Raw genomic sequence first — 220,340 nt, 5'->3', positions numbered from 1 at the left:
CCGTGCATCTTCAGATCGGGCTGGAAGAACCGACATGAGTTGGCCGGCATGAGTGGCGAGAATTTTCCCGAGAACGCCGAAATATTCGCCGCCGGACTGATGGTGCAGGCGGTGTGGCCGATCCTGCTCGTGGTGGCGGCTGTGATGGCAGCGCCGGTCATCGGCCTGGTGGCCGGGCCGCAGACGACAGCGCTGTCCGCGGCGGCCTGGCTGGTCACGGCGGCGAGCGCCGTGGCCACGCTGGCTCTTTCGGCCTTGCTTTTGTTCGATGCGCTGCTGTTCCGGCTGGTGGCAAGCCACGCCAGCGAGGCCGCCGGGGGTGCCGCGGTCGACGATGTGCTGGCGCGCATGCGCCTGAAATCCACCACTGCCGGCGGCCGCTCGCTCGACCATCGCATGGCAGGCACGCGCCGCCTGCTGACAAGGCAGCGCATGGCGCTCGCCATGTTTGCTGCGGCATCCCTTTTCGCAGCATTTGTTTGAGCCATGACAAAACTTCACCTGCGCGCCAACACCTTCACCTTGCTGCAGACGGTGACGTCGGTCGGCCTGTCGGCGGCGGCCTGGGTGGTAACCGGCGTCAGACCAATCTGGAACGGCAGCCAGCCGTCGGAGCGGCAGCGCATCTACTTCGCCAACCATGCCAGCCATGGTGATTTCATCCTGCTGTCGGCTTGTCTGAGCGAGAAGGTGCGCGCCCGCACCCATGCGATCGCGGCGGCCGAATATTGGGGCAAGTCGCGGCTGCGCCGCTTCATCGCGCAGGACATGCTGTCGTCCGTGCTCATCCACCGGCAGTGGACCGACGAAACGCAACACCCGATCTCGATCATGCTGTCGGTGCTCGACGACGGCCACTCGCTGATCCTGTTTCCCGAAGGCACTCGCAACACGACGGAGGCGGATCTGCTGCCGTTCCGCTCCGGCCTCTACAATCTGTCGATGGCGCGGCCGGATGTCGAACTCATCCCGTGCTGGATCGAGAACATGTCGCGCGTGCTGCCCAAGGGCCAGTTCCTACCGGTGCCGCTTTTGTGCCGCGTCGTCTTTGGTCCGCCGGTGGCGATCGCGCCCGGCGAAGAACGCCGCACCTTCCTCGAGCGCGCGCGCCAGACGCTGCTGTCGCTCAACCCGCGTCCCGATCGGGACCACTAGCATGACCAGGCAAAGAGACTTCGTATGACACTGCCGCCAATGCATGAAACCGTCATCCTGCTGGCCGGCCTGATCTGCGTGCTCACCATGGCGAGCATCGTTGCCGGTATCCTCTCATGGCGGGCGCCGAAGCCGCTGCCCTCGACGCTCGTCAACTTGAACCAGCGCATCAACGCCTGGTGGGTGATGGTGCTGGCGATCACCGTCGCCTTCTTCTTCGGCCGCACCGGCATGACCATCCTGTTTGCGCTGATCTCGTTTGCCGCGCTGCGCGAGTTCGTGACGCTGACGCACAGCCGGCGCAGCGACCACTGGGTGCTGCTCGGCATGTTCGGCATCATCATTCCCTTCCAGTACTGGCTGGTGTGGACCGCCTGGTACGGGCTGTTCACCATCTTCATCCCCGTCTACTGCTTCCTCTTGATGCCGGCGATCACCGCGCTCAACGGCGACACCGAGCGCTTCCTCGAGCGCGTGTCCGCGCAGCAATGGGCGGTCATGATCTCGGTCTACTGCGTCAGCCATGTGCCGGCGCTGCTGACGCTCAACGTGCCCGGTTTCGAGGGCCGCAACCTCCTGCTCATCGCCTTCCTGATCATCACCGTGCAAGGCAGCGACGTGCTGCAATACATTTTCGGCAAGCTGTTCGGCCGGCATTTTTTGTCGCCGTCCGTTTCGCCATCAAAGACTTGGGAAGGGCTGATCGGCGGGCTGGTGTCATCGAGCCTGCTCGGCGCGCTGCTGTCGTTCCTGACGCCGTTCTCGCCGCTCGCGGCGGCAGGCGTCGCCTTCATCGCCTGCCTGATGGGGTTCCTCGGCGGGCTGGTGGCGTCGGCGATCAAGCGCGACCAGGGCGTCAAGGACTGGGGTCACCTGATCGAGGGTCACGGCGGCATGATGGACCGCGCCGACAGCCTGGTCTTCGCCGCACCGGTGTTCTTCCACATCGTCCGCTATTTCTGGACGTGAGCTAAGCCGTTCAATCGCGGATGGCGCGGCCTGCCTGCTGCAGCAATTCGAAGGCGGCGAAGCGCTTGTCGTGCCAGGGCACGAGGTCGCCACCGGCCGGGCGATAGATGTCGCCGATGCGCGACATGCCGGTCATCGCCGCGATCACATCGGGAAATTTTTGCGCCGCCACCGCAGCCAATATGGCTGAGCCGAGCAGCACCGGTTCGGGCGAGGTCGAACCGGCGACGGTCAGGCCTGTGGTGTCGGCCAAAAGCTGACGTACCAGCTCGCTTTGCGCCGCACCGCCGCTGACGACGATAGTGTCGATGGCAATGCCTTTTTTGGCCATCGCCGCCAGGATCTGGCGAACGCCGTAGCCGATGCCCAGCAGGCCGGCGACATAGAGCGCGACCAGACTGTCGAGGGACGTGTCCATGCCAAGCCCGGCGATCAGGGCCTTGGACTCGGGATCGGCGAAGGGCGAGCGGTTGCCGAGGAATTCCGGCACGACATGCAGTCCATCGGCTAGGTGCGCTACTGCGGACAGGTCGGCGGACTGTTTCGCCGCCTGCTGACCAAGCCAAGCGGTCAGGCCGAGACCTTCCGCCTTGGCTTTTGCGGATGCCTCAGCCGTGGCCGGATGGAAAGCGACGAGGTGGTCGATTGCAGCACCCGCCGCCGATTGCCCGCCTTCATTGAGCCAAAGCCCCGGCACCATCGAGGAAAAATACGGACCCCAGACGCCGGGCACGAAGGCCGGCTCGCTGGTGCTGGCCATGGTGCAGGCCGACGTGCCGAACACATAGGCCATGCGCGACTGCAAGGTGCCGACCGAGCCCTGCCCGCCAACCGTGCCGACTCCCCCGGCATGGGCATCGATCAGGCCGGCCGCAACCGGCGTTCCCGGCAACAGGCCGAGATCGGCCGCGGCGGCCTCAGTCAGGCCTTGGGCAAGCGCGGTGCCGCCCTCGACGATCTGGGTGCCGATGCGGGCAAAGCCTTCATCGGCGAGCGCGCCGAGGCCGATGGCGCGGAAATAGGCTTCGTCCCAGCGCCGCTCGTGGCCGAGATAGGTCCATTTGCAGGTCAGCGTGCAGATCGAACGCCCCAGGCTGCCGGTCGAGCGCCAGGTCAGATAGTCGGTGAGGTCGAAGAAATGCTCGGCGGCATCGAAGGTGGCGGGCAGGTTTTCGCACAGCCACAACAGCTTCGGCGTTTCCATCTCCGGCGATATGGTGCCGCCGACATAATCGAGCACGGCGTGCTTGCCGGCATTGACGCGCTGCGCCTGGTCGAGCGCACGATGGTCCATCCAGACGATGATGTTGCGCTGGGCATCGCCGGAATGGCCGACCGGCAACGGCGCGCCATCCTGGCCGACCACGACCAGCGAACAGGTGGCGTCGAAGCCGATGCCGGCAATGTCGCGCCCAGCGAGCCCCGACTTGGTCACCGCCTCGCGCACGCTGGCGCAAACCGCACGCCAGATGTCCTCGCTCGACTGTTCGGCGATTTCGCCGGGCTCGATGAATAGAGCGATGTCGCGCTTCGCCGAGGCAAGCATGGTGCCCTTGCTGTCGAACACCCCCGCCCTGGCACTGCCAGTGCCGACGTCGATGCCGAGGAAGTGGGACATGGGGAACCTCAGAAGTTAGGCAGTAGGCAGTAGGCAGTAGGCAGTAGGCAGTAGGCAGTAGGCAGTAGGCGAGATGGTCAGCAGTGAACCGTCAGTTGCAAGAGCCTCTCCCCATTCCCTACTGCCTAATGCCTACTGCCTCACAAATCATTGCTCTGCGGCAGGATCACCAGGTCCCGGATGGTGACGTTCCGTGGCCTAGTCAGCATGAACAGCACGGCTTCGGCGACCTCGACCGGTTGAATCAGGCCGCCCTTGGCCAGTTCATCCTCAAGCTTGTCCTTCGGCCAGTCGCTGATCAGCGCTGTCACCACCGGCCCCGGCTGCACCGCGCCGACGCGCAGGCCGTGCGGGGCGACCTGGCGGCGCACCGTATGGACGAAGGCCTGCACGGCGTGTTTCGACGCTGTGTAGATCGGCTCCCAGACCACGGGCACCAGTCCGGCGATCGAAGACGTGACGATGATGTCGCCGGTCTTGCGTTCGACCATATGCGGCAGCACGGCGTGGATGGAACGAAAGACCGCATTGATGTTGAGGTTCAGCATGCGGTCCCACACATCGGGGTCGCCTTCGAGCACCGGGCCGCCGACATAGGCGCCGGCATTGGCGTGGAAGATATCGAGCGGGCCGGCCTTGTCCAGGATTTGCGGCATCATCGTCGCGACGCTGGCCGGCTTCATCAGATCGATCACCAGCGGGATCGCGTCGGGACCGAGTTCGGTGCAGACGCTTTTCAGCGCGTCTTCGGCGCGGTCGACGAGCACAACGCGAACGCCGGCGGCAATCAGCGCTCTCGCGCATTCCAGGCCTATGCCCGACGCGGCGCCGGTGATCGCCGCGACCTTTCCACTCAAATCCTGAGCCATTCTATCCTCGTATCGATTGCGGTTGCGTTCAGGCGCGGCCGTGGGAAACCCGCGAGCGGCGTGCCAGGGAGTCGACGATGACCGCAATTGCCAGAACGGCGCCGGTGATCATGTAGCGAAGCGACGATGACAGATCGAGCAAGGTCAGCCCGCTGGCGATCGACTGGATGACGATGATGCCGAGCAGCGCGGAATAGGCGCTGCCACGGCCGCCAAACAGGCTGGTGCCGCCTATGACCGCCGCCGCAATGGCGTTGAGGTTGACGTCGCCGGTGCCGGCCTGCTGGCTGGCCGAGGCCAGTCGCGCCGCCGACAGCACGCCGCCGAGGGCGGCAAACATCGAGCACATGACGAAGGCGCTGAGGTAGATCGAGCGCACCTTGATGCCGGCGCGGCGCGCCGCTTCGCGGTTGCCGCCGACGGCGGTCATCGAGCGGCCCCATTGGGTGCGGGTCAGCGCATAGTTCATCGCCACCACCAGGCCGACGAACAGGCCGAACATCCACGGTATGCCGCGCGCCTGGTTGAGATAGCCGACGATCAGTTCGAGCAGGATGGTCAGGGCGGCGACGCGCACGATGAGGCCGCCGACAGACGGCGCCGACAAATTGACGGCCCGGCGGCGGCTGACGGTGCGCAGGCCGGTGACCAGCATGACGATGCCGGGCAATGCTGCCAGCGCATAGGACAGCCAGTCCGGCATGACCAGCAACTGACCGAAATTCACCAGGTTCGAGCCATAGGGCAGATTGATCGAGCCGGTGGAGCCCAGAATGTAAAGCTGCAGGCCGAGCACGGCGAGCAGGCCGGCGAGTGTCGAGACGAAGCTTGGCATGCCGAGCCGGTTGAACAGCAAGGCATAGAGCGCGCCGATGAAACCGCCGACGGCAACCGCGGCGAGAATGGCGAGCGCCACCGGCCAGCCCTGGTTGACCCACAGCGTGCCCACCATGGCCGAGGCAAAGCCGCTGATCGAGCCGACCGACAGGTCGACCTCGCCGACCATCAGCACGCAGACTATGCCGAGCGCGATGACGCCGACGGTCGAGCAGTCGAACAGGAGATTGACCAGATTGCTTGACGAAACGAACACCGGGTTGAGCGCGGTGAACACGCTCCAGATGATGACCAGGCCGACGATGACCGGCAACGAGCCGAGGTCGCCGGAGCGGACGCGGTCGAAGAAGGCGCTGATGGCGCCACCAACGCCGGCCTGGTGCTTGACGCGCACGTCGCTGCGGTCGAGCGCCGTCGACGAGGAGGTGTCCTGCTTGGGCTCCGCGCTCATGGCCGCTGCTCCTGGTTGTGCGCTTGTTCGGCGGCCTTGCGCCGTTCGGCGCGGCGCGACACTGCATTGTTGGCGGCGCCGGTGATGGCGCTGACCAGTTCCTGGTTCGAGGCGTCGGGTTCGAAGACGCCGTTGTTGCGGCCGAGCCTGAGCACCACGATGCGGTCGGCGACGGCGCGCACGTCCTCCATATTGTGACTGATCATCAGCACGCCGAGCCCACGCTCGCGCACCCGGTCGATGAGGTTCAGCACTTCCGCCGTCTGGGCGACGCCAAGAGCGGCGGTCGGCTCGTCGAGCAGGATGACCTTGGGGTCGAGCAGCAGCGAGCGGGCGATCGCCACGGTCTGGCGCTGGCCGCCGGACAGCGAGGCGACCGCCTCGCGGACGCTTGGAATACGCGCCGACAATTCGTTGAGCAGCGTCCAGGCGCGAATTTCCATCGCCACCTCGTCCAGCCGCAGCGGGTTGATCTCCTTGCCTAGAAAGATGTTGGCGACGACGTCGAGGTTTTCGCACAGTGCGAGATCCTGGAAGACGGTGGCGATGCCGAGCGTCAGCGCGGCGCTCGGGTCGGGCATCGTCACTTGCCTGCCGCGGAAATTGATGGTGCCCGAGCTCGGCTGGTGGACGCCGGCCAGAATCTTGACCAGCGTCGACTTGCCGGCGCCATTGTCGCCGACCAGCGCCACCACCTCGCCGGCATGGACATCGAGATCGATATCGGTGAGCGCCGAAACGGCGCCGAAATTCTTCGAGATGCCGCGCAGGCTGAGCACCAGCTCGCCTGCCGAAACCGGTCCGTCAGAGATGTCAGACATGGTGGCAAACCTTTCCGGATGGGCGGTCAAGAGTGACTGCGAACTTCCGGCCGCCGCAAGGGCGGCCGGAAAGCAGGATCAGGATTCTAGGTCATCCTTTTATGCATGTCTTATCCCAAAACCGCTGCGCGATTTTGGGCGACCTGCATTGTCACTTTGTGATGCCGAGCTTCTTGCAGCCTTCGGCATAGCGGTCGACGCAGAGCTCTTCGGCGGTGTTGATCTTCTTGTCGATGATCTCGGCCTTGAGGTTTTCCTGCGTCACCACCGCCGGCGTGAACAGCTGCGATGGGGTGTCGTAAAGGGTCATTTCGGCCTTCGGCGTCTCGCCCGACAGAAGCTGGACGGCGACGTTGGCGGCAGCCGCCGCAACGATCTCGCTCGGCTTGGAGATGGTGTTGTACTGATCGCCGGCGATGATCAGCTGCAGTGCGGCGATCGTCGCGTCGTTGCCGGTCACCGGCGGCACCGGATCGACACCGGCGGCCTTGAAGGCGGCGATGGCGCCACCACCGGTGCCGTCATTGGCCGCAACGACTCCGACGATCTGCGTGGAGAAGCGGGTGATCTGGCCGCTTGCCCATTGCTGCGCCTTCGGCGGCGCCCATTCCGGCGTGTCGTATTCGGCAAGGATCTTGTAGCCGCTGTTGTCGAGGCTGGAATGGATGCCCTTCTTGATCAGCCCGGCGGCCGCGTCGGTCGGCGATCCGTTGATCTGCAGCAGGCCGCCGCTGGCGGGGTCGACCTTCAGCGCCTTGAGGTGTTCGACGAGCGAGTCGGCAATGGCCTTGCCGATGCCTTCATTGTTGAACGAGACGTAGAAGTCGGCAGGTGCAGTCGGGATCGGGCGATCATAGGCGATGACCTTGACGCCCTGGCTCTGCGCCAGCTTGACCAGCGAGGCGGCGGCAGTCGAGTCGACAGGGTCGAGCACGATCGCCTTGGCGCCTTGCGAGATCACCGAGTTGAACTGCTGCTGCTGGCGCGAGGCGTCGGCATCGGCGTTCTGGTAGATCACCTTGCAGCCGGGGCAGAGTTTTTTCATCTCGGCGACGAAGCCGGGATAGTCGTGCTGCTCGTAGCGCGTCGAGGCCTGGTCGGGCATCAAGAAGGCGACCGTGGCGTCGGTAACCGGGGCGGCAAAGGCAGCGGTGCCGCCAAGAAGAGAAAGAGTGAGCGCGATGGCTCCCGTCGATTTCCAGGCAAATCTGGTCATTTCGATAGCTCCGTTTCAAGGAATGGTTTCATGAAGCCCTGGACACCACATGGCGCCGGGCCTTGACTGCAGTCGGGCTGTTGCGAGGAACAACGGAGCACTTGATCCGTGCTGCGCATCCTCTTGATATCTCTGGATTTCGGGACAAGCGATCTCCAGCACGGGACGCCTCCAACGCACCCCGCGTTCTTACCTCAGTAAATGTCTAGGCTCCTCCCGGTCCTCCCTGTTAGGCGGCAATCTCCGCGCTGACGTTTTCCGCCAGCAGGGCCCTGAAGCGCGAAGGCGACATGCCTTTCTGGGTCAGGAACTGGCGGTTGAAATTCGAGATGTTGTTGTAGCCGGCGGCATAGCAGATCTCGGTGATCGGCATGTCGGCCTCGCTCATCAGCAGCTGGCAGGCAAGGTTGATGCGCAGCCGGTTGACATACTGCACCAGCGCCATGCCGGTGTGACGGCGGAAGCTGCGCGAAAACGCGCTCGGGCTGCGCCCGGCGATCGCCGCCAGATCGCTTTCGCTGAACGGCTCGGTCAGGTTGGCGTTGATATAGGCAAGCGCCTTGTTGACGCCGGCCGACATGAAGCCTGAGGGATCTGGCAGATAGCTGGCGCTGGTCAGCGTCCGCACATCGGCGGCGCGGCTCAGAATATCGATCAGCTCCATGAACAGCGCGATGCGGCGAACGCCTTGCGCTTCGACCAGTTCGGCCAGCACAGGTGCGGCGAGCTTGGCGGTAGCGGTGGAGAACAGCGCGCCGCGGCGGCTGAGCTCGAGAATGTTTTCACAACCGGCAAGTTCCGGCAACGCGGCGGTGGCGTCGGCAATGAACTCTTGCGAGAACTGCACGACGCGGCCGCGCAGCGGCACGCTGGCGCCTGCCGGCACGTCGCTGACCCAGTTGTGCGGCAGGTTCGGGCCGGTGAGCACGAGATTGCCGGGCTCGAACTCGCCGATGAAGTCACCGACGAAATAATGGCCCGTGGTGGCGACGACGTGATGGATTTCGTATTCGGGGTGGAAGTGCCAGCGCACCGTGTGGAAGGGGTAGCCGTGGGCCCAGGCCTTGAACGACTCGCCGCGTCTGATCTGGACGACTTCCAAGTCCGGATTCATGTCAGTTCCTCCCGGCGCCGGTCCGGTCATGCGACCAGTTGCAGTGCCATCTCCCGCAGGCCGCGTTTGCCGCTCTCTGCAGTGATCGAAGCTTAGGCGGCAATTCATGCAGCCGCCACCACGGTGTGTCCACCTCACTGATACTTTTTTGACGTTTTTGTGGTCAAGGCGATACGTTTGCGAGTACGCGGGAGAGATCAGGCCCCGCTTGCGAGACGGTAACGACGCAAACGTGTCGCCGGCGACGAGAGCTGGTCGTTCGATTTCGGCTCCGTCACAGTGATAGTATGCAAAGGGAGCGGATCGGCATGACAAGGACGTTCACCTACTCCGGCAGCCCTGCGCATATTGTCTTCGGCAATGGCGCGTCGTCCGAGGTGGGCACCTGGATCGAAAAGCTCGGCTGCAAGCGCGCGCTGGTGCTGTCGACGCCGCATCGGGCTGCCGACGGCGAGGCGCTTGCCAAGTCCCTCGGCGCGCTGGCGGCCGGCATCTTTTCGGGCGCCGCCATGCACACGCCGGTCGAGGTAACCCAAACGGCAATGGCCAAGGCAACCGAGGTCAAGGCTGACTGCGTTGTCGCGCTTGGCGGCGGCTCTACCACCGGTCTCGGCAAGGCGATCGCCTGGCGCACCGACCTGCCGCAGATCGTCATCCCGACCACCTATGCCGGCTCGGAGGTGACGCCGATCCTCGGTCAGACCGAGAACGGCGAAAAAACCACAATGCGTGACGCAAGGATCCTGCCGGAAGTGGTGATCTACGATCCAGAGCTGACCGTCGGCCTGCCGATAGCGATGAGCGTCGCGTCAGGACTCAACGCCATGGCGCACGCGGCCGAAGCGCTTTACGCGCAGGATCGCAATCCGATTTCCACCCTGATGGCGAAAGAAGGATTGCGCGCCATGACGGCGGCGCTGCCGGTGTTGACCAAGGAGCCTGGAAATATCGATGCACGCGGCGATGCGCTTTACGGCGCCTGGCTGTGCGGTACGGTGCTCGGCGCCGTCGGCATGGCGCTGCATCACAAGATCTGTCACACGCTCGGCGGCTCTTTCGACATGCCGCATGCCGAGACGCATGCGGTGATGTTGCCGCACACGATCGGTTTCAACGCCGTCGCGGTGCCCGACTTGTTGAAGCCGGTCGCCGACTTGTTTGACGGCAGCGCCGGTAGCGGTCTCCACGATTTCGCCAAGGCGGTCGGCGCGCCCCTTACATTGAAAGAACTCGGCCTCAAGCAGGCCGATCTCGACCGCGCCGCCGAGATTGCGACCAGGAACCCATACTGGAATCCGCGGCCTTTCGACCGCGCCGCAATCCGCGCCCTGTTGCAGGACGCGTGGGAGGGAAGGCGTCCGCAAAACTGACGTCAACAAGCAAGGAACTTACCCGCCGCGAATTCATCAGGATACCGCCATGAGTGGCTCCGCCTGATCGGCGCAGGCCGCTCACGGTTTTGTGCGCGTGAAAAACTGCGCGGCTCGAAAAGCCCATTGACATCAGCCGTATTTTCGACGCAAACGTTATATTGTTACTGTTATACAGTTACACAGCCCGCCTCTCCGGCGACATACATTTCAGACTGCAAGGAGACCACGGATGCGTCGCATTCCCTTTCTCGCCGCGCTGCTCGTCGCGGTGCCGCTTTTGACCGGCACGGCTGCCCGCGCCGAAGACAAGCTGACCATCGTGGCGGCCGAGAATTTCTATGGCGACCTTGCCCGCCAGATCGGCGGCAGCAACGTCACCGTCACCAGCATCCTGGCCAATCCCGACGACGATCCGCATCTGTTCGAGACCAGCCCGTCGACGGCGCGCACCATCGCCGATGCCAAGATCGTCATCTATAACGGCGCCGATTACGATCCGTGGATGGACAAGCTGCTGTCGGCCTCGACAGCCAAGGATCGCACGACCATCGTCGCCGCCGACCTGATCGGCAAGAAGTCGGGCGACAACCCGCATCTGTGGTACGACCCGGCGACGCTGCCGGCCATCGCCAAGGCGCTGAGCGCCGACCTTGCCAAGCGCGATCCGGCCAATGCCGTGTATTATGAGGCGAACCTGAAGGCATTCCAGACCTCGCTCGAGGCCATTGACAAGGAAATCACCGACGTCAAGAACACCTATGCCGGCACCGAAGTGACGGCTACCGAGCCGGTCTTCGGCTACATGGCGGAAGCGCTCGGTCTCAAGATGCTGAACTACGATTTCCAGGTGGCCTTGATGAACGATGCGGAGCCGAGCGCCACGCAGGTGGCGGCGTTCGAAAACAGCCTGAAGGACGGCTCGGCCAAGATCCTGTTCTACAATTCGCAGGTGACCGACGAGGCAACGACAAGGCTGCTCGACATCGCCAAGCAGAACAAGGTCACGGTCATCGGCGTCACCGAGACGGAACCGGCGGGTCAGACGATCCAGACTTGGTTCGGCGGCCAGATCGACGCGGTCCAGAAGGCGCTCGCCGCCCGCACACAATGAATGTGACTGCGAATGAATGTGACTAAATGAACGCAATCGAATTCGACAAGGTCACGCTGACCTATGGGGGACGCCGGGTTTTATCCGACGTCTCCTTTTCTCTACCGCAAGGCGCCTTTGTCGGCCTGCTCGGCGCCAATGGCGCCGGCAAGACGACGATGCTGCGCGCCATTCTCGGCCTGATCAAACCGGCCGGCGGCGCCATTTCGGTGCTTGGCAAATCGCCGACGCGCGGCAACGCCGACATCGGCTATATGCCGCAGGCGCGGCGCGCGCTTGGCGATGTCGGCGTCAGCGGCCTCGACTTCGTGCTGAGTGCCGCCGGCGGGCATCGCTGGGGCTGGCCCGTCGCATCGGCTGCCGAGAAGGAGGCGGCGTGGAAGGCACTTGAAGAGGTGGGCGCCGGCAGCCTCGCGCGCCGTCCCTTGGGCGAGCTTTCCGGTGGCGAGCGCCAGCGCATCCTGATCGCGCAATCGTTGATCGGCAATCCGCAACTGCTTTTGCTCGACGAGCCGCTGATCAGCCTCGATGCGGGCCATCAGCGCGCGATCATCGACCTGGTGCACGACATCGGCGAGCGGCTCGGCATTGCCGTGCTGTTCTGCTCGCACGAGATCAACCCGCTGCTGCGCGCCGTCGACCGCGTGCTCTATCTCGGCAACCGCAAGGCGGCGATCGGTTCCGTCGACGAGGTCATCAGCGGTCCGGTGCTGTCGAAACTCTATGGCACGCATATCAATGTGGTGCGGGTTGCCGGCCGCATCTTCGTCATGGCCGACGATGTCGAACTGGAGAGCGGGGCGCATGTCCACGATCTTTGACTATGAATTCATGCGCAACGCCTTCTATGCCTGCACCATCGTCGGCATCGTTTCGGGCGCGGTCGGCTATTTCCTCGTGCTCCGGGGCCAGACCTTCGCCGGCCATGCGCTCTCCCATGTCGGCTTTCCCGGGGCCACCGGCGCCGGCCTGATCGGGCTGTCGCCGTTTCTCGGCCTCACCGTGTTCACCGTCGCCGCCGGCATCGGCATCGGCCTGCTCGGCGAACGCGCGCATCGCGACGTCGCCATCGGCATCGTTTTGACGCTGTCGCTCGGCCTGGGCTTGCTGTTTCTGCATTTCTACACCGCCTTCGCCTCGCAGGCGACCAACGTGCTGTTCGGCAATGTGCTGGGCATCAGCCTGCGCACCGTTATCGTGCTTGCGGTGCTGGCGGTGGCGATCCTTGTCGCGCTTTTGCTGATCGCGCGCCCGCTGCTGTTCGCCAGCCTGCAGCCGGAACTCGCCGAAGCGCGCGGCGTGCCGCTCACTCTTGTCTCGACCCTGTTCATGGTGCTGGTCGCCGTCGCCACGTCCGAGGCGGTGCAGATCGTCGGCGTGCTGCTCGTCTTCGCGCTGATGGTGGCGCCTGCAGCCACCGCGCTCAGGCTTACCAGCGGCGTCGGAGCCGGCGTGCTGACGTCCATCGCGCTTGCCGTGATCATCGCCTGGATCAGCCTGACGCTAGCCTTCCTGACCGACTGGCCGACGAGCTTCTGGATCACGGCGCTGGGCGCGGCGGCCTATGTCGTCAGCGGCATGGTCCGGCGCCCGTCGGTCCGAGAGACTCAGAGCGCCGACGCCGGCCCCTGAGGCTTGCCCTCCGGCGGGTCGATCGGGTCGGCTGGGGTGCAAAACTGACGTTAGGGAAATACACCCAAAAAAAGTCAGGTCTACAATCCGGCTCCTGAAACGTTTCAGCCGCGAAAGACAAATTCATTCAATCGCCTAGATCGCGACCTCTGTCGCGCCAAAGGTCCGCTCCTGAGCGGCCGGAAAATCCGGAAAACCGCCATTTCAAGCGCATTTTGCAGCGGCGAATGGCGTCCGCGCGGCCGGTTGGAAGCTGGCCGGGAGGTGCAAAGGCGACCCCCCGCGGCCATCGCGGGCGGCGTTGACAGACCGCGGTGCTGCATGCGTATAGCAAGCCATGGGTCACGCCATGGCCGTGGCGGTTGAGACGGGGCTGGGGGGTTTCGTAACAACAGCATTGACGGCCCGGCGCCGGACGGGCGGCATGCACTCTCGAAGTGCGCCGCTCGCTCTTGGCTGACGCGCGGGCGACCCGGCAGCAGTCCTGGCCTGCGTTCTCTCGACCAGGCTCCGCAGAACGCCATCGTCTCAGCTTTTCGATCCGCATCGGTTCGAAGCGAACGAGGTGACGCCCTCTTAACCGATATTCGCTTCGCTACGTCCCCCTCCCCTGCTGGGCGAGGGGGACGCTGGCGATGAACCGCGCCGGCCGAGGTGTATCGGCACCGATCAGGCAAGCCTGACGACGTCGATCAAGCAAGCTTGACGACGAAGTGCTTGGTTACCGGCTCGATGATCTGCCAGGTGCCCTTGAAATCGGCTTCGACCACGAACGCATCGCCCGGACCGACCTCGACCGGCGTGCCGCCATCGGGCGTGATGATGATGCGGCCGGCGATCATGTGCACGAACTCATAGTCGGTGTAGGTGGCGTGATAAGTGCCGGGCGAGGCCCGCCAGGTGCCCGACAGCACCTTGCCGTCGGCGGTGGTGTGCTGCACGGCGGTCTGCATGGTCGGCCGGCCCGCCACAACGATCCAGCCCGGTAAGTCGCCGCCCTCGGCATGCTCGACAGCGCCGAATTTGAAAATGGTGGTGTTGGTCATGGGAGGCTCCGTTTGAATTGCATGGCTGCCGGTTGGATAGCCGATGCGTGTGACGGGAGCAACGCAAGGGCCGACCCCGGATGTCGGAGATTTGGCGAAGGAGGCGGGGAGCTAATCTCCCCCATCGAGGGGGAGATGTCGCCGAAGGCGACAGAGGGGTCGCCGCGCGTGGAGCGCCTGCCTTCACTTGCAGGATTGGGCCAGTCCGGTCGAACCGACCCCCTCTGGCCTGCCGGCCATCTCCCCCTCAAAGGGGGAGATCAGCGGCGTCGCCTCCTCCAATGTTGCACTGCGTTAGATTTGTTGCATTGCGATATCGACCCATAGGGCGGAGTCTTGGTCCGACTGTCAACGGTTGCAGCGCCGTGTCCCGTTGGGCGCAAAGCTGCCGCACGTATGATCCCGGCGCGATCGTTACTCGCCGAGGCGGGGTCATGCACCAGCACGAGGTGGCAAATCGTGTCAGCATCGTTCCGGCCCGATATCGAAGGACTGCGTGCCTTGGCGGTGGCAGGCGTGATCGCCTTTCATTTCGGCTTCACCGGCCTGCCCGGCGGCTTCACCGGCGTCGACATCTTCTTCGTCATCTCGGGCTATCTGATCACAAAACACCTGCTTGCCGAAATCACCGAGACCGGGCAGCTCAACCTGTGGCGCTTCTATGCCAGGCGCGCTCGGCGGCTGTTGCCGGCGTCGCTGTTCGTCATCCTCGCCACACTGGTGGCCGGCGCCTTCATCCTGTCGCCGGAGGAACAATCGCTCTATTCCAAAGGCGCCATGTTCGCCTCGGCCTACATGATCAATCTGTGGCTGATCCGCTGGTCGTTCGATTATTTCGCCGCCGATGCGGCCAGCAACCCGTTTGTCCATTTCTGGTCGCTGTCGGTGGAGGAGCAGTTCTATGTCGCCTGGCCGGCGCTGCTTGTGCTCGCGGCATGGCTGCGCCCCGGCAAGCGCGGCGCGATCCTGGTGATCGGCATTGCCGGCCTCGTCTCGTTCGCCGTCTGCGCGTGGCTCACCACGGTCTCGCAGCCCTGGGCCTTCTATTTCTCGCCGCTACGCGCCTGGGAGTTCGCCGCCGGCGGGCTGGCCAGCATGGTGCCGCAACAAGTCTGGCAAAACCGCCCGCGGCTCGCCACGCCGCTGGCGTGGCTCGGCCTGGCGCTGATTGCCAGCGCCTATCTTTCCTTCAGCGACGAAACGCCCTTCCCGGGTTTCCTCGCCCTGGTGCCGGTGGCCGGCACCGTGCTGTTGCTGCTGGCAGGAGCGGCGCACGCGCAGCAGGAGAGCGCCAAGAAAAGCCCCATCAAGGCACTGGCGCTGGCGCCGCTGCAATGGGTCGGCAAACTCTCCTACTCGCTCTATCTCTGGCACTGGCCGGTGATCGTGTATGCCACGATGCTGACGCCGGAACTTTCGCCGCTGCAGCGGCTCGGCTGCTTTGCGCTGACGCTGGCGCTGTCGGGGTTCACCTATCATGTCATCGAAAACCCGATCCGCCGCAATGGCTGGCTGATGGCCAGTGCGGCGCGGGCGCTGGTGCCGGCCGTCCTCCTGACCGGTACCGGCGTCGTCGCCGCTTATGCCAATGCCAGGCTCGCCGTCCACGATCTCGATCCTGCGCAGCGCAGCATTGCCGCCAGCGCCGCGCAGCCTTCCACGGCGCGCGCGGCCGGCTGTATTCTCTCCTTCGAGACAGTGCCGCCGAAGGCCTGCGTGTTCGGCAACAAGGACGCCGGGCGCTCGATTGCGCTTTTCGGCGATTCGCATGCCGACCACTGGTCGACGCCGCTGATCGAGGCGGCGGCCAAGAACAACTATCGCCTCGTCACCTATCTCAAATCGTCCTGCCGTGCCTCGCGGGTGACGACCTGGAACTGGCGGCTGAAGCGCGACTACACCGAATGCGACCAGTGGCGGGAGCAATCGGTCAAGGACATTATCGCGTTGCACCCGCACATGGTGGTGATCTCGGAATTTTCGATCGGCAATGTGATGAAGGAATCGCCCGAGGAACTGAAGCACGCCGATTGGAACGAGGAGTGGAAGACCGGCCTGCGCTGGACGCTGGCGGCATTCAGCGGGGCCGGGATCAAGGTCGCGGTAATCCGGGACGTTCCCTACAATGGAAGCTATGCCGACAAATGCGTGGCGCGGGCGCTGTGGCGCGGGCAGGTGCCTGAAGTCTGCGACACGCCGAGGGACGCGGCGGCGAACGACGACATCGCCGCGGCCGAGCGCGACGTCGTGCGCAGCGTGCCCGGCGCCACCTATGTCGACCTGACCAGCCAGTTCTGCGACGCCCAAACCTGCCACGTGTTCATCAACGGCCAACTCGCCTTCCGCGACCGGCACCACCTGGCGACGCCATTTGCTGAATCACTGGAGCCGCTCTTGGAGAAGGCGGTGTTTTAGGGGCGGCGAGGTAGGGGGACCTGACGGCTGACGCTCAGTTGATGCGAGCTATGCCACAAACACATCCTCTCGATGGTGAGCGAGGTAAGCCTGCTGCGGCGGGGTGAAGGTGCTAGTGCGCCAGACGGCGGGGGCTTCGGCAAAGCCGAAACTCTGCATCACCAATTGCTCGAATCCGAGCCGCCGCAAATCAGTCTTGTCGACGCGCTGGGATATGAGGACCTGCCCGCTATCTTCAAAACTGATGAAGCCACGGTCAAAGAGGTGGTCGGCATCAGGCGTGAGGAGCAGCCCGTTCATGCCGTCCAAGCGCTCCTGCGCGGAAGCGCATAGGCGCCAAGGTTTGATGTGGCTTGCAATCAGCAACGAGGGATTGGTGACCCCTGTGAGTCGGCACGAGCGCTCCATGGCTTCGACATTGGAACGAAATTTACCTTGGCCGCGACGAGCTTGAATGACGCTCGTCTTTACAGTGTCCTCGAGTTGGAGGTCGTCTCGGATACGGCGCTCAACGACGTCCTCTAAAATTTCATTGACGACTTCGAAAGTGAGACTGTTTGCGCCACCACGCCTCAAAGCTTCGCGGTCGAAAGCTGTACCCGCGACAATTGTGTGAAACACCTCTTGCGATACGCTCGCGAGATAGGCGTTTTGACGGCCTGATCCGGAGTTTGGGTCGATGGGCGAGTATCGGGCAGGCAGAAGCGGACCCAATTCGCCAATTATGTCCGACGGGCGCACCGTCGGCAGGAGCGGCGCCCAATACACCGGGAGAAGCCAACCTTCCTCGTTCCAATTGGCTCCAGTGTTCTTGAACTCCGGTGGTTTCGGTGCTGTGAATGCAAACTCCGCTACCCGACCAATATAGCGCACGGCTTGACCGAAAAAAGACAACACGAGGTCACCAGGTGTCGCCCGACGCATATTTTTGTAGAACTCGCTGCGTGCCCCATTCTTCTGAGTTTTGGGCGACCAGAGATATTGCCCGTCGATCTCTTGGCGGGCGGTCTGACTGTGATTTACCCACCAGAATTGCGACATCGTTTTTGATTTTAATAGTTGCCGTCGGGGGTAAGCTCTATTCGAGACCTGTCTCGCCTACAAGCAGGGAGCCGACCTTATTGCCAGGTGCGACAGGCGGCGTAACTGCATCTTTCGGCGAGACGCCAAGAAGAGCGTAGGGCGACGATAGTCGCCGCCCCCACCCCGCTTGCAAATCGCCCCCCAAATGCCATCTAGATCACAGGCGCACCGCCGGTGCGCCTTAGCCACGGAGCATTCACTTGACGCAGCGAAGCGGCAGTGCGGACTTGCCGCTGCATGGCGGGCGGGTTCCGAAATGGCTGGGTGACCGCATGACGCGGCTGGGCGCGGTGCTGTGCGAGGCGATCATCCATCATTATGGCCGCGACGAGCTGTTGCGGCGGCTGGCGCATCCGTTCTGGTTCCAGTCTTTCGGCGCCGTCATGGGCATGGACTGGCACTCCTCGGGCATCACCACTTCGGTCGTCGGCGCGCTGAAGCGCGGGCTCAATCCGATGTCGCGCGAGCTCGGCATCCATGTCTGCGGCGGGCGCGGCGCGCATTCACGCAAGACGCCGCAGGAGCTGGCGGCGATCGGCGAGCGCGTCGGCATCGATGGCGCGGCCCTTGCGACCGCCAGCCGCCTGGTCGCCAAGGTCGACAGTGCCGCCGTGCAGGACGGTTTCGACCTCTATCTGCACGGCTTCATCGTCACCGACGACAGCCGCTGGGTGGTGGTGCAGCAAGGCATGAACGGCGACAGCAGGCAGGCGCGCCGCTACCACTGGCTGTCGGAAGGGCTGACCAGTTTCGTCGACCAGCCGCATGCGGCGATCGAGGGCGAGCGGCAGGGCGAGATCGTCAACCTGACCGATCATCGCGCCGAGCCATCGCGGACCGGACAGCTCGACCTGTTGAAGACCATGAGCCCGGAGCGGATCCTTGACGAGCTAGCGGTGCTGGAGCCGCCGTCGAAAGCAGCGCCTGCGAAATCATCCGCGCAGCCGATGCTGCCCAATCTGGTGATGCCGGCGCATCACGACGTGCGCGAGAGCGACATCGTCATGCACCGGCTGCACGGCAACATCTCGGCGGCCATCGAAAGCGGGCCGGCCAATTTTCCCGAACTGCTGCTGGTGCCCGGCGTCGGCGCGCGCACAGTGCGGGCGCTGGCCATGGTGGCGGAAGTGGTGCATGGCGCGCCTTGCCGGTTCTCCGACCCGGCGCGCTTTTCGCTTGCCCATGGCGGCAAGGACCGCCATCCCTTCCCGGTGCCGCTGAAAGTCTATGACGAGACGATCGCGGTGCTGAAATCGGCCGTCGGCAAGGCCAAGCTCGGCCGCGAGGAAGAGCTTGGCGCGCTGAAGCGCCTGGATGGCGAGGCGCGCCGGCTGGAGCGCTACGTCACCGGGCCGAGCCTTAAGGAGATCGTCGCCGGCGAGTTCGACCAGTCGCATCTGCTGGGAGGGCGCAGTGTGTTCGGGTGGGAGAAGGCGGCGGAAAGCGACGACGGTTCAGACAGGGGCCGCCAGTAGCGGCCTGTCCATCATGCAGAGATAGTGCGCGGCCCATAGAAACACGTGCTCGGCTGTTTTGATAATGCTTGCAAAGACCCATTTCTCAAGTGATGCTCTGCCAGGCGAGGCTCGGCATGAAGACATTCGCATGGACGTTGGTTTTCGTGCTGCTGGCGATTGGCGGCGCGATCGCCCAAACGACGCCTGAGCCTGTCATACTGGCATATACACCGCCGATGCACTTCGTCGTTGTACGCAACAGCACGCCAGGATGCGAGCCGACATGCCCGGAATGGATTTCGGCGGAAGGTCACATCGTGGCCGGCACGCCAGCTTTGCTGAAGGCTTTGCTGAAAAAACTCGGCCCCCGCAAATTGCCTTTGGCGTTGAATTCCCCCGGGCGGCGAGACCGATGCGGCGATGGCGCTTGGCCATATGATCCGCGCCAGCGGGCTCGACACGATGGTTGGCAAGACGGAGTTCTCCGAATGCGCGCCAGACACGAAAGCCTGCGGGCCGGGCGACCTCCGCTTCGGCGTCGCCAACCCCGTCGGCGCAGTCTGTTCGTCAGCTTGTACGATGGTTCTTGCGGGCGGCGTACGGCGCCTGGCAGACAGCCGCGCCTTTGTCGGCATTCACCGGATCATGCTGCCGACCGCCAAGAAAATCCACGGCAAGAAGACCATCGTCCTCGTTCCGATACCCAAATGGTATGAACGCAAGGTCGACAGCTATTTCACCGAGATGAAAGCAGGTTCGTGGATCGTATCGGCCATGCAAAAAATACCCGACGACAGCATACGATACCTCGTGACATACGAACTTTTGGACCTGAATCTGATAACCGAAACCGGTCACGGCGACACGCGCACCTCCATCGATATCTGCAAGACCACGCCGCCGGCGGGCAACTGCCGAACGGTCAGGCAATAGGAATAGCGGGCCACGTAGGTCGTCGAAGCGCCTGTTTCTCAACAGCAACCCTTCACTTTACGCGGCACCCTTCAACAGGTCTTCCGGCCGCCCCTCGACGAGCGCAGCAATATAGCTTTCCAGGCTGGTCGTGCCGCGCTCCGGGTTTTCCGGCTCCGCCGGCTTGTCCAGCGTGGCCCCGGTCATGCGGGTGTAGGACTCGGCCGCCGCTTTGGAGAAGCCGAGTTTTTCGTAGGTTTCTGTCCAGCGCTCGCGCGGCACCGTGACCACGCGCACGTTTTTGCGCAACGCCGCACTGAAGGCTGCGGCGACATCGGCGGCTGAGTAGCGCCGAGGGCCCTCGATATAGTGCGTGCCGGTCTTGTCCGTCGGCTCCAGCAGACGTCTCGCCGCGGCCTCGCCGAGATCCTGCGGCGCCACCATCGGCAGCTCGAAATCCGCCGGGAAGAAGGAGGTGATGACGCCGTCGCGCCGCGCCGTCTCCAGGGCCTGATCCCAGTTGCTCATGTAATAGGCGGCGCGGTTGACGCTTGCCGGAATGGCCTGGGCCTTCAGCTTCTGCTCGAGGCCGTAAAGGACGGTGAGATCGCCGACACCCTCGCCGGCCTGCGCGCCGTAGGTCGATTCCGCCACCAGCTTTTCGAGGCCGGAGCCCTCCAGCGCCGCCGCAATGGCGCCAACCGTCTTGCGCTCCTCGGCGTCGGTGTCGGTCGATGGATCGGCCGGCGGGTTGAGCAGAAACGCCCGCTTGCCGCGCCGCAAGACTTCACGCAGCGCCTCGACATCGAGCACATCGGCAACCGCGGCCTCCGCGCCCTGTTCAACCAACCATGCGGCCTTCGACTCGTCGCGCGTCACCACCGTGACATCCTCGCCCTGCCGCAACAGCGCCATTGCCGCCGCCGAGCCGACATGGCCGGTACCTCCAAGAATGACATGCATGGTCTCGTCCTTCCCTTGCCGATTCATGCCGGATTAATAGCTGGGGCGGCGAAGGGTTCAAAAATCGGGGGACGATGCTGACAGGAGGTGACGCTGAACTTCCTCGCAATGCACGGCGCAGGGGTCGTTCGCATCTTGCAAAATTATGGAACGAGGTCGTGCCCAGCGAGTTATATTAGCGCAACCTTGAATAGGAGGCAGCTATGAGAAAGCTCCTGCTTGCTTCGGCTATCGCTATCACTGCGGCGGCGGCGATGATCGCCCCGGCGAATGCCGGCGGGCGCGTCGTGATCGGCATCGGCAACGGCTACTATGACGATGACTACAATGACAGCTATGGCGACTATTACGATCGCTACGCTCCTCGCCCCTACTACCAGTATGATGCCTACGATAACGGCTTCAGGTACCACAGGTATCACAGGCACCATCGCCATTGCCGTATAGAGTTGGTCAAGCATTGGCGCCATCATCACAGGATCGTCGAGGAAATTCGCGTTTGCGAACGGTGATCCGATAGGGTGAAACCGGTCGGCCGGCATCTGCCGGCCGGCCGCTTCCTGCGCGGCTGCCGGCCTTATCGCGGCTTCCGCATCAGCATCATCCCGTAACCCACGGCCAAAAGGTCGAGCCCGACCTTCAACAGCTTCACCACCACATCTCGTCCCTCGCCGGTGCGTTCGGCGAGCGCCTTCACCGACTGGCCTTCGAGGCAGATTTTGCGAACCACCTCCGCCACTTCCCAGTGGGCCATGGCGGCGATGGCATGGGTGTGGGCGCGGCCGGCGTTGAGCACGCGGTCGGGGATGCCGCCATTGATGCGGCCGCCGTCAATGCGCTCTTCCCACGGCATCGGCCGCAGCCCGTCACGCGAGGCGCGCTCGAAATCGTCGCGAAACCGCTGGCCGGCCTCACGCTGCTGGCGGGTCAGCGAGGTGATGCCGACCAGCGGATCGACATTGCGCACCCGCACGATGCCGCCGGTCGCGGTGTAGCCGTCATTGGAGACCTCGTAGACGCGCCGCGCCTCTTCGGTGCCGACGCTCAACCGCTTGCGGCCGAAGCGATCGTCCTTCAGCGCGAAATCATGGCCGATCTCGCGGCGGATGCGCACCTGCTCGGCTTCGCCCGCAGGCACTTTCGGCGGTTTGGCTTTCTGCGCGGTTTTTTTGCTCATCGGGGGATCCTTGTGGGATTGGGTTGTTGAGCCGGGAGGTTGGCGTTCCTTCGCGCCCCCCTCTGCCCTGCCGGGCATCTCCCCCACGAGGGGGGAGATCGGATGTCGCGTCGGCTTTCGCCAATCACCACCGCCGTTGGAAGGCAGTGCGAGCGAGCTGCCAATTTCCCCCCGCGTGGGGGAGATGTCCGCCAGGACAGAGGGGGGCGCTGTCCCGCCGGCTTTCGATCATTGGTGGGGTCGTCCGGAGGCGAGGAACGGAGCCCAGCCGCTCACACCACCTCCGCCACAGGTCGGTGGAAACGCGTCTGATGATATTCGCAGTAGCTTTTCAGCGCCCTTGTGCGCAGGCCGCAGCACAGCATCTCGAGCCCCGGCCGACTGCCGGGAGCATCGTTGTCGGGGTCTTCCTCCAGCGTCAGGTCGAGCGGCGCGCGGCAGCGGTCGAACAGGCAGTCGATGAAGCGCATGGCGGCGACATGCGGCTGACGCCCGAGCGAGGCAGGGCGCGGCGCCGGCACATTGAAGCGGTAGATTTCGCCGTCCACCACCAGCCGTCCTTCGCCCGGGATCGAGGGCGCCGGACGGGCTGGCAACAGAGGCCTGGCCGATGGCTGACGGCTCGGTTTGGCGGCCGGTTTGACCGGCGCGGCCTGCTTCGAAACTCCTACTTCCCTTACGAGCTTGCTTGGCTGCGCCGGCGGATTCCTCTTGGCGGTATTCTCGTTTGCCGCAGTCTTCCCCGTCGCATTCTTCCTCGGTCGGCCGCCGGACCTGCCGCCTCTGGGGTTGGCGAAGCCGATGGTCTTCAACGCGCTGTTGCGGTGGACGATGCCGATGATGGCATTGCGCGAGACCGGACTGCCGCGCAGCGCCGTGAAGCGGACGGCGATCCCTGTGGCCGACAGGCCATCCCTCAGCCAGACGGCGATCTCCTGCAATTCGGTGTCGGTATAGGCAGTCATGTCGGTATCCATTGATTGCGCGCGCAAAGGCCGAGCGCCGGCCCCGAGGGCCCACGGGAAAAAATCAGAGCGGATGGTCGGTGCGGTCAGCCGATACTGGCGGCCGGCAGCGAGCCGGCGAGATGCCGCAAGGCGGCTTCGGCGGCCGCTTTGGTGAGGGCGGAAACCGCCCTGCCCGTCAGCCGGTCGAACAGGATGACGGTGCCATCTTCCGTGCGGATGCAGGAAATACCCTGCCCGCCGGAGACAGCCCTTGGCGCACCGGCGGCGCCATGGGCTGAAGAGGTGGCCGGAGCCGGGAGAGGAGCGGCTCCGGCCGTTCCGGTCGATCGGGGGGACGACGGTTCGACCGGATCCGGGGCAAGAGCCCCGGTTTGCGTCCGGACCGGGGAGGAGGACAGCCCGGACGATGGGAGAAAGCTGACGATGTCTGCGGAAACGCTTGCGGTTTGTTCGATCATGCGCTAAGCGTACGATATGTACGAAACGTACGCAAGCGAAATCGTACATATTGGACGATAAATTTCAGGCAATTTGTACGATGCAGGAACCGAGGCACAGATTGCAGCAGGCGCGGGCGGAGGCGGGTTATGCCTCGCCGAGCGACGCGGCGCGGGCATTGCGCGACATCAACAAGAACACGCTGATCAGTCACGAGAATGGTAACCGGCCGCTGTCGCGCAAGGCGGCGGAGAAATACGGCCGCCTGTTCGGCGTCGATCCCGGCTGGCTCTTGTTCAACGGTGACGGCGGCAGCCTTGCGGGGGGCCATTTCGGCTTTGACGAGTCGGGCCGGCAGATCCCGATGCCGTCGCTGGCCACCGTCGATGTGCCCATCGTCTCATGGATCAGCGCCGGCGAACTCGGCAGCCAGGACATGGTGGTCAATCTCAGCGACTATCCGACCATCCCCACCACCGATCTGGAGCAGGGCCAATGGATTGCTCTGCGCGTCGACGGCCCGTCGATGAACAAGATCTCGCCACCGGATTCGATCATCTTCGTCAACCTCAGGGACAAGCGGCTGGTGACCAATGGCTGCTACGTCATTTCGGACGAATCCGGCCAGGCCACCTACAAGCGTTACCGCCCCAACGAGAACCCGCCCTTCCAGCCGGCCTCCTACATGGACATCCCGCCGCCGGCGCTGGAAGGCGCCATCACCATCATCGGCCGGGTGAAGCGCTCGATGATCGATATGTGAGGGAGAAGGCGGTGAGGCGCAATCTCCCCCCTCGAAGGGGAGATGGCCGGCAGGCCAGAGGGGGTCGCCGCGCGTAAGGCGCTGACGTCCTCTGTCCGCGATAGGAAGTCGCGTCAGGACGTACCGACCCCCTCTGTCGCCTTCGGCGACATCTCCCCCTCGAGGGGGAGATTACGCGCCCAAAAACTCGTTCGTAAAATACCCCCCGAAATCCGGCTTCTCCTTCAGAACCTTGCCATCGCCATCGAGCAATATGCCGGCCCTGAAGAGGTAGGTTCCGATCGCCTCGATCTTGGCCCTGGCGATGGTGCCGATGACGCCGTCCTGGCTGCGCAAGAAGTGCCCGTCGACGAGCATCTTCAGCGAAGCGTGGATCAGCGCCGGGTCGGTCAGCGCATCCTTGTTGGAAGCCATCAGCAGATCGCCGGCTTCCTGCGGGTGATCGCAGGCAAATTGGTAGCCGCGCCGCGTTGCCTCGACGAAGGCCGATGCGGCCTTCGGGTTTGCCTGGAGATAGGCATTGCTGGAGGCGATCAAGGTAGTGTGCTCGTCGGGCACGCCGTAGTCGGCGTAGCGGAAGCCGCGCTGCCTGACGCCTTTCAGCTCGGCAGCGACGCCTTCCCAGGTCGAGACCTCCAGCGTGAAGTCGACCGAGCCGTTGGCCAGCGCCTCATAGGCCGAGGTGCCTAATGTCACCGTCTCGAAAACGCCCTTGCCGCCATCGTGGCGGATGATGGTCGAGATCAGCGTGTTTTCCCAGGCGCTGCCGAAGCCGCCATAGGTCAGACCGTCGAGATTCCTGGGACTCTTGATCTCGCCGCGATCCGCGTTGAAGACCAACCGGCCGGTCTCCTGCTGGACCACGGCGTAGACCGCCTTGAGATCGGCGCCGGCAGCCCGCTGGGTGAACAGGCCGACGCCGGCAATGCCGAAATCGGCGATGCGGTTGGCGACCAGCGTGCCGGCGCCAGTATCGCCATAGGGCAGGATCTCAACATCGAGCCCGGCCTCGTGGTAGAACCCTTTGTCGCGGGCAACGAACAGGCCGACATGGTTGGTGTTGACCGTCCAGTCGAGCGCGACGGTGATTTTTTGCGTAGCCGCATGAGCGCGAGAGGCAAGCGGCAGTCCGGCAGCCAGCGTCAGCAGCAAAGCCTGCCGGCGTGTGAATTCGGTCATGAAAAACTCCTTTGAGCGGTCTGCGGAAACAAGCCCCGGTCAGTCCCGGGATTGAGCAGCGTGTCGAGGATGTCGGCTTCGAGCGCGGCGGCCTGGCGCGCGGCATCGCTGCCGGTGGTGCGCGGGCGCGGCAGCGGCACGGCAATCTCGCCGATGATACGGGCCGGCCGCGCCGACATCAGATAGATTCGATCGGAGAGGTAGACGGCTTCGCGCACGTCATGGGTGATCAGCAGCGCGGTCCAGCGGTGGCGCTGCCACATGCCTTCCAGCCAGCGCTGCATACCCGCGCGGGTCAGTGCATCCAGCGCGCCAAAGGGCTCGTCGAGCAGCAGCATGTCGCGCTGCTGCACCACGGTGCGTAAAAGCGCCGCGCGCTGGCGCATGCCGCCGGAAAGTTCCGCCGGCCAGGCGCGCTCAAAGCCGGAAAGGCCGAACTCGGCAAACAGCGGCGCGACGTGCTCGCGTGCAGCCTTGCGGCCAAGACCCTGAACTTCCAGCCCCAGCGTCACGTTGTCGATGACGCGCCGCCACGGCATCAGCGCGTCGCGCTGCGGCATGAAGGCGAAGGGGCCGCCCTGCAATGGCGCGCCGTCGAAGCGCATGTCGCCCTCGCCTTTCAGCGCGCCGGTCAGCAGCTGGAACAGCGTCGACTTGCCGGCGCCGGAAGGGCCGAGGATGGAAACGAACTCGCCGGCCGCGACATGAAGCGAAATTCCGGCGAGCACCTCAAGCGCGCCGAAGTTCTTCCTGATGTCCCGGAGTTCGAGCCGCGTCATTGACGGTTCTCTTCTGCAGCTTCAACCTTGCCGTCGCGGCTTTCGCTCCCTGCATTCTCCCAAGGCATGGCGAAGCGCTGGACGAGCACCGCAATGGCGAACAAGACAAGCGTGAGCGCGGCGCTGACGGCGACCGCGGCGAGCACCAGATCGGGCCGAAAGTTGTTCTTGGCATTCAGCATGTAGATGCCCAGCCCCTTCGCCGCCCCCGCATATTCGGCGAAGATCGCGCCGACCACAGCGTAGGTGATGGAGATGCGCAGCCCGGCGAAGAAATAGGGCAGCGCCGAAGGCAGGCGCGCCAGCCAGAAGATACGCCAGCGCCCTGCCCCCATGGCGGCGAGCATCTGCGAAATCTCCTTGCTGGTCGCAGCAAAACCTTCGACCAGCGCGACCATCGTCGGGAAGAAGGTGACGAGCGCCACAAGCAGGATTTTTGGCATCAGCCCGAAGCCGAACCACAGCACGATGAGCGGCGCGATCGCGACCAGCGGCAAGGTCTGGCTGACGATCAGCAGCGGGAACAGCGCGCGGCGCAGCGGGGTCAAAAAATCGACCAGCGCCGAAAGCATGAAGGCAGCGACCAACGAGCAGGCGAAGCCGGCTGATGTGGCGCGGATGGTGGGCAGCGTGTTCTCGGCCAGGGCGGCGCGATGCTCCCAGGCCTGCTGCAGCACGCGCGACGGCGCCGGCAGCATGATGGGGGCAGCGCCGCCATAGCGGGCGTAGAGTTCCCAGGCCGCGAGGAGCAGGGCGAAGGCGCAGGCGGCGGGGATGGTCTTGGCGATGGCTGCGGCTAATCTCCCCCCTCGAGGGGGAGATGTCGCCGAAGGCGACAGAGGGGGTCGTCTCGCATAGAGCGCCCACGCCTTGCCTATGCGAAAAGGACGTCGGCGCTCCACGCGGTGGGACCCCCTCTGGCCTGCCGGCCATCTCCCGCTCAAGGGGGGAGATTCGTGGGCATCGCGGTCTTCGCCAATCGCCAATGGCTCCCCTCCTCTTTGTGCTGAGGGGTCAGAGGCATCTCCTCCACGCAATGGGTCAGATAAACCAGCCACGGCAATATCCTCGAGGAACGACGCTTGAGCCGCGGCTCAGACGGCGCTCGGGCTGTTCGCCGAGATCGTGATGTCGAGGGTGACGTGGCCGGCGCCGGGGCCGAAGCGGCAGAAGGCCTCGTTGAGCGTGGCAAACACCGCACCGGCATCGCCACGCAATTTGGTGCAGAAGTTCTTTGAGCGCTCAAAGACGCCGGACTGTTTCAGGAAATCGATGCAGCCGTAGATCTCGTCCATATGGTCGCCCGTGCCCATAACGTAGAGCGAGAACTGCGCCGCCACCGGCTGGCCGGTCGACGGCGTGGCCTGGACAGCGCGGATCGCGGCGATCTTGCGCTCGTCCAGCGGAATGGCGGGGCCGCCGGTCTCGTCGGAGCGGCAGATCGGATCGTCGGGCTCGCCCGGACAGCCGCGCGAGACCGCCGCCGAAAGCACGCAGTGCTTGCCGCTTTTGGCCGCCGCGACGAACAGGTCGCGCATGGCGGGAAACAGCACCTCGGGCGGCCCGACCATAAGGGTCGAGATGTCATCGGTTTCGATCCGCAGCCGGTCGCGCCAGGGATCGAGCGCGCCGAGCGCGCCGAGGATGACGCCGACGAAATCGTCGGTCATGGGATAAAGGGAAATCTGTGCGCCTGAAAACATCGCCCGCCTCGCTCCGCTGGTATTATCCAGATCAGCTTTAGGGTCCGAAGGCTTGCCGCCCTCATCTCAGCCCCGACGATACGGAGCACCCCTGTGGATGGGCGGGTTAAAGCACCGTTCGCGGCATTGGGGAAGCCGTTTGTTGAGGCACTGCGGGAAAGTGTTTTGGGCCAGACGTGCCGGGCGCCCGGGCGTTAACAGACGACTCGTCAGTTCGTTGCGTTATAAGGTTTCCACGAACTTCTTACAACTGCGTTGAAATTCAAGCTGATAAACGTAATTATAAGAAAACGGCAGTGACTCCGCGCAGCCCTTACGGTTTCTGGATTTCCTTATCCGCGACCCCATCCGGACTGTGCTCCTGCATCGCTCGGGCTTGCCTGTGCTGGTCCCCTCGCCCCAGCGCTACGCCATCCACAAGCTGATCGTCGCCTCGCGACGCGGGCCGAGCGCTGGCGCCAAGCGGGAGAAGGATCTCCATCAAGCGCGCCTGCTGACCCAAGCGCTCGAAGCCACGCGTCGCCAGGACGACCTTGCCTTCGCCTTCATGGAAGCGTGGGACAAGGGCGAAAACTGGCGCGAGACGATCCGGCGCGGTCTGAACCTGTTCGACGCCGACACGAGGGAAACAGTCAACACCATCCTGGGAAAATCCCTCCGCGAAATTGGTGCGAGTCCTGAAGGATTCACGATACGTGATTAGCTGAAGCGACCGCTGCTATATTCATTGTCATCGTCCCAACTGTACGAAATTGGCTTGACGCTCATTCGTACATAAAGTACGATATCTCTTTTCGCAGAGAGGAATGTCCTTGAGCACAGCGAACCATGTTGCCTTCGCCGATCTCTCTCGTCCTTTGCCGTCATCTCCGTCGTTGCCGCCGCCTTTATTGCCGCCCCCTTTGTTGCCCTTGTCATTCGATCAGTGCCAACGCCTCGCCGGGGCCTGGCGAATGGCCAGCCAGGACATCGCCGACGACATCCGCTTCATCCGCCAATATCTGAAAGTCGTTGCCGAGAAGGACGAGAGGCTGTCGACCGGCACCCTTGTTCACAGCCGCGCCTATGTAGAGGCCTGCGCCGGCTGGCTGCCACAGACCGTGACGCGCTATCTGCGCCACCTGCGCCAGATCACCGAATGCGAACTGGCCATGACAGCTGCCGGCATTTGCTTTGCGCTGTCGAGTTATGCCTGGGAGGCATGAGGGCGCCTGTCGCCAAACACAAGGAATTGCGCTGCCCGTCGCAGGCGCAATTCGTCAGGTTGAGAGGCTCGGGCGGGCCTGAACGGCGGGCGCCAAGGATGGCCCGGCCAGCGAATTCCGGCCTTGCTTTATTTCGACTGGCCTTATTTCGACTTGGCCTTATTTCGATTTGGCTTTGCCGGACTTTGCGGCGGCAGGCTTCGCCGCCTTTGGCTTGGCGGCTGCCTTGGCGGGCTTGGCGTCAGCTTTCTTCGCCGCCTTTTTTGGCTTGGCGACCGCGCCATCGACTTCAGCCGTGGCCTGCTCCCAGTGTTCCTGATGCGCGCCTTCAGGCCGGCCGGCCTTTTCCCAGATCTCGTGCGCGCGCTGGCGAATGCGGTCCTGTTTGTCGTCCGTCACTTAAGCCTCCGTGGTTGGGTCCGGTCGGTTGGTCCAGATTCCACGAAAACATTAGCCGAAAATTCGGCCGGCGTCTTGAGTGACGAGACATCTCAGCGCGGGTCGGAAATCACCGCAACGCCGAGCAGCGCCGCTTTCTTGACGATCAGCCCCGCGAGGTCGGCATCCGAACGATCGGTGCCGGTGCGCTCCCGCAGGAGCGCGATCGCTTCCTTCATCGATAACAGCGCCGTGTTGCGCTCGGCCAGCAACTTGTCGCAACACGCCGCAACATTGGCGGAGTTCGGGGTCTCGACATGCGGCAACATGGCAATTCTCCTTTCATCATGTTCGTCATTCGGCCCTGCCGCCCTTTTGGAAGAACGACAGGGCCGTATCACCGATGAATGGTTAGGTTATCGAGCGTTACTCGACCACCTCGACAATCCTGCGCGTGCCGGGGTCGACCAACACGGTATGGTTGTCGACGACGGCATATCTGTACTGAACGTCGGGAACCTCCTGCAGCTCGACAGTGTCAGGCAAGGCAGTGCCGACATTCAATTCGACGCCGAGCAGATTGACCGAGGCAAGCGGATGTTTCTTTACGTACTGGTGCACGACCGTGCGCTGTTCCGGGGTGATGATCACCTGCTGCTGTGCCGGCTGCGTGACGATGACCTCGTCGGCGGCGGCAATGCCGATACCAGCGATCATGGCGAGCCCGGCGACGGCGGGAATAAGGATGGTTTTCATCTTCGTCTCCTGTCGTTGTTGGCGAGCTCCGCCGTGTTCCCGCATGAGGCGAAAACAGCGCAGATCGAGGTGGCGGGCTCCTGGAGGCAAACGCAGCCGGTACGGTCTTGTTCCGCAAGCGGAGACTAAATTGATCGGCTTCCCGGTCATGCCAGCAGAACCCGCACCCGCAAGATTCGCATTGAAGCACAATCCCTCAGGAGACCTTCGACATGGATGATGCACGGCTCCAATTCCGGTGGCGATTGCGGCCGGCGCCGGCATTGATCCGGTGACCGCGTCGCCCGGCCAAGACCGGAACCGACCGCCTTCGTGCCACGCCGTGAAGTTTCAAGCAAAGGTCATTGCTCCGGCGGCTGCGCAGGCACCTCGCCAGGCTTGATCACCGGCGTCTTGCCCTGATCCGGCGGCGGCTGCGTCATACCCTGGTCACTACTGGGCGGCGGCTGCAGCACGCCGCCGCAGGGACCGAGCGTGCTGGTCGATTCGCCGCCGCCATTGGCGAGCGGCGGCTTCTGACCATCGTCCTGAGGCTGCGCCTGGCAAGGCGCGGCAGGGCCGTGCTGGTCGCCATTGTCCTGCGCAGCCGCCGGGTCGGCCAGCGCCAAGAGCAGCACGCATGGGATGAGGGGGAAAGTCTTCATGGTCCAGCTCCTCTGGATTCATCTCCTTGGCAAAGCAGACTAGTCCTTGGCAAAGCAGACTGGCGGCAATTGGTTCCACGGAGATGGAGTGGTTGCCGGAACCTGACAGCCGGAAGTGAGTTCCACCTTCTCGACGCAAAGCCGCCCGGAGGAGGCAATCATGGAAGAACGAAACAGAAAACCCAATGACGAGGTCGAGGCGCCACCGAGCAAAAACGATGCCCGCGACAGGATCGCCAATGACGAGGTGGAAGCGCCGACGCCGCGCCGGCAGGATTGGGATGCGCTACGTGGCGCAACGGTCCTGCCCGACGGAGCAGATGAGGAAAGCCTGCCGGACACCACCGGTGTCGAGAAGGAAGGCGAATTGCCCGAGGAGGATGACGACAACCCCTACCAGGACAGTGACGATGCCTTGCCCGACGACGCCGAGGAAGCCGCCATTGGTCACGATCTGGCGAGGCGCGGCGGCCCGTTCGACGAGGTGTAAGGCAGCGACCGCGGACTTCCGAGAGGTTTCCCGGGACGTCCACGCCGTCACCAGTTGGACCAAGGATGAGCTGAAGGCGATGCCGGAGCATCGCGATATTTCGAAGGATCCGGCTGGCCGGATCCTTCGTTTAAGGCGCCTTGGCGGTTTGGCTTAGCCCTTGTGGTCAAGGGCTGGACGGCGACAATCTCGGCACCTTCGACAGCCGAGAAGCAGCCGAGAAGCACGAACGCGAAGCCCAATATTTCAAGCGCCGTCGAGGCCGCTCGCCTGAAATCTTCAAAGTGCGCAAGAAATCCCCGCCGCGGGCGGTGCAGACACGCTCCGGCATCGCGGCGCTGCGAACCGGGCCATCGACCGCCGGCACTTGAGTGCCGACGGGCTCTGACCTTCAATTCGACCCGGGATCGCCGAGCGCCTCGGTGACGAAGGACGCCGCGATCAGGTCGTCGGCGTCGAGGCGTAGGGAGCCTTCGACACCTCCCATGATGGCTGCGACCTTCTGGAAGGTCTGCATCTCGTGTTCAGTAACGCTGGCGTCTCGCATCCTGGCTTTCAGATCGGCGATGCGTCGGCCCAGTGAGGCCGACGTTCCGATTTCTCTGTTCGACATGGTGGCCTGCTCCTCCCCCAACCCATGCTGTGGACGTACTCAAGGCTGTCTATATATAAGGCAGCGCGAATACAGTCGCCGCAACGCGCGATATCTGGGAAGGTTCCGGCGCCAAATAGTCACGAAATAATACGTGGTGGGACTCGGGTATGTTAAGCGCCGACGCGGCGATAGACACCGCAGCCAGCGGCTGCGGCCATCGGCCTGGCCAACCCGTGTCGCGGGTCGCGAACGCGGGTCGGACTTTGATCGCCGCGCGCGAACAGTCAGCGAGAGGCCGGAACCACGCCGGACACCGAGCGCGCCGTTTCGGGCGAAAACACCACGAAAGCAAAAACCAGAACGGCAGCGGCGATAATGAGCGAGCCGCCGGCGACGATCGGTTCAAGCGCCGGGTTTCCCAGCAGCATCACATACAGCGCCGGCAGCATGATCACCAAGCCGAGAGTGTAGAGCCCGTAGTGGATCATGGCGACGCGACGCGCCGCCTTTTGCGGATTGAGCGCGTAGTAGCCGCCGAAGATGGCGCTCGTCACCCAACCGAGCAGATTGATATGCGCGTGCGCCGGAAAAGCGGCGTGGTCGCCCGAGATCGCCATCTGCAGGCCGGCCGCAATCCCCAACATCAGGAACAAGATGGCCGTTTTGAAAAAGAGTTCTGAAACCCTCGGCATGTCATTTCTCCCCCTATGCGGTCTGCGACCGCTTGCGACCTGGAGAATACACCCACGCGCAGAACTTTTCCACGCCCCGGTTATGGGGCCATGCCTGCACAGCTTTTTGCACGCTGTTCGACTTTTCTGGCTGCCGCAACCCGGCGCCGCCGCGCTACGGCGTCAGCAAGATGTCGGCGCCCGCTCGCTCGTCGAACACCACCGCGCAGCCGCGCCCCAGCGCCACTGCCGACAGCGCGTTGGCCACCGTCTCGTCCGGCGATACGAAATCACCGGTCAGCACTCGCAACTCCTCCACCGCCCTGGCCATTGACACGCAGTGCCCGGCAACGCGATCGCTCGTGCAGGCGTCAACGACGCTGACGAGGTCGATCATCTCGAACTGGCCCATACCGGCCTCCACAAAAACAGCGTCCCGTCGCGGATAGGAACGCTGAGGCGAGAGACAATGTTCCGCAGGTCCGATGCCCAGGCGGAGCACTCGACGGCCCGACCTGGAACGGACCGGCCGGCGGCAACCGCTTCGCTTGACAATAGGCCCTGTTTGTTCTCTATTTGTTCGGAAAAACGCCTCTCACAACAGACGCGGCTAATGCTGCAACGCCGCAAAGGGAACGGTCGGGATGGAACCCACCATCCTGCATGCGGATCTCGACGCCTTCTACGCCTCGGTCGAGCAGCTGCTCGACCCGGCGCTCAGGGGCAAGCCGATCGCCGTCGGCGGCGGCGTCGTGCTTGCCGCCTCCTACGAAGCCAGGGTTTTCGGCGTGCGCGGCGGCATGCCCGGACGACGCGCGCGCGAGCTTTGCCCCGGACTGATTTTCGTCGGCGGCCATTTCGCCGACTATCAGCGGCTGGGCGACGCCGCCATCAAGGTGCTCGACGATTTCACGCCGCTGGTCGAGCGGATTTCCATCGATGAAGCCTTTGCCGATGTCGCCGGCTGCACGCATCTGTTCGGGCCGCCGGCCGAGATCGCCGCCACGGTGCGTCGGCGCGTCCGGGCAGAGCTCGGCCTGCCGATCTCGATCGGCGTGGCGCGCACCAAGCATCTGGCCAAGATCGCCTCGCAGGTGGCCAAGCCCGACGGCCTGGTGGTGGTCGATCCGGACACCGAACTTGCCTTCCTGCATGATCTGCCGGTCGGGCTGATGTGGGGCGTCGGCCCGGCGACCAGAGCGCGGCTGGCCGAGATCGGCATCGAGACCATCGGCCAGTTGGCAAAGACGCATAGCGGGGCGCTGCGAAGGTTACTCGGGCCCGCCGCCGGCGAAAAGCTGGCGTCGCTGGCATGGAACCGCGACCCGCGAAAGCTCGAAACCCACAGGCGGTCGCATTCCGCCGGCGCGCAGTCGGCGCTTGGCGGACGGCCGGCCGAGGCGCGTATCTTCGGACCCGTGCTGCTGCATCTGGCAGACCGGGTCGCAAGCCGGCTCAGGGCGAAATCACGGCCCGGGCGCACGGTGACGGTGCGCGTGCGTTTCGCCGATCTGCACGCTGTCACACGCTCGCTGACGCTCGATCAGCCGATTTCGGCAACCGCGATGCTGGCCGAAATCGCCGGGGAGCTGGTGCGCGGCGTGCTGGCCGCCAACCCTCGGGAGAAGACCATCTCGCTGCTGGCGATCTCGGTGTCGCAGCTGGAAGAAAGTGCCGAGCTGCAGCTGGAGCTGCCGCTCGGGCTTGCCGATGAAAAGCAGCGGCCCGGCAGCAGGCAAGGCCTGGCGCGCTTTGGCGCCGACCGCGCCATCGACAAGATCCGCCAGCGCTTTGGCAGAGAGGCTGTCGGCTATGGCGCCGTGGCGCTGGAAGCCCGGCGCTCGGTTCCCGACGCCTTCCGCGAACTGGCGGAGAAGGAACTGTGAGTGCGGCGCGACGGCAAGGCCAATGTTTAGGCTGGACCCCTCCGCGCTGCATTGCCGCTCTGTTTGAGCAGGCCGACCAACCAGGCCAGACCCGCCGCAGTTTCGGACATTTTTCGCACCGCAACCCGGCCACGCCATGCACGCCCAAGAACAACGCTTTGTCGATGAAGGTGGACTTGCAGTTAGCGCATCGGCGCCAAGAAAAACCGGGATGGGACAGCGAGGCCGCGAAGGTTGACAGTGCCGATCCGTCTGGCATTATCGCGTAAGCTTGGAGGATTCACTATGAAGAAAACCTATTCGAAGCCTGTTCTGGTCAAAAAAGGCAAGCTTTCGCAGGTTACGGCGCTCGCCAATGGAGCGGGTTCCGGCCCGATCGAGTGAGGTCGTTGAGTCCGACTGTCGCCTGATCTGGCGGCCCGCCTGACACTGGAGATGCGGCATGAAGAAGACCTATTCGAAGCCGGTGCTGGTCAAGAAGGGCAAGCTCTCGCAGGTTACAGCCGACAATGGTAACGGCTCCGGGCCGGTCACCATCTAACAGCCGATCATCCGGACGCCTCGTGCCGTCTGGCCGGGAACAGGGCTTTGGGTGCCCGACGTGGAGAGTGGAAATGAAGAAAACCTATCTGAAACCGGTGCTGGTCAAAAAAGGCAAGCTCTCGCAGGTCACCGCGAACGGTGCTTCCAATCCGCGATAAACCCTTTCACCCCGATTGATCGCGACACGCTTCAGCGCACAACCACCAGATCGTCGAGCACGAGCTGCCAATAGTGGCTCGTTGAAAAACGCACGCGCGTCACCGCCGCCAGCATCGGCGCATAGTGGACGGGCGCCAGTGCCGACAGGACGATCGTGTCGCTGGCGATCAGCCGGTCGCCAAGCCAGCTCTCGACCAGTGCGGTTTCGCCTTCGGACTTCAACCATGCCGCTGTCAGCATCACGGAATGGAACCCGAACGGTTTGTCGCTCGACAATTCGGCCGGGTGTCCGCTGCTCGTATAGCAGACATGGTCTCCCGAGATATTGCCGTTGACGTAGCCTTCGCTGCCTTCGGTATGATCGCGCGCCAGTGCGTTCAGGTTGAACCAGGTCAACCCGGCATAACCGGACGGCACCTTGCGCAGGCCGCGCGTCGTGACATCGTCGAAACCGATGGCCTGCAAGGACGCGGCGCTGTCGACAGCCGCGTTCTCGGGCGACAGCAGGCCGAGTTCGGTCGGGTAGGCCGACAAGGCCAGTCGTCGTTCCATGCCACCGCCGGTGATTTCGATCGCGTCGGCGTCATCGGGCAGATCGAGGCGGAAGCCATCGCTGAGCGGATGCACCGCCACCTCTTGCCCTTTCGCCACCACCGAGATGCTCGCCGAGACACCGTCCGCTACGCGGCCGCTGAGCCGGCGTATCGCAAACAGGCCGACCGGCTGCAGCATTGATTCCGAGACCAGCCCGGTGGGCGAGCCCGGCAGCGGCCGGAGGTGCTGCGACTGGACCTCGTTGGCGCTGCTCGAGCGCCAGCCGGGCGGCACAGACACGCTGAAGCGGTAGCTGCCCGGCACATGGATGGGCGCGGCGCGACGTTTCGTCGACGCCAGGAAATTGGCAAAGCCGCCGCGATTGCTCCGCGCCGCGGCGACGAAGCGGCCGTCGCCATCATGCAGTCTGACCATGATGCCGGCCATCGGGCGGTCGCCGAGCCCGTAGCGGCCGTCGCGATCGGCATCGAAATAGACAAAGGACGAATGATTGAGCTTGCCGTGGTTGCCCGACCAGTCGCGGCGCACGGCGTAGTCGTTGGCCGGATCTTCACGAAGCCGGGCTCTGCGACGAGACCGCGCCAGCCGCCAGGCGAGAGCCGCAACGACAGCGGCGAACCCGACAAGGAGTATTGCCTTGATCACGGACGGCTCAAGCAATGCTGTCGGCCCTGCTCATCTGGATCTCCTGCGCATACATCGATCCATATATCGATGCTGCGGGCGCTTGAGCAACCGGACACGGGATCGGCGGACCACGGCATCGGCGTCACATACCCATTTCAGGCAACTATTCCGGCGACGGCACCGGCGGCTTGGTGGTCAGCGCGGCGCCGAAGGCGGCGACGACGACTGCGGCAATGCCCGCGCATTGCAACGGGCTCAGGATCTCGTGCAGGAACAGGAAGCCGGCCAGCGCGCCCAGCGCCGGCTCCAGACAGGTCAGCGTGCCGTAGAGCCTGGCCGGCATCCGGGTCAGCGCCACCATCTCCAGCCAGAACGGCAAGGCGCTGGAGAACAGCCCGACCAGCAGCGCGCTGACCAGGATCGCGGGTGCGATCAGGCCGGTACCCGCCTCGGCGAGGCCGAACGGCAGGGCGAGAGCAGCGGCAATGACCAGCCCGTAAGCCGTGGTCTGGCTGCCAAGCTCGGCGCCCGCCTTTTGCGCAAAGACGATGTAGAGCGCCCAGCAGCCGCCGGCGGCCAGCGCCAGCATCACGCCGATCGGGTCGAGTGCACTGCCGGAGTGGATGAAGGGCGACAACAGCAATATGCCGGCAACGGCCAGCACCACCCAGACGAAGTCGGTGGCGCGCCGCGACGACAGCGTCGCCACGAGCAGCGGGCCGGAGAATTCGAGCGCCACCGCGACGCCGAGCGGAATTCTGGCGAGCGCTGCATAAAACAAAAGGTTCAGCGCCGCGAGGTTGACGCCGTAGGCGATGAGCCATGGCAGCACGGCGCGCGACGGCCGCACCCGCCACGGCCTCAGCACCGCCGCCAGCATCAGCGCCCCCACGACCAGCCGCAGCGCCGTGGTGCCGTTGGCGCCAATCAGTGGAAACAGGCCCTTGGCGAAGGTGGCGCCGATCTGGATCGACACCATGGCGCCAAGCAACGCGCCGATCGGCAAGCCCTTCGCTTCAGCTGCGGCAATCGGCGTCGACGTCAATTCCAGTCCCTCCGCGCGCGACCAGCCGGCCGTAGCGCAGGCCGGAGATAGGGATAAAGGGCCCGGCTGTCGTGTGGCACGAGCGGGCTGTTGATAGGGCAAGGGTGGGAGGCGAACGCCGACGCATTTCCTCTCCCCCGTCGATCGGGGGAGAGGAAAAGAAGCTAGCTCGCCAGCCCATACACCAGGCTCACACGTCCATCCGAAAGCGCCTCGGCCTTGCGCAGTTCCAGTCCGTGCCGGGCGTGCACCGTGCCGAACAGCGCCTTGCCGTCGCCGGCGAGCAGCGGATAGACGATGAGCCGCATTTCATCCACTAGCCCCGCCTCGATCAGGCTGGCGGTGATGCGGGCGCCGCCCATGAGATAGATGTTCTTGCCGGGCTCGCGCTTCAGCGCCGCGACGTCGTCGAGGCTGCGCAGGAAGCGCGTCGAGGCCCAGGCGGCCGAAGTCATGGTGTTCGACAGCACATAGTGCGGGGTTTTCGCGGCAAAGCGCGCCCATTCGAGTTCGGCCGGGTCGACCAGTCTGCCGGTCATCGGCAATGGCTGGTCCGGCTCGTTCTGTTGGATCGCGCTCCAGTAGCGCTCATAACCGGCATACATGACGCCGCCGAGCAGGCAGGCGTCGATCTCAGGCATCAGGCCGTATTCCTCCGACCAGTTGTCGACCCAGTCGGCGAAGCCTTCGGGGCCTTCCATCTTGCCGTCGATGGAGATCTTCATTCCGGTGATCAATTTACGCATGACTTCCTCCTTCGGCTTGCGGGATGCAAGCACGTTGCCTGGTTTCACTTCCGATGACGCGCCGCGGTGTCTGGCGAAGGCGCGTGTTTCGCCGGCCCTTGCGCCGGCATCCGGCGCAAGGGATCGATGGTGCCCGGTTAGACCAGGCGATGCGTCAGGTCAGGTCAGGCCGGCAGGCGCCGGTCGTAGTCCGCCACGAGACGGCTAAAGCTGTCCCAGAACGGTTCGGGTTTCTCGGCCGCCACGCGGGCAACCATGAGGTCGAGATGCACGTGCCAGCCTGCGGCATGCATCATCAGGCTCGAGCGGTCCGGCAGGCGGCGGTGGACCAGGGTGAGCAGAACGTCGTCGCCGCGCTGCGCCAATTCGAAGGTGACATTGCCGCTGCCGTTCCAGGTGATGGTGAGCTTGCGCGGCGGATCGCACTCGACGATCTGGTTGTGCATCCGCTGCTCGCCGCCACTGAAGCTGGCCGGCCTGTCGCCGGGCGGGTCGGTCAGTTCGTCATTGCGCCAGACCAGATCGAAGGAAGAGCCTTCCTCCATCTGCATGTCGCCGGCCGCCAGCCATTGGCGGCGCAGATCGCTCTGCGTCAGATATTCCCAGACGCGCTCCCTGGTGCCGGGCAAAAGCCGTTCGATCCTCAATGTGGCCGGCTGGATCAGCTGGGCGTAGCCGTCGAAGCTGTTCATCTGGTTCATCGGTCGTCTCCCTTGGAAGGTGTTGGCCTGGGTGATTCCGGCTTCGATGGTTCTGGATTTGCCGGTGCCGGCGTTGACGGCGTTGTCGACGTTTTGCGCCCCGCCTCCTCGCGCAAAAGCTGTTCGAGGACATCGAGGCGGCTGTTCCAGAAACGCGCGTATTGGCCGAGCCACTGATAGGCGGTGGCCAGCGGGCGGGCCTCGAGGCGGCAGACATGGGTGCGCCCGCGCACTTCGCGCCGGATCAGCCCGGCATGCTCCAGCGCCTTGATGTGCTTGGAGGCGGCGGCCAGCGACATGGCAAAGGGTTGAGCCAGCTCGCTCACCGTACGCTCGCCGCCGGCGAGGTGGTTAAGCATGTTCCGGCGCGTGGCGTCGCCGAGGGCGTGAAAAACCTGGTCCATCTGGGGCGCCTCTAATTCAACCATGTAGTTGAATATGGAGGCGAGATTTTAGATAGTCAACTAGTTGGTTGAGTGTTTTTTGGGGAGAGGCGCAAACGCCCTACCTCCCCCTTGTGGGAGGTCGGACCGCAGGTCCGGGTGGGGGTGCTTGGCGCAGGCGAGCGCGAGGAGCGCAATCTCCCCCCTCGTGGGGGAGATGTCCGGCAGGACAGAGGGGGGCGCGAAGGATCGCTACATCTCGGCGAATCCAGATCTTCGGCAAAGCCGTTGCTACATGTAATCGACAGGCCGGCGGGACAGCGCCCCCCTCTGGCCTGCCGGCCATCTCCCCCACAAGGGGGGAGATCAGCAGCTTCAATCTCACCCCGCCATCGCCAGCGGCACCGCGCTCTTGTTGGGGATCTGGATGTCGATCTCCAGCGTCGACATGGTCTCGCCGCGGTCCATCGAAACTTGCAGATAATCCTGGTCGATCTGCACGTGCTTGGCGATCACCGCCATGATCTCCTCGCGCAGGATGGAGACGAGATCGGGCTGGCTGCGGTTGCGGCGCTCGTAGGCGAGCAGCACTTGCAGCCGTTCGCGCGCCACCGGCGCGCTGGTGCGCCGCTTGAAGATGTCGAGCAGGTTCATGCCGCCCTCCTTCCCAAAAGACGATCGAGGAAGCCCTTGCGCTCGAAGGGCACAATGACCGGCAGCTGCTCTCCTTCGAGCCGCCTTGCGGCGTCGAGATAGGCCTTGGCTGCGGCATTCAGCGGCTCCGACAGCGTCACCGGCGAACCGAGATTGGAGGCGCGTAGCACATCCTGGCTCTCGGGAATGATGCCGAGCAGCGGCACCGACAGGATTTCCAGCACGTCGTCGATCGACAGCATTTCGCCGCGCGCGGCGCGTCCCGCATCGTAGCGCGTGACCAGCACATGCTTGGCGATCTGCTCGCCCTCCTCGGCCCGCAAGGTGCGGGAATCGAGCAGGCCGATGATGCGGTCGGAATCGCGCACCGACGACACTTCCGGATTGGTGACGATGACCGCCTCGTCGGCAAAGCGCATGGCGAGCTGCGCGCCGCGCTCGATGCCGGCCGGGCTGTCGCAGAAGACATAGTCGAACACCGAGCGCAGCTTGCCGATGACCTCGGCCACGCCCTCCTCCGTCAACGCATCCTTGTCGCGCGTCTGCGAGGCCGGCAGCAGGAACAGCGTCTCGACCCGCTTGTCGCGGATCAGCGCCTGCGACAGCTTTGCCGAGCCCTGGATGACGTTGACGAGGTCGAACACCACGCGCCGTTCGGCGCCCATGATCAAATCGAGGTTGCGCAGGCCGACATCGAAATCCACCAGCGCCACCTTCTTGCCGGTCTTGGCGACCGCCGCCCCCAGAGCCGCGGTAGAGGTCGTCTTGCCGACGCCCCCCTTGCCCGAGGTGACCACCACTACCTTGCCCATCAATAAAGCCTCCGTTGTTGTTCGTTATGTCGTTGTCGGGCGAGACGCATTAGCTGAAAGGGGCGATGCGCAGCATGCCGTTGTCGAGAAATGCCTGCACAGGCTTGCCCCGGACTGACGGGTCCATCTCCTCGGCCGTGCAATACCAGCCATCCACCGACAGAAGCTCGGCCTCGTTCCTGCGGCAGAAGACACGCGCCGCCGTGTTGCCTTGAGCGCCTGCCGAAGCGCGGCCGCGCAGCGTGCCATAGACGTGGATCGAGCCGGTGGCGACGATCTCGGAGCCGGAGGCGACGGAGCCCAGCACGATGACATCACCATGCGGATGGAAGATCAGCTGGCCCGAACGGATCGGCGAGCGGATCATCAACGTGCCGGCGTCGGGTGCGGCGATTTTGGCGTCTTTCGGCTGTGCCTTGGCATCGCTCGCCGGTTTCAAGTCGCCCGCCTTCAAATCGCCGGCCTCTGCCTTGATGTCACCGGCCGCCTTCGTATCGCCTGCCGGCGTAGCGTCGTCCGCCCTGCCCGCCTTGCGGCTCGGCTGCAGCAGACCGTCGGTGGTCGCCTCCTTGGCGCCGACCAGCACCGGCGGCAGATGCGCGCCAAGCTCAGCGCCGCCGCCGAGCTCGATGGCATAGATGCGGATGTCGCGCTGGCCGAGCAGATCGACCAGCGCTTCGATGGCCACGACATCGGGCTTGAGCACGTTCAGGTCGAGCACCACCGGGCGCCCGGCAAAATAGCCCGGCGAGTTGCCGACCCAGCGATCGAGGCTCTCCAGCCAAACATCCAAAGGCGCCTCCGGCGTCAGCGTGAAAGCGACGAAGGAGCGGGCGCGAAAGCGAATGGATTTGGCCTCTAGGGGGGCGGCAAAGGTCACGGCGGGCGATTCCTTACTGAGAGGTAAACGCTAGGCCGAGCATGGTTAATGAAAGGTTAATGAGGGTTGGATGGGCGATCAGAATGGCTGGACTGACAGAGGGCTGACGGGCATGCAAGCGCGAACATATTCGGCAGGTTCGCTATAGACTGGGACAGCCGTGAAGAGGCACAAACGGACAGACACGTTTCAAAGCACTGACGGCACTGAGATGGCGCACCGGAAATCTGAGGTAAAATAAAAGAATTATGACTCGCAGACCACTAATACAAAAAGGTGTGGCGGAGCTTGAAAAGCTTTTCGATCACCAACGCGATGATCCGGATTTTCTGAAGGTTCTAATTGCTGAACTTTCGGAGAGAACAGTACCTCGTGCGCAGGAACTAAAGCGCCGAGCGATCCAGGCGGTTGGGACCAATTCAAGGACGGCGCCCCAACAACGCAACCACAGCCAAAATCAGGATGCTACAGCCACCGTCGCCGTGTCCACCCCCGGTGCGGCAACGCCTTTGCCACAAACTGATGTCAAAGAGTACCCGCTGCCGGAAAAAGCTGCGATTCCGCTGGTATCGCGCCCCGCACTGGAGCGGCCGCCTATCACGAACAAAGCAGCTGATGTGTTGTCGACATGGACCGCAATGGAGGTATTGTCGCCTCCATCCTTCCGCAAACCTGAGGACCTAACGAGCGGCGATCGTTCCCGAATTGCACCGTTAGATAAGCCTTACCTTCCATGGGAGAATAAAGGAGAACGCAGTCGACCAAAGCAGAAACTCTACTATCAGATCATTCTGGGCAGCGTTGATATGGAAGCCGCCATTTCCGCGCTGCTGCAGGTCTATACCGATAGCCGAATTGAGAGGCCGGCGGCGCGGGGCGAGGCTGTACTTGCAACCATCATGGTGGATCGCGAGGGTCGCCCCGTTGAAGATGACTGCGTAGCTATCTCCAGTTTCGGCTGGGGTATGCCTGTGGCACTAGCCGGGCGACTGAGTGACCTCGGCACGTGGTCCCAAGTCGAGCGGCATTTGGTCGAGGAACTCAGTCAGAAAGTTGTAGCCAAGGACAAAGAGGGTCGGCCGAAGCCTCTAACGCGAAAATCGATCGAGGCGGCGCACCGCTGGCTGGTGGTAAAGATCGGGATCGATTCACACTTTACGAAAGCTCCTGCCTTTGCCGTACGCTCGTATCAATATTTTAAATTACAGGACCCGCCGGAAGCGATCTTACTAAACTCGTTCTTTCTCGAAGACCTTGCCCGAGCACAAGCGCTGGTCGCGGACGGAAAGGCCACCGGCAATTTCAAACGGTACATCGGAACCACAAAGCCGAAAGCACGGCGAAATTTGATGAGCGACAACCGCGCTATTGCAGACGCGTTGGAGCCCGCGAAGTTTCCCTTAGGCTCTTGGCCCGGCAACGGACGACACCCTTTGGCAATGCTCCAGCAATGCGCCGTCAATCTTACCCTGCACGATTTGAAAACAGAGGGAATTGTTGCCGTCAACGGTCCACCAGGTACAGGCAAAACCACCCTGCTACGGGATGTTGTAGCGGCCATCGTTACGAATCGCGCCGAGCTTCTTTGCTCGTTCAGCGATCCAAAAGATGCGCTGTCGGCTTCTGGCCAAAAACTCAAAAGGGGCAATTCGTTTATTCACCTCTACAAGCTGGACGACAAGCTTCGCGGACATGAAATCATTGTCGCCTCCTCTAACAACAAAGCGGTGGAAAATGTCAGCGCCGAGCTGCCGGGAATGGGCGCCATCGCTGAGGAGGCAACCGGCCTGCGGTACTTCAAAACGGTTTCAGATGCGCTGTTGGGGCGCGATAGTTGGGGCGTTATTGCAGCTGTGCTCGGCAACGCCCGAAACAGAAGTGATTTCCGGCAAACCTTCTGGTGGGATGAGGATGTTGGGTTTCAGCGCTATTTGCAGCAGGCAAGCGGCAATCCGCAGCTAATCGAGGAAAAGACTGAGACCGGAACACGCCGAAGACCGCCTCGTATCGTCGCGCAGGAAAACGCGCCGGAAGATCATGACGAAGCATTGCGGCGCTGGGGTACGGCACGTCTGCGCTTCACTAAGGCACTCGCACAGGCGAAGACAGCTCTCACGGATTTGCAGGAGATCCACGACCTTCTGATTGCTTTTGCAAAGGGTCAGGTCGCAATCGCCACGGTTGACTCTGAGATCACGTCCCTTCAGCCACTTCTGGAGCGCTCTGCCCACCTTGCTCAGGCTGCAGCTCTCCTACACCAAAAACAGCGACCGAATGTAGAGACGCTTGAGCGAGATGCCACAGTTGCCATGCGCTCACGGCCCGGCTTTTTGGGCCGCCTTTTCCGAACTGCAGCTTACCGCAGATGGCAAGCAGAGCACGGTGCCTTATTGACAAGCCTGATTGAAGCGAGAAGCAAACTAGCTTTGCTGAAGAACGCGGCCGATGCCAAGAGCGCTGAGCATTCTCGGCTGGCGGGAGATGTTGAAAGGCTGCGAAAGTCACATGCGAGCCTAATAGCTGCGCTTGAGCAAAACAGACAACGCCACGCATCTCTTGTGCGCCAGTATCCCGGAACATCTATATCGGAGGATTTTTTTGAGCGGCGGCACGCGGATAAGCAAAAGACCGCGCCCTGGTTGGACGAAAAAGTGCCCGGCTTCGCAATGATGTTTTTGAGGCGGCGATGGCACTACATCGCGCATTTGTCGACGCGGCGGCACAGCCAATTCGGCATAACCTTAATGCATTGATGGACGGATTCGGCACTCGCTCACTTGGCAGTGAGGAGAAGGACGCGCTCATTCCACACCTGTGGTCGACCCTTTTTCTTCTCGTGCCAGTGGTTTCCACGACGTTCGCGTCAGTCTCCCGCATGTTCCCCAAGATCGGGCCAGAAGAATTCGGCTGGCTTCTGGTCGACGAGGCCGGTCAGGCATTGCCGCAGGCCGCTGTCGGAGCCTTGATAAGAACCAAGCGTGCAGTCGTTGTAGGCGACCCGATTCAGATCGAGCCTGTTGTGGTTTTACCAGACCAACTGACCGAAGCGATGTGTCATCAATTCGGGGTCGATCCCTTGATCTACTGCCCGCCCGGGGCGCCTTCACAGACGCTGGCAGACAGCGCCACAGAATATTACGGCACCTTCGAAACCAAATTTGGCACACGTGAAGTTGGGGTGCCCCTTCTGGTTCATCGTCGATGCGAAGAGCCGATGTTCAGCATATCAAATTCAATTGCCTACGAGAATCTGATGGTCCAGGCGAAAACTGCCAAGACCTCAGCTATCCGGGATGTCCTCGGTCCTTCATGCTGGATCGATGTGGAGGGACGCGGACAGGAAAAATGGTGCCCGCAAGAAGGCGAGATGTTGTTGGGTATGCTCCGGCAGCTTCGCCAACAAGGGGTTGTGCCTGACTTCTACATTGTGACGCCGTTTGTGGTGGTGCAGGACCGTATACGTGAAATGCTGCGTTCAAGCGGATTGCTTGATGAATGGGTCGAGAACCCTTTTGCCTGGGTGTATGAGCGTGTCGGAACCGTCCACACGGTCCAAGGGCGGGAAGCTGAAGCGGTTTTTTTCGTCCTCGGAGCTCCCAATGCCGAGCAACGCGGGGCACGAGGATGGGCCGGCGGGCGGCCTAATCTACTTAATGTAGCCGTCACCCGAGCGAAGGAAGCCGTATATATTATCGGCAACCGAACCCTCTGGAAAAGTGCAGGCGTGTTTCAGTCGCTTGATAAACTTATGCCGTAGGAAGCGGCGATGGCTACGGTGTCGCCGCCTTGCGCGAATGAATGCGGCGTCGGACCGATCATGACTTCGCCCGCCTCTTCCCTCGATCCCCCTCGCCGCCTGCTCAACTGCAGCCCGGTCCGTGCCCAGCCTGTCAATCAGCTCCTGCGCCTCGTCGCCCGATATGCCGGTGCGCACGGCCAGTTCCTCGACCGCCAGGATGTCGGTGCTGGCGATCTCGCGCGGCAGGGCGTCGTCGGCGGTCAGCGGCAGCGCCGCCTCGCGGTCGATTTCGGCCTCGGCCCGGTGCCAGTGGTGCTCGGGGTCACCAGTGCCTTCGCGCTCCCAGATCTGGTAGGCGCGCTGCTGTATCTTGTGATGCCGGTCGTCTTCCATGGTGGTTCTCCCCTGGGCTTTGAGGACGATCCGAACGATCCCAGAAATCGCGCGGTCGCAATCGTTGCGGCGCCCTTCGCGCTGGCTATTCGCATTGCCGTCTCGGCCCGCCGGAATATGGCTGGTAGCTGTTGTCTTCCGGACGGTAGGAGCGATAGCGGCTGAAGCAGGAGGCGACATGGTCCGGTTCGCCGCCGGCAGCCGCGTAGGCGCCCGCGCCCTCGACATAGCTTGCCTCTCGCGGCGCGACGCGGTCGGCGGCGAGATAGGGCGATACGCAGGTGCGCTGCTGTCCGCTATAGGACATGTAGCTGTTGTCCTCGGGATCGTAGGAGCGGTATCGGCTGGCGCACCAGGCGAGATGCGGCGGCGGCAGTTCGGTCCGCGCGATGGCGCCGGTGACGGTGGGATCGGGCTGCTGCCTGGCCGGGTCCTGGGCTGGCTCCCTGGCGGCGATGTCGGCAGGCGCGGACTGCTCGGGCGGCACACGTTCGAAGTCCTGCGCCGTCTTGTCCACCGGCCGCGCTTTCCGGGTCCACAGTTCCGCCACGCTGACGGTGGGCCTTGCCTCCCGCACAGGCTTGGCGGCAAGCAGCCAGGCTGCGAAAACCAGCCCGCTGCCGAACACCGCAAGGGTCAGCACGAAGCCGCCGACCAGTCCCAAAATCGCTTTCACTCGACACTCCTTGTGTCCCTGCCAATAAAATGCGGGACATCACGGCTTGTTCCAGAAAAGCAGGCGCGAGGGACCTAAGTCTGACCGACCGACAACCGGCAGCTCGCCGAGAACCGGGTGCGGCGCGATTTTTTCGACGGTGAAAAATCAAGGGAGCGGTCGAGCAGCCGTTGGGCCACGTCGCAGCCGCTATTCCGCCGCCTCGGCATAGTGCTGAGGGACATAGTTGAGGATCGGGCCGAGCCAGCGCTCGACATCGGCCAGCGGCATGGCTTTGCGGCGGGCATAGTCCTCGACCTGGTCGCGCTCGACTTTGGCGACGCCGAAATAATAGCTTTCGGGATGGGCGAGATAGATGCCGGAGACCGAGGAGCCCGGCCACATCGCATAGCTCTCGGTCAGGCTGACGCCGGCATTGCGCTCGCCGTCGAGCAGCCGGAACAAGGTCGCCTTCTCGGTATGATCGGGCTGCGCGGGGTAGCCGGGCGCCGGGCGGATGCCGCGATAGGGCTCGCCGACCAGTTCGTCGGGCGCCAGCTTCTCATCAGCGGCATAGCCCCAGAATTCCTTGCGCACTTTCTCATGCATGCGCTCGGCAAAGGCTTCGGCGAAACGGTCGGCCAGCGCCTTGACCATGATCGAGGAGTAATCGTCGTTGGCGCGCTCGAAGCGCTCTGATATCGCCACCTCCTCGATCCCCGCGGTGACGATGAAGCCGCCGATATAATCCGGCTTGCCTATGTCCTGGGGCGCGACGAAATCCGACAGCGCGACATTAGCCTTGCCGTCGCGCTTGGGCAGTTGCTGGCGCAGCGTGAAGAAGGTTGCCAGTTCCTGCGAGCGTGCCTCATCCGTGAACAACCTGATGTCGTCGCCGACGGTGTTCGCCGGCCAGAAGCCGATGACGGCGCGCGGCGCGAACCATTTTTCCGCGATGATCTTTTTCAGCATCGCCTGCGCGTCCTCGAAAAGCTGGCGCGCGGCGGCTCCCTGCTTCTCGTCGTCGAGGATCTTGGGGTAACGCCCCTTCAGCTCCCAGGTCTGGAAGAACGGCGTCCAGTCGATGTAGCGCGCGAGCTCCGTCAGGTCCCAGTTGCCGAAAACCTTGACGCCGGTGAAGGACGGCTTCGGCGGCTCATAGGTCGACCAGTCGACCTTGTGCGCATTGGCCCTGGCCTTGGCCAGCGGCAGCCGCTGCTTGTCGGCCTCGGAGCGGGCATGCGCGTCGGCGACCTTTTTGTACTCGGCCCGCACTGTGTCGACGTAGCCGCCCTTGGTCTCGTTCGACAGCAAGGATGACACGACGCCGACGGCGCGGCTGGCGTCATTGACATAGACCGTCTGTCCCTTGGAATAGCGCGGGTGGATCGTCACCGCCGTGTGCACGCGGCTGGTCGTGGCGCCGCCGATCAGCAGCGGAATGTCAAACCCTTCACGCTCCATCTCGGCGGCCATGTGCACCATCTCGTCCAGCGACGGGGTGATCAGGCCGGACAGGCCGATGATGTCGACATTTTGCTCGCGAGCCGTCTGCAGGATCTTCGCCGCCGGCACCATGACGCCGAGATCGATGATCTCGTAATTGTTGCAGGCCAGAACGACGCCGACGATGTTCTTGCCGATGTCGTGGACATCGCCCTTTACAGTCGCCATCAGGATTTTGCCGGCTGTCTGGCGCTCGCCATTGTCGATGCCATTGGCGGCGTTGGCCAGTTTTTCGGCCTCCATGTGCGGCAGCAATCCGGCCACCGCCTGCTTCATCACGCGCGCCGACTTCACCACTTGCGGCAGAAACATCTTTCCCGCGCCGAACAGATCGCCGACGACATTCATGCCGGCCATCAGCGGGCCTTCGATGACATGCAGCGGCCGCTCGGATGCGAGGCGCGCTTCCTCGGTGTCGGCGTCGATGAATTCGGTGATGCCGTTGACCAGCGCATGCGAAATCCGCCGCTCGACCGTCCAGTCGCGCCAGGCGAGATCGCGCTCCCTGGCTTCCTTGCCGGCGGTGCCCTTGAAGCGCTCGGCGATCTCCAGCATGCGTTCGGTGGCGGTGCCGCCGGCCCTGGGCACGCGGTTGAGCACGACATCCTCGCAGGCCTCGCGCAGCCCCGGCTCGATCGTGTCGTAGACGGCGAGCTGACCGGCATTGACGATGCCCATATCCATGCCGCGCTGGATGGCATGGTAGAGGAACACGGCGTGCATCGCCTCGCGGACAGGCTCGTTGCCGCGAAACGAGAAGGACAGGTTCGAGACGCCGCCCGAGATATGGACATGCGGCAGCGTGCCGGTGATCTCGCCGGTGGCCTCGATGAAGTCGACGCCGTAATTGTCGTGCTCCTCGATGCCGGTGGCGACCGCGAAGACATTGGGGTCGAAGACGATGTCTTCGGGCGGGAAACCGGCCTGTTCGGTGAGCAGCTTGTAGGCGCGGGTGCAGATCTCGACCTTGCGCGCCTTGGTATCGGCCTGGCCGGCCTCGTCGAAGGCCATGACGACCACGGCCGCGCCATAGGCGCGCACCAGCTTCGCGTGATGCAGAAAGGCTTCCTCGCCTTCCTTCATCGAGATGGAGTTGACCAGCGGCTTGCCCTGAACGCATTTCAGCCCGGCCTCGATGATCTCCCATTTCGAGGAGTCGACCATCACCGGGACACGGGCGATATCAGGCTCGGCGGCGATGAGGTTGAGATACTCGACCATCGCCTTTTTCGAATCGATCAGGCCTTCATCCATGTTGATGTCGATGATCTGTGCGCCATTGGCGACCTGGTCGCGCGCCACGTCGAGCGCCGGGACATAGTCGCCCGCCGTGATCAGCTTTCGGAACCTGGCCGAGCCGGTGACGTTGGTGCGTTCGCCGACATTGACGAAGGGAATCTCATCGGTCAGCGTGAACGGCTCCAGCCCCGACAGGCGCATCTTGCGCTCGATCTCGGGAATGGCGCGCGGTGGATACTTCTTGACAGCCTCGGCGATGGCGCGGATGTGATCCGGCGTCGAGCCACAGCAGCCGCCGACGACATTGACCAGCCGTTCCCTGGCAAAATCCTCGATCTGCGCGGCCATGAAGTCCGGGCTCTCGTCATAGCGGCCGAATTCATTGGGCAGGCCGGCATTCGGATAGGCGCAGACGAAGGTGTCGGCGACGCCTGAAATTTCGGCCAGATGCGCGCGCATCGCATTGGCGCCGAGTGCGCAGTTGAGGCCGATGGTGAAGGGGCTGGCATGGCGCACCGAATGCCAGAAGGCGGTCGGCGTCTGGCCCGACAGGGTGCGGCCGGAGAGATCGGTGATGGTGCCGGAAATCATCACCGGCAAACGCACGCCCTTTTCGAGAAAAATCTCGTTGCAGGCGAAGATCGCCGCCTTGGCGTTCAGCGTGTCGAAGATGGTCTCGATGAGAATGATGTCGGCGCCACCGTCGACCAGGCCGCGCAACTGCTCGCCATAAGCCAGGCGCAATTCGTCGAAGGTCACCGCGCGGTAGCCGGGATTGTTGACGTCGGGCGACATCGAGGCGGTGCGGTTGGTCGGCCCGAGCGCGCCGGCGACGAAGCGCCGCTTGCCGTCCTCCTGCTGTGCCCTCGCCGCTGCCCGACGCACCAGCCGCGCGCCGTCGCGGTTCAGCGCGTAGACGGCATCCTCCATGCCGTAATCCGCCTGGGCGATCGAGGTCGAGGAGAAGGTGTTGGTCTCGAGGATATCGGCGCCAGCGATGGCGTATTGATAATGGATCTCCTCGATCGCCTTCGGCTGCGTCAGGATCAAGAGGTCGTTGTTGCCCTGCTGGTGGCAGGTGCAGCCGGCAAAAGCCTCGCCACGGAAATGCTCCTCGTCGAAACCGAGACCCTGGATCTGCGTGCCCATGGCGCCGTCGAGAATGAGAATGCGCTCGCGTGCCGCCGCGGTGAGCGCCGCAAGCACTTCCGCACCGTCGGGCTTGGCCGCGACGGGGCCGAACAATGCGTCCTGCGATGCAGAATTCTGCGACATTTTTTATCCTTGAGGCGACAACCATCACATAAGGATATCTTTATGTCAACATACGGAATGCAGGCGAACGCGTAGTGGCGAGAGTTTGGTGCGATGGTCATCCCGATCGACAATGTGACGGCGGCGGTCATTGTCGCCGCTGGGCCGTGCCTACACCACCACGTCCCGATATACCCTCACCTCGCCATCCTGGCCGCGGATGCGCCAGTCCTGCTCTTCCCGCCCCTCGACATGGCATGGCCCGAGCGGCACCTTGCCGCCGCCTTCCGGCAGGTCCAGCACATAGACCGGATTGCAGATGCCCGACAGGCGGGCGCGCAGCGCGCCGGCCAGCGCCTGTCCCTGCGCAATCGTGGTGCGCCTGTGCGCCATGCCGCGCGCGAGGTCGCCATGGTGCAGGTAATAGGGTTTGACGCCGAGCCGGTACATCAGTTCGCGGCAGAGTTCCTCCAGCACCTCGACCGTGTCGTTGACGCCCTTGAGCAGGACGCTCTGGTTGAGCAGCACGAAGCCTGCCTCGCGCATGGCGCGGCAGGCCAATTCGGTGGCCGGCGTGATCTCCCGCGCATGGTTGAAATGGGTGACGATTGTGACCATCAGCCGGCCCTGCAACGCGCCAACCAGCCCCGGCGTGATGCGCGCGGGCAGTACGACAGGCACGCGCGTGTGGATACGCAGCAGCCTGACATGCGCGATCGCCTCGATGCGGGCGCGGATTTCAGCCAGCGCCTTGTCGGGCAGCGAAAGCGGATCGCCGCCCGTCAGGATCACTTCGCGGATTTCGGTATGGCCTTCGATATAGGCAAAAGCCTCTTCGAGCGCTTCTCGCGTATAGCCGCGGCCGATCGAGGTCAGGGATTCCTTGCGGAAGCAGAAACGGCAATAGACCGCGCATTGGTAGGTCGCAAACAACAGCACGCGGTCGGCGTGGCGGTGCGTCAGTCGCGGCACCGGACTGAAGGCATGGTCGGCGATCGGATCGTCGAGCTCGCCTTCCGTTTCCGTCAGCTCATCCGGCGATGGAATGACCTGGGCGCGGATCGGATCGGCGGGATCGTTCCAGTCGATCAGGTCGAGATAGGTTTTGGGGGCACGCACCTTGTGGCGTACGGCCGCCTCCTGCGCCGCCGCGTGCTCGGCGGGTGACAGCGGCAGCGAGGCGAGATCGCGGACGTGGCGCACACCGGCGCGGATGTCGTCCTGCCACGCGGTGTCGGCGTCGCGTCCTTCGTCGGCTGTGGCCGCGTCATCGAAAGTTGAGTTTGGGATCATTGGGGCCTCGGGGCAATTCTGGCGGTGCTATCGGCCGGATGGATGGTTCGGTCAACAGCAGTGGCTCGGCGCGGATTGTCGCTGCGCTGCGGTCCTTCGCATCCCCCGACTATCGCCGTAATCGACCAGCGCAGCAATTTCAGGCAATCTGACCGATAAGGCGCTCCAAGGGGAGATGGGCGCCGCTTAGGGAGGACCGCGATGAGCAAAATGCCGCGCTATGAGGATGCCGCTCAGCGCTTTCGCATCGAAGATGAGATCGCCCGGTTGTATGGCAACCCTGGAACCGGCATCAATGCCTATGTCGAATGCTGCGGCCGCTACACCGGAGAAGACCGGCTGGCGCTGCGCGCGATCTCGGCCGGCGGCGAGCTTCGCGAATTCAGCTTCGACGATCTCGCCGACATGTCCGGGCGCGCCGCCAATGTGCTCAAGGCCGCCGGCGTCGGTGCCGGCGATGTCGTCGCCGGCATGCTGCCGCGCGTCCCCGAACTGGTGGCGCTGATCCTCGGGACGTGGCGCATCGGCGCGGTCTACCAGCCGCTGTTCACCGCCTTCGGTCCGAAAGCCATCGAGCACCGCCTCGGCTATAGCGGCGCCAGGATCGTGGTGACCAACCCGGCCAATCGCGGCAAGCTCGACGAGGTCGAGACATCAGCGCAAATCGCCACCATTCTTGGTCCGGACGAGGCGCTACCGGAACGCGACATGGATTTTCGCGCCGCGCTTGCCGCCGCCTCGCCCGACTGCGGACCAGTGATGCGCAAGGGCGACGACCTGTTCATGATGATGTCGACCTCCGGCACGACAGGCCTGCCCAAGGGCGTGCCGGTGCCGCTCCGCGCCCTGCTGGCCTTCGGCGCCTATATGCGCGATGCGGTCGGGCTGCGCGGCGACGATATCTTCTGGAATATCGCCGACCCCGGCTGGGCCTACGGCCTCTATTACGCCATCACCGGGCCCTTGCAGCTCGGCATCGCCACCACCTTCTATGAAGGCGCCTTCAACGCCAAAAGCACCTATGACATCATCGAGCGGCTCGGCGTCACCAGCCTTGCCGGGTCGCCCACCGCCTATCGGCTGCTGATGGCGGAACGGCCCGAGGCGGCCGCCGGTGTAAAAGGCAGGCTGCGTGTGGTGAGCAGCGCCGGCGAACCACTCAACCCGGAAGTGATCCGCTGGTTCGACGCCCATCTCGCCGCCCCCATCCACGATCATTACGGCCAGACCGAGAACGGCATGATGGTCAACAACCATCATGGGCTCTCGCACGTCGTGCGCGTGGGCTCGGCCGGCTTCGCAATGCCCGGATATCGCATGGTGGTATTGGACAAGGCCGGCAACGAGCTCGGCCCCAACCAGCCCGGCATCCTCGCCGTCGACATCGCGAAGTCGCCGCTGCGCTGGTTCGACGGCTATCACCAAGCCGAGACGCCAGCGATCACGGGCGGCTACTACCGCACCGGCGACACGGTGGAGTACGAGCCGGACGGTTCGGTCTCCTTCATCGGCCGCGCCGACGATGTCATCACTTCGGCCGGCTATCGCATCGGCCCGTTCGACGTCGAAAGCGCGCTGATCGAGCATCCGGCGGTCAACGAGGCGGCTGTCGTCGGCGTGCCCGATCCGCAGCGCACCGAGATCGTCAAGGCCTTCGTCGTTCTGGCGCCGGCTTACAAGGGCAATTCGGAGCTCGCCGAAGAGCTGGCCCAGCACGTCAAGAAACGGCTGTCGGCGCACGCCTACCCGCGCGAGGTCGAGTTCATCACGGAACTGCCGAAGACCCCAAGCGGCAAGATCCAGCGCTTCCTGCTGAGGAAGGCGGAGGTGGAGAAGCGCAAGGCGTGATTAGGCGCCAATCTCCCCCCTCGAGGGGGAGATGTCGCCGAAGGCGACAGAGGGGGTCGTTGCGCGTGAAGCGCTAACGTCGTCTCGCGCTGCAAAAGGAGTCAGCGCTTCACGCGCGGCGACCCCCTCTGGCCTGCCGGCCATCTCCCCCTCATGTGGGGAGATCTGCAGCTCCAACGGCGTCTTTTTTCAGCCCAATGTTGTCATGTATCCTTGGAATCGAACGTAGAGCAGGGTTTATATCATGCGGTGGGTCTGGACGTTTCTGTTTGCACTGGTGAGCAGCGTGGCTTTCGCGGCCTCGCCGGAGGACGACTATGTGGCCGCGCGTGACAAGGCGATTGCTGATATCGCAGCGCTGAACAGTGCGAACGCGGCAATCGAGACCATCGACGCTGAGAACGAGAAGGCGCTGGCCGACCTCCAGCAGCGTCTTGCCGGCATCATCGGTCCGCTGGCGGTCAAGGACTTTCCGCCAACCGGCACAATCAATATCGAAAGCCTCAGCGACTCCGATATCGGCTATGGCATGCTCGATGGGCTGCGATACACCAAGGGCGACGACGGCCCCAGCCTAGTGGCAACGACGCGAGGGCTGCTGGAGCGCTGGCTCCAGTCCAGAACCGCCGAGACCGACGAAAGTTTCAAACTGCCCGCCGGCATCGATGAGGCGCTTAAGCTGGATGCCTTCTATACCCAGGCGATCAACAGCGACGCCGCCTTCGAGGGAACGCTCGACTTTCCATTGAAGAAACCCGAAGGCGCCGACATCGCCTTCGCACGGCTCGGCGGCTGGACGCAGGACGTCGGGCCGATCTATGAGCAGGAAGTCATCGTTACGCTCGTCAAAGGCAACAGCGTGAGAATTATCGCAGCGCCGGCAGCCCCTGCCGTTCCGAAGATCGCCGCCTGCGACGCCGTGTGGGCTGCTGCGGACGCCGCCGCGCAGAAATTCCAGGAGGCCTACCAGGCATCGGACCTGAAGGACGAAAAAGCGTTCGAGTCCTCCAACGCCGCCTGGGACAAGGGCGACAGCGACTACCGGGCCTGCATGGCGCAGCGCCTGCCGGCTGACCCGGCTTTCCCGGCGCTGCTCGCCCAGGCGCAGGCGCTGGCCGATCAAATGGCTGGGAAGTAAGCCTCCCGCAAGGGCCCGCGCGGCAAGATCAGCCGGCTTGTTGCAATCTGAGGCGAATATGACTTCGCCGCTGGGTTGCAGAACGCTGCAACCTGGCGTCCTACTTTCGGACACTCATTCAGATTTCGGCTGGACCCTGGCAGCCAAAAGCTTACCGTTTGTTCTCGGATTCGTCTCGAAGCTCAAACTTAAGCTTTAGCTACTATGGTCGACCGAAGGACTACTGTCCTGGAAAGGTCTTCGGATCGAGTTGGCAGGTGCAATGCTCAATTCCGGCCGGTTGAAACGGGCCGTTTTTTCTTCCGCCAACTTGCCGGCGGCGATTGCCTTTGTCGTGCTTCTCGTCTGCGCCCTGGTTGCCGACCAGAGGAACAGAGAGGTCTCCGATCAGCTGGCGCGCGCCGACGTCCTGGCCAAGGTCAACATCATACGCGCCAAGCTCGAAGGCAACATAGGCGGCAATCTCCAGCTGGTTCAGGGTCTCGTTTCGACAATCGTTACCGAGCCTTATATGGGCCAGCAAAGATTTGCGGCACTCGCCCGTAATCTGTTCGAGCAAAAATCGCAGTTGCGCGATATTGCCGGCGCCCCCGACCTCGTCATCGCGCTGATGTATCCGCTGGAAGGCAATGAAAAAGCCATCGGGCTGGACTACCGCAAGAGCGATACGCAACGCATGGCCGCGCTTCGCGCCCGTGACCAGCGCGCGCTGGTGCTCGCCGGGCCGGTCAAACTGGCGCAAGGCGGACGTGGCTTCATCGGCCGTATCCCGGTCTTCGTGCCGACGGCGGGTGGCGGCGACCGTTTCTGGGGTATCGTCTCGGCCGTGATCGATGTCGATCGGCTCTACGCTGCCAGCGGACTGACCGACCCTGATCTGGATATCGATGTGGCGCTTATCGGCAAGGATGCGCTCGGCGGCGGCGGGGAACTGTTCTTCGGCGGCGATAATGTCGTGTCCGGCAATCCGGTGATGGCAGAGGTGCAATTGCCTTCAGGCTCCTGGCAAATTTCAGCCATACCGAAGGGCGGCTGGCCGACCGCTCCGAAAAATGAGTGGCTGTTGCGTCTGCTCATGGCGCTTGCCGGCGCGCTGGTGGTGCTGCCGATCCTCGTGGCAGGACGTCTTTTCGGTGAGCGGCAGAAAAGTGACGCCGAGTTGAGGCGCCTGTCCCGGCGGCTGGAGCTGGCGTTGGAAGCCTCTGCTATAGGCGTGTGGGAGCACGATACCGTCAGCAACGAACTCGTATGGGACGACCGCATCAACGAAATCTATGGCAAACCCGGCGGCGGCAAGACCCGTAGCTATGACGACTGGGCGCTGGCGATCCATCCCCAAGACTTCGAACGGGCTAAAGCAGATTTCGATTCGGCTGTTGCAACACAAGGCCCCTACTCTTCGCAGTATCGGCTCCTGCGGCCGGACGGCACCATTCGCCATGTGCGCACCCGCGCCAGTTTCTTCCGGGACATCGACGGCACGCCAAAAATGATCGGCGCCGAATGGGATGTGACAGGCGACGTGCTGCTCAACGAGAATCTCGTGCGTGAACGTCGCCTTTCAGAATCGAAAAATGCCGAACTGAACCTGGCCAAAGCCCGCATCGAGCATGTCGCGATGCATGATTCGCTGACCGGTCTGCCCAACCGTCGGTATCTGGACGAGATGCTTGCCGAAAACCGCGAAGCCGACGGCCGTGCGGCGTTGCTGCATCTCGACCTTGACCGGTTCAAGCAGATCAACGACACGCTCGGCCATGCAGCGGGCGATGCATTGCTGGTGCATGCTTCGAAAGTCATCAAGGCCAGCGTCGGCAGTGCCGATTTCGTTGCGCGCATCGGCGGCGACGAGTTTGTCGTGCTGAGCCATGGACGCGACGACAAGGAACTCGCCGCGCTGGCCGACCACATTATCGATGCGATGCGCCAGCCGGTCGACTATCTGGGTCACCAGTGCCGGTTCGGCGTCAGCATCGGCATTGCGGCCAATAGCGGCGTCGATGCAAGGCAGTTGCTTGTCAATACCGATCTGGCGCTGTACCGGGCGAAAGGCCGCGGCCGCAACCGCTACGAGTTTTTCAACGAAGAGCTGCAGAGCGAGATCGTGCGGACCAAGCAGACCGCCGACGAGATTCTGGGCGGGCTCGAGCGGAACGAATTCATCGTCTACTATCAGCCGCAGTTCGACGCCAAGACGCTGGAGATCGTCGGCGTCGAGGCGCTGTCGCGTTGGGATCATCCGCAACGCGGCATGCTGACCCCCGACGCCTACATCAAGGTGGCTGAAGAACTTAATGTCGTGGCGCTTATCGACCGCACCGTCCTGGAGCAGGCGCTCGATAATTTTGAGCGTTGGTCGCGCAGCCACCTCAACATCCCGCGCGTCTCGGTCAACGTTTCCGCACGGCGCCTGGAAGACAGGGACCTGATCAAGGGTTTGCGCAAGCTTCCGATCAAGGAAGGGACCGTGTCGTTCGAACTGGTGGAGTCGATTTTCCTCGACGAAAACGACGAGCTGGTCAGCTGGAACATCGAACACATCAAGGGGCTCGGCATCGACGTCGAGATCGACGATTTCGGCACCGGGCATGCCTCGATCGTCTCGCTGTTGAAGTTGCGGCCCCGTCGCCTCAAGATCGACCGCCAGCTGGTCACCCCCATCACCAGCTCAACCGCACAGCGGCAGCTTGTGTCGTCCATCATCGACATCGGCAAGTCGCTCGGGATCGAAGTGATCGCCGAGGGCGTCGAGACGATGGAGCACGCGCGCATCCTGAAAGAGCTTGGCTGCGACATCCTGCAAGGCTTCCTGTTCGGCTACCCGATGGATGCCAAAGCCTTCAAGGCCTTCGCGCAGTCGCGCAAATGGCTGGCGGCGAGCTGACAAATCCTGGCTTTGCTGGACGCAAATGCGGACGCAGGACCTGCGTCAGGTCCGCAGCCCCGGCGCCTCGTGCCCGGTCCTCTCCACATATTCGGTATAGCCGCCGCCATAGGTGTGGATGCCTTCTGGCGTCAGTTCCAGCACGCGGTTGGAGAGTGCGGCCAGGAAATGGCGGTCGTGCGAGACGAACAGCATGGTGCCTTCGTATTGCGACAGCGCCGTGATCAGCATCTCCTTGGTCGCGATGTCGAGGTGGTTGGTCGGCTCGTCGAGCACCAGAAGATTAGGCGGATCGAACAGCATCAGCGCCATCACCAGGCGCGCCTTTTCGCCGCCTGACAGAACCCGGCATTTCTTCTCGATCTCGTCGCCGGAAAAGCCGAAGCAGCCGGCGAGTGCCCTGAGCGGCGCCTGGCCGGCTTGCGGAAACGCGTCCTCCAGCGTCTGGAACACGGTGCGTTCGCCCTCCAACACCTCCATGGCGTGCTGGGCGAAATAGCCCATTTTCACACTCGGCCCCCGAGCAACTGTGCCGGCATCCGGGTCAGACGCGCCGGCCACCAGCTTCAGCAGTGTCGACTTGCCGGCGCCGTTGACGCCCATGATGCACCAGCGCTCGCGGCGGCGGACCTGGAAGTCCAGCCCCTCATAGATCGAGCGGCTGCCATAGCCCTTGTGGACGTTCTTCAGCGTCACGACATCCTCGCCGCAGCGCGGCGCCGGCTGAAAATCGAAATTCACGATCTGACGGCGCTTGGGCGGCTCGACACGATCGATCTTGTCGAGCTTCTTCACCCGGCTCTGCACCTGGGCGGCGTGTGACGCCCGCGCCTTGAAGCGCTCGATGAAAGCGATCTCCTTGGCCAGCATGGCCTGCTGGCGCTCGAACTGCGCCTGCTGCTGCTTGTCGGCGATCGCCCGCTGCTGCTGGTAGAATTCGTAATTGCCGGAATAGGCGGTGAGCGAACCGGCGTCGATCTCGACCACCTTGTTGACGATGCGGTTCATGAACTCGCGGTCGTGCGAGGTCATCAGCAGCGCGCCCTCATAACCTTTCAGGAACTGCTCCAGCCAGATCAGGCTTTCGAGATCGAGATGGTTGGACGGTTCGTCGAGCAGCATGACATCGGGCCGCATCAACAGGATGCGGGCCAGCGCCACGCGCATCTTCCAGCCGCCGGACAGTTTGCCGACATCGCCGTCCATCATTTCCTGGCTGAAGCCCAGGCCGTCCAGCACTTCGCGGGCGCGGCCATCGAGCGCATAGCCGTCGAGTTCCTCGAAACGGTGCTGCGCCTCGCCATATTTCTCGATGATCTCATCCATCCGGTCGGCCTGCTCGGGATCGGCCATGGCCGCCTCGAGTTCGGCCATTTCGGCCGCCACGTCGCTGACCGGCCCGGCGCCGTTCATCACTTCGGCCACAGCACTGTGGCCGGCCATGTCGCCGACATCCTGGCTGAAATAGCCGATGGTGACGCCGCGATCGACCTGCACCTGGCCCTCGTCGGGCTGCTCCTGGCCGGTAATCATGCGAAACAAAGTCGTCTTGCCGGCGCCGTTCGGACCGACAAGGCCGATCTTCTCGCCCTTCTGTAGCGAGGCCGAGGCCTCGATGAAGACAAGCTGGCGGCCGTTCTGTTTGCTGATGCTTTCAAGACGGATCATGCGACTGGAAGAACCTTGGAGGATTTTCCCCGGCCCTTACGCGATCGGCCGCGCCAGAGGAAGCGCCCATTTGACGCCGCGCGCAAAAGCCGCTGCGGTCCGCACCTCCAGAATGCAAAACAGCCCGCCGCGCGATTTTGCGCAACGGGCTGTTTTTGAACCAGCTTCTGTACTCAGTTCGGTGCGGGCACTTCCGCTTCTATTGACGGCACCTGCTGGGCGGCGAGCGAGGCGAGCTTGCCCCGTCTGACGAGTGTCGGCTTCTCATAGGATCGTTTCATAAATGCCCCTCTCTTACACAAGCGGAGACTGTTCCGCCGAACTCGCCATGTCAATAAGCAGCGGTAGTGAGGTGCTTTGGCTGTGTCCGACGAATTGTCACTTCGCGTCGTGGAAAATGATCCCCACTGTATGCCGCCTGCCGGAGCGCAGGCGGCTGACGCCGTGCCTGAGGTTGACGCGGTAATGGCCTTTCGTGCCTTGCACCGGGCGGTTGTGGACAGCAAAGATCACCGCATCGCCCCGGGTCAGCGGCACCACTTCGGCACGGCTTTGCATGCGCGGGCGCTGTTCGGTCAGGACGAATTCGCCGCCGGTGAAATCCTCGCCGGGCTGCGACAACAGGATCGCCACCTGCAGGGGAAAAGCGAGATCGCCATAGAGGTCCTGATGGAGGCAGTTGAAGTCGCCGGGGCCATATTGCAGGAGAAGCGGCGTCGGCCGCGTTTGGCCGCTTTCGTGGCAAAGCTGGAGGAAGGCGGCGTGGTCATCGGGATAGCGCCGTGCCGCGCCCATGCGTTCGTTCCAGTCGTTGGCGACGCCGGCGAGCCTGGGATAGAGCGCGGTGCGCAGGCCACCGACCAGATCCGGCAGCGGATAGCGGAAATAGCGGTACTCGCCCTTGCCGAAGCCATGGCGGGCCATCACCACATGGCTGCGGAAATGGTCCTCATGCGGATAGAGACCGGCGATCTCGGTGCACTCCTCGGGTGAAAGCAGCGCCGGCATGACGGTGCTGCCGTGGCTGTTCAGTTCGCCGACCAGAGCACTCCAGTCCTGCGCTGCGACGCGCGCTTCGGCCGAATGGGCTGCGCGTTTGGTGCTTATCGAATGGATGGTCATGGATGCCTCCTTTGCTTGCGGTCAAAGTGGGGCGAACGAGGCGCCTGGGCCACCCGATTCCTGCGATGAACATTGTCATCTGCTGCCGGCAGCGATTAACTGTGTACATGCATCTTTCGATCGAACCGCTAAATGGCGTCAAAGGGCTTCCTCTCGGATCGTCTAAGGCGACTGTCAGATCCTTCTTTTCAGGAGAGCTCAAGGTCTTTCGGCGGAGCCCAACCAGCGTTCCGGCCGACTATTGGCCGGACCTTGGAGTATTCGCCTATTACAAGGCCGATGGCGCACTCGAAGCGCTAGAATTCACCTCGCCTGCGATCTTGGAACTGGGTGGCGCGTCGCTGTTTCCGATTTCCATGGAGGTTGCGCTGAGGTTCTTGAGACAAACCGACCCCAATGTGAAGGTCGAGATCGATAGCGCGATTTCGAATGCTCTCGGCATCAGCATCTGGACAGCCATAGGAAAAGAAGCGGACTCCCAGGTGGAAACACTTTTGCTGTTTGGAGCCGGCTACTACGGCTGATCCTTCCGGGCGATATCCACTGCAGATCGACTGCGTATCGATCGCATCAGACCGGATCGGCACCCTTGCGGCGATACGCCTCCAACTCAGGGTCCAGATCGACCCTCACCGCGTTTGTGAACAGGCAGGTCGCCACCATGATGCCGGCGAAGGCGACGAGGTTGACCAGCAGTGTGTCGTCGTAGCTAGCCTTGAGTGCCGCCCAGACATCGTCGGGAACGGCGTTGGTATCGGCAGCGACTGCCTTGCCGAATTCGATCAGCAAAGCTTCTTCAGCGCTGGGCTCGATCGCCTCGGGATCAAGACCGCTGTCGATCAGCGCGCGGCGGAAGAAGGTAAGCGGTATCTCGGCGCGGCATCTCTCGGAGATCGCCAGCGACAACAGCCAGACAGCGCGGTCGTCGAGTGCGGGCTTGAGCAGATCGCGCAGGGTGAACCATTCGGCATAGATGCGGTGGGCCGCCGGTGAATGCAGCAGGATGCGCTTCATGTTGGTCATGCGTCCGCGCAGGCCAAGCTCCCTGTCGTGCTCGGCGCGGATGTCTTGCGATGCCGAGGCGTAGTCGATCGGCGGGATCATGGCCATGGGACGGTCCTTGGTGGCAGCGAGGCATTCTGCGAAGCCCTCACCCAAGCGTCGTATGCAATTGCGGCGCGGCGCGCAGCGTGTTGGACACCGTGCAGATCGCTTCGGCGTCCTCGACGATCCGCTGCTTGGTCGCAGCGTCGAGATCGCCTGAGATGTCGAGCCTGATGTTGAGCCTTTCGACGCGCGACGGCTCGTCCTTGGCCTTCTCGCCGCTGACCTCGGCGCGCACCTCGCCAAGCGCGGCGGCAACCCCGAGGCGGGAGGCGGCGATGCGCGCACTCAGCACCATGCAGGCGGCGAGCGAGGCGTAGAGCAGGTCGAGCGGATTGAAGCCCGGCGCGCTGACGCCGGTGACGACATCGACTGCACCGCCGGTCGGAGTGGTGATGGAAGGCAAGCCGCCGGGCTGCAGCGTCGCCGTCGCGCCGGTGACGCGGGTTCTGACCTTCAACTCAGCCATCGCAAAAACCTTTCAGCCGGCAGTCCGGCAAAGGGGTAAGGATCGCCCGTGGCGTGTCCTGTCCCGCTATATGGTATGTCCTGGGCCGATACCGCAACCTCCGCAGAAGCGGCACCCTGTCAGCAATCTTCACCACGCCCGTTCCCTCTCCGCCCTGCCCTGCGGTAGGCTCGCGCGATCCGCAACAGGATCGCGAGAGCCATGATCGTCCAGGCCTGCATCAATGGCGCGCGCGCCGCCGATTTTCACCCCACACTGCCGCTCGACTCCGACGCTATGGCGCGCGACGGGGCGGCTTCGATTGCCGCGGGCGCAGCTGAGCTGCATGTCCATGCCCGCGGAGCGGACCGCCGCGAGAGCCTTGCGCCGGCAGCGATGGACCTGACGATCGCAGGGCTGCGCCGTGCCTGCCCTGGTACGCTGATCGGCGTCTCCACCGGCGCCTGGATCGAGAATGACGATACAAGCACGCTGGTCGCCATCGCCGGCTGGCGCGAATTGCCGGACTATGCCTCGGTCAATCTCAGCGAGGCGGCGGCACCGATCGTCATGGAGAGCCTGCGCCAGCGCGGCATCGGCATCGAGGCGGGTCTGGCGTCGGTCGCCGACGCCGAGCGGCTGGTCGGCCTCGACCATGGCGGGCGCGTGCTGCGCGTGCTGATCGAGATTTCCGAGCAGACGCTAGACGAGGCTTTTGCGGTCGCCGACGGCATCGAACAGGTCCTGGAGCGCGCCGGCATTCGCCGTGCCATCCTGCTGCATGGCGAGAACGCGACGGTGTGGCCGTTCGTGCGCCGTGCCGCGGATCGCGACTGGTCGACGCGCGTCGGGCTGGAGGATGGGAAGCATCTGCCGGATGGCACGGTTGCGGCCGGCAATGCCGCGCTGACGGCGGCAGCGGTGGCGATCTTCCAGGCCGGGCGATAGCGCATACAAGCAGCGCGCCAAGGCATCGCCGAGACGATGGCGATCGCAAGGCCCGGGCCGCGAAAGTCGGTGAAAGCTATTCAAATTTTATGTATTAATTAAACCGGCAGTTAATCGTCGCATCAACGATCTCATCTGTGTTAATATTCTCCGGCATCGGGGACATTTTTTAATGAACGTCATTCCGGATAATGATCACGCTGCGCCGCGTCGGATTCAACAATATACATCGATACAGACCCTGCGGGGACTAGCAGCCCTAATGGTTGTTATCTATCATCTTCCGGCCGCACTAGGCGTGCTCGATTTGCCTATTCCCATTCTAAACAGCGGCGTCGACCTGTTTTTCGTCATCAGCGGTTTTGTCATGGTTCTCTCGACGGAGAACAGACATCGCGACCACCGTGCTTTTTTGATGCAGCGGTTCACGCGCGTCGTTCCGTTCTATTGGGTCATGACCTTCCTCATGGTCGCCGCACTTTGGCTGTTTGCCGGTCGTGGAGTGTCCTTTGAGCAGATTACCAATAGCCTGCTTTTCGTGCCCTATCTCGATACGGCCACAGGCTATGTCCAGCCAGTGCTTGGCGTGGGTTGGACGCTCAATCTGGAAATCCTGTTTTACATTCTGTTCGCGGCGACTATGGGTTTTGGTGCGCTGACGCAAATGGCCACGATTGGCGTTGTCTTTGCAATCGCCGTAGCCGCACGCATTATCTTCAAACCCGCCGCCGACACTGTGCTGTTTTTCTATACCACGCCAATCCTGTTTGAGTTCCTTGCCGGCATGGCTGTCGGCCATCTGGTCGGCAGACTGATGCGTTTGCCCGCTTTCCTGGGTGCCTCGGCTGTCGGGTTCGCTATTGTGTCCACACTGGTGATGGTACTTGGCTTCAACTTGCCGCGAACCCTTGCTCAAGGTATCCCGGCGCTGATCCTTGTCGCGGGTTGCATCAGCCTGGAGAGCTACTTCCGACTTTTTGCTCCTCGCGTGCTGGCAAGGCTGGGAGATGCTTCCTACTCTCTCTATCTGACCCATCCTATCGTGCTGCTCGCGATCGCTCCTGTCGTTGCAACCGCCAATGTGTCACCATGGCTTGCAAGCATAGCTATTGTCACCGCCTGCATCGCCGTGTCCCTGGCGAGTTATAGTTTTATCGAAAGGCCGCTTTTGGCCATGTCGCGAATGAGCCTCTCCGCTTATCAGGTGAAGGCGTGAGTTGCGGCTACGCCGCAGCTCGGTCGGCCTGCCATTCGGGTGCGTTGCTCACTACGACCTACCGTCGCGTTCAAGCGACCACGGCCGCGGCAAGATCGTCTTCGAACTCCGTCACCTAGTGCTGTCGCGCACATCCTCGACTGCCCCAAAATGTGCAGCGGTTTTGGGACGACATGCATCCTGTCTTGCCTGAACGCACACGGGAACTGGCACAGAGGGATGACATAGCTCTTGCTGCTGTTAAAAATTTCCCATAAGGTATTTTTCATATCCGAAAGAAAATCCCATCGTTTCTTTCCCTTTATGAAAGCCTTGCCTTTTGCGTGAGCATCTCGATCAAACCGATCGACGGCTGGTAAAGCTGTTGTCGCAAGATGCCCAGCCCGGCATCAACCGGCTCGCCGAGACGATGGCGATCTCAGTGCCGACGGTGCGCTCAAGGTTGCGCAATCTGCTCGACCGCAACCTCTTGAAGATCGTCGGGCTGCTCAATCTGACCGAACGCCCCGAGCTGATCTCGGCCATTGTCGGCATCAACGCTCAGGGACGTGGCCGCGCCCGGGAACTGGCGCAGCGCATTGCCGAACTGCCTTTCGTCAACTCGGCCTCGGTGGTTACCGGGCGCTTCGACATCATCGTCGACGTGACCGTCGCCGGCGATGTCGCCGACCTCTACCGCATCACCAGCGAGCTGATTCCGGGCGCCGGCATTCCCGGGGAAGTCGTGCGCAGCGAAACCTTCGTCGTCATGGCTTCATGCAACAAATGGGTCAGCCTTCCAGAAGGCTGCTGGTCGGAAGAAACACCGTCACGCAAGGAGCCGGCATGAGAATAGCTGTTCTCGGCGGCCTCGGCCTGCAGGGACGGGCGGCCATCGCCGATCTCGTCGCCAGCGCCGGTGTCGAGGAAGTCGTCTGCGTCGATACGTCGGCTGACGGCCCTGCCCGGCTTGCCGGGCTGACCGACCTTTCCCGCGTGCGTTTCGTCATGCCCGAGGGCGCGATCGGTCCGGCGCTTGCCACCGTGCTGGCGGATGTGGACGCCGCCATCGATCTGCTGCCGCAGCCATTGATGCGCGAGGCGGTGCAGGCCGCGATCGCAACGCGCACGCCGCTGGTCACCACCAACTACGGCAAGGCGATTGCCGACCTGGCGCCGGAGGCTGAACAGGCCGGCGTTTCGATCATGACCGAATGCGGGCTCGACCCCGGCATCGACCTCGTGCTCTACGCGCGCGCCGCAAAGCAGTTCTCTACGATTTCTTCGATCGATTCCTATTGCGGCGGCATCCCCGAACCGAAGGCGATGGCCAAGCCGCTCTGCTACAAGGTGAGCTGGAATTTCGACATGGTTCTGGTCAGCCAGAATCGCGACAGCGTGATGATCGAGCATGGCAAGCGCGTCGAAGTGCCGGCCGGCCGACAGCACGACAATGCCTTCATCCACGAGATCGAGGTCGCGGGCCTCGGCCGGCTGGAAGCTTTCCCCAATGGCGACGCTCTGCACTATGTCGAGATGCTGGCAGCCGCCAAGGGATTGCAACGCTCGGGCCGCTATACGCTGCGCTGGCCGGGATGGTCGGCGTTCTGGGCGCCGCTGAAGGAACTCGGTTTCCTCTCCGAAGACAAGGTGCCCGGCACCGGCGCCAGCCCACGCGAATTTCTCGGCCGTCTGCTCGGCCCGCAACTGCAATATGGCGCCGACGAGAAGGACCTTTGCGTGATGCGCAATGTCTTTTCCGGTCTCGAAGGCGGCCGCGCCAAAACGGTGACGTCGGACCTGATCATCGAACGCGACCTGGCATCAGGCCTGTTCGGCATGAGCCTTGGCGTCGGCTATCCCGCCAGCATCGTGGCGCAGATGCTGGCGCGGCGCGAGATCGCCACACCTGGCCTGCTCAACCCGCTGCTGCATGTGCCGGACGAACCCTTCTTTGACGAGCTGGCGAGGCGTGGCATCAAGGTGACCGAAACGGTGGCCTGGGACTGACGATTTTCGAACGGTGGCTGCCGCCGGCAAACGGTGCCGCCGCTCAAAAAACACCCAAAAGGGTGGAATAACAAAGTGGAACAACAACGATAACAGGAGGAATGCCAAATGAAGATTGCCAGACTTTTTATCGCCGGACTTGCGCTTGCGGGGCTCGCCACGGCGGCCAGTGCCGGAACGCTCGACGAGATCACCAAGCGCGGCGAACTGCGCGTCGCGGTACAGACGCAAGGACCTCCCTTCTCGCTGGTCGGCGCGGCCGGCGAGCGCACCGGCAGTTCGGTCGAACTCGCCGAGCTGATGGCCAAGGAAATGGGCGTCAAGATCACCTTCCTCGACTATGACTGGGACGGGCTGATCCCGGCGCTGCTTTCGGGCAAGGCCGACCTGCTCGTCGCCGACATGACGCCGACGCTGGCGCGCGGCATGAAGGTCGCCTTCACCACACCTTACATGTATACGGGCAGCACCGTCTTCACCAAGGCCGACAGCAAGTTCAAGACAACCGAGGACTGCAAGGCCAAGGGCACCAAGATCGCCGTGCTGTTGGGCGCCACCGGCGAAAAGGAAGCCAAGAACGCCTTCCCGGATGCCGACATCAAGAGCTACAAGGGCGGCGGCCCGCTGCTGCTCGACGCGGTCAACAACGGCCAAGCCGATTGCGGCGTCAACGACGTCTCGGCGGTCAAGGGTCAGTCGACAGCCTATCCCGCCGGCACCTTCACCATCATGCCGGACCTGTTGTCGAAGGAGCCGCTTGCCTTCGCCACCCGCTACGACGAGCCGGACCTGTTGATCTGGATGAACCTGTTCCTCAACCAGGTCAGCATCGACGGCCGCTTGCAGAAGAACCTCGACTACTGGGTCAATTCCGACGCCTGGAAGAAGGATCACTAAGCAGAGGTAAGCAGGGAGTAGTGAGTAGGAAGTAGTGAATGGTGAATGGTGAATGGCCATTCCGGACGCCCTTCACTGCTCACCACTCACTACTCACTACTGCCCATTCACCATTCACAATTCACCGCCATGCTCGAAAATTTCAGCTTCCGCACCATCGTCGAATATCTGCCGCTGTTCGGGCAGGGTCTGATCACGACCGTGTGGCTGTCGGCGCTGTCTTTTGCGGGCGCGCTGGCCGTCGGCATCGTGCTCGCCGCCATGAACCTGCAGCGCGGCCAGCTGTTTCGCGTGCTGGCCAAGGGCTATATCGATGCCGTGCGCGCCACGCCGTTGCTGGCGCAGCTCTACTTCCTCTATTTCGGCCTGCCGCGTCTCGGCTTCGTCCTGCCCGAGCTCGTCGTCGGCATCATCGCTTTGTCGCTGAACAGCGGCGCCTATGTCGCGGAAATCATCCGCGCCGGCATCCTGTCGATCCCGCGCGGCCAGGTCGAGGCCGGGGTTGCCTCGGGAATGACCTATGTCCAGCGCATGCGCCTGGTCATCCTGCCGCAAGCCTTCAAGGTGACGATCCCGCCGCTGCTCGGCCAGGCGATCGTGCTGGTCAAGGATTCCGCGCTTTTGTCGCTGATCTCGGTTTCCGAACTGACGCGCGCCGGCCAGTTGCTGGCGTCCGACCGCTTCATGCCGGCGGAAGGCTTTCTCACCATCGCCGCTTTCTATCTGCTGCTCTATTACTGCCTCAAAGGACTGGCGGGGCTGTCCAGTCGGTGGCTCGGTCTGCAGCCGGCAAGGAGCAGCACATGATCTGGCAACAGCTGCAAAGCCTGGCCGGCAGCTACCCCCTCGCCTTGCGCGGCCTTGGCATGACCGTGATGCTGTCGGCGATCAGCCTGGTGCTGGGCACGCTGCTTGGCTTCGGCCTCGGCATATTGCGCACCGGCGGTAACCGGCTGATCTCGAGCGTGATCGGCGCCTGGGTCGACCTGATCCGCGGCACGCCGTTCCTGGTGCAGATCTTCCTGATCTTCTTCATCCTGCCGGAATTCGGCATCGAGCTCGATGCCTTCACGGCCGGCATCATCGCGCTCACCAACCTCGCCGCGTGCTTCATCTGCGAGATCGTCGCCGCCGGCATCCGCTCGGTGCCGACCGGCCAAGTCGAGGCAGCGCTGGCGTCCGGCCTGTCGCGCTGGCAGCGCATGCGCCAGGTGGTGCTGCCGCAGGCGATGCGCATCGTGCTGCCGCCGCTGGTCGGGCAATATGTACTGTTGATCAAGGATTCCTCCGTCGTCTCGGCGATCGGGCTGACCGACCTCACCCGCGTCGGCTGGCTTGTGGTGCAGCGTGTGCCCAACGGCCTGCTGGTCTTCTTCCTGGTCGGCGTCGGCTATTTCGTCGTCTGCTATCCGCTGATCATGCTCGCCCGCCGGTTGGAGCGACGCATGGGCGCGGCGCATGGCGAGGTGCAGCTGTGACATCGAACCCCAAAGGGCTGACCGCCATGACCAATCCGAGCCCGACCAAACCAAACCTGACCAAAACGGGCATGATCGACTTTCGCGGCGTCAACAAATGGTTCGGCTCGCTCAATGTGCTGAAGGACATCACGCTCAGCGTCGAGCCGCGCGAAGTGGTCGTCGTCTGCGGCCCAAGTGGTTCGGGCAAGTCGACGCTGATCCGCTGCATCAACGGCCTGGAAGGGATCAAGGATGGCGACCTCGTCGTCGACGGCCAGCGCCTCGGCGACCCCGCCACCAACATGACGCAGTTGCGCACCGAGATCGGCTTCGTCTTCCAGTCGTTCAACCTCTACCCGCACAAGACGGCGCTGGAAAACGTCACGCTGGCGCCGATCCATGTGCGCAAGATCCCCCGCGCCGAGGCCCAGCAGGCCGGGCGCGACTTGCTGGCCAAGGTCGGCCTCGCCGACAAGGTCAATGCCTACCCGTCACAGCTGTCCGGCGGCCAGCAGCAGCGTGTGGCCATCGCGCGCTGCCTCGGCATGCGCCCCAAGATCATGCTGTTTGACGAACCGACCTCGGCGCTCGATCCCGAGATGATTTCCGAAGTGCTCGACGTCATGGTCGCGGTGGCCGAGGAAGGCATGACCATGATGGTGGTAACGCACGAAATGGGCTTTGCCCGCAAGGTGGCGCAGCGCGTGGTGTTCATGGACGCCGGCGCCATCGTCGAAAGCGGCACGCCGGAAGCGTTTTTCTCCGACCCGAAGACCGACCGCAGCCGGGCTTTTCTAAGCAAGATTCTAAGGCATTAGAGTTTAGCCAAAGCCGGTCGTCCGAAAGGCCGCGGGGCAGGAACTGTCGACGCACAGCGCCAAACAACGAGCCGCCGGTAGAGTGGATCGGCTACGTTTAGGTCTCCGGCTACGCCTCTGGGACCTTCCACGTGCCGTCCAGAACCTTCGCGCGTGGTCGATAGAGCCGTACCATCCAGTTCCAGCCGGGCCACCATCGGCTGTACGGTCAAGCCACCGGCGCCGCGCCGCGCCGCTCGAGCGCTGTCCTGCGGATGATTTCCGCGATTTCCGGGCTGCTGCTGCACAGCATCTGGAAATCCGCCGCGTGCAGCGAGAGGAGTGAGACAGAAGTTGCGGCAGTGACGGTCGCCATACGCGGTTCGCCGCTGATCAGCGCCATCTCGCCGAAGAAGGCGCCAGGGCCAAGCTCCACCGGGTTCGGCGTCGCGACGCTGACGCGGCCCTCCACGACGAAGAACATCCGATCGCCGGTCTCGCCGCTGCGGCAGATCACGGCGCCCGCCGGCACCGTGCGGGGTCTTAACGCGCGCACGATCTCGACCAGCGTGGCCGGGCCAAGCTTCTGAAACAACGGAACGCCGGCAATCAATTGCCAATTGCGGACAAAATCCTCGCGACGGACTTCTTGATAAAAGCCGGAGGCAAGAATGCCGGCCCAGAGCCCGAAGATGCCGATGCCACACATCATGACAGCCCCGGCAAGGACGCGGCCGGCGAAGCTTTGCGGAATGTCGTCGCCATAGCCGGTAGTGGACAGCGTGACCACCGCCCACCACATTGTCTCGGGGATGCTGCCGAACTTTTCCGGTTGGACGTCGCGCTCGATGACATAGGCCGCAAGTGCGACACCGAACAGAACCAGGCCGAAGACCGTGGTGACGCCGACCAGGTTGCGCGCTTCGTTGGCCAGAACCCTGCCAAGCAGCGGGAAGAACGTCGAGTCGCGCAGCGGCTTCAGCAGCCAGACAGCACAGTAGAGGCTGCGGTCGGGCGTGCCGTCGAGCAGGAATGCGGCGAGTGGAACCAAAACCGCGAGCACATCGATTGCGATTGCCGGCGTCCTGTCCCGAAGGTCTCCCGCCCAGCGCTTGAGCAGGGTCTCGGCCATCTGCAGAAGATAGGCGGCCCAAATGACAGCGAGCACGGCAGCCAGAGCCAGTCTGCTTCGTCCGGACATGTTCGGCATCGTGAGCGCAGCCACCGCCAGAAGCCCAGGCGCAGCCAGCACCGCGTTTAGCGGTGCGTAGATTCTCAGGAAAGGCAGTACCGACATTCTATCCCACCAGCGGCCACTGTGCTCCAGAATAGAGGCCTTCCGGGGAAGCGCAAAGGGTGCTTTGCGATCGCAAGATCAGGTCACGCCAATGGCTATCGGGCGCCGCTATCGGCGCTCCAGGGTCGCACTGCAGGCAACGGATCAGCTCGGCAGCCGCCACATTCGCACGCGGCCCGCACCGCGCAATTCCGTTTCCTCGAGTGGGTCGCAAGCAAATTTCGGTCCAAGCAGTTGGCAAGTTGCATCGGAAATACGGATTTCATCGGGCTCCGCGGACGTTTGAATACGTGAGGCGAGATTAACGGTCTCACCCCACAGGTCATAGGCGAACCGCCTCTTGCCTATGACGCCGGCGACGATCGGTCCTGAGTGAATTCCAATTCTCAGCCTTATCGGTTCTCCTGCGAAGCGTTCCCGCTTGACCGCTTTGCGCAGCTCAATCGCATAGCGCGTGAGGGCCTTTGCATGATCGGATCGCGCCGTGGGCAGGCCGGCGACCACCATCACACAATCGCCAATTGTTTTGATCTTTTCGCAGCCGTATCGTTCCGAGAGCCGGTCCGCCGCCCTGAAGAAGTAATTCAAGATAGCGAGCGTCGTCACGGCTCCGACGCTTCGCGCTCTTTCGGTAAAACCGACGATGTCGGCAAAAAGCACACTCACCTCCGCGTGGTTGTCGGCAATTTTCTTTTGCGCTTTCAACCGCTCCGCGATCGATGCCGGAAGAATGTTGAGGAGCAGGGTTTCGGCGCGCTGGTATTCACGCGCCAATCCCTCCTGGCTCTTCCTCAATGCCTCGTTCGTCGATTGCAATTTCTCATTGAGTTGACGCTCCCTCTCTTGCAGGAGCGTCATTTCATAGGCCTTCTGTTGAAGCCGCTGCCTGTTGTCTCGTTCGGCAGTGGCGTCCAGAAAAAGCAGCCACACGAACGCATTGTCAGCAAAAAAATGGAGGTCGGCGACACGCCCGCCGGGCAGTTCAACCATGTCCATGCGAAACGGAAGCTCCGGGCAAGGCAGCAAACCCTCCATGAATTCAAGCTGCCCCGCAACAGGCTTGCCGATGCGAAGCGATGACAGCCCGTAATGTTCAACATTACCGCCCTTGGCAGCTATGCAAAGCTCAGCGTCGATTTTCAGATAAGCGACAGCGTGCCCGTCGAAGAAGAAATTGAAAAACCAATTTCTGACTTCTTTTGGCAATTCATGCATGGTCTATTTGGTGACCATCAAGGCAAGTTGACGAAAGGCGTCATCGACCTGCTCGCCCGAAAGCGCACTTGTTAGATAGATTTGCCATCCACGTTGCCTCAACTCGTTGATCTCACCATCCGATATCGCCCACCGATCGGCCAGATCGGACTTGTTGAACAGCAATACGAACGGCATGGCGCCGAATTCGGCCTCGACCCGTTCGCGCAGCGTGAGTGCCACGGCAAGAGTAGCAGCGCGGGTTCCATCGACGACTAGCACGAGCCCGGTTGCACCTCGAACATAGCTGACGCGGAATGAGCCGATATCGTCCTCGCCGGCCAAATCCCACAAAATCAGATCCACGGTTTTGTCCGGGAGCGCGACGCTCTTCTTGTCGATTTTCACTCCAACGGTGGTCAAGTAGGTTTCTGAGAAGATGCTCTGCACAAACCTGCGGACCAGACTCGTCTTTCCGACAGCGAAACCGCCCAGCATGCAGATCTTTTTTTGCAACATGTTGGGCTCCGCTAGTCCAGGTTTACGGTAATCGAAACCCGGCGATTGGTGGAGCTACCGGTTAGACTGTTTTCAGGTACAGCCGGCTCAAAAGTGCCCGCGCCCCGAACCAGCAGCAATTCGGGAGCGACGCCCCGCTTGTTGAGAAGCGCACGAACTGTCTCGGCGCGGGCGGCGCTGATCGACGCGTTGGCCGTCTCACGGCCCGTGGTGTCCGAATGCCCGGTCAACATGAACCGCGCCGTTACGCCGGAATTGCGGGCACTCTGGGCGAATTCCTTTATTTGATCCGCCAACCTGTCGAGAACCGGCGTCTGCTCCGGTCCCGGCACAACCTTGCCGGAAGAGAAGAAAATATCGGTCGTCTGGATGGCCTGCCTCAAATGATTAAGTTCTGCAAGGTTCAGTTCACGCAGCTGCGAGACATCCAGAACCACTCCGTCCGCCGAAAGTTGTTCAGCGGCGGCCCGCGCGCGGTTGATCCAGCCGGCAGGAGCCTCACCCACGGCCACGATGCGACCCTGGATGATCGAGAGCTGAACGGTTTTCGGCGGGGACAGCGCCGCCGTCAGCCGCTTCACCACAAACTTCGGATCAAGGCTCTGATAGAATTGCCACTGTGCATGAACGCGGGCAGGATCAACGTCCGTTCCGGAGAGCAGGGCTTGCGGGTCGGCGGCAAGCGGGTCTCTCAAGCCGGAAATGTAGAAATGTCCGCCCTCGCGCTTTGTTGGGCGACGATGATTCCCGATTGGGCCTCAAGTCGCGACACATAATACTGCCAGTGCTCCGCCGCGCGTGCTTCGGGGCTCACGTCACGAACCTTGGAGATGTCGAATTCGGGTCCGCCTGCCGAAAGCTGCCGGGCCGCTGCGCGCGCGCGATCGATCCAGGTGTCGGGAGCCTCACCCTCGGCAACGATGCGATCATCGACGATCGAAAGTCGTACTGTATCCGGCGGATACAGTGACGCCGTCAGCCGCTTCAGCACGAACTCCGGCTCAAGGCTCTGATAGAACTGCCACTGCGCATGAACCCGGGCGGGATCGACCTCTGTTCCCGACAACAGCGACTGCGGATCGGCGCCAAGCGGGTCTCGCAGGCCGGCAATATAGAATTGGCCGTCGCTTATCTTTTGGTCTGCAACGATGATGCCCGGCTGGGTCTCCAGTCGCGACACATAGGCGTGCCAGCGCTCCGCCTCGCGCACTTGGGGACTTACGTCACGAACCCCCGAGATATCGAAGACCGGCCCGCCTGCCGAAAGCTGCTGGGCCGCCGCGCGCGCCCGGCTGATCCAGGTGTCGGGAGCCTCACCCTCGGCGACGATGCGGCCATCGACAATCGAAAGTCGCACTGAATCCGGCGGAGCCAGCGACGCCGTCAGCCGCTTCAGCACGAACTCCGGCTCAAGGCTCTGATAGAATTGCCATTGCGAATGAACCCCGGCCGGATCGACTCCCGTGCCTGACAACAGCGACTGCGGGTCGACGGCAAGCGGGTCCCTCAGGCCGGCAATATAGAACTGGCCATCGCGTACCTGCTGTTCGGCAACGATGATGCCCGGCTGGGCCTCCACTCGCGACACGTAAGCCTGCCAGCGCGACACGTAAGCCTGCCAGCGCTGCGCTGACTGCCAGGAAAGAAAGTACCAACCGCCTGCCAGAGTCAAAAGCAGCAGGGCAACGGCCGCCACCAGCCACGGAAATCCGTCGTTTGATTCCTCCTGCTTCAGCTCGACGCAGGTCTGCAACTGCGCCTCTACGCTGGCCAGCTGCGAACCGTCGCCGTCAAACTGCTCTAAGGCCTGTGAGCTTTCCTCATGGATGCGAAGCAACACATCGCGAACGATTTCATGCAATTCCTCCGGCGGATTTCCCCGGATCACCGAAACCAGGGTCGCAAACGGTCCAACTTCCGACCAGAGACGAAGCTCGCCGAAACGGATTGTGTCCAGGCCGCTCTGCTCTTTCTCGTTAAATGAGTCTTTTACAAAGTCCTGAATCGCACTGAGCATCGAAGAAATGAGCTGAGGATCTTCGCTCGTTGCATTGTGGGCCGTTACATGCGCTATCAAAAGGCCGGAATTCCGATGAATGAGAAACGCATGTTCCACACGGTAGACAAGGGAATGCTTCAGAACAACTGCCGAGAAGCTTGCCCCTGTTCTCCAGGCTTCAAGTCTCCACTTGAGCCCGTGCCAGGTGAATATGTGCCTTAGAGTTTCATTCAGCGACTGAAAGGTCTGGTCGATCTTTTCGCCGATCGACTTGCGAATTGCCGGCAGAAACACCGGGTACAATATGTCCGTCAGCGTGCGCGGGCTCTTCTGGATCGACCGTTGCACAGCCCGTTCGACAGCCGGCGCAAGCGCCTCGCCGAGTTGCGCGTAAGGCGCTCGTCCGGCAGCACTGGGAAGAACGTCGCCCACGGCCGCCGCAAGCTGCTCGGGTTCGTCGAGCAGATGCGTAACGCGTGAAAGCTCCGAGATTTCGCGGCTGACCAGCAACTGCCGCAGCGTTTCCATGCGCGGATCGGCGGTGGGAACCGCCTCGAACTGCGCACGGTAGTCCGGATCAACGTTCCGGGCAATTTCGATCAAAAGACGAGCCAGAGCCTCGCGATCAATCTCTGTATCGTTCGAGGCTGTTCTTTGCGGAAGGTTGAATGGGTCGACGGTGGACGTCAAGGTCCCATCAACTCACTTTCCAGCTACGGTCCGAGTTGCTCTTGCTCCCGACGGGATCCTGATTGAGACACTTTGCAACCTCGACAAACAGGCCAGCCAAAAGATTTCGGTCGGTCTTGACGTTGCTGAGGTCGGCAAACATCTTCTCGATCAGCATCTGAACGCCTTCATTCTTCTGCTTGATTTCCTCACGCAGCAAATGATCGTTTCGATTTATCCGGTCGGAAACGTCGCGCTCGAGCGCGCTCAACTGATCCGACAACGTGCGCACCTGCTTTTCAAGAGCCTGGTTTTGCTCGCGAAGATTCCGGTCGATCTCCTTGTCGGCATCGGCTCGTGAATCTTTTTCGCTCCGCAATTGCCCTGCAAGCGAATCGATCTGCTTCTTTGCATTCGACTCGTACATTTCGAGATTGCGCTTGGCCTCGGACTCGACATCCTTGAAGCGCTGCAACACCCGTTCTTCAAGCTTGGAAAAACGGCGGTCATAGTCCTGCATCTGGTTGCCGAAGAGCAGGTCACGGATCTTGTCGACACCGACGGCGTCGCCGGCGGTTCCGTTTTCGCGGGCCTGAACTCCCATGAAGTTCAGCCCGTTTCCTTCTGTGTTACCTATCAGATTTACGTCCGCCTTCTTTTCTGAAGAAGCGGAATTCGAAGATTCCTTAGCCATCCATATACCCCCATTGAACACATGCCGTCAGGTAAGCATGTCAGCAATCGGGCCGCAAGCCGGATTCGTCTTGACTTATGCCTATTCATGGGGCAGCCGAGCGCGGTGGCTAACGGCCCGGCAATGGCAATCAGGGGGCGATGCCCTCTCAAAGGCGCGGAGCGTGCGGACGGTTCCGGGTATCCAAAAAGCGGCCTTCAGTCGAACGTCGCCAGCGGCTCGGCGTTGATCTCGACCCACTCACAGCGACGGCTTTCGTGGTAAAAAGACTGGAAGGGCGGCGGGAACGACGGGTCGGCGAAGGCGCCGACGGGAATGGCGATTACACCGGGCTGCGTGTCGATGCGATAGTGGACGGCGGCGCCGCACTCCGGGCAGAAATTGTAGATGACGCGGCCGCCCTCGTCGCCGGCGCGCGTGAACTGCTTCGCCCGCCCCTCGATCGATACATCAGCTTGCTCAAACCGGACATTGTAGCTGAAGGCGCTGCCGGTGCGGCGCTTGCAGTCGAGGCAGTGGCAGACCGAGATGCGCACCGGCTCGCCCGAACAGACGGCTGAAAGCTGGCCGCAGAGACATTGCGCGCGGCGCGAGACCATAGTTTCTTCCTCCCCTTCACATCACTGCGTATCGGCGCTGGCCCTCAGTTCCGTCCGCTTCTGTTCCGAAACCATGGCCAGATCCAGCACCTTCTGCAGTTCGGCGGCATGGTGGAATGAAGGCTCGGCCTGCACGCCGCTGCGAACCGCATCGACGAAGCGCTGGTAATTGGTCGGCACCGTGCCGGCGTCGAGCACCTGCCATTTGGCGTTCTCGATATCCTCGCCGACACACGCCTTCAGTTCCGAACCCTCGAGATTGTGCACGACTTCGATGCCGCCCTTGTCGCCATAGATGCGCAGGCGCAATTCGTTGATGTGGCCGGTCGCCCAGCGGCTGGCGTGAACGACGCCAAAGGCGCCGTTGGAGAAATCCAGCGTCATGGCGAAGCTGTCATTGGCGTCGAGGTCGTATTCGCCGATACGGTTGCCTGGCGCCTTGTCGAAGGTGCGCAGCCGGCAAAACACGTGGTCGACGTCGAGTGCGGCGCCATAGCTGGCGAAATCGAGGATGTGGATGCCGACATCGCCGAGCACGCCGTTGGAGCCGTGGTGGCGCGACAGCCGCCACAGCCATTTCGGGTCGGTGCGCCAGTCGCCCCAGAATTTCGAGACCAGCCAGCTCTGTAGATAGGAGGACTCGACGTGGCGGACGGTGCCGATCTCGCCGGCCAGCACCATCTGCCGCGCCTTCTGCAAGGCAGCGACATTGCGATAGGTGAGATTGACCATGTTGACGATGCCGGCGGCCTCAGCCGCTTTGGCCATCTCGCTTGCCTTGCCGAAGTCTTCGGCCAGCGGCTTTTCGCACAGCACCGGCTTGCCGGCCGCGATCAGCGCCATGGTGGTCGGGTGGTGAATGCGGTCGGGCGTGACGTTGGCGACCGCATCGAACTCGCCCCACGCCAGCGCGTCTTCCAGCGATGTGAATCGCTTCGGTATCTTGAACCCGTCGGCAAATTCGCCAACGCGCTTTTCATCGACGTCGACAGCACCGACGATCTCGACGCCGTCGATGCCGCCGAAACGGCGGGCATGCTCCTGCGCCATCCAGCCGGTACCCAGTATCAAAAGCCGCATTCTCTGCACTCCGAGCGAATTGGTTCGATTCAATCATATGGCGCAGATACGGTCTAGGAAACCCATGCGGAAAGCCGCTACGCCTTTTTTCCTGGATTTTGCTTTAGCGGAAGCCGGCCTCGCCCGAAGCGTGCAGCTTGCCGCCGCGCTCGACGATCGGCTCCAGCGCCTTTTCGACCGGCACGTTCGGCGCCTCAAGGATCGCCGACTTGGTGCCCTGCGGATTGTGCGCCCACTTAACCGCATTGCGCAGCACCTTGTGCACATTGGCGTCGTGATAGGTCGGATAGGTCTCGTGGCCCGGGCGGAAGTAGAAGACATTGCCGGCGCCGCGGCGATAGGTCAGCCCAGAACGGAACACCTCGCCGCCCTGGAACCAGGAGATGAAGACGGTCTCCAGCGGTTCGGGCACGGCGAACTGCTCGCCATACATTTCTTCATTCTCGAGCTCGAAATATTCGCCGACGCCTTCGGCGATCGGATGGCTGGGACTGGTCGCCCAGAGCCGCTCGCGCTCACCCGCCTCGCGCCATTTCAGCGTGCAGGGCGTGCCCATCAGCCGCTTGAAGATTTTCGAGAAATGGCCGGAATGGAGAACGATCAGCCCCATGCCTTCAAAGACCCGGCGGGCGACGCGCTCGACGATCTCGTCGGCAACGGCGCCATGGTCCTTGTGGCCCCACCAGACCAGCACGTCGGTCTCGGCCAAGCGCGCCTCGGGCAGGCCATGCTCGGGCTGTTCGAGCGTGGCGGTCGAGGCGGAGATCGCCTCGTCGGCATTCAGCGCCTTGGCGATGGTCGTGTGCATGCCCTCGGGATAGAGGGCTGCGACCACCTCATTGGTCCGCTCATGGATGTTCTCGCCCCAAACGACAGCGCGTATTGTCATGATGTCCTCGTGGTGAAGCCGACCCGCAGGGGTCAGTCATAATCTGCCTGGGGGTCAAAAGGGAATAGGCAGTGGGGAATAGGCAATAGGGGCAGAAAAACAAGGAACAGGCGATGGACGCTCCTGGGCCCTACTGCCTACTGCCTACTGCCTACTGCCTACTGCCTACTGCCTACTGCCTACTGCCTACTGCCTACTGCCTACTGCCTACTGCCTACTGCCTACTGCCTACTGCCTTACGCTCCCCGGCCTTCCTGAGCGACCCGCGTCAGCGGCTTGGTCAGGCGCGGCACGACGACGAGGCGCTTGATCTTGCCTTTCTTGTAGGCGGCAAGGAAGCGGGCGTAGTCCTTGAAGACGACGCAGCCATTGGACTCCGCACGGCCGCCGCGCAGCATGTAGGTGTGGGCGAGCAGGCCGTCGCGACCGTACTTGTTGCCGCCGCTGACGGGAGTGAGACGGAGCGCCTCGACGCCATGGAAGCGGGATTCTCGAAGACGCAGATCATAGGTGTTGGGCGGCGTCGGGCCGACATTCTTCTTGTGCACGAAGCGCGGCTGGTCGACCATCGAACCCAGCCCCGAATGGGCCTCCAGCCGCGAGCCGTCCGGCATGTAGACGGTCTTGGCCGAGATATCGTAGACGGCGACGCCGCCGCCCATTCCGGGCGTGGCGAACAGATCCTTGAAGGCGCGACCGACACCGCCCGCCGGGACGTCCGGCTTGGCATAGGCCAGCATCTCGCCGGCCTGTGTCTTCGACCGTTTGCCAGGCTTGATCCGGCTTGATTGGATGCTCTGGCTGTCTGGCACGCCAGGCAGTGCGGCGACCTCCGAAGTACTGCGTGGCGAGCGCGGCGACGAATTGCCCGGCGACTGGGGTGCGGGGCTCTCGGGCGTCCTGTCGGTCTGTGGCTTGGCTGCCCTGGGCTTGCTGGCTTGCCGAGCCTCGGCAGGCTGAGCGGTTTCGGCCCGTGGACGCCAACCGGGCAACGCAATGTTGTCGGGCAGATCGTCCTGCGGCGGCAGCGAAGCGACCTGAACCTCGGCCTGCTCAGGATCCTGCCCTCCGGCGATTGCTTCAACGGCCGGCGGCGGGGCCAGCATGTCAGCGTCTTCCGGCAAGCTGTTGGCCAGCGCCAGCGCCAGGCGCGATGAGCGTTCGATCTCAGCCACTTCCGGCCCAAAGCGTTCCGAGGCCGGGCCATGCTGATCGGGCAGCCGGACTTCGGCGAAACGGGCAGCGACCGGAAGGCTGGCAAGCATGAAGGGCGCATTCGAGGCCTTGGCGAAGGCGGCAGCCAGCTTTTGCGGCGACAGCTCTGCCTTGGCCACCACGCCGTCGAAGCGCATGCCGCGCGAAGTGGCGAGAGCGACGCTGGTGTTTGGCGCAATGTTTGAGGCGACACTGCTCGGGGCCACAGCGGGCGTGGCCGGCTTCAGCCGCGCCATCTTGCCGTCATGCGCGAAGTTCGCGGCGGCATGCGCGCAGCCGGCGTCGCATTGGCTGAGCAGCGAGGCCTGTGATTTTTGCGCCGAAAGCCGCGGCGCCCACGAATTGGCGAGGCTGCGGCGCGAATCGGCAAGTGCTGCGTTCGGCAGAAGCAGACTGTGCGGAAGGCTGTTGGAGGCTGCGGTGAGGGAGGCGCCGAGCGAATAGAGGCCGGCCATGGTTGCCACGGACCACAGCGCCAAGGCCGCGCCGACAACCGGCACCACCACCCAGCGCTGGCCGGATCTCTTCGAAGTCAAACCCCGTTCAGGAGTGTCGCCCCGGTCTTTCAAACGCAAAAACGCCATACAACCACTCTCAATCGGCATGCAGGCTTGCGACCCTCGCATCCGTGACATCCACAGTTCGCTGGTGCCCCCTGCACATTTCGCGTCTGTTGCCGATTGAATCAAAAGATGGACAAAGTTGGTTAACCAATCCCTCCATCAGCCACCGATTATGCGGCGCCTGATACGAAAAAAGAGCACTCCATGGTCTGCGCCACGGTAGAATGCTCTCCCTCACCCCCGCCTTGCTGCCCGTTTTTGCGATCCAAGTCAAGGAAACGCTGCGTCAGCTTGCTGCAAGCCTGTGCTGATTGCCCGCTGATCGGCCTTCTTAATCAGTTGACCTTCCGGTGGCTGGAAGGTCTATCTGCTCAGAGACGGAGACCTCCGGCGACGGAAATTTACCGATGAGAACCGGCATCACGACCGAAGAATCCGACTGCAGGTCGAACCCCTGCCGCGGCTGGCTGAGCACGGATGGATGGGGCAAGGACATGGCGCCGTGAGATGGACTGTGAAAGCGGCGCTGCTGTGGCTGGTCTGTGCCCTTACGATGGGCGCCTCCGTCGGCAGCGGACCGATCGTCGCGGCCCGCCAGGCGTCGATGAAGGAGATGGCGGCGGCTGCGAAAACCATTGCCGGCATGTTCGACCGCAGGCAAGCCTATGACGCGGCAGCCTTCAAGGCGGCAGCGGACACGCTGCGCGCGCGCACCGGCCCTGCCCTGATTGCCGAATTTCCGAGCGGCTCGCTTGGACCGCCTTCGCAGGATCAGTCACGGGCGGAATTCGAGGCCCTGGCAAATCATATCGGAACGCTGGCCGACGCTCTGGCCGCCAAGGCCGAAAGCGCGCCGGCCGTCATCACCGATGACATGCGCATGGGCACCGGCCTGGCGATGGGCGGCGGCAGCCTGCTCGGCAAGCGCTCGATTCCAGAGGAAGCCGATCCGACCAAACTGCCGGCGGAGCATATCCTGCATCTCATCCTGCAGGATTGCTCGACCTGTCATTCGAAATTCCGGCAAAAGGTACAGTGAGCGACATTATCCGGCGGAGCGTTTCTTGCTGGCCTGCGCCACAGTCACTTTGCATACAAGTAAATTCGTTTGTGCTAATATATCGCGGTCGTGCATATCCATGCATGACGAGCATCGGGAGGATGCAATGAAAACCATGAATCGCAGGTCTGCAATTGCCCTCGGTCTGACGACCGCCGCGGTAGCGCCTTTGTTCACCTTGGCGGCATCGGCAAAAATCAAGAAATACGGCCCGAAAGAGGGCAAGGAGATTGCGCCCGGTGTCAGGGTGGTGGAGGTCGGCACCGGCAATGCTGACATTCCCGCCTACAAGAGCATCGCAATTATCGACGTTGTGTTTCAGCCCGGAGCACATGCTCCTCAAACCGTGATGGACAACGACATGGTGTGCACCATTACCTCAGGTGCATTCACGATCAAGAAAGCGGACAAGGAATTCAAGCTCAAGACGGGTGATATGTACACCTGCTCCAAGGGCAAGACCGATGAAGCGACGAATACAAGCAAGGAGGTCGGCGTGCATCGCATCGCCGTATTGATACCCGCATAGCAGATGGAGTTCCGGCCGGACCACGCCGTCGCGAGTCCGGCCGGCCAGACGAGGCGATCTCGTTCCGTCGTCAGCGCGGCCATCTCACGCCAGCCACTCCCTGATCGCCGAGCGGGCGGGAACGGCGCGCATGTGGTCTTCGCGCTATGGCTTTGTTTGGGCATGATCTTTTGGGAAAGCTGGCTTGGTTTTCAAATCATCGGCTAGGTCGAATGGCTGATCAACCAGCGCATCCACGTGGCCAATACGGAGATCGAAAACCGCAGGAGTTTTGCCGGCCACCAGGCGGTGTTCGAGGCGATCGAGCGCCACGACCCGGAAGCGGCCGGCCAGGCGATGCGCGCGCATCTGGAAAACGCCCGGCGCAAGTTCAATTTAGGGTCGGGAAGACTGGGCTAGCCAGTTGACGCGGCGGCGCTCTGGCGCAAAGCAAAAAGCCCGCCGTTCAAAGCCGGCGGGCTCCCTTCAATCATACAGCGCGATCCGCTCGCCGGTAACCAGGACGACCGAATTTCGGCCTTCAGCGGCTGGTTGCGCTCAGGGGGCGGGCTTCGACGGGTTTGAAGCGACCAGCGATCCGAGTTTGCCGGCTTTGGCCAGACTCGGCTTTTCGTAAGTTTTCTTCACAGAATCCCTCCTCTAATGGCATCAATTTCCTCTGCCAGGCCTGTTTTGTCAAATCTGACAGCAGTCCGTCACAGGTCCCGGCGGCAATTCGTGCCCTTACGCCGGCTCGCGCTTGAGCGCCTGCGCCATGCAGTGAATGCCGCCGCCGGTCTTGGAAATCTCGCTCATGTCGACGGCAGCAACCTCGAAGCCGCGCGCTTTGAGTTGGCCGATCAGCGACTGGCTCGACGTCGGCGCGATCACCCTGTCCTTGCCAAGCGACATGAAGTTGCAGCCGAGCGCCAACGTGTCCTGGAACGGCACGTCGATGATCTCGTGGCCCTTGCCCTTCAGCCAGTCGACGATGCCGGGCTCGGTGCAGGCCAGACACACCGCGGTGAGTTTTTCGGCGATCGGCACCACCATCAGGTCGATATGGACGTAATATTCGTCGATGAAGGCGAGGCGCGTTTCCCAGCCTTCCTTTTCGAACCAGTCCTGCACCTGGCGGGCGCCCTCTTCCTGCGTGCGGGCGCCGCCGCAGCCGATCAGCACCACGCCCTCCTCGATGACGTTGAAGTCGCCGCCTTCGAAGGTGCCAGCCGTGACCATGTCGTAGATCGGGATGCCGAGCTTTTCATAGGTGCGGATGGCGGCATAGTTCTCGCCGCGCCGCCACCAATTGGCCATGGCGGTGATGAAGGCGCCGTAGGGCGTCATGACGCTGGAGTCTCTGGAATAGACCTGCATCGGCAGTTCCGGCGTCGGCTCGTGCCAGTGGATGTTGACGCCGAAATGCTCATAGGCGGCGACGAGGTCCTTGTGCTGCGCCTGGGCGATCTGAACGTTGCAGGGCGCTTCGCGCAAATGCTTGCGCGAGAGCGAGCTGGTCGAGAGGTGGCGCAGGAAGTTTGGCGACCCGAGCAACACGTCTGTCAGCACGTCGGTCTCGTTGGCAAAGCCCCATGATTTCAGCGGCTTGGTGCCGCCGGCGGGATTGCGGCGCTGCAGCGAGAACGGTTCGGCGATGATGCGATCATGGACGGTCATAAGGTTCTCCTCGATTTGACTATGCAGCTTGATTGGATTGGCTGCTCGGAATCCACCAATCGCGTCCGCGCGCGGTGGTGACATATTCCGGCCAGCGGAAATTGATCGGCGGGTCATAGTCGCAAAGCGGCGCGATCCAGTTGGAGCCACCAATGCCGCCGCCGGTGCGGGTGACGAATTCGTCCATGGCCGCATCGCGCGCGGACTTGTCCTCGAGCAGGCGGAGGGCTGCAAGCGCAACCGTCTTGGCGGCGCAAATGACCATCGGGTCGATGGTGGCCGAGATACCGCCCAGCGCGTTCATCGCCCAGGATGGATAGGCATGGCCATTCGCCGAGCGCAGCGCCGGGCGGGCGACATAGAAGCGTGCGGTCGGCGTGTGCCACGACATGTCGGTGTAGTCGTCGGAGGTCGAGTTGATCTGCGACGGAGGCAAATCGCGGCGCAGGATTGCCTCGGCCTCTTGCGGCGCAACCAGCCGCTCCATCTCGTCGATGAAAGGGTTGTCGGTCGCGGTGCCGCCGGCATTGACCTGGACCTCGCGACCGATCGCTTTCGCCGCCTCGTCCCAGCTCGGAGCGCCAACGGTGGACAGCGCCTCATAGGCAATCCCCGCCATGGCGTGATTGGCGAGGCCCGGCCTCGACTTCGACACCCAATGGCGCTCATAGCGACAACCGCTGATCGCCGCGGCCGCGGCCGCATTACGGTCGAGCACCGCGGTGACCTGCTCTGCCATGGCAATGGTCGGCACGCGGATCATGTACTGGATCTCGGCCAGCCCCGCCGGCAGATTGTCGGCGGTCGCCTGCCCGGCGGTGAGGATCGCCTCGCTGATCGACCAGCCGCCCTGGTGAGGCAGCATGGAATCGCGCAGCGCCTTGGAGGTCATGTACATCGTCATCAGCGCGTCATTGGCGCCGGGCGCCCGCACCGCCGAATGCGCCTGCGGGATCGGCGCGCCATCGCTTGCGCGAACCCAGTTTTCGGGTTCGTCGCAGACAAAACGGTAGATCATCGCATAGGCGGCGCCGCAATGCGTGTCCCAGCGCGCCGTGTTGCAGAGCGGCAGCATATAGAAGGGGTGGAAGGAGATCATGCCGGCAAGGCCGTCATAGTAGCCCTTGGCCGCATGGATCGGCTTCGAGCCCCTGACCTTCTCGGCCGGCTCGCCGGTGAAGCGCAACGTCCCCTCGATGCCGTGGCGTTGCATTGCCGCCTTGGTGGCGAGAAGTCCGCCGAGGCCGGCAATGCCAAGCCCGGAATGCGGATCGGTGTGGCCGCCGGCCTCGCTGCCGAGGCCCGGCCGCGATCGCTTCACCGTTGCCGCGTCCTGGCAGTTGCCAGGCACGGCGTCGTATTCGCCGTACATGCCGATGGTCGGCCCCGGGCCATTCGTCCAGTGGGCGCAAAAGGCGGTCGGCATGCCGGCCGACCCTTCCTCGACCGAAAAGCCCTCATGCTTCAGCCGCGCGACATACCAGGCCGCCGACTGGTATTCGCGCCAGGCTGTTTCGCCGAAATCGAAAATGGTGCGCGTCCACGCCGACAGCGACGGCTGGATGCTATCGAGACAGGCAAGCGCGGTGGCTTGCGCCGAGGTCGTCACCGGTTTCTCCATGCGGCCCAAGAAAGCAGTGAAGCGGCATTGCAAAAAGTGATATGTTTTTCCGGTTCATGCAAATTCGGTTCACCTGAGGCCTCTTGCGAATACCTTCCACACAGGCGCTGCGCGCCCTCGACAGTTTTGCCCGTCACGGCAGTGTCTGGCGCGCAGCCGATGAACTGCATTTGACCCGCAGCGCCGTCAGCCATCAGTTGCGGCTGCTCGAACGCGACCTCGGCTTCGACCTGCTGGAGCGCATCGGCAAGGGCGTGGCGCTGACACCGCGCGGCCAGCGCTATGCCGCCGATGTGAGAAAGGCGCTGACGGTGCTCGGCGATGCGGTGACGCGCCAGGCCGGCACGGGCGTCGGCGGTTCGTTCGCCGTTTCCTGCACGCCGGGCTTCGCCTCTCTGTTCCTGTGCACGCACATCGGCGAGTTCCGGCAGATGTATCCGGACGTGGCGCTGTCGATCCTGACGCCCAGACGGCTGGACGATGTCAGCAATCCGGACGCCGATGCCTTCATTGCCTTCGGCGTCGGCAACTGGCCGAACCGCTCGGTGGAGTTGCTGTGCGAAATCTCGTTCACGCCACTTTGCAGCCCGACACTGCTCAACAAGGTCGGCGGCTTTTCAAAACCGGCCGACGTGCTGCGCGCCAATCTCCTGCATCTCGGCGACACCGAGGACTGGGCGCGCTGGCTGGCGCTGTCCAAGGTGGAAAACCCCGACACCGAAGGCGGCATCTTCTTCTCGGACATGAACCTCGTTTTTTCCGCGGCGATCGCCGGCCAGGGCATCGCCATGGGCGACGAGTTGACCAGCCGCCGGGCGCTGAGCGAAGGCCGTCTGGTGCGCCCCTTCGATATCGCGATCCCCTCGCCGCGCTCGTATTTCCTGGTGTCGGAACATGCCAAGGCCAGCCACCCGGTGCTGGAAGCATTCAATGGGTGGTTGAGGTCGAAGCTGTCGGAGAACCGGATCAGCCCGTACTAGCCTCCCATCCGTGAATCAAATTTGCCGATCAGGCGAAAACTATTCGGTTGCGGTGAGCCGGGGCCCTGCCCTACGCTCAAGCCACGACCAAGGAAGAGGCAGGATGCAGCAACCCGGCCGGGCCGCAGAGATCAAGGCAATCGGGATCGGCAAGAGCTTCGGCTCGTTCCGGGCGCTGGACGACCTGACGCTCAATATCGGCCGCGGCGAGTTTTTGACGCTGCTCGGTCCCTCCGGCTCGGGCAAGACCACATTCCTGATGATCCTCGCCGGCTTCGTGCAACCGACCGCCGGCAAGCTTTTCAGCGACGGCATCGACATCACCGAGCGGCCGGCCGAACAGCGTGCCGCCGGCATGGTCTTCCAGGGCTATGCGCTGTTCCCGCACATGTCGGTCGAGGCCAACATCGCCTTCCCGCTCAAGGTACGCAAGAAATCGGCTTCCGAGATCAAGCGCCGCGTTGCCGAGATGATCGAGCGCGTCGGCCTCAAGGGCCATGAGACGAAACTGCCGGCGCAGCTTTCCGGCGGCCAGCAGCAGCGCGTGGCGTTGGCCCGCGCTTTGGTGTTCGAACCCGGCGTGCTGCTCCTCGACGAGCCGTTCTCGGCGCTCGACAAGAGCCTGCGCGGCCAGATGCAGGCCGAGATGAAGCGGCTGCATCAGGAGACCGGCACCACCTTCGTCTTCGTCACCCACGACCAGAGCGAGGCGCTGGCGCTGTCGTCGCGCGTCGCCATCTTCAACCACGGAAAATTGCTGCAGGTCGGAGCGCCGGACGAGGTCTACGACCGGCCGGACAACCGCTTCGTCGCCGAGTTCCTTGGCGAGATCAACATGCTGCCGTTGAAGGGGGTCAAGCCCGCCGACAATGGCTCGACGGGCCTCTGCGAGGACCGCGCGGTCAACATGCTCTGCAAGGCCGAGAAAGTCCGTGGCGATGCCATATTGGCGATCCGGCCCGAACATATGTCGATCACGCGCGAAGCCGCCGCCGGCGAGAACGGCATTGCCGCCACCGCCATCGGCTCGACCTATCTGGGTGCGGCGACCAAACTCGATCTGACGACACGCCAGGGCGCCAAGGTGACCGTCTCGGTGCCGAACGAGGTCGCGGCGGCTGCACTCAGCAAAGGCAATTCCGTCTGGCTGACATGGCCGGCGGAAAAGGGTTTCCTCCTTCCGGACGGAGGATGACGACGAGAACGGCGAAGTCTTCCAGCAAAGAATCTGGAGCGCGCCATAACCACCGGAACCAAAACGAAAAAGGGGAACTAAAATGACAAACCAAAGCAAAAAACAAGCCATGGACGGGCTGACCGCCCGGGCTGTGCGCGGCGAGATTTCGCGCCGGCAATTCACCCAGCTTGCAGCCCTCGTGCTGGCCGGCACACCGATGCTGCTGCGCTCGACCGGTGCCTTTGCGCAGGCCAAGGAGCTGGTGCTGGTCAACTGGGGTGGCGATGCCCTTACCGCTTATGACGCCGCCTACGGCCAGGCCTTCACCAAGGAAACCGGCATCACCGTCAAGATGGACGGTTCGGGCCCGACCGAAGGCGCGATTGCCGCACAGTTCAAGAGCGGCGCGCCGACCTGGGACCTTGTCGACGTCGACCCGTTCTCGGCCATCACGCTCGGCGCGCAGGGTGCGCTCGAGCCGATCGACTACGCCATCGTCGACAAGAAGAAGATGCGCGAGGGGTTCGGCTGGGAATACGCGGCGTCGACCTATTTCTTCTCCTATGTCATCGCCTATGATTCCGAGAAATACGGCAAGGACGCGCCGACCGGCATGGCCGACTTCTTCGACGTGAAGAAGTTTCCGGGCAAGCGCTCGCTCTACAAATGGGGCGTGTCGAGTTGGGAAGCAGCGCTGCTTGCAGACGGCATCGCGCCGGCCTCGCTCTACCCGCTCGACCTGAAGCGAGCGCATGACAAGATCGCCGCTTTCAAGGAAAACGTCGTGGCTTACTGGGGCGGCGGCGCCGAGAGCCAGAGCGTGCTGCTCAACGGCGAAGCCTCGATGGCGATCGTGTGGTCGACCCGCGCCTCGCTGATCGAGCAGGACTCGGGCGGCAAGATCAAGTTCATCTGGGATCAGGGCCTGATTTCGCCCGGCGCGCTGGCCGTGCTCAAGGGCAACCCCGGCGGCAAGGACGCAGCGATGAAGTTCATCGCCAGCGCCCAGGATCCGCAAAAGCAGCTGGTGATGTTCGACAAGCTCGGACAGGGTCCGGCCAATCCGGCCGCCGATGCGCTGATCCCCGCCGACAAGAAGCGCATCAACCCGGTCGATCCCGAAAACATGAAGAAGCAGATCGCGCTCGACATGGACTGGTACGCCAAGAATTACGGGGCAGCACTCGACGAATACACCAAGATCATCTCGGCCTGACCAGGCCGGGCACGAGCTTCGATGAGAGGCACCCTCTCCGACAGGATGGGCGCGGCGGTGCTGATGGCGCCGCTGCTTCTGTTCCTTGTGCTGGCCTACGCCTGGCCGTTCCTCGGCGTCGTCAAGTGGAGCGTCACCTTGCCGACACCGGGGCTCGGCCAGTATGGCGCGCTCGCCACCGATGCCCTGGTGCAGTCTGTGTTCATCCGCACGCTGCGCATCGCGCTGATCGTGACCGTGGTTTCCGTGGCGGCGGCATACGCCATCACCATGGTGTGGGTGCGCGGCAGCCCGGCACAGCGCATAATCGCTGAATTCTGCATTCTCGTCCCCTTCTGGATCTCGGTGCTTACCCGCGCCTTCGGCTGGGTGGCGCTTTTGTCCAACCGCGGCCTGATCAACACCTGGCTACAATCGATCGGCTTCATCTCCGAGCCGCTGGCGCTGGTGCGCAACGAGTTCGGCGTCATCGTCGGCATGACGCATTTCCTCATTCCCTTCGCGGTGTTCCCGCTGGCCTCCGCCATGCGCAGCCTCGACGAGCGCGTGCTGCTCGCGGCGCGCGGGCTCGGCTCCAGCCGTATGCGCACCTTCTGGACCGTGTTCGTGCCGATGACGCGCTCCGGCATCATCGGTTCGGCGATGATCGTGTTCGTCTTCTCGCTCGGCTTCTTCGTCACGCCGGCGATCCTCGGCGGCGGCCGCAGCGTGATGATCGCCGAGCTGATCTATCTGCGCATCTTCCAGAGTCCCGATTGGGGACTGGGCGCGGCGATCAGCGTCGTGCTGGTGCTGTTCGTCGGCGCGCTGATGGCGCTGCTGTTCCGCTATGTCAGACCGAAGCAACTGATCTGATGCCGACCTATCGCCCCGGTCCCGTCTCGCTGATCCTCGCCGTGCTGGTGGCACTGTTCCTGCTGCTGCCGCTGCTGGCGGTCATCCCGGTGTCGCTGACGCCAAGCCGCATGCTGGCTATGCCGACGGGCGAACTGTCGCTGCGCCACTACCGCGCGCTGATCGAGGATCCGCGCTGGCTCGACGCCATCCTGCTGTCGATCCGCATCGGCATCGTCAGCAGCGTCATCTCCACCGTGCTGGCGCTGTGCTTCAGCCTTGGCGTCTGGATGTTCCAGCCGCGCTTCACGGCCACCCTTGTCGGCTTCGTGCTGTTGCCGATGGTGGTGCCGCCGGTGGTCTCGGCGATCACGCTCTACTTCCTGCTGACGTCGATCTCGGGCATGAGCTCGTTCTTTGGCTATGACACATGGCTCGGCGTCGCCATGGCGCATTCGGTGATGACGGTGCCTTTCGCCACGGTGCTGATCCTGGTCTCGCTCAGCCAGCTCGACCGCCGCATCGACCTTGCCGCGCGCGGCCTTGGCGCCGGCGTGTGGGAACGCGCGACGCGCATCATCATGCCCAACATCAAGTTCGGCATCGTCACCGCTGCACTTCTCTCCTTCGTGCTGTCTTGGGAAGAGATCGGCGTGACCCTGTTCATCACCTCGGTCAACGCCATCACGCTGCCGCGGCTGATGTGGATGGGCCTGCGCGACAACATTGACCCGGCGATCGCAGCCCTTTCGGTGATCCTGATCATCATCACCGTGCTGGTCCTGGCGGTGAGGACTGTGGTGGTGAAGATGCGCGGCGGGCACTGAGCCAAGGTGGCCAACAACAATCGGCGATAGCCAAGCCGCTGTGTGAAGGGCGTTACGGACGGTGAGCGCCGGGTACATTACGCGGCGTCATGGGAAACCTGCCGCTGGTGACATTTGCCTTCGTGTCGGTGCTCGGAATGGCGGTTCCGGGACCGGACGTCGTGCTCGCCATCACCAACGGCTCCCGCTACGGTTTTCGACGCGCGTTTCTCGGCATGGCCGGCGTCGTACTGTCTGATTTCGTTCTTATCAGCATCGTCGCGCTGGGCTTCGGCGCTCTTCTGCTGGCTTCGGAATTCTATCTCTCGGCTCTCAGGATGTTCGGCGCGGGCTATCTGCTTTTCGTCGCCATCGGTACCCTGCGCACCGCGTCCCGACCTTCGTTCAACCCTAACGTTCCCGAAACACGCCATTCAGCCAAGGCACTCATTGGGCGCTGCTTCCTGGTGGCGGTCACAAATCCGGCGGCCTGGCTGCTTTTCCCCGCGATCCTGCCGCATTTTGTCCGCGTGGATGAGCCGATCGCGATCCAGTATGGCATCCTGGCCATTATCGCCGCGCTTGCCGATGTGTTTGTGCTGACGTTTTACGCAGCCCTTGGCGCGCGGGCTGCAAGGCTTCTGGCTGGGCCAAACGCCGTGTGGATCGACCGGTTGTACGGTATCGCCCTGCTTGGTCTTTCGAGCACTTTGATCCTGCAATCCCTCGGGCATCTGAGATAGTCGACACAGGACTACACAGGGCCGGATTTAGCAATCGGCCCGTAGTCAGCTTGCGAAGAATCTCGACAGCCTTGCAGCCGTGTCTTCGGGGTGCTCTTCCGGGAAGAAATGCCCACCCTTGACCGAGCCGCCTCCGACGTTATCAGCCCATTGCCGCCAGATCGCCAACGGGCCGCCCTCCTCCGCATACCAGTTCTCCAACCCGCCCTCGCCGCTCCAGAGCGCAAGCAGCGGGCATCTGATGCGACAGCCATCAGCCTGGTCCTGCGCGTCGTGCTCGCGGTCGATGCCTGCGGCGGCGCGATATTCCTCGCAGATGGCGTGGGCATGGGCGGGATCACGCAGCGCCTCGATATAGGCGGCCCTGACCTCAGCGGGAAAAGCATCTGGAGCCGAGCCCCAGCCGGCGATCGCATTGTCGACAACTGCGTCGGGTGCTGCGGACAACAGGCGCTCAGGCAGCGGTTCCGGCTGGGCGAGCAGGCTCCACGGCCAGAAGGCCAGCGCCAACCTGGCATCGGCCCGATCCCAGGCGGAGGCCGTGGGGACGATGTCGAGAACGGCGACTTTCGACACGGTTTCGGGATGGTCGAGCGCCAGCCGGTAGGCGACGCGACCGCCACGGTCGTGGCCGGCAACCATGAAACGGTCGAAACCGAGAACGTCCATAACCTGCACCATGTCGCGCGCCATCGCTCGTTTGGAATAGGCGGCATGATTGGCTCCGGAAGCCGGACAGCCGCTTTGTCCGTAGCCTCTCAGATCGGCGGCGACCACGCTGAAATGCGGCGCCAGGGCCACGGCGATGTCCCGCCACATCACATGCGTTTCGGGAAAGCCATGCAGGAGCAGCAACGGCGGCCCTGAGCCACCGGCCCTGACGAAGATCGATGTCTCCTCCATTTGAACGGTCCTGGCGTCAAAGCCCGCAAACATCAACTGCCGCCAACCAGTCCGTGGCTGGAACGGATTCGCAGCACCTGGACACCCTTCGGCAATTCGATCAGGAACTCCTTGTCGCGGTCGAGATGGTGGATGCTTTGCGGATCGCCGCCGGTAAAGGCGGCCATCGCCTCGACGCTCTCCCAATAGGAGATGGTGATGAATTCCGAATGCGTCGGCGTGTCCTCGCGAAAAGTCTGCACGCCAAGCGCTTTCTCGATCAGCGGCTTGATACCAGCCTCGTAATTGTAGCGCTCATAGGCGTCGGCCCTGCCGGGCGAGGTCCTGCCGCGCCAGATGCGCGCAATGGTCGGGGTTTTCGGTGCCATCTCCTATAACACCCGAAGGCGCGCCGCGTTCCGACTATCCTGACTGGCCGCACAACTGGCTGATAGTCGACGTATGGCAAAGGTTCCGTACAGTAACTTGCACTGGACACGCGGCTATCCTGTCAAGTCCAAACGTGCTCTCTTGTGCTCAACTTGGGAGGGCACAATGAAACTACGTCTAGCTTTCGCTGTATTCACCGCAGGAATTTTCTTCGCATTGTCGGCTGCCTCGGCCGGACAAGGGGAACAGCAAAACATCAACTTCCTGGCTCGGATGTCCGATGCAAGGTTAAATTCGGCCGCCAGAATGGCCGGTGACCTCGTTGGCGTAAGGCAAAGATGTCCGGCGTTGAGGCCAACGGAAGACGGAAAAGCAATTTTCGCCGTCCCGGTCCTTTTGTATGATGGGCGGGACAAACACCTGACCCCAGACCCCCGAAAGTTCAACATGGCCATCCATACCTATGAGAGGGCTTTCGCAATGGCGGCCCAGAGATCGGCAAGTTGCCAAAGCGAGAGGGCCAAATACCCGAAACTTTACCGGTAGATGGCTAACAAGGACGACCTTCAGTCTCCGGCGCCGCGACGCCTCACCTAAGGTATTGAAATTATTGGAAGGATTCGAAGCTGTGACCATCGGCTTAGAAGGCCGGTGCTCTATCCGGCGGAGCTACGGGACCGCTGCCGTCAGCGAACGCGCTCTACCTTCAGGCAGCATGCAGGGTCGGGATGGCGCTAACGTCAACTTCGCGCTCCGCATGCCAGGCATCATACGCGGCCTGCATCCTGAGCCAGATCGCGGCACCATCGCCGAACATCTTGCCAAGGCGGGCGGCCACGGCAGGCGATACCGGCTTCTTCTCACGGATGATATCGTAGAGCTGCTGGGCGCGAGATTCCGAGCAGATTGGCGATTTCCACCTTGGTCTTGCCGGCGGCGGGAACGATGTCGTCGAGCAACGCGCCAGGATGGGAAGGGCAGCGCTCGGTCGTTCTGTTTCGTTCGTACACCTTCAGAGTGCTACCCATATGCCAGGTACAAACCGTAACCTATGTGTCCGGAATGGACCCGGCAAAATTGGCGATCCCGACAGGATTCGAACCTGTGACCATCGGCTTAGAAGGCCGGTGCTCTATCCAGCTGAGCTACGGGACCGCTGGCCGGCATTTGATATCTTGGCCGGCTGGTGTCTATGTGCCAGGCGCTGACCGGCGGTCAATGCGTCCAGGGTATCCTGCGGTCATAGCGGAAATTTTCCGCATAGGAAATCTGCCGGCGCTTGGTCTCTTTCGGCTCCTCGACACGGAAGGCCAGCCCCTGCTTTTCGGCATAGGCCACCGCCTCTTCCCTGGTGTCGAAGGTCAGCCTGATCTGGCTCAGCATGTCGCCCGATGTGGTGTAGCCCATCAGCGGGTCGATCTTCTTGCGTTGCGCGGGATCGAATTCCAGCACCCAATGGCCGGTCTTGGCCTTTCCGGACTGCATCGCGGTTTTGGCTGGGCTGAAAATTCGCGCGGACATGGGCACCTCGTAGCTGCGTTGGCGGTAGCGCCGCCTTATTTCAGTCAATACTGTGCAACACTGCCGACGGCAAGGCCGAAGCGGCCTGCAACCAGGTCGCTTCGGCAGCGGCATAGGCTGGATACACTGGCCTAGCATCAAAAGTCATGGTCATGATGGCGACACAAAGAGGCATGGACGCAGGGATTTTGCACGCCGAGGCCGGCAGCCAAGCGATTTTCGACGGCGCGATCGTGATCGGCGCCGGGGCAGCCGGCTTGACCGCAGCCCATGCGCTGCTCAAGACCGGCGTGCCTGTGATGGTGTTGGAAAAGGAAGCCCGGCTGGCCGAGCCATGGCACGGGCGGCACGAGCGACTGCATCTCAACACGCACCGCGACCTTTCGGCGCTGCCGGGCGTTTCCTTTCCCGCCGGCACCCCTGCCTTTCCGCACCGAAACACCATCATCGGCCATCTGAACGAATTCCGCGCCATGCACCGGCTGCCGGTCGAGTTCGGCATCGCGGTCGAGGAGATAGGCTTCGAGGGCGACCACTGGCTTGTGCGGACCAGTGCCGGGCCGCGGCTGGCGCGCCATGTCGTCATCGCCACCGGGCGCGACCGGCAGCCCTTCGTTCCGGCCTGGAAAGGCATGAAGGCCTTTGCCGGACGCATCATCCATTCGGCCGCATTCGGCGACGCCAAGGCCTATGCGGGCAAGAAAGTGCTGGTCGTCGGCGCCGGCAATTCCGGCTTCGACGTTCTCAATCACTTGGCGGCAGCCGGCACGGGACAGATCTGGCTGTCGGCGCGCAACGGTCCGGCACTGCTACCCAAGCGCCTCGGCCAGATCGCCGTCCACCGATTTTCGCCAATCCTGGCGCGGCTGCCGTTCAAGCTCGCCGATGCGGTGATGGCGGCGACGCAGCGATGGGCCTTCGGCGACCTCACGGCCTACGGCCTGCCGCCGACGCCTTCGGGCGGCGCAAGCCGGCTGGCGTCGGATTATACCGCCATCGCCACCGATGACGGCGCCGTCGATGCCATCAAGGACGGCAGGATCATCGTGCTGCAAACCGTGCGGGAATTTACCGGCGACACGGTCGTTTTCGACGATGGCGCGACGATCCAGCCCGATATCGTCATCGCCGCGACCGGCTACCGCACCGGGCTCGAGGCCATGCTGGGCAAGCTCGGCGTGCTCGACCAAAAGGGCGTGCCGCTGTTCAACGGCGCCGACAGCGACCCGAAACTGCCGGGCCTATGGTTCACCGGCATGCGGCCAAGCATCCGCGGCTGCTTCGCCAATGCTCGCATCCAGGCCAAGGCGATCGCAGCCAGGATTGCGCGGGAGCGCAGACCGCCAAGCCCCGTTTGATGTTTTAGGGGTTGCGCGACAGGGTCCGGAACCGTATACGCCGCAGGGCCTCGGAGTGTAGCGCAGCCTGGTAGCGCATCTGGTTTGGGACCAGAGGGTCGGGAGTTCGAATCTCTCCACTCCGACCATTTTTTCCCACAAAGCCAGTCCTTGCCCAAGGTCACTCCCAAGGTCGCCAATGGCTGCCTCGCCGGTAGCGCATGGCGGCACGCATTGCCCAAGCAGCAGCCGCTCGCCGATCGGACCCTACATTGGAACACCAGTTCGCTCCGAGAGTTGTGTATGTTCAACCCAAGGAGCAAACAATGAAAACCCTTCTCATCGCCTCGATGATCGCGTTCGCCGGAACGGCGGCTTTGATCGCACCGGCGCAAGCCGCCAGTCTGACTATCCAGTCCGATGACGACGATCAATATTCGTCCGACGATGGCGATATACAGGTTCTTCGCCATCACCAGCGCCACAAAGACTATGGCGACGGCTACAGCGACAACCAGGATGGCCAATGGAGGCGCCACCACCGCCATCACCGCTGCCATATCGAACTGGTCAGGCACTGGCGCCATCACCACAGGGTCGTCGAAGAGGTCAGGGTCTGCGGCTGATCCGATCGCTTTGGACCTGCTCCGGCCGGGTTGGCGGCCGGAGCACCAATCTGACCTAAAGCGCGTCGCATTTGAACGGACTCACGGACGCGCTTGAGGTCTTGTTTGATGCATGTGGTTCTCTCAAAACCGGGGCCACTTGAGCGACATGCATCAGGCGCCCGTGTCATCGAACAGCATCCCTTCGGCGGGTTTGGCTGAAAATCGACGCAGGGATAATCCCCTCGCTTCCACCTCTATCGCCGGTCTAAAAGCGCGTCGCGCTGAAACGTATCCAGGCGACGCGCTTTGATTTTTGTTTTGATGCATGTCGTTCTCTCAAAACCGGGACCACTTTTGAGCGACATGCATTAGACTCCGGGCAAGGGGAGATTCTGGATGCTTGGTCTCGAGGCATGGCTTTCGCTGATTGGCCCTGCCTACTTCGCTTACATCGGCATCACGGTTCCGTTCGTCGTCGTCTGGGCCATTATCTGTGCGGCCCTGTGGATCTGGAACAACCGGCCGAGCAAGAGGCAAGGCCCTCCCCGCTCGTGGCCCGCCAGCGTGCTGTTCTTTGTCGTCGTTGCCGCGTGCTACGTGGCAGCGCATACGGTGGTCTATCTGCTGGTCCGGTATCTGGCGGCGTTGTGGCTATAGGGCACCCTCCCGGACACTCCGGTGACTGCTCCACGAAGGTAAGCTCGCCGGGCGAGAACCCCAATCATCACTCCCGGCGAGCCTACAACCCGATCAGGAACGCGACCAGGACCGGGGTCAGCCGGCAAGTTCCCAGGTGCAAGACGGATGCCAAATAATGTTTCCCGAAATGGGACAGCGGCCCTCATGCGGCGGTGGGCACGGAGAGATCGAGTGTATTCATTCGAACACGCTGTCGTCGCTGAAGAGGAAATCCTGCCGAAACGCATGTTCGCAGCTCGCGCTCTGGTCGGGCTGCCGTACCTGGTTACGGCTGCCAAGGATCGATGACAGGCACGCCGGCCGCATGGAATGGCGCCGTGTCACGCGAGGCGACATGAAAGCCGTTTGCGGAGGCGATTGCCGCGATGTAGCCGTCGGGCACAGGAAACCCCTTGCCGGCTGCCCTCGCCTTCACTGCAAGTCGGGCATAGTGCCGGGCCGCCTCGGTATCGAAAGGCAGGATGCGGCGCTCAAACACGGCGCACACACCGGCGAAGGTTTCAGCGAGCGCAGCCTTGCGACGACCCGCCGGCATGGCCTCGATGCCGAACAGCACTTCGGCGAGCGTCACACTGGAGAGGTAAAGCGTTTCCTCGGCCTGGTCATCAAGCCAGGCCAACACAGCTTGATTCGGTTCGGGCTTCATGGCCTCCGAAACGACATTGGTATCGAGGAGGATCATTCGAACCCCAGCGGTTCGGCCGGCGCCTTGTCGCGAGCCTGCTCCAGGACCTCCACGTCTTCATTGGTCAGCCCGGCGCGTCGGGCAATGTCTGCCAGAACGGAGCCGAGTTTCACACGGCCGTCCGGCCGCACCGCGTTTTCTAGAATGTCGCGTATCTCGGCCTCGGTGCTGCGACCGTGCAAGGCCGCCCGTACACGCAGAGCTCGGTGGGTCGCTTCCGGAAGATTTCGGACGGTCACTGCAGGCATTGATATCGCTCCGATGTCATTGATTGAAATATCATATTGTTTCAGGTGATGTCACCATGCATGTTTTGAAAACGTCGCACGGGCGGGATCGACAATCGCCGTCCAGGGAATTGCAGCAGGATCTAAACCTCGAACTCGCCCTGCCCTTCGTCCATTGCGCTGACGGTTTCGGCGGCGAGCGCCCTGGTGATCGGCGTCTTGCGCTCGAGCGCGGTGCGGTCGAGGCGCTCGACCACGCGCATGGCGGTGGCCAGCGAGCGCTCGATGCGGCGCACCAGATATTGCACGACATGCGGCTCGACCTCGACCTGGCGGTCGGCGAAGAGTTTGGTGATGACACCGGCCAGAAGCAAATCGTCCGGCTCATGGATCTCGACGGTTGCCGCCGCCTTCAGCCGCGAGGCAAGATCGGGCAACCTCACCCTCCAGGCGGCGGGGAAGCGCCGCGCCGTCAACAGCAAGGTGGCCCCGGCGCCGCGCACTTCATTGATGAGATGGAACAGGCCCGCCTCGTCGATGGCTGTCTTGTCGACATCGTCGATCAGCGCGGGCCTGCCGCCAAGCCCGGTGATGGCATTGCCGATGCGCTGGGCATCGACCGCCACAGCGTTGGCCCGCGCCTGCCAGATCGAGCCCAGATGTGTCTTGCCGGAACCGGCCGGGCCAGCGAGCACGATCACCGGCGACGGCCAGTCCGGCCAGCGATCGACAAGGGCTGCCGCCTCGCGGTTGGTGGCCGACACCACCAGTTCGTCGCGCGAGTAGCCGGTGCCGTGGCCAAGGTCGAGCGGCAGTTGGCGCGGCGGTTCGGTCTTATGATCCGTCACGTTCAGCCGCGCGGCGACCGGTGGCTGCCGCCGCGAGCGGCGGGCAGCGGCGGGACGGGCTCGGTGGAGTGTCCCTTGTAGAGCGGCGATTCGAGATAGCGGGCAATGGCAAACCGCACCAGCACGGCAACCGCCGCCGAAGCAGGAACGGCGATCAAAAGGCCGACGAAGCCGAACAGGGCGCCGAAAGCGAACAGCGCAAACATCAGCCAGACCGGGTGCAGGCCGACGCTTTTTCCGACCAATCTGGGCTGCAGGATGTTGCCTTCGATGAACTGGCCGATGAAGAACACCACGGCGACAGCAACGATCATGGTCCAGTCCGGCCAGAACTGGACGAAGGCGACGCCGACGGCCAGGACCAGTCCGGTCAGCGAGCCGACATAAGGGATGAACGAGATCAGCCCGGCGAAGAGGCCGATGAGGATGGCGAAATTCAGCCCGGTCAGCGTCAGGCCGGTGGCATACATGCCGCCGAGCACCAGGCACAGCGTGCCCTGGCCGCGCACGAAGCCGGCGGTCGCGGTGTTGATGTCCCTGGAGATCGCCCTGACCGTCCCGACATAATCGCGCGGCACCCAGCTGTCGACGACCGCCACCATGCGATCCCAGTCGAGCAGCATGTAGAAAGCGACAACCGGAGTGACCACGAACAGGCTGACCACCGACACCAGAGCAACGCCGGAACTCCAGATCGAGGTGAAGACGGTGCTCAGCAAGCCGAAACCGGAAGTGAGCAGCGAATTCAGCCCGTCGCGCAGGCCATTGGCATTGACGCCGAATTTCTGCTCCAGCCATTTCGGATCGAAGCTGGTGATCAGCGACTGCAGCCGGGTCAGATATTCCGGCAGCTTGCTGGCGAAATCGGCCATCTGCGTGGCCAGTACCGGAACCAGGATGACGAAGGCCAGCACCAAAAGAACGATGAAGGCAATCAGGATGACCACCGTCGCCATCAGCCGGGAGAGGCCGAGGCGTTGCAGCCGGTCGGCGACCGGGTCGAGAAAATAGGCCAGCACCATGCCGGCAACGAACGGCAACAGGATGCTGGAAAAAATGTAGAGGAACAGCGCCAGGAAGATTGCCGTGCCCAGCCAGAAGAAAATCTGGCGGCGAAACGCCAGGGACGCAGCCGCGTCTGCTAACGCGGCAGTCACGGCATTCTTGTCAACTACCCGGGGTGGAGCCTTCGCCATAGCCGCTCATATGCCTCAGCCAAGCCACGAGATAGGCCGCGGCCGAAGCCACGGTCAAGACCCCGGACAGCAATATGAGCGCAGGCCTGAGCGGGTCGAGGTGGAGGCCAAGGGCAAGTTCGCCCAGCACCACGGCGCCAGCACGATCTGGGCGGCGGTGTTGGCCTTCGACACATAGAGCGGCTTCATCTCGACCGGATGCGCCATGACCGTGGACAAAAGCACGGCGCAGATGATCAGCGCATCGCGTGACACCATGGTCACCACCAGCCACAGCGGCAATTGCCCGATGGAGCCCATGACCACGAACACCGAGACCAGAAGCACCTTGTCGGCCATCGGATCGAGATAGGCGCCGAGTTCGAATGCTGGTTGAAGCGGCGGGCGATGAAGCCGTCGGGCCATCGGAATTCCGGCAACGAGAAATCCGGCAAAGGCCCAGTCCCAGCGCATGTTCAGCATTGCCAGCACCAGCACGAAGCGCAGGATGGTGATGAGGTTGGGAATGGTCAAAGGCATGTCCCGCCATGCTTGTTCTGCAGATCGATGATGGAGATGGATTGTGGCTGCAAGGACCAGCGGTGAAGGGGCGACTGTCCACGTATTTATCTTGGGCAAAAGCCCGGTATCCTGTCGTCATCCTTGCCCCCCGAAACCATTCATGCGAAGAGCCGCCGAGGGAAACAGGGATGCGCCGACGATGAGCAAGGGCGACCGGGCCAAGCGCAAGAACGGGCTCACCTATGCCGAGGCGGGCGTCGACATCGATGCCGGCAACCTCATGGTCGAGAAGATCAAGCCGCTGGTGCGCGCGACGCGCCGGCCGGGCGCCGATGGCGAGATCGGCGGTTTTGGCGGCCTGTTCGACCTCAAGGCGGCGGGTTTCACGGATCCGGTGCTGGTTGCCGCCAATGACGGCGTCGGCACCAAGCTGAAGATCGCCATCGATGCCGGCAAGCACGACACGATCGGCATCGACCTCGTCGCCATGTGCGTCAACGACATCGTCGTGCAGGGCGCCGAGCCACTGTTCTTCCTCGACTATCTCGCCACCGGCAAGCTCGACCCCGACCAGGGGACGGCAATCGTCGGCGGCATAGCAATCGGCTGCCGACAGGCCGGCTGCGCGCTGATCGGCGGCGAGACCGCCGAAATGCCCGGCATGTATAACGACAAGGATTACGACCTTGCCGGTTTCGCCGTCGGTGCTGCCGAACGCGGCCAGTTGCTGCCGACCGACGATATCGTCGAAGGCGACGTGCTGCTTGGCCTGGCTTCCTCGGGCCTGCATTCCAATGGCTTTTCGCTGGTGCGCCGCATCGTTGGCGTCAGCGGGCTTGCCTGGAGCGATCCGGCGCCGTTCAACGATGAGGCGACGCTGGCCGAAGCGCTGCTCGAGCCGACCCGCATCTATGTGAAGTCGATCTTGAAGGCGATCCGCAACACGCATGGCATCAAGGCGCTGGCCCATATCACCGGCGGCGGCTTTCCCGAAAACATTCCGCGCGTCCTGCCGAAGGACTTTTCCGCAGAACTCGATCTCAATGCCATCGATGTGCCGCCCGTGTTTTCCTGGCTGGCGAAGACTGGCGGCGTGGCGCCGGAGGAGATGATGCGCACCTTCAACTGCGGCATCGGCATGATCCTCGTCGTCGCCTCCGGCCAGGCGGCACAGGTCGCAGCCGTGCTGCAGGAGGCCGGCGAGACTGTGACGCCGATCGGCCGCATCGTTCCGCGGCGCGACGCCGGCGTCATCTATCGGGGCTCGATCGGCCTATGAGCAGGAAACGCACGGTTGTTCTGATCTCGGGACGCGGCTCGAACATGACGGCGCTGATCGCGGCGGCGAGCGACCCGGCCTATCCGGCCGAGATCGTTGGCGTCATTTCCGACCGGGCCAACGCCGCCGGCCTCGGCATCGCGGCCGCGCGCGGTATCCCGACCAAGGTCATCGTGCGCGCCGACCATGCCAGCAAGGAAGCCCATGATGCGGCGATCGACGCCGCGCTGATTGCATTCAACGCCGAGATCGTGGCGCTGGCCGGCTATCTGCGCATCCTGTCCCGCGGCCTGGTCGAGAAGTGGCAGGGGCGCATGATCAACATCCACCCTGCCCTGCTGCCGGCCTTCAAGGGCCTGGATACCCATGCACGCGCATTGCGCGCCGGCATGCGTATCCATGGCTGCACGGTGCATTTCGTTACGCCTGAGATGGATGACGGCCCGATCATCGCGCAAGCCGCGGTGCCGGTGATGGTCGGCGACAATGAAGACACACTGGCCGCCCGCGTTCTGAAAGCCGAGCACCGGCTCTACGCGCTGGCGCTCGGCCTCGTCGCCGACGGCAAGGCGCGCATGGAAGGCGGCCGCACTGTGCTGGCGCATTTCGCTGACGATGCCGAAAACGGAACTTCGGTGGTGATGGCCCCCGACCCGCTGCGCGAAGAGCGCGATCTCGAACATCTGGCGCGGATCACGCCGTAGGCGCTTCAGGACCTGAAAGCCCTTGGATATTTTTGACAGCGCGATCCGGAGAAAAGGCGATCTCGCCGGCGTCTTTGAACATGACGACACTGAAGGGCCAGCAAACGCCACGGCTTATTTTTACCTATACGAAGCGCATGACGAGGTAGTTGGCGGATCATCGGTGCAATTCATATTCGATCGGGTGCCTGGGCGATCACCGAAGCGGATATTGCCGTCCAATGGGACAATGATGAGAGGCGCGTCGGCCTTTTCGTCTTCGGCACTTTGTCGGCAGCCTTTGATGCCGCTACTGGCGCTAAATACGGTGGCGGATACGGCATGGACTTCCAGCGCGAAATTCCCTGGTCCTGAGATCTAACAGATGAAACAGCTGCTTCTTCTTCGCCACGCCAAGTCGAGCTGGGACGACCCGGCGCTTGCTGATTTCGACCGGCCGCTCGGGCCGCGCGGGCTGAAGACGGCGCCGCTGATGGGGCGCGAACTGGCCCGGCGCAGTTGGCTGCCTGACCTGGCGCTGGTGTCGCCGGCGCTGCGCACGCGCGAGACATGGCGGCTGGTCTCGGCGGAACTTTCGGCGAGCGTAACGGTGGAGTTCGCCGAGGCGCTTTTCGAAGCCACGGCTGGCGACATTCTGGCCGAGGTGCAGCAGGCAGTCGCATCGGCTAGCTGTCTCCTGGTGCTCGGCCATAATCCCGGCCTGGAGGACTTTGCCCGCCGGCTCGCCGGTCCGCGATCGGGTGTGGCTGCTCTAAGGAAACTTGAAGAGAAACTCCCGACCGGCGCCCTTGCCCGCTTTGTCATCGACGGCGATTGGGCGGATCTCGGCTTCGGCGCGGCCCGGTTGACGCATTGCATCAAGCCGAAGGATATAAGCTAGACCAAGCTGCCTAACGGGCTAGCCGCAGGTGACAGCCGCAAACCGTGTTTTGAAAAGACCACGCAATCAAGGACATAAGACCAACTGCTGGCGGATTGATTCAAGATCTTTGCGGCCCAGAGTCAATTGCATAAAACCAAGAGCGGTGGGCCAAGCCCCCCGCTCTTTGTGGTCGTCGATTTCTCAGAAAATCAACGACCCCAGATGCCCTGGCCGGATTGCGGCTGGTTCGAGTCGCCCTTGATCGTGAAATCGCCGAGGCTGGCCGGCTTGCGGATTGAGGCGGTATAACTGTGATCGATGTTGCCGGCGGGCGCTGTCACAGCAGGCTGGTTGACGCCGTCGGAGCCGTAGTGGTCGCTGCCTGCGAAAGCGGTGCCGGTGGCAAGGAGGATGGCAGCAGCGGTAAGTGCGATCTTGGTCATTTCAGGTAATCCAGATTTTTCAGTTCTGTCCGTCAAGTGGCGTGCCTTGGGAGGAATTCGCGTCGCTCGGACCACCCCGAAATGGGTGTGCGTTGCTGCCATTGCCAATCACAAAAATGTGCGAACCGAACCGTTCGGTTCGGTCTTGGAAGGCGCCGAATGGCGTAGTTGTTGCTATATTCTATTCTCCAGGCGGCTCCGACCTCGCAACGCCCCTCGTTGCGTTACCCTTTGCATCTCAAAGGTCGTGAAACCTAGTACGTCGCGCATGTCGTATTCGCCGGGCGGCCGGACGGCGACCCAACGTGCTGCCGCAATGGCGCCGCGCGCGAACATCGAGCGGTCGCCGGCCGAATGGGAAAGCGTGAGCGTCTCGCCCTCGGCCAGCAAGCTCACGCTGTGCTCGCCGACGATGCTGCCGCCGCGCAGCACGGCAAAGCCGATCTCGCCGGCAGGGCGTGGACCTGTAACGCCGTCGCGGAAGCGTTTCGCCACATCGTCCAGCCTGACGCCACGTCCGCGAGCGGCCGCCTCGCCCAGCATCAGCGCCGTGCCCGACGGTGCGTCGACCTTCATGCGGTGATGCGCTTCCAGGATCTCGATGTCGGCGGCGGGACCAAGTGCTCGCGCCGCCTGTTCGACCAGCCCAGCCAGCATGTTGAGCCCCAGCGAGTAGCTGCCTGAGCGAACGATGGCGACGGACTTCGAAGCAGCAGCGATGGCGGCGAGATCGGCCGGCTCGAAGCCGGTCGAGCCGATGACCAGCGCCGGGCCGCCGCGGGCCGCGCAAGTCTTCGCCAATTCGATGGAGGCCGCAGGCGTGGTGAAATCGATGACGACGTCCGCAAGCGCCAGTGCTTCGTCGCGTTCGACCAGCCCTCGCCGGCGCTGCCCGGCCTGTGAAAGCGGGCGACGAGCGCCAGCCTGGGATCGGTCTCGACGGCCAGCGCCATCTCCCTGCCCATGCGGCCGAGCGCACCGGCTATGGCTATCTTCAACAGATGCGGCATGGCGGCTTTCACTGGAAATGCGAGTCACAACAATGATCTACCATGCCGCCCTGCCAGATTGATTCAGCCGGCGCCATGCGTCTTGAGCATCATGCCGGCGATCTCCTTGACCAGCTTGGCGGCAACCAGCGCGGTGAGATTGGAGACATCCTGGCTTGCATTGTATTCGACGACATCGGCGCCGACGATGGGCTGGTCGATCCGCTGGATCAGGTTGATCACTTGCCGGGTTGTAAGACCACCGGGTTCGCGGTGCGACACGCCGGGCGCACAAGCCGGGTCGAGGCCGTCGAGATCGACCGAGAGATAGACCGGCGTCTTGAGATCGAGCTGCAGACCCTCGCTGAAATGCCGCGCCTCGATCATTTCGACGCCGAAGCGCTTGAGCTGGTCACGAAGCTCATCATTGAGGGTGCGCAGGCCGATCTGGATCAGCCGGTCAGCCAGCCCCTCCTCCAGGATGCGCGCGAAGGACGAGGTGTGGGACCGCCTGTTGCCCTGATAGGCATCGTAGATGTCGGGATGGGCGTCGATCTGGACGATCGTTAGCCTGGCATGGCGGCGGCGCACGGCACGCAGCACCGGCCAGGCGATGGCATGATCGCCGCCGAGGCTGATCAACGGGTGGCCGGCATCCAGCGCGCGGCCGACCTCGGCCTCGATTCGTTCCCACGGACCGCCGGCGCCTGAAAAGTCGATGTCGCCGTGGTCGACGAAACTGTCCGCCACATCGAAGCCGGTTTCGCTCCACGAGCTGTGCGCGTCGCTTTTGAGTTCCCGCCGGATCAGGGCCGGCGCTGCGGCCGCGCCCTTGAGATAGGACGAGTTCTCGTCATGCGGTATTCCCAGAAGCGAAACCCTGGCCATCGGCGTGCGATCTCCGGCAACAGGCCATCTCCCTAAACCCGGCAGCTGGCTGGCGATAGCAGTGCCGCTTGGGCCAGTTGCGAAGGCGATCAGGCGTCACTTCACGATCGCGCCGCCCAGCCTTTGCCTGACGATCGCGGCGTGGAAATTCGTGCCGTGCAACAGCCCGTCATCGTTGAAGTCGTAGCTGGAATTGTGCAGCGGCGGCGAGGTCTCGCCATTGCCGAGAAAGACGAAGCAGCCCGGTACGTGATCGAGGAAGCGGGCGAAATCCTCCGAGGCGGTCATCGGCTCCGCCGCGATGCTGGCGGCGCCATAGGCCAGCACGCGCCTTGCGGCGACAAAGGCCGCGTCCACCAGGTCGGCATCGTTCTGCAGCGGCACGAATTCCCTGCTATAGGTCACGTCGGCGGTGACATTGTAGGCAGCGGCGGTGCCTGCCGCGATGACCCGCATCTGGCGCTCGATCTCGGCGCTGACCTCGGGACGAAAACTGCGGGCGTCACCGAGGATGCAGGCGAGGCCGGGCAATGCGTTGCGGGTGCCGTCGGTGATCAGCTCGGTCACCGAAACCACCGAAATGTCGGCGGGACTCAGCCGGCGCGAGACGATGGTCTGCAGATTGGTGACCAGCGCGCAGGCGGCGACCAAGGTCTCGTTCCCGGAATGTGGCCGCGCCGCATGGCCGCCGATGCCCTTGAGCACGATCTCGAAATTGTCCTCCGCCGACATGAACGGGCCGGCACGGGTCTCGAAATGCCCGACGGGCAGGCCAGGCATGTTGTGCAGGCCAAAAATCTCGTCGAAGGGAAAGCGCTGCAGCAGCCCGTCGTCCAGCATCGCCAGCGCGCCCCTGCCCCATTCCTCGGCGGGCTGGAAGATGAAGCGCACGGTGCCGTCGAAACCGCCCTCGGCGGCCAGCAGCTTTGCCGCGCCGAGCAGCATGGTGGTGTGGCCGTCATGGCCGCAGGCATGCATGATGCCGGGGTTCTGCGAGCGATGGGCGGTCGCGGACTGCTCGGTGATGCGCAGCGCATCCATGTCGGCCCTGAGCGCAATCGCCCGGTTGCCGCTGCCGCGCTTCAATGTGCCAACGACGCCGGTGCCGCCGACCCCCTCTGCAACATCGTCCAGCCCGAATTCGCGCAGCTTCGCGGCGACAAAGGCAGCGGTGCGCTTTTCCTCAAAGCCGAACTCGGGGTGCGCGTGCAAATCGCGCCGCCAGCCGGTCATTTCCTGCTTCAGCACATCACGATCGAGCTCAGCCATTTTCTCCCCGACCTATTTTGCAAGCTCACTGGCGACATCAAGCAGGATGTTGGCGCCGGCGACAAGCTCGGCATCTTCAGTGTGTTCGCGCGGATTGTGGCTGATGCCACCGGCGCTCGGCACGAAGATCATTGCCGCCGGCGCGAGGCGGGCCATCATCTGCGCGTCATGGCCGGCGCCCGATGTCATGCGCCTGACGCCGAGACCGCGGTTCTTCGCGGCCGCCTCGATCAGTTCGACGATGCCGATGTCGAATAGCACCGGTTCGAAGCGGGCGAGCCGCTCGACCGAGATCGATACGTTCTCCAAAACCTCAAGCTCCTCGAGATAGGCAGCAAGGGCCGCCTCATGCGCCTGCAAGCGCTGTTCGTCGGGATCGCGCAGGTCGATGGTGAAGACGGCGCGCGCGGGAATGACGTTGATGGCGTTGGGTTCGAAGCGCATCGTGCCGACCGTGGCCACGGTTGGCCCATTTGAAGCCCTGGCCCGATCGTGCAGGAAGGTGATGATGCGGGCGGCGGCGTAGCCGGCGTCGCTGCGCATCGACATCGGCGTGGTGCCGGCATGGTTGGCGGCGCCGTCGATGGTGATGCGCTGCCAGGAAATGCCTTGCAAATTCTCGACCGCGCCGATCGGCACGCCTTCACGCTCCAGCACCGGCCCCTGCTCGATATGAAGTTCGAGATAGGCATGCGGCTTGAGGAAGCCGGGTTCGCGGTCGCCGGCATAGCCGATGCGGGCGAGCTCCTGGCCGAGCACGCTGCCATCCGTGCCGATGGCGGCCAGCACGGCCTCGGCGCTGACGCCACCGGCATGGCATAGCGAGCCCATCATGTCAGGCGTGTAGCGCACGCCTTCCTCATTGGTGAAAGCGGCGACCGCGACCGGGCGCGACGGCGAAAAGCCCGAAGCCTGCAGCGTCTCGATCACCTCCAGCCCGGCCAGCACGCCGTAGCAGCTATCATAGATGCCGGCATCGATAACGGTGTCGATATGCGAACCGATGAGCAGCGGCGCCTGCCCGGCATTGTCGGAGCTTTGCCAGATGCCGAAGATATTACCGACCCGGTCGATGGCGACTTCCAGCCTGGCCTGCCTGAGCCAGCCGACAAAGAGGTCACGGCCCTGTTTGTCTGTGTCGGAGGCGGCGAGCCGGATCAGCCTATCCCCACTGTCGCGGCCAACGGCGCCGAGTTCCCGGATGCGGCCAAGCAGACGCTGTGCATCGATCCCGATCATGGCTATGCCTCGGCCTTCAGCTTGCCGGCCAGCACATCGGCGGGGCTCTGCCCGACCAGCTCGGTATAGCGGTGCGGGTCTGTGGCGCCTTCGGTGTTGATTACAAGCACGCGGGATTTGTCGTCGAGCCCGAGAGCGGCCTTGTGGTCGGCCGTCGCCCGGATCAGCCCGGCAAGACCGACGCCGCCGCTTTCGCCGGCGACGATCACTGGATCATTGCCAGCCGGCCGTGCCAGCCGCCGCATCACCGCGACCGCCTCCTCCTCATCCACCGTCATGAAGGCATCGGCAACCCGCGCCAGAACGCGCCAGGCAACTTGCGAGGCCTCGTAGCATTCGAGCATCGCCATCACCGTCGGCTGATAGTGTGCGACCTTGACCACGTGGCCCGCCCGGGCGGCTGCGACAACGCAGGCGGCGCGGGTCGGCTCGACGACGATGAAGGTCGGCCTGGCGTCACCGAGCACGATGGCGAGATGGCCGGCCACCGCGGCGGCAATGCCGCCGACACCGGCCTGCACGAAGACATGGGTCGGCGGCTGCGGCAACTGGCCCAACGCTTCGCGCACGATCGCCGTATAGCCCTGCATCACCAGGCCCGGGATGCGCTCATAGCCCGGCCAGGAGGTGTCGGACACCACGGTCCAGCCTTGCTCAGCTGAAACCTCGGCGGCCTGCCTGACCGAGTCGTCATAATTGCCGTCGACGCGGATCATCTCGGCGCCATAGCGGGCTATTGCTGCAATGCGCGCCTCGCTGACGCCGGCGTGAACGAAGATTGCCGCTTTCGCGCCAACCAACTGTGCACCTTGCGCGACCGAGCGGCCATGATTGCCGTCGGTGGCGCAGGCAACCGTCATGCCGGCAGCGACCGCCCGGACGTCGAACCGGTTGAGATCGGCCACGTCAACGGGCCGACCAAGCGATCGGCTCGCCTCCTCCAGCACCAGTCGAAAAACGGCATAGGCGCCGCCGAGCGCCTTGAAGCTGCCGAGACCGAGGCGAAAGCCTTCATCCTTGATGTGGACGGCGCCGAGGCCGAGTTCGCCGGCCAGCGTCGGCAATGCATGCAACGGAGTTGCCAGGTGATTGTCGCGATGGGCAAGAAAGCGCTCGACCGTATCGGCACCGGCATTCCCCAGCGTTTCGGCATCGACCGGATCGAGCGGCCGACGGTGCAAGGCATTGCTGTTGAGCAGGAACACGGGTGGCCTCCTTTGTGTGTGACGAAATCATATTGCAGCCGAGGCGCAAATAGCGCTGTTATTGGCGCTTCGAAATGCAAGTTTGTTTCGCCAGGATAGCGCTTTGCCTCGATCGCCTTCACTCGACAGTTTCGACCTCGCCATCCTTGCCATCCTGCAGCGGGACAACACGATGCCGCAGCGGCTGATCGGCGAAGCCGTCAACCTGTCGGCGCCGGCGGTGCAGCGGCGCATCAAGCGCATGGAACAGTCCGGCGTCATTGCGGGCAATGTCGCCGTGGTCGACCCGGCGGCGGTCGGCCATCCCATCACCATCTTCGTCGAAGTGGAACTGGAGAGCGAACGCTCGGACCTGATCGACGCCGCCAAGCGGCAGTTCTCGGCGGAGCCGCAAGTGCAGCAATGCTACTACGTCACCGGCGAGGCCGACTTCATCCTGATTATCACCGTGGCCGACATGGGCGCCTATGAAGCGCTGACGCGCAGACTGTTCTTCGACAGCAAGAATGTCCGAAAATTCCGCACCTTCGTTGCCATGGACCGTGTCAAGGTGGGGCTGACGGTGCCTCTGCCGGGATAGCCAGTCACTTTTACGCAATTCCGGACGGAAAACCGCTCACACTTTTCCTGGAATTGCTTTAGCCCGCCGGCCGCAGCCAGACCTTGTTGTCGTGGAAGGCCGCACCGCCATAGGGCGCTGGTGCGTCGGCGCCGGTGAGCACATTGATGCCTTCGCCACGCTCATGGGCGCTGTTTGGCCAGATGCCCTCGGCGATCACCACGCCGCGCTTGATGCCATCGAACAGCTTTGCGTGCAGCACCACCTCGCCGCGCCGGTTGCCGACCTCGATACGGTCGCCGTCGTCCAAGGCAAGCGCGGCAGCGTCGTCCGGATGCAACAACAATTCCGGCCGGCCTTCCTTGGCCTTCGACACCGGTGTCTCGGCGAATGTCGAATTGAGGAAGTTGCGCGCCGGTGATGTCGTCAGCCGGAACGGATGCTCCGCATCCTCGACCTCGATCAGGTCGACATGGTCGGGGAATTCCGGGAGCTCCGCCACCGGCCCGAACAGGCCCATGCTTTTCGGCGGCCGGTTGGGCGCCGCCTGCCCGCTCCAGTTGGCGCGGAAGTGAAATTTCTTGTCGGCATGGCCGAAACCATCGATGAAATGCGCCGCCTCGAAATCCGGCTGCAGGTCGACCCATTTGTCTTCCTTGAGGCTGGCGAAGGAGCCCAGCCCGCGCTTGCCGAGGATGATGTCGATATGCTGCTGCTCGGTCAGGCCAAAGCCCGGCCGGTCGGCGACGCCGAGACGCTGCGCCAATTGCTCGATGACGAAATGGTTGGTGCGCGGCCCTTCCGGCGGTTCGATCAGCTTGGGACCGAGCGTGATGTGCTGGTTGCCACCGCCCTTGTAGACGTCGTCATGCTCGAGAAACATCGTTGCCGGCAAAACGACATCGGCGAGCTTTGCCGTGTCGGTCATGAACTGCTCGTGCACGCAGGTGAACAAGTCGTCACGCAGGAAACCCTGCTTCACCAGCCGCTGCTCGGGCGCGACATTCACCGGGTTGGTGTTCTGGATCAGCATCGCCGTCACCGGCGGGCCGCCATAGAGCGAGTCCGCTGCACCGGTCAGCACCGGGCCGATGCGCGACTGGTCGAGATGGCGAATATTGGGATCGCGCATCGCGGCGCCTTCCAGCACATCCTGGTTGAGCTTGAAGATGCCGGAATTGGAATGGAAGGCACCGCCACCCTCATATTGCCAGGCGCCGGTGACGGCGGCGATGCAGGATGCCGCGTGCATGTTGACCGCGCCGTTGCGCTGGCGGGCAAAGCCATAGCCGAGGCGGAAATAGGTTTTCCTCGTCGTGCCGACGAGGCGTGCGAAAGCCTCGATCTCGGTGACCGCAAGACCGGTGATGGCGGAAGCCCATCCCGGCGTGCGGGTCTCCAGATGCGCTTCCAGCCCCTTCGGATCGTCGGTGTATTTTTCGAGATAGGCGCGGTCGGCCATGCCTTCCCTGAACAGCACATGCATGACCGCGCAGGCCAGCGCGCCATCGGTGCCGGGCTTCAGCACAAGGCCCATATCGGCCTGCTTCATCGTCGCGTTCTCGTAGACATCGATAACGATGATCCTGGCGCCACGCTCCTTCCGCGCCTTGATGGCGTGGGTCATGACATTGACCTGCGTGACCACGGCATTGGTGCCCCAGATCACCACGCAGTCGGACTTCGCCATCTCGCGCGGATCGGGACCGCGCAAGGCGCCCGCTCCCATCATCCAGCCGGTCCAGGCCAGATTGGTGCAGATCGAGCCGAAGAAGCCGGAGTATTTTTTTGCATGGCGCAGCCGGTCGATGCCGTCGCGCTGCACCAGCCCCATCGTGCCGGCATAGTAATAAGGCCAGACGGTCTCGGAGCCGTATTTTTCCTCGGCCGCGATAAATTTCTCGGCGACGAGGTCGAGTGCCACTTCCCAGCTGGATACCTTCCAGACGCCGTCACCCTTGGCGCCGGCACGCACCAGCGGCTTCAGCAGCCGGTCGGGATGGTGGACACGGTCGGCATAGCGCGCGACCTTGGCGCAGACGACGCCAGCCGTATACGTATTGGACTTGGCGCCATGGACACGGCCGATGCGGTTGCCATCGAGCAGCTCGACCTCGAGCGCGCAGGTCGAAGGGCAATCATGCGGACAGGCGGAGTGGCCGATTCTGAGCTTGGCGTGCTGGTTCATGCGGCGTTTTTAGCGGGTTTCGCGGGCGGCGTGTAGGGCCAGATCTTACCCTCCCCTTGAGGGGAGGGTCGGCGCGCAGCGACGGGATGGGGTGCGGCGCGGACTCCACCCCGCTCCGCTTCGCGGATCGACCCTCCCCACAACGGGGGAGGGTAATCACTCCGCCGTGCCTTCCTCATACTCGGCCGACATGGTCAGCCACTTCTCCTCGTGGCCGGCAAGCTGCTGGGCCAGTTGCGAGCGCTCCTTGGCGAGCCGGGTCGCCGTCGACGGATCCTTTTCGTATACCGCCGGATTGGCGAGTTCATCCTCGATCAGGTCGATGCGCTTGCGGATGCGGTCCATCAGCGCCTCGGTGGCGCGGATTTCCTTGGCCAGCGGCTCGAAGGCGGCGCGGCGCGCCGCGGCATCGCGGCGGCGATCGGCCTTGGATGCCTTCTCGGCCTCGCGCTTGCCGCGTCGATCGCCGGACACGCCGGTGACGAGCGTCTTGTAGTCCTCAAGGTCGCCGTCATACGGGTTGACCGCACCATCCTTGACCAGCCACAGCCGGTCGGCGGTCGCTTCCAGCAGATGGCGGTCATGCGAGATCAGGATGACGGCGCCGGGAAACTCGTTCAGCGCATGGATCAAGGACTCGCGGCTGTCGATGTCGAGATGGTTGGTGGGTTCGTCGAGGATGAAGAGGTTCGGGCCTTCGAAGGCCGACAGGCCCATGAGCAGGCGCGCCTTCTCGCCGCCCGACAGATCCTTGGCGTCGGTGTTCATCTTCTCGGTGGTGAGGCCGAACTGGGCGACGCGGCCGCGCACCTTGGATTCCGGCGCTTCCGGCATCAGCCGGCGGACATGCTCGTAGGCGTTTTCCTCCGGCCTGAGATCGTCGAGCTGATGCTGCGCGAAGATCGCCACCTTCAGGCCCGGCGCCACCGTCATGGTGCCGGTTTCCTGCTTCAGCCTGCCCGAGAGAAGCTTGGCGAAGGTCGACTTGCCGTTGCCGTTCGCGCCGAGCAGCGCGATGCGATCGTCGGCATCGATGCGCAACGTCATCTTCTTGAGGATCGGCTGGCCCTCGGTGTAGCCGACATTGACGTTGTTCAGCGCCACGATCGGCGACGCCACCGTTTTCACCGGCTCCGGGAAAGAGAACGGCCGCACCGTGTCGTTCACGAGCGCTGCGATCGGCTTCATCTTCTCCAGCGCCTTGATGCGCGACTGCGCCTGTCTCGCCTTCGAAGCCTTGGCTCGAAAACGCTCGACGAAGGATTCCATGTGCTTGCGGGCGGCTTCCTGCTTGACACGGCCCTTCTCCTGCAACTCCTTCTGCTCGGCGTACTGGCGCTCGAACTGGTCGTAGCCGCCGCGCCAGAAGGTCAGCTTCTTCTGGTCGAGATGAACGATGGAATTGACGGCGCGGTTGAGCAGGTCGCGATCGTGCGAGATCAGAAGCACCGTGTGCGGATATTTCGACACGTAGTTTTCCAACCAAAGCGTTCCTTCGAGATCGAGATAGTTGGTCGGCTCGTCGAGCAGCAGAAGGTCGGGCTCGGCAAACAGCACCGCGGCGAGCGCCACACGCATGCGCCAGCCGCCGGAGAAGGACGAGGCCGGGCGGCGCTGCGCGGCGTCGTCGAAGCCAAGGCCAGCGAGGATGGTGGCCGCGCGAGATTCCGCCGAATGCGCATCGATATCCGCCAGCCGCATATGGATGTCGGCAATGCGGTGCGCGTCGGTGGCGGTCTTTTCCTCCTCGAGCAATGCGGTGCGCTCGAGATCGGCCTTGAGCACGATTTCGATCAGCGGCTCCTCGGTGCCGGGCGCTTCCTGCGCCACCTGGCCGATGCGGGTGTTCTTGGGCAGGCTTATCGAGCCGGTCTCGGAGGGAAAGTCGCCGGTGACGGCCTTGAACAGCGTCGTCTTGCCGGTGCCGTTGCGGCCGACGAGGCCGGCCTTTGTGCCGGCTGGCAAGGTCAGCGAGGCATGATCGAGAAGCAAGCGTCCGGCCATGCGGAGCGAAAGATCGTTGATGATAAGCATGCCGGGGCTTTTGCACGGGAGGGCGGCGCTTCGCAAGGGCCTGGGCGCCGGCGGGGGCATAAGGCATGAAAACGGCGCGCCTTAAGCGCGCCGTCCATTGCAAACAGCAGACTGACTTTTCAGAGGCTGCCTGGTTCAGGCTTTGGGTTTGCGCTTCGTCACCTTGGCCGCGGCGGCCGGAACGGCCGGCTTGCGGCCGAGGCCCGAAGACTTGGCCAGTGCCGAACGGGTCGCGGAGTAGTTCGGCGCCACCATCGGATAGTCCGACGGCAAGCCCCATTTGCCACGATATTCCTCCGGGCTGAGACCATGGTCGGTCATCAGGTGCCGCTTCAGCGACTTGAATTTCTTGCCATCTTCCAGACAGACGATGTGGTCGGGAAACACCGACCGCTTCGGATTGACAGCGGGGTTCAGCGCGGGGCTTTCCACGGCGGCAATGCTGCCCAGCTTGCGCACCGATGCGCTGACGCTGGCGATCAGATCCGGCAGGCCGGACGCAGGGAGAGGATTGTTGCCGACATAAGCCGAGACGATGTCAGCAGTCAGTTCAATAGCGGTCTTGCTGTCGATGGTGTGCAATTCTGTTTCTCCCGCCGGTCATGAAGTTGCCGGCTTTTTTAAGACTTCTCTTGATGTATCGACCTAGCTGCACCCCCCAACGGGTCGCTAAAGTCTCAATAAACGATCAAGAATCGGAACAGGAGGATGTTTCCACAACAGGTTGCAACGTTGCAAATTAGAAAATCTAATACTTGGAAACGGCCGACTTCGCGCCAGCAGATTTCAACTGCACGGACGCCGCAGGTTTAGAGTCGGCCAGTATGTCCAGAATGCGCTTCCAGCGGGCGCACCGGCCGAAATCTTTTTGCTCTATCGCCTTTTCGGCCTTCATGGCGGCGTAGAGCGGCGCCTCGGCGCCGAACTCCTTGAGCAGCCAGAATGCTTCCTGTCTGGCGAGGCGTTCATCGTCGTCAAGCATGTTCAGCCTCCGAGCGTTCTATGCCCACCGCAATACAGCTGCCGATGACGAGGACCGCACCGGCTATCGCGGTCAGCGTCAGCCTTTCGCCCGAAAGTGTCAGCAGCAGCGTCGATGCGATCGGGGTCAGATAGGCGATGACCGCAACCTTGCCGCCGCCTTCAAGCTTCAAGGCGCGCGACCAGAAATAATATCCCAGCCCCATCGGACCGGCACCGAGATAGAGGCCAAGCAGGAGGTGCTCGCTGGATGGCCAGGCTGCGCCGTCGTGAATACACCACAGCAAGGTCAGGCCGACGCCGACCAATGCCGAAGGCAAAAGCAAACGCTCCGACGGTGTGGCCAGGCGGGCGACCGCAATCGAATAGAAGGCCATGCACAGCGCCGAGCCGAAGGCAGCGAGATAGCCGACGATGCTGCCTTGGAGAAAAGGCTGGCCGCGACCACCCGAGATCACCAGCGCCACGCCGACAAAGCCGAGCACGGCAGTCGAACCCAGAAGCACGGGGCGTTGCCGCTTGCCCAGCACGATGACCGCCGCCGCGACCATCAGCGGCCAGGTGTAGGCGACGAGATTGGCCTCGATCACCGGCATGGACGCAAAGGCGATGTATTGCAGCACCATGGTGCCGACCAGGCCAATAAAGCCGACCGCGACCGGCGCCAGGGTGCCGTCAGCACCCTTGGAAAAGGCTGCGTCTTGCAGGCCCCTCTTCCGGCTCGCCAGATGGATGACGGCGAACACCAGAGCCGCTCCACAAAATTGCAGCAACTGCACCAGCGACACCGGATGGCTGGCCAGCAGCGATTTGCCGACCAGCGCGTTGGTCGACCACAGGGCGACCGCGCCGGCGGCGAAGACCAGGGCCGATGGCGAGCCCGATCCATCCCGGAATCGCCGAGACGGTGCCTTGTCATTATCGCCGACCATGATGTTACCGACGGCCAAACCGGCGTCCACTTCTATGCTCTGGCTACCAGGATTCCCTTGACCCGCCCGGGACCGGCGCATCGGCCGCCGCCGTAACCGGACGTTCTTCCTCGAAGCGGCGATAGGCCGGCAGCTGGTTCGTCCAGACGTCTTCGGCGAGCTCGTTGACCCACTCGCGATCGTGATCATTGTCGGCTGCGAGATAGAACATGCGATTGTCGTCGACGTAGGGCTTGGCCACAGAGCGCTGGTTGAGGACCAGCGTGACGCGCGAGCCGAGCTGGATCGGCGCGGTGCGGTGCAGCACACCGAGAAACTGGCCGAGCGTGGCGTAGTTCATCTTGTGGTCGATGCGCATGACCTGGTTGCGCGGAATCTCGCGGCCGGATTCAAGGATGGCGCGGCCGGTCTCGGAATCGTCGCAGTAGATTTCGAGATGGCCGCCGACCAGCGGATTGCTGATCGACAGCGGAATGAGTTCGGTGACCGGGACACCGTCGCAATGCCAATCGACGGCGCCGTCCTTGGGATTCATGAAAGTGACGGTCGAGCCGACGATCGACAGCGGATAGGGCTCGAGCTTGGTGCCCATCATGTCGGACAGACGTTCCAGGCGCAGCTTGTCATGCAGCAACTCCTTGATCTCCGGGATAAAACGGTCGGCGCCGGTGATGAAGGTAAGGTCGAGGTGCTTGTGCACGGCGTGGCTGGCCTTAAGCTTCAACGCCGCCTCTTCGATCGCCGCCAGCAGCGCCGGGTCGTAGCCATGCAGATACTGCGCAACGCCGAAACCCGACACTTTCCAGGCCGTCTCATGGCCGATAATGGCTTCTCGGCTCATCGCGTAGCGCAGTTCAGGTATGGTATGGGCGTTCATTCTACTTCTCCAGGATGGGGGCATCACTTGGTAAACTGTCGATTAATTTCCCCACCCCTGTAAAATTAGGAATGCTGGTGCTAGTGTAAGCCCAGCTTAAGGTCGAAACGCGTGCGTCTGCTCAGTCAGGTCAACCTCAATTCGCTGAAGATTGTCGAAAGTGCCGCCCGGCACCGTAACTTCACGCGCGCGGGCGAAGAGCAGTTTATTACTGCTTCCGCCGTCAGCCAGCGCGTCAAAAGCCTCGAGGACCAGCTGCGCTTCAAGATCTTCCAGCGCGGCGGCAATGCGGTGTCGCTGACACCCGAAGGCGAGACCTATGTGTCGCGCGTTCGCGAGGCGCTGGAGCGCATCGTGGCGGCCAGCATGGAGGCGACCGGACAGTCGCAGGCGCATGTGCTGAAGATTTCGGTGCTGCCGACGTTCGCGGCGCGCTGGCTGTTTGCCCGCCTGCCGCTGTTCCAGCGGCAATATCCCGAAATCGAAATGCGGGTCTCGACCTCCTACGCCACCAATGAGTTCGCCACCTCCGAGTTCGACCTCGAGATCCGCTATGGCGACGGCAGCTTTCCCGACCTCAAGGCGGACCTGCTGTTCAAGGAGGATTTGACGCCGGTGTGCAGCAGGAAGCTGTTCCACGAGGTTCTCGGCGATAGGCCGCCGTCAAAGGTGACGCCCGACGACCTCAGGCATTTCACGCTGCTGCATTCCGACACCTGCACGCAGAACTGGCAGTCGTGGCTGGGTTTTGCCGGCGCGAGTTCCGTGCTCGGCGAGACCAAGAGCATCTATTTCGATTCCTGCATGATGTCCTATGAGGCGGCCAATGCCGGCATGGGCTTTGCAGTCGCCAACCGCGCCTATATGGCGAGCGAGATCCGCGCAGAGCGGCTGGTGGCGCCGTTTGCCGTGCATCACCCCAACACCGCCGGCTGGTATTTCGTCTGCCCGGTCACCGCGCCCTACACGCGCAAGGTGGAATTGTTCAAGCAGTGGATCATGGCCGAGGCGGCGCTGACGCAGTGCCAGTTGGACGCAGGGATTGCCGGCGGCCCGGTGCTGCGCAAGGCCATTGCCTGAGGTCGGATTCTTTCCGCGGCCTTGCGGGATTTGCGGCCGTTTCAGCTGGTTTTGCGCAGACGGCACGAGCAGAACCGGCACGAAAACTGCCACCTCATGACGCAGGCGAGAGACTCAGCTATCTTCGGTTGTTGCGGCGGACCTGATATCCGCCTGGCCGGCGCTATCAGCTCACCTCCCAAGCGGCGCCGGCCTTCTTCTCCCGAAGGCTACCTTCAGCCTTGTCGTCCCGCTAAAACGATCATTGCGCCGGCTGATCGCCGCTGGCCGCCGGCTTTGGCGCCGAATCCGTCTGCGGGGTTTGATCGAGCACCGGGGCTTTGGTTGGCTGGATGTCGCCGTCGCAGGCAGCGAGCGCCAAGCTGGCGGCCAACAGAATCAAAAGCCTCTTCATGGCGACCTCCTAGGTCTGCCCTCTCCTTCGTAAGGCAACGAGGTGGTTCTTCGTAAGGCAACGAGGTGGTTCGGCTTTGGTTGCACGCTCGCAAACGACGCCGCGTCGGCTGGAACCAAACGGCGGCTCTGAGGTTGGTTGCCCAAAGGAGATCGCGCCATGATCCGTCTGCTCATTACCGGCCTTTTCGCTTACGCGACCTATCGCATCGCCAAGGAGATCATCAAGGACGTGCCTGACAATTTCGATCCGTTGCCGGTGCCTGGCGACGAACGCGCCGCCTTGCGGCGCCAGTCGGCGGCAACGGGTGTCGCGCCACGGCGGTAAGGGCGACTTCCGCCCCGTTGCGAACAAAGCGGAAACGATGCTTGATAGGCGATGACCATCGCCATCAATGATTCGTCCTTGCGGCCCGCCTATCTGGCGAAGCTCAACGCCGAGCAGCGGCTCGCTGTCGAACATGGCGACGGCCAGATCGCCGGGCCGCTGCTGGTGATCGCCGGCGCCGGCTCCGGCAAGACCAACACGCTCGCCCACCGGGTTGCGCATCTGATCGTCAAGGGCGCTGATCCCAGACGCATTCTGCTTATGACATTCTCGCGCCGCGCCGCCACCGAAATGGCCAGGCGGGTCGAACGCATCGCCGGCGAGGTGCTGGGCCGAGACGCGTCCGTCATCGCCGATGCGCTGGCCTGGGCCGGCACGTTTCACGGCATCGGCGCCAGGCTGCTGCGCGACTATGCGCTGACGATCGGCCTCGACCCGGCCTTTACCATTCACGACCGCGAGGATTCCGCCGACCTGATGAATCTTGCCCGGCATGAACTTGGATTCTCGAAGACCGAAAGCCGTTTTCCGACCAAGGGCACCTGCCTGGCGATCTATTCGCGCGCTGTCAACGCGCAGGCGCCGCTTGGCGAGGTGCTGGGTTCGGCCTTTCCGTGGTGTGCCGGCTGGGCCGAACAACTGAAGGCTCTGTTCGCCCGATATGTCGAGGCCAAGCAGGCGCAGAACGTGCTCGATTACGACGACCTCCTGCTCTACTGGGCGCAAATGGCCGCCGAGCCGGAGATCGCGGCGCATCTGGGCTCGCGTTTCGACCATGTGCTGGTCGACGAATACCAGGACACCAACCGGCTGCAGGCCTCGATCCTTTCGGCGCTGAAGCCGGATGGCGCCGGACTGACGGTGGTGGGCGACGACGCGCAGTCGATCTATTCGTTTCGCGCCGCGGAAGTGCGCAACATCCTCGATTTCCCGCAACAATTCGCGCGAGCCGCCGATGTCATCATGCTGGAGCGCAACTACCGCTCGACCGAGACCATTTTGGCGGCAGCCAATGCGGTCATCTCGGAGGCATCGGAGCGTTTCACCAAGAACCTCTGGTCGGAGCGCAAATCCTCGCAAAAACCGAAACTGGTCAGCGTGCGCGACGAGGCGGAGCAGGCGAACTATGTCTGCCAGGCCATCCTTGCCGAGCGCGAGGCCGGCACGGTGCTGAAATCGCAGGCGGTGCTGTTTCGCGCCTCGCACCACAGCGGCCCGCTGGAGATCGAACTGACGCGCCGCAACATCCCCTTCGTCAAGTTCGGCGGGCTCAAATTCCTCGACGCCGCCCACGTCAAGGACGTGCTTTCGGTGCTGCGTTTTGCCGAGAACCCGCGCGACCGCGTCGCCGGCTTCCGCGTGCTGCAGCTGCTGCCCGGCATCGGCCCTTCGGCGGCGAGCACCATCGTCGAGACCATGGCGACATCGCTCGATGAGGAAATGGGGCTGGCCCGCTACCGGCCGCCGCAACGCGCGGCTGAGGACTGGCCAGCCTTCGTTGCGCTTTATTCCGGCCTGCGCGCCCGGTCGGGGGAATGGCCGGCCGATCTCGAACAGGTCAGGCTGTGGTACGAGCCGCATCTCGAGCGCATGCACGATGATGCAACGACGCGGCGGGCCGACCTCATGCAGCTCGAGCAGATCGGTTCCGGCTATGCTTCGCGCGAGCGCTTCCTGACCGAGCTGACGCTGGATCCACCGGATGCGACCAGCGACCAGGCCGGGCCGCCGCACCGCGACGAGGACTATCTGATCCTGTCGACCATCCATTCGGCCAAGGGCCAGGAATGGAAGAACGTCTTCGTGCTCAACACCGTCGATGGCTGCATCCCGGCCGATCTCGGCGTCGGCACCAAGGAGGACATCGAGGAGGAGCGCCGGCTGCTTTACGTCGCGATGACGCGGGCCAAGGACGGCCTGCATCTGGTGACGCCGCAGCGCTTCTTCACCCACGGCCAGGCAGCGCGCGGCGACCGCCACGTCTATGCCTCGCGAACCCGTTTCATCCCGGCCTCGATCCTCGGCGCCTTCGAGCAGACGTCGTGGGCGAGCGTCCACGCCAAGGACGATCCGCGCCACAGACCTGAAGTCCGCGTCGACCTCGGCGCCCGCATGCGCGGCATGTGGAAATAGCCGCAACCGCGAATGCCGGCAGGGAGCGACCTCAAGAGCAAATCGTCCTGTCATGGCATCTCTCAGGGAACCTCGGGCCGCCAGCCGCGTTTTCTGGCGTCCAACCCGCGATCGGAGGGCGGCGGCCGCCGCCCTTCCGCCCATCCAGAGAGGCCAGAATGCACGACGCGATGTTCTTCACCCCGGTTGCCGTTAGCGTTGGCGCCGGCCACAAACGCATGCTCGCCTCGCTGTTCGAGATGCATGATTTCCTGACCGAATTTCCGCCGTCACGCCGGCGCCTGAGCTATGGCGCGGCCGTGAGGGCTTGCGAGGCGGCGCGCGCCGGAGAAATCTCGACCGAGGCCGCACGCGATGCCCTGATCACCTTTGCAGTCACGGCAGGCATCCTCTGGCCCGCGGTCCAGCCGGCCGTCTCGGTCAAGCCGGTCGCACACGGTTATGGCGGCTACGCCGTCTGAGACGGCCGGGACCAGGCCTGCCCAGCAAAAAAGATCACTCGGACTTGCCGGCCGACGTCGGCGAGGCCTCTGCCAGCCTTGCCGGCGGGGCGGTCTGTTCGGTGTTGCCGACAAAGAGTTGATCGCCGACAAAGGGATAGGCAAGCTGCCGATGATAGAGCGAGGGAACCGGGTCATCGGTGCCGTATTTCTGCGGCATCCTGTCGGGCATGAACAATGTGCCTCCCAGCATGTCGAGCAAAGGGCAGCCTGCCCGGCGAAATTCTTGTCCCAGGCTTCGCGCTCATTGGCATGATGCCAGTGATGAAATCGCGGTGACGCCAGCAGCCATTTCAACGGTCCGACCCTGATACGCGTGTCGAATGGATGAACAGCGACTGCCACTGATAGACCAATGTGAAGATCAGTATGGCGGGGGTCGAAAATCGAGCGCGAAGACCGGCAGGAACGACGCCGATTTGGTCAGGATCTGTTCGACAGGATGGACGCGGTGCGCTGCCAGCCAATCCATCTCCTCGACGCCGTGGTGGATCGAATGGAAGCGCCACAGGAGCGGGACGGCGTGAAAGGCGCAATGCGCCAGGTAGAAGCCGGTATCGGCCAGCACCAGAACCTCCACCGCCTGCAGCCAGACCGGCTGCGGCCGCAGCGCCTGCGTAAGTCCGGCCGGAACAAGCTGGTGCAGCTCCAGCATGGCTGTGCCGACGACGATGATCAGACCGATCTTGATGATGATGCCGTTGAACAAGAGGTAGACGACGTCGTTCGGCCAATGGCCGCGCGCCGACGATCGCTCCGCATGCAGCGGCAACAGCCGCTCCAGCGGAATGAAATAAGCGCGATGACCAGCACCGCCTTGAGGTCTACGAGATTGGACACCCTGCCGTCGTTGTGGCCGAAGATCAGCTCGCCAGAGATTAACGCCAATTGCTGACGGCGGCTGGCCACGGATTGCTGCCATTTGCCGGCACGGGCCGAATGTCTGGCCAAATCAGGTCTCAGGTTTGGCGAACCGCCAGTCCATCCGACAGCGCAGGGGCAGGCAGCGGCACGACGGCGACTGGAGTGCTTGCCGCCATCGGCCCGGATCGCGTCGGCCCTTTGAACAGGTTTCGAGAAGGACATGCCATCGCGCCTCGTCCCCCACTCCGCATGCCTACCTCTAGGAAAAACGATATTTTCCGCCAAACAAATTGAATTTCGCGGTTGTTCGTGTTCTTTCGCCCAGGATCTACATTGCCAGACATAAACGACAAAATATAACTTTTCACAGTGGAAGCCAATTTATGTGCAAATTTCTGCGATTTGAAAGCTGAGATCGGTATTCTGTTAAAAGTATAAGATAAAACATGAAGACAAGCTTCGAATTCATGTTGTGAAATTGAGCTCTCATGGCTACCCTGCCATCACAGCACGAGGAACGTCACGATATTTTTTCTAGATCCTCATGTCATAGACCGGTATGGAAAAACAATATCGGCGCGCAGATGGGTGGACACTTGGCGAATACACGCGATGTATTATCACGCACGACAAGTAACCGGTGGAATAGCGCCAATGTCGGCGCCCTGTTCGCTGCGGTAAGACAACTCGGCATCCAGCAGTTTTTTGAATTCCGCAAAGAACCTGTCGCCGACAAAGACAACTCACTACCTGCCAAAATTCCGGTCGCCGGAATCCCTATAACCGGGCAGCCAGATTTAAGAGAAAATACGCCTCAGCATCCCAAGCTTATGTGCGGACTCGACGTTCCGTCGAGCCGCTCGTTTCACGTCGGCAAGGGGCTTGCTTTGTATCTGCAGGGTTGGGCTTTCTGTCCCGGCAATCCGATCAGGCGGCTCTATGTCCTGGACGGAACCAGGCAGCACGAAATCAAGAACCATTCCTGGGCTCGGCCCGATGTCGTGCACTACTTCCATCCCGCACAGGATCCGACCGGCGGCAGCCTGTTTTCCGAATTCATCACGATATTGCCGATCGAGGAGATTGCCGAGCCGGAGAGCCGCGAACTGCGACTGCTCGCCGAGCTTAAATCGGGAGAGATGATCGAGCAGTCGCTTGCTGTCTTCGAGTTCCAGCCTGGGGCCAACCGTCGTCCGGTGAAGGTGAAGTGGCCTGCCAAAGGGGCCAAGGTTGCCATCTGCATGGCGGCTTACAATCCGCCGCTTGAGCTTCTGAAACGGCAAATCGGATCGATTCGGGAGCAAAACCATAGGAACTGGATCTGCATCATCACCGACGACAGTTCCAGCGCAGCCTCCCGCAACGACATTCTGGACCTGATCGAAAACGACAGCCGGTTCGTCTATGTCAAAAACAAGGAGCGCAAAGGCTTCTACAACAATTTCGAGGAATGCCTTTCGCTGGTGCCCGTCAACGCCGAGTTCGTCGCACTGGCGGATCAGGACGACTATTGGCACTCCGACAAACTGACGAAGCTCATCCATGCTTTGCCGGAAAGCAAGAAACTTGCATTCAGCGATTGTCGCATCGTGACCGGCCGCGAGGTTATCTCCGACACATATTGGACCGACCGCAAAAACGAATATACGGATTTTCTTTCGCTGTTCCTTGCCAATAGCGTGACCGGCGCCGCGAGCCTTTTTCGCAGCGACATCCTAGACCGTATCCTGCCGTTTCCGCAGCGGCTGATGGACGCCTACCACGACCAATGGATCGCGCTTGCCGCCGAGGTTGCCGGCGGGATTTCCTATATCGAGGAGCCTCTGTACGATTACCATCAGCACGGTGCTAACGTTATCGGGCAGGTTATCAAGCGCTACCGCGGGGTCTCCTATTCAATAGGAGCCATCCTGAAAGGCGCAAAAAACAAGCGCGCCCTGCTCGACGCAGGCAGGACCTTGCTGCAGCAAGCACGCGCGGATTTTTCGGGGGCGCTGGAAAAGGCGGTATTCGCCGAAACACTTCGGCTGCGAAACCCTGGAATGTCGAGCACCCTCAAGAAGACGGCCAACCGAATCCCGCGTTTGACGACCGGTATCTTCGAACCGATACGTCTGAAAATTTCAAGAATATTGCGGCGTCATTCGACATTGAACGTCGAGGGCCTGCTGATGAACGCCGCCTTGGGGGCCAGAGCAAGAAATCTCGCCTATCGATTAAGGAAAACCAAATACTTGCGATATGTCCGCAAGATCAAGACAGGGTCCGAAGTTCTACCGATGGCCGTCGCCGCCGGCGGGATACTGAGCATCGAAGATATGGAGAACAACTGGATTTTTCGCAATATCCAGCCGTTGACGTTGCACGTATCGCGCCGCGAGCCAAAGCGCGTCAACATCCTTCTGGCCACGATCGACTTCAAATACATTTTCGGCGGCTATATCGGCATGTTCAGCTTGGCGCTTCGCTTGCGCCGGGAAGGTTTTCTCGTCCGGATCGTGACTATGGAACGTACGGAGTTGGACATGACGCTCGCCCGCGAGCGCATCAAGGGCTATCCAGGCATCGAGCGATTGTTCGACGACATCGAAATCGAGCATCGGCATGACCGCAAAGAGGAATTGTTCGTCAGCCCCGACGATCGCTTCATCGCGACCAATGGCTGGGGGCTCATGTCGCGCACCGCGCCAGCCGAGAATTGGGACAGGACCGTTTCATGTTCATGGTCCAGGAATATGAACCCTATTTCCTGCCTATGAACACAATCGCCGCGCTTTTCCAGCAGTCTTACCGCTTTCCGCAATTCCAGCTTTTTTCGACGCCCTTGCTGCGCGATTTTTTCAAGCTGAACAGGATCGGCGTCTTCTCGAAGCCCGGCGCGGACAAGAACCACGCCGTATTCCGCAATGCCATTCAGAAATTCAAACCATCGACAAACGACATGCGTGATCGCGAGCGGCGCATTCTTTTCTACGCCCGCCCGGAGGCCCACGCCGCGCGCAATATGTTTGAGCTCGGAATGATGGCGCTTGCAGAGCTAGCTCGTTCTCCTGATTTTGACGCCGACAAGTGGAAATTCTACGGCATGGGCTCGATCGGCGGCGCCAGCAAGATCAGGCTGACGCGCGACGTGGTTCTGGAGATGATGCCCAAGACCGACCTGCAGACGTATACTCAACGTCTGCCGCACCACGATGTCGGCCTCTCGTTGATGCTGACGCCGCATCCCAGCCTGGTGCCGCTCGAGATGGCCTCGGCCGGTATGTGGACCGTGACCAACACGTTCGAAAACAAGACGGCGGAGAGCCTGCGGGATATCTCGACCAATCTGATCCCGGTGGAACCGACACTGGAGGGCGTGGTCGCCGGGCTCAAGGACGCCATCTCGCGCGTCGATCAATACGACAAGCGGCTGCAGGGCTCGCGCTTCAATTGGCCGACAGACTGGGACGACGCGTTCTCGCCAGCAGCGATGAAGAAGATCGTCGACTTCCTGTCTGATCGGCCGACCCTGTCCGTTCCGATCCGCTCGCCTCCGAATGGACTGGACTCAGTTCGCGCTGCGGCGGCCGGTCATCACCGTCCCGCTGCCTTATATCACCGGAGGAAGCCGGTCAGGGAACCCTAACGACCCACTCATCCTGCAAGCCCCACCATTCGGCTGGCTTGAACGATACGATGCGTGCATTCGTGGCATCGTAGATCGCCTTGATGACATATGGTGGCAACACGACGGTGGAGCCATAGATAGACGGATCTAGATCCTTCTGATCAGACCCGTCAAGATAGCCATATTGTTGGCCATTGCTGATGACTTCGGCAAGTTGTGGAACAACGCTTGCAGCATGCGCGCCGTGCGTGGAGAACATCAGGTACCCGCCCGGTTTGAGAGCGGCGCACACCGCAGACAGCCAGCGCTGAAACAAGCCGTCCGGAAGATGCGACCATAGCGAAATGGCGAAGATGAAATCGAACTTTTCGCCAGGTTTCCAGTGTTCGGGAATGCTGGCCGAAGGAATAGCCGCAACACTCAGCACCTCAGTGCAAAAGGACACCGCTTCGGGATGAATGTCGCAGGCAACTAAATTCAGGTCCTTCAAATGTCGCGTCACGCGACCATAGCCGCTTGCAAATTCCAGCGCCCTGGCATCCCTGGGCAAGCCCAATGATGTCATAAGCTCTCGCACCTGTTGCGCATTGGCGGCGCCATTCTCAAAGTAGTGCTTCAGTGCTTCGAATAACTTTATTTCCTCGCCTGTCGACAATCGAGCGACCAGATGGCCGAAAATATGATCATATTCATGAAGTTCCGGAGTGACCGAGTATCTGTCCGCCCATACTTTGGCGAGGGAGCGCAGAAAATCGTTGGCTTCAAACGCCTTTGACGACCGGACCGGCGGGCTGTTGTGACTCGGTTCCTTCATTGGCAACATCGTTGACTCCTTCCTTTTGCCTTTAATTCACCGAGTGCGGCGGAGGCCTCAAGCAGTTCTTGGACAATTACTGATCCTGATATCTCCACCGGGCCTCACAGAATATATTAGGCTCGCTCCCCAGCATACTGCTGATCTGAATGCCCGCGGTCCTTCTTCCCGTTATCCCCCTGGCTTTCAACATTGACGTTTCTCTCTTTCTGCGTCGTAGCCATCACTTCACCGTCAAGGGTTCCGGCATTGTCGCGAAAATGACCTGCCCAGGAACAGGATCATGGAGTCGCTTCGCTCGAATGCCAACCAAACTGTACATCCCTCATGATCGTTTGCTGCCCTGAATCTCCTGGGTCGATACGAATGGAGCGTCCGGCAAGATAGTTGGGCAGAACCAGCGCAATCGCGTGGTCGCCAGCACCGAGGGGTAGTTGAAACGACCGGCCGGCCACAAAAGCTCCATCCTCGCCTCCGTGTGGTGAAAAAAAGATCTCGAACACATCTGGGCTGTTCAGCGTAAGCTGCAGGCGAACACAGGGGGTTGTGCGGCTGCTATCCGAGACGGGCACGGTGGCTATCATTTGTGGATCAGGGGCGGTCGCAAGAAAACCACTCGCGCCAACAACCATAGCTTGAAGCTTCGGCTCACCGGTGGCAGGGGCAAAATCTCTGCATTCCCTAGCAGCCAACTCGTCGCGCGCGACCAGAGCCTGACCCAGCGTGCTGGACCACGAAAGAGGGCCGATCAACACCGAATCGACGACCGCTCGCTCGACGCGGCTGACGATCAGCCGCTGGCTGGCGAGCACCGCGTTCGTGATCCCCTGTGGATCGGAAAGGTCCATAAAGTATTCGACGGCGTGTCGGAATGGCTGCGTCAAGCCTATGACTTTATTGTAGAACGAATCATGCAAGATTACGGTGGAGACCGCTTGGTCGACCTGCTTGAACGAAGAAAGCGCCTCTATTTCCGCCGGGGTGTCTATCTCACTTTCGGGTTCGCCGTTACCTACCAGCAGCATACGCGTCTCGAGATCTGTCGGATTCTGAGCCATTTTCCCGGCTAGTACTGGCGGCCGCACCCCGTTGCCATCGGGGAAGATCGCTACGAGCAATTGGCGAAAGGCGATGGCCGCACCAAAGTAGCTCCAGTGGGTGTCTGTCTTGCGATACAGATCGGTGCCGTTTGAACGTCCTTTTGCCTCCTGCAGTGCGCTTAAGTGATCAACAATCCGAGGTGCTTTGGCTCTGATCGTCGATCGCAGAAGGTCGGCACTCTGCTGTTTGCAGGCCCAGTATTTTTCAAAGTGGGGGTCGAGAAATTCTGGATATACTGTCGACTTATCAGGCGCTATCGTAAAATACATCTCAATGCCGGAAGCACCGGCGACGTCAATCATGGCATCCATACGTGAGACAGCCAATTCCACGTTATACCGTTCCTGACATTTCCCCTCGAACCAGTCGCCTTTCCAGTATATCCAGCCGTCTCTTCCAGTAGCGATGTTGTTGTGGTCGTATTGGCGAACGACTTTGAGTAATACGGCATTTCGAATGGAAATGGCGGACCGCTTTAACCAGGAACGCTCCAGAAGGGCGGAAGCCAGCTGATCGAAAGCGCCGCTTGAACTTGCCCGCAGAGATTCCGGCGCAGGAAAAGCGGTAAAGTCCTTCTGACCATAAGGTTCAACGGCGCCGCGAACAGCCAGCACCAACAGCGGCGACGCGATGATGACCACGAAGGCCGCGGTGACTATTGCGCTGCATATTTTTCTGGCTGTTTTCATCAGAATTGGAAATACAGGAACGGAGTGTAGCCACCGCTCAGCGCCAACACCTGACATACCATCAGGGCAACAACCGTGTAGCAGGCGCCAGTGACATACAGCCTATCGCCTCTGGTCTCGCTTGTCAGCAACTGGCCGAACGAAAGCCGGCCGGGCAAAACGTAAATTGCTGCACCTACCACAAGGGCGATCAAGCTGGTCGTGGCTATTGGCGCAGCCGCATCGAGGCTGAATGCACCAGCGGCGCCGGGCGAAGCCATCGCCTTCCACAAAGACATTGCCTGTTCAAGCGACGTCGAGCGGAACAGCGGCCAGCTCAGCGTCACGACCGGCAGGAAATAGGCATATCGCAGCCACCCCTTCTCCAGCACTTTCGGCCAGGTGCCGGTGGCCACGCGCTCGACCAGGATGAAAAGCCCGTGGAACATACCCCAGCAGAAAAACGTCCAGGAGGCGCCATGCCAGAGGCCGGTTACCGCGAAGACGATCAACAGGTTTCGATAGGTCGCGATCCTGCCATGCCGGCTTCCCCCCAGCGGGATGTAGAGATAGTCGCGAAACCAGCTTGAAAGCGAGATGTGCCAGCGTCGCCAGAATTCGGTGATCGAACGGCTGGCGTAGGGTCTCTCAAAATTTTCCGCAAAGCGGATGCCGAACATGCGGGCAAGCCCGATGGCCATGTCGGAATAGCCGGAGAAGTCGAAATACAACTGGATGCCGTAGGTCGCGGCCGCCAGCCATGCCGTGGCAAAACCTATGGTGTCGTGGGGTGCGGCGAAAATGGCATCGGGGATCGGCGCAATACCATCGGCTATGATCACCTTTTTCATGAGGCCGTGAGCGAAGCGGGTGGCCCCAGTGGAGAAGTTCTCGAGAGATATTCTCGGCGCTCGAAAATCATCCACGACGTCGCGGAACCGCACGATCGGGCCGGCAATCAGGTGCGGAAAAAATGTGAAGTACGTACTGAAGAGCACGACACTGCGCTCTGCCGGAATGTCGCGGCGGTAGACGTCGATCAGGTAAGACAATGCCTGAAAGGTAAAGAAGGATATGCCGATGGGGAGGACTATGCCGGCGAATGTCGCCGACAGATTGCTGCCGGAGGCGAGGTCAACGTTCACCGCTATGAAATCGAGATATTTGAAGAACACGAGAATGCCGACCAGCAGGACGATTGCCGCCCCGACAACTACATTTCTCAATCGCGCGCTTTTGCAAAGGTCGATAGCGAGCGCGCCGAAATAGGCGATGACTACATCCGCGATGAGTATGATTACATACGACCCTGACGACCAATAGTAGAATGCCAAGCTCAGAACGAGCAGGCTTGGCCGAAAGGCAGAGGGCTTGGCAAAAAGAGCTATGGCAAGTGCGATAGGCAGGAAGAAGAAAAGAAAATTACTTGCCGAAAATACCATCCTGCCTCCAACCACGCCCACGCTCGGTGACCACCTCAGCTCTAAGAGCCAAGTTTGCCACCCAAGACCTCACCATCTATATCGAATATAGCGCGCAAGGATCGGCCAAAATACAAAACATGTCCCAACGGCGAAAATATCGACAAAATGTATGAGCATTCGGCAATTCTCTCTGAATCGTCCCTGCTCAGATAGTAGACGCCTCGCCTGATCTGTAAATGCTTATCTCTATGCACAGGTTGTTGATAACGCGCCCAAGCCGCTAGAGCGTTTCATCGTTTAGGGAAACGGCGAGACACTCTATCTCTTGTTCTGACGCAATTCCGAAGGAAAGCGCTAAGCGCTTTCCTGGGAACACACACTTTTCTTGGAATTGCTCTAAGGCGCTACGCCGAGCTGTCGGCGCACCGGTCCCAGCCCTCAATGCAACGTCGGGTCGCCGGCGAGCAGGGCGCGCGGCCCGGTCGTTTCGAAACTGACCTGGTCGCGGCCGTTGGACTTGGCCTTGTAGAGGTGCCGGTCGGCCGTCAGGAACATGTCGGCATAGGTGGTGGGTCCGCTGAAGGCGACGCCACCGATGCTCACCGAGAGCGGACAGGGCCGTCCATCCGGGGCAAACTCGACCTCGCGGATGCGCCGCCGGATCCCCTCGGCAACCAGCCAGGACTGCGACGGGTCGGCGCCAGGCAGGAAGATGGCGAACTCCTCGCCGCCGATGCGCCCGACGATGTCGGCGCCGCGCAGCTGGGCCTTGATCGTCTGCGCAATCAGCTTGAGCGCCTGATCGCCGCAATCGTGGCCCAATCGATCGTTGATGGTCTTGAAATGATCGGCGTCGACGATCAGCAGGGCGCCGGCATCGACGACGGCCTGGCTGCGCGCCTGTTCGAGATAGGCCTCGACCAGCATCGAAAACGCGCCGCGGTTGAACACCGCGGTCAGGCTGTCGGTCGCCGCGACGATGCTCAGATTCTTCTGGGCGATCGCCAGCTGGCGCATCTTGTACATCAGGAAAGAGAAGAACGATCCACCCAGCACGAGCGGCAGCAACAGGTCGGTGAGCTGCGCCCAGCGCAACGCTTCGGGCGACAGCGACGGAAAATTGTAGGAATCGACAAGGAAGGCCGCCGCGATACAGATCGCCGTGCCGACAACCGTGACTGCTATGACCCTGCCCAAGCTCGTGGGCGAAAGATCGACCCGCATGCCATTTCTCCCACTGTGTTCGCCATTTTGCAGCGGGAACACAAATGAAACCCTAAAATCTTACCTGCAATTCGAATGTGGTTAACCAGAACAATTCCAGGAAAGTGTGAGCAGCTTTCCCGGGAGAAGCGCGTGGGCGCTTTCCCTGAGAATTACCAAGACAAAGGGATAGCGCGTTTCACCGTTTCCGTTAAACGATAAAAAACTCCGGCAATCGAAAGGCGCGATCGGTTGCCTTGTGAGTGGCGACAAAAAGCCCGCCACTTGCGCGGCGGGCTTTCCGACTGGCCGGAGGCTTCTCGTCAGCGCATGTCCCTCGGGAAGTCTGGGCCATGCGGTAGGAGAGTGCCGTAAAGCCTCACGGCTGGCTCGACACTCCCGGCGAAACCTGTCTCAGCGACGCGAGATCATAAGGCATAGCTGCCGCAGATCGCTGTCGTAGGTGCCCTCGCTGGCGAGCACATCGACGCAGCGCTTCTTCATACGTGTCAGCTGGCTGTTCGACATGCTAGCGACGATACCGGGTGTCCCAGGGGTGCCTGGTGTTCCAGGAGTTCCTGGAGTGCCGGGGGTACCGGGCGTGCCCGGCGTTCCGCCAATGCCGACGCCGACACCGACGTTGATGCCGCTGCCGACGTTGACGCCGACACCGGCATTGATACCTCCGCTGCCGCCGACCGTGGCCCCAACACCGGCATTGATGCCACCGGCTCCGCCGACCGTCGCGCCAGCGCCAGCCTTAATGCCGCTGCTACCGCCGACTGAGGCGCCGAGGCCTGCTGTAACGCCGCTATTGCCGCCGACCGTTGCGCCAGCACCCGCCTTGATACCGCCGCTGCCGCCAACCGAGGCGCCGGCACCGGCCTTGACCCCGCCGCTGCCGCCGATCGAAGCGCCAACACCGGCATTGATGCCGCCAGCACCGCCGATAGATGCGCCGACACCGACGCCAATTCCGCCGCCTGCATTCGCGGGAGCGGCAAAAATGACGATAATTGCACCCGCCGCCAGTGTTCTAGCGATTTTTTGAGTGATATTAACCATGACACTCTCCTTGTTGCCGTTCTGCTTTGTGCATTGCAACATGCCAGCAAACCAAAGCAGACATATGCTTATGCACTCACAGCTACGCACGAGTCTTCCTTATAGTTTCTTTATTTTTTCCAAGAATAAGGATTGTAGTTCTCAAGGCGTGCACTGGTCTGCTAAAAAAAAATATGTTTTTGCTTCAATATTTAAACTTTGTTTAATTCTCTCGACAGAAATTCCACCGGAGTTGGAGCGGGTTGTGGCTGCGGCGGCCTGGAGCCGAAGGCCCACAAAAGGCGGGCCACTGACAGCCCAGCCATCTGGCCCAGTCACCGGGCAGCGTTGTGCCGACAGGGTCCTCAAACCCGGCTTGGATCCAGAGCTGGTGCCGGGCATCGACGGCCGCGCAAATGCACCGGTTAACGCTCCCGTGCGTTTAAACGGGAAGCGCGGTCAGGAGATCAGGCGTAGGCGCGGCCTTCGTCGGTGCGTTGGAAAAACGCCAGGTCGAGCTGCACCGAAGGCCGGCCGAGAATGGTCAGGATGGTATGCGCCTGGCCGCGGTGATGGGTCTGGTGGTTGAAGACGTGTCCCAGCGCCGGCGCCAGCCGCTGCGAGACGGTGCGCATGTCGGAAACGGTCATGTAGGAGAAGCGGCCGGACAAAGCCTTTTCGGTCAAACCGCCGACCCAGTCGACGATCCGCCTGTCCTCGGCCTCACGCGCCAGCTTTAGACCAGGCAATGCGCGGTGCAGGATGGCGTCGAGCTTTGCCGGCGCGTCGCCCTCGCCGGTGAAGCGTTTCATCCAGATGCGGTCGGTGGCCAGCAGATGGTTGAGCGTGCCCATCATCGAGCCGAAAAATGCGCCGACATCGCGGTTGAACTCTTCTTCGTCAAGTGCGGCGACGGCATCGTAGATGCGGCCATTGGCCCATTGATTGTAGGCCGCGAACATCATGAAATGCTGTTTCATCTTTTTCCCGCCGACGAGTTCCGCTTCAGCCGCAGGCGCCTAATTAGACCGCGAGGACGCAGCCGCCAATGACCATTCTGTTCTATGAACTCGTCGGACACGACGCGACCCGTCCGCTCAACCGGCATTGCTGGAAGGAGGCGGCGGCAGCAGCTTAGGGAATAGGCAGTAGGCAATAGGGTCTGAGCGCTGTACTGCCTACTGCCTACTGCCTGCTGCCTACTGCCTACTGCCTATTCCCCACACAAGTCTCCTGATCGCCATGCCACCACCCCCCGATTTCACCGATGATTTTCGCGCCGGGCTGGTCACGCTGCTGCGCTGGCGCCGGGATGTGCGGCGCTTCGAGCGGACGGCTTTGCCCGAGGATACGCTGGAGCGGCTGCTGGAGCTTGCCAGCGTCGCGCCGTCCGTCGGTCTCAGCCAGCCGTGGCGCTTCGTGGTGGTCGAGAGCGCCGAGCGGCGGGGCGCGGTGAGAGACTGTTTCGAGCGCTGCAATGCCGAGGCGCTGGCATGCTTTTCGGGCGAGCGCGCCGCTCTCTATGCCCGGCTGAAGCTCGCCGGTCTCAATGAAGCGCCCTGCCAGTTCGCGGTTTTCGCCGACCGCACGACGCAACAGGGCCACGGGCTCGGCCGCATGACCATGCCGGCGACCATCGACTATTCGGCCGTCATGGCGGTGCACACACTGTGGCTGGCGGCGCGGGCGGAAGGCATCGGCATGGGCTGGGTGTCGATCCTCGACGCCGCCGAGATGGCCGCAATCCTGGACACCCCGCCTGAGTGGACGCTGATCGGCTATTTCTGCCTCGGCTATCCCAGCGAGGAGCATGAGATGCCGACGCTGGAGCGCGAGGGCTGGGAGCGCCGGCGGCCGCCCGTTGTTATCAGGCGGTAGTGATACTGACAGTCACTTCGCGCCCTCTTTGCCGACCAGCTTGACGCAGATCGGGTCGCCCTTCGGCATCAGCGTGCATTGCCATTCGGGGCCGAAGCCGAAGTTCGTATCTGTGCGGAGTCCCGGAAAGAGCAGCATAACAAGGCCCACGGCAGCAAAAATGCCGATAATCAATAGGCTCCCTTTTATGTCGCCCGGCCTGAGGTGGTGGTAGGGCCAGCGCGTCCCGTCAAACATGGTCCGATGTCTTTCCATTCCGCTGGTTTCCCTTCGAAACCGTGCGTGCCTGCGCAATCGCCATTTTCCCGCAAAGCCTTGCCTTTGACCACAGCGTTGCGAACGGCCATGCGGGCGGTCGCGGTCGAATAACGCTGCCGGGGCGCCTCCCCTTGGCAATGGGCCGGGCGGCTTGTATAGAGCCCGCCACTCCACATTCCGATCTCAAGACTTTCCATCTCAAGACAAGGACGACCCCATGGCGCTCGAACGCACCTTTTCCATGATCAAGCCGGACGCGACCCGGCGCAATCTTACCGGCGCCATCACCAAGATGCTGGAAGAGGCCGGCCTGCGCGTCGTCGCCTCACGTCGCGTGTGGATGAGCCGCCGCGAGGCCGAAGGCTTTTACGCCGTCCACAAGGATCGTCCGTTCTTCGGCGAACTGGTGGAATTCATGTCGTCGGCGCCGACCATCGTGCAAGTTCTGGAAGGCGAAAACGCCATTGCCAGGAACCGCGAAGTTATGGGCGCGACCAACCCCGCCAACGCCGCCGAAGGCACCATCCGCAAGGTCCACGCGCTGTCGATCGGCGAGAATTCCGTGCACGGCTCCGACGCGCCGGAAACCGCCGCGCAGGAGATCAAGTACTGGTTCTCCGACACCGAGATCGTCGGCTGAGCCGACGCGAACCAATGTATGCAAGAGGCCGGCACTTCGCCGGCCTTTTTCTTTGGTCAGGTCCCGGCTTCGGCTTCATGCCGCTTTCAACGGATGAGCGGCGTGTCCCAGAGGTCGCCGAGCAGCGTTTTCAGCTCCGTGAAACGCTTCTCGCCCAGTTCCTCGGCCCATTCCCGTTCGACGTCGAGCAGGATGTCGGCCATCTTCTGGTATGCGGCGCGCCCGCGGTCGGTGAAGTGGACGACGGTCCCGCCGCTCTCATCGGGTGCCGCCGAGCGAGTGATATAACCCATCGCTTCCAGCGTCTTCAGCAGTTGATTCATGGCCTGCTTGCTCATCGCGGCGCGCTCGGCGAGCGCGCTCGGCCGAAGGCCATCCGGGCCGGGATATTGGATCACCGCCATATGCGGCGGGCTGAGGTCCTCGAAACCCGACGCCCTGAGATCCCTGATCAGCTTGCGGTGAATGGCCATGGCCGGAACGCGCAGCAGCGCACCGATCAGCGGTGGCTTCGTTGGCGGTTCTTCCCTGGATAATGGCATTGACACTCGGGTAAATCGAGTTTACTCATTTCGGTAAATCGGATTTACCACATGGGAGGGTGAAATGCTAGACAGAGCTAGCCAGATCAGCGTCAATCCGGCCGACGAGACAATCAGCCATGGCGGCCTTGCCGTGCGCTTCCTGCTTACCGGCGACCAGTCGAACGGCAGCATCGCCGCCTTCGAACTGACGGTCGCCGGCTCGCAGCGCCTGCCCGCCCCGGCGCACAGCCACGATCACTATGAAGAGACGATGTACGGGATCGAAGGCGTGCTGATGCTGACCGTCGACGGACACCGGCACGATATCGGGCCGGGCCAGGCGCTGTGCATTCCGCGCGGCGCGGTTCACCGCTTCGACAACGACACCGCCGCGACCGCCAAGGTGCTGTGCGTGGTGACGCCGGCGGCGATCGGCCCGGACTATTTTCGCGAGGCCTTCGCCATCTTCAGCACTGGCGGCCCGCCAGACCGCACCAGGCTGATGGACCTGATGCGCCGGTTCGGCCTGACGCCGGCGCCCCCGCCGCCGCAGTCTTGATTCTTAGCTCGCTGCGTTGAAGCGCAAGATATCGTGGCCGTCCTTGTCGGCGATGATCAGCTTGCCGCCATCGACACGGTATGACGCCGCCTTGGCGAGCGCCTCGAACAGCGCCTTTTCCTCGGCCATGATCTCCGGCGCGCAGGCCTTGTAGGTCGAGCCGATGTCGCTGATGACGATGGTCTCGCCATCGACCTTGGCGGTGGCGAAATAGGCGTTGCACGGGCCGCTGCCGCCCGCCTTGCCGGCTTCGCTGACCCGGAACGTCGCCTGCGGCTCCGAAATCACGCCGATACCGTCGATATATTCGACTAGCCAGCTCTGGCCGAACAGCGAGGCCGAGGTCGGCTTGTCGCTCGGCGCCACCATTTTCAGCACAATGGCGTGCGGCGCCTCGCTGAGCGGATCGACCTGATAGCGCGAGTCCGTGACGAACAGCAGCTTGTCGTCGGCGGTGATGCGCGCCTGCAGCGCATAGGTCATGTTGGGCCGGATCACCGTTGGATCGAAGCTGATCTCGAACTTGATCGGCACCTGGCCGGCCGGCGCTACCTTGCGCTCGCCGACAATGGCGGCCGGCGCATCGGCCAGCGATACATCGGCAAGTTGAACCGACAGCACGGCGTTGGGCGGCAGCGCGATGCGCTCGCGATACATCACCTCGCCCTTCAGGGTTTTCTCGGCGGCGACGGAAGGCTCGGGAACGGCCAGAACGCCGATAACCAGCGGCACAAAACCGAAGACGAAGAATTCGGCGATCCTGTCCAGCATGCCCTTGCTCCCTTTTTGCCGATGCGATTTGGCCAAGGGAATGCGGTCAATACATGGCTGCGCCGAGATTTATTCGGGCCGCGCCTTCCAGCGCGCCGCAGCCTGGTCGTCGGCGTCCTTGGCCTCGACCCAGCCGCCATCGGTGCCGTCCACGCGGTGCTCCTTCTTCCAGAAGGGTGCACGCGATTTCAGGAAATCCATCAGGAAATTGGCCGCTTCGAACGCCGCCTGCCGGTGCGAGGACGCCGCCACCACCAGCACGATGTTTTCGCCCGATGCGATCTTGCCGTGGCGATGGATGACGGTCAGGCCTTGCAACGGCCAGCGCTGAAGCGCCTCGCCGGCGATCCGGCTGATTTCGGCCTCGGCCATGCCTGGATAGTGCTCGAGTTCCAGCGCCGACAGCTGGCCCTGCTCGTCGCGGCAAAGTCCTGAGAAGGACACCACGGCGCCGATGTCGGCGCGACCCCCGGTCAGTTTCGCGATCTCGGCGGCAACGTCGAAATCGTCGCGCTGGATGCGCACCGTCGGCGCGCCGGACATGGTGTCAGCCCCCGGTCATCGGCGGAAACAGCGCGATCTCGCGCGCGCCGGCTATCTTCTCGCGATGCTCGACATGTTCCTGGTTGATGGCGACCCGGATCACATCAGGATATTGCAGCGCGTGCTCATATTCCTCGCCACGCGATTTCAGCCAGCGCAGGAGGTCGGCCACCGTCTCGATACCGGCGGGCAGTTCGACATCCTCTTCCGGCTTGCCGATCCGTTCGCGCACCCAGGCGAAATAAATGAGCCGGGTGATCATCTCACTCGTCCATGATGTGCTTGAGGCCGGCGCGGAAATAGTCGTAGCCGGTGTAGAGCGTGACGAGGGCTGCGATCCACAGCAGCACCAGTCCGGTCTGCGTGGTCAGCGGGAAGATCTTGTCGCCGGCAGGCCCAGCCAGCAGGAAGGCGATGGCGACCATCTGGATGGCGGTCTTCCATTTGGCGAGCTGCGTCACCGGCACCGAGACTTTCAATGCCGCCAAATATTCGCGCAGCCCCGAAACCAGGATTTCGCGGCACAGGATGATGATTGCCGCCCACAACGACCAGCCTGCGATGCCGGCATGGCGGTCGGTGTCGGCGGCGAGCAGCAGCAGGCAGGTGGCGACCAGCAGTTTATCGGCGATCGGATCCAGCATCTTGCCGATGTTGGACGTCTGCTGCCAGGCGCGCGCCAGATAGCCGTCGAGATAGTCGGTGATCGAAGCCAGCAGGAAGATGATCAACGCCGACCAGCGGGCGAAGTCGCTCGATTTCAGATGCCCCTCGAGAAAAAAGCACAGCACCACCAGCGGCACCGCGACGATGCGGGCATAGGTAAGCATATTAGGCAGGTTGAACGCGCGCTTGGCCATATCTCAGGGACTCTTTCTGCCTGCGTACTCAAATCAGAACCGGATGTAGGGGGTCAACAGGCGAGATTCGATTGGCCAGACGAAAATAGCGCGCGATTGCCGGGATTCGAGTGGCCTGCGAGAAAAGAACGGCTGCTGCCATTTGATCGGGACAGCGGCGTCACCGGCGCTCAGCTCTCATGGAAATGATTGTAGACGAGCTTGGCGACCTGCTCTGAAATACCGTCGACCTTGACCAGATCCTCGACTGCCGCGCGGCTGACCGCCTTCGCAGTGCCGAAGGCCAGCAGCAGCGCGCGCTTGCGGCCGGGACCGATGCCGGCGATCTCGTCGAGCGGGCTCTTGACCAATTCCTTCTTGCGCCGCGCGCGGTGCGAACCGATGGCGAAGCGATGCACCTCGTCGCGCAGCCGCTGGACGAAATAGAGCACGGGATCGCGGACGGGCAGCGAAAACGAGTCCCTGCCTCTGACGAAGAAACGCTCGCGGCCGGCATCGCGGTCCTGGCCCTTGGCGATGCCGATGGCCGCCACGCGATCCTCGATGCCGAGGTCGGCGAGGATCTTGCGCACCGCGCTCATCTGGCCCTGGCCGCCATCGATCAGGATGACGTCGGGCCAGGCCGGGAAGCTGCCGGAGATGTCTTCTTCGATGTCGTCGCCTGCTCCACCGGCTGCCGCGTCGTCGGGAACGACATCGCCATGTTCCTTCAGCAGCCGCGAAAAGCGCCGTTCCATCACCTCGCGCATCATGCCGAAATCGTCACCGGGCGTGATCTCGGTCGAGCGGATGTTGAATTTGCGGTACTGGTTCTTCACAAACCCTTCCGGCCCGGCGACGACCATGGCGCCAACGGCGTTGGTGCCCATAATATGCGAATTGTCATAGACCTCGATGCGCACCGGCGGCTTCGGCAGGCCGAAGGTCTCGGCAAAGCCGGCGAGTAGCCGGCCTTGCGTGGAGGTTTCGGCCAGCCGGCGGCCGAGCGCCTCGCGGGCATTCTGCAGCGCGTTGTCGGTCAAATCCTTCTTCTCGCCGCGCTGCGGCACCGAGATCGACACTTTACGGCCGGCGCGGGTGGACAGCGCTTCGGCCAGCAGTTCCTGATCCTGGACGCCTCGCGACAGCAGAATGTTCCGTGGCGTCGGCTTGTCGTCATAGAACTGCGCCAGGAACGAGCCCAGCACTTCCGCCCCCTCCAGTGCCGGATCGGCCTTGGGGAAATAGGCGCGGTTGCCCCAGTTCTGGCCGGTGCGGAAGAAAAACACCTGGATACAGACCTGGCCGCCCTCCTGATGGATGGCAAAGACATCGGCCTCGTCGACCGTGGCCGGGTTGATGCCCTGATGGCTCTGCACATGGGACAGTGCAGCCAACCGGTCGCGATAAATGGCGGCGCGCTCGAAATCGAGCTCCTGCGAGGCCTGCTGCATGGCGGCAGAGATTTCGGTCTTCACCTTCTGGCTGCGGCCGGACAGAAAATCCTTCGCCTCGCTGACCAGCTCGGCATAGTCGCCATGCGAGATTTCGCCGGTGCAGGGACCGGCACAGCGCTTGATCTGGTAGAGCAGGCACGGCCGGGTGCGGTTTTCGTAAAAGGAGTTGGTGCAGCTCCTGAGCAGGAACGCGCGCTGCAGCGAATTGATGGTGCGCCCGACCGCGCCGGCCGACGCAAAAGGTCCGAAATAGTCGCCCTTGCGCGAGCGCGCACCGCGATGCTTGTAGATGCCGGGCGAGACGTGATCGCCGGTCAACAGGATGTAAGGGAACGACTTGTCGTCCCGCATCAGCACATTGAAACGCGGCCGCAAGCGCTTGATGAGATTGGCCTCGAGCAGCAGCGCTTCGATTTCGGTGCGGGTGACGACGAACTCCATCGTCGATGTCTCGCGCACCATGCGGCCGATGCGGGCGGTGTGGAACCGGCCTTGCGCGTAGTTGGTCACCCGCTTCTTCAGGCTGCGCGCCTTGCCGACATAAAGCACGTCGCCGGCAGCGTTCATCATGCGGTAGACGCCGGGCGCATTGGGCAGCCGCTTGACCAATGTCTGGATGACCTCGGCGCCGACCATGCCGTCGGCGTCGCCGGCATGCGGCGCCCAGTCTATCGCTGTGAAGGCGACATCGGGCCCGGTGGCCTCGGGCTCGACGATCTCCTCGACCGCTTCATCCTCAAGCTCGATGTCAGGCGGCATATCGTCGGCGGCGCCGGCGCGCGTCTTGTGTTTCTGGTCTGCGGGACTCATTCCACCATGCCTGTCACATCCGGCGTCTGCCATGCAAGATGCTGGCCGCCGTCGAGCGCGATCATCTGGCCGGTCACCGAGCGCGCCTCCCAGAGATAGCGGATGGTGGCGCCGAATTCGGCCAATTGCGGGCCGCGCTTCAGAATCAGGCCATCGACCTGCTTTTGGAAATCATCATCGTCCTGGCGCGCATTCTTCAGCGCCGGACCGGGACCGATGGCGTTGACGCGGATGCGCGGACCGAGCGCCTGTGCCAGCATTTCGGTCTGCGTCCACAGGGCCGACTTCGACAGCGCATAGGAGAAATAGCGCGGCGTCGGCCGCCAGACGCGCTGGTCGATGATGTTGACGATCAGCCCCTCCTGCCCTTGCGGCAAGGCGCGGGCGAAGTTTTGCGCCAACAGCGCCGGCGTCTTCACATGGATGGCGAAGTGAAGGTCCCATGCCGCCCAGTCGAAGTCCTCGACGCTATCGTCGACGAACAGCGACGCATTGTTGACAAGAAGCGTGACCGGGCCGAGCGCTGCCGCGGCGCGGCCGACGAGATCGCCAACCGCATCCATGTCGGTCAGATCGGCGGCTACCACGCCGGCGCGGCCGCCTCCGTCCCTGATGCTCGCAGCCAGCGCGTCGGCCTCGGCGGTCGAGCGGTTGGCGTGGATGGCGACGGCAAAACCGTGCGCGGCCAGATCCTCGACGATCGCCTTGCCGATCCGCTTCGCCCCGCCCGTCACCAGCGCCGTTCCGGCGGCTTCGATCATCTGTCAATCCTCAATCTGCGCCTCAATTCGGCTAGCGGCACATTGTGACGCGCCCAGGGGTTAAATGCCGTTTCCACCTGGGGCAGGAATGTGGCGAAACGGCTTTTTCGCCGCCGGCACCGCCCCGGATTCGGGTCGGCAGGACCGCAATATAGGACGCTGAACCCGTTGCACCAAGCCGAGTGCAGTGCAGCATCGCCTGCGTACTGACATTTCGCTGTTGCGAAGATGCAACGTCAAGCTTCGGCCTCATTCGTGCCGGGGAATGACCCATTTTCAGGTTCGCTGCCGCCGCATTTTGACACGACATTCGGAACCGTTGAGTGCCAGATCCGTTTCACCCCCCGGACGGGTTGATGGCGCTCAGGACAAACAAGCCTACGTGTCTTGTGGCTTAAGGAGTAAACAACAATGCAAACCAATCTCAAATTCGCGCCGCTCGCGGTTGCGCTCGGGCTCTTCGCCCTCAGCGGTACCGCTTTTGCTGCCGATGTCGTCTCGGAAGAGCCCCCGGCGCCAGCCCCGATCGCCGAGCTCCCCGTCGCTTCCTGGGCCGGCCCGTATGCCGGTCTCAGCGCCGGCTACGGCTTCAGCGGTCATGCCAAAGTCCACGACGGCGGCCCCGACATCAAGACCAAGGGCTTTGTCGGCGGCGTTTTCGGCGGCTACCAGTGGCAGCAGGAAAACTTCGTGTACGGTGCTGAAGCCGATCTCGGCTACAACGGCGTCAAGGGTGACAGCGGCGGCGTCAATTCCAAGGGCGGCTTCGAAGGCTCGCTGCGCGCCCGTCTGGGTTACGCCGTGACCCCGGAAATCCTGCTCTACGGCACCGGCGGCGGCGCCCTGAAGAACCAGAAGGTCTCGGTCCCCGGCGACAGCGACAGCAACACCATGCTCGGCTGGACGGCCGGCGTCGGCACCGACATCAAGATCACCGACAATGTGTTCGGCCGTGTCGAGTACCGCTACACCGACTTCGGTTCCAAGAGCTTCGACAGTGTCGGCACCAAGGTCAAAGAGAGCGCCAACCGCGTCACCTTCGGCGTCGGTATGAAGTTCTAACTGTCGTTCAAGCCACGACACAAGAAAGCCGGGCCTCGCGCCCGGCTTTTTTTGTTTCGCCCGTCAGGCCGGCACAGCCACCTTCAGCCCCGGAAACTTCTCATCGAAACGCGCTGCCCAGCGGGTCAGGCGGCCGCGGCCCTTTTCCCATTTGCCGGCGAAGCGCAGAGAGAGGTAGCCGAGGCAGGCACGCAACGCCAACTGGCCAAGCGTGATCTTCTTCGGCAGCTTCGGCGGATTGGCGTTGAGGAAATCGAGTGCGGCGGTGATCTTGGTCCACTGGCGATCGAGCCAGGGTTGATAGACCATCTCCTCCGGACGCGTGCGCCGCTCATAGACCATCGACAGCGCGCAGTCGCATATGCCGTCGGCCAGCGCCTCCAGCACTTCGGCCTCGAGGCGCTTGTCGGCATTGCGCGGCAACAACAGGCTCTTCGAAGCGCGGTTGAGATGCTGGGTGATGGCGCGGCTGTCGTGGATCGAGCGGCCGTCGTCGAGCACCAGCACCGGAATCTTGCCGAGAGGATTGGCTGACATCAGTTCAGCAGGCTTGTCCTCGGTCTTGACCGGCACCAGTTCGACGGCAATGCCGGCATGGAGTGCTGCCATGCGCACCTTGGAACTGTAGGGGGATGAGGACGCGTAGAGCAGCTTCGGCATGATCGGTTCCCTGTTTTCGGACGGCCAGTGCATGTCGCTCAACAATGCGGCTCCGGTCTTGAGAACGACGCGCGTAAAACAAAGGTCTAGAGCGCGTCGCCTGAACCCCATCGGATGCGACCGCCTTAGTGTTGGCCGATCTTCCCTGAGGGAGCAACTGCCAGAAGGGCAAAACCAGGCGGCCAATCCGCCGACAATGAAATCGCCAATGCATGTCTCACAGAAGTGGCGTCAATTTCGAGAGAACGACATGCATCAAAACAAGACCTAAATCACAACAAAAAAGCTCCCGGGAATCTGCCAGTCGGCAAAGTTCCCGGGAGCTTTGAGATGGTCCGCTGTTACTTCTTCTTGGCGGCTGGCTTTTTGGCCGGTGCAGCCTTCTTCACAGCTGCCGTCGACTTGGCGGCGGCGGCCTTCATCGGAGCCTTGGCGGCGGGTTTTGCCGCTGTCTTGGCTGCCGGCTTCTTGGCGGCGGGCTTGGCTGCTGCCTTCGCAGCAGGCTTCGCCACAGCCTTGGCGGCCGGCTTCTTGGCGGCGGGTTTCGCTGCTGCCTTGGCGGCGGGTTTTGCAACTGCCTTAGCTGCCGGCTTTGCCGCTGCCTTGGCGGCCGGCTTTGCCGCTGCCTTCGGTGCTGCCTTCTTTACTGCTGCAGGTTTCGCGGCAGCTTTCGGTGCCGCTTTCTTTGCCGGCGCTTTCGCCGCCGGCGCCTTCGTCGTGGTCTTTGCCATGCGATGCCCCTTGCGTTTGTGCCAATGGCCGTGAGTGACCCGGCGACCTAATGCATATCTGACTCGTGCGTATCTAGCCAGCGAAGCATTACATAGAATTTCGCAAATTAAGTTTCGGTTACGCTGAGAGCATTATCGCAATGATCGGCACAGAAATCGGCAAAGACTCTTCCCGCTTCGCAGCGAACTGTTGCGAGAGAAATCTCTGATATCGAGACTCACACGATCTTTTCGTCAAGCTCACATTCTCTTGCAACGCCGTCGATCTCACGCGGTCATCGGCGACCTATCGGATGGCAACAATCATCGCACCGCAGAGGCTGATCTTGCTTCATCCCCACGGTTGCAGGAACAGCACTAAACTAAACACGAGCTTTTTGCTCGTATATCGAAAGTGGTTGGATGAAAGCCAGGAAAGACAGCACTTGAAGGACAGCCTGTTGTGTGTCGGACGTCTCCCAGACGAGAAGGGAGATCGCCAGCTTCGGCGCAAGAGATGCCCAACGGAAATGGGAAACGAAAGATAGGGGAATCCTCCTCCCGGGAAGCCGCGATCCCTTGGAAGCCAAGAGGTGCAGGCCCTAAACGCCAACCCGCTCGCGCACCTGCAGCCGGCGCGAAGGCTCGGCTTGGTGGAGGTGGACGGCAAACGTATCCCGGCGGCGCAATGCCGATCTGCATCAGGATCCGCCCGATCTCGCCGCGGTGATAGCCGCCATGCGTGACGACATGGGTCAGCATTTCCTGGCGTGACATCATCGCCCTGTCGCCATCGGTGAAGGTGAAAGCACAGGCTCTGACATGAGCTTTGGCGAGACGGCTCCGATATAGTCGAGATACCAACGATCCATCGCAGCGACATCAGCGCTCAATTCATCGAGTGCCGGTGTGTCCACGGTGTTGTCGGACGCATAGCCATGACGCGTGCCGGAAAGATGCGCGGCGAATATCTTCGATACGACGAGGTTGTGGTTGATGAGACGGGTCGCTGTGTGACGCTGATCGACATGCTCCTGCTGGTCGAGGCCCGCAAGCTTCTCCAGCAATTCACCATTCGCCCAGATTTGATAAACGTAGAGGCTGCGGAGCAAATCCAGCGCGTCCATGGTCTGTATCCTTTCCAAAAAATGTGAGTATGTTATCTATATTCTTGGCTGCTGGAGCAGACATGTCTACTCGCATTGCAAAGCCGCGCTCACGCATGCGCAAGCAGCCGCGCCAGGCGCGTTCGAGAGCGACGGTCGAGGCGCTCATCGAAGCCGGTGCTCATGTTCTGAGCGCGCTCGGCTGGGCCGGCTTCACCACCAACAAGGTGGCCGATGCGGCCGGCGTCAGCATCGGCTCGCTCTATCAATATTTTCCCGACAAGCTGTCGCTGGTCGAAGCAATTCGCCGGCGACATTTCGATCAGGTGCTGTCGGTGATCGCCGAATCAGCAGAAGGCGACAAGCCGCTCAAGCGATTCGCGCAGGAGCTGGTGCGCGGCATGATCGATGCGCACAGCATCCATCCGACGCTGCATCAGGTGCTGCTCGACGAGGCGCCGGGCGATCGCGGCTCACGCGCCGCCCATGCCTCGTTCCAGTCGCGCTATCTTGATCACTACACGGCGGCGGTGGCGCAATATCGCAGGCGCAGAAAGGACAATGAGACCGTGGCCCGGGTGCTGTCCTCAGCGGTCGAGGGCGTCATCCACAATGCCGCGCGGCGAGACATGCTCGACTTGCCGGAACTGCAGAAGCAGTTGGTCGAGCTGATCTGCGCTTACGTATCTGGTGGGAAGGCGATGTGAGGCAGCGGCAGCAGTTCGGAGATTGGCGAAACCGGAGCGACATCAGATCTCCCCCTTGCGGGGAGATAGCAGGTTCAACGGCGGTTCTTATCCGACCTTAGCGCAGGACGCGGCAGCGGCCGTTGTAGACCATCCAGCGGTCGAAGCCCGAGACGCAGAATTCGACATTGTCGCCGATCGAGGCAAAACCCTGGCCTTCCTCGATCAAGTACCAGATGGTGCGGGCGCGGCCATCGGAAAGGCTGACGGTGGCGCCGCAATAGCGGCGGCCGATCGGCCATTCTTCGCTGGCCGGGAGATAGCGATGCTGGTGGATGCGTTGGAAATCGGTGATCGAAACATCCGGCAGATGCGGCACGTGATGCACCTGGTAGGAGAAGCGGCTGGAGATCTTGCTTAGCACCCATGCCTCGCCGCAAACGCCGCTGTCCTCGTCGGAATAGACGGAAAGGTCGGCGGCCTGTGCTGGCTGGCCAAGGGATGCGGCCAGCGGCGTGCAAAGCGAAATCAGGGCAGCAAGAGCGGATTTGGCAAAGCGAGTCATGGCAGCCTCTCAAAGGTCGACTGCGCCCACTTTGCGGATTCGGCGGCGCGCGGTCAAGCGGTCGCCCTGACGATGGTTTCCCGCTCCGCAACCGGTTTTGCCGGTGCGAAGCTGCGAAACCACGTCCTGACCTTCGAAAAAGCTCGCCTTGCCCATTAGGAAAAGCGGCCTGCCCATGGCCGGCGGGCCGCCGAAACCCGGTTCAGCCTTGCTTGGCGTCGCCCTGCGGTATGGCGGCCGGGTCCATCCACATCGCTTCCCAGACGTGGCCGTCAGGATCGGCCAGGCTGCGATTGTACATGAAGCCATAATCCTGTTGGGCGTTGATGTCGGCGGCGCCGCCATTTTTCGCCGCCGCCTCGTTCATCGCATCGACCGCCGCGCGGCTGTCGCAGGACACGGCAAGCATGACCTCGCTCGAGGTGGCCGGTGGGATGGGGCGATCGGTGAACTGACGCCATTTGGCATGGGTGAGCAGCATGACGTTGATCATTTCGCTCAGCACCATGCAGGCTGCGGTGTCGTCGGTGAAGTGCGGGTTGTTGTCGAAACCGAGAGCTTTGTAGAAGGCCATCGACGCAGCGAGGTCGGCGACGGGCAAGTTGACGAAGATCATACGGGGCATAGGGTCTCCTTGACAGTACACAGTTGAAACCGGACCGGCGTTGCGCCGGACCATCCTCCGATGCCTTCTCTCAACGCACCGGTTTTGCTTTGCCGCGCAGCCTCTCGGTCTACGCCTTCTGCATCGCTTCGACCTCTTCGATGAAGCCGAGCAAAAACTGCATCTCGGCCGCCGAATATTCTCCAGCAATGCGGCGCCCGCCTCTGGATCGGATGGTAGCAGCGCCGGACGAGTTCCTCGGTCTTCTTGCCCGCCGCGACCATGACCTTGCGCCTGTCATCGGGATCCGGCTGACGGCTGACGAAGCCGCGCTTTTCCAGCCGGTCGATCAACGTCGTGACCGCCGCCGGCGTGAGATTTGTCTCCCTCGCTACGAGGTTTGCCGGCCCCGCCGGCCGTGATTGATCGCACCGAGACAGCGGCGCTCGGCAGCGCTCAGCACAAAGATTTCGGCGACGGCCCATCGAACGTTTCGACGGCATCCTGCCAGCGCGACATCGCGAAGCCTATCGCGTTGACCAGTTCCTCTTCTGTCGATCTTGGCATTCGATTCGAAATCTAATAATTAGATATCTATCTATCTGATTCTGGGATTAGCGTCAACGCCGAGCCGATTAGATGTGCATCTCCATGGTTTCGGTTCGTTGAACACAGCTGAGCATTCGCGGATGGCGCCACCGTCAAAACCTCTAGCGACTTTGTGTCTTTGCCGCGGGCGTCGCCCGCTGCGAAGCGTCGCTACTCCCCGGCCAGCCATTCCAGCGACCAGTGCGCCGGCTTTTCGACCGCCAGCAATCTGTGCAGGACCGGCAGCACGATGCGCAGTTCGCGCTCCAGCGTGAAGGGCGGGTTGACCACCACCATGCCGCTGCCGTCGAGGCTTGGTTCACGCGATGCCGGCCGGATCTCGAACTCGATGTCGAGCAGTTTTGGAACGCCGGATTGCTTGAGCGCCTTGCGGAAGGCGATGATCGCTTTGCGGTCCTTGATTGGATACCACAGCGCGTAGATGCCACCCGGCCAGCGCTTGTGCGCTTTCTGCATGCCATCGACCATGCGGTCGAATTCGCCGGCTTCCTCGAACGGCGGATCGATCAACACCAGCCCGCGCTTTTCCTTCGGCGGCAGATGCGCGCCAAGCGCCAGCCAGCCGTCGAGTTCGATCACCCTGGTCTGGAAATCGCCGGCAAACAGCGTCTTCAGCCTGGCAGCATCTGCGTCGTGCAATTCGATCGCCGACAACCGGTCCTGCTTTCGCATGAGGTACCTGGCGATCAATGGCGAGCCCGGATATTTCTTCACCCCGCCATCGCGATTGAGCGAACGCACCGCTTCAAGATAGGGGGCAAGCAGCGCAGCCGCCGATTTTTCGATCGGGGCGTCGATCAAGCGGCCGATGCCGCCTTGCCATTCGCCGGTCTTTTGCGCTTCCGCCGATGACAGATCGTAGCGGCCAATGCCGGCATGAGTGTCGACGACACGGAAGGCCTTGTCCTTCTGCTTCAGATAGTCGAGCAGAAGGCTGAGCACGACATGCTTGACGACGTCGGCGAAATTGCCGGCGTGATAGGCGTGACGGTAGTTCATGCCGCGCTCATGTCGAGGAGCCTCTGCCCCAACGCGGCGGTGGCGGCTTCGAGTTCGGGTTCTCCGGCCGGCGACCGCCGAAAGCCAGAGTAAGCAGGAAGCCGATCAGGCCGACGGCCATCAGCCCATAGCCAACCGGCCGTGCGCGTTGATCGATCTCACCGGCGCCGGAGCGCAGTATCAGATCCACTGCGCGTATCGGGATATCGTCGGCGTCGCCCAGGCCGGCGGTGAAGAGATAGGCGCCGGGACTGACGGTTTCGATCACGCCGGCCTCGTCGCGAAAGATCTTGTCGGGCAGTTGTGGGCTGACCTGGCGCGGATTGTCGGCGTGGTTGAATTGCAGCGTCGAGGCAAGCACCGTGCGGCCGGCTGTGGCGGCAGTCAGCGTCAGCACGGTGCGCTGCTGCGAGACAATGCGCTCGGCCTTTGCCGTCAGGTCGACCAGCACTCTGACCGGCGCGTCGCCAGCTTTCAGCGTCACCGTCACAGGCCTAAACCGTCCCTGGTCGTAGACGCGCCAGGCGCCGATCTCGTGGCCGGAGAAATTGCTCATGGCCCAGGGATAGACGAAGCCAATGGCGGCGCCGGCAAGCAGTATCAGGACAAACAGAAAGCGCATTGAGGAGATCCGGGTGTTCGACAGATTGCCAATAACGCCCTGAAGGCCAAAAAGCGACGACTGACGCAGCGGAGCCACCTTTGTGGAGTCCGTTGGCGGCACGCAAGCCATGTGGCACTTATGGCGAATGAAGCCTTCCGCAGAAGCATCGACTTGTCTTTTCCAACCGATGCCGGTGGCTCATGCCCAATAGCACCGTGCTGATCACCGGTGCCCGCGCGCCGGTGGCGCTGCACCTGGCGCGGCTGTTGCATGGCGCCGGTCGCCGGGTGATCTTGGCCGACAGCCCGGCCCGGCCGATCGCCGCAGCGAGCACGGCCTGCGCCGCCTACCATCGCCTGCCGCCGCCGCGCTTTGCCGCCGATGCCTATGCCAAGGCGGTGGAAGCGCTTGTCCGCGCGGAAGGCATCGAACTCGTTATCCCGACCTGCGAGGAAGTCTTTTATCTCGGTCGTCTCTGGCAGCACCGCGCCATGCCGGCCCGCCTCTTCGCACCCGAGATGGCGATGCTCGCCCGCGTTCACGACAAGCATGCCTTCATCCGGCTGGCGCAGAGCCTTGGGCTCGACGTGCCGGAAACGATACTGCTGCAAAGCGAGGCCGATCTCGACGGCGTTCGTGGCCAATCGCGCGAATTGGTGTTCAAACCTGTGTGGTCACGTTTTGCCCGTGACGTACTGCTGCGGCCATCGCCGGACAAACTCGACGCCGTCCGCCCCTCGCCCGCCGCTCCTTGGGTGGCGCAGCGCTACATCGCAGGTGAAGAGATCAGCGCCTATGCGGTGGCGGTCGAGGGTGAACTCAAAGCGCTGGCGCTCTACAGTTCGCTCTATCGCGCCGGCATGGGCGCCGGCATCTGTTTCGAGCCAGTCGGGGATGCGGCTGCCCGGCGCTTCGTCGAAACCTTCGTCGCCGGCGCCGGCTGGACCGGCCAGATCTCCTTCGACCTGATGCGCGAGAATAACGGCACGGTGCTGCCACTGGAGTGCAATCCGCGCGCCGTGAGCGGCCTGCACTTCTTTCGCGATCCGCGGCGCTTCGCCGACGCGGTCCTGGAGGATGGCGCCGAGGTGAAGCCCGACGTGACGGCGCCGCAGACGGTGAGGCTTGCGATGTGGATCTACGGGATGCCGGCGGCACTGCGCTCCGGTGGTCTCGGCAGCTTTCGCCAGGCGATGCACGATGCCGATGAGCTGCTCGACTGGCCGGGCGACCCCGCGCCGAAGCGGGCGCAGTGGCGCACGCTGGCCGAGATCGCCGGCACAGCACTGCGCCAGCGCATCAGCCTTCAGGCTGCGTCGACGCGCGATATCGAGTGGAATGGGCCGGAGCAGGACTAGTCGAGTTGAAGCGGAACTTCCCGTTTTCAGCTGAGTGCGTAAGTCCTGCTAAGGTTGCCTAAACGGGATTAACTGGCTTTGCGGACAATTGCAGGCCAAGCGCCTTGGTTACGCCCAGCAATGTACTGAGGCGCGGATCGCCCTTTTCGCTCAGCGCCTTGTAGAGTGCCTCTCGGGTCACGCCGGCGTCCTTCGCTATGCTTGTCATGCCGCGGGCGCGCGCGACAATGCCGAGGGCGTGCGCAATATAAGTCGCGTCCCCGGTCTCGAACGCATCAGCGAGCAGTTCGGCTTGAGACTCAGCATCATCAAGATATTCGGCGGCGTCGAATGGTGTGGTTCTGAGGGTCATATCAAACTTCCTTTGCCATTTTCCTGGCTTTTCCGATGTCCCTGTCCTGCGAGCCTTTGTCACCGCCGCAGAGCAGGATAATGACCGTGTTGCCGCGCCGGACGAAGTACACGCGGTATCCCGGACCGTAATCTACGCGCAATTCTCCTATGCCATCGAAGAACTTGGCGTCTCCCAACAGCCCAGCCTGAACGCGGACAATCCGTTGGGTGATCTTCTTTACGGCGCGAATGTCCGTGAGCCCTCTGAGCCATTTTCGGAATTCGTCAGTGGATCGAACTTCGATCATCCGTGAACTATAATTTACAGCAGAACTGGAATCAAGTGCCGTGAACTTTAGATTACAGCTCGATCTGGTACACCCTCGGCTCTGCCGCCGCCGGTGGCATCTTGCCGTCGATGATCGCCGCTATGTCGCGGCGCAGGAAATCCAGCGGGCCGATCGCCGGCTGAACCTGCGGCGATATACGGGCGTTGTCGCTGGCCGATTTCAGCACACGGCGATCCTGCTGCAGGGCAAAGGCAAAGAGCGGCCGGAAAGCAAGCGCCTTGAGTTCGCCGAACAGGCCCTGTCGCGGGCCGATCAGCCAGCCGACGCCTCCGACGGTCCGTTCGTCCGCCTGACGCAAATGGAAAGTGGTCGCCAGCGCCAAGCCGCCCTTGCCCCAATATTCGAGTTCGACGATGCCGGGATGGCGGTAGCGGCCGATGGTTCTGGCGCGCTCGCCTTCCAGCAGCCGGCTGACCAGCCCCTGTTGGCGGTCCTCGCCGGTGTAGCAGCTTTCGACCCAGCCCTTGCCGCCGGTCACCTCGACGCGCACGAGATGGCGCTTTGCGGTCAGGCCGCGCAGCACACCCTTGTGGGTGAAGTGGGTGTGAGTGGCGTCGAGAATGTTCTCGGCGGCGTCGAGCACCGTCGATCGCGCCGAGCTTCGCACCCGCTTCACGACGACATCCTTGCCTTGCATGCAATGGAGATAGGGCTCGCCCTCAGGCGTGCCTGCCGAGACGAAGACGACGCCGTCGCGCTCGATCGCGCTGTAGCGGCGGATACGGTAATGCGGGACGTCGCCGACATGGCCGGGAATGGCGGTGCAGCGCCCTTCCCCATTGTAGCGCCAGCCATGATAGGGACATTCGATCTCGCCACCGACGACCTTGCCGGTCGAGAGTTCGACCAGGCGGTGAGCGCAGCGGTCGAAGAGGGCTGCAATCCCCTGCGCCGAGCGGAACAGCACCAGCGGCGTGCCATCGAACAGGATGCGCTTCGGCTTGCCTTTGATATCGACTGACCGCACTACCGCCTGCCAATAGTCTTTGTCTTTTTGCTGCTGGGCTTCGCTCAAAGTTCAAATCTCCTGAGCAGAGGGATGCCGATCTTCGCGAGCACAAATTCCATGATACGCACTGCAGCGCGCTGGCGGCGCCGAAGATGGCCGGCATAGACGGCGTTGTACTCCACCGTTGCCACGGCGCCGCGCAAGCGTTTGAAGGCGGCGGCACCGGCGCTCATGTTGAAGAACAGGCCGTGCGCCATCGCATGGTCCTGCGCGATCGCCATCATCATGCGGTAGAGCCCTTCGCTCACTGGAAGACTTGTGTCGTAGCCAACGATTGGCTGCGTCAATGTCCTGCCGTTCTGAGACAAAGCGGCGACTGCGACCAGTTCACCGCCGGGACGACGCAGGCCTGCCAGTTGCAGGATGCCGCGACGGTGCGTCTCACCGATATAGCGGGCGGTGTAGTGCGGGTTGAGTGGCGTATATTTGTCGAGATAGAGCATCCGGTAGAGCGCTTCGGAGCGCGCATAGTCGGCTTCGGTGAAGTCGCCATTGCCGACCCGCTCGAACGGCGTCGTGCGCAGCCGCTTGCGGTCGCGCTTCATGTCGTTGGTCATGGCCGAACCGCGCCCGGCGAAGATGTAGATTTGCCGCGCCGCCAGCATTCGAAAACCCTCGGCCTTCAGCGCTGCGATTGTCGAGGGATCGGCGATCTCGCTCAGGGAGCGGATGAGAACAGCGCGATCGGGAAAACGCGCCGTGAGATCGTCGCGGATCGCAGCGACCGCGTTGCGATCGAGCAGCGGCACCGGATTGGTCGAATAGAGCCAGTTGTTGACCTGAACCTGATGGTCGAGGCCGCTATCCTGACCAGCGGCGCGCACAGGCCAATCAACATGCGGATCACTCTTTGCAGCACGGGCGACGAGACGAAATTGCGGGTCTCGTCGATGGCGTAGTCGATATAGGCGCTGGACGGGCAGCAGATATAGCAGTTCGGCGCCTCGCTTCTGTCGTTCAGCGTCAGTGGAAAGAAGCGGCCAGCGATCTCGAAGGCCTCGACGGCGACCGTCAGATTTCGCACGAGGTCGCGCACCGGCACCTCGTTAAAAAGCTGAACGAAGGCTTCGACCTCACGCGGGTTGATTTCTACCCGGTTCGTCTGATCGAGTGGCAACATAGCGAGCCGGTTCATGATGCCGCTCCCAGGTGGCATTCGACCCGACGCAGTTTGCGGCCGGTCTCCAACGGCAGGTCCCTGCGAACAAGGCTGACCGAAGCTGTCGCCTGGCGCGCCGCCAGCAAATTGCGCACGGACTGATGGGCGGCGGTGGCGGCTTCGTCGGCAAGCCCGGGGGCCAGGCTGAGTTCGATTGCATCTTCAGCGGTCTGGACCAGGCGGAAATCGTCGATGCGCCGGTCGGCCTTGAGCACCGCATTGCGTAGTATGTCGGGCGTGACGAGGAGCTGCCCGTGCGGCGAGGCGAGCCGGAAAGCGTCGTCCATGCGGCCGACGATGTCGTCCAGCGTGCGCAGCGGCGAGCCGCAGCGGCATGGCTTTTCGGACAGCCGCAGCAAGTCGTTCATCCGGTAGCGCGCCATGATCTGGGTCCGGCGGCGAAAGGCGGTGATCAGCGGCATGACCAGGCCGTCGCCGGCCGGTTCGAACTCGAAGAACACCGAATCCTCGGCCAGATGCAGCCCGCCCTGGCGGCAGGTGACGGCGAACAGCCCTTCGGTCGCCATGTAGATCTGGTCGACCTGACCACCAAAGAATGCCTCGATGACCGGCCGGTCAACCGGGTCGAGCGTTTCGGCGGCGCTGAAGACACGCTGCGGCTTGAGCCGAAAGCCCTCGGCCGCGAAGTGCCGCAGTATCTTCGGTGGCGCGATGATCACCGTCGGCGCGAAATCTTCGAGAGCGCCGCGCCAGCTCTCCGGACCGCGCGTCAGATCGAAGAAGCGCAGGTCGATACGCCGCGATTTGCGCGCGCTATCGTAGAGCCCGGTGTTTTGCGGCAGGACCACCGCAACGCGCTGCCGGCGCCAGAGCAGATCGGGCACGGCCTTGGCCAGGATGGTGCCCAGCCAGCGGTATTTTTCCGCCTCGGAAATGACGAACAGGCCACGATTGCCCGACGTGCCGGTGCTGGAGCCGACAGTCAGCTCGCCAATGCGGCTATCGCCGGCCTGCGCCTTCCAGGCCTCGGCGGCCGAGACGCCATGAATGTTGAAGCGCTCGAAATTGCCCATCACCGTCGCCTTGTCGGTCACCGGCAGGTCGCCGAGAAGACGCGGCGCCTTGCCGTAGAACGGCGCGCGCGGCAGGTCGCGGTCGAGAAAGCGGCGCAAGGCTTGCGCCTGCCAGCGCTCGAAACTCTCGCGGCTTTTGCGCGAAACCCATTGCGTCAGCGCAAACGAGCGGATCGCTTCGGCCGGCCCGTTCACGCGCTCTCTCCGGCCACATCGTAGGCCGTCACCGCCGGATCATGACAAAGAACAACCTCGCCGCCGGTCGCCAGAAACCGACGCAACATTACGCTGGTCGGCTCGATCGCGGCGGCATCCTCGGCCAGCAGGGTTGCAGGCAGACCGGGAGTTCGGTTTTCCACCAATGCTCTGATCAGCCATTGCGCATCGACGGCGTAGAGCAGCGGCCGCTCCAGATTGGGGAACAAAAGGCCGAACTGGCCATCGGCATGGCCGGGCAGATCGACTGCGACGACGCTGCCGTCGCCGAACAGATCGGCGCCGCCTGGCACGCCGCCGCGAGGTTCGACCTGCCGCTTCGACGACAGCCCGTCGAGTCGGGCCTCGAAGTCAGACGGGAACAGTTCCTTGAAGACGCCATGGCGCAGATTCTGCAGGGAAGTCTTGGCCTTCGCCCGCGCCCAGGCGGTGTCATTGGCGATAAGCCGAGCGTTGGGAAACAGCGACAGGCCCGACATGTGGTCGGCATGGAAATGCGTGACAACGACGGTGCGGACGTCCTGCGGCGAGAGGCCGAAGCGCGCCAGTACCGCGAGCGGCTGCTCGGCTTCGTTGAGCTGGGGCCGGAGGATCGCACTGTAAAGACGCAGCGCCGTGCTGCGCTCGCTGCCTTGTGTCACATGCGGCGTGTAGCCGGTATCGATCAGTACGGGGCCGGCCTGTGGATGCATGATCAGGCCGTAGCGGACACGTAGCCTGACCTTCGCCCAGCTGCCGCCGCGCAGGATCAGGCGCTCGGCTGCGCTGACAGAGGCGCTGTTGGCGAAGACGATCTTCACGCAACCTCCCTGCTTTCCGTCGCCTTGCCGAATGTGCGATCGAGCCCTTCCTCGAACGACACTTTCGGCGCCCAGCCGAGGATGCGGCCTGCCTTGGAAAGATCGAGGCTCTGCGCATAGGCGAACAGGCCAAGACCATAGCGCGTCACCGGCGGTTCCGGGCGGCCGGGCAATATATTCGCTACCGTCTCCGCTATCCCGGCCGCCAGCATGGCGGGCCAGAGCGGCATTCTGCGCCAGCGCGGCTGCACGCCGGCGCGGGCGCAGGCCGCCTCGGCAATGCGGCGGACCGGCACCACTTCGCCGCCGGAGATGTTGAATATCTGTCCCTCGGCAGCGCTGACGGCGGACAGCGCGGCAAGCACCGCATCGACGACATCCTCTATATAAGTGAGATCGATGCGCGCCTTGCCGTCGCGAAACAGCGGCAGCGGGCGCTGCCGTGCCACCTGCAGCAGACGCGGCAGCAGCGTGCGGTCGCCGGGACCGTAGAGGCCGCGCGGCCGCAGCACCACCGGGCTGATCTCAGGCGCCGCCAGTACGATCTCCTCGGCCTGCCGCTTGGTGCGGGCATAGTGGTTGACCGGAGGGGCAAGGCCGCATTCTCGGAAACTCCGAGCTGGTCGCGATAGGCGAAACAGACCGTCGGGCTGGAGATATGGACGAAGCGGCGCACGCCTTGCCCGCGCGCGAAATCGCTGAGGTTGCGGGTAGCTGTGACATTTGCCGTCTGGAAATCCGCCAACCTGCCGAAGGGCGCGGAAAGTGCCGCGCAGTGGATGATCGCATCGACGCCGTCGAGAGCGCGCGCGGCAGCTGCATCGAATGGTTGAGACAAATCGAGCCGAACGACCCGATGACCAGCGGCTTCGAGCGCCGCGCAGCGTTTGGCGTCCCTGCCAAGACCCAGCGCCGGTGTACCCAGTGCAGCCAGCCGCGCCATGACATGCGCGCCGAGGAAGCCGCTGGCGCCGGTGACGAGGACGCGTCCCACGGTCATGCTTCCAGCGCCATGCCGCCGAACGACACGCCGGCCGAGGTGCCGAGGAACAGCACTTTGGCGCCGGGCACTATGCGTTGTTCGCGGCGCGCGACGTCGAGCGCAAAGGGGATGGAAGCGGCGATCTGATTGCCGTAGTGCGCCGCGATGTCGACGAGCTTTTCCCTGGCGAAGCCGGTCTGGCGCGCCATGTGGGCGAGCGCGAAAGGGCTTGCCTGATGCGGCACGACGAGGTCGACATCGTCGTGCCGCCAGCCGGCGCGATCGAGCAACTCCGCTACAAAGCCGTTGAAATGGCGTGACGTGACGCGAAACAGTTCCTTACCCTCCATGTGGAACAGGCTGTGGCGGGCAAATTCCTCAGGCTCACGATGAAAGTCGAACCGGGTGCCGCCGGAGCCGATGCTGCAGGCCTCATAGGCGGAAGGGTAGGTGCGCATCAGGTTGGCCGCGACTCGACCCTCGGCAGGGGCTGCCTGTTGCAGCACGGCGGCCGCCGCGCCATCGCCGAAGAGGGCAGCAATTTCCGGCTGGTCCCGCCACGGCAGCGCGCGCGAGGCGATTTCAGACGAGAACACCAGCGCCGTCCGGCATTGCCCGGCCTCGATCAGGCGCGACGCGGTCTCGAAGGCTGTGAGGAAGCCGAGGCAGGTGCTGTTGACGTCGAAAGCGGCCGCCGACCCATCGGCAAGGCCGAGGCGCTGCATGACCAGCGGCGCCGTCGACGGCAACGGCTGGTAAGGCACGCCGCAACCGCCGATGACCAGATCGACACTGCCTGTCTCAAGTTCGGCATCGGCAAGCGCCAGACGGGCTGCGGCACAAGCAAGGTCGACCTGCGATTCGGCCTCGCAGACATAGCGTTCGATGATGCCGGTCGCGGCCTCGAAATGTCCATCGCCAAACCCCAGCCGCGCATCGAGGGCGCGCGACGTCACGCATCGAGCCGGCACGGCCCGCCCCGTTCCGATGATCCTGATCCGCATTCTCAGCCCGCCGCTTGAGTTGCGCTTTTCGCAATCCTTAGATCGGATCGTTCGGCGATAACAGCGTCGTTTTCAAGACGCGCCGGCAAAGCGCTTACGCCTTGCGCTCCCAGCGCCGGTCCGGCGTCTGCTGCCAGTAGGTGACCGCGTGGCCAGCCTCCTTCAGCACCTTCCAATGCATCCGCGCACCTTCTACCTGGGCCGTGTCGTGACCGTCGAAAAGGAACACGGCGCGTTCATAGCCGGCGAGATCCGCGGGTGCGGCGCCATCGACGAGGAAGCGTATCTGCGCCTGGTTGGGGTTGGCGTCGCTTGTGGTGAGAAGGATTGGCTGTTCGGCCGGATGGGCTTCACGGTCGGTCGCGTGCGCGAGGAACGAATCGTCCCTGAACGTCCACAGATGCTGGTCGAGCGCGTCGCGCCGCTCTTCGGTGCCGGTCTGCACCACGGCTCGCCAGCCGCGATCGATGCTGCGCTCGAGCAGGCCCGGCAGCGCATCCTCCAGCGTCGATTCGGTCAGGTGGTAGAACAGGACATCGGCCATTCCCTGCATTATCCCTCGTAATTGTCGCGCACCAGCCGGTCGAGCAGCCTGACGCCGAAACCCGAGCCCCAGGACTGGTTGATCTCGCTCGGCGGCGAGCCCATCGCGGTGCCGGCGATGTCGAGATGCGCCCACGGCGTTTCCTTGACGAACCGCTGCAGGAACTGCGCGGCGATGATGGCGCCACCATAGCGGCCGCCGATGTTCTTCATGTCGGCGTTCTTGGAATCGATCAGCTTGTCGTATTCGGGCCCAAGCGGCATGCGCCAGAGCCGCTCCTGACTCGCCTGGCCGGCCGCCGTCAACCTGTCCGAAAGTTCGTCATTGTTGGAGAACAGGCCGGCATAATGCTGGCCGAGCGCGACCATGATGGCGCCGGTCAGCGTCGCCAGATTGACCATGAATTTCGGCTGGAAGCGGTCGTTGCAATACCACAGCGCGTCGGCCAGAACGAGGCGTCCTTCGGCATCGGTGTTGAGCACCTCGATGGTCTGACCCGACATCGAGGTGACGATGTCGCCGGGGCGCTGGGCATGGCCGTCGACGGCATTTTCCACCAGCCCGACGATGCCGACGACATTGGCCTTGGCCTTGCGCGCGGCTAGCGCCTGAATGAGCCCGATGACGGCCGCGGCGCCGCCCATGTCGCCCTTCATGTCCTCCATGCCGGAAGCCGGTTTCATCGAATTGCCGCCGGTGTCGAAGGTGACGCCCTTGCCGACGAAGGCGACCGGTGCGTCCTTGGCCTTGCCGCCCTTCCATTGCATGACAGCCATCCGGGCGCCGCGTGGCGAGCCTTGCGCGACACCGAGGAGCGAGCCCATGCCGAGCTTCTTCATTTCCTTCTCGGTGAGGATCTCGACCTCGACGCCGAGCGCTTCCAGTTCCTTGGCGCGGGCGGCGAATTCGATCGGGCCGAGCGTATTGGCCGGTTCGTTGACAAGGTCGCGCGCCAGAAGCACGCCGTCGATGACCGCAACCTCGTCGGCGAAGGCCTTTTTCGCCGCGGCAGGATCGGCGGTGTGGATGGTCACCTTGACCGGTTTCTTCGGCTCGGCATCGTCCTTGTCTTTCCTGGTCTTGTATTTGTCGAAGGAGTAGCTGCGCAGAATGATGCCGGCGGCAAGGTTCGCCGCTTGCCTGCCGCCAATCTTTGCGCCCGGCACATCGAGGATGACGGCCACCTCCGCTGCCTTGCGCAGGGACGCGGCGATGGTGCCGCCAAGCTTCAGCCAGGCAAAGTCATCGAGGCCGGCGACCTTGCCGGCGCCGACCGCCACCAGTCGGTCGAGCGATGTACCCTGCGGCGCCAGCACTTCGACGACACCGGCGAATTTTCCGGAAAACTCCGCCACCGGAAACGCCCGCGCCAGCGTTCCTGAGGGGTCGCAGGCCTTTGCCGGTTCGCCAAGGCCACCATCGTCGGCCGCCAGCACGAAGATGCTGCCCTTTTTGGGTGCGGCAAATTTGGCGAAGGCGATCAATGGTCTCAAAGTCATCAGGTCCTGCTTTCGGGAAACGGCTCAGATTTTCAGGAAAAATGCATTCTCAGGGAAGATGCGCGACATTTGGTCGTTTTCCTTGCTTTGGCAAGACTTTGCCGGAATCAGGGCTCATATGCACAGCGGAATCGATAACGATTCGTCGCGGCACGGCCCCGCTTTCCTGCCGCAACCTGTTGTTAACCATCGATGTTCTCCCTTTCTTATCCATTGCCGCCGACACTCCGGCCTGCGGGACGGGCGATGTGGGACGGAGAATCGGATCGAACCGCCTGAAAGAAATGGCCAAACGCACCCAGTTGTACAGCCGCAGCCGGACGACTACCTTGTCCGCGGGCATGATGCCGTTCGGCAAATCGAGAAAAGCCTTACATGAAGGTCGTTGAACGCTACATCATGCGTCGCGCACTGGCGGTGTTTCTCGCTGCGCTGATCTGGACGCTGGCCATTGTCTGGACGACGCAGGTGCTTGCCCGCATCGACCTGGTCACCGACAGTGGCCAATCGGCGCTGACTTTTTTCGAGGTCGCAGGCCTCATCATCCCCACCATCATCCCGATCGTGGTCCCGTTCGCCCTGGTGGTGGCGGTTGCCCAGACGCTCAGCGTCATGAACTCCGATTCGGAATTGGCCGTCATCAACGCCGCCGGCGCCTCGCGCTGGACGATTGTGCGGCCGGTCCTGCTGATCGCGCTGGCGGCCAGCGTCTTTTCCTTCGCGGTCGACAATGGCGTCGAACCCTATGCCAGGCAGAAGAACCGCCAGCTGATCGCATCCTCGCGCGCCGATCTCTTGTCGCTGATCATCCAGGAAGGCACGTTCCGCAAGATCGACGACGGGCTGTTCCTGCAGATAGGCGAGCGGCTGCCGGACAACCGGCTCGGCGGCATCTTCGTGGCCGATTCGCGCGAGGAAGGCGCCAATCTGATCTATTATGCCAAGAGCGGCAGCGTCGTCGAAAAGGGTGACGAGAAGGTGCTGATGATGAATGACGGCGTCATTCATCGCAAGACGCTGACCGGCGACCTGTCGGTCATCCGCTTCACGTCCTACGCCTTCGACCTTTCCGCCTTCATGTCGGCGGCGAACGATATCATGCTCCTGCCCAAGGACCGAACGACGCAATACCTGCTCAACCCGGATCCGAACGACAAGATCTTCCAGCGCAGGCCCGGCGCCTACAAGGCCGAGCTCGACCAGCGCTTTTCCGAATGGTCCTATTCGCTGGTGTTCGCGCTGATCGCGCTGGCCGTGGCAGGCGATGCGCGCTCACACCGCGAGGCGCGCATCCACCCGCTGATCACAGCCATCGCCATTGCGCTGTTCGTGCGCTGGCTGGGCTTCTTTGCCGCCGGCAAGGCCGACAAGATCCCGCAATACGCCTATATGGTCTATGGCGTGCCGGTCATCGCCTCGGCGGTCGCCATCTGGTTCATCGTCACCTCGCGAAGCATGGAACTGCCCGGCAGCTGGGCCGACTGGATGACGAATTTCGCCGGCCGCGTCAGCGATGGCTGGACGGCGCTCAAGCTGCGCCTCAATCGGCGCTACACATCCGGCCAGGGAGCCTGACGATGGGCTGGACCCTGGGCCGCTACTTCTTCTTTCGCTACGTGTCGATCACGATCTGGTTCTTCATCGGCCTTCTGGCGCTGGTGTTCCTGATCGACTTCACCGAGCTGTCCGGCCGCATCACCGGCCTGCCGGGCTTCACCTACGGCACGGCGGTCGCGATCTCGGCGCTGAGGATGCCGATGATCATGCTGCAAACGGTGCCGTTCGTCGGCCTGTTCTCGGCGATGGCGACGCTGGTCTCGCTCAACCGAAAATACGAGCTGGTGATTGCGCGCTCGGCCGGAGTGTCGGCCTGGCAGTTTCTGTTGCCCTGCTGCATCGGTGCGCTGTTATTCGGCATATTGTCGGTCGGCGTGCTCAATCCGATCGCCGCGCATGGCTTCTCATGGTCGGAGCAGATGGAAAACCAGCTGCGATCCGGCAATTCGAACGTGGTGGCGGCCGATGCCACGCCGTGGATCCGCCAGAAAACCAACTCCGGCGACACCATCATCGGCGCCCGCGCCATCCTGAACCAGGGCCTGGAAATGGCCGACACCGTGTTCTTCGTCCTCGATCCGCAGGGCAATATCGTCGAGCGCAAGGACGCCGCGCGGGCCTTTCTGCGCGACGGCTACTGGGAATTGCAGGACGTCAAGGTGTTCAAGGACGGCAACATCCGTTCCGAAACGACCGACCAGTTGCCGACTAACCTCAAGCCGGAATTCGTGCAGGAACGGCTGGCGCGCCCCGAAACCATCCCGTTTTACGACCTTCCCGGCAAGATTGAGGTTGCCCGCTCCTTCGGCCTCAAGGCAAATGCCTTCGCCATGCAGTTCGATTCGCTGGTGGCGTTACCGTTCCTGCTTGTGGCCATGACGCTGATTGCGGCAACAGTTTCAATGCGATTTGCGAGGATGGGGCAGTCGGCAACGATGATTCTGGGTGGCGTCCTCGCCGGCTTTCTGCTTTATGTCGTTTCGGTATTGGTCAAGGCATTCGGCGTGGCGGGATTCGTGCCCACAGCCGTGGCTGCATGGGTTCCGGTTGTCGTGGCTATGTTCTTTGGGGTGACATTCCTGCTATACAAGGAAGACGGCTAGTGAGGGAGGCGGCTTTGCGCAGCCATAGGCAGGCCGGTTTGGCGCGCCTCTATTCGGCGAGCGCCTTGGCATGCCTGCTCGCCTGCGGCGTGCTGACGGCTCCTGCGCTGGCGCAGGACGTCACCGACGTGGCAACGAAGGTTCCTTCCGGCTCCCAGATGCTGCTGGCGGCAGACACGCTCGTCTATAACAACGACAACCAGACGGTCACCGCCATCGGCGGCGTCCAGATCGACTATGGCGGCAACAAGCTCGTCGCCCAACGCGTCGTCTATGATCGAAACACCAAGCGGCTGGTTGCCAGCGGCAATGTCGAGATCGTCAACAGCGACGGCACCAAGATCAACTCGCAGCATATCGATATTACCGACGATTTCGCTGACGGTTTCGTCAATGCGCTGCGCGTCGAAACGCCTGAAAAAGCCTATTTCGCCGCCGAAAGCGCCGAGCGCATGGGCGGCGTGCTGACAACGTTCCACAACGGCGTCTATACGGCCTGCGAGCCTTGCGAAGACAAGCCGGACAAGGCGCCGACCTGGCGGATCAAAGCCAGGAAGATCATTTGGAACGGCGAAAAGAAGACGGTTCGCTTCGAGAACGCGAATTTCGAATTCTTCGGCTTCCCGCTGGCTTATCTGCCGGCGTTCGAGATCGCCGACCCTACGGTCAAGCGCAAAAGCGGCTTCCTGATCCCCAGCATCGGCTACAACAACCGTCTCGGCGTCGGCGTCAAAGTCCCCTACTATTTTGCCCTGTCGCCGACCTATGACCTCACCGTTACGGGCAGCGGCTACACCAAGCAGGGTTTCCTCGGCGAGGCCGAGTGGCGCCAGCGCTTCAACAATGGCCAATACACGCTGAAGCTTGCCGGAATCAACCAGCAGGACCCTGGCGCTTTCCGTGATTTCGCGGCTTTCCCCGGCGGCTACAATGTCAATTCGGGGCCAGCAGGCGATCCGAACAAATTCCGCGGGATGATGGGCACCAAAGGCCAGTTCGCCATCAATCCGCGCTGGGACTTCGGCTGGGATATCCTGCTTCAGACCGACAAGAATTTTTCGCGTACCTACACGATCGAAGGCTACAACGACGCCGTGCATCAATCGTCGGTCTACCTGACCGGCCTAAACGACCGCAATTATTTCGATGTGCGCGCCATGCGCTTCCAGGTTCAGGAAAACACACCGGACGGCAACGTCGCATCGCGCAGCGACAAGCAGCCCTGGGTGTTGCCGTCGCTCGACTATGCCTACATCCCCGACATGTCGGTGGCCGGCGGCCAGCTGTCGTTCAACGTCAATGCACGAGTCATTCGCCGCGACGATCTCGATCAGGCCTATTTTACGCCCTACGTGCCGGGCTCCGGCGTCCAGCGCGTGCGCGGCATCGAGGGCGAATCCGGTCGCCTCACCGCCGAAGCCGAATGGAAGCGTACCTTCACCACGGACGGCGGATTGCAGTTGACGCCCCTTCTGGCTCTGCAGGGCGACGTCGACTATCTCAACGCTTCTTCGGCTTCGCTGACTGCGGTAAACCAGATGGCAATGAATGTCGGTGCCGCCGACGACATGCGGTCTTCCTTCGCCCGTTACATGGCGACCGCCGGCCTTGAGATGCGCTGGCCGGTGCTGTTTTCGATGGCCGGCTCCAGCCATATCGTCGAGCCGATGGCGCAGGTCTTCATGCGCCCGAACGAGCAGTATGTCGGCGGGCTCGCCGTTCCCAACGAGGACGCACAGAGCTTCGTCTTCGATGCCACGACGCTGTTCGAGCGCGACAAGTTCTCCGGCTACGACCGCGTCGAAGGCGGCAGCCGCGCCAATGTCGGATTCCGCTATTCCGGCGCATATGACAATGGCTGGAGCACCAATGCCATCTTCGGCCAATCCTACCAGCTGGGCGGCCGCAACTCCTTCAATTCGCCGGATCTGGTCAATGTCGGCGCCAATGTCGATGGGGCTGCTAATTCGGGCCTGGAGACTTCGACCTCCGACTATGTCGGCCTTGTCGGCTTCAGCAGCCCGAGCGGCTTCTCCGGTTCGCTCAGCGGCCGCTTCGACGAGCAGACCTTCGAAGTTCGCCGTGCCGAGGTGAAGGCCGCCTATTCCGGGCTGCCGGTTTCGCTGAGCGCCAAATACGCCTTCATCCAGGCGCAGCCGCTCTATGGTTTCACCACCGATCGCCACGAAGTCACGCTCGGCGCCTCGACGCACCTGGCCGAAAACTGGCGCGTCTTCGGCACCGGCACCTACGACCTGCAACAAAGCGTGCTGGTCAAGGACGGCGTCGGCTTTGCCTACAATGATTCCTGCTTCACCTACCTGATGACGTACTCGGAATCACGCGACATCAACACCAAGGAAGTGTCGCAGAATGTCGGCTTCAACCTGTCGTTCCGCACGCTCGGCGATTTCGGCTCGTCCCAAAGCTCGATCGACTCCATCCAGTAGAGCCGGCTGACGACATCGTTTTGCCGCATAAAGCGGGCACGGATTTCACCAATATCGGGCTGGAATCGGCCAAAACCGGGCTAGAATTGGGATGCTTTCGATGAGGAAATACCTGTTTTCGGCAGGATTCGCGCTCCTGTTAGCGGCGACCTCGGTCTCTGTCACCACGATGGTACCGCCGGCCTTCGCCAGTGAAATCAAGTATGTCGTCAACAACATGCCGATCACCACCGGCGACATCGCGCACCGGGCTGCCTTCCTGAAACTGCAGCGCAAGAAGGGTGACGCGGGTCAGGAAATGATCGACCAGACGCTGCGTATGGCGGAGGCCAGGCGTCTCGGCATCCGCATCTCCGACGCCCAGGTAGAGGCTGCCTATCAGCGCTTTGCCTCGAGCAACAAGATGCAGCTCAAGCAGCTCGACGGTGTCATGGCGCAGTCCGGCGTGACCAAGGAGCATTTCAAGGAATTCATCCGCTCCCAGATGGCGTGGAACCAGGCGCTGAGCGCACGCTACAGCGGCGGCGGCGGGGAGGTGAGCGAACAGGATCTGGTCAAGCGCATGCTCGAAAAAGGCGGCGCCAAGCCAAGCGCCACCGAGTACATGCTGCAGCAGGTGATCTTCGTGGTGCCGAAGGCCGAGCGCAGTGCCACACTCGCCAAACGCAAGCGCGAGGCTGAAGCCATGCGCGCCCGCTTCAATGGCTGCAACACCACGCGTGAATTCGCCAAGGGCCTGATCGACGTCACCGTTCGCGACCTCCCCCGATTGCTGGCGCCGCAACTGCCGCCGGACTGGGCCGAGCAGATCAAGGCCACCAAGCTGGGCGGCGCCACGGCCGTGCGCGAGACCGATCGCGGCATCGAATTCATCGGCATCTGCTCGTCGCGCGAGGTTTCCGACGACAAGGCGGCCCAGATGGTGTTCCAGAGCGAAGGCAGCGGCGACAAGAACGCCGACGAGCTCTCGGCCAAATATGTCGAAGAGCTGAAGGCGAAAGCCAAGATCGTTACGCGCTGAACCGGCCCAGCCGTGCATGAGACAGAGCTTCCGCTGGCGCTGAGCGTCGGCGATCCATCCGGCGTCGGTCCGGAAATCGCCATTGCCGCGTGGCAGAGCGCCCGCGGTTCCGGTGCCGCGCCCTTCTATCTTCTCGCCGATCCGGCGCTGATTGCCGCGCGGGCGCGCCGGCTCGGCGCGGCGGTGGCAATCGCCGAGACGGTGCCGGCCCAAGCAGCTGGTGTCTTTCAACACGCCTTGCCCGTGGTGCCGCTGGCGGCCCACTTCACCGACGATCCCGGCCGGCCCGACCCGGCCAATGCCGCCGGTATCATCGAGGCCATCGATCGCGCCGTCGCCGACTGCCTTGCCGGTCACGCGGCCGCGGTCGTCACCTGCCCGATCGCCAAGAAGCCGCTTTACGATGCCGGCTTCGGCTTTCCCGGTCACACCGAATATCTGGCGCATCTGGCCTCGCTCCACACCGGCGGCACGGTGACGCCGGTGATGCTGCTCGCCGGCCCCGAATTGCGCACCGTTCCGGTCACCATCCACATCGCGCTGGCCGAGGTGCCGAAGACGCTGACGACGGAGCTGATCGTTGCCATCGCGCGCATCACCGCCGGCGATCTTGCACGCCGTTTCGGCATCGCCAGGCCGAGGCTCGCGCTTGCCGGCCTCAATCCGCATGCCGGCGAAAGCGGCGCCATGGGGACAGAGGACGAGCGCATCATTCGTCCTGCGGTCGACATGTTGCGGGCGCAAGGCATCGATGCCTTCGGGCCGCTGCCGGCCGATACGATGTTTCATGCGCGCGCCCGCGCCGGCTACGACGTGGCGGTCTGCATGTATCATGACCAGGCGTTGATCCCGGCCAAGGCGCTGGCCTTCGACGAGGCCGTCAACGTCACGCTTGGCCTGCCGTTCATCCGCACCTCGCCCGATCACGGCACAGCCTTCGACATCGCCGGCAAGGGCATCGCACGTCCCGACAGCCTGATCGCGGCGCTGAAGCTGGCCCGCCGGCTGGCCGATACCGGCGCAAAGCCCGCAGCTGCATGAGCCCAAAATCATGAGCCAAATTCATGAGCATTGACGGGCTGCCGCCGCTGCGCGAGGTGATCGAGCGCCATGGACTGCAGGCAAAGAAGGCGCTTGGCCAGAATTTCCTGCTCGACCTCAATTTGACCGGCAAGATCGCGCGGGTCGCCGGCGACCTCACCGACAGCACGGTGATCGAGGTCGGCCCCGGCCCCGGCGGGCTGACCAGGGCGCTGCTCGCTGCCGGTGCCCGCCGCGTCGCCGCCATCGAGCGCGACGAACGCTGCCTTGCGGCCTTGGCCGAGGTCTCCAACCACTATCCGGGCCGGCTCGAGGTGATCAGCGGCGATGCGCTGAAGACGGATTTTGCCGCTCTTGCCAAGACCGCGTCACAAGACGGCCCGGTGAGGATTGCCGCCAACCTGCCCTACAATATCGGCACCGAGCTGTTGATCCGTTGGCTGACCGTGGCGGACTGGCCACCCTTCTATCAATCGATGACGCTGATGTTCCAGCGCGAGGTGGCCGAGCGCATTGTCGCCGGTGCCGGCAGCGATGCTTATGGCCGGCTCGGCGTGCTGGCGGGCTGGCGGACCGAGGCGAGGATCGCCTTCGACGTGCCGCCGCAAGCGTTCACGCCGCCACCCAAGGTAACGTCCTCGGTGGTGCATCTGGTGCCGCGCGCCAGCCCTTTGTCAACCGACGTGAAAAAACTCGGTCGCGTCACCGAAGCCGCTTTCGGCCAGCGCCGGAAAATGCTGCGGCAGAGCGTGAAGAGCCTGGGTGGCGAGGCACTGCTGACGCGCGCCGGCATCGATCCGACCCGGCGTGCGGAGACGCTCAGCGTCGAGGAATTCGTGCGGCTGACAAACGCGGTTTGACCGGCGGCGCTAGCGCCGCCTAGCAATCGTCATTCAAACGCATTACATTGACATCGAAGGAGATTGCCATGCCAGCAAATGCACTGGTCCAGACGCGTATCGACGCCGACATCCGGGATCGAGCTTCGGCGGTGCTCGAAAGCATGGGGCTGACGGTCTCGGATGCGGTGCGGATATTGCTCACCCGAACCGCCAACGAGGGTGCGCTGCCCATCGATCTCGTCACAAACAACGAGGCGTATGATTTATGGTTTCGCGCCAAGGTTCGCGAAGCGCTCGACGACACCCGACAAGACATTCCTGATGATCAAGTCGAGGCGCATTTTGCCGAGAGACGCGCCGCGGCGCGGCGTTCGGGTGAACCTAAATCTTGAAGATCGTCTGGTCGCCATTCGCGCTTTCAGATCGCGACGGCATCTTCGCGCATATCGAGGCCGACAATCCTGCGGCCGCGATCGCCACCGATGAGCGGATCGTCGCCGCAATCAACCGTCTTCGGGACCTTCCCCAAAGCGGCCGGATCGGCAGGCTTGCAGGGACACGAGAGATCGTCATCGTCGGCACGCCATATGTCGCGGCCTATCAGCTGACCAACAGCACGATTCGAATCCTGCGCGTGCTTCACGGAGCGCAGCGTTGGCCGGACGATCTGCCAGGCAGCTGATGCGGCTAATTTAGATTGCCAGCGGTGGACGAGCTATTCCGTCTTCTCGTCCAGCAACCCCGAGACGAAATCGAACAGCCCGGGCCGGCGGTCGCGCCGCAGCCTTTCCGCCGTCACGATGCCACGCACTTCGGCGAAGGCGCGGTCGAGATCGTCGTTGACGATGACAAAGTCATATTCCTTCCAGTGCTCGATCTCGTTGCGGGCGTTCTTCAGCCTGGTCTCGATCACGTGCTCCTGGTCCTCGGCGCGGCGCTTGAGGCGCGACTTCAATTCCTTCATCGACGGCGGCAGGATGAAGATCGAGACGATGTCGGCGCGCATCTTCTCCTTGAGCTGCTGGGCGCCTTGCCAGTCGATGTCGAAGAGCATGTCACGGCCCTGCGCCAGCGCCAGTTCGGCCGGCTCGCGCGGCGTCGCGTAGCAATTGCCGTGCACCTCGGCCCATTCGAGCAACGCGTCGGAATCGCGCAGCCGCTCGAACTCGCGCGTGGTGCGGAAGTGATAGTGGACGCCCTCGATCTCCGAGCCGCGGCGTGGCCTGGTGGTGACCGAGACCGATAATTCCAGGCTGCCGTCGCTTTCCAGCAGGTTGCGCGCGATCGTCGACTTGCCGGCGCCCGACGGCGACGACAGGACCAGCATCAGCCCGCGGCGGCGAATGCGGGATCCGAGATCCCTGGCAACCATCGGCTCCTTGCCACCCATTCGGGTTTACTCCAGATTCTGGACCTGTTCGCGAAACTGGTCGACCACCGCCTTCAGTTCCAGCCCGATGGCGGTGACAGTGGCGGCGTTCGACTTGGAACACAGCGTATTCGATTCGCGGTTGAATTCCTGCGCCAGAAAATCGAGCTTGCGGCCGATGGCGCCGCCATTTGCCAGCAGCGCTCTGCCCGACGCCACATGCGTCTTCAGCCGGTCGATCTCTTCACGGATATCGGCCTTGGTAGCCAGGAACGCCGCTTCCATGTGCAGCCGGCCGGCATCGAGATTGGCCGACGCATCCATCAGCAGCCGCACCTGTTCGGCGATCCGCTCGCGGATTGCCGCCGGCTCGCGCGACGGGTCGGCCTCGGCTTGAAGCGTCAACGCCTCGATGGCGTCGATATGGCCGGAAAGCAGCGAACGCAGCGCTTCGCCCTCGCTCTGGCGTGCCTGCTCGAGGCCTGTAAGCGCCGTTTCCAGCGCCGACAGGATTGACGCGTCGAGTGCTGCCCGCACCTCCTCGGTTTCGCTGGTTTCAGGGATATCGAGCACGCCGCGCAGGGAAAGCAGACCGTCGGCAGTTGCCGGACCAACACCGAACTGGTCCTGCAGCCGCTTGGCCAAGCCCGCCAGATCCCTGAGGAAGGCTTCGTTGACCACTGGCTGCGCCTGCTGGCCGGCGGCGCGGCCGACGGTCAGCGTCGCCTGGAAATTGCCACGCGAAAAGCGCTTCTGCAGCGTCTGCCGCACAGTCGGTTCGAGCCGCTCGAAACCTTGCGGCAGCCGCAACCTGACCTCGACGCTCTTGCCGTTGACCGACTTGACCTCCCAGGCGATCGAGGCGCCGTCATGTTCGGCAACAGTGCGTGCAAATCCGGTCATGCTCTGCAAATTCATGATGCGGCTCGTGTCTCCCTGATGGTCCGATTCTAACAATTGCGCATGCGTTCGATATCACGGGCAGCGCGAATGTCAGAATCGCAATACCGGCAAGATGTTGATTTCCGCTGTCGTTTCGATCTCGCAGGGCTGAAATCGAGATTCAGAGGCACCCGAGCAAGACCGAAAACGCTTCGAACCCCGCTACTCGTTCAAAGCAGCAGCGCGTCCGCCTCTGTCCGCATCGCTTAAGGTCGATCCGTCTGAAAGCGCCGGCCTGCTACTGGGCGGCACCCGTATCGCCGGCATCACCGCTGTCACCGGCGGCATCGCCACTTGCGTCACCGTTGTCGTCGCCATCCGCCGGCGCATCGGTCTGGCCCGGAGTCTTGGCGCCCTTGGCGGCGTCTTCAGCCTGCTTCTTCTGCAGTGCCCGGTAGCGGGCAACGTTCTCATTGTGCTCGGCAAGCGTGGTGGCAAAGACGTGGCCGCCGGTGCCGTCGGCGACGAAATAGAGATCATCGGTCTTCGACGGGTTGGCGACGGCTTCGAGCGCGGCGCGGCCGGGATTGGCGATCGGCGTCGGCGGCAGGCCATTGATAAGATAGGTGTTGTAAGGCGTCTGTTTCTGGATGTCAGATTGATAAATCGGCCGGTCGGCGGGTTTGCCCTTGCCGCCGAACAGGCCGTAAATGATGGTCGGATCGGATTGCAGCCGCATGCCCTTGGCCAGACGGTTGAGGAAGACGGCGGCAACGCGCGAGCGCTCGTCGCCCCGGCCGGTTTCCTTTTCGACGATCGAGGCCAAGGTGACGAAGTCGTCGACATTGGCCAGAGGCAGGTCGGGCGCGCGCCGCTGCCAGACCTCGTCGACCAGCTTCTTCTGGTCGGCGAGCAGCTTGTCGACCATCTGTTGGCGCGTGGCGCCGCGGGTAAAGCGCAGCGTGTCGGTGGCGAGGCTGCCCTCAGCCGGCTTGGCGGCCGGCATGTCGCCGGTCAGCGCATCCTGCTCGGCGATGCGCTGCAGCGCCTGCTCGACCGTCAGGCCCTCGGGAATGGTCAGCGAGTACATCACCGACTTGCCGCTCTTCAGAAGCTCCATGATGTCGCGCATGGAGGCGCGCGGCTTTATCTCGTATTCGCCTGCCTTCAGCGCTGAATCATTGCCATAGACCCGCACGGCGATGCGGAAGATGCGGGCATCGCTGATCAGCCCACGCCGTTCGAGCTGGTCGGCAATATCCTGGACGCCGGTGCTCGGCTTGACCAGGAAGGTGTCGCCGGCCACCGACGGGCCCGGTTCGTTGAATGCCTGCTTGCCGAAATAGAGCGAAACGCCGGCGGCGAGGATCATCAACATCACCGCGGAGATGACGAAGTTCATGAACACGACGACTTGGCTGCGCGAGGCGCGCGAGCGCTTTGGTGGTGGTGTGCCGGCTTCCGGGCGCAAAGCTTCGGCCGCGGTCTTCGGCACGATCGGGCCGGTCTGCTGGTTTTGTCCGAATTGTCCGCTGCCGCCCGGATTGGTGTTCATTAGCGCCCTACCATCTGATCTCTTAGAGCGACCATGCGCCCGATTGGACGCACAGCGTGCCCTAACATTTCAAGCCTACGCATCGTGCTTTTAAAAAAGCGCCTTCGGTTTCAGGCCGATGCGACGAATCCCCAGCGGCAGAGTAGGCTTGAATATGGCAAAATTGACGACAGACCGCTGGCGCGCCGGTCGATACCGCAATCAGCCTGTATAACGCTGGAATACCAGCGAAGCGTTGGTGCCGCCGAAGCCGAAGGAGTTGGACAGCGCCACGTCGACCTGGCGATGCCGTGGCGTGTTCGGAACAAGATCGATCGCGGTTTCGCGTTCCGGGTTGTCAAGATTGATGGTGGCTGGCGCGATGTTGTCTCTGATAGCGAGGATCGAAAAGATCGCCTCGGCGGCGCCCGCGGCACCCAGGAGATGGCCGATCGACGACTTGGTCGACGACATCGAGATTTTCGAGGCGGCGTTGCCGACCAGCCGCTCGACGGCGCCGAGTTCGATCGTGTCGGCCATGGTCGAGGTGCCGTGCGCGTTGATGTAGTCGACGTCGGCGGGCGTCAGCTTGGCCCGGTTCAGCGCCGCCGTCATGCAGCGGAAGGCGCCGTCGCCGTCTTCGGCCGGTGCAGTGATGTGATAGGCATCGCCGGTCAGGCCGTAGCCGGTGACCTCGGCATAGATCTTGGCGCCGCGCGCCTTGGCGTGTTCGAGTTCTTCCAGCACGACGACCCCGGCGCCCTCGCCCATGACGAAGCCGTCACGGTCGCGGTCATAGGGACGCGAGGCCTTCTCAGGCGTGTCGTTGCGGTCGGTGGACAGTGCCCGGCAAGCAGCGAAGCCGGCAAGCGATAGTCTGGTCACCGGCGATTCCGCGCCGCCGGCCAGCATCACGTCGGCATCGCCGAAGATGATCAGCCGGGCGGCATCGCCAATGGCGTGCGCGCCGGTCGAGCAGGCGGTGACGACGGCGTGGTTGGGGCCTTTCAGCCCATGCCGGATCGATACCTGGCCAGATACCAGGTTGATAATGTTGCCGGGAATGAAGAATGGACTGATACGGCGCGGTCCGCGCTCTTTCAGGATGATAGCGTTCTCGGCGATGCCCTCGAGGCCGCCAATGCCGGAGCCGATCATGACGCCGGTGGCGCAGCGCTCGGCTTCGGTGCTGGGCTCCCAGCCGGAATCCTTCAGCGCTTCGTCGGCGGCCGCAATCCCGTAAAGGATGAAGTCGCCGATCTTGCGCAGTTCCTTGGGCTCGAGCACGGCTTCGGGATTGAGCGTGCCGTTGGTGCCGTCACCGCGCGGAATGACGTGGGCTATCTTGCAGGCAAGATCTTCCACTTCGAACTCGGTGACGCGCTTGGCGGCGCTGCGGCCGGTCAGAAGTTCCTTCCAGCTGTGCTCGAAGCCCATGCCGAACGGCGAAACCAGGCCAAGGCCCGTGACGACGACACGCCTCATCGCAGGTCCTCCCCGGTGATGACTGCGGATAGTGTCAGGCCGAAGCCTTGTCGATGTACTTCACGGCATCGCCGACGGTCAGGATGGTCTCGGCCGCATCGTCCGGAATCTCGACGCCGAACTCTTCTTCGAAGGCCATGACGAGTTCGACCGTGTCGAGGCTGTCCGCGCCCAGATCATCGATGAAGCTCGCCTGCTCCGTCACCTTGTCGGCATCGACGCCAAGATGTTCGATGACGATCTTCTTGACGCGCTCTGCGGTGTCACTCATTTGGGGCATCCTCGTCTTTTGTTTGTCTGTCTTCGTTAGCGGGCAGAATGCCGCTAATCAAGCTGAAAGATGGTCCTGCCGGAAACGCAACGATGCCGGACCGGTTTTTGCCCGAACCGCCGGGTTGCGGGCCGCATTACACGAAAAATGGCTGAGGTCCAAGGCGAAATGGTCTCTTTTCACAAGCCGGCCATGTCTTCTTATCACCCGGCAATATCCCGTCAGATCATGGCCATGCCGCCGTTGACATGGATGGTCTGGCCGGTGACGTAGGCTGCCTCGTTGGAGGCGAGATAGGCGACGGCCGACGCCACTTCACCACTCGTGCCCATGCGGCGCGTCGGGATCGCGGCCATTATCGCGTCTTTCTGCTTGTCGTTGAGCTTGTCGGTCATGGCCGATTCGATAAAGCCCGGGGCGACGCAGTTGACGGTGATGTTGCGGGTGGCGATCTCCTGCGCCAGCGACTTGGAAAAGCCGATCATGCCGGCCTTGGAGGCGCAATAATTGGTCTGGCCAGGATTGCCGGTGACGCCGACCACCGAGGTGATGTTGATGATGCGGCCATGGCGGCGGCGCATCATCGGATGGGTCAGCTCGCGGGTCAGCCGGAACACGGCGGTGAGGTTCACCTCCAGCACGCTGTCCCAATCCGCGTCCGCCATGCGCACGAACAGGCCGTCCTTGGTGATGCCGGCATTGTTGACCAGTATGTCGACGCCTTCGAGTTCGGCTTCGGCCTTCTGGCCAAGCGCCTTGACCTCGTCACGGTCGGCAAGATTGGCCGGGAACAGCTTTACCCGGTCGCCGAGTTCGCCGGCCAGGGTCTCCAGTTTCTCGATGCGGGTGCCGTGCAGGCCGACAATGGCGCCTTGCGCATGCAGCACCCGGACAATCGCCTCGCCAATGCCGCCCGATGCGCCGGTGACGAGCGCCTTGCGGCCGGTCAGTTCGAACATTTTCGTCTCCTGATCTTAAGAGAACACCCTTCCCACGGGAGAGGTTGAATCGCCAGTGGATTATGCAAGCGCGGCCAGCGCCGCCTCGACTTCGGCCGGCGTGCCGACGGCCGATGTGGTGATGTCGCGGCTGATCCGCCGCGCCAGGCCGGAAAGCACCTTGCCGGCGCCGATCTCAAAGAGCGTGGCGACGCCATTGGCGCCGAACCACTCCACCGTTTCGCGCCAGCGCACGCGGCCGGTGATCTGCTCGACCAGGCGGCGCGCGATCTCGTCGGGGTCGCGGGTCGGGGCTACAGTGACGTTGGAGACGACGGGCACGACCGGTGCATTCTTGGTCACGCCCGCCAGCGCCTCGCGCATGACATCGGCCGCCGGCGCCATCAGCGCCGAATGGAAGGGTGCGGAGACCTGCAGCATCAGCGCCCGCTTGGCGCCCTTTTCGGTGCACAGTTTCGCGGCGAGTTCCACCGCCGCCCTGGCGCCGGAGATCACCAGCTGGCCGCCGCCATTGTCGTTGGCGATCTGGCAGACCTGGCCGGATCCCGTTGCGGCCTCGGTGCAAGCGGCTTCGACGTCGGGCTGTTCCAGTCCGATGATCGCCGCCATGGCGCCCTCGCCGGCCGGCACCGCCGCCTGCATGGCGTTGCCGCGGATGCGCAGCAGCCGGGCAGCATCGGCGACCGAAACGAAACCGGCCGCGGCAAGGGCGGAATATTCGCCGAGCGAATGACCGGCAACGTAGGCAACCTTGTCCTTCAGCGAAAAGCCGCGCGCTTCCAGCGAGCGGATTCCCGCCAGCGAGACCGCCATCAGCGCCGGCTGGGCATTGGCAGTCAGGGTCAGCGCCTCTTCCGGGCCTTCCCAGATCAGTTTCGACAGCTTTTCGCCCAACGCATCATCGACTTCCTCGAACACCCTGCGTGCCTCGGGGAAGGCGTCGGCGAGGTCCTTGCCCATGCCGACAGCCTGACTGCCCTGTCCCGGAAAGGTGAATGCGACGGCCATTTGGGCGCTCTCCAGCGGCTGATTTTTCCTGCCTGTGACGCAAGGCGGACCGTCAAGTCAAGCCCGGAGGCGGCATTTCCGCTCTCGCTTGAACCGGAGCTGACCTCGAGTCCCTGTTCCCAAAGGCTTTTTGCCGATCACACCTGATGAAAACCGCTCACGAATCGTTTGCTGGCTCTTCTTATTTTCGCCACAGGCGCTAGCTTTTGCATGACAGTTCTATGACAGAACGGTGGCGCGAGTGGAAATACGCGTTGCTTGGGCCGGGGGAAGAGACGTGGCTAGGATCAGGAAGGGCGCGGCCGTACCCGCGCCACAGTTCTTGGAAGACGATCCGTCCACCGGCTACCTGCCGGGGCGCAGATGGCCGGTCATCCGATACGGTCTGGTCACGCTGCTTGCCTCCGCAATCCTGGTGTTCGCCATCGAATGGATCGTGCGCGGCGACTTCTTCGGCACAGTCGACTTCTTCCTGCAGCCATTCAAGCCGGGCTGGACCACCATCATTGTCTTTGCATTGGTGCTGATGGGACTGGACGCCGTGCTTGGCCGCAGTCACCAGAGCCTGATGATCGTGGCGCCGCTGACGCTGGCGCTGGCCTTTGTCGGGCATCAGAAGTCGCATTATCTCGGCGATCCGCTCTACCCAACCGATTTCTTTATTCGCGCCAGATCATGGCACTGATGCCGCTCCTGGTGCGCGAGCGGCCCTGGACGGCGCTCGCCATGGCGGTCGGCATCGTCGCCGGCCTGTCGCTGCTGATCTATGGCTGGCGGTTGTGGCGCCGCAAGGTTCCGATCCTCAGCCGCAAAGGGCGGCTGGCGCGGCTGACGCTGGCAGTGCCGCTGCTCGCCTTCTTCGTCTCGATCATGGACTACGCCACCTTCTCGTGGACCCGCGACCGGCTGCAGATCATCCCGATCATGTGGGACCAGAAGGAGAACTACGCCTCCAACGGGTTTGCGCTGGCCTTCGCGCTCAACGTGCCGATGGCGCATGTCTCGGCGCCGGCGGGCTATTCCGACAAGGCGATCGACGCGATCGACAGGCCTGATGTGACGGCCTCGGTACCGGATGAGAAACCCGACATCATCGTGGTGATGAGCGAATCTTTCTGGGATCCGACCAAGCTGCCCGGCGTCACAATCACGCCTGACCCGATCCCCAATGTGCGGGCGCTGCGTTCCGGCTATATGTTCTCGCCGGAATTCGGCGGCATGACCGCCAACATCGAATTCGAGGCGCTGACCGGCTTTTCCAATGCCTTCCTGCCGGCGGGCTCGATCCCCTATCAGCAATATGTCCGCACGCCGACGCCGTCGCTGGCGACCTTCCTGAAAAGCGAGGGATACCGGGCGCGCGCCATCCATCCGGGCACCAACTGGTTCTGGAACAGGGGCGCCGTCTATGCCGATTTCGGCTTCAACGATTTCCGCTCGGAAGAGACGCTGCCGCCACTGGAAAAGCGCGGGCCGCTGGCTTCCGATGCCTCGATGACCGACGAGATCATCGCAGAGGCCGACGCCAGCGAGCGGCCGGTGTTCTTCTTCGCCGTCAGCCTGCAGAACCACGGTCCCTACGAGCCGTACCGCTATTACAATCCGACCCACAAGGTCGCGGCACCGATCAGCACATGGGCGCGGGAATCGCTGCTCAGCTACGCCGAAGGCTCCGCCGATGCCGACCGTGGCCTCGAACGATTGATCGAATGGGCGAAGAAGCGCGAGCGGCCGACGGTCATCGCCTTCTTCGGCGACCATCTGCCGCCGCTCGGCCCCGTCTATGTCGAAACCGGTTACCTGAAGGACAATGTCGCGCCGCGCAAGGAACCGACGCCGGAGGCGGCACTGGAGCATCATCAGACGCCGCTGGTCATCTGGTCTAACCGCACCGGTCCGGCGCAGGATATGGGCGCGGTGAGCCCGGCCTTCCTGCCCTACCATATCCTTACCACGGCCGGGATCACGCACCCCTACTATACCGGCTTCTTAGGCGCGCTGCGCGAACGCTATCGCGTCGTGGATCGCAATCTGCTTCTGACACCGTCAGGTGAGGCCACGGCGGACTGGGCGCGGCAGAAGGACATCGATCCGGCGATCAACGATTTCCGCCTGCTGCAATACGATATGATGTTCGGCAAGCGTAAGGCGGCTCCGGACTTCTTCCCCGAAACGATCAACGGTCGTACCCCGCATACGAGTTGATGCCTGGTCTTTTCCAACCCTGCGACGCCAGGACGCTGTCCGGAGCATGCGTTACCCTTGCCTTCCAGCCAAATTGCTATATAGACGCCCGCAATCTGCCGGTCCTTGCTGGGGGCTGAACGGAGGGCCGGAGGTTTTATCCAAAACCTTCGTGTGAAGCCAGAAGCGCTTCCGCCTCCCGTGTCTCCGCTCTCGACCGTCTCGAAATGCTCCTTTCTTCCCCGCCCCTTCGGGACCAGCGGGTCAGAGAAGTTGCAGAGGCTTTTGCCGCGAGGATCCGGGAGAGAAACGAAGAAAGGCACTGAACCACTATGGCTCTATACGAACATGTGTTCCTTGCCCGGCAGGACCTCTCGCAGCAGCAGGTCGATGCGCTTGTCGAACAGTACAAGGGCGTCATCGCAGCAAATGGCGGGTCCGTCGGCCGGGTCGAGAACTGGGGACTGAAGTCCCTCACCTACCGGGTCAACAAGAACCGGAAGGCTTACTACACGCTTATGGACCTCTCCTGCCCGCCGGCAGCGCTCAACGAGATGGAGCGCCAGATGGGTCTGTCCGAGGACGTGCTGCGTTTCCTGACCGTCAAGGTCGAGGCGCATGAGGAAGGCCCGTCGGCCATGATGCAGAAGCGCGAAGAGCGCTCGGAACGCGGCGGCTTCGGCGATCGCGACCGTGGTGATCGTGGTCCGCGCTCGTTTGGCGACCGTGATCGCGGCGACCGTGGCGATCGTCCGCCGCGCTCATTTGGCGACGCCGGTGGCGATCGTGGTCCGCGCCGTCCGCGCGAAGGCGTTGAAGGGGGTGCAGAATAATGGTCGACATCAATCAGATCCCGACCCGGCGCCCGTTCCATCGCCGCCGCAAGACCTGTCCGTTCTCCGGCGCCAACGCGCCCAAGATCGACTACAAGGACGTGCGTCTTCTGCAGCGCTACATTTCCGAGCGCGGCAAGATCGTGCCGTCGCGCATCACCGCCGTCAGCCAGAAGAAGCAGCGCGAACTCGCCAAGGCGATCAAGCGCGCCCGCTTCCTCGGCCTGCTGCCCTACGTGGTTCGCTAAGACTTCCGAAGCAGGCGGTTCGCCGCCTGCTTCCTTCTCCCACGGCGACGGGCGCCGCAGGGGGTAATTTGATGATGCATGTCGTTGTCCCAAACCGGGACCACTTTTGGGCGACATGCATTGAAATCCCGAGTTGAGGTGAAAAGCCTCTAACTGCCGCGACAGGCAGGACAGCGACACCGGCGCCAAGGCGCCCGAGCTTCCTGACCTGTTCCATTCAATTCGGCGCCGATCCCGCGGTCGGTGCCCAGACGAAGGAACAAGACCATGCAAGTGATTCTTCTCGAACGCGTTTCCCGCCTCGGCCAGATGGGCGATACCGTCAAGGTCAAGGACGGCTTTGCCCGCAACTTCCTCTTGCCGCAGGGCAAGGCGCTGCGCGCCAACGAAGCCAACAAGAAGAAGTTCGAAGGACAGCGCGCGCAGCTCGAAGCCCGCAACCTCGAGCGCAAGTCGGAAGCCAGCCAGGTTGCCGAAAAGCTCGACGGCAAGAGCTTCATCGCCGTACGTTCGGCCGGCGAGACAGGCCAGCTCTACGGTTCGGTGTCGACCCGCGACATCGCCGACCTGCTGACCGCCGAAGGGTTCTCGGTCAACCGCAACCAGATCCAGCTCAACCAGCCGATCAAGACCATCGGCGTCACCAATGTGGCGATTGCGCTGCATCCGGAAGTCGAGGTCACCATCAGCCTCAACATCGCCCGCACGGCCGACGAAGCCGAGCGCCAGGCCAAGGGCGAGACGCTGACCACCGCCGAAGCCATCTATGGCGATGACATCAACGACAACGCACGGCCGGAGAACTTCTTCGACCCGAACACCGAGTTCGAAGGCGGCGAAGAAGACAACGCCTGATCCCGCACTGGGCCTGATCGGGAAGCGAGGGAGCAGCGCTCCAATCACTTCCTCGTCATCCAGCCTTTCTGGACCAATGCCCGGGCCTCTCGCCCGGGCATTTTTGTGCCAAATGGAACTTTTCGAACCCCTATATCTTGTTGCAGAATTGGTCCGCCAGTCTGACCGTGAGGGGACATTTGGTGATGAATATTCTGTTGAAACGCGTTCTCGACCGCCTGGTGCGTACGGGCGATCTGAAAGTCACCGGGCCGAAGGGCTCGACAGTGGTTTTCGGCGACGGCAGCGGCGAGCCGGTTCATATGCACATCAAGACCGCGCATGCCGAGCGCGCCATTACCTTCGATCCGATGCTGGCCGTGCCGGAAGCCTATATGGACGGCGAACTCGACATCATCGAGGGCGGCGTACTGGGTATGATGCGCATCGCCTTCCAGAACATGGGCAGCGGCGGTATCGACGCCACCTGGTCGAAGGCCATCGAGGGTCTGCGCCACGCCTTTCGCCGCCTGCAGCAGATCAACACCGCATCACGGGCGCGCCGCAACGTGCAGCGCCACTATGATTTGTCGGGTGACCTCTACCGGCTCTTCCTCGACGACGACATGCAGTATTCCTGCGCCTATTTCGAACAGCCGGACATGACGCTCGACGAGGCGCAGATGGCCAAGAAACGCCATATCGCCGCCAAGCTCAGGCTGAAGGCCGGCCAGACCGTGCTCGATATCGGCTCCGGCTGGGGTGGACTCGGCCTCTATCTCGCCAAGGCTTTCGATGTCGACGTGCAAGGCGTGACGCTGTCGACCGAGCAGCACGGCGTCGCCACCGACCGGGCGCATGCGCAAGGCTTGCAGGACCGCGTGCATTTCGACCTCAAGGACTACCGCGAACTCAACGAACGCTTCGACCGCATCGTCTCGGTCGGCATGTTCGAGCATGTCGGCGTCAACCACTTCCGCACCTTCTTCGACAAGTCGGCGACGCTGTTGAAGCCCGACGGCGTCATGCTCTTGCACACGATCGGCCGCTCCGGCGTGCCGTGGGCGACCAGCGCCTTTATCCGCAAGTACATTTTTCCGGGCGGCTACATTCCCTCGCTGTCGGAGGTGATGCCGGCGATCGAGAAGTCGGGGCTTGTGGTCACCGACATCGAGATTCTGCGGCTGCACTATGCCGATACGCTGAAGCATTGGGGCCAGCGCTTTGCCGCCAACCGCGACAAGGCCAAAGCCATCTACGACGAGCGCTTCTGCAGGATGTGGGAGTTCTATCTGGCGGCTTCGGAAGCCGCGTTCCGCTGGCAGGATCTGGTGATCTTCCAGATCCAGATCGCCAAGAAGAACGACACGCTGCCGATGACGCGCGACTACATGGCCAAATGTGAAAAGGCGCTCGAAATGCGCGAAATGGGGCATCGTCAGGAGGCGGCGGCCGCCGAGCCTGCTGTCGCCAGGTCTGTGCCTGCCAGGTCCGTTGCTGTCAGGTCCGTTGCGGCCAAGCCAGCGCGCCGTCGCAAGGTGGCGGATCGCGAATAACGCCTCGATTGCGATTGCCGCTTGCCATTGACGGCTCTGACACTGAAAAAGGTCTCGTTCTCGCGAGACCTTTTTAATGACCTGCCTGCCCACCATCGCCACCACCCTTGTCGAGTTCGCCCGCGCCTCGGTGCTCGCGGCACGCGGAGCCTGAGCGTGGAACTCCCCGCCTCGCTGCGACAAGGCGTCGAGCGCCTGCTCGAAACGATACCGCTGGCGGTGCTGCGCCAGGCGGCGAAGACGCTGTCTGACCGCTACCGCGCCGAATTGCGCGACGGCCGCCTGCACATGGCCGAAGAGATGGCGGTAAAAGCCTATCTGGCGACGCGGCTGCCGGCGACCTACGCGGCGGTACGGGCCGGTCTCGACGAACTCGCCTATGCGCGGCCCGATTTCCAGCCAACGAGCTTGCTCGATGTCGGCGCCGGTCCTGGCACGGTGCTTTGGGCCACTACAGACCTGTGGCCCGACTTAGAAGAGGCGGTTCTGGTTGAAGCAAGCGCCGCGGTGCGCAAGGTTGGCCAGTCGCTCGCCCTTGATACCATCGCCACCAGGATGGACTGGCGCGCTGGCGACGTGACCATCGACCTTGCCGATCTCAAGCCTGCCGACCTCGTCACCTGCGCCTATGTGCTGGACGAGATCGCGCCAGCATCGCTGCCGAAGCTTGTCGGCCGGCTCTGGCATTTGACCGGCGACACACTGCTGATCGTCGAGCCCGGCACACCGGCAGGCTGGCAGCGCATCCTGGCAGTGCGCAGGCAATTGCTGGAGGCCGGGGCGCATGTGCTGGCGCCTTGTCCGCATGAGGCGCCCTGCCCGCTTGAGCCCCCCGACTGGTGTCATTTTTCGCGCCGCGTCGCCCGCTCGCGCTTGCATCGCCTGGCCAAGGACGCCGACGTGCCGTGGGAGGACGAGAAATTCATCTACGTCGCGGCTTCGCGGCAACCCGCGCCTGCACGTCAGCCGCGCGTGATTGCGCCGCCGAAATCGGGCTCCGGCAAGGTGCTGCTCAAACTGTGCCAGCCGGATGGCGGCGCCGGCGAGACACTTTTCACCAAGCGCGAGGGCGAGTTGTTCAAGGCAGCGCGGCGGCTGGACTGGGGCGATACATTGGACGGAAGAAGCGGATAATCACCGAGATTGTTCTTGCTCTGTTCCAACGACTCGGATAAAAGTCAGCGCTTTTCTGAGTCAACCGGAATCGGGGCGCGGAAACACTCTTCTGTGGACGGTTTGCCGCCCCTGTGAACAAACGGGGCATCAAGGTTGATTGGTCGTGCGGTGATGCAGAAAGGTCAGCACCGATTTATCTCGTTCTGATATCGAGAAGCCGGGATCAAAATCGGGGACATCATGGCAGAGGCAGCGCGAAAATTCGGCGTGGCGGAGCAGCAACCGCTTTATCGTGAAGCGCCGAACAACATCGAGGCCGAGCAGGCGCTGCTCGGCGCCATCCTCGTCAACAACGATGCCTTCTACCGCGTCTCCGACTTCCTCAAGGCCGGCCATTTCTACGAGCCGCTGCACCGGAAAATCTTCGAGGTCGCGGCCGAGCTCATCCGCATGGGCAAGGTGGCGACGCCGATCACGCTGAAAACCTTCCTGCCGGCCGACGAGAAGGTCGGCGACATGACGGTGGCGCAATATGTGGTTCGTCTGGCGGTCGAAGCCGTCACCGTCGTCAATGCCACCGATTATGGCCGCGCCATCTACGATCTGGCCACGCGCCGGGCACTGATCACCGTCGGCGAGGACATGGTCAACATCGCCTATGACGCGCCGGTCGACATGGCGCCGTCCGAACAGATCGAGGATGCCGAGCGGCGGCTGTTCGAACTGGCCGAAACCGGCCGTTACGACGGCGGCTTCGAGAGCTTCACCGACGCGGTCAAGACCGCCGTCGACATGGCCAACGCCGCCTATATGCGCGACGGCCATTTGTCGGGCCTCGCCACCGGCATGCGCGATCTCGACCGCCGCATGGGTGGCCTGCAGGCGTCGGATCTGATCATCATTGCCGGCCGTCCGGGCATGGGCAAGACGTCGCTCGCCACCAACATCGCGTTCAACATCGCCGAGATGTATGAGCCGGCGCAACAGGCCGACGGCTCGTTCAAGGCAGCCAATGGCGGCGTCGTCGGCTTCTTCTCGCTGGAAATGTCGTCCGAGCAGCTCGCCACCCGCATCATTTCCGAACAGACGGAAATTTCGTCGTCAAAAATCCGCCGCGGCGAGATTTCAGAGATGGATTTCGAAAAGCTGGTCGCCTGCTCGCAGACCATGCAGAAGATCCCGCTGTTCATCGACCAGACCGGCGGTATCTCGATCGCGCAGCTGTCGGCGCGGGCGCGGCGGCTGAAGCGTCAGCGCGGCCTCGACCTCATCGTCATCGACTATATCCAGCTGATGCAGGGGTCGAGCGCGAAATCGTCGCAGAACCGGGTGCAGGAAATCACCGAGATCACCACCGGCCTCAAGGCGCTGGCCAAGGAACTCTCCGTTCCGATCATCGCGCTGTCGCAGCTGTCGCGTCAGGTCGAAAGCCGCGAAGACAAGCGCCCGCAGCTGTCCGATCTTCGCGAATCCGGTTCGATCGAGCAGGACGCCGACGTGGTGATGTTCGTCTACCGCGAGGAATATTATCTGAAGAACCGCGAGCCGAAGCCCGGCACCGACGAGTACATCAAGTGGGAACACGAGATGAACGAGATGCGCGGCAAGGCCGAAGTCATCGTCGCCAAGCAGCGCCACGGCCCGACAGGTTCGGTGAGCCTCGCCTTCCATGGCGAGTTCACACGGTTTTCCGACCTCGCCGAAGAGCATCATATTGCGGAGAGGTTCGAGTAGTCTGTTGAGAAAGGCCTCATTCCTTCGCATCCCCCTCTGTCCTGCCGGACATCTCCCCCTCAAGGGGGGAGATTGGATGTCATGTCGGCTTTCGCCAATTTTCAACGTGGCAGGGTGGGCACCGAGACCAAAGCTGCTGATCTCCCCCCTTGAGGGGGAGATGGCCGGCAGGCCAGAGGGGGGTGCTGCCCCACCAGCCTTTCTAGCTTCAGCACTGCGCGTAGGTGACTGCTGATGGCTAAATCGCGCATCCAGTTCATCTGCCAGAATTGCGGGTCGGTGCATCAGCGCTGGGCCGGTAAATGCGATGCCTGCGGCGAGTGGAACACACTCGTCGAGGAAGGCACCTCGGGCGGCATCGGCTCGGGACCGGCCAACACGCGCAATGCGCGCAAGGGCCGCGCCGTGGTGCTGACCAGCCTGTCCGGTGACATCGAGGATGCGCCGCGGATCATCTCCGGCATTGGCGAACTCGACCGCGCCACCGGCGGCGGTTTCGTGCGCGGCTCGGCGCTGCTGGTCGGCGGCGATCCCGGCATCGGCAAGTCGACGCTGCTTACCCAGGCCGCAGCAGCATTGGCGTCAAAAGGCCACCGCATCGTCTATGTCTCGGGCGAAGAGGCTGTCGCGCAGATCCGGCTGCGGGCGCAGCGGCTTGGCGTCGCCGACACGCCGGTCGAACTTGCCGCGGAGACCAATGTCGAGGATATCCTGGCAACAATAGCCGACGGCAGAAGGCCGGACCTCGTCATCCTCGATTCCATCCAGACGCTGTGGACCGACATGGCCGACTCGGCGCCCGGCACCGTCACCCAGGTGCGCGCCTCGGCGCAAGCGATGATCCGCTACGCCAAATCCACCGGTGCTGCCATCGTGCTGGTCGGCCATGTCACCAAGGAAGGCCAGATCGCCGGTCCGCGCGTCGTCGAGCACATGGTCGACGCCGTTCTCTATTTCGAAGGCGAAGGCGGCCATCACTACCGCATCCTGCGCACGGTGAAGAACCGTTTTGGGCCGACCGACGAGATCGGCGTCTTCGAGATGTCGGACAAGGGCTTGCGCGAGGTCGCCAATCCGTCGGAGCTGTTCCTCGGCGAACGCCACGCAAAATCGCCGGGTGCCGCGGTATTTGCCGGCATGGAAGGGACACGTCCGGTGCTGGTCGAGATCCAGGCACTGGTGGCGCCGTCCACATTGGGCACGCCGCGCCGTGCCGTCGTCGGCTGGGACGGCGCACGGCTGTCGATGATCCTTGCCGTACTCGAAGCCCATTGCGGCGTGCGCTTCGGCACCCACGATGTCTACCTCAACGTCGCCGGCGGCTACCGGATTTCCGAGCCGGCGGCCGATCTGGCGGTTGCCGCTGCACTGGTTTCGTCGCTCACCGGTCTTGCCCTTCCCGCCGATTGCGTCTATTTCGGCGAAATCAGCCTGTCGGGCGCAGTGAGGCCGGTTGCGCATGCGCAGCAGCGCCTTAAAGAGGCCGAAAAGCTGGGTTTTGGAAGTGCGGTTCTGCCCTTGGGCAGCGAGGAGGTTGTCGGGGGGATCGGGGCCGGCGCTTTCCAGCCGACCGAACTTGCCGATCTCGTCGCACGCATAGCCGGCTCACGGCGCAGCCGTGTCGACGTGGAAGATTGACGCGGCTCGCCCGAGCCGTGAAAAGACAATCTGAGTGGGGCGAAAGACATGCCGATTACGCTGCTGGACGGAATTCTCGTCGGCTTCACCCTGGTCTCGGCGATGCTCGCCATGGTTCGCGGCCTGTCACGCGAAATCCTGTCCGTCGTGTCCTGGGCGGCTGCCGCCGCGGCGGCATTCTTCTTCTACAAGCCGGTGCTGCCTTACGTTCAGCCCTATGTCGAAAGCGACAAGATCGCCATGGCGGCATCCGCCGGCATCGTCTTCCTCATCGCGCTGATCGTCGTTTCCGTCATCACCATGAAGCTTGCCGACTGGATCATCGATTCCAGGATCGGCGCGCTCGACCGTACGCTGGGCTTCCTCTATGGCGCCGCGCGCGGCGTCCTCGTAGTCGCCGTGGCGCTACTGTTCTTCAACTGGCTGGCCGGCGCCAAGGCCCCTGCCTGGATCGCCAACGCCAAGTCGAAGCCGCTGCTCGAGACCATCGGCGCCAAGCTGGAAAGCCTGCTGCCCGAAGATCCGGAAAACGCCATCCTGAAGAAGCTCAATCCGAATCAGCCGGCAGCCGAGACGCCTCCGGCGGCCGACGCACCGGCGGCGGATGCTCCGGCAACCGGTGACGATACGCCGGCGCCCGACGACGAGACCGACGCTCCGGCCGATAACGCACCCGCGCCCGCTGCTCCGGCTCCGGCCGCGCCGGCAAACTGATACGGACGGATGGTGCCGGACAGGCGCCATCCCGGCAGTTCCGGCCTGACTACGTTGCTTTCGCGGCGCTATCGCACTATATGGCCATTTTAGCGGAGCTTGAGCCCCATGGCAGTTTCGAAGGCAGACGCGGACGACGTGCTTTCCGCCGAAGCAGACGATCATTTCCACGACGAATGCGGGGTGTTCGGCATTTTCGGCCGGCAGGACGCTGCGGCCATCGTAACGCTAGGCCTGCATGCGCTGCAGCATCGCGGCCAGGAAGCGGCCGGCATCGTCTCCTATGACGGCACGCAGTTCCATGTCGAACGCCATGTCGGCCTGATCGGCGACACCTTCACCAAGCAGCACGTCATCGACAGCCTGCAAGGCAACCGTGCCATCGGCCACACGCGCTATGCCACGACCGGCGGCGCCGGCATGCGCAACATCCAGCCCTTCTTCGCCGAACTCGCCGATGGCGGCTTTGCCGTCGCCCATAACGGCAATCTCACCAACGCCATGACCGTGCAGCGCGCGCTGCAGAAGCAGGGCGCGATCTTCTCGTCGACCTCCGACACCGAGACGCTGCTGCATCTCGTTGCCACCAGTAAGGAACGCGATTTGAATTCGCGCTTCATCGACGCCGTGCGTCAGGTCGAAGGCGCTTTCTCGCTGGTCGCGATGACCTCCAAGAAGATGATCGGCTGCCGCGATCCGCTCGGCATCCGCCCGCTGGTGCTCGGCGACCTGGACGGCGCCTGGATCCTGGCCTCCGAAACCTGCGCGCTCGACATTATCGGCGCCCGCTTCGTGCGCGACCTGAAGCCCGGCGAAATGGTCGTGGTGACCTCGAAGGGCATCGAGAGCCTGTTCCCCTTCGAGCCGCAGAAGACCCGCTTCTGCATCTTCGAATATGTCTATTTCGCCCGCCCGGACTCCTCGGTCGAAGGCCGCAATGTCTACGAAGTGCGCAAGCGTATCGGCGCCGAATTGGCGCAGGAAAGCCCGGTCGAGGCCGATATCGTCGTGCCGGTGCCGGATTCCGGCACGCCGGCGGCAATCGGCTTCTCCCAGGCGGCAGGCATCCCCTTCGAACTCGGTATCATCCGCAACCACTATGTCGGCCGAACCTTCATCCAGCCCGGCGATTCGATCCGCCATATGGGCGTCAAGCTCAAGCACAACGCCAACCGCCGGATGATCGAGGGCAAGCGCGTGGTGTTGGTCGACGATTCGATCGTGCGCGGCACCACCAGCCAGAAAATCGTGCAGATGGTGCGCGACGCCGGCGCCAAGGAAGTGCATATGCGCATCGCCTCGCCGCCGACCAGCGCGTCGTGCTTCTACGGCGTCGACACGCCGGAGAAGTCGAAGCTTTTGGCATCGCGCATGTCGATCGAGGAAATGGCCGAGTTCATCCGTGTCGATTCGCTCGGCTTCCTCACCATTGACGGGCTCTACCGCGCCGTCGGCGAAGCCAGCCGCGACAATGAGCAGCCGCAATTCTGCGACGCCTGTTTCACCGGCCAGTACCCGACCCGCCTGCTCGACTTCGAAGGTCACGACAATGTGCGCACGCTGTCGCTGCTGGCGAACAACGGGGCGTAAAGCCCAACTGCTATCCTTGAAAGCGCTCGCATGACCCTCGACCTCTCCGGCCGCGTCGCGGTCGTTACCGGCGCCTCGCGCGGCATCGGCTACTTCATCGCCAAGGAACTTGCCGCCGCTGGCGCCCATGTCATTGCGGTAGCCCGGACCGTCGGCGGGCTGGAAGAACTCGACGACCAGATCAAGGCCGAGCGCGCGAAAACCGGCAAGGGCGAAGCGACGTTGGTGCCTCTCGACCTCTCAGACATGGCCGGCATCGACCGGCTGGGCGGCGCCATTCACGAGCGCTGGGGCAAGCTCGACATTCTGGTGGCCAATGCCGGTGTGCTCGGCGTCATCTCGCCGATCGGCCATGTCGAGGCCAAAACCTTCGAGAAGGTTATGACCATCAATGTCACCTCGACCTGGCGGCTGATCCGCTCGGTCGACCCGCTGCTCAGGCTGTCCGACGCCGGCCGCGCCATTCTCATGTCGTCCGGGGCCGCGCATTCGGCGCGCGCCTTCTGGGCGCCCTATGCGGCGTCGAAGGCGGCTGTGGAAGCCATGACGCGTTCCTGGGCGCATGAGACGCAGAGCCTGCCGCTCCGCATCAATGCGGTCGACCCCGGCGCCACCCGCACCGCCATGCGTGCGCAGGCCGCGCCCGGCGAGGATCCGGAAACGCTGCCGCACCCGTCAGAGGTGGCAAAACGCATCGTGCCGCTGGCGAGCCCCGAGATGAAAGAGACGGGGCTGATCTTCCAGGTCAAGAACAACCGCTTCGTCGCCTACCGGCAGCCGGAATAAACCGGGTTGTAGCGGGATTAAACAGGCCTCCAGTTACGTTTCTTCGAATGTAGGACATTCGAAACAGGAGGACCGACATGCGTAGACTTCTTCTCGTTGCCGCCGCCGCGATTGCCGCCACAGCCGGCGTGGCGCTGGCGCAAGACGCAAAGATGAGTTTCTTCGTCACCAGCGTCGGTTCCGGCAAGGGCGCCGATCTCGGCGGTCTCAAGGGTGCCGACGCGCATTGCGCCTCGCTGGCGGAAGCGGCTGGGGTTACCGGCAAGGAATGGCACGCCTATCTCTCGAGCGCCAATGTCGATGCGCGCGACCGTATCGGCAAGGGTCCCTGGGTCAACGCCAAGGGCGAGAAGATTGCCGATGACGTCGCCTCGCTGCACAGCGACGCCAACGCCATCACCAAGCAGACGGCGCTCAACGAAAAGGGCGAGGTGGTCAACGGCCGCGGCGACAAGCCGAACCGGCACGACATATTGACCGGCTCGAAGCCCGACGGCACCAAGATCGCCGACCAGACCTGCGGCGACTGGACCTTGAGCGGGGCGGAGGGCGCGGCGATGATGGGCCACCACGACCGCACCGGCCTTGACGAGTCGGCGGCGGCGAAATCCTGGAACTCCTCGCATGCCTCGCGCGGCGGCTGCAGCCAGGAGGCGCTGAAAGGCACCGGCGGCGACGGCCTGTTCTACTGCTTTGCGACGAACTGAGAGACGTCTGGGGAGCGGTTCGTTCACGGGTCTGTGATGATCCGGCAGGTCCCTCCCCCCTCGCCCTGCTTTCGCCATCAGCCGGGAGTTGCTAGGGTCGACCCGACTCCGACACCCAGCAAAGCGAGGAATTCCCATGGCTGCTCCCAGCGTAGCATTGGTCTGGTACCTGGTGATCGCCGGCCCGCAAGGCGGCATGGTGGTGCTGCCCAGCACCTTCGACACCCGCGAACAGTGCACAAACGCGATTACCGAATATCAGAAGCAGCCGACGCCGGCCGGCTGGGCGGTCAACTGCGTGCCGAGCGCCTCGCCTTTCACCGATGAGGGTGATGCGGAAGAGCCGGCGGCGCAGTAGCGTAGTCTCCCCCCTCGAGGGGGAGATGGCCGGCAGGCCAGAGGGGGTCGCCTCGCGTAGAGTGCCAACCTCCTTCCGCACAAAGGGCGTCGCGTCCAGTCGGCCCGACCCCCTCTGTCGCCTTCGGCGACATCTCCCCCTCAAGGGGGGAGATCAGGCGCGCGCCTTCACCGTCAGCTCCGGCTTGCTGTTGATGGTCTGGAAGACCACGCAATAGCGTTCAGTCAGCTTGATGAGCGAATCGATGCGGTCCTGCGGCTCATCGGTGTCGAGGTTGAAATTCAGCCGGATGGCGCGAAAGCCCACGGGGGCGTCCTTGGCCACGCCCAGCGTGCCACGAAAGTCGAGATCGCCTTCGGCCTCGACGGTGGCTGCGCCAAGCCTGAATTCCAGCGCCGTCGCCACTGCCTTCAGCGTCACGCCGGCGCACGCCACCAGCGCCTCCAAAAGCATATCGCCCGAACACAATTCGAGCCCGGAACCGCCGGTCGCCGGATGCAGGCCGGCGACCGCCAGCGCCCTGCCCGTCTCGACCTTGCAGGCAATCGACTGGTCGTCGATGGAGCCTTTGGCGCGAAGCGTGATCAGCGCTCGCGAGGAATCGTCGCGATAAGCCTCCTTGATCGGCGCCTGCATGGCTTTGAGTGCGGTGGCATCCATGTTGCATTCCTTTCAGGTCCTTCGCACTTTGATAGCACTGATATGCCGGCGAGACAGCGCCCCCCTCTGGCCTGCCGGCCATCTCCCCCGCACGGGGGGAGATGGCCGCTTCGCCGATAGCGCTTTCTACGCCGGCGATTAGCGAAGGCGGTCGCGACATCCAATCTCCACCCCTGTAGGGGAAATGTCCGGCAGGACAGAGGGGGGCTGAAGGAATGCTACCTCACGAAGAGTTACTTTGACTTCGACCGCCCCAGCCATACCTAAGCAGAGTCATTCCCGCGGAGACATCATGCCGTTCAAGCTGAAACTGATCTCGCTTACCCTGTTGGTGCTTGCAGCCTTCGCGCAGCCAGTCCTCGCCGAAACGCCCGAGCGCCCCGCCCCTGCCGGCGGCGTGCTGTCGCTGCTGCCGGCACCGCAGACGACCAGCCATTCAATCACCATTGCCGGGCGCAAGCTGGACTATCAGGCTAAGGCCGGCACGCTGTCGCTGCTATCCGGCAAGGGCGAGGTCACCGCGGAAATCTTCTATGTCGCCTATACGCTGCCGCCACTGGCGGGCGCGGAGAAGGCTCGCCCCATCACCTTCGTCTTCAATGGCGGCCCGGGCGCGGCATCCGCCTATCTGCATCTCGGCGCACTCGGCCCGCGTGTCGTCGCGACCGGCGCCGATGGCCAATTCCTGCCGCCGCCGCAAAAGCTGATCGACAATCCCGACAGTTGGCTCGACATGACCGACCTCGTCTTCGTCGATCCGGTCGGCACCGGCTACAGCCGCGAGGCCCCCGGCCAGGACACGAAAGATTTTTGGGGCGTCAGCCAGGACGCCAGTTCGATCGGCGCTTTCATCCGGCTCTATCTCGCCCAGAACGGCCGCACCGGATCGCCGCTCTTCCTCGCCGGCGAAAGCTATGGCGGGTTCCGCGCGGCACTTCTCGCCAGGACCCTGCAGGAAGATGTCGGCCTGAGCCCCAACGGCATCGTACTGATCTCGCCTGCACTGGAGTTCACGCTGGTGCTGCCCGACGAATTCCAGCCACTGCATTGGGCGCTGGAACTGCCCTCGCTGGCGGCGGTGCGCCTGCGCAGCGAAGGCTTCAGCGGCGAAGCACTGCGCGAAAAGCTCGCCGAGGTCGAAAAGTATGCGCTGGGCGACTACCTCACGGCTCTGACCGGCGGGCTGGAACAGGGCGGGCGGCTGGCCAGCCAGCGCGTGGCCGAGATCACCGGCCTGCCGCTCGACCTCGTGCAGCGCAATTTCGCCCGCATCCCGACCGGCCTGTTCGCGCGCGAATTCCAGCGCGCCAGTGGCAAAGTGCTCAGCCCGTATGACGGCACCATCGCCACCAGCGACATCGCCCCGGAGAGCGCCCGCAGCGCCGGCCCGGATCCGGTGCTCGACCGCAGCGTGCCGGCGCTGACCTCGGCCTTTGTCGGTTATGCGCGCGACGAGCTGAATTTTCGCACCGATGTCAGCTACAGGTTGCTCAATGGCGATGTGACCCACGCCTGGGACTATGGCGGCTCGCGGCAAGGCTATGCCGGGGTGATGGACGATCTGCAGCGGGCGCGCTCGCTCAACCCGGGGCTCGGCGTGGTGATCGTCAACGGCGACACCGATCTGGTCACTCCCTATCTGGCCTCACGCTATCTGGTGAGCCAAATCCCGACGCTGGGCGGGGCAAAACCCATCCGTCTCGACGTCGTCGAAGGCGGCCACATGATGTATCTCAGGCCGGGCGGCCGGCGCGCCCTGAAGGAGGCCGCTTCGGAGCTCTACCAGGCAACACAGTGAACGGCGTGCCCACGCTGTCGGCCAGGCTGCGCCAACGCAAGCTTGCCACTGGCGTAGCGCCCCGCAGGCTTTCGCCCGTATAGCCTGCAATGGGAGCCTGATTGGGGCAGGCTTCTTCTTCGTCCTCTTGACAGCGCCGGACACGCCGCATGGCCGATATTGCCATTCTGGAAACCCGCGAAAGGGTGCTTGCCGGCATCCTGTTCACCGGCTGCGCCTATTTCCTGTTTTCGACCCAGGACGCAGCGATCAAGCTTCTGGTCGTCGGCATCAGCGTCTGGCAGATCATGTTCTTCCGCTCGATCGCTGTGCTTATCGGCTGTGCTGCAATCGGCGGACCGCGCGTCTTTGCCGACACAATGCGCTCGCCCATCGTGCGGCCGATGCTGGTGCGCAGCGCCTTCACGCTCGGCGCCTGGCTCTGCTACTACAACGCGGCCCGCTCCCTGCAGCTGGCCGAACTCACCACCATCTATTACGCCGCCCCGATCATCGTCACCGTGCTGTCGGTGGTGATGCTTGGCGAAAAGGTGCCGCTGTTGCGCTGGCTGGCGGTGTTCATCGGCTTCGTCGGCGTCTTCATCGCCTGTGATCCCACTCGTCTCGGCTTGTCCGTGCCGATGCTCTTGGTACTGGCTGCGGCAGCGCTGTGGGCATTGCCGTGGTGCTGTTGCGCAAGACGGCGCTGGCCGAGCGCACGCTGATCCAGCTTGTGCTCAACAATTTCTACTTCCTGGTGTTTTCCACGGTGCCGGCGCTGTTGGTCTGGCAGATGCCGGACTGGCGCCAGTTGCTGCTTTTGATCAGCGTCGGCGCGCTCGGCGGCGTGGCGCAATTTATGCTGTTCGAAGGCATGAAGCGGGCGCCGGTGTCGATCGTGGCGCCGTTCGAATACACCTCATTGGTCTGGGCCTTCGGGCTCGGCTTTGCGATCTGGGGCGACGTGCCGCGTCGCGAGGTGTTTCTGGGGGCGGCGTTGATCGTCGGCGCCGGCCTGCTGATCATCGGCAACGAGCATTTCCGCAAGCGGCTATGAGTACCCCGTGCTGACAGCATGGTGGCAGGAGAAGACGGATAGGCTGCTGAGATGACGGAAGCGCTCGACGGCCCAGGCACCACAGATACCGCTGCCGAGCGTACGCTCGGCATCATGCTGGTGGCGGCCTCGGCGGCTTTCTTCGCCCTCACCGGCGTGCTGACCAAATCGATCCACGCCGACCCGCTGACCATCACTTGCTGGCGCGGCTTTGTCGGCGCGATCCTGATCACCTTCTATGTGCTGTGGCGCCGGCGCCGCTCCGGCGGGCGGGAAAGCTTGCGGCTTGGCTGGCGCGGCTGGTTGCTGGCCCTCGAGGGCGCCGCGGCCAGCATCGCCTTCATCTCGGCGTTCAAATTCACCTATGTCGCCAATGTCGCGGTCATCTACGCCACCGCGCCCTTCATCACCGCGCTGCTCGCCTTCGTGCTGGTGCGCGAGCCGTTCCGGGCGCAGACGCTTGCCGCCGCCGCCGTTTCGCTGTGCGGCGTGGCGATCATGGTCGGCTCCGGCTTCGGCAGCGGTCATCTGTTTGGCGATGGGCTCGCGCTGCTGATGACCGCCGGCAGCGCGCTCTACATGATCATGGTGCGCGCCTTCCGCGACACGCCGGTGGTGTGGGCGGGCGCAGTCTCGGCGCTTCTGCTGTTCGTGCTCGGCTGGTTCGTCACCGACCCCTGGCGATTTCTGCTCGCGACGCCGTGCTGCTCGTCGCCTTCGGAGGATCGTTTGCGGCGGCGTCGATCCTGTGGACGGAAGGCTCGCGGCTGATCCCTGCGCCTGAGTCCGGCCTTCTCGGTGCCGCCGAAGTGCCGTTTGCGATCCTGTTCGCCTTCCTGTTCCTCGGCGAGATCGCGCCGGCCGCCAGCCTGATCGGCGGCGCCATAGTACAGTGCGCGGTTTTCGCCCATGCGGGGCGCGACTGGCTGGCCGCGAGAAAAAGTGCGGCAACCCAATAATTATTTTCCAAGTCATGGAACCATCATGCGGATCAGGCAGTTTTATGTGCGACGGGTCACCCCCCAAGTCCCCCCAAACCCCTCGACCCGTCCTCCTCAAAGCCGACCGTAAAGGTCGGCTTTTTCTTTGGACATCAGCCGGCAAAGCCGGGCAAGGCGAGGTTGTCGCTGAGCAGGATGGCAAGATCGCGCGCCGGCCGCTCGGCGCCCTGGCCGAGTTTTATCGCGAATTGCGCTGTCGGCACCGGCGGCAGGGCGAATTCGCGCGGTGCTTCGGCAATGCCTGAATGGGCAAAGCGGGCGGTGCGCAAGGTCAGCGCGATGCCGGCATTGACCGCCGTGCGCAAGCCGGCAAGGCTGGCGCTGCCGGCGGCAATGCGGTAGCGGCGGCCGGCAGCATCGAGGGCCGCGAGTGCTGCTTCGCGAAAGCCGCAATAGGGGTCGAGCAGCGCCAGCGGCAATTCCTCTTCCCGCACGGCAAGCCCTTTTTGCGAGCACAGCCACAGCATCGGCTCACTGAACAGCCCGACTTCGTCATTGGCCGGCGTCTTGCGCATGACAACGGCCAGATCGAGCTGCCCGGCCTGCAGCGCCTCGCCAAGCTCGGCCGAACGGCCGACGCGGAGTTCGACCCTGACGCGCGGATGGCTGGTCGCGAACGCGCGCAGCAGCTGCGGCAGGCCGCTATCGGCGAAATCCTGTGTCGTGCCGATGGCGACGCGACCAGCGGCACGCGCGCCCTTGAGCGCCAGCCAGGCCTCGCTGTGCACGGCAAGAATGCGGCGGGCATGACCGACAAGATCCTCGCCGGCCGGCGTCAGCCCGCGCCCGCGCCCCTGCGCCACCAGCAGCGGTTCGCCGACGATCTCCTCCAGGCGCTGCATCTGCGCGGTCACCGCCGAGGGCGAGCGGCCGACAACAGACGCAGCCTGAGCCAGCGAGCCGCCATCGACAAAGGCAAGGAAGGTTTTGAGCAGATCGGGATCGAGAGCTTGCATACTTCGATAATACAGAACCTTATGTTCGAGACAATTCGATTTTTCTGACCCAAAGATGGTGGCATTGTCTCTCCAACGGCAAACAGACGCCGCTCAAACGAAGGAGAGAAAAATGCCCATCATCAACATCAGCGTCACTGGCAAGCCCGACGCCAAGCTGTCCGCCACAATCGCCAAGGAAATCACCGGCCTGACCGCAACCCATCTGCGCAAGGACCCGACGATCACTGCCGTCGCTGTCACCTATATCGACCCGCAGCACTGGTTCGCCGGCGGCAAGTCGCTGGCCGAGCACGGCGCCAATACTTTCTGGCTCGACATCAAGGTGGTCGACGGCACCAACACCAAGCTGGAGCTGGAAGCCTATCTGAAGGCGATCTTTGAGGCCTTCGGTAAGTTGCTGGGTGGTGTGCACGAGGAAAGCTATGCCTTCGTGCATGAAGTCCCGGCCGCGGCATACGGTTATGGCGGCAAGTCGCAGGAGTTCCGGTTCATCAGTGGGCGGCTGAAGGCCACGGCCTGATTGCTACCCAGCGGGAGGATGAAGCCTTGTATCAAGCGCGAAATCCTCCCGGAGATGCAAGCTATAAAGGCCTGCCGCCCGGTTGGGATCGAACACCAGGTTCCAGCTGTGCTGGGATACCGCGCTGGGGATCAGAAAGAACGGATGCTTTGCCAGCAGACCATCGCCGAACTGCTGCTGTCCCGCGCCCGGGATGCCGGGACGCAGCCAGTTCGCGTTCGGAATATCGTCGGTTTGGACCACATAAATCTCTGATGGATCGACGATGTCGAATGCCGTCAGCACGTGAGGGACAGTATCCAGCGTGCGAAACCCCTTGTGGACCGCCACCTCCAAGATGGCGGTCGATGGGTCGATGGACGCATATACGGCTCTGATCCCTTTGCTGTTCCACCTTCCCCCAAGCTTGAAGGCTCCTTCGCCACTGTCCCAGCTCGCCATGAAGCGTCTGTGATCAAGCCTCCAGCCCAACAACTGCCCTGTTCCGAGGGAGCCCGGCAAAGGCGTCACGCGTAGACACCATAGTCGAGCCGCTCAAGAAACTCCTGCACAAGCGCAGTGCCCGCCGCCGTGGCCAGCAGATCGATCGGCCGGCGATTGTCCAAACCCATGGCAGACTCGATCATCCATTTTTCCGCGTCTTCCTGAGTCCCGAGCACGGACGTGGCCTTTGTCAGGAGCTTGGCGAAGTTCCAGGTTCTGGAACCTTGCTCCCGACTGAGGGTCTTGGAGTGATCCGATTTGTGCCGCTGAAATGTCCGCTCGCTCATGCCGAATGCGGTCTCAAACGCATCGGCGGGATCAATGACCATCAGATGCCGGACGAGGCTTTCGAGCGCCTGGCCCGGAATTCCATGCAGGATCATTTCATGTGCCTCAAGAGGACTGGCTACCGAGAATCCAAGAACCTTCCGTCCACCAAACAGGTCGACCATTCGTTCGAACTCCGGCTCCATATGTGGTGCCTCGGCAAAACCCAGCGGGGAACTGGCCATATTACCTCTCCGTCACGTGTCGCTTTTATTTACGACACGTGTCGCAACATTTCAAGGCCTGCGTTTGGGTCATTGCCTGGTGAGGTCAGGTGGAACACCGCTCCCTCGCACCCGCGCATTGACCTTGCTCCCCATTGCGCTACCCTCTGCTCTCGAAGCGGACGAAGAGCCGCATACCGGACCGTTGGGAGAGACGCGGCATGATCCTGACACTGGCGCTGCTTGCAGGCCTCGTGCTGGCCTGGCTGCTGATTGGCGCTATCGAGACGTTTCGTCTCGACCTGCGCTTTACCCAGGCGCTACTCTATGTGCCGTTCAAGCTCGCCTACCGGATCGATGACCGGCGCATCCGCATTGCCCGCAACGCGCCGACGCCGGTGATCTATGTGGTCTCGCACCAGTCACGCTTCGAGCCGGCGCTGATGCTGTCGCTGCTGCCCGACGACACGCTGCACATTCTCGACGAGGCCTCGGCGCGCTCGCCCTGGATGGAGCCTTGGCGCGAGCTTGGCCGCACCATCGCCTTCAACGCCGAGCATCTCTTCGTCAGCCGGCGGCTGGTCAGGGTGCTGAAGGGTAAAGGCCGGCTTGCCGTCTATCTGCCCGATGACGTCGAGCCCGATGTGAAGACGTTTCGCCTGTTCCGCGCCGTCACCCGCATCGCCATGCAGGCCGACGCCCGCATCGTGCCGATCTTCGTCACCGGCTCGCGCGACCTGCCGGTTTCCTTGACGCCAAAGAACCGGGCGCCGCGCCACTGGTTCCCAAAACTCTCGATCAGCGTGCTGGAGCCAATGACGATTGCCGAACTGGTGGCGCGCAACCCCGACCAGGCTTCCAACACCAATGCGTTGTTCGACCGCATCGCCGAGGCGCGCCTTTATGGCAGCAACCTCGATCGCGGCCTGTTCCTGGCCATGCGCGATGCCGCGGATCGCACCGGCGCCTCGCATCCGATCATCGAGGATGTGATCAGCGGCTCGCTCAGCTATCGAAAAATGTTCATCGGCGCACGCGTGCTCGGCCGCCGTTTCGAGGCGGTGGCGGCGCCCGGCGAAGCGGTCGGGGTTTTGCTGCCCAACGCCAATGGCGTGGTGCTGTCCTTCGTCGGCCTGCTCTCGGCCGGCCGGGTAGCGGCGATGATCAACTACACGGCAGGGCCGGCCAGCGTCACGGCCGCGGTCCGCACCGCAGTTATCCGAACGGTGGTTTCCTCGCGCGCGTTCGTCGAAAAGGCGGCGCTTGCCGACATCATCGCCGCGGTCGAGGCCGGCGGCGCCAAGATGCTGTGGCTGGAGGATGTGCGCGCAAGCGTCACGACGCTGGAAAAGCTCGCAGCAGCGGTGCTCTGGCGGTTCCCGCTGCAGCGGCAGGATGCGGCCAAGCCCGCCGCAATCCTGTTCACCTCAGGCTCGGAAGGCACGCCCAAGGCCGTGGTGCTGTCGCATCGCAATCTCCACGCCAACGCCATGCAGGCTGAGGCGCGCATTACCATTTCGCCGTCCGACATCCTGCTCAACGTGCTGCCGGTTTTTCACTCTTTCGGCCTGACCGGCGGTACCATCCTGCCGCTGGTGACCGGGGTAAAACTGTTCCTCTACCCGTCACCGCTGCACTACAAGATCATCCCGGAGATCGCCCGCAAGGTGAAGCCGACCATCATGTTCGGCACCGACACTTTCCTCGCCAACTATGCCCGCACCGCCAAGGATGGCGATTTCTCCAGCCTGCGCTTCGTCGTCGCCGGCGCGGAAGCGGTGAAGCCGGAGACGCGGCGCGTTTATCGCGAGCGCTTCGATGCCTCGATCATCGAGGGGTTCGGATTGACGGAGGCCGCTCCCGTCGTCGCCGTCAACACCGCCATCCATGGTCGCGACGGCACGGTCGGACGGCTGTTGCCGGCGATGCGCATGAAGCTCGAACCGGTCGAGGGTATCGAGGGTGCCGGCCGCCTGTGGCTCGACGGGCCGAATTTGATGATGGGCTACATGACCGCTGACCGGCCCGGCGAATTGCAGCCGCTGGACGGCTGGCACGACACCGGCGACATCGTCTCGGTCGACCGCGAAGGCTTCATCACCATTCGCGGCCGGGCAAAACGCTTCGCCAAGATCGCTGGCGAGATGGTGTCGTTGGGCGCCGTCGAGATGCTGGTGCAGTCGCTGTGGCCGGAAGAGCGCCACGCCGCGGTGGCGGTGCCGGACAAGAGGCGGGGCGAGCGCATCGTGCTGGTCACCACCGCCGACGACGCCGATCCGGAAGAACTGCGCGCCTTCGGCAAGAAGGCAGGTGCGGCCGAACTGATGGTGCCCAACGACATCGTCAAGGTCGAGGAGATCCCGGTGCTGGGTTCCGGCAAGACGGATTATGTCTCGACGCGGAACCTGGCGATCGAGAAGCTGGGGCTGGGCCTGGCGGCTTAGCGTATCTCCCTCCTTGAGGGGAGATGGCCGGCAGGCCAGAGGGGGTCGCCTCGCGTGAAGCGCCGACGTCCTCTTCGCTCAAACGAGGTCGCGTCCGGGGCTACCGACCCCCTCTGTCGCCTTCGGCGACATCTTCCCCTAAAGGGGGGAGATGGCAACTACCCAATATCCGACGGCGGCACTTTTTCGCCCTCGCGCTTGGCGCGCTTCGAATACGCCCGCACGCTGAAAGGCAGGAAGATGAGATAGCCTGCGACAGAGGCGGTCAGCGTGTACCAGGGATAGGTCATCAACAGCAGGACGTAGAGAACGACCGCCAGGATGATCGGCAGCACCTTGTCGCCCGGCACTTTCAGGCTTTTGCCGGAATAGACCGGCAGCCGGCTGACCAGCAGGAAAGCGACCAGGACGGTGAAGCCGGTGGCGACGAAGGCCGTCAAGCGGTCGGGCTCGAGACCGAGCCGCAGGAACGACAGATAGAGCGGCAGCATAACCAGCACAGCGCCGGCCGGCGCCGGCACGCCGACGAAGTATTCGCTCTGCCAGATCGGCCGGTCATGGTCTTCGTCGAGCACGTTGAAGCGCGCCAGCCGCAGGCCACAGGCGATGGTGAACAGAAGGGCTGCGATCCAGCCGAATGAGCCGGCGCGGTCGAGCAGGAAGGCGTAGAGCACCAGTGCTGGTGCGACGCCGAAATTGACGATGTCGGCCAGCGAATCCATCTGCGCGCCGAATTTGGATGTCGCCTTCAACATTCGCGCCAGGCGCCCGTCTATGCCGTCCAGGAAGGCGGCGAGCAGCACCATCACCACGGCCGGCTCGAAACGGCCCTCGAAGCCGAAGCGGATGCCGGACAGGCCGGCGCAGATGGCAAGCACGGTGACCAGATTAGGCAGCACCATGCGCATCGGAATTTCGCGGATGCGCGGGCCGCCGCTGCCATGGGCCTCGAACTTTTTGAACGGCGCGCCCACCGCTTACGAAATCCTGACGAGCGGGGTTGCGGCGACGCCGCCGAATTCGGCGAGCACGGTTTCGCCGCCGACCGCCGTCTGGCCGACGGCGACGCGCGGCACCGCGGTCAACGGCAGGAAGACATCGACGCGCGAGCCGAAGCGAATCAGGCCAAAGCGTTCGCCGACGGCAATGGAGCCGCCGGTCTCGGCCCAGCAGACGATGCGGCGCGCCACTAGGCCGGCAATCTGCACGGCGACAACGATGCCGTTGGGACTGTCTATGACCAGCCCGTTGCGCTCGTTCTCCGAGCTTGCCTTGTCGAGTTCGGCATTGAGGAACTTGCCCGGCCGGTGCTCGATTTTGGTGATGCGGCCGCGCACCGGAGCGCGGTTCACATGGCAGGAAAAGACGTTCATGAACACCGAGATGCGGGTCATCTCGGTGTTGCCGAGGCCAAGCTCGCGCGGCGGCACGGCCGGGCCGACCGCCGAGATGACGCCGTCGGCGGGACTGACCACCAGCCTGTCATCGACCGGGGTGACACGCTCGGGGTCACGGAAGAAATAGACGCACCAGGCGGTCAGGATCAGGCCGATCCAGAACAGCACCGAGGAGAAATAGCCGAGGAACAGCGTGCCCGCACCAAAGGCGGCAATGAACGGATAGCCCTCGCGATGGATCGGAACGAAGGCATTCTTGATCGAATCGACAAGGCTCATCGGATGGGGCTCATGGGATGGGGGCGGTCCCTGTTTCAGGTCCGGCCTCAATACCGGAAAGGCTCCGCTGCCGCAACGCAACATTGGGCAAGGCCGCATCGTCCGCAGCCGGCAGGAACGGTGACGTGCTTGCCTGCCGCCGGCTTTGCCGCCAGAATTCGGGCCAACGCCGGCTGAACGCGCGGCGAAAAGGCCGACTGCCATGGCGCCAAATTCAGGCAAAACGTATCTTGTTGCCATACGATCGGCAGCCGTGGGTGCCGTTTGACCGTACTTGTGGCAGCGAGCGACCACGCAGTTGCGCAAGGCAAGCCATCCTTCGACTGCGCCAAGGCCGCCAGCTTGGCGGAAAAGGCCATTTGCGCCGATCCGGTCCTGGCGCAAGCCGATGCCGACGTCGCGAAGAATTATACCGCGCTGCTGAAGAGGCTCGATGCTCATGCCGGGAAGGCGCTGCGGGACGACCAAAGCGATTTCATCGCCTATCGCGATCAGATCGCCGGTTTCAACGAAAGTTCGCCCAAGAACCAACAGACTTTCGATCTCGGCGAATTCCTGCGCGACCGCGCAACCTTCCTGTCCGGCATACGCAAGCCCCCCGATGCAGGTTTGATCGGCACATGGAGCAACGTGCGCGGCAGCGTCGACATCAAGGCTGTTGGCGGAGGCAAGGTCGAAATCTCGGAAGATGTCGTTTCCAATCCAGTCTCGGGAAGTGGGTCATGCGAGATCGACGGCACGGTCGAGGAGCGCAACACTCTGCGGCTGGTCGACCGTGCCGTCGACAACGACAACCCAACCGGTTTTGTCTTCACCTTTCGCCGCAACGGCGATGCGCTTGCCGTCGAGCAGAGCGGCACCGGCAAGGACGACAGATCCGAGCCACCGTCATGCGGCGCCAACGGCCATGCCGATGGCACGTTCTTCCTGACTGAGAAAAAGTAGGCTTGCTGTCGCTAACCCGCCGCAGCGGAGCGATCAAAGTGGGCATTGAGCTCGGCCATAGCGGCCTCAGCGAGGCTTTCATCATCCTTGCCGCGCAAGAGCACACCGCCGTTCCGCAACGATTGAAAAAGGAAGACTTGGCCTGATGCCAGCACCACCCAATTCACGATTGCTCCTTCCTCCTTCTGCACCACCGAATTCGCAGAAACGATGGCATCCGTCGGGTCGAAGCCTGCCTTGCGGAGCAGGAGGTCGACGGCGGCGGGAGCATGGTATTGTTCCGCCAGCTCAATGACCGCTGTGATCTCGGGCTCTTCAGCAATGCCAAGCTTGGCGCCAACTTTCGGGGCGTTAGCCGCTAGCGGGCTCTCACCTTGCGGTATGACAAGCAACTCTTCTGGAGCGATGTACTCGTAGACCGTGACGTGTGTCTCCGTCGCACTGCATAGTCGGGTCTTCTTCGCGCTGGTCTGAAGTTGAAAAACCAGCTGTTTCTCTCCTTCTATGTTCAGCATCCTTGCCATGCCGAACGCGATTTTGATCTCGGGCGGCGCGATCTTGGCGCAGGCAAGGCCGGCCCCGACATCGCGCCAGCTCAAGATCATCTGGCCTGCCAAGTTGCCAACGGACTTATGAAGAAGCCTGCCTTCGCGCTTCGGATTGGCCATCACCAGCCGGTGTATGACGTCGTCGTAATCGTCACTATCGACAACTTGCAGATCAGGCCATGACGCGATCCAGCGCGCCAAAAGGTTTTCCATGGGCGCGGCCTCATCCGCAACGTAGAACGCATGATCAAGTGTATCGAGAAAATCATCCCGCCCGCCCTCGAAGCCCGTCTGCTGGGCGGCTTCGTTGGGATGGTCTGCAATCCAGCTGGACATCTTTTCCAAAGTCGCAAGCTGGCCCTTTGCGCCACAAGCAGTGAGTCCAGCTCGTGCGTTGGCAATCATGGCGCCGATTTCCTGCCCGGCATTGTGGATGAATTGACTATGGCCGCCGTTCTTTACCTCCGAAGAGTACGAGTCGGCATGAAGGACCTGCATCGCCTTGGTGTCGATTTCGGGATAACGATAGAGTCCTTTGGAAACCATCGCTGTGACGAATTGCATGACAGCGAAGACGAGAAAAAACGGCTCTTCATCAGGATCCTCGACGTTCGAACGCAGTACGACGACTGGCAACGGCAGGCCGAATTCCAACTGCTTTCCAGAATCTGATGCCGACTTCTCGGACGTTTTCTTGGATTTGCGGGAAAAGAAACCGAACATCGAAAATACTCTCTTGGTCGCAAAACTTGCGCGAACGGGTTATTTCCGACGCGACAATATCAGCTGCCCTCAAGGATTAAAGGCACTCTGATCCAGAGGCATCCGCACGATGGTTTGCCGAAATTGTCGACGGTGTCGGGGCGCCACAGATTCATACGTCCTTGGCAGGAAAGCGCTTCGCGACAATGCCGAATTGCGGCGAGTCGACAAACCAGGGTCAGAGATGCCATCCTCGAAATCAGTCGCCCTGAACGCCAAGGTCATTACAGAAGGCCTCGCTTTCGGAGAGTCTCCCCGCTGGCACGACGGACGCCTGTGGCTCTGCAACTGGGGAACCGGAGAGATCGTCGCGGTGGATGAGGACGGCGGGAACCAGGTGATGCTCACCGTGCCGGCCATCCTGCCCTATTCGATCGACTGGTTGCCGGATGGCCGATTGCTGATCGTCTCGGGTCGGGATGGCTTGTTGCTGCGGCAGGAGGCGGATGGAACGCTGGCCACCCATTCCGATCTTCGGTCGCTGTCAAACAGCCCGTGGAACGAGATCGTCGTCGACGGGCGCGGCAACATCTATGTCAATGGCGGCGGGTCGGCGCCTGCACCGGGCGAGCATTTCGGGCCCGGCACCATCGTGCTGATCACGCCGGACGGCTCGGTTCGACAAGTGGCCGAGAACATCGCTTTCGCCAACGGCATGGCGGTGACGCCGGACAACAGGACACTGATCGTGGCGGAGTCGCATGCCAACCGGCTGACCGCCTTCGATATCGCGGAGGATGGCGGGCTTTCCAACCGCCGGGTCTGGGCCGATCTCGATGGCTTTCCCGACGGCGTCTGCCTCGATGCCGAAGGAACTGCCTGGTATGCGGATGTTCCCAACAAACGCTGTGTGCGGGTGCGCGAAGGTGGCGAGGTGTTGCAGACAGTCGATGCCGATCGCGGCTGCTTTGCCTGCATGCTGGGCGGGCCGGATGGCACGACACTGTTCATCGTCGCCGCCGAATGGCGTGGTTTCGAGAACATGATCAGCGATGCCCGCACCGGCCAGGTGCTGAGCGTCGAGGCGCCAGCACCTGGCACGGGCTGGCCCTCCTACATCTCAGGCAGACGCTGATAGTTGGCGATATCGGCCTTCACACCCAGCCGGGCAATGGTCTCCTGCGGGTTGAAGCCCGCCCGCTCGTGGGCCGCCTTGACGATCGGCACGACATTGTCGACGGCCGCCTGGTTTTCCCATTCGACAATGGTGACCAGGTTGAACTCACCCGGACCCGAAAATTGCTCGAGCACGAAATCCTGGACGAAGCCTTGCTGCAGACGCAGCAGTTCATGAGTCGCCCTGACCTTGCGAAGGATTTCTTCACGGGCCTCGGCAGGAACGACGAATTTGTCGACCCTGAACACGGCTGCCTCGGCAAGTTTATCCATTTGAATCTGTCTCCGTTCTTGAACGACTTGGGTTCGGTGGCTCAGGAAAGGGTTTGCGATCTCAACTTAGGTTGAGGTCAAGGGGAAATTTTCGGTGGTGATGATGGCGACGACGCTGCGTATCTCCCCCCTTGAGGGGGAGATGGCCGGCAGGCCAGAGGGGGTCGGTTCGACTGGATGCGCCCCCCTTGCGACCGATGAAGGTTAGCGCTCCACGCGCAGTGACCCCCTCTGTCGCCTTCGGCGACATCTCCCCCTCAAGGGGGAGATTGGCGCTCCGCCGCCTAGTTCACCTCCGAAGTCCTTCTGCGCACAACCACACCCAACTCATCGCTCTCCCTGGCAATCCGAAGCCTCTCTTCGGCTTCCGTCGCCTCGCGCTGGCGATCCCACATCGAGGCGTAGAGGCCATGTTGGCGCATCAGCTCGGCATGGGTGCCGCGCTCGGCGATCTCGCCGTCCTTGAGCACAATGATCTCGTCGGCGGTGATCACCGTCGACAACCTATGCGCAATGACGATGGTGGTGCGGCCCTTGCTGACCAGGTCGAGGGCGGCCTGGATTTCCTGTTCGGTGTGGCTGTCCAGCGCCGAGGTCGCCTCGTCGAGCATCAGGATCGGCGGCGCCTTCAGGATCGTGCGGGCAATCGCCACGCGCTGCTTTTCGCCGCCCGACAGTTTTAGCCCGCGCTCGCCGACCATCGAGCGGTAGCCTTCGGGCAGTCGTTCGATGAACGGGCCGATCTGGGCAAGCTCGGCGGCTTTCTGCATGTCTTCCTCGCTGGCGCCGATGCGGCCGTAACGGATGTTGTAGGCGATGGTGTCGTTGAACAGCACGGTGTCCTGCGGCACCATGCCGATGGCGCCGCGCAGGCTCGCCTGCGTCACATCACGGACATCTTGGCCGTCGATCAGCACCTGACCGCCCTGGACGTCGTAGAAGCGGAACAAGAGCCGCGAAATCGTCGACTTGCCGGCGCCGGACGGGCCCACGATGGCCACCGTCTTGCCGGCCGGAACCTCGAAGGAGACGCCCTTCAGAATCTTGCGGCTGGGGTCGTAGGCGAAGTGCACGTCGCGGAACTCGACCTTGCCGGCTGTAACAGCCAGTGGCTTGGCATCGGGCTTGTCGGTGATTTCCTGCGGCACATCGAGCAGGTCGAACATCTGCTCGATGTCGGTCAGCCCCTGGCGGATTTCGCGGTAGATGAAGCCGATGAAATTGAGCGGCACCGAAAGCTGCATCAGCATGGCGTTGATGAAGACGAAATCGCCGACCGTCTGCGTGCCGGCCTGCACCTCCAGCGCCGACATGCACATGACGATGACGGTGCCGAGACCGAAGATGATGCCCTGGCCGAAATTCAGCCAGCCGAGCGAGGTCCATATCCTGGTCGCCGCCATTTCATAGCGCGCCATCGAACGGTCGAAGCGCTCAGCCTCCATACCCTCGTTGTTGAAGTATTTGACCGTCTCGTAGTTGAGCAGGGAGTCGATCGCCTTGGTGTTGGCGTCGGTGTCGCTGTCGTTCATGTCGCGGCGGATCGAGATCCGCCAGTCGCTGGCGCGAACCGTGAACCAGACGTAGAGCCACACCGTGGCCGCCACCACGACCACATATTTCCAGCCATAAGTGTAGGCGAAGATACCGGTGGTCAGCGCGAATTCGAGGATGGTCGGCGCCGTGTTCAGCATGATGAAGCGCACGATCGTCTCGATGCCCTTGGTGCCGCGCTCGATGATGCGCGACAGGCCGCCGGTGCGGCGCTCGAGGTGAAAGCGCAGCGACAGCTGGTGCATGTGAACGAAGGTGCGGAACGCGAGCTGGCGCACCGCATATTGGCCAACGCGGGCAAACAGCGCGTCGCGCAGCTGGTTGAAGCCAAGCTGCACCAGCCGCACGACATTGTAGGCGACGACCAGCATCACCGGCGCCAGCAGGAAGGATGGCAGCGGCGGCGGCGATTTGGCGTCACCGGCCAGAGAATCGGTCGCCCATTTGAAGAAGTACGGCCCGGCAACCAGTGTCAGCTTGGCAACGACCAGAAGCAGCGTTGCCCAAGTGACGCGTGCCCTGAGATCGGCGCGGTCGGCCGGCCACATATAGGGCCACAGATTGCGCAAGGTGCTGAAGGTCGAGCTATCGGAAACGGTTTTTTCTGCCACTTGTCTTGCCTTTTGGGTGAGAAATCAGCGGCCGGAGCAGCAGGAATTGACGAGTGCGGTCAGCGATGCGGAAACGTCGGCGAGCGCGGCGCGGTCGAGCTGATAGCGCGAGCGCTGGCGGTCGGGCTCGAAGCGGACCAAGCCTGCTTCGACCAGGATTTTCAGATGCTGGGAGACCGTCGACTGCGCGAGGTCGAGATGGTCGACAACCTCACGGCAGCAGCAGGAGCGGCTGGCCGACAGATGTCTAAGGATCTCGATGCGCGCCGGGTGCGAGAGTGCGGCGAAGCTCGCGGCAACGGCGCGGCTTTGGGGCGGTGCGCAGTTTGCGTGGTCTGGTTCAGTGAGCGAGTCTGCCATCGTTCATCGGCGATAGACGATGAACGGGTGCGTGGCAAGCTAACCCGATGGGTAGAGCGACCTAATCTCCCCCTCGAGGGGGAGATGTCGCCGAAGGCGACAGAGGGGTCGGTACGTCCTGACGCAACGTCGTTTGCAGCAAAGAGAAGGTCGGCGTTCTATGCGCGGCGACCCCCTCTGGCCTGCCGGCCATCTCCCCCTCAAGGGAGGAGATCAAGCGCTCGGCCGCTACTGCGTCTTCACCGGCGCCGTTGTCACCTGCTCGCCCATCGCCTTGAGGTCGGCGGCTTCGCCTTCCTTGGACTTTTCCGGAACCTTGAACACCTGCCCCGGCCAGATGCGGTCGGGATCGCTGATCTGGTCCTGGTTGGCGAGATAGATGGTCGAGAAGCGCACGCCGTGACCGTAGACGCGCCGTGAGATCCGCCACAGCGTGTCGTGCCTGCGGATGATCACCGCGCCGTCGGCATGTTCAAGCTTTGGCGCCACCGTCTCTGGCACATCGGGCGTTGCCGCCGCGACGACGGCTGGAACCTCAGCGGCAGGCGCTGCCGGTGCCGCAGGTGCCCCGGCAACCGCCGGGGCAGCCGGAGCCGGCGCTTCAGCCGCCGGTGCGGCTGGTGCGGACGCGGCAGCAGCTGGTGCGGGCTTCGCAGGGGCAGCCGCGATAGTGGCTGGCGCCGCAGGCTTCGGAGCGGCCGGTGCTTCGGCAGCAGCCGGTGCGGCCGGCTCAGCAGGCTTTGCTTCGGCGGGCTTGGTCTCGGTGGGCTTGGCCTCCGCGGGCGCCACGGCGGCGATCGCTTCGCCGGGTTCGCGCTCGAACGGCACGGCGGCGCGGGCCACGACCTTCACGCCGTCGGCGTCGAGACCGTCGACATGGATGGTGTAGCTGCCGACCGGGATGTCGCGCGTCGCCTCGACCAGGAAATGACCGTCGGGCGAGGTCACCGCATCACCAAGCAGGATATCGTTGGCATAGGCGCGCACCTTGCGGCCGGCGTCAGCCAGACCGGCGACGAAGATCTTGTTGCCGTCGATCTCGACCGCCTCGACGACGATCTTGGGTGCAGCCACGCCTGCCGCCGGCGGCGCTGCAGGTACTGCTGGCGCTGCAGGGGCAGTTGCGGCTTCCACAGCCGGAGCAGCAGGTGCTGTTTCAGCGGCCACGGCAGGCGCAGCCGTAGCAGGCGCCTCAGCGGCTGGGGCAGCGGCCTGATCGCCGGCGGCCGGTGCCGCGGGCTTGGTCTCAGGCGCCGGGACGCTAAGCAGCTCGGCCGGCTTGCCGGGTTCCTCGACCATCGCCAGCACCTGGCCGGCGGCGTCCTTGGGAACCGAAACGACGGCGGTCTGCACGGAAGGGGTAACCACATCGCCGGCCGTCGCGCGCAACGCAATCGTATAGTCGCCGGGCTTCAGCGGATCGTCGAGAACGATGACGAAGGCGCCGTCCGGACCGGCGACAGTCGAGCCAAGCACCGAGGAGCCGTTGAGGATCTCGATCTTCGAATTGGGCGCAGCATTGCCGGCAACGACGATCGAGCCGTTGCTTTCGACGCGCACGACGTCGAAGTTCGGCGCAACCGGGCCGGCCGCGGCCGGCGCTGGGGTTGTTGGGGCAGCAGCGGGCGCGGCAGGTGCCGCCGGAGCCGCAGCTTCGGTCGCGGGAGCCGTTGCGTCGGCAGGCGCGGGTGCTGCGGGAGCCTTGGCATCGGTGGGCGCGGCGGGCGCCGGCGGCAGCCTTCCCTCGGTCCCCGGATCGGCCAGCTTTTCAGCCGGCGGCGTCAGCGATGCAATCGCCGCAGGCGGCGTGGGATTCAGATACGGGTCGAGTGCGCCCGATACATAGGCGGTTCCGACGACCGCGACGGTCCCACCGGCCGCGAACAGAAACGCCTTCAATGGATTAACAGCCATATTTCCCCTACCCCTTAGCCACCTGAAGCCGGTCTAGCGTGTTTTGCCGGCACCGACAAGAAAAAGCCCGGGCTTGTCAGCCCTTGGGGCTTGACCCCGCATTCAGACCCAATCACCAATCACGAATGAACACGATTCGATCCGTCTGCGTCTATTGCGGCTCGTCTCCGGGCCGCGATGAAATCTATGCCAAGGCCGGGCACCTGCTTGGCCGCTCGCTCGCCAAATCCGGCCTGCGGCTGGTCTATGGCGGCGGCACCAAAGGCATTATGGGCGCCGTCGCCGAAGGCGCGCTCAAGGCCGGCGGCAAGGTAACGGGCATCATTCCGCGCTTCCTAATCAACAAGGAGGCGACCGAAACCGCGCTTGACCGGCTCGACGAGTTGCTGATCACCGACAACATGCACGAGCGCAAGCACAAGATGTTCGAGAAATCCGACGCCTTTGTGGCGCTGCCCGGCGGCATCGGCACGGTCGAGGAAATCGTCGAGATCATGACCTGGGGCCAGCTCGGCCATCACCGCAAGCCGATCGTCTTCGCCAACGTTCAAGGGTTCTGGGATCCGATGCTGGCGCTGCTCGACCATATGGCCAGCGAAGGCTTCATCCACACCGCGCAACGGGTCAAGCCGCTGGTGGTCGAAGACCCCGAGGCCATCGTCGCCGCCATCATGGTGGCGGGGTCGTCGGTCGATGCGCCGACGGAAGGCGTGCAGTCTGTAATTGACAAGATGTGAGGACGAAGCCGGACTTGGCGCAGGCGGCCAGAATAGAGCCCGGTTGGTGTCGTCGGCTTGGCGCACCAACTGCGCCGCGTCGTGCTGGCGCTCAAGGCTGCCGGCTACGAAACACTGGGCAACAAGGCCAGCCTGGCCCAGAAGCAGAAGTCCAATGCGAAGCCACTGATCGACTGCATCTGCTTGGCAAGGATCTGTAGCGTTGGGGCAGCTGACTTCGATCTGTCCAGCTTTTCTTGAGCTCCGTCTTGTGCGCAATGTAAGCACGTTGGCGACGATTTCCATTTGCAGCCCGCTTCGCAGTTGGTTATCGGAGAACATTGGGCGGGAACGGAAATTTGGAGAGCGAGACAAAGGGGAGATGAATCCGCGCGAGCGATTGACGGCCGCGAAGGGCGAGATCGCGTCGGAACCAAGGACGGCGATCCTGGTCCTCGGAATGCACCGCAGCGGCACCTCGGCGCTCGGCGCCCTCGTCGCCGCGCATGGAGCCACGCCGCCGAAACATCTGCTGCCCGGGAGCCTCCACAATCCCAAGGGACATTGGGAAAGTACCCCACTCACCATCGCCGACGACCACCTGCTCACGGCGGCCGCCTCCTCCTGGCAAGATTGGCTGCCGCTAGATCGGCAGTGGCTGCAGTCGCCGGCAGCCGAGCGATTTCGGCCCATGATGACGGCGATCATTGCCAGCGAGTTCGGCGATGCCCCCCTGTTTTTCGTCAAGGATCCGCGGATCTGCCGGTTCCTTCCCTTCATAGCCTCGATCCTGGCCGATCTCAGGATTGACCCGATCGCATTTCTGCCTGTTCGCAACCCGCTCGAAGTCGCCTGTTCGCTGCAGGAACGGGATCAAATGGCACTGCCGACAGCGTTCATGCTGTGGCTCAGGCACGTGCTCGAAGCGGAGCATCATTCGCGACACATGCCGCGCTGTATCCTGCGCCACGAAGACCTGTTGAGCGACTGGCGACATCAGATGGACCGCGCGGCCAGGGAGACCGGAATCGTCTGGCCTGTCACGTCCGATCACGCCGACGCCGCAATCGCCGAGTTCCTGGACAAGGATCTGCATCATCAGCGGGCCTCGGTCGCTGATCTGCAAAACCATCCGGATGCCACGCCGTTAGTCCGCAGTGCCTATGCCATTTTGCGCAGTATGGCGTCTGAAGGCGACAGCCAGGACTTGCGCGACCAGCTCGACAGGGTGCGGGCGACGTTCGATGAGAGCTGCGATGTGGTTGGCAAGGCCGTTGCCGCAGGGAACCTGGCCGCTAAACGGCTACACGGCGAACTGGGAAAGGGCATCGTCGAGCGTGACGCCCTCGCTGACGCCCAACAGGCCCTCATCCGAGACCGAGACAGCTTCATGGCGGAGCGTGACGCGCTCGCTCACGCCCAGCAGGACCTCATCCAAGCCCGAGACAGCTTCATGGCGGAGCGTGATGCGCTTGCTCACGCCCAGCAGGACCTCATCCAAGCCCGAGACAGCTTCATGGCGGAGCGTGACGCGCTCGCCCTGGGCCAAGACGGCCTCGTAGCCGAGCGTGGCGCGCTGGCCAGGATCCGAGACGACCTGGTGGCGGAGCGCGATGCGGCGCTTGCGTCAGGCAGATGGCGATTGACCGGACCATTGCGATGGGTGAGCTCCATTCGTCGGCGATAGCAGCAAACACTCTAAACGCTGCTCGACAAACTGTGATCGCCTGTCAAGAAACCGTCACACGGAACCCGCCTCCCTCGTGTTACGAAGGACGGGTCGGCATCCGCGCGTCGGCATAGTCGAAATCTGAACCTGGTCGAAATTTCTTGGCGAGGCGAGCCGTGAACATTGCTCTCAACGCGGAAGGCCTGTCGCCTTACCTGCCCGACGAGCACGGGCTGTTCTTCATCTACCATTTCACCGCCGAGGGCCTGCGCACCAAGGACGCGGCCGAGGTTGCATGGACATGGCGCAGCTACCAGCTGTCCGACCTGCGCGCCCGTCATGAGATCGCCGCCGAGCAGGCTCTGCCCGGGCCGGTGCGCGAAGCTTTCCTCGGCGCCAGCCAGGGTTGCCACATCGATCTCGAGGATGCCTGGCTTTATGGCGACCTGCCGGATCTGCGCCACGACTATTCGGCGGAAGCGCGCGGGCTCGGCCATTTCCGTTTTGCGCTCAACGACAAGACGCTGATCGGCGCGCGCAAGCAGCCACTGGAATCGGTCGATCTCATCCGCAAGGCGGTGGAGAGCGGCTCGCGCAAATTCCGCTCCCCCGCCGACCTGGTCGAAGCGGTCATGGGCCAGTCGCTCGACGGCATGGCGGCCGAGCTCCACGGTCTTGGCGATACGCTGGACGGCATCGAGGACCGTATCGTGCGCGATGCCTGGCACGGCGAGCGGCAGGCGCTGGTCGAGGCGCGCCGTCAACTGGTGGTCATCCACCGGCAGATGGCGACGCTCACAAACCTTTTTCGCCATCTCGACCATTCGCATCGCAATGAGCTGCCCGATCGGATCAATGACATGGCGACAAGGCTCTCGCACAGGGCACACACGCTCTATCACGACGGCGAGCAGTTGCAGGCACGCGCAAGGTTGCTGCAGGACGAGTTGATGGCCAAGCTGACAATGCAGTCCAACCAGCTGCTCTATGTGCTGTCGGTGATGACGGCGGTGCTGTTGCCGATGACCATCATATCAGGCCTGTTCGGCATGAATGTCGGTGGCCTGCCCATGGTCAATACGCCGATGGGCTTCTGGGTGGTCTCGGCGGTTTCGATCGTGATCGCCGCGGCGACCTACATGTTCGTAAGGCGGCTCGGGCGGACGTAACGCCCCGATCCCTTTGTTTTCACGCAATTCCCAAGGGAACGCGACGCGCTTTTCCTGGAATGCTCATCACGCCGTAGCGCGAAGATCCTCGACGATGGTGCCGGCGGCAGCGACCTCCGCCTCATGGTCCGGCTCCCGCCAGGTCTCGGCGAGACCCGCCGCATACCATTCCTGCATGGCCGGCAGGCCAAGCAATTGCGGGGGATAGGCTGCAGCTGCCCCTTCGAAAGACAGCCCATAGGATAGCACACGGAACGCCACCGGAGCAAAGAAGGCGTCGACGGCGGTAAAATGGCCGCCGGCAAGGAACGGCCCGCCGAACAGGGCAAGGCCATCGTTCCAGAGATCGCCCAAACGGAACAGATCCTGCGTCAGCGCGTCCGACATCGGCAACGGTTTCACCCGCAAGCCGCAATTCATCGGGTATGCGCCGCGCAAGGCCGTGAAACCAGAATGCATTTCGGCGGCGGCCGAGCGCGCCCAGGCTCGCGCCTTGGCCTCGGCAGGCCACACACCATGGTGGCGCTCGGCGAGGTACTCGGCAATAGCCAGCGAATCCCAGACAGCCCAGCCGTCATCCACCAGGCAAGGCACACGCCCGCTGGGCGAGAACGCCCGGTAGAGATCGAAACTGGGCCTGGTCGGAAACGGCGTCAATTGCTCCTCGAACGGAATGTCGAGGGTGCGCATCAGCACCCATGGCCGCAGCGACCATGACGAATAGTTCTTGTTGGCGATATGCAGCACGTACATCGAAAGGCTCCCTACTTCGGGGCCAACGCCACCGGGCGGATTTCACGGCCACGAAACATCGACCAGGAATACATCGCCAATGCCGCCCAGATCAGCGCGAAGGCAATTGCTTGCGTGGTGCCGAACGGCTCGTCGAAAATCAGCACGGCTATCAGGAACACCATGGTCGGTGCGATGTACTGCATGATGCCGATGGTGGAGAGGCGCAGAAGCTTGGCGCCGAAGGCGAACAGAAGCAGCGGCACCGAGGTGACTGGGCCGCAGCCGATGAGCAAAGCCATGTCGGTGCCGTTGCTGGAGATGAAATGGTCCTGGCCGTTGACGAGCAGGAAGACGATGTAGGCAAGCGCCGGCACCGAGAGCAAAAGGACTTCGAGCAGAAAGCCCTGGCTCGGGCCGATCGGCAGCGTCTTGCGGAAGAAGCCGTAGGCGGCGAAGGAAAAGGCCAGCGCCAGCGACACCCAGGGCAATTTGCCGGCGTCGACGGTGAGCACGGCAACGGCGATCGCCGCCAATGCCACGGCCGCGATCTGCAGCCGGTCGAGCTTCTCGCCGAGAAGAGCCGCGCCAACGACGATGCTGACCAGTGGGTTGATATAATAGCCGAGCGCCGTCTCGACGGTGCGGTCAACCGAGATCGCCCAGACATAGATGGCCCAATTGACGGAGATCAGGGTCGCCGTCAACGCCGCCATGGCGATGCTGCGTGGTGAGCGGATTGCCGCCTTGAAATCGGCGGTCCGACCGGCCCAGACCAGCACCGCGGCGGCAATCGGCACCGACCAGACGATGCGGTGGGCGATCACCTCGATCAGCGGCAGATGCGCAACCGCCTTCATGTAGAAGGGCAACAGGCCCCATAGCAGATAAGCGCCGAGCGCGAGGAGAAAGCCGCTGCGGGCTTTGGAGTCGGCGTCGGGCTGGATCGTGTCGCTGGCCATGGCAAACGCTATGGCCCAGTGGGCCATCCAAAACCATCGCAAAATTATGATGGATCAATGGACTTCCGCTGATGGCTCAAGGGGCGGCGCCAGTTCCTCGCCCCACTTCGGGGGCGAGGAAACCCACGTCTTGCAACCCTACTCCGCCGCTACCAATCCCGCCATGTCGCGGTTCTTCATCAGCTTGTAGACGATCGAATCCATCAGCGCCTGGAAGGAGGCGTCGATTATGTTTTCCGACACGCCGACCGTCCACCAGCGCGCGCCGGTGCCGTCATGCGATTCGATCAGGACGCGAGTGATCGCCTCGGTGCCGCCATTGAGGATACGCACCTTGAAATCGGCGAGCTCCATGTCGGCGATCTCGCTCTGGAATTTGCCGAGGTCCTTGCGCAACGCGATGTCGAGCGCGTTGACCGGGCCGTGGCCTTCGGCCACCGACATCTTCTCCTCGCCCTCGACCATCACCTTGACGATGGCTTCGGAGACCGTCTTCAACTGGCCGTTGGCATCGAAGCGGCGCTCGACCATGCAGCGGAACGAAGTGACGTTGAAGAACTCCGGCAGGCCGTGCAGCATTTTGCGCGCCAACAGCTCGAAGGAGGCATCGGCGCCCTCATAGGCGTAGCCCTCGGCCTCGCGCTCCTTGACCACCGAGATCAGCGCATCGAGACGATGGTCGTCTCTGGGCACATCGATGCCGCGCCGCTTCAGCTCGGCGAGGAAATTGGCCTTGCCGCCCTGGTCCGAAACCATAACGCGGCGGCGGTTGCCTACCGCCTCGGGCGGCACATGTTCATAGGTCGCCGGCTCCTTGGCCAGTGCGGAGGCATGGATGCCGGCCTTGGTGGCGAAGGCCGAGGCGCCAACATAGGGCGCCTGCGCTTCCGGAGCACGGTTCAGCAATTCGTCGAAGGCGCGGGAAAGCCGGGATATCCCGGTCAGCGCCTCGGCCGAGATGCCGGTTTCAAACCGATCGGCGAAGGCCGGCTTCAGCGCCAGCGTCGGTACGATCGAGACCAGATTGGCGTTGCCGCAGCGCTCGCCGATGCCGTTCAGCGTGCCTTGGATCTGGCGCACGCCGGCCTCGACGGCGGCGAGCGAATTGGCCACCGCTTGGCCGGTGTCGTCATGGGCATGGATGCCGAGATGGCCGCCCGGAATACCTGAAACAATGACCTTGTCGACGATGGCGCGCACTTCCGAGGGCTGCGTGCCACCATTGGTGTCGCACAACACCACCCAGCGCGCGCCGGCATCATAGGCGGTCCTGGCGCAGGCCAGTGCGTAGTCCGGATTGGCCTTGAAGCCGTCGAAGAAATGCTCGCAATCGACCATCGCTTCCTTGCCGGCGGCAACAGCTGCTTCGACCGACGCGTTGATCGAGTCGAGGTTTTCCTCATTGGTGCAGCCGAGCGCGACGCGGACATGATAGTCCCAGCTCTTGGCGACGAAGCAGATGGCGTCGGACTTGGACTGCACGAGCGCTGCCAGGCCCGGGTCGTTGGATGCCGACACGCCTGCCCGCTTGGTCATGCCGAAGGCGACGAACTTTGCCTTCGCCGTGCGCTTCTGCTGGAAGAAGGCGGTGTCGGTCGGATTGGCGCCGGGATAGCCGCCTTCGACATAGTCCATGCCGAACTCATCGAGCAGCTTGGCAATCGCGATCTTGTCCTCGACGGAAAAGTCGATGCCCGGCGTCTGCTGGCCATCGCGGAGGGTTGTGTCGAAGAGATAGAGGCGTTGTTTGGTCATTGTTCTGTTGGCGCGCGAGCACCCCCCTCTGGCCTGCCGGCCATCTCCCCCTCAAGGGGGAAGATCGGCAGCTTTAGCGTCGGATCGTTTCCTGCAGCGACGGAGATTTGCGAAAGCGCCGATGACAGCCAATCTCCCCCCTTGAGGGGGAGATGTCCGGCAGGACAGAGGGGGGTGCCACGCGCTGTCATTTCCCCGCAAACCCATCCGTCGCGCGTATCAGCCGATCCAGAATCCCCGGCTCCGAATAGGAATGGCCGGCGCCTTCGATGAGGTGGAAATCCGCCTTCGGCCAGGCCTTGTGCAGGGCCCAGGCATAGCGCGCCGGGCACGGCATGTCGTAGCGGCCGTGGACGATTGTGCCGGGAATATCCGCGAGCTTATGGGCATCGCGCAGAAGCCGCCCCTCCTCCAGCCAGCCGGCGTGGACGAAATAGTGGTTCTCGATGCGGGCAAAGGCGATGGCGAAGTGGTCCTCGCCGAACTTGTCGCTGGTCTCCGGCTCCGGTAGCAGCGTGATCGTCTCACCTTCCCACAGGCTCCAGGCAAGGGCGGCTTCCAGCTGCGCCTTGCCATCGGCGCCGACCAACCGCCTGCGGTAAGCGGCCATCATGTCGCCGCGCTCGGCTTCAGGAATTGGCGCCAGGAAACGCTCCCATTTGTCGGGGAACATCTCGGAGACGCCGAACTGATAGTACCATTCGAGTTCGGCGCGGGTCAGCGTGTAGATGCCGCGCACGACAAGCTCGCTGACGCGATTAGGATGCGTCTCGGCATAGGCCAGCGCCAGCGTCGAGCCCCACGAGCCGCCGAACACCAGCCATTTTTCGAAGCCGCACATCTCACGCAGCCGCTCGATGTCGGCAACCAGGTGCCAGGTGGTGTTGGCCTCGAGCGAGGCGTTGGGTGTCGATTTCCCGCAGCCGCGCTGGTCGAACAGGATGACGTCGTAAAGCTTCGGGTCGAACAATTGCCGATGTTTTGGCGAGAAGCCGCCGCCGGGACCGCCATGCAGGAAAACGGCCGGCTTGGCGCCCCTGGTTCCGGAGCGCTCCCAGTAGATATGATGGCCGTCGCCGACATCGAGCATGCCGGACTCGAACGCCTCGATCTCTGGATAAAGAGTACGAAGTTCACTGTTCATTTCATTGCTCATATCTTCAGGCCGTGCGCGGGCCAGTCCGTGGTTTCGTGGTCGGGATGCTGGAAGGAGATGATCTGCTCCTGGCGGGAGTAGAAATCCGGATCCTGATGCACGGGCTGGTCAAAGATCGTTTCCACCCAAGGCAATCGGACCGCGTAGTTGACCTGGATCTGCGGCGCCAGATCGGAGCGGTCGTCGAAGGCGCCGATGGCGATCTCCAGTGCGCCAGGTTGGCGATAGGTCAGCGGTGTACCGCAGCGGGAACAGAAGCCGCGATCGATGTTGACCGACGACTGGAAATAGGTGGGCTCTTCGCGCATCCATTCGACGCCATCCTTGGGCACTGTCACCAGCGCGCCGAAAAACGAACCGAACTGTTTCTGGCACATGCGGCAATGGCAGATGGACGCCCGGCCGAGCTTGCCCTTGATGCGGAAACGCACGGCACCGCACTGGCAGCCGCCGGTTCGAACTTCATCGGTCATAACTTTTCCTCTGGCGCCCATTGTTCGGTGTCATGGTCGGGATGCTGGTAGGAGACGAGCTCGGCGAGATAAGGCGCCGACGACATGTCGGCCATAGTGTCCTCGCCCGGCAATTGCGGGATGGTATCGACATAGGGAAGTTTTGCCTCCGTGCCCCACTGGATCAGCGGCACGATATCAGCCGGATTGTCGAAGGCGCCGATGGCGAGGCCGATGCCGTCGGGCGCGGTAAAGGTCAGCGGCGTGCCGCAATTGGCGCAAAAGCCACGATCGACATGGCTGGACGAGGCGAAATATTTCGGTTCGCCGCGCGTCCAGTCGAGTTTGGCGCCACGCACCGAGACCAGGGGCGCGTAAAATGAGCCGAACGCCTTCTGGCACATGCGGCAATGGCAGATCGAGGCGTCACCCAGCGCACCCTCGACGCGAAAGCGCACCGCGCCGCACTGGCAGCCACCGGTGTAGATCGGCCGGTTGTCGAGGCTCATGGCGTCTCACTCCGTTTCATAGTCATTCGGGCGCATGGCAGACGGCCTCGACATTGTTGCCGTCGGGATCCAAGACGAAGGCGCCGTAATAGTCCGGGTGATAATGCGGGCGCAGCCCCGGCCCGCCATTGTCCTTGCCGCCGGCGGCGAGCGCCGCGGCATGGAAGGCGTCGACCTCGGCGCGGCTGCGCGCGGTGAAGGCGACGTGCTGATGGGTCCTCGGCTTGTCATCGCTGGCCTGCAGCCAGAACACCGGCCGGTCGCGGCCATAACCGCCGACCTTGGCGCCGCCGGTATATTCCAGTGGCACCATGTAGATCAGCGAGGCGCCAAGCGGCGCCATCGCCTGGTCATAAAAGGCTTTCGACGCGCCGAAATCGGCGACATTGATGCCGAGATGGTCGATCATGAAACAAGTTCCTCCCTTGCTGGCGCCGGCACGTCGGCGCCGGCCAAGCCGGCCTCGATGACGATGTGCTGGCAGACATTGTCGATATCGCGGATGACGTCGTCGTTCCAGAAGCGCAGGATGGTCCAGCCACTGGCACTCAATTGAGCGCTGCGTGCCTTGTCGCGTTCTGCATCTTCTACGTCGGCATGCTGACTGCCATCAACCTCGACTACGAGGTGGTGGGCCGAACAGGCGAAGTCGACAATGTAGGGCCTAATCGGTACCTGTCGGCGAAAGCTCATCCCCATCAGCCGGTGAGCCCGCAACTCATTCCACAGTTTCAGCTCGGCATCGGTCATGACGCGACGCATGGACTTTGCATTCTTGCGCTGACGCGATGGAACGAGGTCGTGACCCATGCTCAGGCCACTCCGCGCTGGCGATTAGCGAAAACCGAGGCGAGGGCTGATCTCCCCCCTTGCGGGGGAGATGTCCGGCAGGACAGAGGGGAGTGCTGTCCCGCCAGCGTCTCAACCGGCAGCCATTGCGTTCTCAGAAAGTGACCGAAATGAAAGTGGGCAAGAAGGAACGCTGGCGTTCCTTCACACCCCCCTCTGTCCTGCCGGACATCTCCCCGCAAGGGGGGAGATTGGCTGTCGCTCCGGCCTTCGCCAATCTTACAACGGTGTCTCGCGCCACCCTCACCGCTTTACCTCCCACGTCGTCACGCGTTCGCCAGTGATAGGATCCTTGCCGTCTTTCAGCTGCACGCCCTGCGCCAGAAGCTCATCGCGGATGCGATCGGCTTCGGCCCAGTTTTTCGCTGCGATCAGTTCCAAGCGCTTGGCGATCGCCTTGGCGACCGCAACCTCGTCGACCTTGGCCGCGCCGATATCGAAGCCGAGGAACAACAGCGATGCCTTCAGCGATGCGGCCGCTTCGTTGCCCTCCGCGGCCTCACCGGCAAGCTGCGTGAGCTGCTGGAAGGCGGCATAGGTGGCGAGGTCGTCAGACAGCGCCGCCACAACCTCCGCCGGAACTTGCCCTGCCGACGGGGCGAGATCGGCGGCGCGCTTCCATTTGCGCAGCGTATTCTCGGCCTCTTCCAGCTTGCGTACGGAAAAGTCGATCGGCTCGCGGTAATGCGTCATCAGCATCGCCAGCCGCAGCACCTCGCCCGGCCATTTGCGGCCGCCGAAAGTGTCGGTCTCCAGCAGTTCGGCGATGGCGTAGAAATTGCCGAGGCTCTTCGACATTTTCTGGCCCTCGACCTGCAGGAAGCCGTTGTGCATCCAGACATTGGCCATGACGTCGGTGCCGTGGGCGCAACGCGACTGGGCGATCTCGTTCTCATGGTGGGGGAAGATCAGGTCCAAGCCGCCGCCATGGATATCGAAGACATCGCCGAGATAGGCGGCCGACATGGCCGAGCATTCGATGTGCCAACCGGGCCGGCCCCTGCCCCATGGGCTGTCCCAGCCGGGCTCTTCCGGTGACGACAATTTCCACAGCACGAAATCGCCCGGGTTCTTCTTGTGAGCGTCGACGGCAATTCGCGCACCGGCCTGCTGTTCGTCGAGATTACGCTTCGACAGCTCGCCATATTCCGGCATCGAGGCGGTGTCGAACAGCACTTCGCCGGCGGCGACATAGGCGTGGCCGCGTTCGATCAAACGTTCGATGAGGGTGATCATGTCAACCTTGCCGTCGGCGCGGCGCGCGACGAACTCGGTGGCGCGCGGCTCGACCGTCGGCGGCAAGCAGCCTAGTGCGGCGACATCCTTGTGGTACTGATCGGCGGTCTTTTCGGTGACGCGGCGGATCGCTTCGTTGAGCGTCAGGTTTCCCGACGCGATCTCGGCGCCGAAATCGCGCAGCGCGCGGGCGTTAATCTTGTCGTCGACATCTGTGATGTTGCGCACATACGTGACACCAGTCTCGCCGTAGAGGTGACGCAGCAAACGGAACAGCACGTCGAAGACGATAGCCGGACGCGCATTGCCGATATGGGCAAAGTCGTAGACGGTTGGGCCGCAGACATACATGCGCACATTCGACAGGTCGATCGGGACGAACACGTCCTTCGTCCGCGTTAGCGTGTTGTAGAGGCTGAGACCCTTCGATGCGTCAGACATGCGTGCCCTTCCGGTCCGTTAAGTTCTGGAGAGAGCCTTACCTGTGCCAAGGCACAAATCGGGCTCCAGCCTGCTGGCCGGGGCGTTTGTCCACTCTGGGGAAAAATGAGGCGAAAACGTCCGGACCAGCGCGAAGCTAGCCAATAATGCAAATGCCACAAATGGCGAAAAACGTTTTCATCGGCGGCTTTATCGCCTTGGGCGGTGTTGCCGTCAAGTCGCAACTTCCAGCAAAAGCGTCGCTGGATCATAGGTCAGGAGCCGCTGAAACATTTTATTAAACATGTCGGCACAGTCATGAAACATTCGCCGGCTAGTCCACCATAGGTCACGATTCGGTCAGATTCGGCCGGCAAACGCAGACACGGAAATGTTACCAGGGAAGAGATCGATGTCACGAACCAAGCAGGAATCGAGCCGCGCCAAGCAACCGGCGCTCGCCAACCACTACCGTGCGATCGGCCCGGCCGCGATCGTCGCCGCCCTTCTCCATACCGCGAAGAATAAAAAGCCGGCGCCGAAAATCACTTCGCCCCGCGCTGCCTGAACAGGCATCGTGCCGCCGCCGACAAGGCGTGCGCCGGAACGGAAGGCTGAGGCCCCATAGCGCGCCTGAAACAACAGCTCTTCCTATTGAGCAGGTTCTTCCCGAAGGCCGGACTGGCTTCTTGGGAACGCGCTCTAAAACAGCGTCATCTGACTGCCGTCCGCGCCGGGCTTCTGGCGCCTGACCTTGTCGGGCTCGACGATGCCCATGTCCTGTATCTCCGGCCCGGTGTTGGCGACCTTGCTGACGAGGTCGGAGACCGGAATTGCCTCGAAGAAATCGGGCAGCGCGGGTTTGAGCAGGTCGGCCACGTCGCGCGGTTCGAGCGTGCGGCAGTCCAGCCAGCGGTCAAAATCTTCAGGCGCGATCACCACCGGCATCCGGTCATGGATATGGGCGATGCTGGCATTGGCGTTGACGGTAAGAATGGCGCCGGTGTCCATTTCCGAACCGCCCGGCTCGGAATAGGTTTCAATCAGCCCGGCAAAGGCGATCAACCCGCCACGCCTCGGCCGTATCCAGTAGGGCTGGCCCTTCTTGCCGCTGCCGGATTGCTGCCACTCATAGAAGCCGGAGGCCGGCACCAAGGCACGGCGATGGCGCATGGCGGCTTTGAACGAGGCTTTTTCAATAGCGCCTTCCGAACGCGCGTTGATGAGCAGCGGAAATTTCCTGGTGTCCTTGACCCAGGTGGGGACCAGCCCCCAGCGCACCAGCATCGCCAGGCGATCCGGGAAATTCGAGCCCGGCATGCGCGGCGGCCCCGACAGCGCCATCAGCACCGGCTGCGTCGGCGCGATGTTGTAGCGGGCCGGAAAATCGTCCAGCTCCGCCAGGCCGAGCAAGGCGGCGGTCTGGTCCGGCGTGGCCGTCAGGGCAAAGCGTCCGCACATTGGCAAGCTCGATGAATTGATCCGATCGCGAACGTGGCGATGGAACCGGCGCTGCGCAACCGCTAAAGCTGCTCGCTGCCAGCCGGTCCACAGGGTGTGGCCTCACATAAGCGAATCGATATCGATGA

General features: G+C 62.9%; 227 protein-coding genes, 2 tRNA genes, 8 pseudogenes and 1 riboswitch (2 of these 238 cut by a window edge). Of the genes and pseudogenes, 98 read left to right on the top strand and 139 right to left on the bottom strand.

Features of this window, described 5'->3' with window-relative positions:
- The 4 genes in view from NLY44_RS02230 to NLY44_RS02215 are tightly spaced (at most 39 nt apart) and all read left to right on the top strand, a layout consistent with a single transcriptional unit that may run on beyond the window.
- Positions 1-38: the final stretch of a phosphatase PAP2/dual specificity phosphatase family protein gene (locus NLY44_RS02230; protein ID WP_023805592.1), read on the top strand. 1,303 nt of this gene lie to the left of the window's left edge; the window shows 38 of its 1,341 coding nt (coding positions 1,304-1,341); the start codon falls outside the window, past its left edge; the stop codon is at positions 36-38.
- Between the two features lie 10 nt (positions 39-48).
- Positions 49-483, top strand: a complete 435-nt coding sequence (locus tag NLY44_RS02225; protein WP_023805593.1) for a hypothetical protein — start codon at positions 49-51, stop codon at positions 481-483.
- A 3-nt stretch (positions 484-486) separates the two neighbouring features.
- Positions 487-1,155: a lysophospholipid acyltransferase family protein gene (locus tag NLY44_RS02220; protein WP_023672504.1), complete on the top strand. Its 669-nt coding sequence runs from the start codon at positions 487-489 to the stop codon at positions 1,153-1,155.
- A gap of 39 nt (positions 1,156-1,194) precedes the next feature.
- Positions 1,195-2,124 (top strand): phosphatidate cytidylyltransferase, encoded by a 930-nt coding sequence (locus NLY44_RS02215; RefSeq protein WP_031201228.1) that lies wholly within the window; start codon positions 1,195-1,197, stop codon positions 2,122-2,124.
- A gap of 10 nt (positions 2,125-2,134) precedes the next feature.
- Here NLY44_RS02215 and NLY44_RS02210 read toward each other — a convergent pair whose 3' ends face one another.
- The 6 genes from NLY44_RS02210 to NLY44_RS02185 all read right to left on the bottom strand — a co-directional run bounded on the left by NLY44_RS02210 (position 2,135) and on the right by NLY44_RS02185 (position 9,050).
- Positions 2,135-3,742: an FGGY-family carbohydrate kinase gene (locus NLY44_RS02210; protein WP_023695495.1), complete on the bottom strand. Its 1,608-nt coding sequence runs from the start codon at positions 3,740-3,742 to the stop codon at positions 2,135-2,137.
- Between the two features lie 140 nt (positions 3,743-3,882).
- On the bottom strand, positions 3,883-4,611 hold the full coding sequence (locus NLY44_RS02205) for an SDR family oxidoreductase (RefSeq protein ID WP_023685460.1): 729 nt from the start codon (positions 4,609-4,611) through the stop codon (positions 3,883-3,885).
- Between the two features lie 28 nt (positions 4,612-4,639).
- Entirely contained in the window at positions 4,640-5,899 is a 1,260-nt protein-coding gene (locus tag NLY44_RS02200; RefSeq protein WP_023749886.1) for a sugar ABC transporter permease, read from the bottom strand.
- On the bottom strand, positions 5,896-6,720 hold the full coding sequence (locus tag NLY44_RS02195; RefSeq protein ID WP_023688990.1) for an ATP-binding cassette domain-containing protein: 825 nt from the start codon (positions 6,718-6,720) through the stop codon (positions 5,896-5,898). Before NLY44_RS02195 ends, NLY44_RS02200 begins: the two co-directional genes overlap by 4 nt.
- A 151-nt stretch (positions 6,721-6,871) precedes the next feature.
- On the bottom strand, positions 6,872-7,936 hold the full coding sequence (locus NLY44_RS02190) for an ABC transporter substrate-binding protein (protein ID WP_023672498.1): 1,065 nt from the start codon (positions 7,934-7,936) through the stop codon (positions 6,872-6,874).
- Positions 7,937-8,165: 229 nt separating this feature from the next.
- Positions 8,166-9,050, bottom strand: coding sequence for an AraC family transcriptional regulator (locus tag NLY44_RS02185; protein ID WP_023702911.1), 885 nt, complete (start codon positions 9,048-9,050; stop codon positions 8,166-8,168).
- Between the two features lie 308 nt (positions 9,051-9,358).
- Here NLY44_RS02185 and NLY44_RS02180 point away from each other — a divergent pair, with 308 nt between their 5' ends.
- The 4 genes from NLY44_RS02180 to NLY44_RS02165 all read left to right on the top strand — a co-directional run bounded on the left by NLY44_RS02180 (position 9,359) and on the right by NLY44_RS02165 (position 13,166).
- Positions 9,359-10,420, top strand: coding sequence for a maleylacetate reductase (locus tag NLY44_RS02180; protein WP_023805594.1), 1,062 nt, complete (start codon positions 9,359-9,361; stop codon positions 10,418-10,420).
- Positions 10,421-10,652: 232 nt separating this feature from the next.
- Positions 10,653-11,534, top strand: coding sequence for a metal ABC transporter solute-binding protein, Zn/Mn family (locus NLY44_RS02175; protein ID WP_023708690.1), 882 nt, complete (start codon positions 10,653-10,655; stop codon positions 11,532-11,534).
- 26 nt (positions 11,535-11,560) lie between these two features.
- Positions 11,561-12,355 (top strand): metal ABC transporter ATP-binding protein, encoded by a 795-nt coding sequence (locus NLY44_RS02170; protein WP_023735454.1) that lies wholly within the window; start codon positions 11,561-11,563, stop codon positions 12,353-12,355.
- Positions 12,339-13,166: a metal ABC transporter permease gene (locus NLY44_RS02165; protein ID WP_023685454.1), complete on the top strand. Its 828-nt coding sequence runs from the start codon at positions 12,339-12,341 to the stop codon at positions 13,164-13,166. Before NLY44_RS02170 ends, NLY44_RS02165 begins: the two co-directional genes overlap by 17 nt.
- A 692-nt stretch (positions 13,167-13,858) precedes the next feature.
- Here NLY44_RS02165 and NLY44_RS02160 read toward each other — a convergent pair.
- Complete coding sequence (locus tag NLY44_RS02160; RefSeq protein WP_023672492.1) at positions 13,859-14,212, bottom strand: cupin domain-containing protein; 354 nt, start codon at positions 14,210-14,212, stop codon at positions 13,859-13,861.
- Positions 14,213-14,671: 459 nt separating this feature from the next.
- On the opposite strand from NLY44_RS02160, the gene NLY44_RS02155 reads away from it, so the two are divergent.
- Positions 14,672-16,627, top strand: a complete 1,956-nt coding sequence (locus tag NLY44_RS02155; RefSeq protein WP_023805595.1) for an acyltransferase family protein — start codon at positions 14,672-14,674, stop codon at positions 16,625-16,627.
- 48 nt (positions 16,628-16,675) lie between these two features.
- Here NLY44_RS02155 and NLY44_RS02150 read toward each other — a convergent pair whose 3' ends face one another.
- Positions 16,676-17,668 (bottom strand): HNH endonuclease, encoded by a 993-nt coding sequence (locus tag NLY44_RS02150; RefSeq protein WP_023805596.1) that lies wholly within the window; start codon positions 17,666-17,668, stop codon positions 16,676-16,678.
- Positions 17,669-17,910: 242 nt separating this feature from the next.
- On the opposite strand from NLY44_RS02150, the gene NLY44_RS02145 reads away from it, so the two are divergent.
- On the top strand, positions 17,911-19,185 hold the full coding sequence (locus tag NLY44_RS02145) for a DUF763 domain-containing protein (protein ID WP_023805597.1): 1,275 nt from the start codon (positions 17,911-17,913) through the stop codon (positions 19,183-19,185).
- 417 nt (positions 19,186-19,602) lie between these two features.
- Entirely contained in the window at positions 19,603-20,100 is a 498-nt protein-coding gene (locus tag NLY44_RS02140) for a hypothetical protein (protein ID WP_156941016.1), read from the top strand.
- A gap of 57 nt (positions 20,101-20,157) precedes the next feature.
- Here NLY44_RS02140 and NLY44_RS02135 read toward each other — a convergent pair whose 3' ends face one another.
- Positions 20,158-21,042 (bottom strand): NmrA family NAD(P)-binding protein, encoded by an 885-nt coding sequence (locus NLY44_RS02135; RefSeq protein ID WP_023805600.1) that lies wholly within the window; start codon positions 21,040-21,042, stop codon positions 20,158-20,160.
- Positions 21,043-21,245: 203 nt separating this feature from the next.
- Between NLY44_RS02135 and NLY44_RS02130 the strand changes: the two genes are divergently transcribed.
- On the top strand, positions 21,246-21,554 hold the full coding sequence (locus NLY44_RS02130; RefSeq protein ID WP_023693854.1) for a hypothetical protein: 309 nt from the start codon (positions 21,246-21,248) through the stop codon (positions 21,552-21,554).
- A 65-nt stretch (positions 21,555-21,619) separates the two neighbouring features.
- On the opposite strand, the gene NLY44_RS02125 is transcribed toward NLY44_RS02130, so the two are convergent.
- From NLY44_RS02125 to NLY44_RS02110, 3 genes are all read right to left on the bottom strand, one after another.
- Entirely contained in the window at positions 21,620-22,219 is a 600-nt protein-coding gene (locus tag NLY44_RS02125) for a DUF6456 domain-containing protein (RefSeq protein ID WP_023693855.1), read from the bottom strand.
- 272 nt (positions 22,220-22,491) lie between these two features.
- A complete protein-coding gene (locus NLY44_RS02115) occupies positions 22,492-23,184 on the bottom strand; it encodes a GcrA cell cycle regulator (RefSeq protein ID WP_023693856.1) in 693 nt (230 codons plus the stop codon).
- An 86-nt stretch (positions 23,185-23,270) separates the two neighbouring features.
- Entirely contained in the window at positions 23,271-23,645 is a 375-nt protein-coding gene (locus NLY44_RS02110; RefSeq protein WP_023693857.1) for a hypothetical protein, read from the bottom strand.
- A gap of 80 nt (positions 23,646-23,725) precedes the next feature.
- Here NLY44_RS02110 and NLY44_RS02105 point away from each other — a divergent pair, with 80 nt between their 5' ends.
- Complete coding sequence (locus tag NLY44_RS02105) at positions 23,726-24,388, top strand: LexA family transcriptional regulator (RefSeq protein ID WP_023672482.1); 663 nt, start codon at positions 23,726-23,728, stop codon at positions 24,386-24,388.
- 171 nt (positions 24,389-24,559) lie between these two features.
- Here NLY44_RS02105 and NLY44_RS02100 read toward each other — a convergent pair whose 3' ends face one another.
- The 4 genes from NLY44_RS02100 to NLY44_RS02085 form a co-directional block, all read right to left on the bottom strand.
- On the bottom strand, positions 24,560-25,567 hold the full coding sequence (locus NLY44_RS02100) for an ABC transporter substrate-binding protein (protein WP_023805601.1): 1,008 nt from the start codon (positions 25,565-25,567) through the stop codon (positions 24,560-24,562).
- On the bottom strand, positions 25,564-26,346 hold the full coding sequence (locus NLY44_RS02095) for an ABC transporter ATP-binding protein (protein WP_023805602.1): 783 nt from the start codon (positions 26,344-26,346) through the stop codon (positions 25,564-25,566). Before NLY44_RS02095 ends, NLY44_RS02100 begins: the two co-directional genes overlap by 4 nt.
- On the bottom strand, positions 26,343-27,185 hold the full coding sequence (locus tag NLY44_RS02090) for an ABC transporter permease (RefSeq protein ID WP_023805603.1): 843 nt from the start codon (positions 27,183-27,185) through the stop codon (positions 26,343-26,345). Before NLY44_RS02090 ends, NLY44_RS02095 begins: the two co-directional genes overlap by 4 nt.
- A gap of 255 nt (positions 27,186-27,440) precedes the next feature.
- Positions 27,441-28,049: a YkoF family thiamine/hydroxymethylpyrimidine-binding protein gene (locus tag NLY44_RS02085; RefSeq protein WP_023670364.1), complete on the bottom strand. Its 609-nt coding sequence runs from the start codon at positions 28,047-28,049 to the stop codon at positions 27,441-27,443.
- Positions 28,040-28,152, bottom strand: a riboswitch (TPP riboswitch). (Overlaps the previous gene by 10 nt.)
- 210 nt (positions 28,153-28,362) lie before the next feature.
- On the opposite strand from NLY44_RS02085, the pseudogene NLY44_RS02080 reads away from it, so the two are divergent.
- Together NLY44_RS02080 and NLY44_RS02075 are read left to right on the top strand one after the other, a co-directional pair.
- A pseudogene (locus tag NLY44_RS02080) lies at positions 28,363-28,752 on the top strand (GSU2403 family nucleotidyltransferase fold protein); the annotation flags it as partial.
- Between the two features lie 250 nt (positions 28,753-29,002).
- The gene (locus NLY44_RS02075; RefSeq protein WP_023805605.1) at positions 29,003-29,254 is read left to right on the top strand and encodes a hypothetical protein; all 252 of its coding nucleotides are present in this window, start codon (positions 29,003-29,005) and stop codon (positions 29,252-29,254) included.
- Between the two features lie 159 nt (positions 29,255-29,413).
- Here NLY44_RS02075 and NLY44_RS02070 read toward each other — a convergent pair whose 3' ends face one another.
- The 4 genes from NLY44_RS02070 to NLY44_RS02055 form a co-directional block, all read right to left on the bottom strand.
- Positions 29,414-29,653 (bottom strand): DUF2934 domain-containing protein, encoded by a 240-nt coding sequence (locus tag NLY44_RS02070; protein ID WP_023684825.1) that lies wholly within the window; start codon positions 29,651-29,653, stop codon positions 29,414-29,416.
- A gap of 92 nt (positions 29,654-29,745) precedes the next feature.
- The gene (locus NLY44_RS02065) at positions 29,746-29,961 is read right to left on the bottom strand and encodes a hypothetical protein (RefSeq protein ID WP_023670360.1); all 216 of its coding nucleotides are present in this window, start codon (positions 29,959-29,961) and stop codon (positions 29,746-29,748) included.
- A gap of 97 nt (positions 29,962-30,058) precedes the next feature.
- On the bottom strand, positions 30,059-30,388 hold the full coding sequence (locus NLY44_RS02060; RefSeq protein WP_023693863.1) for a DUF1236 domain-containing protein: 330 nt from the start codon (positions 30,386-30,388) through the stop codon (positions 30,059-30,061).
- A 341-nt stretch (positions 30,389-30,729) separates the two neighbouring features.
- Positions 30,730-31,032, bottom strand: coding sequence for a hypothetical protein (locus tag NLY44_RS02055; protein WP_023805606.1), 303 nt, complete (start codon positions 31,030-31,032; stop codon positions 30,730-30,732).
- Positions 31,033-31,192: 160 nt separating this feature from the next.
- Here NLY44_RS02055 and NLY44_RS02050 point away from each other — a divergent pair, with 160 nt between their 5' ends.
- A complete protein-coding gene (locus NLY44_RS02050) occupies positions 31,193-31,522 on the top strand; it encodes a hypothetical protein (protein WP_023805607.1) in 330 nt (109 codons plus the stop codon).
- Between the two features lie 140 nt (positions 31,523-31,662).
- Complete coding sequence (locus NLY44_RS02045; protein ID WP_023702926.1) at positions 31,663-31,893, top strand: hypothetical protein; 231 nt, start codon at positions 31,663-31,665, stop codon at positions 31,891-31,893.
- Between the two features lie 20 nt (positions 31,894-31,913).
- On the opposite strand, the gene NLY44_RS02040 is transcribed toward NLY44_RS02045, so the two are convergent.
- From NLY44_RS02040 to NLY44_RS02030, 3 genes are all read right to left on the bottom strand, one after another.
- Positions 31,914-32,135, bottom strand: coding sequence for a hypothetical protein (locus NLY44_RS02040; RefSeq protein ID WP_023670355.1), 222 nt, complete (start codon positions 32,133-32,135; stop codon positions 31,914-31,916).
- 266 nt (positions 32,136-32,401) lie between these two features.
- Positions 32,402-32,809 (bottom strand): hypothetical protein, encoded by a 408-nt coding sequence (locus NLY44_RS02035; protein ID WP_023805608.1) that lies wholly within the window; start codon positions 32,807-32,809, stop codon positions 32,402-32,404.
- Between the two features lie 154 nt (positions 32,810-32,963).
- Positions 32,964-33,200 (bottom strand): hypothetical protein, encoded by a 237-nt coding sequence (locus NLY44_RS02030; RefSeq protein ID WP_023689015.1) that lies wholly within the window; start codon positions 33,198-33,200, stop codon positions 32,964-32,966.
- Positions 33,201-33,432: 232 nt separating this feature from the next.
- Between NLY44_RS02030 and dinB the strand changes: the two genes are divergently transcribed.
- The 3 genes from dinB to NLY44_RS02015 all read left to right on the top strand — a co-directional run bounded on the left by dinB (position 33,433) and on the right by NLY44_RS02015 (position 35,215).
- The gene (dinB, locus tag NLY44_RS02025; RefSeq protein ID WP_286456567.1) at positions 33,433-34,674 is read left to right on the top strand and encodes a DNA polymerase IV; all 1,242 of its coding nucleotides are present in this window, start codon (positions 33,433-33,435) and stop codon (positions 34,672-34,674) included.
- 285 nt (positions 34,675-34,959) lie between these two features.
- Positions 34,960-35,058 (top strand): hypothetical protein, encoded by a 99-nt coding sequence (locus NLY44_RS02020; protein ID WP_023670351.1) that lies wholly within the window; start codon positions 34,960-34,962, stop codon positions 35,056-35,058.
- A gap of 58 nt (positions 35,059-35,116) precedes the next feature.
- A complete protein-coding gene (locus tag NLY44_RS02015; protein ID WP_023670350.1) occupies positions 35,117-35,215 on the top strand; it encodes a hypothetical protein in 99 nt (32 codons plus the stop codon).
- Between the two features lie 191 nt (positions 35,216-35,406).
- Here NLY44_RS02015 and NLY44_RS02010 read toward each other — a convergent pair whose 3' ends face one another.
- The 8 genes from NLY44_RS02010 to minC form a co-directional block, all read right to left on the bottom strand.
- Positions 35,407-36,576, bottom strand: a complete 1,170-nt coding sequence (locus NLY44_RS02010) for a hypothetical protein (protein WP_023805609.1) — start codon at positions 36,574-36,576, stop codon at positions 35,407-35,409.
- A gap of 145 nt (positions 36,577-36,721) precedes the next feature.
- Positions 36,722-37,603 (bottom strand): EamA family transporter, encoded by an 882-nt coding sequence (locus tag NLY44_RS02005; protein WP_023805610.1) that lies wholly within the window; start codon positions 37,601-37,603, stop codon positions 36,722-36,724.
- Between the two features lie 164 nt (positions 37,604-37,767).
- Positions 37,768-38,349 carry a dihydrofolate reductase family protein gene (locus NLY44_RS02000; RefSeq protein ID WP_023807780.1) on the bottom strand — a complete coding sequence of 194 codons (582 nt, stop codon included), beginning with the start codon at positions 38,347-38,349 and terminating at the stop codon, positions 37,768-37,770.
- A 164-nt stretch (positions 38,350-38,513) separates the two neighbouring features.
- Positions 38,514-39,050 carry an SRPBCC family protein gene (locus NLY44_RS01995; RefSeq protein ID WP_023805612.1) on the bottom strand — a complete coding sequence of 179 codons (537 nt, stop codon included), beginning with the start codon at positions 39,048-39,050 and terminating at the stop codon, positions 38,514-38,516.
- Positions 39,047-39,478, bottom strand: coding sequence for an ArsR/SmtB family transcription factor (locus tag NLY44_RS01990; RefSeq protein WP_023693878.1), 432 nt, complete (start codon positions 39,476-39,478; stop codon positions 39,047-39,049). The genes NLY44_RS01995 and NLY44_RS01990 overlap by 4 nt, the downstream gene beginning before the upstream one ends.
- A 336-nt stretch (positions 39,479-39,814) precedes the next feature.
- Entirely contained in the window at positions 39,815-40,087 is a 273-nt protein-coding gene (gene minE, locus NLY44_RS01985) for a cell division topological specificity factor MinE (RefSeq protein WP_023684809.1), read from the bottom strand.
- On the bottom strand, positions 40,084-40,899 hold the full coding sequence (minD, locus tag NLY44_RS01980) for a septum site-determining protein MinD (RefSeq protein WP_023805613.1): 816 nt from the start codon (positions 40,897-40,899) through the stop codon (positions 40,084-40,086). The genes minE and minD overlap by 4 nt, the downstream gene beginning before the upstream one ends.
- Before the next feature lie 49 nt (positions 40,900-40,948).
- Positions 40,949-41,779, bottom strand: coding sequence for a septum site-determining protein MinC (gene minC, locus NLY44_RS01975; RefSeq protein WP_023805614.1), 831 nt, complete (start codon positions 41,777-41,779; stop codon positions 40,949-40,951).
- Between the two features lie 278 nt (positions 41,780-42,057).
- On the opposite strand from minC, the gene NLY44_RS01970 reads away from it, so the two are divergent.
- On the top strand, positions 42,058-44,532 hold the full coding sequence (locus tag NLY44_RS01970; RefSeq protein ID WP_286456565.1) for a DEAD/DEAH box helicase family protein: 2,475 nt from the start codon (positions 42,058-42,060) through the stop codon (positions 44,530-44,532).
- Positions 44,466-45,536, top strand: a complete 1,071-nt coding sequence (locus NLY44_RS01965) for a DEAD/DEAH box helicase (RefSeq protein ID WP_286456564.1) — start codon at positions 44,466-44,468, stop codon at positions 45,534-45,536. Before NLY44_RS01970 ends, NLY44_RS01965 begins: the two co-directional genes overlap by 67 nt.
- Before the next feature lie 60 nt (positions 45,537-45,596).
- Here the strand turns inward: NLY44_RS01965 and NLY44_RS01960 are convergent.
- From NLY44_RS01960 to NLY44_RS01945, 4 genes and pseudogenes are all read right to left on the bottom strand, one after another.
- Positions 45,597-45,911 (bottom strand): annotated as a pseudogene (locus NLY44_RS01960) (DUF2934 domain-containing protein); the annotation flags it as partial.
- Between the two features lie 85 nt (positions 45,912-45,996).
- Positions 45,997-46,587, bottom strand: a complete 591-nt coding sequence (locus NLY44_RS01955) for a BA14K family protein (RefSeq protein ID WP_023805617.1) — start codon at positions 46,585-46,587, stop codon at positions 45,997-45,999.
- A 189-nt stretch (positions 46,588-46,776) separates the two neighbouring features.
- On the bottom strand, positions 46,777-50,586 hold the full coding sequence (gene metH / locus NLY44_RS01950; protein ID WP_023805618.1) for a methionine synthase: 3,810 nt from the start codon (positions 50,584-50,586) through the stop codon (positions 46,777-46,779).
- A 150-nt stretch (positions 50,587-50,736) separates the two neighbouring features.
- Positions 50,737-51,858, bottom strand: a complete 1,122-nt coding sequence (locus tag NLY44_RS01945; RefSeq protein ID WP_023805619.1) for a KamA family radical SAM protein — start codon at positions 51,856-51,858, stop codon at positions 50,737-50,739.
- Positions 51,859-52,059: 201 nt separating this feature from the next.
- Here NLY44_RS01945 and NLY44_RS01940 point away from each other — a divergent pair, with 201 nt between their 5' ends.
- The 3 genes from NLY44_RS01940 to NLY44_RS01930 all read left to right on the top strand — a co-directional run bounded on the left by NLY44_RS01940 (position 52,060) and on the right by NLY44_RS01930 (position 57,728).
- On the top strand, positions 52,060-53,706 hold the full coding sequence (locus NLY44_RS01940) for an acyl-CoA synthetase (RefSeq protein WP_023805620.1): 1,647 nt from the start codon (positions 52,060-52,062) through the stop codon (positions 53,704-53,706).
- Positions 53,707-53,950: 244 nt separating this feature from the next.
- Positions 53,951-54,844, top strand: a complete 894-nt coding sequence (locus NLY44_RS01935) for a hypothetical protein (RefSeq protein ID WP_023693888.1) — start codon at positions 53,951-53,953, stop codon at positions 54,842-54,844.
- A gap of 262 nt (positions 54,845-55,106) precedes the next feature.
- Entirely contained in the window at positions 55,107-57,728 is a 2,622-nt protein-coding gene (locus NLY44_RS01930) for a bifunctional diguanylate cyclase/phosphodiesterase (RefSeq protein WP_031201982.1), read from the top strand.
- A 45-nt stretch (positions 57,729-57,773) separates the two neighbouring features.
- Here NLY44_RS01930 and NLY44_RS01925 read toward each other — a convergent pair whose 3' ends face one another.
- Positions 57,774-59,396, bottom strand: a complete 1,623-nt coding sequence (locus NLY44_RS01925; RefSeq protein ID WP_023689031.1) for an ABC-F family ATP-binding cassette domain-containing protein — start codon at positions 59,394-59,396, stop codon at positions 57,774-57,776.
- A gap of 378 nt (positions 59,397-59,774) precedes the next feature.
- Positions 59,775-60,518, bottom strand: coding sequence for a 2OG-Fe(II) oxygenase (locus NLY44_RS01920; protein ID WP_023805622.1), 744 nt, complete (start codon positions 60,516-60,518; stop codon positions 59,775-59,777).
- Between the two features lie 65 nt (positions 60,519-60,583).
- Between NLY44_RS01920 and NLY44_RS01915 the strand changes: the two genes are divergently transcribed.
- On the top strand, positions 60,584-61,042 hold the full coding sequence (locus NLY44_RS01915) for a hypothetical protein (RefSeq protein WP_050586866.1): 459 nt from the start codon (positions 60,584-60,586) through the stop codon (positions 61,040-61,042).
- Positions 61,043-61,088: 46 nt separating this feature from the next.
- Here NLY44_RS01915 and NLY44_RS01910 read toward each other — a convergent pair whose 3' ends face one another.
- Both NLY44_RS01910 and NLY44_RS01905 read right to left on the bottom strand, forming a co-directional pair.
- Positions 61,089-61,628 (bottom strand): carboxymuconolactone decarboxylase family protein, encoded by a 540-nt coding sequence (locus NLY44_RS01910; protein WP_023695530.1) that lies wholly within the window; start codon positions 61,626-61,628, stop codon positions 61,089-61,091.
- A gap of 40 nt (positions 61,629-61,668) precedes the next feature.
- Positions 61,669-62,091 carry an OsmC family protein gene (locus NLY44_RS01905; RefSeq protein WP_023670326.1) on the bottom strand — a complete coding sequence of 141 codons (423 nt, stop codon included), beginning with the start codon at positions 62,089-62,091 and terminating at the stop codon, positions 61,669-61,671.
- A 201-nt stretch (positions 62,092-62,292) separates the two neighbouring features.
- On the opposite strand from NLY44_RS01905, the gene NLY44_RS01900 reads away from it, so the two are divergent.
- The 8 genes from NLY44_RS01900 to NLY44_RS01865 all read left to right on the top strand — a co-directional run bounded on the left by NLY44_RS01900 (position 62,293) and on the right by NLY44_RS01865 (position 69,398).
- Positions 62,293-63,018: a 3-keto-5-aminohexanoate cleavage protein gene (locus NLY44_RS01900; protein WP_023805623.1), complete on the top strand. Its 726-nt coding sequence runs from the start codon at positions 62,293-62,295 to the stop codon at positions 63,016-63,018.
- A gap of 172 nt (positions 63,019-63,190) precedes the next feature.
- Positions 63,191-64,234, top strand: a complete 1,044-nt coding sequence (locus NLY44_RS01895; protein WP_081725506.1) for an acyltransferase family protein — start codon at positions 63,191-63,193, stop codon at positions 64,232-64,234.
- Between the two features lie 319 nt (positions 64,235-64,553).
- Positions 64,554-65,063, top strand: a complete 510-nt coding sequence (locus tag NLY44_RS01890) for an Lrp/AsnC family transcriptional regulator (protein ID WP_023670324.1) — start codon at positions 64,554-64,556, stop codon at positions 65,061-65,063.
- Positions 65,060-66,223, top strand: coding sequence for a saccharopine dehydrogenase family protein (locus tag NLY44_RS01885; protein WP_023805624.1), 1,164 nt, complete (start codon positions 65,060-65,062; stop codon positions 66,221-66,223). Before NLY44_RS01890 ends, NLY44_RS01885 begins: the two co-directional genes overlap by 4 nt.
- Positions 66,224-66,331: 108 nt before the next feature.
- Positions 66,332-67,120, top strand: coding sequence for an ABC transporter substrate-binding protein (locus tag NLY44_RS01880; RefSeq protein ID WP_023670322.1), 789 nt, complete (start codon positions 66,332-66,334; stop codon positions 67,118-67,120).
- Between the two features lie 129 nt (positions 67,121-67,249).
- Positions 67,250-67,927 carry an amino acid ABC transporter permease gene (locus NLY44_RS01875; protein WP_023695534.1) on the top strand — a complete coding sequence of 226 codons (678 nt, stop codon included), beginning with the start codon at positions 67,250-67,252 and terminating at the stop codon, positions 67,925-67,927.
- Positions 67,924-68,598, top strand: a complete 675-nt coding sequence (locus tag NLY44_RS01870) for an amino acid ABC transporter permease (RefSeq protein ID WP_023684787.1) — start codon at positions 67,924-67,926, stop codon at positions 68,596-68,598. Before NLY44_RS01875 ends, NLY44_RS01870 begins: the two co-directional genes overlap by 4 nt.
- Before the next feature lie 71 nt (positions 68,599-68,669).
- Positions 68,670-69,398 (top strand): amino acid ABC transporter ATP-binding protein, encoded by a 729-nt coding sequence (locus tag NLY44_RS01865; protein ID WP_023805625.1) that lies wholly within the window; start codon positions 68,670-68,672, stop codon positions 69,396-69,398.
- Positions 69,399-69,606: 208 nt separating this feature from the next.
- Here the strand turns inward: NLY44_RS01865 and NLY44_RS01860 are convergent, their stop codons facing one another.
- The 10 genes from NLY44_RS01860 to NLY44_RS01815 all read right to left on the bottom strand — a co-directional run bounded on the left by NLY44_RS01860 (position 69,607) and on the right by NLY44_RS01815 (position 80,116).
- Positions 69,607-70,674, bottom strand: coding sequence for a cyclic nucleotide-gated potassium channel (locus NLY44_RS01860; RefSeq protein ID WP_023693904.1), 1,068 nt, complete (start codon positions 70,672-70,674; stop codon positions 69,607-69,609).
- A 144-nt stretch (positions 70,675-70,818) separates the two neighbouring features.
- Positions 70,819-71,889: an adenylate/guanylate cyclase domain-containing protein gene (locus tag NLY44_RS01855; RefSeq protein ID WP_023805626.1), complete on the bottom strand. Its 1,071-nt coding sequence runs from the start codon at positions 71,887-71,889 to the stop codon at positions 70,819-70,821.
- 3 nt (positions 71,890-71,892) lie between these two features.
- Positions 71,893-72,387: a Rab family GTPase gene (locus NLY44_RS01850; RefSeq protein WP_023670316.1), complete on the bottom strand. Its 495-nt coding sequence runs from the start codon at positions 72,385-72,387 to the stop codon at positions 71,893-71,895.
- Positions 72,388-72,398: 11 nt separating this feature from the next.
- Complete coding sequence (locus tag NLY44_RS01845; RefSeq protein WP_286456557.1) at positions 72,399-73,082, bottom strand: OmpA family protein; 684 nt, start codon at positions 73,080-73,082, stop codon at positions 72,399-72,401.
- Positions 73,079-75,076 (bottom strand): OmpA family protein, encoded by a 1,998-nt coding sequence (locus NLY44_RS01840; protein WP_286456556.1) that lies wholly within the window; start codon positions 75,074-75,076, stop codon positions 73,079-73,081. Before NLY44_RS01840 ends, NLY44_RS01845 begins: the two co-directional genes overlap by 4 nt.
- Positions 75,077-75,083: 7 nt before the next feature.
- Complete coding sequence (locus NLY44_RS01835; protein WP_023670314.1) at positions 75,084-75,749, bottom strand: hypothetical protein; 666 nt, start codon at positions 75,747-75,749, stop codon at positions 75,084-75,086.
- Between the two features lie 197 nt (positions 75,750-75,946).
- Positions 75,947-76,348 carry a GFA family protein gene (locus NLY44_RS01830; RefSeq protein ID WP_023805628.1) on the bottom strand — a complete coding sequence of 134 codons (402 nt, stop codon included), beginning with the start codon at positions 76,346-76,348 and terminating at the stop codon, positions 75,947-75,949.
- Positions 76,349-76,369: 21 nt separating this feature from the next.
- Entirely contained in the window at positions 76,370-77,428 is a 1,059-nt protein-coding gene (locus NLY44_RS01825; RefSeq protein ID WP_023805629.1) for a Gfo/Idh/MocA family protein, read from the bottom strand.
- A gap of 103 nt (positions 77,429-77,531) precedes the next feature.
- Positions 77,532-78,317: a ThuA domain-containing protein gene (locus NLY44_RS01820; RefSeq protein ID WP_023689044.1), complete on the bottom strand. Its 786-nt coding sequence runs from the start codon at positions 78,315-78,317 to the stop codon at positions 77,532-77,534.
- Positions 78,318-78,553: 236 nt separating this feature from the next.
- Complete coding sequence (locus tag NLY44_RS01815; RefSeq protein ID WP_084013011.1) at positions 78,554-80,116, bottom strand: DUF2778 domain-containing protein; 1,563 nt, start codon at positions 80,114-80,116, stop codon at positions 78,554-78,556.
- Positions 80,117-80,597: 481 nt separating this feature from the next.
- Here NLY44_RS01815 and NLY44_RS01810 point away from each other — a divergent pair, with 481 nt between their 5' ends.
- The 3 genes from NLY44_RS01810 (at position 80,598) to NLY44_RS01800 (ending at position 82,083) form a co-directional block, all read left to right on the top strand.
- Entirely contained in the window at positions 80,598-81,134 is a 537-nt protein-coding gene (locus NLY44_RS01810) for a cytochrome c (RefSeq protein WP_031201991.1), read from the top strand.
- A gap of 127 nt (positions 81,135-81,261) precedes the next feature.
- Positions 81,262-81,684 (top strand): hypothetical protein, encoded by a 423-nt coding sequence (locus tag NLY44_RS01805; RefSeq protein WP_023684778.1) that lies wholly within the window; start codon positions 81,262-81,264, stop codon positions 81,682-81,684.
- 237 nt (positions 81,685-81,921) lie between these two features.
- Entirely contained in the window at positions 81,922-82,083 is a 162-nt protein-coding gene (locus tag NLY44_RS01800) for an FCD domain-containing protein (RefSeq protein WP_023805632.1), read from the top strand.
- A gap of 324 nt (positions 82,084-82,407) precedes the next feature.
- Here NLY44_RS01800 and NLY44_RS01795 read toward each other — a convergent pair whose 3' ends face one another.
- Both NLY44_RS01795 and NLY44_RS01790 read right to left on the bottom strand, forming a co-directional pair.
- Positions 82,408-83,340: a dimethylarginine dimethylaminohydrolase family protein gene (locus tag NLY44_RS01795; RefSeq protein WP_023689049.1), complete on the bottom strand. Its 933-nt coding sequence runs from the start codon at positions 83,338-83,340 to the stop codon at positions 82,408-82,410.
- Between the two features lie 19 nt (positions 83,341-83,359).
- Complete coding sequence (locus NLY44_RS01790) at positions 83,360-84,961, bottom strand: zinc-binding metallopeptidase family protein (RefSeq protein ID WP_031193513.1); 1,602 nt, start codon at positions 84,959-84,961, stop codon at positions 83,360-83,362.
- Between the two features lie 83 nt (positions 84,962-85,044).
- Between NLY44_RS01790 and NLY44_RS01785 the strand changes: the two genes are divergently transcribed.
- From NLY44_RS01785 to NLY44_RS01760, 6 genes are all read left to right on the top strand, one after another.
- Positions 85,045-85,941: a LysR substrate-binding domain-containing protein gene (locus NLY44_RS01785; protein WP_023684774.1), complete on the top strand. Its 897-nt coding sequence runs from the start codon at positions 85,045-85,047 to the stop codon at positions 85,939-85,941.
- 103 nt (positions 85,942-86,044) lie between these two features.
- Positions 86,045-87,136 carry an ABC transporter ATP-binding protein gene (locus tag NLY44_RS01780; protein ID WP_023689051.1) on the top strand — a complete coding sequence of 364 codons (1,092 nt, stop codon included), beginning with the start codon at positions 86,045-86,047 and terminating at the stop codon, positions 87,134-87,136.
- Positions 87,137-87,218: 82 nt separating this feature from the next.
- Positions 87,219-88,334, top strand: a complete 1,116-nt coding sequence (locus NLY44_RS01775) for an ABC transporter substrate-binding protein (RefSeq protein ID WP_023689052.1) — start codon at positions 87,219-87,221, stop codon at positions 88,332-88,334.
- Between the two features lie 21 nt (positions 88,335-88,355).
- Entirely contained in the window at positions 88,356-89,189 is an 834-nt protein-coding gene (locus NLY44_RS01770) for an ABC transporter permease (protein ID WP_023670301.1), read from the top strand.
- On the top strand, positions 89,189-89,995 hold the full coding sequence (locus NLY44_RS01765; RefSeq protein WP_023689053.1) for an ABC transporter permease: 807 nt from the start codon (positions 89,189-89,191) through the stop codon (positions 89,993-89,995). The genes NLY44_RS01770 and NLY44_RS01765 overlap by 1 nt, the downstream gene beginning before the upstream one ends.
- A gap of 89 nt (positions 89,996-90,084) precedes the next feature.
- Positions 90,085-90,717 carry a LysE family translocator gene (locus NLY44_RS01760; protein ID WP_023684770.1) on the top strand — a complete coding sequence of 211 codons (633 nt, stop codon included), beginning with the start codon at positions 90,085-90,087 and terminating at the stop codon, positions 90,715-90,717.
- A 45-nt stretch (positions 90,718-90,762) separates the two neighbouring features.
- On the opposite strand, the gene NLY44_RS01755 is transcribed toward NLY44_RS01760, so the two are convergent.
- Both NLY44_RS01755 and NLY44_RS01750 read right to left on the bottom strand, forming a co-directional pair.
- Positions 90,763-91,653, bottom strand: a complete 891-nt coding sequence (locus tag NLY44_RS01755) for an alpha/beta fold hydrolase (protein WP_023684769.1) — start codon at positions 91,651-91,653, stop codon at positions 90,763-90,765.
- Complete coding sequence (locus tag NLY44_RS01750) at positions 91,653-91,988, bottom strand: antibiotic biosynthesis monooxygenase family protein (RefSeq protein WP_023738659.1); 336 nt, start codon at positions 91,986-91,988, stop codon at positions 91,653-91,655. The genes NLY44_RS01755 and NLY44_RS01750 overlap by 1 nt, the downstream gene beginning before the upstream one ends.
- Positions 91,989-92,154: 166 nt before the next feature.
- Between NLY44_RS01750 and NLY44_RS01745 the strand changes: the two genes are divergently transcribed.
- Positions 92,155-92,535: a hypothetical protein gene (locus NLY44_RS01745; protein ID WP_023684767.1), complete on the top strand. Its 381-nt coding sequence runs from the start codon at positions 92,155-92,157 to the stop codon at positions 92,533-92,535.
- A 160-nt stretch (positions 92,536-92,695) separates the two neighbouring features.
- On the opposite strand, the pseudogene NLY44_RS01740 reads toward NLY44_RS01745, so the two are convergent.
- The 3 genes and pseudogenes from NLY44_RS01740 to NLY44_RS01730 all read right to left on the bottom strand — a co-directional run bounded on the left by NLY44_RS01740 (position 92,696) and on the right by NLY44_RS01730 (position 93,510).
- A pseudogene (locus NLY44_RS01740) lies at positions 92,696-93,017 on the bottom strand (HigA family addiction module antitoxin).
- Positions 93,018-93,067: 50 nt separating this feature from the next.
- Positions 93,068-93,144: transfer RNA gene (locus NLY44_RS01735), tRNA-Arg, on the bottom strand.
- 60 nt (positions 93,145-93,204) lie between these two features.
- Positions 93,205-93,510 (bottom strand): ETC complex I subunit, encoded by a 306-nt coding sequence (locus NLY44_RS01730; protein WP_023670294.1) that lies wholly within the window; start codon positions 93,508-93,510, stop codon positions 93,205-93,207.
- Positions 93,511-93,683: 173 nt separating this feature from the next.
- Between NLY44_RS01730 and NLY44_RS01725 the strand changes: the two genes are divergently transcribed.
- The 4 genes from NLY44_RS01725 (at position 93,684) to NLY44_RS01710 (ending at position 96,112) form a co-directional block, all read left to right on the top strand.
- Complete coding sequence (locus tag NLY44_RS01725) at positions 93,684-94,868, top strand: flavin-containing monooxygenase (protein ID WP_050588908.1); 1,185 nt, start codon at positions 93,684-93,686, stop codon at positions 94,866-94,868.
- 51 nt (positions 94,869-94,919) lie between these two features.
- Positions 94,920-94,996, top strand: a tRNA-Pro gene (locus tag NLY44_RS01720).
- Between the two features lie 177 nt (positions 94,997-95,173).
- Entirely contained in the window at positions 95,174-95,473 is a 300-nt protein-coding gene (locus tag NLY44_RS01715) for a hypothetical protein (RefSeq protein WP_023805634.1), read from the top strand.
- A gap of 378 nt (positions 95,474-95,851) precedes the next feature.
- Positions 95,852-96,112: a hypothetical protein gene (locus NLY44_RS01710; protein WP_023670291.1), complete on the top strand. Its 261-nt coding sequence runs from the start codon at positions 95,852-95,854 to the stop codon at positions 96,110-96,112.
- A 307-nt stretch (positions 96,113-96,419) separates the two neighbouring features.
- Here NLY44_RS01710 and NLY44_RS01705 read toward each other — a convergent pair whose 3' ends face one another.
- From NLY44_RS01705 to NLY44_RS01685, 5 genes are all read right to left on the bottom strand, one after another.
- On the bottom strand, positions 96,420-96,836 hold the full coding sequence (locus NLY44_RS01705) for a type II toxin-antitoxin system VapC family toxin (protein WP_023805635.1): 417 nt from the start codon (positions 96,834-96,836) through the stop codon (positions 96,420-96,422).
- On the bottom strand, positions 96,833-97,087 hold the full coding sequence (locus NLY44_RS01700) for a FitA-like ribbon-helix-helix domain-containing protein (RefSeq protein ID WP_023670289.1): 255 nt from the start codon (positions 97,085-97,087) through the stop codon (positions 96,833-96,835). The genes NLY44_RS01705 and NLY44_RS01700 overlap by 4 nt, the downstream gene beginning before the upstream one ends.
- A 122-nt stretch (positions 97,088-97,209) precedes the next feature.
- Complete coding sequence (gene hdaA / locus NLY44_RS01695) at positions 97,210-97,914, bottom strand: DnaA regulatory inactivator HdaA (protein ID WP_023805636.1); 705 nt, start codon at positions 97,912-97,914, stop codon at positions 97,210-97,212.
- Between the two features lie 2 nt (positions 97,915-97,916).
- Positions 97,917-99,110, bottom strand: coding sequence for an AI-2E family transporter (locus NLY44_RS01690; protein WP_023805637.1), 1,194 nt, complete (start codon positions 99,108-99,110; stop codon positions 97,917-97,919).
- A gap of 54 nt (positions 99,111-99,164) precedes the next feature.
- Complete coding sequence (locus NLY44_RS01685) at positions 99,165-99,629, bottom strand: CDP-alcohol phosphatidyltransferase family protein (RefSeq protein WP_348524355.1); 465 nt, start codon at positions 99,627-99,629, stop codon at positions 99,165-99,167.
- 181 nt (positions 99,630-99,810) lie between these two features.
- Here NLY44_RS01685 and purM point away from each other — a divergent pair, with 181 nt between their 5' ends.
- From purM to NLY44_RS01670, 3 genes are all read left to right on the top strand, one after another.
- On the top strand, positions 99,811-100,890 hold the full coding sequence (gene purM / locus NLY44_RS01680) for a phosphoribosylformylglycinamidine cyclo-ligase (protein WP_023711892.1): 1,080 nt from the start codon (positions 99,811-99,813) through the stop codon (positions 100,888-100,890).
- Positions 100,887-101,594 carry a phosphoribosylglycinamide formyltransferase gene (gene purN, locus NLY44_RS01675; RefSeq protein ID WP_023684759.1) on the top strand — a complete coding sequence of 236 codons (708 nt, stop codon included), beginning with the start codon at positions 100,887-100,889 and terminating at the stop codon, positions 101,592-101,594. The genes purM and purN overlap by 4 nt, the downstream gene beginning before the upstream one ends.
- 364 nt (positions 101,595-101,958) lie before the next feature.
- Complete coding sequence (locus NLY44_RS01670; RefSeq protein WP_023805638.1) at positions 101,959-102,474, top strand: SixA phosphatase family protein; 516 nt, start codon at positions 101,959-101,961, stop codon at positions 102,472-102,474.
- A gap of 191 nt (positions 102,475-102,665) precedes the next feature.
- Here the strand turns inward: NLY44_RS01670 and NLY44_RS01665 are convergent, their stop codons facing one another.
- The 6 genes and pseudogenes from NLY44_RS01665 to NLY44_RS01640 all read right to left on the bottom strand — a co-directional run bounded on the left by NLY44_RS01665 (position 102,666) and on the right by NLY44_RS01640 (position 108,489).
- Complete coding sequence (locus tag NLY44_RS01665; protein ID WP_023701885.1) at positions 102,666-102,899, bottom strand: DUF680 domain-containing protein; 234 nt, start codon at positions 102,897-102,899, stop codon at positions 102,666-102,668.
- Positions 102,900-103,148: 249 nt separating this feature from the next.
- Positions 103,149-103,909: pseudogene (gene dapB / locus NLY44_RS01660) on the bottom strand (4-hydroxy-tetrahydrodipicolinate reductase); the annotation flags it as partial.
- A 63-nt stretch (positions 103,910-103,972) separates the two neighbouring features.
- Entirely contained in the window at positions 103,973-104,776 is an 804-nt protein-coding gene (gene speB, locus NLY44_RS01655) for an agmatinase (protein WP_023805640.1), read from the bottom strand.
- A 96-nt stretch (positions 104,777-104,872) separates the two neighbouring features.
- Positions 104,873-106,045: an amidohydrolase gene (locus NLY44_RS01650; protein ID WP_023805641.1), complete on the bottom strand. Its 1,173-nt coding sequence runs from the start codon at positions 106,043-106,045 to the stop codon at positions 104,873-104,875.
- A 12-nt stretch (positions 106,046-106,057) separates the two neighbouring features.
- Entirely contained in the window at positions 106,058-107,284 is a 1,227-nt protein-coding gene (locus NLY44_RS01645) for a Zn-dependent hydrolase (protein WP_031202000.1), read from the bottom strand.
- 2 nt (positions 107,285-107,286) lie between these two features.
- Positions 107,287-108,489 (bottom strand): diaminopropionate ammonia-lyase, encoded by a 1,203-nt coding sequence (locus tag NLY44_RS01640; protein ID WP_023805643.1) that lies wholly within the window; start codon positions 108,487-108,489, stop codon positions 107,287-107,289.
- 103 nt (positions 108,490-108,592) lie between these two features.
- Between NLY44_RS01640 and NLY44_RS01635 the strand changes: the two genes are divergently transcribed.
- Positions 108,593-109,069 (top strand): Lrp/AsnC family transcriptional regulator, encoded by a 477-nt coding sequence (locus tag NLY44_RS01635; RefSeq protein WP_023805644.1) that lies wholly within the window; start codon positions 108,593-108,595, stop codon positions 109,067-109,069.
- A 58-nt stretch (positions 109,070-109,127) separates the two neighbouring features.
- Here the strand turns inward: NLY44_RS01635 and NLY44_RS01630 are convergent, their stop codons facing one another.
- The 6 genes from NLY44_RS01630 to NLY44_RS01605 form a co-directional block, all read right to left on the bottom strand.
- The gene (locus NLY44_RS01630) at positions 109,128-111,236 is read right to left on the bottom strand and encodes a molybdopterin oxidoreductase family protein (protein ID WP_023805645.1); all 2,109 of its coding nucleotides are present in this window, start codon (positions 111,234-111,236) and stop codon (positions 109,128-109,130) included.
- A gap of 156 nt (positions 111,237-111,392) precedes the next feature.
- Positions 111,393-113,270 (bottom strand): ABC-F family ATP-binding cassette domain-containing protein, encoded by a 1,878-nt coding sequence (locus tag NLY44_RS01625; protein ID WP_023805646.1) that lies wholly within the window; start codon positions 113,268-113,270, stop codon positions 111,393-111,395.
- Positions 113,271-113,405: 135 nt separating this feature from the next.
- A complete protein-coding gene (locus NLY44_RS01620; protein ID WP_023670270.1) occupies positions 113,406-113,852 on the bottom strand; it encodes a Ros/MucR family transcriptional regulator in 447 nt (148 codons plus the stop codon).
- Positions 113,853-114,018: 166 nt separating this feature from the next.
- The gene (locus tag NLY44_RS01615; RefSeq protein WP_023684750.1) at positions 114,019-114,252 is read right to left on the bottom strand and encodes a hypothetical protein; all 234 of its coding nucleotides are present in this window, start codon (positions 114,250-114,252) and stop codon (positions 114,019-114,021) included.
- Complete coding sequence (locus tag NLY44_RS01610) at positions 114,245-115,213, bottom strand: DMT family transporter (RefSeq protein WP_245263821.1); 969 nt, start codon at positions 115,211-115,213, stop codon at positions 114,245-114,247. Before NLY44_RS01610 ends, NLY44_RS01615 begins: the two co-directional genes overlap by 8 nt.
- Before the next feature lie 13 nt (positions 115,214-115,226).
- Complete coding sequence (locus NLY44_RS01605; protein WP_023805648.1) at positions 115,227-116,060, bottom strand: hypothetical protein; 834 nt, start codon at positions 116,058-116,060, stop codon at positions 115,227-115,229.
- A gap of 111 nt (positions 116,061-116,171) precedes the next feature.
- On the opposite strand from NLY44_RS01605, the gene NLY44_RS01600 reads away from it, so the two are divergent.
- Entirely contained in the window at positions 116,172-117,140 is a 969-nt protein-coding gene (locus NLY44_RS01600) for a LysR substrate-binding domain-containing protein (protein ID WP_023805649.1), read from the top strand.
- A gap of 241 nt (positions 117,141-117,381) precedes the next feature.
- On the opposite strand, the gene NLY44_RS01595 is transcribed toward NLY44_RS01600, so the two are convergent.
- Entirely contained in the window at positions 117,382-117,534 is a 153-nt protein-coding gene (locus NLY44_RS01595; RefSeq protein ID WP_023693936.1) for a hypothetical protein, read from the bottom strand.
- Positions 117,535-117,693: 159 nt separating this feature from the next.
- On the opposite strand from NLY44_RS01595, the gene NLY44_RS01590 reads away from it, so the two are divergent.
- The 3 genes from NLY44_RS01590 to NLY44_RS01580 all read left to right on the top strand — a co-directional run bounded on the left by NLY44_RS01590 (position 117,694) and on the right by NLY44_RS01580 (position 120,455).
- Complete coding sequence (locus NLY44_RS01590) at positions 117,694-117,861, top strand: hypothetical protein (RefSeq protein WP_023684745.1); 168 nt, start codon at positions 117,694-117,696, stop codon at positions 117,859-117,861.
- A gap of 51 nt (positions 117,862-117,912) precedes the next feature.
- Positions 117,913-119,994, top strand: a complete 2,082-nt coding sequence (locus NLY44_RS01585) for an ATP-dependent helicase (RefSeq protein WP_023805650.1) — start codon at positions 117,913-117,915, stop codon at positions 119,992-119,994.
- A gap of 158 nt (positions 119,995-120,152) precedes the next feature.
- Entirely contained in the window at positions 120,153-120,455 is a 303-nt protein-coding gene (locus tag NLY44_RS01580; RefSeq protein ID WP_023670262.1) for a DUF982 domain-containing protein, read from the top strand.
- A 34-nt stretch (positions 120,456-120,489) separates the two neighbouring features.
- On the opposite strand, the gene NLY44_RS01575 is transcribed toward NLY44_RS01580, so the two are convergent.
- Both NLY44_RS01575 and NLY44_RS01570 read right to left on the bottom strand, forming a co-directional pair.
- Positions 120,490-120,666, bottom strand: coding sequence for a hypothetical protein (locus tag NLY44_RS01575; RefSeq protein WP_245262694.1), 177 nt, complete (start codon positions 120,664-120,666; stop codon positions 120,490-120,492).
- A gap of 192 nt (positions 120,667-120,858) precedes the next feature.
- A complete protein-coding gene (locus NLY44_RS01570) occupies positions 120,859-121,266 on the bottom strand; it encodes a sterol desaturase family protein (RefSeq protein ID WP_245262697.1) in 408 nt (135 codons plus the stop codon).
- Between the two features lie 688 nt (positions 121,267-121,954).
- On the opposite strand from NLY44_RS01570, the gene NLY44_RS01565 reads away from it, so the two are divergent.
- Positions 121,955-124,117, top strand: coding sequence for a glycosyltransferase (locus tag NLY44_RS01565; RefSeq protein ID WP_286456533.1), 2,163 nt, complete (start codon positions 121,955-121,957; stop codon positions 124,115-124,117).
- Positions 124,075-124,986 carry a rhamnosyltransferase WsaF family glycosyltransferase gene (locus tag NLY44_RS01560; protein WP_286456531.1) on the top strand — a complete coding sequence of 304 codons (912 nt, stop codon included), beginning with the start codon at positions 124,075-124,077 and terminating at the stop codon, positions 124,984-124,986. Before NLY44_RS01565 ends, NLY44_RS01560 begins: the two co-directional genes overlap by 43 nt.
- On the opposite strand, the gene NLY44_RS01555 is transcribed toward NLY44_RS01560, so the two are convergent.
- The 6 genes from NLY44_RS01555 to NLY44_RS01530 form a co-directional block, all read right to left on the bottom strand.
- Positions 124,973-125,791 (bottom strand): class I SAM-dependent methyltransferase, encoded by an 819-nt coding sequence (locus NLY44_RS01555; RefSeq protein ID WP_084013013.1) that lies wholly within the window; start codon positions 125,789-125,791, stop codon positions 124,973-124,975. The genes NLY44_RS01560 and NLY44_RS01555 overlap by 14 nt on opposite strands.
- Positions 125,792-126,063: 272 nt before the next feature.
- Positions 126,064-127,572 (bottom strand): alginate O-acetyltransferase AlgX-related protein, encoded by a 1,509-nt coding sequence (locus NLY44_RS01550; protein ID WP_023805652.1) that lies wholly within the window; start codon positions 127,570-127,572, stop codon positions 126,064-126,066.
- Positions 127,572-128,993 (bottom strand): MBOAT family O-acyltransferase, encoded by a 1,422-nt coding sequence (locus NLY44_RS01545; RefSeq protein ID WP_023733885.1) that lies wholly within the window; start codon positions 128,991-128,993, stop codon positions 127,572-127,574. Before NLY44_RS01545 ends, NLY44_RS01550 begins: the two co-directional genes overlap by 1 nt.
- A 420-nt stretch (positions 128,994-129,413) precedes the next feature.
- Positions 129,414-130,199 carry a GGDEF domain-containing protein gene (locus NLY44_RS01540; protein WP_023705331.1) on the bottom strand — a complete coding sequence of 262 codons (786 nt, stop codon included), beginning with the start codon at positions 130,197-130,199 and terminating at the stop codon, positions 129,414-129,416.
- Between the two features lie 393 nt (positions 130,200-130,592).
- Positions 130,593-131,243 carry a hypothetical protein gene (locus NLY44_RS01535; RefSeq protein WP_023689083.1) on the bottom strand — a complete coding sequence of 217 codons (651 nt, stop codon included), beginning with the start codon at positions 131,241-131,243 and terminating at the stop codon, positions 130,593-130,595.
- 446 nt (positions 131,244-131,689) lie between these two features.
- A complete protein-coding gene (locus NLY44_RS01530; RefSeq protein WP_023673440.1) occupies positions 131,690-132,202 on the bottom strand; it encodes a DinB family protein in 513 nt (170 codons plus the stop codon).
- A gap of 262 nt (positions 132,203-132,464) precedes the next feature.
- On the opposite strand from NLY44_RS01530, the gene bluB reads away from it, so the two are divergent.
- A complete protein-coding gene (gene bluB / locus NLY44_RS01525; RefSeq protein WP_023705333.1) occupies positions 132,465-133,100 on the top strand; it encodes a 5,6-dimethylbenzimidazole synthase in 636 nt (211 codons plus the stop codon).
- A 12-nt stretch (positions 133,101-133,112) separates the two neighbouring features.
- On the opposite strand, the gene NLY44_RS01520 is transcribed toward bluB, so the two are convergent.
- Complete coding sequence (locus tag NLY44_RS01520; RefSeq protein ID WP_023754715.1) at positions 133,113-133,337, bottom strand: hypothetical protein; 225 nt, start codon at positions 133,335-133,337, stop codon at positions 133,113-133,115.
- Positions 133,338-133,575: 238 nt separating this feature from the next.
- Here NLY44_RS01520 and ndk point away from each other — a divergent pair, with 238 nt between their 5' ends.
- Complete coding sequence (ndk, locus tag NLY44_RS01515) at positions 133,576-133,998, top strand: nucleoside-diphosphate kinase (RefSeq protein ID WP_023705335.1); 423 nt, start codon at positions 133,576-133,578, stop codon at positions 133,996-133,998.
- 86 nt (positions 133,999-134,084) lie between these two features.
- Here ndk and NLY44_RS01510 read toward each other — a convergent pair whose 3' ends face one another.
- A complete protein-coding gene (locus NLY44_RS01510) occupies positions 134,085-134,540 on the bottom strand; it encodes a MarR family winged helix-turn-helix transcriptional regulator (RefSeq protein WP_023805653.1) in 456 nt (151 codons plus the stop codon).
- Between the two features lie 64 nt (positions 134,541-134,604).
- Between NLY44_RS01510 and NLY44_RS01505 the strand changes: the two genes are divergently transcribed.
- Entirely contained in the window at positions 134,605-135,081 is a 477-nt protein-coding gene (locus tag NLY44_RS01505) for a cupin domain-containing protein (RefSeq protein ID WP_023684729.1), read from the top strand.
- Between the two features lie 3 nt (positions 135,082-135,084).
- Here the strand turns inward: NLY44_RS01505 and NLY44_RS01500 are convergent, their stop codons facing one another.
- From NLY44_RS01500 to NLY44_RS01475, 6 genes are all read right to left on the bottom strand, one after another.
- Positions 135,085-135,852, bottom strand: a complete 768-nt coding sequence (locus tag NLY44_RS01500; protein ID WP_023715085.1) for a YbaY family lipoprotein — start codon at positions 135,850-135,852, stop codon at positions 135,085-135,087.
- Between the two features lie 69 nt (positions 135,853-135,921).
- Positions 135,922-136,395 (bottom strand): molybdenum cofactor biosynthesis protein MoaE, encoded by a 474-nt coding sequence (locus NLY44_RS01495; RefSeq protein WP_023684727.1) that lies wholly within the window; start codon positions 136,393-136,395, stop codon positions 135,922-135,924.
- Between the two features lie 4 nt (positions 136,396-136,399).
- Entirely contained in the window at positions 136,400-136,657 is a 258-nt protein-coding gene (gene moaD / locus NLY44_RS01490; protein WP_023673448.1) for a molybdopterin converting factor subunit 1, read from the bottom strand.
- A 1-nt stretch (position 136,658) separates the two neighbouring features.
- Entirely contained in the window at positions 136,659-137,255 is a 597-nt protein-coding gene (gene pgsA / locus NLY44_RS01485; RefSeq protein ID WP_023673449.1) for a CDP-diacylglycerol--glycerol-3-phosphate 3-phosphatidyltransferase, read from the bottom strand.
- A gap of 170 nt (positions 137,256-137,425) precedes the next feature.
- Complete coding sequence (uvrC, locus tag NLY44_RS01480) at positions 137,426-139,501, bottom strand: excinuclease ABC subunit UvrC (protein WP_023715084.1); 2,076 nt, start codon at positions 139,499-139,501, stop codon at positions 137,426-137,428.
- A complete protein-coding gene (locus NLY44_RS01475; RefSeq protein WP_023684725.1) occupies positions 139,498-140,262 on the bottom strand; it encodes an SDR family oxidoreductase in 765 nt (254 codons plus the stop codon). The genes uvrC and NLY44_RS01475 overlap by 4 nt, the downstream gene beginning before the upstream one ends.
- 411 nt (positions 140,263-140,673) lie before the next feature.
- On the opposite strand from NLY44_RS01475, the gene NLY44_RS01470 reads away from it, so the two are divergent.
- Positions 140,674-141,324 carry an outer membrane protein gene (locus NLY44_RS01470; protein WP_023805654.1) on the top strand — a complete coding sequence of 217 codons (651 nt, stop codon included), beginning with the start codon at positions 140,674-140,676 and terminating at the stop codon, positions 141,322-141,324.
- 63 nt (positions 141,325-141,387) lie between these two features.
- Here the strand turns inward: NLY44_RS01470 and NLY44_RS01465 are convergent, their stop codons facing one another.
- The 4 genes from NLY44_RS01465 to NLY44_RS01455 all read right to left on the bottom strand — a co-directional run bounded on the left by NLY44_RS01465 (position 141,388) and on the right by NLY44_RS01455 (position 143,821).
- Positions 141,388-141,984: a glutathione S-transferase family protein gene (locus NLY44_RS01465; protein WP_023689091.1), complete on the bottom strand. Its 597-nt coding sequence runs from the start codon at positions 141,982-141,984 to the stop codon at positions 141,388-141,390.
- A 341-nt stretch (positions 141,985-142,325) separates the two neighbouring features.
- Positions 142,326-142,715, bottom strand: coding sequence for a hypothetical protein (locus NLY44_RS01460; protein ID WP_023742331.1), 390 nt, complete (start codon positions 142,713-142,715; stop codon positions 142,326-142,328).
- A gap of 357 nt (positions 142,716-143,072) precedes the next feature.
- On the bottom strand, positions 143,073-143,456 hold the full coding sequence (locus NLY44_RS32895; RefSeq protein WP_353654477.1) for a DinB family protein: 384 nt from the start codon (positions 143,454-143,456) through the stop codon (positions 143,073-143,075).
- 14 nt (positions 143,457-143,470) lie between these two features.
- Positions 143,471-143,821, bottom strand: a complete 351-nt coding sequence (locus NLY44_RS01455; RefSeq protein ID WP_348524359.1) for a DinB family protein — start codon at positions 143,819-143,821, stop codon at positions 143,471-143,473.
- Positions 143,822-143,883: 62 nt separating this feature from the next.
- Here NLY44_RS01455 and NLY44_RS01450 point away from each other — a divergent pair, with 62 nt between their 5' ends.
- Entirely contained in the window at positions 143,884-144,507 is a 624-nt protein-coding gene (locus NLY44_RS01450; RefSeq protein ID WP_031202005.1) for a TetR family transcriptional regulator, read from the top strand.
- A gap of 97 nt (positions 144,508-144,604) precedes the next feature.
- On the opposite strand, the gene NLY44_RS01445 is transcribed toward NLY44_RS01450, so the two are convergent.
- The 5 genes from NLY44_RS01445 to NLY44_RS01425 form a co-directional block, all read right to left on the bottom strand.
- Positions 144,605-145,051: a hypothetical protein gene (locus NLY44_RS01445; protein ID WP_023747898.1), complete on the bottom strand. Its 447-nt coding sequence runs from the start codon at positions 145,049-145,051 to the stop codon at positions 144,605-144,607.
- Between the two features lie 202 nt (positions 145,052-145,253).
- The gene (locus tag NLY44_RS01440) at positions 145,254-145,676 is read right to left on the bottom strand and encodes a VOC family protein (RefSeq protein ID WP_023747899.1); all 423 of its coding nucleotides are present in this window, start codon (positions 145,674-145,676) and stop codon (positions 145,254-145,256) included.
- Complete coding sequence (locus tag NLY44_RS01435) at positions 145,664-146,140, bottom strand: MarR family transcriptional regulator (RefSeq protein WP_156932416.1); 477 nt, start codon at positions 146,138-146,140, stop codon at positions 145,664-145,666. The genes NLY44_RS01440 and NLY44_RS01435 overlap by 13 nt, the downstream gene beginning before the upstream one ends.
- A 274-nt stretch (positions 146,141-146,414) precedes the next feature.
- On the bottom strand, positions 146,415-147,263 hold the full coding sequence (locus tag NLY44_RS01430) for a 23S rRNA (adenine(2030)-N(6))-methyltransferase RlmJ (protein ID WP_023805655.1): 849 nt from the start codon (positions 147,261-147,263) through the stop codon (positions 146,415-146,417).
- A gap of 7 nt (positions 147,264-147,270) precedes the next feature.
- Positions 147,271-147,885, bottom strand: a complete 615-nt coding sequence (locus NLY44_RS01425; RefSeq protein WP_023805656.1) for a hypothetical protein — start codon at positions 147,883-147,885, stop codon at positions 147,271-147,273.
- Between the two features lie 182 nt (positions 147,886-148,067).
- On the opposite strand from NLY44_RS01425, the gene NLY44_RS01420 reads away from it, so the two are divergent.
- Complete coding sequence (locus NLY44_RS01420) at positions 148,068-149,225, top strand: ATP-grasp domain-containing protein (protein WP_031202007.1); 1,158 nt, start codon at positions 148,068-148,070, stop codon at positions 149,223-149,225.
- A 58-nt stretch (positions 149,226-149,283) separates the two neighbouring features.
- Here the strand turns inward: NLY44_RS01420 and NLY44_RS01415 are convergent, their stop codons facing one another.
- From NLY44_RS01415 to NLY44_RS01360, 12 genes and pseudogenes are all read right to left on the bottom strand, one after another.
- Complete coding sequence (locus tag NLY44_RS01415; protein WP_023672747.1) at positions 149,284-149,577, bottom strand: addiction module antidote protein; 294 nt, start codon at positions 149,575-149,577, stop codon at positions 149,284-149,286.
- A 1-nt stretch (position 149,578) separates the two neighbouring features.
- Positions 149,579-149,866 carry a type II toxin-antitoxin system RelE/ParE family toxin gene (locus NLY44_RS01410; protein ID WP_023672746.1) on the bottom strand — a complete coding sequence of 96 codons (288 nt, stop codon included), beginning with the start codon at positions 149,864-149,866 and terminating at the stop codon, positions 149,579-149,581.
- 52 nt (positions 149,867-149,918) lie between these two features.
- Complete coding sequence (locus NLY44_RS01405) at positions 149,919-150,923, bottom strand: Rieske 2Fe-2S domain-containing protein (RefSeq protein WP_023805658.1); 1,005 nt, start codon at positions 150,921-150,923, stop codon at positions 149,919-149,921.
- Positions 150,920-151,666: a GNAT family N-acetyltransferase gene (locus NLY44_RS01400; protein WP_286456515.1), complete on the bottom strand. Its 747-nt coding sequence runs from the start codon at positions 151,664-151,666 to the stop codon at positions 150,920-150,922. The genes NLY44_RS01405 and NLY44_RS01400 overlap by 4 nt, the downstream gene beginning before the upstream one ends.
- Positions 151,576-152,052, bottom strand: a complete 477-nt coding sequence (locus NLY44_RS01395; protein ID WP_210164637.1) for a hypothetical protein — start codon at positions 152,050-152,052, stop codon at positions 151,576-151,578. Before NLY44_RS01395 ends, NLY44_RS01400 begins: the two co-directional genes overlap by 91 nt.
- The gene (locus NLY44_RS01390; protein ID WP_023805659.1) at positions 152,049-153,305 is read right to left on the bottom strand and encodes a F390 synthetase-related protein; all 1,257 of its coding nucleotides are present in this window, start codon (positions 153,303-153,305) and stop codon (positions 152,049-152,051) included. The genes NLY44_RS01395 and NLY44_RS01390 overlap by 4 nt, the downstream gene beginning before the upstream one ends.
- Positions 153,302-154,126 carry an MBL fold metallo-hydrolase gene (locus tag NLY44_RS01385; RefSeq protein WP_023805660.1) on the bottom strand — a complete coding sequence of 275 codons (825 nt, stop codon included), beginning with the start codon at positions 154,124-154,126 and terminating at the stop codon, positions 153,302-153,304. The genes NLY44_RS01390 and NLY44_RS01385 overlap by 4 nt, the downstream gene beginning before the upstream one ends.
- Positions 154,123-155,069 (bottom strand): annotated as a pseudogene (locus tag NLY44_RS01380) (NAD-dependent epimerase/dehydratase family protein). The gene NLY44_RS01385 and the pseudogene NLY44_RS01380 overlap by 4 nt, the downstream one beginning before the upstream one ends.
- Positions 155,070-155,122: 53 nt before the next feature.
- Positions 155,123-156,064, bottom strand: coding sequence for a 3-oxoacyl-[acyl-carrier-protein] synthase III C-terminal domain-containing protein (locus NLY44_RS01375; RefSeq protein ID WP_245263824.1), 942 nt, complete (start codon positions 156,062-156,064; stop codon positions 155,123-155,125).
- A gap of 142 nt (positions 156,065-156,206) precedes the next feature.
- Positions 156,207-156,656: a DNA polymerase III subunit chi gene (locus NLY44_RS01370; RefSeq protein ID WP_023805663.1), complete on the bottom strand. Its 450-nt coding sequence runs from the start codon at positions 156,654-156,656 to the stop codon at positions 156,207-156,209.
- 8 nt (positions 156,657-156,664) lie between these two features.
- Positions 156,665-158,155: a leucyl aminopeptidase gene (locus tag NLY44_RS01365; protein WP_023715072.1), complete on the bottom strand. Its 1,491-nt coding sequence runs from the start codon at positions 158,153-158,155 to the stop codon at positions 156,665-156,667.
- Positions 158,156-158,204: 49 nt separating this feature from the next.
- On the bottom strand, positions 158,205-158,498 hold the full coding sequence (locus NLY44_RS01360; protein ID WP_156941017.1) for a hypothetical protein: 294 nt from the start codon (positions 158,496-158,498) through the stop codon (positions 158,205-158,207).
- A 32-nt stretch (positions 158,499-158,530) separates the two neighbouring features.
- Between NLY44_RS01360 and lptF the strand changes: the two genes are divergently transcribed.
- The 8 genes from lptF (at position 158,531) to NLY44_RS01320 (ending at position 166,851) form a co-directional block, all read left to right on the top strand.
- Positions 158,531-159,730, top strand: a complete 1,200-nt coding sequence (lptF, locus tag NLY44_RS01355) for an LPS export ABC transporter permease LptF (RefSeq protein WP_023672737.1) — start codon at positions 158,531-158,533, stop codon at positions 159,728-159,730.
- A 2-nt stretch (positions 159,731-159,732) separates the two neighbouring features.
- Positions 159,733-160,815 carry an LPS export ABC transporter permease LptG gene (gene lptG, locus NLY44_RS01350; protein ID WP_023702945.1) on the top strand — a complete coding sequence of 361 codons (1,083 nt, stop codon included), beginning with the start codon at positions 159,733-159,735 and terminating at the stop codon, positions 160,813-160,815.
- The gene (locus NLY44_RS01345) at positions 160,815-163,265 is read left to right on the top strand and encodes an LPS-assembly protein LptD (RefSeq protein ID WP_023805664.1); all 2,451 of its coding nucleotides are present in this window, start codon (positions 160,815-160,817) and stop codon (positions 163,263-163,265) included. Before lptG ends, NLY44_RS01345 begins: the two co-directional genes overlap by 1 nt.
- Before the next feature lie 91 nt (positions 163,266-163,356).
- Positions 163,357-164,286: a peptidylprolyl isomerase gene (locus NLY44_RS01340; protein WP_023754728.1), complete on the top strand. Its 930-nt coding sequence runs from the start codon at positions 163,357-163,359 to the stop codon at positions 164,284-164,286.
- Positions 164,287-164,298: 12 nt separating this feature from the next.
- Positions 164,299-165,327, top strand: a complete 1,029-nt coding sequence (gene pdxA, locus NLY44_RS01335) for a 4-hydroxythreonine-4-phosphate dehydrogenase PdxA (protein ID WP_031202010.1) — start codon at positions 164,299-164,301, stop codon at positions 165,325-165,327.
- Positions 165,328-165,350: 23 nt separating this feature from the next.
- Positions 165,351-166,187 carry a 16S rRNA (adenine(1518)-N(6)/adenine(1519)-N(6))-dimethyltransferase RsmA gene (gene rsmA, locus NLY44_RS01330; protein WP_023754729.1) on the top strand — a complete coding sequence of 279 codons (837 nt, stop codon included), beginning with the start codon at positions 165,351-165,353 and terminating at the stop codon, positions 166,185-166,187.
- A 68-nt stretch (positions 166,188-166,255) separates the two neighbouring features.
- Positions 166,256-166,561, top strand: a complete 306-nt coding sequence (locus tag NLY44_RS01325) for a type II toxin-antitoxin system RelB/DinJ family antitoxin (protein WP_023672731.1) — start codon at positions 166,256-166,258, stop codon at positions 166,559-166,561.
- Positions 166,558-166,851, top strand: coding sequence for a type II toxin-antitoxin system RelE/ParE family toxin (locus tag NLY44_RS01320; RefSeq protein ID WP_023672730.1), 294 nt, complete (start codon positions 166,558-166,560; stop codon positions 166,849-166,851). Before NLY44_RS01325 ends, NLY44_RS01320 begins: the two co-directional genes overlap by 4 nt.
- 33 nt (positions 166,852-166,884) lie before the next feature.
- Here the strand turns inward: NLY44_RS01320 and gmk are convergent, their stop codons facing one another.
- The 7 genes from gmk to fabD form a co-directional block, all read right to left on the bottom strand.
- Positions 166,885-167,559, bottom strand: coding sequence for a guanylate kinase (gene gmk, locus NLY44_RS01315; RefSeq protein WP_023672729.1), 675 nt, complete (start codon positions 167,557-167,559; stop codon positions 166,885-166,887).
- A 6-nt stretch (positions 167,560-167,565) separates the two neighbouring features.
- Positions 167,566-168,456 (bottom strand): YicC/YloC family endoribonuclease, encoded by an 891-nt coding sequence (locus NLY44_RS01310; protein WP_023695597.1) that lies wholly within the window; start codon positions 168,454-168,456, stop codon positions 167,566-167,568.
- A 262-nt stretch (positions 168,457-168,718) separates the two neighbouring features.
- On the bottom strand, positions 168,719-169,975 hold the full coding sequence (gene mltG, locus NLY44_RS01305) for an endolytic transglycosylase MltG (protein WP_023715070.1): 1,257 nt from the start codon (positions 169,973-169,975) through the stop codon (positions 168,719-168,721).
- A gap of 201 nt (positions 169,976-170,176) precedes the next feature.
- Entirely contained in the window at positions 170,177-171,439 is a 1,263-nt protein-coding gene (gene fabF, locus NLY44_RS01300; protein ID WP_023685687.1) for a beta-ketoacyl-ACP synthase II, read from the bottom strand.
- A 34-nt stretch (positions 171,440-171,473) separates the two neighbouring features.
- Complete coding sequence (locus NLY44_RS01295) at positions 171,474-171,710, bottom strand: acyl carrier protein (RefSeq protein ID WP_006203723.1); 237 nt, start codon at positions 171,708-171,710, stop codon at positions 171,474-171,476.
- A 221-nt stretch (positions 171,711-171,931) separates the two neighbouring features.
- Positions 171,932-172,669 (bottom strand): 3-oxoacyl-[acyl-carrier-protein] reductase, encoded by a 738-nt coding sequence (fabG, locus tag NLY44_RS01290; RefSeq protein ID WP_023747915.1) that lies wholly within the window; start codon positions 172,667-172,669, stop codon positions 171,932-171,934.
- Positions 172,670-172,729: 60 nt separating this feature from the next.
- Positions 172,730-173,677, bottom strand: a complete 948-nt coding sequence (fabD, locus tag NLY44_RS01285) for an ACP S-malonyltransferase (RefSeq protein ID WP_023805665.1) — start codon at positions 173,675-173,677, stop codon at positions 172,730-172,732.
- A 277-nt stretch (positions 173,678-173,954) separates the two neighbouring features.
- Between fabD and NLY44_RS01280 the strand changes: the two are divergent.
- The 13 genes and pseudogenes from NLY44_RS01280 (at position 173,955) to NLY44_RS01220 (ending at position 187,975) form a co-directional block, all read left to right on the top strand.
- Positions 173,955-175,882: pseudogene (locus NLY44_RS01280) on the top strand (LTA synthase family protein).
- 311 nt (positions 175,883-176,193) lie between these two features.
- Complete coding sequence (gene rpsF / locus NLY44_RS01275) at positions 176,194-176,694, top strand: 30S ribosomal protein S6 (RefSeq protein ID WP_023805666.1); 501 nt, start codon at positions 176,194-176,196, stop codon at positions 176,692-176,694.
- The gene (rpsR, locus tag NLY44_RS01270; RefSeq protein WP_006203718.1) at positions 176,694-176,942 is read left to right on the top strand and encodes a 30S ribosomal protein S18; all 249 of its coding nucleotides are present in this window, start codon (positions 176,694-176,696) and stop codon (positions 176,940-176,942) included. Before rpsF ends, rpsR begins: the two co-directional genes overlap by 1 nt.
- Positions 176,943-177,209: 267 nt before the next feature.
- Positions 177,210-177,797 carry a 50S ribosomal protein L9 gene (gene rplI / locus NLY44_RS01265; protein ID WP_023672721.1) on the top strand — a complete coding sequence of 196 codons (588 nt, stop codon included), beginning with the start codon at positions 177,210-177,212 and terminating at the stop codon, positions 177,795-177,797.
- Positions 177,798-177,982: 185 nt separating this feature from the next.
- Complete coding sequence (locus NLY44_RS01260; protein ID WP_023805667.1) at positions 177,983-179,332, top strand: cyclopropane fatty acid synthase; 1,350 nt, start codon at positions 177,983-177,985, stop codon at positions 179,330-179,332.
- Positions 179,333-179,488: 156 nt separating this feature from the next.
- The gene (locus NLY44_RS01255; RefSeq protein ID WP_023805668.1) at positions 179,489-180,466 is read left to right on the top strand and encodes a small ribosomal subunit Rsm22 family protein; all 978 of its coding nucleotides are present in this window, start codon (positions 179,489-179,491) and stop codon (positions 180,464-180,466) included.
- A gap of 222 nt (positions 180,467-180,688) precedes the next feature.
- The gene (locus NLY44_RS01250) at positions 180,689-182,182 is read left to right on the top strand and encodes a replicative DNA helicase (protein WP_023672717.1); all 1,494 of its coding nucleotides are present in this window, start codon (positions 180,689-180,691) and stop codon (positions 182,180-182,182) included.
- 234 nt (positions 182,183-182,416) lie between these two features.
- Positions 182,417-183,820 (top strand): DNA repair protein RadA, encoded by a 1,404-nt coding sequence (gene radA / locus NLY44_RS01245; RefSeq protein WP_023805669.1) that lies wholly within the window; start codon positions 182,417-182,419, stop codon positions 183,818-183,820.
- 48 nt (positions 183,821-183,868) lie between these two features.
- On the top strand, positions 183,869-184,534 hold the full coding sequence (locus tag NLY44_RS01240; RefSeq protein ID WP_023672715.1) for a CvpA family protein: 666 nt from the start codon (positions 183,869-183,871) through the stop codon (positions 184,532-184,534).
- A gap of 108 nt (positions 184,535-184,642) precedes the next feature.
- Positions 184,643-186,124 carry an amidophosphoribosyltransferase gene (gene purF, locus NLY44_RS01235; protein ID WP_023672714.1) on the top strand — a complete coding sequence of 494 codons (1,482 nt, stop codon included), beginning with the start codon at positions 184,643-184,645 and terminating at the stop codon, positions 186,122-186,124.
- Between the two features lie 30 nt (positions 186,125-186,154).
- Positions 186,155-186,910: an SDR family NAD(P)-dependent oxidoreductase gene (locus NLY44_RS01230; protein WP_023672713.1), complete on the top strand. Its 756-nt coding sequence runs from the start codon at positions 186,155-186,157 to the stop codon at positions 186,908-186,910.
- 77 nt (positions 186,911-186,987) lie between these two features.
- A complete protein-coding gene (locus tag NLY44_RS01225) occupies positions 186,988-187,617 on the top strand; it encodes a hypothetical protein (RefSeq protein WP_023805670.1) in 630 nt (209 codons plus the stop codon).
- 136 nt (positions 187,618-187,753) lie between these two features.
- Positions 187,754-187,975 (top strand): hypothetical protein, encoded by a 222-nt coding sequence (locus tag NLY44_RS01220; protein ID WP_023689120.1) that lies wholly within the window; start codon positions 187,754-187,756, stop codon positions 187,973-187,975.
- A gap of 153 nt (positions 187,976-188,128) precedes the next feature.
- Here NLY44_RS01220 and NLY44_RS01215 read toward each other — a convergent pair whose 3' ends face one another.
- On the bottom strand, positions 188,129-188,635 hold the full coding sequence (locus NLY44_RS01215; RefSeq protein ID WP_023731453.1) for an OsmC family protein: 507 nt from the start codon (positions 188,633-188,635) through the stop codon (positions 188,129-188,131).
- Between the two features lie 292 nt (positions 188,636-188,927).
- Between NLY44_RS01215 and NLY44_RS01210 the strand changes: the two genes are divergently transcribed.
- The 3 genes and pseudogenes from NLY44_RS01210 (at position 188,928) to NLY44_RS01200 (ending at position 192,428) form a co-directional block, all read left to right on the top strand.
- Positions 188,928-190,433 (top strand): S10 family peptidase, encoded by a 1,506-nt coding sequence (locus NLY44_RS01210; RefSeq protein WP_023805671.1) that lies wholly within the window; start codon positions 188,928-188,930, stop codon positions 190,431-190,433.
- Positions 190,434-190,582: 149 nt separating this feature from the next.
- Positions 190,583-191,469: pseudogene (locus tag NLY44_RS01205) on the top strand (DMT family transporter).
- Positions 191,470-191,520: 51 nt separating this feature from the next.
- A pseudogene (locus NLY44_RS01200) lies at positions 191,521-192,428 on the top strand (DMT family transporter).
- A gap of 134 nt (positions 192,429-192,562) precedes the next feature.
- Here NLY44_RS01200 and NLY44_RS01195 read toward each other — a convergent pair.
- Entirely contained in the window at positions 192,563-193,426 is an 864-nt protein-coding gene (locus NLY44_RS01195) for a LysR substrate-binding domain-containing protein (protein ID WP_023805674.1), read from the bottom strand.
- 112 nt (positions 193,427-193,538) lie between these two features.
- On the opposite strand from NLY44_RS01195, the gene NLY44_RS01190 reads away from it, so the two are divergent.
- Positions 193,539-193,949, top strand: a complete 411-nt coding sequence (locus NLY44_RS01190) for a tautomerase family protein (RefSeq protein WP_023693979.1) — start codon at positions 193,539-193,541, stop codon at positions 193,947-193,949.
- A gap of 3 nt (positions 193,950-193,952) precedes the next feature.
- Here the strand turns inward: NLY44_RS01190 and NLY44_RS01185 are convergent, their stop codons facing one another.
- Both NLY44_RS01185 and NLY44_RS01180 read right to left on the bottom strand, forming a co-directional pair.
- Positions 193,953-194,459, bottom strand: coding sequence for an RES family NAD+ phosphorylase (locus NLY44_RS01185; protein ID WP_023805675.1), 507 nt, complete (start codon positions 194,457-194,459; stop codon positions 193,953-193,955).
- Positions 194,456-194,944: an Xre family toxin-antitoxin system antitoxin gene (locus NLY44_RS01180; RefSeq protein ID WP_023727360.1), complete on the bottom strand. Its 489-nt coding sequence runs from the start codon at positions 194,942-194,944 to the stop codon at positions 194,456-194,458. The genes NLY44_RS01185 and NLY44_RS01180 overlap by 4 nt, the downstream gene beginning before the upstream one ends.
- A gap of 200 nt (positions 194,945-195,144) precedes the next feature.
- On the opposite strand from NLY44_RS01180, the gene NLY44_RS01175 reads away from it, so the two are divergent.
- Positions 195,145-197,367 (top strand): AMP-binding protein, encoded by a 2,223-nt coding sequence (locus NLY44_RS01175; RefSeq protein ID WP_023805676.1) that lies wholly within the window; start codon positions 195,145-195,147, stop codon positions 197,365-197,367.
- 158 nt (positions 197,368-197,525) lie between these two features.
- On the opposite strand, the gene pssA is transcribed toward NLY44_RS01175, so the two are convergent.
- Entirely contained in the window at positions 197,526-198,341 is an 816-nt protein-coding gene (gene pssA / locus NLY44_RS01170; protein WP_023672701.1) for a CDP-diacylglycerol--serine O-phosphatidyltransferase, read from the bottom strand.
- A gap of 3 nt (positions 198,342-198,344) precedes the next feature.
- Positions 198,345-199,127, bottom strand: coding sequence for a phosphatidylserine decarboxylase (locus tag NLY44_RS01165; protein WP_280791026.1), 783 nt, complete (start codon positions 199,125-199,127; stop codon positions 198,345-198,347).
- A gap of 180 nt (positions 199,128-199,307) precedes the next feature.
- Between NLY44_RS01165 and NLY44_RS01160 the strand changes: the two genes are divergently transcribed.
- Positions 199,308-199,988 carry a lysozyme inhibitor LprI family protein gene (locus tag NLY44_RS01160; protein WP_198028989.1) on the top strand — a complete coding sequence of 227 codons (681 nt, stop codon included), beginning with the start codon at positions 199,308-199,310 and terminating at the stop codon, positions 199,986-199,988.
- Positions 199,989-199,999: 11 nt separating this feature from the next.
- Here NLY44_RS01160 and NLY44_RS01155 read toward each other — a convergent pair whose 3' ends face one another.
- On the bottom strand, positions 200,000-201,259 hold the full coding sequence (locus tag NLY44_RS01155) for a DMP19 family protein (RefSeq protein ID WP_023805679.1): 1,260 nt from the start codon (positions 201,257-201,259) through the stop codon (positions 200,000-200,002).
- Positions 201,260-201,482: 223 nt separating this feature from the next.
- On the opposite strand from NLY44_RS01155, the gene NLY44_RS01150 reads away from it, so the two are divergent.
- Positions 201,483-202,373, top strand: a complete 891-nt coding sequence (locus NLY44_RS01150) for an SMP-30/gluconolactonase/LRE family protein (RefSeq protein WP_023703212.1) — start codon at positions 201,483-201,485, stop codon at positions 202,371-202,373.
- On the opposite strand, the gene NLY44_RS01145 is transcribed toward NLY44_RS01150, so the two are convergent.
- The 4 genes from NLY44_RS01145 to NLY44_RS01130 all read right to left on the bottom strand — a co-directional run bounded on the left by NLY44_RS01145 (position 202,352) and on the right by NLY44_RS01130 (position 207,126).
- Complete coding sequence (locus NLY44_RS01145; protein ID WP_023685667.1) at positions 202,352-202,687, bottom strand: antibiotic biosynthesis monooxygenase; 336 nt, start codon at positions 202,685-202,687, stop codon at positions 202,352-202,354. The genes NLY44_RS01150 and NLY44_RS01145 overlap by 22 nt on opposite strands.
- 284 nt (positions 202,688-202,971) lie before the next feature.
- Complete coding sequence (locus tag NLY44_RS01140; protein WP_286456484.1) at positions 202,972-204,852, bottom strand: ABCB family ABC transporter ATP-binding protein/permease; 1,881 nt, start codon at positions 204,850-204,852, stop codon at positions 202,972-202,974.
- Between the two features lie 24 nt (positions 204,853-204,876).
- A complete protein-coding gene (locus NLY44_RS01135) occupies positions 204,877-205,212 on the bottom strand; it encodes an ArsR/SmtB family transcription factor (RefSeq protein ID WP_023805680.1) in 336 nt (111 codons plus the stop codon).
- Positions 205,213-205,440: 228 nt separating this feature from the next.
- The gene (locus tag NLY44_RS01130) at positions 205,441-207,126 is read right to left on the bottom strand and encodes a LysM peptidoglycan-binding domain-containing protein (RefSeq protein WP_286456481.1); all 1,686 of its coding nucleotides are present in this window, start codon (positions 207,124-207,126) and stop codon (positions 205,441-205,443) included.
- A gap of 125 nt (positions 207,127-207,251) precedes the next feature.
- Between NLY44_RS01130 and NLY44_RS01125 the strand changes: the two genes are divergently transcribed.
- From NLY44_RS01125 to NLY44_RS01110, 4 genes are all read left to right on the top strand, one after another.
- A complete protein-coding gene (locus NLY44_RS01125; protein WP_023805681.1) occupies positions 207,252-207,863 on the top strand; it encodes an LOG family protein in 612 nt (203 codons plus the stop codon).
- Between the two features lie 57 nt (positions 207,864-207,920).
- The gene (locus NLY44_RS01120; RefSeq protein ID WP_023805682.1) at positions 207,921-208,103 is read left to right on the top strand and encodes a hypothetical protein; all 183 of its coding nucleotides are present in this window, start codon (positions 207,921-207,923) and stop codon (positions 208,101-208,103) included.
- Between the two features lie 121 nt (positions 208,104-208,224).
- The gene (locus NLY44_RS01115; RefSeq protein WP_023805683.1) at positions 208,225-209,529 is read left to right on the top strand and encodes a sulfotransferase family protein; all 1,305 of its coding nucleotides are present in this window, start codon (positions 208,225-208,227) and stop codon (positions 209,527-209,529) included.
- A gap of 158 nt (positions 209,530-209,687) precedes the next feature.
- Positions 209,688-210,680 (top strand): transporter, encoded by a 993-nt coding sequence (locus NLY44_RS01110; protein ID WP_023805684.1) that lies wholly within the window; start codon positions 209,688-209,690, stop codon positions 210,678-210,680.
- A gap of 66 nt (positions 210,681-210,746) precedes the next feature.
- Here the strand turns inward: NLY44_RS01110 and NLY44_RS01105 are convergent, their stop codons facing one another.
- The 9 genes from NLY44_RS01105 to cysS form a co-directional block, all read right to left on the bottom strand.
- The gene (locus NLY44_RS01105; RefSeq protein ID WP_023805685.1) at positions 210,747-211,433 is read right to left on the bottom strand and encodes a glutathione S-transferase family protein; all 687 of its coding nucleotides are present in this window, start codon (positions 211,431-211,433) and stop codon (positions 210,747-210,749) included.
- Between the two features lie 11 nt (positions 211,434-211,444).
- Positions 211,445-212,374: an EamA family transporter RarD gene (gene rarD, locus NLY44_RS01100; RefSeq protein WP_023805686.1), complete on the bottom strand. Its 930-nt coding sequence runs from the start codon at positions 212,372-212,374 to the stop codon at positions 211,445-211,447.
- A 138-nt stretch (positions 212,375-212,512) separates the two neighbouring features.
- Positions 212,513-214,129, bottom strand: coding sequence for a citramalate synthase (gene cimA, locus NLY44_RS01095; protein WP_023684468.1), 1,617 nt, complete (start codon positions 214,127-214,129; stop codon positions 212,513-212,515).
- A gap of 187 nt (positions 214,130-214,316) precedes the next feature.
- Entirely contained in the window at positions 214,317-215,273 is a 957-nt protein-coding gene (gene pip, locus NLY44_RS01090; RefSeq protein ID WP_023747451.1) for a prolyl aminopeptidase, read from the bottom strand.
- 8 nt (positions 215,274-215,281) lie between these two features.
- Positions 215,282-215,758 carry a GFA family protein gene (locus NLY44_RS01085; RefSeq protein WP_023747452.1) on the bottom strand — a complete coding sequence of 159 codons (477 nt, stop codon included), beginning with the start codon at positions 215,756-215,758 and terminating at the stop codon, positions 215,282-215,284.
- Positions 215,755-216,246 (bottom strand): GFA family protein, encoded by a 492-nt coding sequence (locus NLY44_RS01080; protein ID WP_023747453.1) that lies wholly within the window; start codon positions 216,244-216,246, stop codon positions 215,755-215,757. Before NLY44_RS01080 ends, NLY44_RS01085 begins: the two co-directional genes overlap by 4 nt.
- A 22-nt stretch (positions 216,247-216,268) precedes the next feature.
- Entirely contained in the window at positions 216,269-216,655 is a 387-nt protein-coding gene (locus NLY44_RS01075; protein WP_023684472.1) for a VOC family protein, read from the bottom strand.
- Positions 216,652-217,056 carry an endonuclease domain-containing protein gene (locus NLY44_RS01070; RefSeq protein WP_023684473.1) on the bottom strand — a complete coding sequence of 135 codons (405 nt, stop codon included), beginning with the start codon at positions 217,054-217,056 and terminating at the stop codon, positions 216,652-216,654. Before NLY44_RS01070 ends, NLY44_RS01075 begins: the two co-directional genes overlap by 4 nt.
- Before the next feature lie 282 nt (positions 217,057-217,338).
- Positions 217,339-218,772, bottom strand: a complete 1,434-nt coding sequence (cysS, locus tag NLY44_RS01065; RefSeq protein ID WP_023805687.1) for a cysteine--tRNA ligase — start codon at positions 218,770-218,772, stop codon at positions 217,339-217,341.
- 391 nt (positions 218,773-219,163) lie between these two features.
- Between cysS and NLY44_RS01060 the strand changes: the two genes are divergently transcribed.
- Positions 219,164-219,319 (top strand): hypothetical protein, encoded by a 156-nt coding sequence (locus NLY44_RS01060; RefSeq protein WP_023673568.1) that lies wholly within the window; start codon positions 219,164-219,166, stop codon positions 219,317-219,319.
- Positions 219,320-219,453: 134 nt separating this feature from the next.
- Here NLY44_RS01060 and NLY44_RS01055 read toward each other — a convergent pair whose 3' ends face one another.
- Positions 219,454-220,212: an SOS response-associated peptidase gene (locus tag NLY44_RS01055; protein WP_023805688.1), complete on the bottom strand. Its 759-nt coding sequence runs from the start codon at positions 220,210-220,212 to the stop codon at positions 219,454-219,456.
- Positions 220,213-220,336: 124 nt separating this feature from the next.
- Between NLY44_RS01055 and NLY44_RS01050 the strand changes: the two genes are divergently transcribed.
- On the top strand, positions 220,337-220,340 hold the 5' portion of the coding sequence (locus NLY44_RS01050; RefSeq protein ID WP_023827490.1) for an NUDIX hydrolase. It continues 404 nt past the right edge of the window; the window shows 4 of its 408 coding nt (coding positions 1-4); its start codon is at positions 220,337-220,339; the stop codon falls past the right edge of the window.

Origin of the sequence: Mesorhizobium sp. C089B (genome assembly GCF_030323125.1) — a bacterium.
Lineage (GTDB): Bacteria > Pseudomonadota > Alphaproteobacteria > Rhizobiales > Rhizobiaceae > Mesorhizobium.
Note: the sequence above shows the minus strand (reverse complement) of the source record. Positions and strands in the feature narration are given on the sequence as shown.

Excerpts from the sequence above, each read along its gene's own strand:
- NLY44_RS02225 (WP_023805593.1), top strand. The coding sequence starts at position 49 with ATGAGTGGCGAGAATTTTCCCGAGAACGCCGAAATATTCGCCGCCGGA.
- NLY44_RS02220 (WP_023672504.1), top strand. The coding sequence starts at position 487 with ATGACAAAACTTCACCTGCGCGCCAACACCTTCACCTTGCTGCAGACG.
- NLY44_RS02215 (WP_031201228.1), top strand. The coding sequence starts at position 1,195 with ATGCATGAAACCGTCATCCTGCTGGCCGGCCTGATCTGCGTGCTCACC.
- NLY44_RS02210 (WP_023695495.1), bottom strand. The coding sequence starts at position 3,742 with ATGTCCCACTTCCTCGGCATCGACGTCGGCACTGGCAGTGCCAGGGCG.
- NLY44_RS02205 (WP_023685460.1), bottom strand. The coding sequence starts at position 4,611 with ATGGCTCAGGATTTGAGTGGAAAGGTCGCGGCGATCACCGGCGCCGCG.
- NLY44_RS02200 (WP_023749886.1), bottom strand. The coding sequence starts at position 5,899 with ATGAGCGCGGAGCCCAAGCAGGACACCTCCTCGTCGACGGCGCTCGAC.
- NLY44_RS02195 (WP_023688990.1), bottom strand. The coding sequence starts at position 6,720 with ATGTCTGACATCTCTGACGGACCGGTTTCGGCAGGCGAGCTGGTGCTC.
- NLY44_RS02190 (WP_023672498.1), bottom strand. The coding sequence starts at position 7,936 with ATGACCAGATTTGCCTGGAAATCGACGGGAGCCATCGCGCTCACTCTT.
- NLY44_RS02185 (WP_023702911.1), bottom strand. The coding sequence starts at position 9,050 with ATGAATCCGGACTTGGAAGTCGTCCAGATCAGACGCGGCGAGTCGTTC.
- NLY44_RS02180 (WP_023805594.1), top strand. The coding sequence starts at position 9,359 with ATGACAAGGACGTTCACCTACTCCGGCAGCCCTGCGCATATTGTCTTC.
- NLY44_RS02175 (WP_023708690.1), top strand. The coding sequence starts at position 10,653 with ATGCGTCGCATTCCCTTTCTCGCCGCGCTGCTCGTCGCGGTGCCGCTT.
- NLY44_RS02170 (WP_023735454.1), top strand. The coding sequence starts at position 11,561 with ATGAACGCAATCGAATTCGACAAGGTCACGCTGACCTATGGGGGACGC.
- NLY44_RS02165 (WP_023685454.1), top strand. The coding sequence starts at position 12,339 with ATGTCCACGATCTTTGACTATGAATTCATGCGCAACGCCTTCTATGCC.
- NLY44_RS02160 (WP_023672492.1), bottom strand. The coding sequence starts at position 14,212 with ATGACCAACACCACCATTTTCAAATTCGGCGCTGTCGAGCATGCCGAG.
- NLY44_RS02150 (WP_023805596.1), bottom strand. The coding sequence starts at position 17,668 with ATGTCGCAATTCTGGTGGGTAAATCACAGTCAGACCGCCCGCCAAGAG.
- NLY44_RS02140 (WP_156941016.1), top strand. The coding sequence starts at position 19,603 with ATGATCCGCGCCAGCGGGCTCGACACGATGGTTGGCAAGACGGAGTTC.
- NLY44_RS02135 (WP_023805600.1), bottom strand. The coding sequence starts at position 21,042 with ATGCATGTCATTCTTGGAGGTACCGGCCATGTCGGCTCGGCGGCGGCA.
- NLY44_RS02130 (WP_023693854.1), top strand. The coding sequence starts at position 21,246 with ATGAGAAAGCTCCTGCTTGCTTCGGCTATCGCTATCACTGCGGCGGCG.
- NLY44_RS02125 (WP_023693855.1), bottom strand. The coding sequence starts at position 22,219 with ATGAGCAAAAAAACCGCGCAGAAAGCCAAACCGCCGAAAGTGCCTGCG.
- NLY44_RS02115 (WP_023693856.1), bottom strand. The coding sequence starts at position 23,184 with ATGACTGCCTATACCGACACCGAATTGCAGGAGATCGCCGTCTGGCTG.
- NLY44_RS02110 (WP_023693857.1), bottom strand. The coding sequence starts at position 23,645 with ATGATCGAACAAACCGCAAGCGTTTCCGCAGACATCGTCAGCTTTCTC.
- NLY44_RS02105 (WP_023672482.1), top strand. The coding sequence starts at position 23,726 with ATGCAGGAACCGAGGCACAGATTGCAGCAGGCGCGGGCGGAGGCGGGT.
- NLY44_RS02100 (WP_023805601.1), bottom strand. The coding sequence starts at position 25,567 with ATGACCGAATTCACACGCCGGCAGGCTTTGCTGCTGACGCTGGCTGCC.
- NLY44_RS02095 (WP_023805602.1), bottom strand. The coding sequence starts at position 26,346 with ATGACGCGGCTCGAACTCCGGGACATCAGGAAGAACTTCGGCGCGCTT.
- NLY44_RS02085 (WP_023670364.1), bottom strand. The coding sequence starts at position 28,049 with ATGTTTTCAGGCGCACAGATTTCCCTTTATCCCATGACCGACGATTTC.
- NLY44_RS02075 (WP_023805605.1), top strand. The coding sequence starts at position 29,003 with ATGGCCAGCCAGGACATCGCCGACGACATCCGCTTCATCCGCCAATAT.
- NLY44_RS02065 (WP_023670360.1), bottom strand. The coding sequence starts at position 29,961 with ATGTTGCCGCATGTCGAGACCCCGAACTCCGCCAATGTTGCGGCGTGT.
- NLY44_RS02060 (WP_023693863.1), bottom strand. The coding sequence starts at position 30,388 with ATGAAAACCATCCTTATTCCCGCCGTCGCCGGGCTCGCCATGATCGCT.
- NLY44_RS02055 (WP_023805606.1), bottom strand. The coding sequence starts at position 31,032 with ATGAAGACTTTCCCCCTCATCCCATGCGTGCTGCTCTTGGCGCTGGCC.
- NLY44_RS02050 (WP_023805607.1), top strand. The coding sequence starts at position 31,193 with ATGGAAGAACGAAACAGAAAACCCAATGACGAGGTCGAGGCGCCACCG.
- NLY44_RS02040 (WP_023670355.1), bottom strand. The coding sequence starts at position 32,135 with ATGTCGAACAGAGAAATCGGAACGTCGGCCTCACTGGGCCGACGCATC.
- NLY44_RS02035 (WP_023805608.1), bottom strand. The coding sequence starts at position 32,809 with ATGCCGAGGGTTTCAGAACTCTTTTTCAAAACGGCCATCTTGTTCCTG.
- NLY44_RS02030 (WP_023689015.1), bottom strand. The coding sequence starts at position 33,200 with ATGGGCCAGTTCGAGATGATCGACCTCGTCAGCGTCGTTGACGCCTGC.
- dinB (WP_286456567.1), top strand. The coding sequence starts at position 33,433 with ATGGAACCCACCATCCTGCATGCGGATCTCGACGCCTTCTACGCCTCG.
- NLY44_RS02020 (WP_023670351.1), top strand. The coding sequence starts at position 34,960 with ATGAAGAAAACCTATTCGAAGCCTGTTCTGGTCAAAAAAGGCAAGCTT.
- NLY44_RS02015 (WP_023670350.1), top strand. The coding sequence starts at position 35,117 with ATGAAGAAGACCTATTCGAAGCCGGTGCTGGTCAAGAAGGGCAAGCTC.
- NLY44_RS02000 (WP_023807780.1), bottom strand. The coding sequence starts at position 38,349 with ATGCGTAAATTGATCACCGGAATGAAGATCTCCATCGACGGCAAGATG.
- NLY44_RS01995 (WP_023805612.1), bottom strand. The coding sequence starts at position 39,050 with ATGAACCAGATGAACAGCTTCGACGGCTACGCCCAGCTGATCCAGCCG.
- NLY44_RS01990 (WP_023693878.1), bottom strand. The coding sequence starts at position 39,478 with ATGGTTGAATTAGAGGCGCCCCAGATGGACCAGGTTTTTCACGCCCTC.
- minE (WP_023684809.1), bottom strand. The coding sequence starts at position 40,087 with ATGAACCTGCTCGACATCTTCAAGCGGCGCACCAGCGCGCCGGTGGCG.
- minD (WP_023805613.1), bottom strand. The coding sequence starts at position 40,899 with ATGGGCAAGGTAGTGGTGGTCACCTCGGGCAAGGGGGGCGTCGGCAAG.
- NLY44_RS01965 (WP_286456564.1), top strand. The coding sequence starts at position 44,466 with ATGGCACTACATCGCGCATTTGTCGACGCGGCGGCACAGCCAATTCGG.
- metH (WP_023805618.1), bottom strand. The coding sequence starts at position 50,586 with ATGTCGCAGAATTCTGCATCGCAGGACGCATTGTTCGGCCCCGTCGCG.
- NLY44_RS01945 (WP_023805619.1), bottom strand. The coding sequence starts at position 51,858 with ATGATCCCAAACTCAACTTTCGATGACGCGGCCACAGCCGACGAAGGA.
- NLY44_RS01940 (WP_023805620.1), top strand. The coding sequence starts at position 52,060 with ATGAGCAAAATGCCGCGCTATGAGGATGCCGCTCAGCGCTTTCGCATC.
- NLY44_RS01935 (WP_023693888.1), top strand. The coding sequence starts at position 53,951 with ATGCGGTGGGTCTGGACGTTTCTGTTTGCACTGGTGAGCAGCGTGGCT.
- NLY44_RS01930 (WP_031201982.1), top strand. The coding sequence starts at position 55,107 with ATGCTCAATTCCGGCCGGTTGAAACGGGCCGTTTTTTCTTCCGCCAAC.
- NLY44_RS01925 (WP_023689031.1), bottom strand. The coding sequence starts at position 59,396 with ATGATCCGTCTTGAAAGCATCAGCAAACAGAACGGCCGCCAGCTTGTC.
- NLY44_RS01920 (WP_023805622.1), bottom strand. The coding sequence starts at position 60,518 with ATGACCATCCATTCGATAAGCACCAAACGCGCAGCCCATTCGGCCGAA.
- NLY44_RS01915 (WP_050586866.1), top strand. The coding sequence starts at position 60,584 with ATGAACATTGTCATCTGCTGCCGGCAGCGATTAACTGTGTACATGCAT.
- NLY44_RS01910 (WP_023695530.1), bottom strand. The coding sequence starts at position 61,628 with ATGGCCATGATCCCGCCGATCGACTACGCCTCGGCATCGCAAGACATC.
- NLY44_RS01905 (WP_023670326.1), bottom strand. The coding sequence starts at position 62,091 with ATGGCTGAGTTGAAGGTCAGAACCCGCGTCACCGGCGCGACGGCGACG.
- NLY44_RS01900 (WP_023805623.1), top strand. The coding sequence starts at position 62,293 with ATGATCGTCCAGGCCTGCATCAATGGCGCGCGCGCCGCCGATTTTCAC.
- NLY44_RS01895 (WP_081725506.1), top strand. The coding sequence starts at position 63,191 with ATGAACGTCATTCCGGATAATGATCACGCTGCGCCGCGTCGGATTCAA.
- NLY44_RS01885 (WP_023805624.1), top strand. The coding sequence starts at position 65,060 with ATGAGAATAGCTGTTCTCGGCGGCCTCGGCCTGCAGGGACGGGCGGCC.
- NLY44_RS01880 (WP_023670322.1), top strand. The coding sequence starts at position 66,332 with ATGAAGATTGCCAGACTTTTTATCGCCGGACTTGCGCTTGCGGGGCTC.
- NLY44_RS01875 (WP_023695534.1), top strand. The coding sequence starts at position 67,250 with ATGCTCGAAAATTTCAGCTTCCGCACCATCGTCGAATATCTGCCGCTG.
- NLY44_RS01870 (WP_023684787.1), top strand. The coding sequence starts at position 67,924 with ATGATCTGGCAACAGCTGCAAAGCCTGGCCGGCAGCTACCCCCTCGCC.
- NLY44_RS01865 (WP_023805625.1), top strand. The coding sequence starts at position 68,670 with ATGATCGACTTTCGCGGCGTCAACAAATGGTTCGGCTCGCTCAATGTG.
- NLY44_RS01860 (WP_023693904.1), bottom strand. The coding sequence starts at position 70,674 with ATGTCGGTACTGCCTTTCCTGAGAATCTACGCACCGCTAAACGCGGTG.
- NLY44_RS01855 (WP_023805626.1), bottom strand. The coding sequence starts at position 71,889 with ATGCATGAATTGCCAAAAGAAGTCAGAAATTGGTTTTTCAATTTCTTC.
- NLY44_RS01850 (WP_023670316.1), bottom strand. The coding sequence starts at position 72,387 with ATGTTGCAAAAAAAGATCTGCATGCTGGGCGGTTTCGCTGTCGGAAAG.
- NLY44_RS01835 (WP_023670314.1), bottom strand. The coding sequence starts at position 75,749 with ATGGCTAAGGAATCTTCGAATTCCGCTTCTTCAGAAAAGAAGGCGGAC.
- NLY44_RS01830 (WP_023805628.1), bottom strand. The coding sequence starts at position 76,348 with ATGGTCTCGCGCCGCGCGCAATGTCTCTGCGGCCAGCTTTCAGCCGTC.
- NLY44_RS01825 (WP_023805629.1), bottom strand. The coding sequence starts at position 77,428 with ATGCGGCTTTTGATACTGGGTACCGGCTGGATGGCGCAGGAGCATGCC.
- NLY44_RS01820 (WP_023689044.1), bottom strand. The coding sequence starts at position 78,317 with ATGACAATACGCGCTGTCGTTTGGGGCGAGAACATCCATGAGCGGACC.
- NLY44_RS01815 (WP_084013011.1), bottom strand. The coding sequence starts at position 80,116 with ATGGCGTTTTTGCGTTTGAAAGACCGGGGCGACACTCCTGAACGGGGT.
- NLY44_RS01805 (WP_023684778.1), top strand. The coding sequence starts at position 81,262 with ATGAAAACCATGAATCGCAGGTCTGCAATTGCCCTCGGTCTGACGACC.
- NLY44_RS01795 (WP_023689049.1), bottom strand. The coding sequence starts at position 83,340 with ATGACCGTCCATGATCGCATCATCGCCGAACCGTTCTCGCTGCAGCGC.
- NLY44_RS01790 (WP_031193513.1), bottom strand. The coding sequence starts at position 84,961 with ATGGAGAAACCGGTGACGACCTCGGCGCAAGCCACCGCGCTTGCCTGT.
- NLY44_RS01780 (WP_023689051.1), top strand. The coding sequence starts at position 86,045 with ATGCAGCAACCCGGCCGGGCCGCAGAGATCAAGGCAATCGGGATCGGC.
- NLY44_RS01775 (WP_023689052.1), top strand. The coding sequence starts at position 87,219 with ATGACAAACCAAAGCAAAAAACAAGCCATGGACGGGCTGACCGCCCGG.
- NLY44_RS01770 (WP_023670301.1), top strand. The coding sequence starts at position 88,356 with ATGAGAGGCACCCTCTCCGACAGGATGGGCGCGGCGGTGCTGATGGCG.
- NLY44_RS01765 (WP_023689053.1), top strand. The coding sequence starts at position 89,189 with ATGCCGACCTATCGCCCCGGTCCCGTCTCGCTGATCCTCGCCGTGCTG.
- NLY44_RS01760 (WP_023684770.1), top strand. The coding sequence starts at position 90,085 with ATGGGAAACCTGCCGCTGGTGACATTTGCCTTCGTGTCGGTGCTCGGA.
- NLY44_RS01755 (WP_023684769.1), bottom strand. The coding sequence starts at position 91,653 with ATGTTTGCGGGCTTTGACGCCAGGACCGTTCAAATGGAGGAGACATCG.
- NLY44_RS01750 (WP_023738659.1), bottom strand. The coding sequence starts at position 91,988 with ATGGCACCGAAAACCCCGACCATTGCGCGCATCTGGCGCGGCAGGACC.
- NLY44_RS01745 (WP_023684767.1), top strand. The coding sequence starts at position 92,155 with ATGAAACTACGTCTAGCTTTCGCTGTATTCACCGCAGGAATTTTCTTC.
- NLY44_RS01730 (WP_023670294.1), bottom strand. The coding sequence starts at position 93,510 with ATGTCCGCGCGAATTTTCAGCCCAGCCAAAACCGCGATGCAGTCCGGA.
- NLY44_RS01725 (WP_050588908.1), top strand. The coding sequence starts at position 93,684 with ATGGACGCAGGGATTTTGCACGCCGAGGCCGGCAGCCAAGCGATTTTC.
- NLY44_RS01715 (WP_023805634.1), top strand. The coding sequence starts at position 95,174 with ATGAAAACCCTTCTCATCGCCTCGATGATCGCGTTCGCCGGAACGGCG.
- NLY44_RS01710 (WP_023670291.1), top strand. The coding sequence starts at position 95,852 with ATGCTTGGTCTCGAGGCATGGCTTTCGCTGATTGGCCCTGCCTACTTC.
- NLY44_RS01705 (WP_023805635.1), bottom strand. The coding sequence starts at position 96,836 with ATGATCCTCCTCGATACCAATGTCGTTTCGGAGGCCATGAAGCCCGAA.
- NLY44_RS01700 (WP_023670289.1), bottom strand. The coding sequence starts at position 97,087 with ATGCCTGCAGTGACCGTCCGAAATCTTCCGGAAGCGACCCACCGAGCT.
- NLY44_RS01690 (WP_023805637.1), bottom strand. The coding sequence starts at position 99,110 with ATGGCGAAGGCTCCACCCCGGGTAGTTGACAAGAATGCCGTGACTGCC.
- NLY44_RS01685 (WP_348524355.1), bottom strand. The coding sequence starts at position 99,629 with ATGCCTTTGACCATTCCCAACCTCATCACCATCCTGCGCTTCGTGCTG.
- purM (WP_023711892.1), top strand. The coding sequence starts at position 99,811 with ATGAGCAAGGGCGACCGGGCCAAGCGCAAGAACGGGCTCACCTATGCC.
- purN (WP_023684759.1), top strand. The coding sequence starts at position 100,887 with ATGAGCAGGAAACGCACGGTTGTTCTGATCTCGGGACGCGGCTCGAAC.
- NLY44_RS01670 (WP_023805638.1), top strand. The coding sequence starts at position 101,959 with ATGAAACAGCTGCTTCTTCTTCGCCACGCCAAGTCGAGCTGGGACGAC.
- NLY44_RS01665 (WP_023701885.1), bottom strand. The coding sequence starts at position 102,899 with ATGACCAAGATCGCACTTACCGCTGCTGCCATCCTCCTTGCCACCGGC.
- speB (WP_023805640.1), bottom strand. The coding sequence starts at position 104,776 with ATGGCCAGGGTTTCGCTTCTGGGAATACCGCATGACGAGAACTCGTCC.
- NLY44_RS01650 (WP_023805641.1), bottom strand. The coding sequence starts at position 106,045 with ATGGCTGAGCTCGATCGTGATGTGCTGAAGCAGGAAATGACCGGCTGG.
- NLY44_RS01645 (WP_031202000.1), bottom strand. The coding sequence starts at position 107,284 with ATGATCGGGATCGATGCACAGCGTCTGCTTGGCCGCATCCGGGAACTC.
- NLY44_RS01630 (WP_023805645.1), bottom strand. The coding sequence starts at position 111,236 with ATGAACCAGCACGCCAAGCTCAGAATCGGCCACTCCGCCTGTCCGCAT.
- NLY44_RS01625 (WP_023805646.1), bottom strand. The coding sequence starts at position 113,270 with ATGCTTATCATCAACGATCTTTCGCTCCGCATGGCCGGACGCTTGCTT.
- NLY44_RS01615 (WP_023684750.1), bottom strand. The coding sequence starts at position 114,252 with ATGCTTGACGACGATGAACGCCTCGCCAGACAGGAAGCATTCTGGCTG.
- NLY44_RS01605 (WP_023805648.1), bottom strand. The coding sequence starts at position 116,060 with ATGAACGCCCATACCATACCTGAACTGCGCTACGCGATGAGCCGAGAA.
- NLY44_RS01595 (WP_023693936.1), bottom strand. The coding sequence starts at position 117,534 with ATGAAGAGGCTTTTGATTCTGTTGGCCGCCAGCTTGGCGCTCGCTGCC.
- NLY44_RS01590 (WP_023684745.1), top strand. The coding sequence starts at position 117,694 with ATGATCCGTCTGCTCATTACCGGCCTTTTCGCTTACGCGACCTATCGC.
- NLY44_RS01585 (WP_023805650.1), top strand. The coding sequence starts at position 117,913 with ATGACCATCGCCATCAATGATTCGTCCTTGCGGCCCGCCTATCTGGCG.
- NLY44_RS01580 (WP_023670262.1), top strand. The coding sequence starts at position 120,153 with ATGCACGACGCGATGTTCTTCACCCCGGTTGCCGTTAGCGTTGGCGCC.
- NLY44_RS01575 (WP_245262694.1), bottom strand. The coding sequence starts at position 120,666 with ATGCCCGACAGGATGCCGCAGAAATACGGCACCGATGACCCGGTTCCC.
- NLY44_RS01560 (WP_286456531.1), top strand. The coding sequence starts at position 124,075 with ATGTTCATGGTCCAGGAATATGAACCCTATTTCCTGCCTATGAACACA.
- NLY44_RS01555 (WP_084013013.1), bottom strand. The coding sequence starts at position 125,791 with ATGTTGCCAATGAAGGAACCGAGTCACAACAGCCCGCCGGTCCGGTCG.
- NLY44_RS01550 (WP_023805652.1), bottom strand. The coding sequence starts at position 127,572 with ATGAAAACAGCCAGAAAAATATGCAGCGCAATAGTCACCGCGGCCTTC.
- NLY44_RS01545 (WP_023733885.1), bottom strand. The coding sequence starts at position 128,993 with ATGGTATTTTCGGCAAGTAATTTTCTTTTCTTCTTCCTGCCTATCGCA.
- NLY44_RS01540 (WP_023705331.1), bottom strand. The coding sequence starts at position 130,199 with ATGCGGGTCGATCTTTCGCCCACGAGCTTGGGCAGGGTCATAGCAGTC.
- NLY44_RS01535 (WP_023689083.1), bottom strand. The coding sequence starts at position 131,243 with ATGGTTAATATCACTCAAAAAATCGCTAGAACACTGGCGGCGGGTGCA.
- NLY44_RS01530 (WP_023673440.1), bottom strand. The coding sequence starts at position 132,202 with ATGAAACAGCATTTCATGATGTTCGCGGCCTACAATCAATGGGCCAAT.
- bluB (WP_023705333.1), top strand. The coding sequence starts at position 132,465 with ATGCCACCACCCCCCGATTTCACCGATGATTTTCGCGCCGGGCTGGTC.
- NLY44_RS01520 (WP_023754715.1), bottom strand. The coding sequence starts at position 133,337 with ATGTTTGACGGGACGCGCTGGCCCTACCACCACCTCAGGCCGGGCGAC.
- ndk (WP_023705335.1), top strand. The coding sequence starts at position 133,576 with ATGGCGCTCGAACGCACCTTTTCCATGATCAAGCCGGACGCGACCCGG.
- NLY44_RS01510 (WP_023805653.1), bottom strand. The coding sequence starts at position 134,540 with ATGCCATTATCCAGGGAAGAACCGCCAACGAAGCCACCGCTGATCGGT.
- NLY44_RS01505 (WP_023684729.1), top strand. The coding sequence starts at position 134,605 with ATGCTAGACAGAGCTAGCCAGATCAGCGTCAATCCGGCCGACGAGACA.
- NLY44_RS01500 (WP_023715085.1), bottom strand. The coding sequence starts at position 135,852 with ATGCTGGACAGGATCGCCGAATTCTTCGTCTTCGGTTTTGTGCCGCTG.
- NLY44_RS01495 (WP_023684727.1), bottom strand. The coding sequence starts at position 136,395 with ATGTCCGGCGCGCCGACGGTGCGCATCCAGCGCGACGATTTCGACGTT.
- moaD (WP_023673448.1), bottom strand. The coding sequence starts at position 136,657 with ATGATCACCCGGCTCATTTATTTCGCCTGGGTGCGCGAACGGATCGGC.
- pgsA (WP_023673449.1), bottom strand. The coding sequence starts at position 137,255 with ATGGCCAAGCGCGCGTTCAACCTGCCTAATATGCTTACCTATGCCCGC.
- uvrC (WP_023715084.1), bottom strand. The coding sequence starts at position 139,501 with ATGAGTCCCGCAGACCAGAAACACAAGACGCGCGCCGGCGCCGCCGAC.
- NLY44_RS01475 (WP_023684725.1), bottom strand. The coding sequence starts at position 140,262 with ATGATCGAAGCCGCCGGAACGGCGCTGGTGACGGGCGGGGCGAAGCGG.
- NLY44_RS01470 (WP_023805654.1), top strand. The coding sequence starts at position 140,674 with ATGCAAACCAATCTCAAATTCGCGCCGCTCGCGGTTGCGCTCGGGCTC.
- NLY44_RS01465 (WP_023689091.1), bottom strand. The coding sequence starts at position 141,984 with ATGCCGAAGCTGCTCTACGCGTCCTCATCCCCCTACAGTTCCAAGGTG.
- NLY44_RS01460 (WP_023742331.1), bottom strand. The coding sequence starts at position 142,715 with ATGGCAAAGACCACGACGAAGGCGCCGGCGGCGAAAGCGCCGGCAAAG.
- NLY44_RS32895 (WP_353654477.1), bottom strand. The coding sequence starts at position 143,456 with ATGCTGACCCATGTCGTCACGCATGGCGGCTATCACCGCGGCGAGATC.
- NLY44_RS01455 (WP_348524359.1), bottom strand. The coding sequence starts at position 143,821 with ATGGACGCGCTGGATTTGCTCCGCAGCCTCTACGTTTATCAAATCTGG.
- NLY44_RS01450 (WP_031202005.1), top strand. The coding sequence starts at position 143,884 with ATGTCTACTCGCATTGCAAAGCCGCGCTCACGCATGCGCAAGCAGCCG.
- NLY44_RS01445 (WP_023747898.1), bottom strand. The coding sequence starts at position 145,051 with ATGACTCGCTTTGCCAAATCCGCTCTTGCTGCCCTGATTTCGCTTTGC.
- NLY44_RS01440 (WP_023747899.1), bottom strand. The coding sequence starts at position 145,676 with ATGCCCCGTATGATCTTCGTCAACTTGCCCGTCGCCGACCTCGCTGCG.
- NLY44_RS01435 (WP_156932416.1), bottom strand. The coding sequence starts at position 146,140 with ATGGGCCGTCGCCGAAATCTTTGTGCTGAGCGCTGCCGAGCGCCGCTG.
- NLY44_RS01430 (WP_023805655.1), bottom strand. The coding sequence starts at position 147,263 with ATGAACTACCGTCACGCCTATCACGCCGGCAATTTCGCCGACGTCGTC.
- NLY44_RS01425 (WP_023805656.1), bottom strand. The coding sequence starts at position 147,885 with ATGCGCTTTCTGTTTGTCCTGATACTGCTTGCCGGCGCCGCCATTGGC.
- NLY44_RS01420 (WP_031202007.1), top strand. The coding sequence starts at position 148,068 with ATGCCCAATAGCACCGTGCTGATCACCGGTGCCCGCGCGCCGGTGGCG.
- NLY44_RS01415 (WP_023672747.1), bottom strand. The coding sequence starts at position 149,577 with ATGACCCTCAGAACCACACCATTCGACGCCGCCGAATATCTTGATGAT.
- NLY44_RS01410 (WP_023672746.1), bottom strand. The coding sequence starts at position 149,866 with ATGATCGAAGTTCGATCCACTGACGAATTCCGAAAATGGCTCAGAGGG.
- NLY44_RS01395 (WP_210164637.1), bottom strand. The coding sequence starts at position 152,052 with ATGAACCGGCTCGCTATGTTGCCACTCGATCAGACGAACCGGGTAGAA.
- NLY44_RS01370 (WP_023805663.1), bottom strand. The coding sequence starts at position 156,656 with ATGGCCGATGTCCTGTTCTACCACCTGACCGAATCGACGCTGGAGGAT.
- NLY44_RS01365 (WP_023715072.1), bottom strand. The coding sequence starts at position 158,155 with ATGACTTTGAGACCATTGATCGCCTTCGCCAAATTTGCCGCACCCAAA.
- NLY44_RS01360 (WP_156941017.1), bottom strand. The coding sequence starts at position 158,498 with ATGCCCGCGGACAAGGTAGTCGTCCGGCTGCGGCTGTACAACTGGGTG.
- lptF (WP_023672737.1), top strand. The coding sequence starts at position 158,531 with ATGAAGGTCGTTGAACGCTACATCATGCGTCGCGCACTGGCGGTGTTT.
- lptG (WP_023702945.1), top strand. The coding sequence starts at position 159,733 with ATGGGCTGGACCCTGGGCCGCTACTTCTTCTTTCGCTACGTGTCGATC.
- NLY44_RS01340 (WP_023754728.1), top strand. The coding sequence starts at position 163,357 with ATGCTTTCGATGAGGAAATACCTGTTTTCGGCAGGATTCGCGCTCCTG.
- rsmA (WP_023754729.1), top strand. The coding sequence starts at position 165,351 with ATGAGCATTGACGGGCTGCCGCCGCTGCGCGAGGTGATCGAGCGCCAT.
- NLY44_RS01325 (WP_023672731.1), top strand. The coding sequence starts at position 166,256 with ATGCCAGCAAATGCACTGGTCCAGACGCGTATCGACGCCGACATCCGG.
- gmk (WP_023672729.1), bottom strand. The coding sequence starts at position 167,559 with ATGGGTGGCAAGGAGCCGATGGTTGCCAGGGATCTCGGATCCCGCATT.
- NLY44_RS01310 (WP_023695597.1), bottom strand. The coding sequence starts at position 168,456 with ATGAATTTGCAGAGCATGACCGGATTTGCACGCACTGTTGCCGAACAT.
- mltG (WP_023715070.1), bottom strand. The coding sequence starts at position 169,975 with ATGAACACCAATCCGGGCGGCAGCGGACAATTCGGACAAAACCAGCAG.
- fabF (WP_023685687.1), bottom strand. The coding sequence starts at position 171,439 with ATGAGGCGTGTCGTCGTCACGGGCCTTGGCCTGGTTTCGCCGTTCGGC.
- NLY44_RS01295 (WP_006203723.1), bottom strand. The coding sequence starts at position 171,710 with ATGAGTGACACCGCAGAGCGCGTCAAGAAGATCGTCATCGAACATCTT.
- fabG (WP_023747915.1), bottom strand. The coding sequence starts at position 172,669 with ATGTTCGAACTGACCGGCCGCAAGGCGCTCGTCACCGGCGCATCGGGC.
- fabD (WP_023805665.1), bottom strand. The coding sequence starts at position 173,677 with ATGGCCGTCGCATTCACCTTTCCGGGACAGGGCAGTCAGGCTGTCGGC.
- rpsF (WP_023805666.1), top strand. The coding sequence starts at position 176,194 with ATGGCTCTATACGAACATGTGTTCCTTGCCCGGCAGGACCTCTCGCAG.
- rpsR (WP_006203718.1), top strand. The coding sequence starts at position 176,694 with ATGGTCGACATCAATCAGATCCCGACCCGGCGCCCGTTCCATCGCCGC.
- rplI (WP_023672721.1), top strand. The coding sequence starts at position 177,210 with ATGCAAGTGATTCTTCTCGAACGCGTTTCCCGCCTCGGCCAGATGGGC.
- NLY44_RS01260 (WP_023805667.1), top strand. The coding sequence starts at position 177,983 with ATGAATATTCTGTTGAAACGCGTTCTCGACCGCCTGGTGCGTACGGGC.
- NLY44_RS01250 (WP_023672717.1), top strand. The coding sequence starts at position 180,689 with ATGGCAGAGGCAGCGCGAAAATTCGGCGTGGCGGAGCAGCAACCGCTT.
- radA (WP_023805669.1), top strand. The coding sequence starts at position 182,417 with ATGGCTAAATCGCGCATCCAGTTCATCTGCCAGAATTGCGGGTCGGTG.
- NLY44_RS01240 (WP_023672715.1), top strand. The coding sequence starts at position 183,869 with ATGCCGATTACGCTGCTGGACGGAATTCTCGTCGGCTTCACCCTGGTC.
- purF (WP_023672714.1), top strand. The coding sequence starts at position 184,643 with ATGGCAGTTTCGAAGGCAGACGCGGACGACGTGCTTTCCGCCGAAGCA.
- NLY44_RS01230 (WP_023672713.1), top strand. The coding sequence starts at position 186,155 with ATGACCCTCGACCTCTCCGGCCGCGTCGCGGTCGTTACCGGCGCCTCG.
- NLY44_RS01225 (WP_023805670.1), top strand. The coding sequence starts at position 186,988 with ATGCGTAGACTTCTTCTCGTTGCCGCCGCCGCGATTGCCGCCACAGCC.
- NLY44_RS01220 (WP_023689120.1), top strand. The coding sequence starts at position 187,754 with ATGGCTGCTCCCAGCGTAGCATTGGTCTGGTACCTGGTGATCGCCGGC.
- NLY44_RS01215 (WP_023731453.1), bottom strand. The coding sequence starts at position 188,635 with ATGGATGCCACCGCACTCAAAGCCATGCAGGCGCCGATCAAGGAGGCT.
- NLY44_RS01210 (WP_023805671.1), top strand. The coding sequence starts at position 188,928 with ATGCCGTTCAAGCTGAAACTGATCTCGCTTACCCTGTTGGTGCTTGCA.
- NLY44_RS01195 (WP_023805674.1), bottom strand. The coding sequence starts at position 193,426 with ATGCAAGCTCTCGATCCCGATCTGCTCAAAACCTTCCTTGCCTTTGTC.
- NLY44_RS01190 (WP_023693979.1), top strand. The coding sequence starts at position 193,539 with ATGCCCATCATCAACATCAGCGTCACTGGCAAGCCCGACGCCAAGCTG.
- NLY44_RS01180 (WP_023727360.1), bottom strand. The coding sequence starts at position 194,944 with ATGGCCAGTTCCCCGCTGGGTTTTGCCGAGGCACCACATATGGAGCCG.
- NLY44_RS01175 (WP_023805676.1), top strand. The coding sequence starts at position 195,145 with ATGATCCTGACACTGGCGCTGCTTGCAGGCCTCGTGCTGGCCTGGCTG.
- NLY44_RS01165 (WP_280791026.1), bottom strand. The coding sequence starts at position 199,127 with ATGTTGCGTTGCGGCAGCGGAGCCTTTCCGGTATTGAGGCCGGACCTG.
- NLY44_RS01155 (WP_023805679.1), bottom strand. The coding sequence starts at position 201,259 with ATGTTCGGTTTCTTTTCCCGCAAATCCAAGAAAACGTCCGAGAAGTCG.
- NLY44_RS01150 (WP_023703212.1), top strand. The coding sequence starts at position 201,483 with ATGCCATCCTCGAAATCAGTCGCCCTGAACGCCAAGGTCATTACAGAA.
- NLY44_RS01145 (WP_023685667.1), bottom strand. The coding sequence starts at position 202,687 with ATGGATAAACTTGCCGAGGCAGCCGTGTTCAGGGTCGACAAATTCGTC.
- NLY44_RS01135 (WP_023805680.1), bottom strand. The coding sequence starts at position 205,212 with ATGGCAGACTCGCTCACTGAACCAGACCACGCAAACTGCGCACCGCCC.
- NLY44_RS01130 (WP_286456481.1), bottom strand. The coding sequence starts at position 207,126 with ATGGCTGTTAATCCATTGAAGGCGTTTCTGTTCGCGGCCGGTGGGACC.
- NLY44_RS01125 (WP_023805681.1), top strand. The coding sequence starts at position 207,252 with ATGAACACGATTCGATCCGTCTGCGTCTATTGCGGCTCGTCTCCGGGC.
- NLY44_RS01115 (WP_023805683.1), top strand. The coding sequence starts at position 208,225 with ATGAATCCGCGCGAGCGATTGACGGCCGCGAAGGGCGAGATCGCGTCG.
- NLY44_RS01105 (WP_023805685.1), bottom strand. The coding sequence starts at position 211,433 with ATGTACGTGCTGCATATCGCCAACAAGAACTATTCGTCATGGTCGCTG.
- rarD (WP_023805686.1), bottom strand. The coding sequence starts at position 212,374 with ATGGCCAGCGACACGATCCAGCCCGACGCCGACTCCAAAGCCCGCAGC.
- cimA (WP_023684468.1), bottom strand. The coding sequence starts at position 214,129 with ATGACCAAACAACGCCTCTATCTCTTCGACACAACCCTCCGCGATGGC.
- pip (WP_023747451.1), bottom strand. The coding sequence starts at position 215,273 with ATGAACAGTGAACTTCGTACTCTTTATCCAGAGATCGAGGCGTTCGAG.
- NLY44_RS01085 (WP_023747452.1), bottom strand. The coding sequence starts at position 215,758 with ATGACCGATGAAGTTCGAACCGGCGGCTGCCAGTGCGGTGCCGTGCGT.
- NLY44_RS01080 (WP_023747453.1), bottom strand. The coding sequence starts at position 216,246 with ATGAGCCTCGACAACCGGCCGATCTACACCGGTGGCTGCCAGTGCGGC.
- NLY44_RS01075 (WP_023684472.1), bottom strand. The coding sequence starts at position 216,655 with ATGATCGACCATCTCGGCATCAATGTCGCCGATTTCGGCGCGTCGAAA.
- NLY44_RS01070 (WP_023684473.1), bottom strand. The coding sequence starts at position 217,056 with ATGGGTCACGACCTCGTTCCATCGCGTCAGCGCAAGAATGCAAAGTCC.
- cysS (WP_023805687.1), bottom strand. The coding sequence starts at position 218,772 with ATGTCTGACGCATCGAAGGGTCTCAGCCTCTACAACACGCTAACGCGG.
- NLY44_RS01060 (WP_023673568.1), top strand. The coding sequence starts at position 219,164 with ATGTCACGAACCAAGCAGGAATCGAGCCGCGCCAAGCAACCGGCGCTC.
- NLY44_RS01055 (WP_023805688.1), bottom strand. The coding sequence starts at position 220,212 with ATGTGCGGACGCTTTGCCCTGACGGCCACGCCGGACCAGACCGCCGCC.